At 60.9% G+C, this 230,686-nt stretch carries 172 protein-coding genes (1 of these 172 cut by a window edge); 70 read left to right on the top strand and 102 right to left on the bottom strand.

Annotation, left to right across the window (positions count from 1 at the left end; translation table 11 throughout):
- Positions 1 to 590 precede the first annotated feature (590 nt).
- Positions 591 to 1,961 (top strand): TIGR03808 family TAT-translocated repetitive protein, encoded by a 1,371-nt coding sequence (locus A4A58_RS26885; protein ID WP_068738038.1) that lies wholly within the window; start codon positions 591 to 593, stop codon positions 1,959 to 1,961.
- Here A4A58_RS26885 and A4A58_RS26890 read toward each other — a convergent pair.
- The 4 genes from A4A58_RS26890 to A4A58_RS26905 form a co-directional block, all read right to left on the bottom strand.
- Entirely contained in the window at positions 1,958 to 2,473 is a 516-nt protein-coding gene (locus tag A4A58_RS26890) for a TIGR03809 family protein (protein ID WP_068738040.1), read from the bottom strand. The two genes, A4A58_RS26885 and A4A58_RS26890, sit on opposite strands and share 4 nt — an antisense overlap.
- A 407-nt stretch (positions 2,474 to 2,880) precedes the next feature.
- Positions 2,881 to 4,638 carry a S8 family serine peptidase gene (locus A4A58_RS26895; RefSeq protein ID WP_244499881.1) on the bottom strand — a complete coding sequence of 586 codons (1,758 nt, stop codon included), beginning with the start codon at positions 4,636 to 4,638 and terminating at the stop codon, positions 2,881 to 2,883.
- 80 nt (positions 4,639 to 4,718) lie between these two features.
- Positions 4,719 to 5,453, bottom strand: a complete 735-nt coding sequence (locus tag A4A58_RS26900; RefSeq protein WP_068738044.1) for a hypothetical protein — start codon at positions 5,451 to 5,453, stop codon at positions 4,719 to 4,721.
- Positions 5,450 to 6,019: a sigma-70 family RNA polymerase sigma factor gene (locus A4A58_RS26905; protein WP_068738046.1), complete on the bottom strand. Its 570-nt coding sequence runs from the start codon at positions 6,017 to 6,019 to the stop codon at positions 5,450 to 5,452. Before A4A58_RS26905 ends, A4A58_RS26900 begins: the two co-directional genes overlap by 4 nt.
- A 576-nt stretch (positions 6,020 to 6,595) precedes the next feature.
- Here A4A58_RS26905 and A4A58_RS26910 point away from each other — a divergent pair.
- The 4 genes from A4A58_RS26910 (at position 6,596) to A4A58_RS26925 (ending at position 11,392) form a co-directional block, all read left to right on the top strand.
- Positions 6,596 to 7,720, top strand: coding sequence for a GGDEF domain-containing protein (locus A4A58_RS26910; protein ID WP_244499882.1), 1,125 nt, complete (start codon positions 6,596 to 6,598; stop codon positions 7,718 to 7,720).
- Between the two features lie 69 nt (positions 7,721 to 7,789).
- Positions 7,790 to 8,902 (top strand): DUF2336 domain-containing protein, encoded by a 1,113-nt coding sequence (locus A4A58_RS26915; protein WP_068738051.1) that lies wholly within the window; start codon positions 7,790 to 7,792, stop codon positions 8,900 to 8,902.
- A 190-nt stretch (positions 8,903 to 9,092) separates the two neighbouring features.
- The gene (locus A4A58_RS26920; protein WP_068738053.1) at positions 9,093 to 10,067 is read left to right on the top strand and encodes an NAD-dependent epimerase/dehydratase family protein; all 975 of its coding nucleotides are present in this window, start codon (positions 9,093 to 9,095) and stop codon (positions 10,065 to 10,067) included.
- Positions 10,064 to 11,392 carry a flavin-containing monooxygenase gene (locus A4A58_RS26925; RefSeq protein ID WP_068738056.1) on the top strand — a complete coding sequence of 443 codons (1,329 nt, stop codon included), beginning with the start codon at positions 10,064 to 10,066 and terminating at the stop codon, positions 11,390 to 11,392. Before A4A58_RS26920 ends, A4A58_RS26925 begins: the two co-directional genes overlap by 4 nt.
- A gap of 40 nt (positions 11,393 to 11,432) precedes the next feature.
- On the opposite strand, the gene A4A58_RS26930 is transcribed toward A4A58_RS26925, so the two are convergent.
- Both A4A58_RS26930 and A4A58_RS26935 read right to left on the bottom strand, forming a co-directional pair.
- Positions 11,433 to 12,071 carry an NrsF family protein gene (locus A4A58_RS26930; RefSeq protein ID WP_068738058.1) on the bottom strand — a complete coding sequence of 213 codons (639 nt, stop codon included), beginning with the start codon at positions 12,069 to 12,071 and terminating at the stop codon, positions 11,433 to 11,435.
- 2 nt (positions 12,072 to 12,073) lie between these two features.
- Positions 12,074 to 12,619 carry a sigma-70 family RNA polymerase sigma factor gene (locus A4A58_RS26935; protein WP_068738060.1) on the bottom strand — a complete coding sequence of 182 codons (546 nt, stop codon included), beginning with the start codon at positions 12,617 to 12,619 and terminating at the stop codon, positions 12,074 to 12,076.
- Between the two features lie 331 nt (positions 12,620 to 12,950).
- Here A4A58_RS26935 and A4A58_RS26940 point away from each other — a divergent pair, with 331 nt between their 5' ends.
- Together A4A58_RS26940 and A4A58_RS26945 are read left to right on the top strand one after the other, a co-directional pair.
- Positions 12,951 to 13,634 carry a hypothetical protein gene (locus tag A4A58_RS26940; RefSeq protein WP_068738062.1) on the top strand — a complete coding sequence of 228 codons (684 nt, stop codon included), beginning with the start codon at positions 12,951 to 12,953 and terminating at the stop codon, positions 13,632 to 13,634.
- A gap of 76 nt (positions 13,635 to 13,710) precedes the next feature.
- Positions 13,711 to 14,490 carry an enoyl-CoA hydratase gene (locus tag A4A58_RS26945; protein ID WP_068738064.1) on the top strand — a complete coding sequence of 260 codons (780 nt, stop codon included), beginning with the start codon at positions 13,711 to 13,713 and terminating at the stop codon, positions 14,488 to 14,490.
- Here the strand turns inward: A4A58_RS26945 and A4A58_RS26950 are convergent.
- Positions 14,487 to 16,337, bottom strand: coding sequence for an acetyl-CoA hydrolase/transferase C-terminal domain-containing protein (locus tag A4A58_RS26950; RefSeq protein WP_068738066.1), 1,851 nt, complete (start codon positions 16,335 to 16,337; stop codon positions 14,487 to 14,489). The two genes, A4A58_RS26945 and A4A58_RS26950, sit on opposite strands and share 4 nt — an antisense overlap.
- Positions 16,338 to 16,721: 384 nt before the next feature.
- On the opposite strand from A4A58_RS26950, the gene A4A58_RS26955 reads away from it, so the two are divergent.
- A complete protein-coding gene (locus tag A4A58_RS26955; protein ID WP_244499883.1) occupies positions 16,722 to 18,083 on the top strand; it encodes a TolC family outer membrane protein in 1,362 nt (453 codons plus the stop codon).
- Between the two features lies 1 nt (position 18,084).
- Here A4A58_RS26955 and A4A58_RS26960 read toward each other — a convergent pair whose 3' ends face one another.
- The 4 genes from A4A58_RS26960 to A4A58_RS26975 all read right to left on the bottom strand — a co-directional run bounded on the left by A4A58_RS26960 (position 18,085) and on the right by A4A58_RS26975 (position 26,848).
- On the bottom strand, positions 18,085 to 20,649 hold the full coding sequence (locus A4A58_RS26960; RefSeq protein WP_068738071.1) for an HWE histidine kinase domain-containing protein: 2,565 nt from the start codon (positions 20,647 to 20,649) through the stop codon (positions 18,085 to 18,087).
- 252 nt (positions 20,650 to 20,901) lie between these two features.
- Positions 20,902 to 24,024, bottom strand: coding sequence for an efflux RND transporter permease subunit (locus A4A58_RS26965; RefSeq protein WP_068738073.1), 3,123 nt, complete (start codon positions 24,022 to 24,024; stop codon positions 20,902 to 20,904).
- A gap of 36 nt (positions 24,025 to 24,060) precedes the next feature.
- Positions 24,061 to 25,230, bottom strand: coding sequence for an efflux RND transporter periplasmic adaptor subunit (locus A4A58_RS26970; RefSeq protein ID WP_081422094.1), 1,170 nt, complete (start codon positions 25,228 to 25,230; stop codon positions 24,061 to 24,063).
- A gap of 220 nt (positions 25,231 to 25,450) precedes the next feature.
- Positions 25,451 to 26,848 (bottom strand): CoA transferase, encoded by a 1,398-nt coding sequence (locus A4A58_RS26975; protein ID WP_068738078.1) that lies wholly within the window; start codon positions 26,846 to 26,848, stop codon positions 25,451 to 25,453.
- 98 nt (positions 26,849 to 26,946) lie between these two features.
- On the opposite strand from A4A58_RS26975, the gene A4A58_RS26980 reads away from it, so the two are divergent.
- Positions 26,947 to 27,234, top strand: coding sequence for a hypothetical protein (locus A4A58_RS26980; protein WP_068738081.1), 288 nt, complete (start codon positions 26,947 to 26,949; stop codon positions 27,232 to 27,234).
- A 32-nt stretch (positions 27,235 to 27,266) separates the two neighbouring features.
- Here A4A58_RS26980 and A4A58_RS26985 read toward each other — a convergent pair whose 3' ends face one another.
- The 15 genes from A4A58_RS26985 to A4A58_RS27055 form a co-directional block, all read right to left on the bottom strand.
- Positions 27,267 to 30,635 (bottom strand): error-prone DNA polymerase, encoded by a 3,369-nt coding sequence (locus tag A4A58_RS26985; protein ID WP_068738083.1) that lies wholly within the window; start codon positions 30,633 to 30,635, stop codon positions 27,267 to 27,269.
- Positions 30,632 to 32,221: a Y-family DNA polymerase gene (locus tag A4A58_RS26990; protein ID WP_349509593.1), complete on the bottom strand. Its 1,590-nt coding sequence runs from the start codon at positions 32,219 to 32,221 to the stop codon at positions 30,632 to 30,634. The genes A4A58_RS26985 and A4A58_RS26990 overlap by 4 nt, the downstream gene beginning before the upstream one ends.
- The gene (locus tag A4A58_RS26995; protein ID WP_068738085.1) at positions 32,112 to 32,924 is read right to left on the bottom strand and encodes an ImuA family protein; all 813 of its coding nucleotides are present in this window, start codon (positions 32,922 to 32,924) and stop codon (positions 32,112 to 32,114) included. The genes A4A58_RS26990 and A4A58_RS26995 overlap by 110 nt, the downstream gene beginning before the upstream one ends.
- Before the next feature lie 238 nt (positions 32,925 to 33,162).
- On the bottom strand, positions 33,163 to 33,906 hold the full coding sequence (cnbZ, locus tag A4A58_RS27000) for a 2-amino-5-chloromuconate deaminase CnbZ (RefSeq protein WP_068738087.1): 744 nt from the start codon (positions 33,904 to 33,906) through the stop codon (positions 33,163 to 33,165).
- 123 nt (positions 33,907 to 34,029) lie between these two features.
- Complete coding sequence (locus A4A58_RS27005) at positions 34,030 to 37,119, bottom strand: MexW/MexI family multidrug efflux RND transporter permease subunit (RefSeq protein WP_068738089.1); 3,090 nt, start codon at positions 37,117 to 37,119, stop codon at positions 34,030 to 34,032.
- A gap of 118 nt (positions 37,120 to 37,237) precedes the next feature.
- A complete protein-coding gene (locus A4A58_RS27010; RefSeq protein WP_068738091.1) occupies positions 37,238 to 38,434 on the bottom strand; it encodes an efflux RND transporter periplasmic adaptor subunit in 1,197 nt (398 codons plus the stop codon).
- Position 38,435: 1 nt separating this feature from the next.
- On the bottom strand, positions 38,436 to 39,143 hold the full coding sequence (locus tag A4A58_RS27015; RefSeq protein ID WP_068738093.1) for a TetR/AcrR family transcriptional regulator: 708 nt from the start codon (positions 39,141 to 39,143) through the stop codon (positions 38,436 to 38,438).
- 764 nt (positions 39,144 to 39,907) lie between these two features.
- A complete protein-coding gene (locus A4A58_RS27020) occupies positions 39,908 to 40,771 on the bottom strand; it encodes a sugar phosphate isomerase/epimerase family protein (protein WP_068738095.1) in 864 nt (287 codons plus the stop codon).
- A 1-nt stretch (position 40,772) separates the two neighbouring features.
- Entirely contained in the window at positions 40,773 to 41,972 is a 1,200-nt protein-coding gene (locus A4A58_RS27025) for a dihydrodipicolinate synthase family protein (protein WP_068738097.1), read from the bottom strand.
- Positions 41,973 to 41,980: 8 nt separating this feature from the next.
- The gene (locus A4A58_RS27030; protein ID WP_068738099.1) at positions 41,981 to 43,132 is read right to left on the bottom strand and encodes a Gfo/Idh/MocA family protein; all 1,152 of its coding nucleotides are present in this window, start codon (positions 43,130 to 43,132) and stop codon (positions 41,981 to 41,983) included.
- A gap of 2 nt (positions 43,133 to 43,134) precedes the next feature.
- Complete coding sequence (locus A4A58_RS27035) at positions 43,135 to 44,547, bottom strand: hypothetical protein (protein WP_068738473.1); 1,413 nt, start codon at positions 44,545 to 44,547, stop codon at positions 43,135 to 43,137.
- 11 nt (positions 44,548 to 44,558) lie between these two features.
- Positions 44,559 to 45,410, bottom strand: coding sequence for an ABC transporter ATP-binding protein (locus A4A58_RS27040; protein ID WP_068738101.1), 852 nt, complete (start codon positions 45,408 to 45,410; stop codon positions 44,559 to 44,561).
- A 50-nt stretch (positions 45,411 to 45,460) separates the two neighbouring features.
- The gene (locus A4A58_RS27045) at positions 45,461 to 46,453 is read right to left on the bottom strand and encodes an ABC transporter substrate-binding protein (RefSeq protein WP_068738103.1); all 993 of its coding nucleotides are present in this window, start codon (positions 46,451 to 46,453) and stop codon (positions 45,461 to 45,463) included.
- Positions 46,454 to 46,528: 75 nt separating this feature from the next.
- Complete coding sequence (locus A4A58_RS27050) at positions 46,529 to 47,260, bottom strand: ABC transporter permease (RefSeq protein WP_433993659.1); 732 nt, start codon at positions 47,258 to 47,260, stop codon at positions 46,529 to 46,531.
- Between the two features lie 194 nt (positions 47,261 to 47,454).
- The gene (locus tag A4A58_RS27055; RefSeq protein ID WP_068738107.1) at positions 47,455 to 48,114 is read right to left on the bottom strand and encodes a TetR/AcrR family transcriptional regulator; all 660 of its coding nucleotides are present in this window, start codon (positions 48,112 to 48,114) and stop codon (positions 47,455 to 47,457) included.
- Positions 48,115 to 48,345: 231 nt separating this feature from the next.
- Here A4A58_RS27055 and A4A58_RS27060 point away from each other — a divergent pair, with 231 nt between their 5' ends.
- Entirely contained in the window at positions 48,346 to 49,110 is a 765-nt protein-coding gene (locus tag A4A58_RS27060) for a sulfite exporter TauE/SafE family protein (protein WP_068738475.1), read from the top strand.
- Positions 49,111 to 49,191: 81 nt separating this feature from the next.
- Here A4A58_RS27060 and A4A58_RS27065 read toward each other — a convergent pair whose 3' ends face one another.
- The gene (locus A4A58_RS27065; protein ID WP_068738109.1) at positions 49,192 to 50,034 is read right to left on the bottom strand and encodes a VOC family protein; all 843 of its coding nucleotides are present in this window, start codon (positions 50,032 to 50,034) and stop codon (positions 49,192 to 49,194) included.
- 204 nt (positions 50,035 to 50,238) lie between these two features.
- Here A4A58_RS27065 and A4A58_RS27070 point away from each other — a divergent pair, with 204 nt between their 5' ends.
- Entirely contained in the window at positions 50,239 to 51,126 is an 888-nt protein-coding gene (locus A4A58_RS27070; protein WP_068738477.1) for a sugar kinase, read from the top strand.
- 11 nt (positions 51,127 to 51,137) lie between these two features.
- The gene (locus tag A4A58_RS27075; RefSeq protein ID WP_068738481.1) at positions 51,138 to 52,049 is read left to right on the top strand and encodes a ribokinase; all 912 of its coding nucleotides are present in this window, start codon (positions 51,138 to 51,140) and stop codon (positions 52,047 to 52,049) included.
- A 2-nt stretch (positions 52,050 to 52,051) separates the two neighbouring features.
- Here the strand turns inward: A4A58_RS27075 and A4A58_RS27080 are convergent, their stop codons facing one another.
- Together A4A58_RS27080 and A4A58_RS27085 are read right to left on the bottom strand one after the other, a co-directional pair.
- The gene (locus A4A58_RS27080; protein ID WP_068738479.1) at positions 52,052 to 53,758 is read right to left on the bottom strand and encodes an IlvD/Edd family dehydratase; all 1,707 of its coding nucleotides are present in this window, start codon (positions 53,756 to 53,758) and stop codon (positions 52,052 to 52,054) included.
- Positions 53,759 to 53,846: 88 nt separating this feature from the next.
- Positions 53,847 to 54,662, bottom strand: coding sequence for an NAD-dependent epimerase/dehydratase family protein (locus tag A4A58_RS27085; protein ID WP_068738110.1), 816 nt, complete (start codon positions 54,660 to 54,662; stop codon positions 53,847 to 53,849).
- Between the two features lie 142 nt (positions 54,663 to 54,804).
- Between A4A58_RS27085 and A4A58_RS27090 the strand changes: the two genes are divergently transcribed.
- Entirely contained in the window at positions 54,805 to 55,764 is a 960-nt protein-coding gene (locus tag A4A58_RS27090; RefSeq protein ID WP_068738112.1) for an SMP-30/gluconolactonase/LRE family protein, read from the top strand.
- A gap of 91 nt (positions 55,765 to 55,855) precedes the next feature.
- Here the strand turns inward: A4A58_RS27090 and A4A58_RS27095 are convergent, their stop codons facing one another.
- From A4A58_RS27095 to A4A58_RS27105, 3 genes are all read right to left on the bottom strand, one after another.
- On the bottom strand, positions 55,856 to 57,286 hold the full coding sequence (locus A4A58_RS27095) for an aldehyde dehydrogenase family protein (protein ID WP_068738114.1): 1,431 nt from the start codon (positions 57,284 to 57,286) through the stop codon (positions 55,856 to 55,858).
- A gap of 275 nt (positions 57,287 to 57,561) precedes the next feature.
- Positions 57,562 to 58,581 carry a DMT family transporter gene (locus tag A4A58_RS27100; RefSeq protein WP_244499885.1) on the bottom strand — a complete coding sequence of 340 codons (1,020 nt, stop codon included), beginning with the start codon at positions 58,579 to 58,581 and terminating at the stop codon, positions 57,562 to 57,564.
- Between the two features lie 113 nt (positions 58,582 to 58,694).
- Entirely contained in the window at positions 58,695 to 59,615 is a 921-nt protein-coding gene (locus tag A4A58_RS27105; protein ID WP_068738484.1) for a c-type cytochrome, read from the bottom strand.
- A 164-nt stretch (positions 59,616 to 59,779) separates the two neighbouring features.
- Between A4A58_RS27105 and A4A58_RS27110 the strand changes: the two genes are divergently transcribed.
- Positions 59,780 to 60,202, top strand: coding sequence for a CHRD domain-containing protein (locus tag A4A58_RS27110; RefSeq protein ID WP_068738118.1), 423 nt, complete (start codon positions 59,780 to 59,782; stop codon positions 60,200 to 60,202).
- A 75-nt stretch (positions 60,203 to 60,277) separates the two neighbouring features.
- Here A4A58_RS27110 and A4A58_RS27115 read toward each other — a convergent pair whose 3' ends face one another.
- The 5 genes from A4A58_RS27115 to A4A58_RS27135 all read right to left on the bottom strand — a co-directional run bounded on the left by A4A58_RS27115 (position 60,278) and on the right by A4A58_RS27135 (position 67,032).
- The gene (locus tag A4A58_RS27115) at positions 60,278 to 60,724 is read right to left on the bottom strand and encodes a c-type cytochrome (RefSeq protein WP_068738120.1); all 447 of its coding nucleotides are present in this window, start codon (positions 60,722 to 60,724) and stop codon (positions 60,278 to 60,280) included.
- 90 nt (positions 60,725 to 60,814) lie between these two features.
- A complete protein-coding gene (locus tag A4A58_RS27120; RefSeq protein ID WP_081422112.1) occupies positions 60,815 to 63,112 on the bottom strand; it encodes a xanthine dehydrogenase family protein molybdopterin-binding subunit in 2,298 nt (765 codons plus the stop codon).
- A 103-nt stretch (positions 63,113 to 63,215) separates the two neighbouring features.
- On the bottom strand, positions 63,216 to 64,748 hold the full coding sequence (murJ, locus tag A4A58_RS27125) for a murein biosynthesis integral membrane protein MurJ (RefSeq protein ID WP_068738124.1): 1,533 nt from the start codon (positions 64,746 to 64,748) through the stop codon (positions 63,216 to 63,218).
- Positions 64,749 to 64,791: 43 nt separating this feature from the next.
- On the bottom strand, positions 64,792 to 65,943 hold the full coding sequence (locus tag A4A58_RS27130; protein WP_068738126.1) for a DegT/DnrJ/EryC1/StrS family aminotransferase: 1,152 nt from the start codon (positions 65,941 to 65,943) through the stop codon (positions 64,792 to 64,794).
- Between the two features lie 78 nt (positions 65,944 to 66,021).
- The gene (locus A4A58_RS27135; protein WP_068738128.1) at positions 66,022 to 67,032 is read right to left on the bottom strand and encodes a Gfo/Idh/MocA family protein; all 1,011 of its coding nucleotides are present in this window, start codon (positions 67,030 to 67,032) and stop codon (positions 66,022 to 66,024) included.
- Positions 67,033 to 67,306: 274 nt separating this feature from the next.
- Between A4A58_RS27135 and A4A58_RS27140 the strand changes: the two genes are divergently transcribed.
- Positions 67,307 to 67,798, top strand: coding sequence for a hypothetical protein (locus tag A4A58_RS27140; RefSeq protein WP_068738129.1), 492 nt, complete (start codon positions 67,307 to 67,309; stop codon positions 67,796 to 67,798).
- Positions 67,799 to 67,903: 105 nt separating this feature from the next.
- On the opposite strand, the gene A4A58_RS30530 is transcribed toward A4A58_RS27140, so the two are convergent.
- From A4A58_RS30530 to A4A58_RS27180, 8 genes are all read right to left on the bottom strand, one after another.
- Complete coding sequence (locus A4A58_RS30530; protein WP_068738131.1) at positions 67,904 to 85,144, bottom strand: DUF5801 repeats-in-toxin domain-containing protein; 17,241 nt, start codon at positions 85,142 to 85,144, stop codon at positions 67,904 to 67,906.
- A gap of 636 nt (positions 85,145 to 85,780) precedes the next feature.
- Positions 85,781 to 86,125 (bottom strand): hypothetical protein, encoded by a 345-nt coding sequence (locus tag A4A58_RS27150; RefSeq protein WP_081422115.1) that lies wholly within the window; start codon positions 86,123 to 86,125, stop codon positions 85,781 to 85,783.
- A 124-nt stretch (positions 86,126 to 86,249) separates the two neighbouring features.
- Positions 86,250 to 87,287: a transglutaminase-like cysteine peptidase gene (locus tag A4A58_RS27155; protein ID WP_244499886.1), complete on the bottom strand. Its 1,038-nt coding sequence runs from the start codon at positions 87,285 to 87,287 to the stop codon at positions 86,250 to 86,252.
- A 224-nt stretch (positions 87,288 to 87,511) separates the two neighbouring features.
- Positions 87,512 to 88,846 (bottom strand): HlyD family type I secretion periplasmic adaptor subunit, encoded by a 1,335-nt coding sequence (locus tag A4A58_RS27160; RefSeq protein WP_068738135.1) that lies wholly within the window; start codon positions 88,844 to 88,846, stop codon positions 87,512 to 87,514.
- Positions 88,833 to 91,019, bottom strand: coding sequence for a type I secretion system permease/ATPase (locus tag A4A58_RS27165; protein WP_068738137.1), 2,187 nt, complete (start codon positions 91,017 to 91,019; stop codon positions 88,833 to 88,835). The genes A4A58_RS27160 and A4A58_RS27165 overlap by 14 nt, the downstream gene beginning before the upstream one ends.
- Positions 91,020 to 91,235: 216 nt before the next feature.
- A complete protein-coding gene (locus A4A58_RS27170) occupies positions 91,236 to 92,819 on the bottom strand; it encodes a TolC family outer membrane protein (RefSeq protein ID WP_068738139.1) in 1,584 nt (527 codons plus the stop codon).
- Positions 92,820 to 93,206: 387 nt separating this feature from the next.
- Positions 93,207 to 94,619, bottom strand: a complete 1,413-nt coding sequence (locus tag A4A58_RS27175; protein ID WP_068738141.1) for a mannose-1-phosphate guanylyltransferase/mannose-6-phosphate isomerase — start codon at positions 94,617 to 94,619, stop codon at positions 93,207 to 93,209.
- Between the two features lie 9 nt (positions 94,620 to 94,628).
- Positions 94,629 to 95,627, bottom strand: coding sequence for an NAD-dependent epimerase (locus A4A58_RS27180; protein WP_068738144.1), 999 nt, complete (start codon positions 95,625 to 95,627; stop codon positions 94,629 to 94,631).
- A gap of 256 nt (positions 95,628 to 95,883) precedes the next feature.
- Here A4A58_RS27180 and A4A58_RS27185 point away from each other — a divergent pair, with 256 nt between their 5' ends.
- Complete coding sequence (locus A4A58_RS27185) at positions 95,884 to 96,897, top strand: MraY family glycosyltransferase (RefSeq protein WP_068738146.1); 1,014 nt, start codon at positions 95,884 to 95,886, stop codon at positions 96,895 to 96,897.
- A gap of 7 nt (positions 96,898 to 96,904) precedes the next feature.
- On the opposite strand, the gene A4A58_RS27190 is transcribed toward A4A58_RS27185, so the two are convergent.
- The 3 genes from A4A58_RS27190 to rfaD are packed head-to-tail and all read right to left on the bottom strand — an operon-like array spanning position 96,905 to position 101,284.
- On the bottom strand, positions 96,905 to 98,815 hold the full coding sequence (locus A4A58_RS27190; RefSeq protein ID WP_068738148.1) for a nucleoside-diphosphate sugar epimerase/dehydratase: 1,911 nt from the start codon (positions 98,813 to 98,815) through the stop codon (positions 96,905 to 96,907).
- Entirely contained in the window at positions 98,812 to 100,281 is a 1,470-nt protein-coding gene (gene rfaE1 / locus A4A58_RS27195; protein WP_068738150.1) for a D-glycero-beta-D-manno-heptose-7-phosphate kinase, read from the bottom strand. Before rfaE1 ends, A4A58_RS27190 begins: the two co-directional genes overlap by 4 nt.
- A 22-nt stretch (positions 100,282 to 100,303) precedes the next feature.
- A complete protein-coding gene (gene rfaD / locus A4A58_RS27200) occupies positions 100,304 to 101,284 on the bottom strand; it encodes an ADP-glyceromanno-heptose 6-epimerase (protein ID WP_068738152.1) in 981 nt (326 codons plus the stop codon).
- A 191-nt stretch (positions 101,285 to 101,475) separates the two neighbouring features.
- Between rfaD and waaF the strand changes: the two genes are divergently transcribed.
- Positions 101,476 to 102,549 (top strand): lipopolysaccharide heptosyltransferase II, encoded by a 1,074-nt coding sequence (waaF, locus tag A4A58_RS27205; protein WP_068738154.1) that lies wholly within the window; start codon positions 101,476 to 101,478, stop codon positions 102,547 to 102,549.
- Complete coding sequence (locus A4A58_RS27210) at positions 102,546 to 103,076, top strand: HAD family hydrolase (RefSeq protein ID WP_068738156.1); 531 nt, start codon at positions 102,546 to 102,548, stop codon at positions 103,074 to 103,076. Before waaF ends, A4A58_RS27210 begins: the two co-directional genes overlap by 4 nt.
- Here A4A58_RS27210 and A4A58_RS27215 read toward each other — a convergent pair.
- On the bottom strand, positions 103,058 to 104,116 hold the full coding sequence (locus A4A58_RS27215) for a glycosyltransferase family 4 protein (RefSeq protein WP_068738158.1): 1,059 nt from the start codon (positions 104,114 to 104,116) through the stop codon (positions 103,058 to 103,060). The genes A4A58_RS27210 and A4A58_RS27215 overlap by 19 nt on opposite strands.
- A 115-nt stretch (positions 104,117 to 104,231) precedes the next feature.
- Here A4A58_RS27215 and galE point away from each other — a divergent pair, with 115 nt between their 5' ends.
- The 4 genes from galE (at position 104,232) to A4A58_RS27235 (ending at position 109,066) form a co-directional block, all read left to right on the top strand.
- On the top strand, positions 104,232 to 105,245 hold the full coding sequence (gene galE, locus A4A58_RS27220) for a UDP-glucose 4-epimerase GalE (RefSeq protein WP_068738159.1): 1,014 nt from the start codon (positions 104,232 to 104,234) through the stop codon (positions 105,243 to 105,245).
- A 137-nt stretch (positions 105,246 to 105,382) separates the two neighbouring features.
- Positions 105,383 to 107,185: an ABC transporter ATP-binding protein gene (locus tag A4A58_RS27225; RefSeq protein ID WP_068738161.1), complete on the top strand. Its 1,803-nt coding sequence runs from the start codon at positions 105,383 to 105,385 to the stop codon at positions 107,183 to 107,185.
- 78 nt (positions 107,186 to 107,263) lie between these two features.
- Positions 107,264 to 107,962 carry a fumarylacetoacetate hydrolase family protein gene (locus tag A4A58_RS27230; RefSeq protein ID WP_068738163.1) on the top strand — a complete coding sequence of 233 codons (699 nt, stop codon included), beginning with the start codon at positions 107,264 to 107,266 and terminating at the stop codon, positions 107,960 to 107,962.
- Between the two features lie 78 nt (positions 107,963 to 108,040).
- A complete protein-coding gene (locus tag A4A58_RS27235; protein WP_068738165.1) occupies positions 108,041 to 109,066 on the top strand; it encodes an LLM class flavin-dependent oxidoreductase in 1,026 nt (341 codons plus the stop codon).
- A gap of 94 nt (positions 109,067 to 109,160) precedes the next feature.
- On the opposite strand, the gene ahcY is transcribed toward A4A58_RS27235, so the two are convergent.
- The 3 genes from ahcY to A4A58_RS27250 all read right to left on the bottom strand — a co-directional run bounded on the left by ahcY (position 109,161) and on the right by A4A58_RS27250 (position 113,334).
- Positions 109,161 to 110,582, bottom strand: a complete 1,422-nt coding sequence (gene ahcY, locus A4A58_RS27240) for an adenosylhomocysteinase (RefSeq protein WP_068738167.1) — start codon at positions 110,580 to 110,582, stop codon at positions 109,161 to 109,163.
- Between the two features lie 142 nt (positions 110,583 to 110,724).
- Positions 110,725 to 111,918 carry a methionine adenosyltransferase gene (gene metK, locus A4A58_RS27245; protein WP_068738169.1) on the bottom strand — a complete coding sequence of 398 codons (1,194 nt, stop codon included), beginning with the start codon at positions 111,916 to 111,918 and terminating at the stop codon, positions 110,725 to 110,727.
- Between the two features lie 60 nt (positions 111,919 to 111,978).
- Positions 111,979 to 113,334: a hypothetical protein gene (locus tag A4A58_RS27250; RefSeq protein ID WP_068738171.1), complete on the bottom strand. Its 1,356-nt coding sequence runs from the start codon at positions 113,332 to 113,334 to the stop codon at positions 111,979 to 111,981.
- Between the two features lie 177 nt (positions 113,335 to 113,511).
- On the opposite strand from A4A58_RS27250, the gene A4A58_RS27255 reads away from it, so the two are divergent.
- A complete protein-coding gene (locus A4A58_RS27255; RefSeq protein WP_068738173.1) occupies positions 113,512 to 114,822 on the top strand; it encodes a UDP-glucose dehydrogenase family protein in 1,311 nt (436 codons plus the stop codon).
- Here A4A58_RS27255 and A4A58_RS27260 read toward each other — a convergent pair whose 3' ends face one another.
- The 7 genes from A4A58_RS27260 to A4A58_RS27290 form a co-directional block, all read right to left on the bottom strand.
- The gene (locus tag A4A58_RS27260; protein ID WP_139069954.1) at positions 114,823 to 115,281 is read right to left on the bottom strand and encodes a hypothetical protein; all 459 of its coding nucleotides are present in this window, start codon (positions 115,279 to 115,281) and stop codon (positions 114,823 to 114,825) included. It lies immediately after the preceding gene.
- A gap of 37 nt (positions 115,282 to 115,318) precedes the next feature.
- Entirely contained in the window at positions 115,319 to 116,437 is a 1,119-nt protein-coding gene (locus A4A58_RS27265) for a cobalamin-independent methionine synthase II family protein (protein ID WP_068738177.1), read from the bottom strand.
- Between the two features lie 31 nt (positions 116,438 to 116,468).
- On the bottom strand, positions 116,469 to 117,215 hold the full coding sequence (locus tag A4A58_RS27270; RefSeq protein ID WP_068738179.1) for an ABC transporter ATP-binding protein: 747 nt from the start codon (positions 117,213 to 117,215) through the stop codon (positions 116,469 to 116,471).
- Positions 117,208 to 117,960 (bottom strand): ABC transporter ATP-binding protein, encoded by a 753-nt coding sequence (locus tag A4A58_RS27275; protein ID WP_068738181.1) that lies wholly within the window; start codon positions 117,958 to 117,960, stop codon positions 117,208 to 117,210. Before A4A58_RS27275 ends, A4A58_RS27270 begins: the two co-directional genes overlap by 8 nt.
- On the bottom strand, positions 117,957 to 119,000 hold the full coding sequence (locus tag A4A58_RS27280) for a branched-chain amino acid ABC transporter permease (protein ID WP_068738183.1): 1,044 nt from the start codon (positions 118,998 to 119,000) through the stop codon (positions 117,957 to 117,959). Before A4A58_RS27280 ends, A4A58_RS27275 begins: the two co-directional genes overlap by 4 nt.
- Positions 119,001 to 119,007: 7 nt before the next feature.
- On the bottom strand, positions 119,008 to 119,874 hold the full coding sequence (locus A4A58_RS27285; protein WP_068738185.1) for a branched-chain amino acid ABC transporter permease: 867 nt from the start codon (positions 119,872 to 119,874) through the stop codon (positions 119,008 to 119,010).
- Between the two features lie 191 nt (positions 119,875 to 120,065).
- Positions 120,066 to 121,235, bottom strand: a complete 1,170-nt coding sequence (locus A4A58_RS27290; RefSeq protein WP_068738187.1) for an ABC transporter substrate-binding protein — start codon at positions 121,233 to 121,235, stop codon at positions 120,066 to 120,068.
- A 248-nt stretch (positions 121,236 to 121,483) separates the two neighbouring features.
- Between A4A58_RS27290 and A4A58_RS27295 the strand changes: the two genes are divergently transcribed.
- The gene (locus tag A4A58_RS27295; RefSeq protein WP_068738189.1) at positions 121,484 to 121,975 is read left to right on the top strand and encodes a MarR family winged helix-turn-helix transcriptional regulator; all 492 of its coding nucleotides are present in this window, start codon (positions 121,484 to 121,486) and stop codon (positions 121,973 to 121,975) included.
- Positions 121,976 to 122,516: 541 nt separating this feature from the next.
- Here A4A58_RS27295 and A4A58_RS27300 read toward each other — a convergent pair.
- The 4 genes from A4A58_RS27300 to A4A58_RS27315 all read right to left on the bottom strand — a co-directional run bounded on the left by A4A58_RS27300 (position 122,517) and on the right by A4A58_RS27315 (position 131,471).
- Positions 122,517 to 125,687 carry an autotransporter outer membrane beta-barrel domain-containing protein gene (locus A4A58_RS27300; RefSeq protein ID WP_244499887.1) on the bottom strand — a complete coding sequence of 1,057 codons (3,171 nt, stop codon included), beginning with the start codon at positions 125,685 to 125,687 and terminating at the stop codon, positions 122,517 to 122,519.
- A 231-nt stretch (positions 125,688 to 125,918) separates the two neighbouring features.
- Positions 125,919 to 130,166, bottom strand: coding sequence for an autotransporter outer membrane beta-barrel domain-containing protein (locus tag A4A58_RS27305; RefSeq protein WP_158005749.1), 4,248 nt, complete (start codon positions 130,164 to 130,166; stop codon positions 125,919 to 125,921).
- Between the two features lie 4 nt (positions 130,167 to 130,170).
- Entirely contained in the window at positions 130,171 to 130,479 is a 309-nt protein-coding gene (locus A4A58_RS30970) for a hypothetical protein (protein WP_068738198.1), read from the bottom strand.
- Positions 130,476 to 131,471, bottom strand: coding sequence for a hypothetical protein (locus tag A4A58_RS27315; protein WP_204378209.1), 996 nt, complete (start codon positions 131,469 to 131,471; stop codon positions 130,476 to 130,478). Before A4A58_RS27315 ends, A4A58_RS30970 begins: the two co-directional genes overlap by 4 nt.
- Before the next feature lie 154 nt (positions 131,472 to 131,625).
- On the opposite strand from A4A58_RS27315, the gene A4A58_RS27320 reads away from it, so the two are divergent.
- Both A4A58_RS27320 and A4A58_RS27325 read left to right on the top strand, forming a co-directional pair.
- Positions 131,626 to 133,299 (top strand): winged helix-turn-helix domain-containing protein, encoded by a 1,674-nt coding sequence (locus A4A58_RS27320; protein ID WP_068738488.1) that lies wholly within the window; start codon positions 131,626 to 131,628, stop codon positions 133,297 to 133,299.
- A 112-nt stretch (positions 133,300 to 133,411) separates the two neighbouring features.
- The gene (locus tag A4A58_RS27325) at positions 133,412 to 133,681 is read left to right on the top strand and encodes a hypothetical protein (RefSeq protein WP_139069955.1); all 270 of its coding nucleotides are present in this window, start codon (positions 133,412 to 133,414) and stop codon (positions 133,679 to 133,681) included.
- An 18-nt stretch (positions 133,682 to 133,699) separates the two neighbouring features.
- Here A4A58_RS27325 and purU read toward each other — a convergent pair whose 3' ends face one another.
- A complete protein-coding gene (purU, locus tag A4A58_RS27330) occupies positions 133,700 to 134,560 on the bottom strand; it encodes a formyltetrahydrofolate deformylase (protein ID WP_068738490.1) in 861 nt (286 codons plus the stop codon).
- Positions 134,561 to 134,718: 158 nt separating this feature from the next.
- Between purU and A4A58_RS27335 the strand changes: the two genes are divergently transcribed.
- The 7 genes from A4A58_RS27335 (at position 134,719) to A4A58_RS27365 (ending at position 143,315) form a co-directional block, all read left to right on the top strand.
- Positions 134,719 to 135,555, top strand: a complete 837-nt coding sequence (locus A4A58_RS27335) for a uroporphyrinogen-III synthase (protein WP_068738492.1) — start codon at positions 134,719 to 134,721, stop codon at positions 135,553 to 135,555.
- 61 nt (positions 135,556 to 135,616) lie between these two features.
- A complete protein-coding gene (locus A4A58_RS27340) occupies positions 135,617 to 138,061 on the top strand; it encodes a CaiB/BaiF CoA transferase family protein (protein ID WP_068738204.1) in 2,445 nt (814 codons plus the stop codon).
- Positions 138,062 to 138,189: 128 nt separating this feature from the next.
- The gene (locus A4A58_RS27345) at positions 138,190 to 139,431 is read left to right on the top strand and encodes a branched-chain amino acid ABC transporter substrate-binding protein (protein WP_068738205.1); all 1,242 of its coding nucleotides are present in this window, start codon (positions 138,190 to 138,192) and stop codon (positions 139,429 to 139,431) included.
- A 185-nt stretch (positions 139,432 to 139,616) separates the two neighbouring features.
- Positions 139,617 to 140,564, top strand: coding sequence for a branched-chain amino acid ABC transporter permease (locus tag A4A58_RS27350; protein WP_068738207.1), 948 nt, complete (start codon positions 139,617 to 139,619; stop codon positions 140,562 to 140,564).
- Positions 140,561 to 141,874, top strand: a complete 1,314-nt coding sequence (locus A4A58_RS27355) for a branched-chain amino acid ABC transporter permease (protein ID WP_068738209.1) — start codon at positions 140,561 to 140,563, stop codon at positions 141,872 to 141,874. Before A4A58_RS27350 ends, A4A58_RS27355 begins: the two co-directional genes overlap by 4 nt.
- On the top strand, positions 141,871 to 142,620 hold the full coding sequence (locus A4A58_RS27360) for an ABC transporter ATP-binding protein (protein ID WP_068738211.1): 750 nt from the start codon (positions 141,871 to 141,873) through the stop codon (positions 142,618 to 142,620). Before A4A58_RS27355 ends, A4A58_RS27360 begins: the two co-directional genes overlap by 4 nt.
- A complete protein-coding gene (locus tag A4A58_RS27365) occupies positions 142,620 to 143,315 on the top strand; it encodes an ABC transporter ATP-binding protein (RefSeq protein WP_068738213.1) in 696 nt (231 codons plus the stop codon). The genes A4A58_RS27360 and A4A58_RS27365 overlap by 1 nt, the downstream gene beginning before the upstream one ends.
- A 7-nt stretch (positions 143,316 to 143,322) precedes the next feature.
- Here the strand turns inward: A4A58_RS27365 and A4A58_RS27370 are convergent, their stop codons facing one another.
- A complete protein-coding gene (locus A4A58_RS27370; RefSeq protein WP_068738215.1) occupies positions 143,323 to 143,997 on the bottom strand; it encodes a Crp/Fnr family transcriptional regulator in 675 nt (224 codons plus the stop codon).
- A gap of 228 nt (positions 143,998 to 144,225) precedes the next feature.
- Between A4A58_RS27370 and A4A58_RS27375 the strand changes: the two genes are divergently transcribed.
- The 6 genes from A4A58_RS27375 (at position 144,226) to A4A58_RS27400 (ending at position 151,589) form a co-directional block, all read left to right on the top strand.
- A complete protein-coding gene (locus A4A58_RS27375; RefSeq protein ID WP_068738217.1) occupies positions 144,226 to 145,047 on the top strand; it encodes an ABC transporter ATP-binding protein in 822 nt (273 codons plus the stop codon).
- Positions 145,044 to 146,975 (top strand): long-chain fatty acid--CoA ligase, encoded by a 1,932-nt coding sequence (locus tag A4A58_RS27380; RefSeq protein ID WP_068738219.1) that lies wholly within the window; start codon positions 145,044 to 145,046, stop codon positions 146,973 to 146,975. Before A4A58_RS27375 ends, A4A58_RS27380 begins: the two co-directional genes overlap by 4 nt.
- A 244-nt stretch (positions 146,976 to 147,219) precedes the next feature.
- A complete protein-coding gene (locus tag A4A58_RS27385; protein WP_068738221.1) occupies positions 147,220 to 148,113 on the top strand; it encodes a branched-chain amino acid ABC transporter permease in 894 nt (297 codons plus the stop codon).
- A 6-nt stretch (positions 148,114 to 148,119) separates the two neighbouring features.
- Positions 148,120 to 149,193: a branched-chain amino acid ABC transporter permease gene (locus A4A58_RS27390; protein ID WP_068738223.1), complete on the top strand. Its 1,074-nt coding sequence runs from the start codon at positions 148,120 to 148,122 to the stop codon at positions 149,191 to 149,193.
- A 60-nt stretch (positions 149,194 to 149,253) separates the two neighbouring features.
- Complete coding sequence (locus tag A4A58_RS27395) at positions 149,254 to 150,534, top strand: ABC transporter substrate-binding protein (RefSeq protein WP_068738494.1); 1,281 nt, start codon at positions 149,254 to 149,256, stop codon at positions 150,532 to 150,534.
- A gap of 224 nt (positions 150,535 to 150,758) precedes the next feature.
- Positions 150,759 to 151,589, top strand: a complete 831-nt coding sequence (locus tag A4A58_RS27400) for an ABC transporter ATP-binding protein (protein WP_068738225.1) — start codon at positions 150,759 to 150,761, stop codon at positions 151,587 to 151,589.
- Here the strand turns inward: A4A58_RS27400 and A4A58_RS27405 are convergent.
- Positions 151,586 to 152,212, bottom strand: a complete 627-nt coding sequence (locus tag A4A58_RS27405; RefSeq protein ID WP_068738227.1) for a VTT domain-containing protein — start codon at positions 152,210 to 152,212, stop codon at positions 151,586 to 151,588. The two genes, A4A58_RS27400 and A4A58_RS27405, sit on opposite strands and share 4 nt — an antisense overlap.
- A gap of 73 nt (positions 152,213 to 152,285) precedes the next feature.
- On the opposite strand from A4A58_RS27405, the gene A4A58_RS27410 reads away from it, so the two are divergent.
- From A4A58_RS27410 to A4A58_RS27420, 3 genes are all read left to right on the top strand, one after another.
- On the top strand, positions 152,286 to 153,515 hold the full coding sequence (locus A4A58_RS27410) for a phenylacetate--CoA ligase family protein (RefSeq protein WP_068738229.1): 1,230 nt from the start codon (positions 152,286 to 152,288) through the stop codon (positions 153,513 to 153,515).
- A gap of 98 nt (positions 153,516 to 153,613) precedes the next feature.
- Positions 153,614 to 154,522: an FkbM family methyltransferase gene (locus A4A58_RS27415; protein WP_068738231.1), complete on the top strand. Its 909-nt coding sequence runs from the start codon at positions 153,614 to 153,616 to the stop codon at positions 154,520 to 154,522.
- A 94-nt stretch (positions 154,523 to 154,616) separates the two neighbouring features.
- Complete coding sequence (locus tag A4A58_RS27420; RefSeq protein ID WP_068738233.1) at positions 154,617 to 155,063, top strand: GtrA family protein; 447 nt, start codon at positions 154,617 to 154,619, stop codon at positions 155,061 to 155,063.
- 2 nt (positions 155,064 to 155,065) lie between these two features.
- Here A4A58_RS27420 and A4A58_RS27425 read toward each other — a convergent pair whose 3' ends face one another.
- Positions 155,066 to 156,223 (bottom strand): AGE family epimerase/isomerase, encoded by a 1,158-nt coding sequence (locus tag A4A58_RS27425; protein ID WP_068738235.1) that lies wholly within the window; start codon positions 156,221 to 156,223, stop codon positions 155,066 to 155,068.
- Between the two features lie 242 nt (positions 156,224 to 156,465).
- On the opposite strand from A4A58_RS27425, the gene A4A58_RS27430 reads away from it, so the two are divergent.
- The 4 genes from A4A58_RS27430 to A4A58_RS27445 all read left to right on the top strand — a co-directional run bounded on the left by A4A58_RS27430 (position 156,466) and on the right by A4A58_RS27445 (position 160,489).
- Positions 156,466 to 157,503: a GDP-mannose 4,6-dehydratase gene (locus tag A4A58_RS27430; protein ID WP_068738496.1), complete on the top strand. Its 1,038-nt coding sequence runs from the start codon at positions 156,466 to 156,468 to the stop codon at positions 157,501 to 157,503.
- A gap of 129 nt (positions 157,504 to 157,632) precedes the next feature.
- Positions 157,633 to 158,769, top strand: coding sequence for a glycosyltransferase family 4 protein (locus tag A4A58_RS27435; protein WP_204378210.1), 1,137 nt, complete (start codon positions 157,633 to 157,635; stop codon positions 158,767 to 158,769).
- Entirely contained in the window at positions 158,769 to 159,728 is a 960-nt protein-coding gene (gene fcl, locus A4A58_RS27440) for a GDP-L-fucose synthase (protein WP_068738238.1), read from the top strand. Before A4A58_RS27435 ends, fcl begins: the two co-directional genes overlap by 1 nt.
- On the top strand, positions 159,728 to 160,489 hold the full coding sequence (locus A4A58_RS27445; protein WP_068738240.1) for a glycosyltransferase family 2 protein: 762 nt from the start codon (positions 159,728 to 159,730) through the stop codon (positions 160,487 to 160,489). Before fcl ends, A4A58_RS27445 begins: the two co-directional genes overlap by 1 nt.
- Positions 160,490 to 160,568: 79 nt before the next feature.
- On the opposite strand, the gene A4A58_RS27450 is transcribed toward A4A58_RS27445, so the two are convergent.
- From A4A58_RS27450 to A4A58_RS27510, 13 genes are all read right to left on the bottom strand, one after another.
- On the bottom strand, positions 160,569 to 161,285 hold the full coding sequence (locus A4A58_RS27450) for a transaldolase (RefSeq protein WP_068738242.1): 717 nt from the start codon (positions 161,283 to 161,285) through the stop codon (positions 160,569 to 160,571).
- Positions 161,272 to 161,820, bottom strand: a complete 549-nt coding sequence (locus A4A58_RS27455; RefSeq protein WP_068738243.1) for a D-glycero-alpha-D-manno-heptose-1,7-bisphosphate 7-phosphatase — start codon at positions 161,818 to 161,820, stop codon at positions 161,272 to 161,274. The genes A4A58_RS27450 and A4A58_RS27455 overlap by 14 nt, the downstream gene beginning before the upstream one ends.
- The gene (locus A4A58_RS27460; protein ID WP_068738245.1) at positions 161,817 to 162,434 is read right to left on the bottom strand and encodes an SIS domain-containing protein; all 618 of its coding nucleotides are present in this window, start codon (positions 162,432 to 162,434) and stop codon (positions 161,817 to 161,819) included. The genes A4A58_RS27455 and A4A58_RS27460 overlap by 4 nt, the downstream gene beginning before the upstream one ends.
- Before the next feature lie 2 nt (positions 162,435 to 162,436).
- Positions 162,437 to 163,141 carry a nucleotidyltransferase family protein gene (locus A4A58_RS27465; RefSeq protein ID WP_068738247.1) on the bottom strand — a complete coding sequence of 235 codons (705 nt, stop codon included), beginning with the start codon at positions 163,139 to 163,141 and terminating at the stop codon, positions 162,437 to 162,439.
- On the bottom strand, positions 163,138 to 164,118 hold the full coding sequence (locus tag A4A58_RS27470; RefSeq protein WP_068738249.1) for a galactokinase: 981 nt from the start codon (positions 164,116 to 164,118) through the stop codon (positions 163,138 to 163,140). Before A4A58_RS27470 ends, A4A58_RS27465 begins: the two co-directional genes overlap by 4 nt.
- The gene (locus A4A58_RS27475) at positions 164,102 to 165,112 is read right to left on the bottom strand and encodes a Gfo/Idh/MocA family protein (protein ID WP_204378211.1); all 1,011 of its coding nucleotides are present in this window, start codon (positions 165,110 to 165,112) and stop codon (positions 164,102 to 164,104) included. The genes A4A58_RS27470 and A4A58_RS27475 overlap by 17 nt, the downstream gene beginning before the upstream one ends.
- Positions 165,109 to 165,978 carry an SDR family NAD(P)-dependent oxidoreductase gene (locus A4A58_RS27480; protein ID WP_068738253.1) on the bottom strand — a complete coding sequence of 290 codons (870 nt, stop codon included), beginning with the start codon at positions 165,976 to 165,978 and terminating at the stop codon, positions 165,109 to 165,111. Before A4A58_RS27480 ends, A4A58_RS27475 begins: the two co-directional genes overlap by 4 nt.
- Positions 165,975 to 167,270: a nucleotide sugar dehydrogenase gene (locus tag A4A58_RS27485; RefSeq protein WP_068738256.1), complete on the bottom strand. Its 1,296-nt coding sequence runs from the start codon at positions 167,268 to 167,270 to the stop codon at positions 165,975 to 165,977. Before A4A58_RS27485 ends, A4A58_RS27480 begins: the two co-directional genes overlap by 4 nt.
- Positions 167,267 to 168,223, bottom strand: coding sequence for an NAD-dependent epimerase/dehydratase family protein (locus A4A58_RS27490; RefSeq protein WP_068738258.1), 957 nt, complete (start codon positions 168,221 to 168,223; stop codon positions 167,267 to 167,269). Before A4A58_RS27490 ends, A4A58_RS27485 begins: the two co-directional genes overlap by 4 nt.
- A 16-nt stretch (positions 168,224 to 168,239) precedes the next feature.
- Complete coding sequence (locus tag A4A58_RS27495) at positions 168,240 to 168,674, bottom strand: GtrA family protein (RefSeq protein ID WP_068738260.1); 435 nt, start codon at positions 168,672 to 168,674, stop codon at positions 168,240 to 168,242.
- Positions 168,674 to 169,561: a class I SAM-dependent methyltransferase gene (locus tag A4A58_RS27500; protein WP_068738263.1), complete on the bottom strand. Its 888-nt coding sequence runs from the start codon at positions 169,559 to 169,561 to the stop codon at positions 168,674 to 168,676. The genes A4A58_RS27495 and A4A58_RS27500 overlap by 1 nt, the downstream gene beginning before the upstream one ends.
- Before the next feature lie 2 nt (positions 169,562 to 169,563).
- The gene (locus tag A4A58_RS27505) at positions 169,564 to 170,595 is read right to left on the bottom strand and encodes a glycosyltransferase family 2 protein (protein ID WP_204378212.1); all 1,032 of its coding nucleotides are present in this window, start codon (positions 170,593 to 170,595) and stop codon (positions 169,564 to 169,566) included.
- A gap of 180 nt (positions 170,596 to 170,775) precedes the next feature.
- Positions 170,776 to 173,112 (bottom strand): hypothetical protein, encoded by a 2,337-nt coding sequence (locus A4A58_RS27510; protein ID WP_068738265.1) that lies wholly within the window; start codon positions 173,110 to 173,112, stop codon positions 170,776 to 170,778.
- 264 nt (positions 173,113 to 173,376) lie between these two features.
- Here A4A58_RS27510 and A4A58_RS27515 point away from each other — a divergent pair, with 264 nt between their 5' ends.
- The 7 genes from A4A58_RS27515 to A4A58_RS27545 all read left to right on the top strand — a co-directional run bounded on the left by A4A58_RS27515 (position 173,377) and on the right by A4A58_RS27545 (position 182,391).
- Positions 173,377 to 175,614, top strand: coding sequence for a hypothetical protein (locus A4A58_RS27515; RefSeq protein WP_068738267.1), 2,238 nt, complete (start codon positions 173,377 to 173,379; stop codon positions 175,612 to 175,614).
- Positions 175,615 to 175,771: 157 nt separating this feature from the next.
- Positions 175,772 to 176,614 (top strand): FkbM family methyltransferase, encoded by an 843-nt coding sequence (locus A4A58_RS27520; protein WP_068738269.1) that lies wholly within the window; start codon positions 175,772 to 175,774, stop codon positions 176,612 to 176,614.
- 8 nt (positions 176,615 to 176,622) lie between these two features.
- Positions 176,623 to 178,311, top strand: coding sequence for a glycosyltransferase family 4 protein (locus A4A58_RS27525; protein ID WP_204378213.1), 1,689 nt, complete (start codon positions 176,623 to 176,625; stop codon positions 178,309 to 178,311).
- A complete protein-coding gene (locus A4A58_RS27530; protein WP_068738271.1) occupies positions 178,308 to 179,177 on the top strand; it encodes a glycosyltransferase family 2 protein in 870 nt (289 codons plus the stop codon). Before A4A58_RS27525 ends, A4A58_RS27530 begins: the two co-directional genes overlap by 4 nt.
- A gap of 137 nt (positions 179,178 to 179,314) precedes the next feature.
- Complete coding sequence (gmd, locus tag A4A58_RS27535; RefSeq protein WP_068738273.1) at positions 179,315 to 180,406, top strand: GDP-mannose 4,6-dehydratase; 1,092 nt, start codon at positions 179,315 to 179,317, stop codon at positions 180,404 to 180,406.
- 108 nt (positions 180,407 to 180,514) lie between these two features.
- Positions 180,515 to 181,648 (top strand): glycosyltransferase, encoded by a 1,134-nt coding sequence (locus A4A58_RS27540; RefSeq protein WP_068738275.1) that lies wholly within the window; start codon positions 180,515 to 180,517, stop codon positions 181,646 to 181,648.
- Between the two features lie 41 nt (positions 181,649 to 181,689).
- Complete coding sequence (locus tag A4A58_RS27545) at positions 181,690 to 182,391, top strand: NUDIX hydrolase (RefSeq protein ID WP_068738277.1); 702 nt, start codon at positions 181,690 to 181,692, stop codon at positions 182,389 to 182,391.
- Here the strand turns inward: A4A58_RS27545 and A4A58_RS27550 are convergent.
- The 3 genes from A4A58_RS27550 to A4A58_RS27560 form a co-directional block, all read right to left on the bottom strand.
- Entirely contained in the window at positions 182,388 to 185,243 is a 2,856-nt protein-coding gene (locus A4A58_RS27550) for a hypothetical protein (protein WP_068738279.1), read from the bottom strand. The genes A4A58_RS27545 and A4A58_RS27550 overlap by 4 nt on opposite strands.
- A gap of 77 nt (positions 185,244 to 185,320) precedes the next feature.
- Positions 185,321 to 186,355, bottom strand: coding sequence for an alpha-ketoacid dehydrogenase subunit beta (locus A4A58_RS27555; RefSeq protein WP_068738281.1), 1,035 nt, complete (start codon positions 186,353 to 186,355; stop codon positions 185,321 to 185,323).
- A gap of 28 nt (positions 186,356 to 186,383) precedes the next feature.
- The gene (locus A4A58_RS27560; RefSeq protein WP_204378214.1) at positions 186,384 to 187,376 is read right to left on the bottom strand and encodes a thiamine pyrophosphate-dependent dehydrogenase E1 component subunit alpha; all 993 of its coding nucleotides are present in this window, start codon (positions 187,374 to 187,376) and stop codon (positions 186,384 to 186,386) included.
- Positions 187,377 to 187,731: 355 nt separating this feature from the next.
- Between A4A58_RS27560 and A4A58_RS27565 the strand changes: the two genes are divergently transcribed.
- From A4A58_RS27565 to A4A58_RS27575, 3 genes are all read left to right on the top strand, one after another.
- On the top strand, positions 187,732 to 188,703 hold the full coding sequence (locus A4A58_RS27565; RefSeq protein WP_068738283.1) for a lysylphosphatidylglycerol synthase transmembrane domain-containing protein: 972 nt from the start codon (positions 187,732 to 187,734) through the stop codon (positions 188,701 to 188,703).
- 195 nt (positions 188,704 to 188,898) lie between these two features.
- The gene (locus tag A4A58_RS27570) at positions 188,899 to 189,756 is read left to right on the top strand and encodes a glycosyltransferase family 2 protein (protein WP_068738285.1); all 858 of its coding nucleotides are present in this window, start codon (positions 188,899 to 188,901) and stop codon (positions 189,754 to 189,756) included.
- Between the two features lie 259 nt (positions 189,757 to 190,015).
- On the top strand, positions 190,016 to 192,589 hold the full coding sequence (locus A4A58_RS27575) for a hypothetical protein (RefSeq protein WP_139069957.1): 2,574 nt from the start codon (positions 190,016 to 190,018) through the stop codon (positions 192,587 to 192,589).
- A gap of 43 nt (positions 192,590 to 192,632) precedes the next feature.
- On the opposite strand, the gene A4A58_RS27580 is transcribed toward A4A58_RS27575, so the two are convergent.
- The 9 genes from A4A58_RS27580 to A4A58_RS27620 all read right to left on the bottom strand — a co-directional run bounded on the left by A4A58_RS27580 (position 192,633) and on the right by A4A58_RS27620 (position 204,246).
- Positions 192,633 to 193,334, bottom strand: a complete 702-nt coding sequence (locus A4A58_RS27580) for a class I SAM-dependent methyltransferase (protein WP_068738502.1) — start codon at positions 193,332 to 193,334, stop codon at positions 192,633 to 192,635.
- A gap of 162 nt (positions 193,335 to 193,496) precedes the next feature.
- Complete coding sequence (locus A4A58_RS27585) at positions 193,497 to 196,781, bottom strand: hypothetical protein (RefSeq protein WP_139069958.1); 3,285 nt, start codon at positions 196,779 to 196,781, stop codon at positions 193,497 to 193,499.
- Between the two features lie 66 nt (positions 196,782 to 196,847).
- Positions 196,848 to 197,462: a class I SAM-dependent methyltransferase gene (locus tag A4A58_RS27590; protein WP_244499889.1), complete on the bottom strand. Its 615-nt coding sequence runs from the start codon at positions 197,460 to 197,462 to the stop codon at positions 196,848 to 196,850.
- A 31-nt stretch (positions 197,463 to 197,493) separates the two neighbouring features.
- Complete coding sequence (locus tag A4A58_RS27595; protein WP_081422103.1) at positions 197,494 to 198,387, bottom strand: NAD-dependent epimerase/dehydratase family protein; 894 nt, start codon at positions 198,385 to 198,387, stop codon at positions 197,494 to 197,496.
- Positions 198,388 to 198,425: 38 nt separating this feature from the next.
- Positions 198,426 to 199,694, bottom strand: a complete 1,269-nt coding sequence (locus A4A58_RS27600) for a nucleotide sugar dehydrogenase (RefSeq protein WP_068738294.1) — start codon at positions 199,692 to 199,694, stop codon at positions 198,426 to 198,428.
- Positions 199,691 to 200,617: a Gfo/Idh/MocA family protein gene (locus A4A58_RS27605; protein WP_068738296.1), complete on the bottom strand. Its 927-nt coding sequence runs from the start codon at positions 200,615 to 200,617 to the stop codon at positions 199,691 to 199,693. The genes A4A58_RS27600 and A4A58_RS27605 overlap by 4 nt, the downstream gene beginning before the upstream one ends.
- Positions 200,618 to 200,691: 74 nt before the next feature.
- Positions 200,692 to 202,245: a PfkB family carbohydrate kinase gene (locus tag A4A58_RS27610; RefSeq protein ID WP_068738298.1), complete on the bottom strand. Its 1,554-nt coding sequence runs from the start codon at positions 202,243 to 202,245 to the stop codon at positions 200,692 to 200,694.
- Complete coding sequence (locus A4A58_RS27615; RefSeq protein ID WP_068738300.1) at positions 202,238 to 203,248, bottom strand: NAD-dependent epimerase/dehydratase family protein; 1,011 nt, start codon at positions 203,246 to 203,248, stop codon at positions 202,238 to 202,240. The genes A4A58_RS27610 and A4A58_RS27615 overlap by 8 nt, the downstream gene beginning before the upstream one ends.
- On the bottom strand, positions 203,245 to 204,246 hold the full coding sequence (locus tag A4A58_RS27620; protein WP_244499890.1) for an NAD-dependent epimerase/dehydratase family protein: 1,002 nt from the start codon (positions 204,244 to 204,246) through the stop codon (positions 203,245 to 203,247). The genes A4A58_RS27615 and A4A58_RS27620 overlap by 4 nt, the downstream gene beginning before the upstream one ends.
- 263 nt (positions 204,247 to 204,509) lie before the next feature.
- Here A4A58_RS27620 and A4A58_RS27625 point away from each other — a divergent pair, with 263 nt between their 5' ends.
- The 4 genes from A4A58_RS27625 (at position 204,510) to A4A58_RS27640 (ending at position 208,122) form a co-directional block, all read left to right on the top strand.
- Positions 204,510 to 205,442, top strand: a complete 933-nt coding sequence (locus tag A4A58_RS27625) for an NAD-dependent epimerase/dehydratase family protein (RefSeq protein ID WP_244499891.1) — start codon at positions 204,510 to 204,512, stop codon at positions 205,440 to 205,442.
- A gap of 41 nt (positions 205,443 to 205,483) precedes the next feature.
- The gene (locus tag A4A58_RS27630; RefSeq protein ID WP_244499892.1) at positions 205,484 to 206,320 is read left to right on the top strand and encodes a DMT family transporter; all 837 of its coding nucleotides are present in this window, start codon (positions 205,484 to 205,486) and stop codon (positions 206,318 to 206,320) included.
- A gap of 156 nt (positions 206,321 to 206,476) precedes the next feature.
- Complete coding sequence (locus A4A58_RS27635; protein ID WP_081422104.1) at positions 206,477 to 207,334, top strand: ABC transporter permease; 858 nt, start codon at positions 206,477 to 206,479, stop codon at positions 207,332 to 207,334.
- Between the two features lie 5 nt (positions 207,335 to 207,339).
- Positions 207,340 to 208,122, top strand: coding sequence for an ABC transporter ATP-binding protein (locus A4A58_RS27640; RefSeq protein WP_068738307.1), 783 nt, complete (start codon positions 207,340 to 207,342; stop codon positions 208,120 to 208,122).
- Between the two features lie 20 nt (positions 208,123 to 208,142).
- On the opposite strand, the gene A4A58_RS27645 is transcribed toward A4A58_RS27640, so the two are convergent.
- Positions 208,143 to 208,691: an NUDIX hydrolase gene (locus tag A4A58_RS27645; RefSeq protein WP_081422105.1), complete on the bottom strand. Its 549-nt coding sequence runs from the start codon at positions 208,689 to 208,691 to the stop codon at positions 208,143 to 208,145.
- A 25-nt stretch (positions 208,692 to 208,716) separates the two neighbouring features.
- Positions 208,717 to 209,556, bottom strand: coding sequence for an SDR family oxidoreductase (locus A4A58_RS27650; RefSeq protein WP_068738309.1), 840 nt, complete (start codon positions 209,554 to 209,556; stop codon positions 208,717 to 208,719).
- Between the two features lie 127 nt (positions 209,557 to 209,683).
- On the opposite strand from A4A58_RS27650, the gene A4A58_RS27655 reads away from it, so the two are divergent.
- The 5 genes from A4A58_RS27655 to A4A58_RS27675 all read left to right on the top strand — a co-directional run bounded on the left by A4A58_RS27655 (position 209,684) and on the right by A4A58_RS27675 (position 215,519).
- Positions 209,684 to 210,607 carry a glycosyltransferase family 2 protein gene (locus A4A58_RS27655; RefSeq protein WP_081422106.1) on the top strand — a complete coding sequence of 308 codons (924 nt, stop codon included), beginning with the start codon at positions 209,684 to 209,686 and terminating at the stop codon, positions 210,605 to 210,607.
- Positions 210,608 to 210,713: 106 nt separating this feature from the next.
- Positions 210,714 to 212,447 carry a hypothetical protein gene (locus A4A58_RS27660; protein WP_158005750.1) on the top strand — a complete coding sequence of 578 codons (1,734 nt, stop codon included), beginning with the start codon at positions 210,714 to 210,716 and terminating at the stop codon, positions 212,445 to 212,447.
- Between the two features lie 97 nt (positions 212,448 to 212,544).
- Entirely contained in the window at positions 212,545 to 212,784 is a 240-nt protein-coding gene (locus tag A4A58_RS27665; RefSeq protein ID WP_139069959.1) for a hypothetical protein, read from the top strand.
- A gap of 489 nt (positions 212,785 to 213,273) precedes the next feature.
- Positions 213,274 to 214,467, top strand: a complete 1,194-nt coding sequence (locus tag A4A58_RS27670; RefSeq protein WP_068738317.1) for a CaiB/BaiF CoA transferase family protein — start codon at positions 213,274 to 213,276, stop codon at positions 214,465 to 214,467.
- 122 nt (positions 214,468 to 214,589) lie between these two features.
- Positions 214,590 to 215,519, top strand: coding sequence for a glycosyltransferase family 2 protein (locus tag A4A58_RS27675; protein WP_068738319.1), 930 nt, complete (start codon positions 214,590 to 214,592; stop codon positions 215,517 to 215,519).
- Between the two features lie 29 nt (positions 215,520 to 215,548).
- Here A4A58_RS27675 and A4A58_RS27680 read toward each other — a convergent pair whose 3' ends face one another.
- From A4A58_RS27680 to A4A58_RS27690, 3 genes are all read right to left on the bottom strand, one after another.
- Positions 215,549 to 217,066: a tripartite tricarboxylate transporter permease gene (locus A4A58_RS27680; protein WP_068738321.1), complete on the bottom strand. Its 1,518-nt coding sequence runs from the start codon at positions 217,064 to 217,066 to the stop codon at positions 215,549 to 215,551.
- Between the two features lie 10 nt (positions 217,067 to 217,076).
- A complete protein-coding gene (locus A4A58_RS27685) occupies positions 217,077 to 217,619 on the bottom strand; it encodes a tripartite tricarboxylate transporter TctB family protein (RefSeq protein WP_068738323.1) in 543 nt (180 codons plus the stop codon).
- Between the two features lie 214 nt (positions 217,620 to 217,833).
- The gene (locus A4A58_RS27690; RefSeq protein ID WP_068738325.1) at positions 217,834 to 218,841 is read right to left on the bottom strand and encodes a Bug family tripartite tricarboxylate transporter substrate binding protein; all 1,008 of its coding nucleotides are present in this window, start codon (positions 218,839 to 218,841) and stop codon (positions 217,834 to 217,836) included.
- 381 nt (positions 218,842 to 219,222) lie between these two features.
- On the opposite strand from A4A58_RS27690, the gene A4A58_RS27695 reads away from it, so the two are divergent.
- Both A4A58_RS27695 and A4A58_RS27700 read left to right on the top strand, forming a co-directional pair.
- Positions 219,223 to 220,620 carry an MBOAT family O-acyltransferase gene (locus A4A58_RS27695; RefSeq protein WP_068738327.1) on the top strand — a complete coding sequence of 466 codons (1,398 nt, stop codon included), beginning with the start codon at positions 219,223 to 219,225 and terminating at the stop codon, positions 220,618 to 220,620.
- A gap of 3 nt (positions 220,621 to 220,623) precedes the next feature.
- The gene (locus A4A58_RS27700) at positions 220,624 to 221,763 is read left to right on the top strand and encodes an alginate O-acetyltransferase AlgX-related protein (protein ID WP_068738329.1); all 1,140 of its coding nucleotides are present in this window, start codon (positions 220,624 to 220,626) and stop codon (positions 221,761 to 221,763) included.
- Between the two features lie 100 nt (positions 221,764 to 221,863).
- Here the strand turns inward: A4A58_RS27700 and A4A58_RS27705 are convergent, their stop codons facing one another.
- A complete protein-coding gene (locus tag A4A58_RS27705; protein WP_068738331.1) occupies positions 221,864 to 222,661 on the bottom strand; it encodes an enoyl-CoA hydratase/isomerase family protein in 798 nt (265 codons plus the stop codon).
- A 111-nt stretch (positions 222,662 to 222,772) separates the two neighbouring features.
- Positions 222,773 to 223,972, bottom strand: coding sequence for a pyridoxal-phosphate-dependent aminotransferase family protein (locus A4A58_RS27710; RefSeq protein ID WP_068738333.1), 1,200 nt, complete (start codon positions 223,970 to 223,972; stop codon positions 222,773 to 222,775).
- Positions 223,973 to 224,204: 232 nt separating this feature from the next.
- Here A4A58_RS27710 and A4A58_RS27715 point away from each other — a divergent pair, with 232 nt between their 5' ends.
- From A4A58_RS27715 to A4A58_RS27725, 3 genes are read left to right on the top strand one after another with little or no spacing between them, the layout of a single operon-like run.
- On the top strand, positions 224,205 to 227,174 hold the full coding sequence (locus A4A58_RS27715) for an FAD-binding and (Fe-S)-binding domain-containing protein (RefSeq protein ID WP_068738335.1): 2,970 nt from the start codon (positions 224,205 to 224,207) through the stop codon (positions 227,172 to 227,174).
- Between the two features lie 12 nt (positions 227,175 to 227,186).
- The gene (locus A4A58_RS27720) at positions 227,187 to 227,618 is read left to right on the top strand and encodes a GlcG/HbpS family heme-binding protein (RefSeq protein ID WP_068738337.1); all 432 of its coding nucleotides are present in this window, start codon (positions 227,187 to 227,189) and stop codon (positions 227,616 to 227,618) included.
- 7 nt (positions 227,619 to 227,625) lie between these two features.
- Complete coding sequence (locus tag A4A58_RS27725) at positions 227,626 to 228,594, top strand: metallophosphoesterase (protein WP_244499893.1); 969 nt, start codon at positions 227,626 to 227,628, stop codon at positions 228,592 to 228,594.
- 244 nt (positions 228,595 to 228,838) lie between these two features.
- On the opposite strand, the gene A4A58_RS27730 is transcribed toward A4A58_RS27725, so the two are convergent.
- From A4A58_RS27730 to A4A58_RS27740, 3 genes are all read right to left on the bottom strand, one after another.
- Positions 228,839 to 229,618 (bottom strand): enoyl-CoA hydratase/isomerase family protein, encoded by a 780-nt coding sequence (locus A4A58_RS27730; RefSeq protein ID WP_068738339.1) that lies wholly within the window; start codon positions 229,616 to 229,618, stop codon positions 228,839 to 228,841.
- 44 nt (positions 229,619 to 229,662) lie between these two features.
- Positions 229,663 to 230,313: a glutathione S-transferase family protein gene (locus tag A4A58_RS27735; protein WP_068738341.1), complete on the bottom strand. Its 651-nt coding sequence runs from the start codon at positions 230,311 to 230,313 to the stop codon at positions 229,663 to 229,665.
- 241 nt (positions 230,314 to 230,554) lie between these two features.
- Positions 230,555 to 230,686, bottom strand: the final stretch of a protein-coding gene (locus tag A4A58_RS27740; RefSeq protein ID WP_068738343.1) for an acyltransferase family protein. The gene runs 1,158 nt beyond the window's last position; only the last 132 of its 1,290 coding nucleotides appear in the window; its start codon lies beyond the right edge, outside the window; it ends in the stop codon at positions 230,555 to 230,557.

A 230,686-nucleotide genomic window follows, 5' to 3' on the forward strand; every position in this document is an offset into this window, starting at 1 on the left:
CCATGGCAACGCGCAAGCAACCGAAAAAACACCGTATGCGGAACGTCGGGCAATCGCTCGGCGCCTCCGAAAGTCCTGATGCATTATCCTTGCGGAAGACCGCATTCGCATCAGGCCCAAGGGTGCATCGGGCACCCGGCGTTCCGCACGCCCTCTCACAAGGGGGTAGGAATGCAAGCGACGACGGCGCCCCCGCGCCGCAAACAATGGGGGTGATGACGCATGTCTGAAGAGCAGTGGCTGTTTGACAGTTGAATCTGTGATGGCGCGATGGAGGCGCCGCACCCACAGGTGTCATCCCCGGGCTTGACCCGGGGATCCAGCTTGGCCCGCACACCGTCGCACAAGACAAGGTGGATGGCCGGGTCAAGCCCGGCCATGACGTGGGGAGAGGCCTGGGATTATTGCGAAGCTCGCTTCGCGCCATCCGGCCATGACGACCGGGAGTGATGCACCCGCTCTTACCGTTCCATATGTCAGAGCATCATTAACCCTACCCTGCACATTCATCGCGGCCACTCTCGCCTGGCAACGTCACGCGCATCATCTTGCGTTACGTCATCAGCGGACATCCACCGGGACCTTGAACCATGGACCTGCATCGCCGCCATCTGTTGACTGCGTCCGGCGCAGGTCTCGCCGCCGGCGCATTCGCCGTATCGAGCGATGCGGCACGCGCCGCCCCGCTCACCTCGACGCTCGGGCGCGACGCCACACAATATGGCGTGCGCGCCAACAGCCAGGACGACCAGACCCGCGCATTGCAGCGCGCCATCGACGAGGCGGCACGTGCGCAGGCACCGCTCGCATTGCCGCCCGGCAACTATCGCACCGGCATGCTCAGGCTCGCGCGCGGCTCGCACATCATCGGTGTGCGCGGCGCAACGACCCTCACCTTCAGCGGCGGCGCGTCACTGCTGTCAGGCGAAGGCGCGGACTATGTCAGCCTCAGTGGCCTCACGCTGGACGGCAACTTCGCCAAACTGCCGCCGCGGCGCGGGCTGCTGCACATGGTGCAGGCGCGCGAACTCCGCATCATCGATTGCATCGTTAGCAATAGCGGCGGCGCCGGCATCTGGCTGGACAACGCGGCGGGCGCGATCACCGGCAATACACTCACCAACATCGCCACCACGGCCATCGTCTCGTTCGATGCGCAGGGCTTGATCGTGGCGCAGAACACCATTTCCGGCGCCAGCAGCAACGGCATCGAGATCCTGCGCACCGCCATCGGCGATGACGGCACGCAAGTGATCGACAATCGTATCGAGGACATCAAGGCGGGTCCCGGCGGCTCCGGTCAGTATGGCAACGCCATCAACGCCTATCGTGCCGGCAATGTCATTGTGTCCGGCAATCGCATCCGCAATTGCGATTACTCGGCGGTGCGCGGCAATTCGGCATCGAATATCCACATCACCGGCAACAGCGTGTCGAGCGTCCGCGAAGTCGCGCTCTATTCGGAATTCGCCTTCGAGGCTGCGGTGATTGCCAACAACACCGTCGATGGTGCGGCGCTCGGTGTCTCCGTCTGCAATTTCAACGAGGGCGGCCGCATTGCCGTCGTGCAAGGCAATATCATCCGCAACCTGATCCCGAAGCGGCCGATCGGCACAGCGCCCGACGACGATGCCGGCATCGGCATCTATATCGAAGCCGACGCCAGCGTGACCGGCAATGTCGTCGAGAACGCGCCGTCCTTCGGCGTGATCGCGGGCTGGGGCAAATATCTGCGCGATGTCGCCATCACCGGCAACGTGGTGCGCAACAGCTTCATCGGCATCGGCGTATCGGTCGCGCCGGGAGCCGGCACCGCGCTTGTCAACAACAACATGATTTCAGGCGCACCGCGCGGCGCTGTGGTCGGCCTCGATCATGCAAAGCCGGTCACACCTGACCTCACCGCCGATGGCGCGCAGCGCTATCAGCAGGTTGCGGTGTCCGGCAACACAGTGCGCTAAAGCGCCGTCCGCAGCATCGGATAGCGCGCGCTCATGACCAGAGGATCGAGCGCCTTCTGCCAATCCAGATCTGCCGGCGTTACCGCCGCCTGCCGAGGCGGCGCCTGCCGCAACAGGGTTTCGATCGGGATCAGGACCGGCGAAGCCGCTTCAGCCACTGGCTCAATGTCGGGCTGCAAGGGCGCAGGCGCAGCGACGGCCAGGGCTGCGACGGCAGCAGGCCGTGGTGGTTCAGGGGCGCGCGGCGCCCGGTAGATCACACCTTCCGAAGACAGCACGCGCCTCACGGCGGCAGTCTCGCCCTCGACCATCAGCCGCCAGCGTTCAACCGCTTCCTTGGCTTCCTGAATATTGTCGAGAAACTCGGCTTCACTGTGAAAACGGCGCCACCGCCCGCTCTCGAACAGTTCTGTCAGGTAATCCAGCCGGCTCTCGGCAAGAGCGCACCAGCGCTGGGCCAGTGGCCGACCGATGCCGGCATGCGGGTAAGGAAAATTCAGGTGAGATGACATGGAAATGTCCGCAAGAGAAAAAACGGACGCAAAGCAACAAACGAATCACTCACCAATACTTGGAGAGTTTCTGTGGAAAAGTTTTCGGGGTCCAGCGCAATGTGGTCAAACTTGGACAATTGCGTTGGAAACACGAGAGAAAGCCCCGTCAAACCTGAGGTATTGCAGTCAAGCCTTGCTTGAGCCTTGCTCGATGCCGGGCCATGCACCGGCAATCTATGACCTGAAGGTTAAAATTTTTGGTTAACAAAAACGAAAGACCCGCCCGGGGGGACAACCGGACGGGTCAAGCTATACCGGCGCGAATGTTTGGGCGCATGCGCCGGATATGGCCTCGTTGGGGAGGGAATGCCGCTCCCACATCCATATGTCCGGTCCACCCGGACAAACGTTCAACGATCAGCGGATTATTTTTGGACGTCTGACGCCATCGCCGGCGACGACGCCTCGACCGCACGCGTCGCCGGCGCCGGCGCCGGCGCGGTGACGACAACAGGCGTCACAGGCGCAGGCGCTGTCGCCACGGGTTGCTGAGCGCCCTGCACTGCCGATACCGCACTATAGGCATCCGCCGCTCCGGCACCGAACAGGTCATCACGGCCGGGTGCACCAAGATCACGCGCGGTTGTCATCAGGATGCTGCGGATCTCGTTCGGCCGCAGTTGCGAATTGCGCTCGATCATCAATGCGGCGAGCCCGCTGATATAAGCCGCCGAGAACGAGGTGCCGGACGTCATCTGGTACTTGTTGTCCGGCGCGGGCAGGAAAATATCGACGCCCGGTGCAGCCACCGCGATGTGGCTGCCACGGTTCGACGCGGCGAACAGCCTGTCATACGCATCGGTGGCACTGACGGCGATCACGCTGGGGCTTGCAGCGGGATAAAGCGGCGGCGATTTCGGCCCGGCATTGCCTGATGCTGCGACCATCACGATGCCCTTGCTGGCGGACGCCGCAATACCGCGCTCGATCAGCGGATCCTGCGGGCCGGCAAAGCTCATATTGATGACCTGGGCGCCATTCATTGCCGCGTGGTTGATACCCTTGAGGATCACGAAAGACGAACTCTCCGCACCGCCCTGCGAAACGCCAAAGGCACGAATGGCAAGAATGCGCGCGCGCGGCGCGCTTCCCATCAGCCGCGCATGCGACACGATCGCGCCCGCAATGCCGGTGCCGTGCACATGCGCCCCCTCCTTGCTGCCAAGCGCATCGAACGAACCCACGATGGCGTCAGCGAGTTCGGGATGGGCGACATCGATGCCGGAGTCGATGACAGCGACAGTGACATTGGCGCCAGCCGACAGTTTGTGCGCCTCGGGCAGACGAAGTTTTGCCAGCGCATATTGCGCGGGATCGCCCTCGCCCAGCACTGGTGTCGTCACCTGATCCTGCAGCACATAGCGGAAGTTGGGCTGCACGGCCCGCACGCCCGCCTCGGCGCGCATCTGGGCCTCGACAGTCTCGACCGAACGGTTGTCGGTGATCCGGAACAGGCTGATATTGGCGCCTATCAGCGGAAAATCCTGCGACGACAGACGCTCCAGGCGCAACCGCTGCGCCAGCGCAGAAGCCTGATCGGGCGTTAGCGCGTCGTCGAGTTCGGCGACGATCTGCCGTGGGACATAACGCGTGTTCAGGGCTGCCTGTGGGCCATTGCTGCGCGGTCCACCACCGGCATTCTGGCTGCGCGGCGTCGGGCCGCCGCCACCCAGATCTGCAACGAATGGCTTCTCGTTACACTCGCCGGATGTCGCGCGATTGGCATAGGCGCAGCTCGGATAGGTGTTGGGGGAATAGCGTACATAAGGAATGGTTGGCAGCACGCCCACGATCTTCGGCGGCGGTGTGCGCCCTGGCCGCGAGGATATGGGCGGTGTCCGGCTGGCTGTCGTCCCGATCGCCGCACCGCGCGGACCGACGCTGGTGATACCGACGCGACCAGCAATGGGTCCGCGGCTCGCGATACTCGGACCGCGGCCGGCGATGCGGCCCGCACCGGCAGCGATGTTCGGATTGATGCGCGGCGTTGTGCTGGGAGAGATCGTGGGAACGCGCGAGCCGATATTGAGGCTCGGCGAGCGCATCATGCTCTGCGCGCCAGCGACCGAAAGGCCGATCGGACATGCGACTGCGAGCGAAAGCACAGCGGCCGTGCATTTCATCATTGGTCCGGAGGCACCACGATCATGTCTCATGGAACAGGCCTCGCACGCACAATGCGGATCGGATCAACCGACGGCGCCTATTGCGCCTGAACCGCCATGCTGACGATCTTCTCGTTCTCCAGCCGGCGGATCAGCCCGGCGATCTGGTCCTTGGTCATGGCGCGATTGCCGAACTGCAGCCGGAACAGCCCGTCCTTGCCGCTATCGACAATCGTGCCCTGATAGCCATCGAGCAGCGCTGTGATGTCAGACACCCGCGCAGTCGGCGCAAAACGGACGAACAGGCGCGTCGCGGCTTCTACCGAGGCCGGTGCCGGCGCGAGCGACCGGGTGACAGCGGTCGGTGCACTCGCTGACGACGGCGCAGCTTCATAGGACGCGGTCTGGAATGTGCGTGTGTCGCGCTGCATCAGCACGGTGCCGATGACACCCGCCTGTAGCATGATCGCGAGCGCGCCAACAGCGGCCGAAGCCGCCAGCGTCCGCGGCGAAAGCGATGCGAAAAATCCGGAAATCCGCGCCGACAGACCGACCGATGTCGATCCGCTGCGCACCGGCTCGGCGTCAATCGCAGCAAACAGCTTCTGCATCGCCCGTGAAGACGGCGCACCGAGGCTCTCATTGAGGCCAATGGTCTCCGCGTATTCTTCCTGGATCACGGCATATTGCTTCGCCAGTTCCGGATCCTTGGCCAGCGCATCATCGACGCGGCGAGCATCACGCGCGTTGAGCGTGCCCGCGGCGTGCCAAGGCAGCAATGCCTCGATCTCGCCTGGCTCCTGGGTCGGCACTTTGTTGCTCATCGCCATCATGGCCAGCCTCGTTCAATGCCGGCTGCCTTGAGCAGATCGGCTAATTTCTTGCGCGCATAAAACAGGCGCGTCTTGACGGTATTCTCGGGAATTCCGACGATCTCGGCCACCTCTTCCACGGACTTCTCGTGGTAGTAGACGAGATCGACGATTTCCCGATGCTCGGGCGAAAGAGATGTCAGGCACTTCCGCAACGCGTCACTGGTATCCTTCTTCTGAACCGACACTTCGGGATTATCGGACGTATCCTCGATCGCGTTGGCCGTCTCGTCGTCCAGTTCGGCGTCCTTGCGCTTGCGCAGCGCGGACAGCGCCTTGAACCTCGTAATCGCCAGGAGCCAGGTCGAGACTGCGGAGCGACCCTCGAATTTGCCCGCCTGCCGCCACACATCCAGGAACACCTCGCTGATAAGATCCTCAGCAATCTGTTCGTTCCGCACCAGCCGAAAGCCGAAGCGAAACACCCGGACATGGTGCCTGCCATAAAGCACCTGCATGGCAAGACGGTCGCCTTGCGCAATCCGGGCGATCAGAACCTCATCCGATGCCGCCTGTGTTGCACTCACTGCCCGTCTCGCAAGGTTGGTCTGAATGAGGATGTAAGAGGTTCGATTGACAAGATAAAATCTTCTCGAATGGGCAGGAATATACCGGTCGCGGCTGTTTTAACCGCACCGAACGGGCTTTTACCGCCCTCTTCTTGGGCGGAACGGGTAACAGGTAGCATGATGCTGGGGCATTTCCGACCCGAACGCCAGCGATTCACACGGCAACCTTACCAAGTCGTGGCTTCCGGAACAGCCTTGAGACGGCGGAACCGGCATTTTGCAGCCATACCCGGAAACCCTCCTAAGTGGATACCGTAACTTGTCCTGGCGGCCTGTCCGCCACATCAAGTCAACTCGCCCGGGCCCGTCATCGGCCCGGGCATTTTTACTTAAATAACAAAGCTATGTTTGCTATCCTCTGGCGGTCCCGCAGCATTCGATCCGTCAACATTTTGTCGCCGAGAGCAGCGAATGAGTAGCCGGTTACCGGATTTGGCTCACGGCAATAGATACCAAACCTAAAGGCTTTGAGCACTAGAGTTCCGTCAGCGAAACCCATCGATGGGCTCAATGACCGCAGCCGCTTCATCAGTCTTGAATCCAGTCAACGGCGACTTCGAAGCCGTCGATGGAGAGCTGCCGACGGATACGCTGGCGCGTCGCTTGAGGCGTCGGCGTCAAATGCTCGCACTGGCGGCTGCCAGTCACGCCGTCAACATCGCATTGCTTCTCGTGTTCCTCGCCGCAGGCACGGTCGACGGCACGATCATCGCAGCCTATGCCGGCTGCGCTTTTGTCTCTGTCCTGATCTTCCTCGCGATCTCCGAAAGCGGCCTGACGGACGGCTGGCGCGATCACTTCTTCGCAGCGCCCTACACGGCTGTCACTTACGCACTTCTGCTCGCCTTCGTTTACATAGCGCCCAATGTCGCCGTCGTGTTTCTCTGCGCATTGTTTCTTGTGGCCAATGTCATCGCCCTGCGTACCTCGCCCCGTGAAGGTGTCGGCGCCTGGAGCGTCATGACCGGCGGCCTCGCACTGCTGTATTTCTTCGTCGACCTGCCCTTGACGCTCCCCTCTGGCAACTCCCTTGAGCGCTTCGGCACCTTGCTGACATTCTCGATGACCATCGCCCGCAGTATGTTCATTGGCATTTTTTCCAGCTCGCTACGCGACGCGCTATTTCGACGCCGCGTTGAACTCGAGGCCGCCTACAAGCGCATCGAAGAGCTAGCAGAACTCGACGAACTGACGGGGTCATTCAATCGCCGCTGCATCATGCGACTGCTTGACGATGAAATCATTCGGGCACAGCGCAGTAATACGCCCTGCACCGCCGCGCTGATTGATCTCGACTGGTTCAAGCGGATTAACGACAATTTCGGGCATCCGACCGGCGACGAAGTGCTGCGAACCTTCGCCATCACCATTTTCGCCAATATCCGCAGCATCGATAAATTCGGCCGCTATGGCGGCGAGGAATTCCTGCTGGTGCTGCCGGACACGCCGCATGACAAGGCCGTGCAAATGCTCGACCGTTTGCGGGGGATTGTCGAAGCCCTGGATTGGAGCGCATTTTCCGACGGCTTGATCGTGACGATTTCGGGCGGCGTTGCGACATTGGGTCCGAACGACACGCCAGACACCTTACTCGCACGTGCCGACAGCGCACTCTACGCCGCCAAGGAGCGCGGACGAAATCGAATTGCAAGCGCCTGAACGAATTTCACGAACCCTGACTGCAACATATTCGCGGCAGGACACGATTAGAATTACGGGATTTGATTTATGTCTTCGAAGTCGCCGCTATCGGCAAATTTACTCGACGAACTTGACGCCGCACTGGCCCACGGAACGGTCGCACGGCGCGTGGAAACGCTGCGCCGCGTCACTGATCTGTTCGTCAATAACGCCGTGGATTACTCCGACGCGCAGATCGCAGTGTTCGACGACGTTTTCGATTGCCTGCTGATGCATATGGAAGCGTCCGCAAAGGCCCTTCTGGCCGAGCGACTGGCGCCAATCTCCGTTGCACCGCCCCGGGTCGTCCGGACCCTCGCATTCGACGATCTGATCGAGGTCGCCGCCCCCGTGCTCTCCCAATCGGAGCAGCTCGATGACCATGCGCTGATCGAAAATGCACGCATCAAGAGCCAGGACCATTTGCTCGCGATTTCGACGCGCAAGGTCCTGAGCGGCGCCCTGACGGATGTTCTCGTCGAACGCGGTAACGACACCGTCGTCACCAGCACCGTCAACAACCGCGGCGCCGACATTTCGGAGCGCGGTTACAATACCCTACTCTCGCGCGCTGACGGCAACGATACGATTGCGACGTGTGTTGGCCTGCGTCCCTCCATTCCGCGCCACCACTATCTGAAGCTCGTCGCCAAGGCGTCGGCCTCGGTCCGGGCGAAGCTGGAAGCCGCACGCGTCCACCACACCGCCGACATATCGCTGGCGGTTCAGCAGGTCGCGTGGCGGGCTCGCTCCGCACCAGGCAGCATCAGTCAGCAGACCATCATTGCCCACGGTCTCGTGCGCTCGCTATTTGAAGACGGTCGGCTGGATGAAAACGAAGTGGCGAAATTCGCCGAAGCCGGCAAGTTCGACGAGGCTAACGCCGCGCTCGCCTGCCTGGCCAACGTACCGAACTCCGTCGCGGAAACCATGATGATCGAATCCCGCAGCGAGGGCATTTTCATTCTGTGCAAGGTCGCGAATTTTGCATGGAAGACCGTCAAGACCATCATCAACATGCGCGAGCAACTCGCAGGAACGCAGCTGTCTGACAGCACGACCGACCGCGAGACCTATGAACGCCTGCGCATCTCCGCGGCGCAACAGGTCCTGCGCTTCCACCGCATGCAGCAGGCGACGTCCGAAGCACCTGCCGCCTGACGATTGTCAGTCGGCGTGTTTTCACGCGGATGGCTGCAGTCTGGCCATTGCGACCGAGGACCGCAACGCCAATTGCGCTGACCTGCCATTCCGCCAGCAGGCATCGACTTGCCGGTGAAGGCGCTGATAGTGATGCCTCAATCGCGGCGACCAACGCCGGAATGGGTTGGCATCAAGCAGGGCGGAATTCATGCGGGTCTTGATCACAGGCGCCGGTGGTTTCATCGGCAGAACGCTCACTTCTGCGCTTCTTCAGGCAGGCGCGCTCACCAATGCTGCGGGCACAAGCGGGACAATCGAGGAGCTCCTCCTTCTCGACACACATTTGCCGCCAACATCCGACCCACGTGTGAGGCACTTGCAAGCCGGCATCAACGCACCCGATACGCTGAAGCAGGTCGCTGCGTGGAAGCCCCATAGCGTGTTTCATCTCGCCGCTGTGCTAACCAGCGCCGCAGAACAGGACCCGGCACGCGCGCTGGCCGTAAATGTCTCGGCTCTCGCGGAATTGATCGATGCCGTCGGCGCCAAGGATGCTCCGCCCCGCCTGATCTTTCCAAGCTCGATCGCGGTCTTCGGTGGGCTATTGCCCGATCATGTCGATGACGACCACTTGCAGCGTCCACAAACGTCCTATGGCACGCACAAGGCCATCGCTGAATTGATGCTGGCCGACGCCACGCGTCACGGGATGGTCGATGCACGTGCCCTGCGCCTGCCGATCGTATTGGTGCATCCCGGCCCGCCGACACAGTCGGTATCGGACCGTATCGCGGGCATCGTTCGTGACGGCGTCACTGGCAAACCGTCGATTTGCCCATTGCGCGCTGACACGAAAGTGCCGGTCGTCTCGGTCGAGACCGTTGCGCAGAATTTGATCACGCTTCACAATGCCGATCCGGTCAAGATGCGCGGCAAACGCGTGCTCAATCAGCCTGCCCTGACGATCAGCATGGAAGACATCATTGAATCGATCGCACGTGTCACCAACACCACGCCGAACGTGACATATGCCCTCGACCCCGATCTCAAGAAGATCGTCGATAGCTGGCCGAAAGGCTTCATCTCCACCCGCGCGCCATCTGTCGGCGTCGTCGCTGACAAGAGTTTCGAGGACATTGTGAGCCAGTATCGCCAGCATCTTGCCGAAAAATCTGCTGCATGACCGAGCCTGCAATCGACATCTGTATCATTGGCGCCGGCTCCTCCGGCATTGCCGTTGCCAAGGCTCTTCACGACAAGGGACTCAGTTTCGATATCTACGAGAAGGGCTCAAACGTCGGCGGAATGTGGCGCTACGGCAATGACAATGGCCTGTCCTGCGCCTATCGCAACCTGCATATCGACACCAGCCGCGACAATCTCGGCTATTCCGATTTTCCGATTCCCGCCGACAAGCCCGACTTCCTGTCGCATCAAGAGTTGCTGGAATATCTGGAAGCCTATGCCGATCGGTTTGGCTCACGAACCCGCACCCGCTTCAATTGCGAAGTGACCTCGGTCGAAAAGACCGATGACGGTTGGCACGTAACTACACATGAGGGCTCGCGCGCATACAAGACAGTCATTGTCGCCAATGGTCATCTCTGGGATCCACGCTGGCCGACATTCCCTGGCACATTCAACGGCACGGCGATTCATTCCAGCCAGTATCGCACCGCGCAGCCATTCGAGGACAAGAAGGTGCTGGTCGTCGGCATCGGCAATTCGGCCGTCGATATTGCTGTCGATCTCAGCAAGCGTGCGTACAGCGTTACGCTGTCGACGCGGACCGGCGCCTACATCATGCCGAAGTACATGATGGGTATTCCGGTTGACCGCTGGTCGGCCTTCTTCGCGCGCAAACTGAAATTCCCGACACTGCTGACGCGCATGATCATGGCACGTCTGATCTATCTCGCTGTCGGGGATCAGACCCGCTTCGGCGTGCCAAAGCCGAAACATCCCATGTGGCGCGAACATGCGACGTTGAGCCAGGAGTTGCTGCCTTATATCGGCCATGGCTGGATCAGCATCAAGCCGAACGTCACCTCGCTGGAGGGGGACGCCATCGCCTTCGCCGATGGCACGCAGGAGAGCTTCGACGCGGTGATCTACGCTACCGGTTACAAGACCAGCTTCCCGTTCCTCCCGCCCGAGATCTTCTCGGTGCCGGAGGACGGCGGCATGGTCGATCTCTATCGGCGCATCGCACCGCCGAACCGGCCCGGCCTGTTCTTTGCCGGATTGGTCCAGCCCATCGGGCCAACTATCCCGCTGGTCGAAATCCAGGCGCGATGGATTGCATCCGTACTGACCGGCAAGGTCGCCCTGCCCAGCCCCGGCGATATGGCACTGGAGGTCCGTGACTTCCACCAGAGAAAGATCAGCACCTGGCTCAATTCCGCGCGCTACACGCTCGAAGTCGATTTCAAGGACTATGCCGGCGAGTTGAATGGAGACATTGCCAAGGCTGCAAGCGGGCGTCCGGCGGCTATGGCGTCGGCCTGACCGGATTCATCATTCGCTAAACGCGTGGCTCTCGCGCCGCTCAATAGCGCAGTACTTTCGAACCGACAGCTGCCCCCAGCGCCGCCACGACGAGGGCTGCGAGCGTGTACCAGGTCGCCACAAACAGCGGCGAGTCGTCCGCGCAATGCGCGGCGTAAAACGTCGCCCCTAGCCCGGCTGACATCAATCCCGCGAGCGCACCGGCAACGGCGGGGCGTGACGGCGCGCCGTGGCGCAGCGCGATCATCGCGCCGCCGAGGATCGGCAGCGACAGCAACGTGATCGCCGCCGAACATACCGACGAGTTTTTGCCGATGATACGCACCATCATCGGCGCGCGTTGCGGCATCGTCATTTCGACGATCAATGCGATGATGAGAATGAACGGCGACAACAGCAGCAGCCAGACCCAGCGCCCCAACGACGCTTCCGGCTTCGATAGATGAACGCTGATCACAATCGCGGGAATCGCGAGCGCCAAGGTCACCAAAAACTTGGTATCGAAAAACGGATTTCGCATCGCCGACATGAAATCCGGACGGATGCCGAGCGTTACCAGCAGCATCGCCGCCGCCACCGGCAGCGCGACCAGCAAGGCCATCGCGAGCTGGGTGCTGACCGGACGAGCACGGTGATCATGATCGGCAGCCAGCGTTTGAATCAGGCGATCGGTATCCATGGTCAATCCTTCCGCAGCTTGGCTGCGAGGCTCGCGAGCCCACGATGCAACGCCACGCGCACGGCGCCTTCGGTCATCGACAATTTCGACGCCGTATTCTTGATGGATACGCTGTCCACCGCGATCGATCGCAACACGTCGCGCTGCCGCGGCGGAAGATCGGCGAGATGATTGGATATCTCGACGGTGGGCAATGTTTCAGCCGGCGGCTCGCTCGGAATCGTTTCGGCAAAATCGTCGATGTTGACGAAGATCCGACGCCCGCGCCGGCGCAGCGCATCGATCAGCTTGTTGCGGGCGATCGCAAACAGCCACGGCGCGAATGGCGCGTTCGCGTCCCAGGTCTGCCGCTTCAAATGCACCGCCAGCAAAATGTCCTGCACAATGTCCTCGGCCTGATCGGGCGGCTGGCCAGCCCGTGACAGGCCCTGCCGCGCTCCGGCGCGCAGCACGGGCGTAACCGACTTCAGCAGGCGATGATAAGCAACGCTATCCCCTGCATTGGCCGACCGCATCAGATCGGTCCATTCGTCGTCACGTCCGCGCACGCGCGCTCCTAAAGCCAATTCGGCGGATAATTCAGTTTGTTACGCCAGCTGAGAGAAAAATCACGGAACCGTGAAACCCTTGCCTGCGCCCCAACCCCGAGCCGAAGATTTCAAAGACATCTGGCTCATAACATCGAACCGTCAGAGTGACATCCGTCTCCTTGATTTCAAAGGCAGATTTTTGCTGACGCCTGTGGACACGATGACTGCGGCTGTGTTCATGCCCCGTTTTTGCCGGACTCGTCCGAAGATTCCCTTTTTTTGCCCCGGTGTGAACACCTGCGCAGTTTCCCTTGCGGCCATTGGGGGCCGGTATTTTGGGGAGATTTCCATGAACATCAGAGCCAGCGGGCGTGCGGCATTGGTCATCGCAGCCGGATTGTGGATCTGCACATCGGCACCGCTTCACGCGACCGAAAACGATGCCCCGGCATCCGAGCCGGCCGCAGCGGTCGGCAGCGCCGTAGACACGTCCGCCGAACCAGCAGCGAAGGCCACCAAGCACCGCAGTGCCAGGAAGAGCGAAACGAAATCGCGCAAGTCCGACCGACAGGCAACCAAGGCGTCGAAAAAGTCGGCTGATGAGGACACTGCCAAAATGGAAGACGCGAAGCCGGGAAGCAGCGATACCGCCATCCCATCATTGGTCGCCAATGCGAATGCGCAATGGCCCTCTGAGACCGCAGCGACCAACACCTACAATATGTCATCGCAAGCCGGCAGCGCGCTTGGCCAAATCGGCGGCCAGCAGGAACAGCCCGCAACGACCTTGCCGGATTCCGGCGCCAGCAATGCGCAGCTCGTTGCCGCTGACCAGCTCAACGACCTCGATCGTGCCATCAGCAACGACAAGCCGCCGCTGACGCTCGCAAAGGCCACCATCGATACGCCGGCACCGGAAGTCGCCAGCGAGAACAGCACGACCTGGGACAAGACCTCCCTCGTTGGTAAGATCTTCATCGCATTTGGCGGTTTGCTGACCATGGCCTCCGCGGCCCGTATGTTTATGGCTTGAACCCCATCCCCCGAGCGGGCAAATTGCGCGGGGCCGCCGATCCTGGCGGCTTCGGCAAAAATCCGCGGGATGGAACATGAGCAGCTACGAACACCTCATCGTTGAGCGCAAAGGCGCGGTCGGCATCATCACGCTGAATCGCCCGAAGATGCTTAATGCCCTTTCTTTCGGTGTGTTCGGCGAAATCAAGATCGCCATCGACGAGCTGGAAGCCGACATCGCCGTGGGCTGCATCATCGTGACCGGCAGCGAGAAAGCATTTGCCGCCGGAGCAGATATCAAGGAGATGCAGCCAAAGAGCTTCATCGACATGTTCTCCAGTGATTTCACCGCGATCGGCGGCGACCGTGTGGCCACCTGCACCAAGCCAACAATTGCCGCCGTGTCAGGCTATGCACTTGGTGGCGGCTGCGAGCTGGCGATGATGTGTGATATCATGATCGCAGCGGACACCGCGAAGTTCGGCCAGCCGGAAATCACGCTTGGCACCATTCCCGGCATCGGCGGCACCCAGCGCCTCACACGCGCCATTGGCAAATCGAAGGCGATGGACCTCTGCCTGACGGGCCGCATGATGGATGCGGCGGAAGCCGAGCGCTCCGGTCTCGTCAGCCGCATTGTCCCGGCCGACAAGCTGATGGAAGAAGCCATCGCGATGGCGGAAAAGATCGCCGCCATGTCGCGCCCAGTGGCGACGATGGCGAAGAACGCCGTCAATCGTGCCTTCGAGACGCCGCTCACCGAAGGCCTCAAGGTCGAACGCGATCTGTTTCACGCGACATTCGCGCTTGAAGACCGTTCAGAAGGCATGGCGGCATTCATCGAGAAGCGGAAGCCGGTCAACAAGAACCGCTAGGCTGAGCCGCTGCGCGCGAGCGCAGCGGATACCAGCACACGATAGGCGCGTTCGGCCCATGTGGCCGGACGATCGAGCCCGAGCCGCGCAAGCGCCGCTTCATCTGACGCACTCGGTGCGCGTGTCATGCCCTGCCAGAATAGGCCTGCGAGCTGTTGTGGCGACACCGATGCCGCGCTCAGTATCTGCAGCGCAGGGATCAGGCGCTGCTCCACGGCAGTGAAATCGCTGCCAAACGGGAACATGGGCAGAAGACCGGCGTCCCGCGCCGGCCTGAGCGCAGCGGAAATCCGCTCAGGTACATTGTCACGATACGCTGCAGGAATGTCATAGCTCTTGAGAAGCTTTCCAGCCTCCTTGGCCCACTGCATCAGTTCCGGCTGAAAGCGCGAGTCCGACACCTGCAGCATGGCCGCGATGACGTCGGCATCCGATTTTCCGCGCAGATCGGCGACACCATACTCTGTCACGATGATATCGCGCAGGTGTCGCGGGATCGTGGTGTGACCATAACTCCAACGAATATTGGAAATCGGCTTCTTGCCCATGCGTGTGGATTCGAGAGTCAGGATCGAGCGCGCGCCGTCCAGAGCGAAAGCCTGTGAGACGAAATTGTACTGCCCGCCGACCCCGCTCACGACCTGGCCGTTCTCGAGACCGTCGGAGATCGCGGCGCCCATCAGCGTCGCCATCATCGTGTTGTTGACGAAGCGTGCATCGACGCGCGCACGGCGTTTGGCATCTTCATCACCGTAGAGTTCGTTGGTGAATGACACCGGCATCATCTGGATCTTCGCCAGACGCTCCGGCGCCATGTCGCGCAGCGCCTGATAGAATGCATTCGGCCCAAGAAAGAACGCGCCATGCACGATGGTGCCATCCACCTCGCGCTTGAGAATGCCGGCATCGATCAGGCCGAGAAATGCTTCGAACAGCATTTCGCTGACGCCGTAGAGGCCGCGTTCGAACGTCGCGGCTTCCTTCGGAGGCGCGTCGGGGGCAAGACGCTGCATCAGATTGAGGAACGCTGCATTGTCGCGGTGGCGAACGATCAGGCCCTGCGCCAGCGCATCGCCCACTTGTCCAATGCCGATTTGCAGCGTGCCACCGTCGCGCACCAGGCCTGCAGCGTGTAATCCAATCGCGTATTTGGTGTCGTTGACCGGTTCGGATGGGGGCGCAAACAGCGGAAATTCAGTCTCCGGGCTTTCGAGTACCGCGTGAAATTCATCGCCGGCAAGATCACCCTGCCCCGGCATGAAGGGCAGCTCCGAATTGACCTGACCTATCAACTTAAACGAGACGCGACCTTCATTGCGCGCGCGCATGAGATCCAGCGTGGTGTCGGTATTGCAGCTCAGGCTATAGCGCGCGGCGCCGTTAACGACGCGCTTCGACACCAGTTGCGTGATCACGTTAAGGCCGCGCGTCAGAAGATAGGATGACGCATGGGTATAGTTCGCTGAAATATAGTGCTGCTGCGCATCGGCAACCCGCAGCCATTTTCCCGCGAGGAAGAAGAATTCGTTGACCTGAATGTTTGGCGGAAGCTCGCCTTTGTGAAGCGCCGTTGCATAAGCAAGATCGGGATAGCCACCGAACAACCGCTCGATCACCGGATTGATGAAGCGCTTCTCCAGCTCACTGGACGGCTTCGGCTTCTCCAGGGTGAGCGCGGAGAAGAAAGTCAGCTTGATGCTGCGATCGGCCAGCGCGCGCTGATAGAGCGCATTGATGATATGGTTGGCCTTGCCAAGCCCGAGCGGCAGCCCGACCACGAGCGTCGTCCCGACGTCGCGAATGATGTCTTCGGCGATGGCGTCGGGATCAGTGAATATCTTGGGCATAAGTATTCCGGCTGGGCAGGATCGGCAACTCCTCAGCGCGATCGCGGAGCAAAGCCGGACAGAGTTACCACTGCGTGCGGTTATTCAGAAATGTGCCCGACATGCAACACACGCGGCCATGTGAAGCGGGTTTATTCGTCGCATTCACGGAGCGCCCCATCCACTCTAGGGTCCTGATCAATCAAGCAAATCGGGGCAGCCAAATGCCCTGTGGGGAAAGCGCAAAAGCCCGGAGGTTCTTCGCCGGATGGTTTGCCTGCAAAGGCAACGCCCTCTAAACATACCTAGACGTCAGCGGGGGCGGACGTCCGAAGATTACTTTGGGATAATATGGTTCGTCACGGCATATTTGGCCTCGTCGCAAGACGCGCGCTTCGGACAGGCATGGCCCTGAGCCTGATTGGCTATGGCATTTTTGCTGCGGTCGATGCCCGTGCCGAAACAGTGTCGGAAGCCCTTGCCAAAGCCTATCAGTCCAATCCGCAGCTGAACGGCGAACGGGCTCGCCAGCGTGCCACCGATGAGAACGTTCCGCAGGCGATGGCCGGCTACCGGCCTCAGGTGGCAGCCACGCTGAGCTATGGCCTTCAGGCCGTACGCAACCTGCTCGTGGACAACACCATCCAGGGCGCAACGCTAAAGCCATGGACCATCGGCGTCACGGTCACCCAGACGCTTTATAACGGAAACAAGACAGCCAACAGTGTCCGCGTCGCGGAATTGCAGGTTCAGTCCGGCCGGGAAGCGCTGCGCAATGTCGGCCAGGGCGTGCTGCTGGACGCTGTCGTTGCCTATACCAATGTTCTCGCCAACCAATCGCTGGTCGAAGCCCAGCGGACCAACGTCGCCTCCCTGCGCGAAACCCTCGGCATCGCCCAGAAGCGGCTCAACGCCGGGGACGTCACGCCCACCGACACGTCACAGGCGGAAGCGCGTCTGGCGCGTGGCCAAGCCGATCTCAACGCCGCCGAAGTCAATCTCGCCATCAGCCAAGCGACTTATGCGCAGGTGATTGGTGCTACGCCCTCGCGGCTCAGTCCGGCCGAACCGATGGATCGGCTGCTGCCGCGCAACCGCGACGATGCCGTCAATCAGGCCTTCAAGGCGCACCCCGCAGTGCTGGCAGCCGGCTACGATGTCGATGTGGCGACCACGACGATCAAGGTGGCGGAGAGCAGCCTGTTGCCTACTCTGACGCTGCAGGGCAGCGCCAGCAAATCCAGCCAATCGGATCCGACGCTTGGCACTTTTGGCACCGACCAGGCTTCGATTGTCGGCCAATTGACTGCGCCGATCTATGACGGCGGCCTCGGTGCTGCGCAGACGCGCCAGGCCAAGGAACTGTCATCGGTCAGCCGCCTGGTGCTCGAGCAGGTCCGCAATCAGGCCCGCACCGCAGTCGTCGGTGCATGGGTGTCAAATGAAGGCGCCAAGACCGCGGTGAGTGCCGCGGAAGCCGAAGTACGCGCTGCTGGCGTTGCACTACAGGGCGTACAGCGCGAGGCCCAGGGCGGTCAGCGCACTACTGTTGACGTCCTGAACTCACAGCAGGACCTCGTACAGGCAAAGGCACGCCTGATTGGCGCGCAGCGCGACCGGGTCATCGCATCCTATTCGCTGCTCAGCGCAATCGGCAGGCTGGATGTGAAAACGCTTGGGCTGAACACGCCAGACTATCTGCCAGAAGTTCATTACCATCAGGTCCGCGACGCCTGGCACGGGCTGCGCACGCCCTCGGGGCAGTAAACTATCCGGCCGAGTTCTTCTTCGCCATCGCCGTGGTCATCGCGGCGACCAGCGAAGTAAGGTCGTAGGGTTTGCGCACGATCGGCACGTCATCCATCGACGCCGGGATCAGGCTGGTCTCGCCATAACCCGTGGCGAAGACGAAGGGGATACCCCGCTCGCGCAATGCCTGGGCCACCGGCACCGAACTGCCATTGCCGAGATTGACGTCGAGGATGGCCACATCAGGCCTCATGATCGTCAGCGCGATCAATGCCTCCTTGACCGAAGATGCCGTCTTGACCGATGCTGCGCCTTCGTGGGTCAGCATGGTTTCGACGTCCATGGCAATCAGAAGCTGGTCCTCGACCATCAACACCTTCAAGCCGCGCATCGACGCCATCGGCCTGTCGTCCTCGCGTCGGGCGCGCACGTTGCACGCCGCCACCGGCGCGGGCCAGACAACGAAGCGCGCCGGGATGAGCAACCGCACGCGCGTGCCGGCCGGCTCATAGTCGACATCGCTTTCGCCGCCGAGGTCATAGGGAATGCTGCGACCGATCAGCATCGATCCAAAGCCCGGCCGCAATGGCGGCGTGACAAGCGGGCCGTCGCGCTCAAGCCAGTGGATTTCGCAGTCGCCGATATCCGTCCGTTTCCACTGGAGTGACAGCCGCCCCGTGCTTACGGAAAGCGCCCCATATTTGGCGGCATTGGTGGCCAGTTCGTGCAGCACAAGTGCGAGTACCGAATAGGCTCGAGCGTCGAGCAGAACATCGGGCCCGGTCACCTCGATCGCTTTCACCGACTCGCGATACGGCGAAAATTCGGCATCGAGCAAGCCCTTCAATGCACCGCCACCGGCGCCCCGGATGACCTGATCATGCGCAAGCGACAAGGCCTGAATACGTCCCTTCAGCGAAGCGACATAATCCTCGATGCTGCGGCCATCCTCGACCGGGTGCGAGACCAGCGATTTGATCAACGCAAGGATATTCTTGACGCGATGATTGAGCTCTTCATTCAGGATTTTCTGGCGCAGGTCAGCCTTGTGCCGCTCATCCGCCAGTAATTCGTTGTGGCGAAGCACCACTTCCACCAAAGCCGAGCGCACAGCCTCGGCGGTGTCGCGCTCGTTTTGCAGCCATGGCTGGGACTGGCGCTGCACGGTCTCCTTCCAGATCGCGAAGCTCTTGCGCGGCGTCAGCCGATCGCCCAATGGACCGATTTCGTACGTCTTGTTGGGATCACCCGCCCAGTTCAGCGTTTGCGTTACTTCGCTGCGAAAAAACAGGAGATAGTCGCGCGGCAATTGCGACAATGGCACCGCCAGCACGCCGGAGACGGCGGCCGCATAGTCTTCAGCGGCCGGCAATCGATCTGACAGGGCGCTCGTCGCCCACACCCGTCCCTCGGCTACCGAATTGATGAAGCCCATCAGCGCCGGTACTGCCGCAGCCGGCGGCGCGTTGCCATAAGACGTCCAGATCTTGTTGAGGTATAGGCCAATACCGTCACACGGCATCAGCACGCTAAAATCGCGAATGCTTTCCTTGAGCAGGTCTTCGATATCGCCGTGATGCGAAACATTGTGCAACAGCTGGTCGAGATAGCGCTGCGCGCTTTCGCTAGCGGCCAGTTTGCGTTTTTGAAGAAGCCCGGCCAATTGCATGGAAAAGAACTCGCCAAACATCTCTGCAGCAACGCGTTTCTCCATGGAAAGCGCGCGCGGTGCATAATGATGGCAGGCGATCAGCCCCCAGAGCACGCCGTCGTGGATGATGGAAATCGACATCGACGCACCGACGCCCATATTGCGCAGATACTCGCAGTGGATCGGCGAAACGCTACGCAGATGTGCAAAGGAAAGGTCGAGCGGCTCACCGGATGTGTCGAACTCCGGCTCAATGGCCACGCGCTCACCACTCGCATCCGAGACGATACGCACCGTGTTCTGGACGTAAAGCACCCTCGCCTGCTGCGGGATGTCTCCGGCCGGGAAGTGCTGTCCCAGAAAACTCTCGAGATCGCCGCGGCGCGCCTCGCTGATCACTCGGCCGGAGCCGTCATGAGCGAATTGATAGACCATCACCCGGTCGTAACCGAGTGCGCCACGCAGCAGCCGCGCTGCATTGTCGAACAGCACGTCGAGATCGTTGCATTGGCCGATGCGGCCAATCAGCAAGCGCGACAACTCCAGAGGTGGTGTTGCATCGCTGGCATCAGCCGGCTCGAATTCGATGATATTGACGCCTTTGTGCCGATGCACGGCGACGTTGAACGCGGTCTGCGAATGCGCGACCTTGAAATCGATCAGCAATCCCGGGCGCTGCTGGTTGCCCCATTTGGCGATGGCATTGCGAATGTCGTGCGCCGGCCCCTCGCCGATCAGATCATCCAGCCTGCGGCCATTTATGTCGCCTGATCCCACACCAAGCATCGCGCTGGCATTGACCGAATGGCGCCGGACCATCCCGACGGAGCCATCGCAGGCGAGTAGACAACCATAGGGTTGAACACTGCCGGGGATGTGGATTGGCTCGCGGTCGCAATTGGTCAGGTCGACAGAGGCGGTCTTGATGAGCATCAAAAAGTCTCTGAAAAGATGCGGCGCTCGAAACGACGGCCGCCAGCATGGCACGGCTGCACGTTTGAAAAAAGATTAGCAAATACAGCGTTCAAGAGCACCTACCGAAACGCGCACGGGGGGTGGAATAGCCCGATGGGAAACCGGTCAACGGGCAAGCGCCGGTTTCGATCCATGCCGAGGCCGGTTTTTTGGATATGGGCCATTGGGCTGCCTCAGGGACAGCCCGAGCCGCTTCCGTCGCAAGCTGGTTTAACGCGCCCGGCTCGAGAAGAACGAGATCAGCACCGGAAGGGTAATCAGGATCACCAGAGGTGCCAGCATCATGCCGGTGACGACGACAACCGCCAGCGGCTTCTGGACCTGAGACCCGATGCCCTCCGACAGCGCCGCCGGCAGCAGGCCAACGCCCGCTACGATGCAGGTCATGAGCACCGGCCGCAGTTGCAACTCGCCGGTCCGGATCACAGCCTTGATGCGCTCATAGCCCTCATCGATCAGCTGATTGTATTGTGACAGGATCAGGATGCCGTCCATGACAGCAATGCCGAACAGCGCGATGAAGCCGATCGCCGCCGATACGCTGAACGGAATACCCGTGATCAGCAGACCGAGCACGCCGCCAAAGATCGCCATTGGGATCACGCTCATGGCCAGGAGTGTGTCGGCCATCGAGCCAAAGTTGAACCAGAGCAGCACGCCGATCAGAGCGAGGCTGATCGGCACCACGATGGAAAGCCGTGCGATAGCATCCTGAAGATTGCCAAACTCGCCGACCCATTCGGTCCGCGAGCCCGGCGGCAGCTGAACGAGCGCGGCGACCTTGTCCTGCGCTTCCTGAATGGCGCTGCCGAGATCACGTTCGCGTACCGAGAACTTGATCGGCAAATAGCGCTCCTGGTTCTCGCGATAGATATAGGCCGCACCCGAGACGAGATTGATCGACGCCACTTCACTTAGCGGGATCTGCGCGATCGTGCCGTTCGGACCGGGTGCGCCGATGCGCAAATTCTGGATCGCCTCAGCGCTACGGCGATATTCCGGCGCTAACCGCACCGTGATCGGAAAATGCCGATCGCTGCCGGGCTCATAGAGATCGCCCGCGGAGTCGCCGCCGATGGCGACCTTGATGGTGGCGTTGATATCGCCGGGCGACAATCCGTAGCGCGCAGCCTTGGCGCGGTCGACGTCGATCTGGATGGTTGGCTGCCCCAACGATGTGAACACGGCGAGATCCGTCACGCCCTGCACCGTCGACAGTACGGCCTTGATCTCGTTAGCGGTCTTGGTGAGTGCATCCAGATCGTTGCCGTAGAGCTTGATCGAGTTCTCGCCCTTCACGCCAGAGACCGCTTCGGAGACGTTGTCCTGCAGATATTGCGAGAAATTGAACTCGACGCCGGGAAATTTCGTCTGCAGTTCCTTGAGCAGGCGCGCCGTCAGCGCATCCTTGTCCTGCGGCGCCGGCCATTCGGAGGCAGGCTTCAGCGGGGCGAAGAATTCCGCGTTGAACAAGCCAGCCGCGTCGGTGCCGTCATCGGGACGGCCGTGCTGCGAGACGACGGATTCTACCTCGGGCTGCTGGCGGATCAGCCTGCGCATCTCATTGACGTAAGTATTGCCCTCCTGCAGCGAGATCGTCGGCGGCAGCGTGGCGCGTATCCAGAGATTGCCCTCTTCCAGCTTCGGCAGAAATTCCAGGCCGAGGAAACGCGCCATGAAGAAAGTCACCACGACGAGACCGATCGCGATGCCCAGTACGATCTTTCGGCTGGCGACCGCCCAGTGCAGCACCGGCATATAGAGGCGATGCAGCTGGCGCATGATCCAGGTTTCGGTCTCGTGGACATGCGCTGGCAGAATGATCGCGCTCAGCGCAGGCGTAACAGTGAATGTCGCTATCAGGCCACCGGCCAGCGCATAAGCATAGGTCCGCGCCATCGGTCCAAAGATATTGCCCTCGACGCCAGACAGCGTGAACAGCGGCAGGAACGCGGCGATGATGATAGCGGCGGCAAAGAAGATCGAGCGCGACACGTCAGCGGATGCGCTGAGGATGCCATGCTTCTTCATGCCCATGATGGTCTCGGGCGAGATGTGGCTACGCTCCGCTTCGGAAAGCTCCGTTGTCTGGGTCAGCCGTCTGAAGATGGCCTCCACCATGATGACGGTGCCATCCACGATCAGGCCGAAATCGATGGCGCCTACCGATAGAAGGTTGGCGGATTCGCCGCGTAGCACCAGAATGATGACAGCGAAAAACAAAGCGAATGGAATGGTGGCGCCGACGATCAGCGCGCTGCGCAGGTTGCCGAGGAACATCCACTGCAGCAGTACGATCAGCAGGATGCCGACGACCATGTTGTGCAGCACCGTATGCGTGGTGGTGTCGATCAGGTCCTTGCGGTCATAGATGCGTTCGATCCGCACACCGGGCGGCAGGATGCCTCCGCGATTGATCTGCTGCACCAATTGTTCGACACGCGCGATGGTCGGCGAACTCTTCTCGCCGCGGCGCATCAGCACGATGCCCTGGACGATATCGTCCTCCTGATTGAGACCGGCAATGCCGAGGCGCGGCTTCTCGCCGACCGACACCGTGGCGACGTCCTTGACCAGAACCGGATTGCCGTTGGTCTGGGAGATCATCGTATTGGAAAGGTCATCGATCGACCGAATGAGGCCAACACCGCGAACCACGGCCGATTGAGGGCCAATATTCACGGTGTTGCCGCCGACATTGATATTGGCATTGCCGACGGCGGTTAGCAGTTGTGGCAGCGTCAAGCCATAGGCAACGAGCTTGCTGAAGTCGACTTGGATTTCATAGGTTTTGGTCTTGCCACCCCAACCAATGACGTCGATGACGCCAGGCACCGCACGAAAGCGGCGCTGCATCACCCAGTCCTGCAGGGTCTTGAGATCGAGTACGCTGTAGTTCGGCGGTCCCACCAGACGATAACGGAAGATTTCACCCACCGCGGAGATCGGCGATATCGTCGGCTGTGCATTGCCCGGCAAGGTCCCGAGCTGCGACAACCGGTTCAGGACCTGCTGCAACGCTTCGTCATAGGTGTAGTCGAACGAAAACTGCAATTTGACGTCGGAGAGACCGTAGAGCGAGATGGTGCGAATCGTTTTGAGGTTCTTGATGCCCGCGACCTGCGCTTCGATCGGGATCGTGATGTAGCGTTCGATTTCCTCGGCAGAGAGACCGTTGCTCTGCGTCACAATATCGACCATCGGCGGGGTCGGATCGGGATAGGCTTCGATATTTAGCTGGTTGAAGGCAAACAGGCCGCCGATCAGAACGACGGCGAACATCGCTACCATCAGGAAGCGACGGTCGACGGCCAGAGCAACAAGACGATCCATCCAGATCGGACCTTTCAGAAGAGCCGAAGCTGGGGGTTAGCTGGCGGAGGCCGCGCGATCGATAAACAGGCTGCCTTTGGTGACGATGCGTTCGCCGGCTTTCAGGTTGCCATGGACCTCGACGAGATTGCCATTGGTCATACCGGTCTTGATCGTGCGCAGTTCGATGGTCTTGTCGTCATGCGCGACCCAGACGCGGACCTGATCGCCTTCATAGATCAGCGCCGTTTTCGGCACGCCGATCGTCGGCTGGTCGCCAGGCGCGTAGATCGTCACGGTGGTGAACATTTCGGGCTTCAGCAAACCGTTGCTGTTGTCCAGCGTAGCGCGGACCAAGAGACGGCGCGTAGCGGGATCGAGCGCAGTCGCGACATAGCTGATGCGGCCAGTGAGCACGCGGCCCGGCAGCGCCAGTGCGGTGAAGCTCATTTCCTGACCGATCTGCACGGCAGCAGCTTCGGTCTCGCGCACGAAGGCAGTGAGCCACACTGATGAGAGATCGCCGATCACGAAGACTGGATCGGCAGCGCCGGCGCTGATGTACTGGCCGGGGCCGATCTTGCGCTGAACCACCGTGCCTGCAAGCGGCGCGTAGATCGTCGTTTCCGGATTGATGCGGCCCTTCTCCTGAAACGCCGTGATGGCGTCTTCCGAGAGGCCAAGAATGCGCAGGCGATTGCGTGCGGCTTCAAGTGCCGTGTCGGCGGTGCGCAGATCGTTCTGTGCCTGCAGCAGCGTGGCCTGGCTCTGCTGATAGTCTTTCAGCGGCACAGCCTTGCCTTCGAACAGGTCGCGGGCGCGCTTGTCCTGGATCTGCGCGAGGTCGAATTGCGACTTCGCCTTGTTGAGCGCCGTGGTTGCTGCAACGAAATCATTCTGCGCGCCAACGGTGTCGGCCGCTTCGATGACGAAGAGCGGCTGGCCCTTTTCGACGTGGTCGCCTGGTTTGGCGAGCAGCTTGGTGACGCGGCCGGCATAAGGTGAGAAGATCGGGGTCGAGCGGTCCTCATCGACGGCAATCTTGCCCTCGGTGACATGTTCGGCGCGGAAGGCACGCACGGTGACCGGCTCGATGGTCAGGCTCGCCCATTCCGACGGCGACGCCGCATAGCGCTGCGGGTTCTTCCGCGACTGGCTCGAAACGTCGGAATGCCCCTTCGACGGGGTGGACAGCCGCACGTAGCCGATGCCTGCGGCAACCAGCATGGCAGCAATGCAACCGCCCGCGATCAGGCGCTTTCCGCTAAACAGCTGAGATCGTTGATCTAAATTCGTCACTGTCCAGTCCTTGGTAGGAAACGCACTTATTCCGCGGCGATTTGTCCCATTCACGCGCTAATAGTGCGCATCTGGGCGTTCAGACAATCTAAAAACGCGTGTGCACTTACGAATCTTCGTTAAAATTTTGAAATCCTGCGAATGGGTTTCAATTGCCGGACGGCCATACCGCCGGATGGCTGCCTAGGGGCATGGCCGGACGCGCCCACGATGCCGGGGTTCGCGATAACACGGCTGCATGACGGACCGCCGACAACTGGCCAAATCCGGATGGCATATCCTCGGTAAAGGCTTTGACCATCTCCCCCTTGAGGTCTTTGACCGCGAGACCCTCCGCGATCCTTCCCATATCCCACAGCCATTGACCGGTGCGGGCAAGAGAGACCTGCACGTGCCAGCTGCCGCCTTCACGCGCCTGACGTGCGCGTGCGATCATGGCGCCGAACGCCATTAAGTAGCCGGTGGCGTGATCGAGCATCTGCGCCGGCAATTCCTTCGGCCCGTCGACACCCGCCGCCTGGCCTTCGGCATGGTTGAAGCCGGTGGCGCATTGCACCAGTGAATCGAAACCACGACGTTCCGCCCAGGGCCCGGAGCGGCCGTAAGCGGAGAGCGAGACATAGACGATACCGGGACTGACACGGGCCGCATCCTCCGGCGAGAAGCCGAGCGCCGCGAGCGATTGCGGGCGGTAGCCCTGCGAGAAGATATCCGCCTGCGCGAGCAATCCTCGCAGGGTGTCGCGCCCTTGCTCGCTCTGGAGATCCACGAAGCTCGAGAACTTGCCGCGGCCGGTATCGATGGTGAGCCACGGGATCGCCGGCAGATCGGGACTGGAGACCAGCATGACATCCGCGCCATGGGCCGCAAGCGTACGACCAGCGACGGGACCGGCGATGACGCGTGAGAGATCGAGTACGCGCAGACCGGCAAGGGGCCGGGCGCCGATCGGCCACAGCTTCGGTTCGGCGTCACCGATCCGGGTGATCTCAACGAGCGGCAGTTCAGCAACGGCTGTGGCCTGCGGCAGCGCCATCCATTCGTCATGGGATCGCATCAGCGCGACCACGCCGCCGGCCGCATAGGCTCCGGTCTCGAAGGCCTCGCCGTTCCAGTGCATCAACGCCGCCTGCACCGCCTCACGCGTCGGCGTGCATGACAGCACCTGGCAGACAGCGTCGCGATGATGCAGAAAATTGGTATGCAGCCGCACGAACTTGCCGTCACCGGTCTTGTAGACGCCGGCGATCGCATCCCAGGCGGGCGGCGGCGGATTGCCGTCGCAGCGCAGATAGCGCTCGCTGCGGCATTCGACGATGGCGTGGCGCATGTCGACAGAGACAGTCTGCGTCTGCCCGCTGCGTAACCGCCAGATTTCGGCAGCCGCCATTCCGGCTGCAGCGATACTGACCTGAGCGGCTGCACCGACATGGAATGACGACGGCAATTGCGGCTCATTGCCGGTCAGCGCGACACGCTGGAGCGCCGCAATATCACCGCCAGCCTGCCTCCAGAGGTCGGCGAGCAGTTCACGAATGCCGTGCATCAACGTCCTCCCCCTTTCCCACGCCACCGATTCAGCTCACGCTTCCAGGTGACCACATCCGTCATCGCATCATTTTGCACAAGCATGGAGGAGAGACCATGGCCACCATCGATCCATTGACTGCCGGCGCCGTGGTGCTGGCCACGGCTGCCACCGACGCGGTCTATGTGATGTTCACCTCTGCGGTGGTGGCCCGTCGGCGCGTACCTGCGGCCACCTGGAGCAGCGTCTGGTATGTACTCTCGTCCTATGCCGTCATCAGCTATACCGAAAACTGGATGTATGTGGGTTTCGCCGCCGTCGGTTCATGGATCGGCGCCTATGCCACTATTACTTTCCTGCACCGGCCACCCGGCGGACCGCCAGTCGGTGCATCACCTGAATAGGTAAGAACGGCTGAATGGTAGCTGAACGACGCTTAATGGAAATCCCGCGAACGCGGCAGGATCCGGACATTGCGCGGATGGCGAATGCGTTGCGCGGGACTGGCGGGATGCTCGCGACGATCGTCATTGATCGGCTCTGGGCCTGACAGCATTTGCTGCGACCCACCGAGCGCATCATTGGCGAGATGTTTCAGATCGTCCGAACGGTCAACTAGTCGTTCGGCAACCAGATGCACGACCTTGTCCGGGCTGCTCTGGATCGTACCCTCGACCAGAATGAGCCTGGAGCCCATGACTTCCCTGCGGAACTGCTCCATCACCTTTGGCCATACTACGATATTGGCGATTCCGGTCTCGTCCTCCAGCGTCATGAAGACAACGCCCTTGGCGCTGCCCGGCCGCTGCCGCACCAGCACGACGCCGGCACAACGCACGCGCCGTCTGTCATTCGCATCCACAATGCTCGCGCAGGTCACCACTTTCTCGCGCGTAAGGTTCGCGCGCAGAAATTCCATCGGATGGCCCTTCAGCGACAGCCTGATGGTTTGATAATCAGCAACCACTTGTTCAGGCAATGGCATCTCAGGCAGGGGCTTCGCATTCTCGTCCGGCTGCTCGCGCGCGGTCGCAACTTCGAACAACGGCAACGGCACATCATCGGGTAATCGCCTCACCGCCCATAGTGCGGCACGTCGATCGAGACCAATCGAACGAAACGCATCGGCATCAGCCAGCATGATCAGCGCGCGCTTCGGCAATGCGGTATCGCGGGCAAAATCTTCCAGCGAAGTGAAAGGCCGACGCTCCCGTGCGGCGACGATGCACGCGCCCCAATCCTCTGGCGGGGGCTTCGGCTTCTCTTTGCTTAGTCTCAGCCTTTCCTCGTCAGCATCAGTCCATTTGAAACCGTCGATCTGGCGGAAGCCAAGACGGACGGCGCGATATTTGCCGCCGATGTCGTCGAGCGTATTCTGCGAATGGCTGTATGAGACGTCGATGGGCAGCACCTCGACATCGTTCTTCTGCGCGTCCTGCACGATCTGCGACGGCGCGTAGAAGCCCATCGGCTGCGAGTTCAGGAGACCACAGCAGAAGACGTCGGGATGATAGTGTTTCAGCCACGAGGAGACATAGACAAGCTGCGCGAAGGCGGCGGCATGGCTTTCCGGAAAGCCGTAGCTGCCAAAACCCTTGATCTGCTCGAAGCAATTTTGGGAAAAGACCGGATCGTAACCACGTCGTTTCATGTTGCCGACCATCTTCTCTTCAAAGGTACCGATGGTGCCCATATTGCGAAACGTCGCCATGGCGCGACGCAATCCATTAGCTTCTTCTGAAGTAAATTCCGCCGCCTCGATGGCGATCCGCATCGCCTGTTCCTGAAACAGCGGCACGCCAAGCGTCTTGTGCAGAACATCGCGCAGCTCGTTCTTGTTGCCCCCTTTCGGATACGGATAGACGATCTTGCTCGGGTCCATCTGCCGGCGCTTCAAATAGGGATGCACCATGTCACCCTGGATCGGACCTGGCCGCACGATCGCAACCTCAATGACGAGATCGTAGAACGTCTTCGGCTTCAGCCGAGGCAGCATGTTCATCTGAGCGCGGCTCTCGACCTGAAATACCCCTAGAGATTCGCCGCGCTGGAGCATCGCAAACACGGGCGAAGAGTCCTTGTTCTCCGCCTTGATGTCCTTCAGTTCGTAACGCAGCCCCTTGTGCTGAAAAATCAATTCGAAGCAGCGACGGATGCAGGTCAGCATGCCCAGCGCGAGCACATCGACCTTCATCATCTTCATGGTATCGACATCGTCCTTGTCCCATTCGATGAAGGTACGGTCGTCCATCGCGGCATTACCGATTGGCACATACGTATCCAGCCGGTCCTGCGTCAGCACATAGCCGCCGACATGTTGCGACAGGTGGCGGGGAAATTCGATCAGTTGCGTCGCAAGCGCGACGGCCTGCAGGATCGTCGGATTGGATGGATCGAGCCCCGCCTGCTTCACCTGCATCTCGTTGAGGCCCTTGCCCCAACTCCCCCACACGGTGTCGGCCAGCGCCGAGGTCACGTCCTCGGTCAGTCCGAGCGCCTTTCCGACGTCACGGATCGCCGAGCGCGGTCGGTAATGAATAACGGTGGCGATGATTGCCGCGCGATGCCGGCCATAGCGGCGATAAACATATTGCATCACCTCCTCGCGCCGGACGTGTTCGAAATCGACGTCGATATCCGGTGGCTCCAGACGTTCCTTGGAGATGAAGCGCTCGAACAGAAGATCGACTTCCGTTGGGTTTACCGAGGTGACGCCCAGCACATAACAGACGGCGGAATTGGCGGCAGACCCACGTCCCTGGCATAAGATTTTCTGAGTCTTTGCCCAATGCACGATGTCATGCACGGTCAGGAAGTAATGCGCGTATTTCAGCTTCCTAATCAGGCGCAACTCCTTGTGCAGGGCTTTTTTCGTCTTCGGCGAGATCCTGATCGGGAAAGACCGGTGTGCGCCAGCCCAGGTCAGGTCTTCCAGATGACGCTGCGCCGTTTTTCCTGGCGGCACCGGCTCATCGGGATACTGATATTTCAGCTGATCGAGCGTAAAGGTGACGTGATCGGAAAAACGGATCGTCTCGTCAATCGCGTCCGGATAATCGTGAAACAGCCTTGCCATTTCTGATGCCGATTTGAGATGACGTTCGGCATTAGCTTCCAGCCGGCGACCGACCTTGTCGATCGTCATCTTCTCACGAATACAAGTCAGAACATGCTGCAACGACCGTTGGCTGTCATCGTGATACAATACGTCGTTGGTCGCGAGCAGCGGTACGCGGGCGGTGCCCGCGATACGTTCGAGCCGCGCCAGACGCCGCTTGTCGTCGCCACGATGCACGAAGCTTGCGGCTAGCCACACATTGTCGGGACACGCTCTGGTCAAACGATCCAGCGTTTTGAGTGTCGTGACCTTATCGAAACGATGCGATGGGGAAACAATGCATAGTTGACCTTCAGAAAAAGCGATGAGATCGGCAAGAATGAGATGGCAGTCGCCTTTATCGGCCTTGAGTTTCCCACGGCTGAGCAATTGGCAAAGCCGGCCATAGGCCTCCCGATCCCGAGGGTAGACGATAATATCGGGCGTACCATCGATGAAGACGAGACGCGCCCCGACCAACAGACGTGGAGGGTGCGGGACCTCTTTTTTATTTCCCAGCTCTTTATAGGCACGCACCACACCGGCCAGCGTGTTGTGATCGGCAATGCCGATAATGGACAGACCGATCTTGCTCGCCTGATGCACATAGTTCTGCGGATGCGAACCGCCATGCAGGAAAGAGAAATTGGTGGTGACGCCGATCTCGGCATAGGCCGGCGCCGATAATTTGGCCGTACGCTTGTTCATGCGAACACCCCATGGACAAACCATTTTGGCTCTATCAACTCGTTCTCTTTGTCTCTGATCTCGCCGTACAAACCATCACGATAGATCCAGAACCGTTGTCCCTGCTTGTCTTCGACACGAAAATAATCGCGCGTCGGCTGCTGCTCCTGCGCGCGCCACCATTCCATAGCGATGCGTTCCGGCCCTTCGGCACGCAGCACGACGTGCTCCATCCGCCGCCAAGTGAAAGACTTTGGCGGCTTGTCCGGCACTTCGGCATGATCCACTTTGATCTGTTCAGGCTGTTCGAACATCCGCAACGGCCTGAGCGGCGTGTCGTCCTCGCGTGCCGGCCATGCGGCCTGCATCGCTGCCGCGAGATGATGCTGCGCAGGCAGTGCCATGACAGCACGTTCTGGAAGATGACTGTCGACCGGCAGATAGATCAGCACACGCCGCATGCCAATGCGGGCGGCGATGCGATCGACCAGAGCAAGTAGTTCGTCGTTGGCGTGGATATTGGTGTCCAGATCACTCTGCTGCTGCACCACGATCTCGGTATGGCTTGCCGACAGCCGGATCATGTCGAAGCCGAAGCCGGGATCGAGCGGGTCGGCGATAGCATCGAGACGTTCGCGGAACAGGCGATCGATGACCTCGCTCCGGTTCACCGCCTGCCCGGTCTGCGCGGCGATCACGCGCACGACGCCGTCGGTGCGGAAGAAGGATGCTTCCAGGTGGCGGGCACCTTTGCCTTGTTTCTCCATTGCAGCGATCAGCATGCGGGCCAGCGCATTCAGTGTTGAGGCAATGACGGCATCGGTCGCCACCGGCTCGGGAAACCGTTTCTCGACAATGTAATCCGGCAACGGTTTTCGTGGGCTAATCGGGTTATCGCCCTGCCCCAGCGCCTGTTCGAGCAATGCCGTGAACGCCGTGCCAAACCGCGCTGTGATTTCATGGCGCCCACGACCTGCGACATCGCCGATGGTTCTCAAACCTGCACGCCGCAATCCGCGTATGATCGCATCATCTGCACCGAGCGCATAAAGCGGCAGCGGCATCACTGCTTTGGATTCATCACCGGCCGCGACAATCCGGCCATGGGCATAGCGGCTCAGCGTGCGGGCGCAGATTGAGGTGCCGGCGATCGCTGCGCTGACGATGAAACCTTGCCGGTGCAGCGTCGCGCAGAGCTGCTTCATCAACGTCGCCTCGCCGCCAAAGAGATGCGCGCAGCCGGTGATGTCGAGGAACAGGCCGTGCGGCGGATCGAGCGCAACCAGCGGCGTGAAACGGTCGCACCAGTCGGCAATGGCGTTCAGGAGTTCGGCATCCGCGACGGGATCGGCATCGCAGACATCGATATCGGGACAAACAGCGCGGGCATTGGCGAGCGGCAGGCCGATCTCAAGGCCAAGCTTTGCCGCAGCATCGTTCAGCGCGGTGATCTGCCAGGCATTGCTCTCCTTGGCGGCGATAATCAACGGCTTCGTATCATGCAGAGCGTTGCCCACGGCGCGTGCCTCGAAGCTCCAGGAGCGCTGGCGCTTGATGCGGTCGGTCGGCAGGCGCGGCAGCCACAGGCTGAGAATGCGCCGTTTCACGGAAAAGGCACTCATCACATTTCCATTCCATGATCCATCGGCCGGTCTGGCCATGGCGATTGCGAATAAGCTGCGTGTCGAGGATCGGCGCTCCCCAGGCTTCCCATGGTGCTGACGGTGGCGAGCGCGCGGCCTGCACCACCCAGCGCGTCTCGGCGGTGCTTATTGCTGGCAGGGCCGAGGTGCGCAGCATCACGCAGCTCACGCCGGAGGTTTGTGCGGCGAGCGTATATTTGCGGCTGGCGACGAGATCGAACTGGCGCACCTCGCCCCACAGATCGAGCACGACGGCGCCGAGCGCATCGCAGGCCAGCGCATCGGCTCCGACACGCAGCGCCATCTCGGCATCCGCCGCCTGCACCAGCACGATGCGGCGCGGATCGAGACCGAGTTCGGCCAGACCAGACATCGCTAACGCGCCGGCCTCGCGCGCGACAAAATCCTGCCGGATCCAGAGCAGCGGACGTCCCGCCGTCAGGCGCTGGGCAATGCCGGCGACAAAGCCCGTGGCCGCGCCGACCTGCCGGGTCTCCAGGGCGAACACTTCGTGCAGCGTGCCGCGCACGAGCCCGCCTTGCAGCGTGGCGTCAGCCTCGGCATGACCAAGCGCCACGCGATCGAGGCGAGCGGTATCCGCATGCGCTTCGATCCGTTCGATGCCGCCGCGCAGACGCGCAAGCGTGTTCGTGCGTACGTCGGTCATGCGCCGCTCCTCAAAAATCACTGCCGAAAAGGTTTTTGAATGAACCCGTTGTCGGGCACTTTGTTCACTTTATGTTCTATATAACGCCAAGAGGCGCGGATGAGTCAATCGGGATCGCAACCCAAATTTTCGCGCCGGTATTGGATGAGGATGCCAAAGCCCGCGAATATGCGCATTTCGTCGAAGACCTGCGCATGGTCGCCAAGCAATCTGAGCGCGGCAGCGCGCGGCCTGACGGTCAGATCACAAATTCACGTATCACACGCCGCGTATCCATCTCGAATTCGAGATCGACCACCGGCGGCCGCGCAAAATGCCAGGTCATGCCCTGCCGCGACGCACCGCGCTTGACCAGTTCATTGGCCACCACGGGATGGAAATCCTGTACCGTGTAGATCTGCGTCGCGGTGGTGTCCTTCCACGAGAAGCCGAAGGCGTCGAGGCGTTCTTCCATATTGCTCATGGTCATCCGCGTTTTCTCCCGGAATGCGTCCGGCGAGGTCTCGCGATAGCGCGTGATCCGCTCGGGATATGTTCCAGGTCCACCGCGCGCTTCAGCGCCACCCGCAATCACGAAAGTCGGCTTGGCACCGAGCGACGGCCGCGTGAACGAGAACGCGTAAAACGACGGTTCACTCGGCGGATCGATCTCGAGGCACACATTGCTGCGCGCGACAGGATTGTTCGTGCCGTCGAAGATGCCCCATTCAGCAAGCGTCTTGACATAGTGCTCGTTGAACTTCCGGAAGCCAGCCTCATCGACCACAGCAGGAGAACGCAACTCACAGGCGCAGAACGATGTCAGCGGACGGTCAGCCGCGAGAATGTAGTCGGCAATGCGCGCAAAGCCATCCGCTAGCGGAACCCATTTGTCGAAGCGAACGCGCTCGATCTCGAAATCCGCATCGGCAGCAACGCCGCTCGAATACTGAAACACTGCGGGAATGTAGCGATAATTGCCGGCCGGAAAATCACGCATCATGGGCGGGTCCTGTGGGGGTCGCAGCCCGCCATAGGCAAATGGCGGACCGCATAGAGCGATCCGCCATCCAACCTCAAACCATGTGGCCCCGCAAGCTCAGCTTCGCAAGGCCACGTCGTGCGATCACGCTGTACGCGTATGCTCCAGATCGAAATCGGCGATCTGCTTGGCGCGTTCGGTTTCCTTGCTGGCGCGGTGATCGGTAGCGATGGCCACGTAAACCGCGGGCAGCACGAACAGCGTGAACAGCGTGCCGATCATCATGCCGGAGACGACGACGAGGCCGATCGAGAAGCGGCTCGCTGCACCTGCACCCGCCGCGGTGAGCAACGGCAACAGGCCGGTGACCATCGCAGCCGTGGTCATCAGGATCGGACGCAGACGCACGCGGGCGGCCATCTCGATGGCGGAACGACGATCGAGACCTTCCTTGAGCTGCAGCTCGTTGGCGAACTCCACCATCAGGATGCCGTGCTTCGAGATCAGACCCACCAGCGTCAGCAGACCCACCTGCGTGTAGATGTTGATCGTCGCCAGACCGAAGAACAGCGGGATCAGCGCGCCCAGGATCGCCATCGGCACCGTGATCATGATCACCAGCGGATCCCGCAGACTTTCGAACTGGGCCGCCAACACCAGGAAGATGATGATCAGCGCGAAACCGAAAGCCACCGCGAGTTGGTTGCCTTCCTGCACATATTGCCGACTATCAGCGAGATAATCGTGGTTGAAGCCCGCCGGCAACTGCTTGGCCGCGCCTTCGAGGAACTCGACCGCCTGACCAACCGTCACGCCCGGCATCGGCACGGCCTGGAAGGTCGCCGAGTTCAGCTGATTGTAGTGCGACAGGGCGTTTGGATTGGTGCCCATTTCCACCTTCACCAGCGTCGACAGCGGCACCTGCTGGCCCGTGGCCGTCGGCACATAGTAATTCGCCAGCGAATCCTGCGAGAGTCGCATGGCGCGTGGCACCTGCGGGATCACCTGATAGGAGCGTCCCTCGAGATTGAAGCGATTGGTGTAGTTGCCGCCGAGCAATGTCGACAGTGTGTTGCCGATACTCGCCATGGTGATGCCGAGATCGTTCGCCTTGGATCGGTCGACGGAGACGCGAACCACCGGCTGGTTGAAATCGAGATCGCTGTCGCTCACGATGAACAGACCGCTCTTGCGCGCGGTATCCTTCAGCTTGACCATTTCCTCATAGACCGACTGGAAGCCGTTGGTCGAGTAGATCACCATCTGGATTGGCAGACCACCAGGACCGCCCGGCAATGCCGGCAGGTTGAAGGCGAAAGCGTTGACGCCCTCGATCTTGCTGAGTTCGGCCTGCACCAGCGGCTTCAACTGCGTCGACGAGCGCTTGCGTTCATCCCATGGCTTGAGCAGCATGCCGGCAATGCCGTTGTTTGGACCGTTGGTACCATTGATGATGAAGCGCAGATCCGTTTCCGGGAACTTCTTGAACGCCTCGTCCATCCGGTCGCCGTAGAAATCAGCGTAGTCGATATTGGCGTATTTCGGCGCCTTGGTCACCGCGAACAGAATGCCCTGATCTTCCTCAGGAGCCAGTTCCTTTGACGTGTTCATATACATGAAGCCGACGAGACCGAGGATCACGACGGCGAACATGGCGGTGATCGGACGATAGTCGAGCGACCGATCGAGCTGACGGCCATACCAGCGCGTGGTGGCGCCGAACACCTTGTCGACCTTCTTGGCGAACCAGCCCGGCTCTTCCTGCTTCAGCAGGATCGAGCACATCATCGGCGACAGCGTCAGCGCGATGACGCCGGACACGATCACCGAGCCGGCCAGCGTGAACGCGAATTCGCGGAACAGCGCGCCTGTCAGGCCGCCGATGAAGCCGATCGGCGCATAGACCGCGGCCAGCGTGATCGTCATGGAGATGACGGGGCCAACAATTTCGCGTGCGCCTTCAAGCGATGCCTGAACCGGCGACTTTCCCTCCTCCAGATGGCGATGGATGTTCTCCACCACCACGATGGCATCGTCGACCACGAGGCCAATGGCGAGCACCATCGCCAGCAGCGTCAACAGATTGATGCTGAAGCCCATCATCAGCATCAGGCTGCAGACGCCGACCAACGACAGCGGGATCGTCACCACAGGGATGATCACCGAGCGGAACGAAGCAAGGAACAGGAAGATCACCACGATGACGATACCGACTGCTTCGATCAGCGTGCTCTGGACCTCGTTGATCGACGAGGTAATGAAGGCGGTGGAATCATAAGCCACCTTCATCTTCAGCGATGGCGGCAGGTTGCGTTCGAGTTCCGGGAATAGCGCCCGCACACCCTTCACGATGTTGAGCGGATTACCTTGTGGGGTCGCCTGCACGCCGATGAAGATCGCACGCTCGCCGCTGAACGCCACACTGGCATCTGTGCTTTGTGCCGCCAGTTCGACCGTGGCGATGTCCTCCATCCGGACGAAACCACCATCCTTGGCCTTCACCGTCATCCGCTTGAATTGCTCGACATTCTGCAGATCGGTATTCGCGGTGACGTTGGAGACGATATAATAGCCCTTGGTCTGGCCTGCGGCGGCCTGGAAGTTGTTGGCGCGGATCGCCGCAGCCACGTCATCCGGCGACACACCGCGGCCCTGCATGCGCAGTGGATCGAGCCACAGCCGCATGGCGAAGGTCTGGCCGCCGAGGATTTCGGCATTGGCCACGCCGTCCACCGTGGACAGGATCGGCTGCACGGCGCGCGTCAGATAGTCGGAGATCGCCGACCCGGACAGTTCGTCGCTGGAGAAGCCGAGATACATCACCGCGGTGGTCGACCCCGTCGACTTCAGGATGACCGGGTCGTTGGCTTCACGCGGGATCAGGTATTTGACCGAATTGACCTTCGACAGCACTTCGGTGAGCGCGGCGTTCGGATCGACATTGAGCTTGATGTAGACCGAGATCAGGCTCTGGCCCTGGGTTGAGGCCGAGGTCATGTAGTCGATGCCTTCGGCAGCGGCGACGGCCTGCTCCAGCGGCGTGGTGATGAAGCCCTGCATCAGGTCCGGCGATGCGCCGGGATACACCGTGGTGACGGTGATCACGGTGTTCGACAGCTTCGGATACTGACGGATCGGCAGGCTGGTCGCCGCCTTGAAGCCGATCAACAGGATCAGCAGGCTGACGACCAGCGCCAGCACCGGGCGCTTGATAAAGATATCCGTGAACACCATTGCGGCGGCTCCGTCATCGGCATCGTCAGCTGGCCATCACAGGCCGAGCGACAATGCGAGAAAATTCATCCAGATGAACCGGGACGGACCGCGCATCGCGCGGCCCGTCCATCGGGTCTTAGTTCAGCGGCGGCTGCGCCGGGATCTTCGGCAGCGGATCGGTCGAGATCGACACCAGCGCGCCGGACTGCAGCTTGAGCTGCCCGACGGCGACGACCCGATCGCCGGCCTTCACACCTTGCGTGATCACCGCGCGACCATCGAGACGATCGCCGGTGCGTACGAAGGTGCGGACCGCCGTGAGTTCAGTCTTGCCGTCGTCGGTCTTCTTCTCGGTGATCAGATAGACCGAGTCACCGTACAGTGTGTAGTCAACCGCGGTTTCCGGCACGGTGATCACCGCTGGCTTGTCCGGCAGCACGACAGTCGTGGTCGCAAACATGCCCGGCTTCAGGATGCCCTCGGGATTCTGGATCGTCGCCTGCACGCGGATGTTGCGGGTGTCCGCGCTGATCTGCGGCTCGATCGTGGTCAGCTTGCCTTCGAAGGTCCGGCCCGGATAGGCGTCCACCTTGATGCGCACGACCTGCCCGACCTGCAGCTTGCCGGAATCCTTTTCCGTCACCGTGAAGTTGGCATAGACGGCCGAGAGGTCCGTCAGCGTCACGATCTGCGTACCGGCAGTCAGATACTGGCCGACTTCCACACGACGCACGCCGAGCACGCCGTCGAACGGGGCGCGCACCAGCTTCTGCGAGATCACCGCTTCGGTCTTGGCGATGCCAGCCTGCGCCTGGTCGAACGCCGCCTGCGCGGTATCGACCGTTGCCTGCGGACCGAACTGGCGGGACGCCAGCTGCTTGGCGCGATCGAGATTGAGCTGCGCCACGGTGGCCTGCGCCTTGAAGCTGGCGAGATCGCCCTGCTCCGGACCGTCGAACAATTGCAACAGCGGCTGGCCGGTCTTCACCGTCGCGCCTGCCGTGAACATGATGTCGGTGATGCGGCCATTGACGTCGGAGGTGACGTTGACCTGATGCACGGCGGCGAGATCGCCGACGGCGCTGATCAGGTTGGGCACCACTTCGGACTTCGTCTCGGCGATGCTCACCGCAGTCGGCGGCGGCTTCATGGTGGCGAAGAACTGCTTGATCATGTGGGCGCGGAACGCGTTGAAGCCCACGAGGCCGCCCACCAGGATCGCCAGCAGAATGCCGACGATGATGAACCAACGTACCATCCGCGGACGCGGACGGGGCTTCTCGACAGTCGCACGCGGCGCCGTAGTGCTGTTGGGTTCGGTCGTGAGTGTCATGTCATGCGCTTTCTGTCGTAGTCGCTGGCATCAGGTCCGGCGGAAGCTCGCGATCGATATATGTCGCGATCGCCGTGTCTTTCAGTCCGATTCCGCGGAGAATAAATTCGCAAAGTTGCCGCTCGTTATCGGCGGTGCTGGCATAAGGCAAACAGGGAACTGAGGGAAGGCGCGATAATGCCGCCATCATCGCGGTGTGGTGCGCGAACCAGAAAAGACCCATCGGCTCTTTTCCGATGCGGACCGCATCACCCGTCCCGACAGCGTGCTCCAGCGACGCCATAAAGGTCGGGCCAATCAGTTCGCCGATCTTGTCGAACAGCAGCCGGGCGAATTCGCCATCCTGCAACTGGCTGATCACCATCAACCGCAGGCGCTGCGCCTCTTCATGATCGGGATCGGGATCGCGCGGAATGTCGAGGAAGTGCCCGACCATGCCGCGAATCAGAATCACCAGCGTCTCGGTCGACGGCGGCAGACCGAGCAGCTTGTTCAGTCCGGGGTCGGCTTCGCATTCCTCCGCCAGGATCTCGGCATAGAGCGCCGACTTGGTCGGGAAGTGCTTGAACAGCAGGCCTTCCGAAATCGACGCCGCAGCCGCCACGCTTTTGGTCGTGGTGCCGGCAAATCCATTGCGCGCAAAGCATCGCTTCGCCGCGCTGAGGATCAGCTCGCGCCTGAGGTCATGGGTCATTCGAAGTGTGCTCATAGCGTCGTGAGTAAGCACTCACCCAAGTTTCTGTCAACAAAATGGTGCGCCGCGTCAGGAGAATGACTGCAGGTGGTATCGGCCCGCCACAGTGTTGCATTCTCGCGACGCCGGAGCGCCCGAGCTATGCGGTTCCCCTCAATATGAGGGGTGGCGGCGCGCCGTAAGGCGCAAAGGGTGGTTTCTGTCGCGATCCGCTCCACCGGAACGCCGGTAAGCTGCAACCGCGCAACGCCTCACGGCGCGCCACACCGCAGACAAGTTTACGCAGTCTGCGACTGCTATGGGCGATTTCTGTCCCTGGGGCCGCGCTTCCTGGGACGTGGCCTCTGCAGGTTTCCCGCTTTGGCCTGTCCCAGTCCAGCCGTTTCCGGCAGAGCCCCGTAGTGGGCCCGGACGGCTACCCAGGGCCTCCCGAGTGCGCGAGGGAACGTCTCCCTCATGCCCGCAGGCGCCGCATCCTTGTTCCACTTAAAGACGCCTCTAGAAGCGCCCCTCATGAACAGGATGGACGGAGGATAATCCTTCTAGGTATATTATCAATGTCAAATAGGAAAAAATGTTTTGGATGCTTTGGTCCCAAACTGTCATTCCGGGGCGGGACCGGCGCCGAAGGCGACGGGACCGAGCCTCAGCCACTCCACTTGGAGTGGCGGGGAATCCCGACATGGGAGTCTTTAACCGCGCCAAACACGTCGGGCTTCCGGGGTCGTGCTCTGCCGGCTTCGCCGGCGACGCGCGCCCCGGAATGACGAGTTTGACTGTTACACCACCGTCTTGTGCCGCTCGATACAAGTGGCCAGCACCTCGTCCATCGACTTGCTCCACCAGTTCTCCGAGAAGATCTCGATCTCGCAATAACCGGCAAATCCCTGCGCTTCCACGGCAGTACGCGCACTGCGGATGTCGATGACGCCGTCGCCCATCATGCCGCGGTCGTTGAGGATGTCCTTGGTCGGCACCAGCCAGTCGCAGACGTGAAATGCGAGCAGACGATCCTGCCCTGCCCGCGCGATCTGGGCATGCAGCTCCGGGTCCCACCAGATGTGATAGACGTCGAGGGCGACGCCGAGCATGCCGGTGCGGTTGGGATCGAGACGGTCGCAGATGTCGAGCGCCTGTTCGGTGGTGTTCACGCAGGCGCGGTCGGCGGCGTAAGCCGGATGCAGCGGCTCGATCGCCAGTGGCATCTTCGCCTGCCTGGCGTATTCCATCATCTCGGCGATGCCGTCATCGACCTGCGCGCGCGCATTGATGATGTTCTTCGACGGCGCAGAGCCCGGCCGCGAATATTGCGGCAACCCGCCGACCACGAGCACGATACACGGCGAGCCCAATGCCACCGCTTCATCGACGCAGCGCTTGTTGTCGTCGCGCTGCAGCTGGCGATGGGCTTCGTCGGAGACGAACATGCCGCCGCGGCAATAGCCGGACAGTTCGAGGTCATGGTCCTTCACGGCCTTGACGGCCTTGTCGAGACCGACATGGGCGACCTGATCGCGCCACGGGCTGACGCCGCGAATCTTGTGACGGGCACAGGCTTCCGCGATGGCAACGAAGTCACCCTGCTTGCGGACGGTGGCCGTGTTCAGCGACAGCCAGCGATGGTCGTTCGAGAAATCACGCATCTCAGGCTTCGATCCCGCGCGTGGCCATGATCGCCTTCATGCGCTGCGTCGCCAGTTCAGGATTGGCGAGCAGGCCTGCCTTGTCGGCGAGACGGAACAGTTCGGCGAGATGCTGGGTCGAGCGCGTGCTCTCCTGCCCGCCGATCATGGTGAAGTGATCCTGATGACCGTTGAGATAGGCCATGAATACGATCCCCGTTTTGTAGAACCGCGTCGGCGCCTTGAAGATGTGACGCGACAGCGGCACCGTGGGACCAAGCACGTCGTGGAAGCCGGCCTCGTCGCCTGCCGCCAGACGCGACAGCGCATAGGATGCCGCCGGCGCAATGGCGTCAAAGATGCCGAGCAGCGCATGCGAGAAGCCCTTGTCGTCGCCGGCGATCAGCTCGGCATAGTTGAAGTCGTCGCCGGTATACATCTTGACCTTGGGATCAAGGCGACGACGCATGTCGATCTCGCGCTGCGCATCGAGCAGCGAGACCTTGACGCCGTCGACCTTGGCGGCGTTGCGGTTAATGACGTCGACCGCGATGTCCATCGCGGTGTCCAGGCTCGGCGTGCCCCAGTAATTCGCCAGCGCCGGATCGAACATGTCGCCGAGCCAGTGGATGATAACGGGCTGCGCCGACTGCGACAGAATGCGGTCATAGACGCGGCCGTAATCCTCGGTGCTCTTGCCGAGCTTGGCGAGTGCACGCGACGCCATCAGGATGATGCGGCCGCCGACCTTCTCGATCGCTTCGAACTGCTGTTCATAGGCCTTGATCACGTCGTCGATCGACCTGGCATCTTCCACCGCAAGGTGATCGGTGCCGGCACCCGAGAACACCAGCGCGCCGCGCGGCTTCGCCGCCGCGACGGAGCGCGTGATGAGTTCGAGCGAGGTCGGCCAGTCCATGCCCATGCCGCGCTGCGCGGTGTCCATCGCTTCTGCGACCCCTAGACCGAGATCCCAGACGTGTTCACGAAATGCGATGGTGCGATCCCAATCGATGGTCTGATTGAGCCACGGGTCGCATTCCGCCAGCGGATCGGCGACGATATGCGCCGCCGAGAAGGCGATGCGATTCAGCGTGCCTTCCAGCTTGGCCGGAAACGTGCGCGACGCCGCGAGACGATAGGTCTCGATCGAACGATCGGGTTTCGGCAGCTTGAGCGACAGCGTTGAGCCGGTGGACGTGGGCATGACTGGCTTGTTCATGACGAACCTCAGACCTTGAGCGTGGGAACGTCGATCCAGCGACGCTCCTTCCAGCTTTCCAGCGCGCATTCGACAAGCTGCACGCCCTTGGCACCTTCGAGCAGCGTGTACTTGTACGGCGCGTCCTCACAGACATGACGGATGAACATTTCCCACTGCTCCTTGAAGCCGTTGTCATAGACGGCGTTGTCCGGAACTTTCTGCCAGTCGGCATAGAAATCGTGGGTGCGCTTCTCGTCGGGATTCCACACCGGACGCGGCGTCGCCTGACGGGCCTGGATCATGCACTCGGTGAGGCCGGCGACGGCCGAACCGTTGGTGCCATCGACCTGGAAAGTCACGAGGTCATCGCGATAGACGCGCGTGGCCCAGGACATGTTCATATGGGCAATGACGCCGCCCTTCAGCTTGAAGGTCGCATAGGCCGAGTCGTCAGCAGTGGCGGTGTACTTCTTGCCCTGCTCGTCCCAGCGCGCCGGGATATCGGTGGTGCCCAGGCAGGTCAGGCTCTCGACTTCGCCGAACAGGTTGTCGAGCACGTAACGCCAGTGGCAGACCATGTCGAGGATCATGCCGCCGCCATCTTCGGCGCGGTAGTTCCAGGATGGACGCTGGGCTTCCTGCCAATCGCCTTCGAACACCCAGTAGCCGAACTCGCCGCGCACCGAGAGCATCTTGCCGAAGAAACCGCTGTCGCGCAGCATCGCCAGCTTCTTCAGGCCGGGCAGGAACAGCTTGTCCTGCACCGTGCCGTGCTTGAGGCCCTTGGCGTTGGCCTTCTTGATGACATCGAGGGCGGCTTCGAGATTGGTGGCGATCGGCTTCTCGCAATAGATGTGCTTGCCCGCCTCGATGGCGCGGTTGAGCAGACCCGGACGCGCCTGCGTCGTCGCCGCGTCGAAGAAGATGCTGTCGTTCTTGTCGGCGAACGCCTTGTCGAGATCGGTGGTCCAGCGCTCGATGCCATACTTCTTGGCGAGGCCTTCGATCTTCTCGGCATTGCGGCCGACCAGGATCGGATCCGGCATCATGCGGTCGCCGTTCTTCAGGGTCACGCCGCCCTGCGCACGGATCGCAACGATCGAGCGCACGAGATGCTGGTTGAGACCCATACGGCCGGTGATGCCGTTCATGATGATGCCGAGGCGGTGGACAGCCATAGTCAGGACTCCTGGAGGACTTTAGTTTGGGAACTATCGGATGAAGCGAGCTGGAGCGGCGCCAGCGCCGACCAGTCCGGATGTGCGCCGGATGCAAATCCGGCAGAGGTCAGCGATCCCGTGAGGAGATCGCCGTCGTGAATCGACAGACGGATGATGTCGCCATCGCGGCGGTAGAGATCGGGATGGGCATTCAGGAATGCCTCGGCCTCCTCCGCTAGTGCAGTGCCGAAACCATCGACGTAGTGATGGCCGTTGCGCTCGGCATGGGTGACGCCAATCAGCGCACCAAGCGCCAGATCCTGCTGCACCCCGAGCCCGGCCTGGCAGGTGAGATCCTCGCCGGTGATGAAATGGTCGACACCCTGCGCGCTCCACGCGGCAGCACGGGTCGCATTCGCGATCGACTTGTAGAAGCCCTTGCAGGATTTCGAGGAAATGCCGCGATAGCCCAGCGCCTTGGCGGCGGGGAATGCGTCCCAGCTGTCGTCGGCTTCGTCGATGATGAAATTGCGCGACGACAAATTGCCGAGCGGCGACTCGCGCGTGATGTCGCGCGGCATCGGCTGTTCGATGTAAAGTAGCTTGGATGCAATCGGCGCCAGTGCGCTGTCATTGTCGAGGCGATCGACCAGCGCGGTGAGCGCGTTGAGATCGGCATATTGCTCGTTGGCGTCGAGCGTCACCTGATAATCGTAAGGCAGCGTCGTCAGCGCGTTGCCGATCCGGGTCAAACGTGCGGCGTCTGCCGCAGGATCGCCGTTCATCTTGAGCTTGAAGTATCGTGCGCCGCTATTCTCACGGGGGTCAGCGACGCCGCCCTCACCTTCGATGGCGTCGTCGAGGCCAACGGTGTGGCGCAGCGCGACGCGCTCAAGCCGGTGACGGCTGGCCAGGAACGTCGCGATGTCGTCGGCGCCGAGATCGGGAGCAAGACGCGCCGTGAGACCAGCAACATTGGCGCTCATGCCGTCGAAGAAATTCAGATTGAGACCACGCAGCAGTGCGTCGAGCACAGCCTTGTCGATTTCCGCCGGACCGAAGCTTGCAGCCAGCGGTGGAATGTCCAGTTCGGCGCAGGCCGTCATCTGGTCGCCCATGCAGGCGGCATGCAGACCGAAGGCCGAGATGAAGCCCGATTGCGCGCGGTAAAGATCACTGGCGATTGCGAGTGACTGCCGAAGTTCGTTCACCGTATCATCGATGGCCAGATGCGGCCGCTTGTCGAACCACTTCGGCACCATCAGCTCGGCTGAGGCGCCGACGAACACGCCCTTGCCTTCGACCTCAAGCTCGACCCGCACGAAAGCCTGCGGCGCTGCACTGACCGTCACAGCGCCAAAGCGAAACGGCCGCACGAACGCGACGTGGCGCTCGAACAGCGTAATGTCTCGCAAGGCGATCCGTGCCGACATGGACATGGGCCTTAGTCCAGCGTGCTGTTGGTCATGAAGTGCTTGCGAATGCGCGCGACCAGATCGGTGAAGATCGGGTTCGACATCGCATCGAGCGTGCGCTCGCGGCCGAGCGGCACGTCATAGATCGCGGCAATGCCGCCGGGGCGCTCGGTCATGACCAGCACCTTGTCGGCGAGGAACACCGCTTCCGGAATCGAATGGGTGATCAAAAGAATCGTCTTGCCGGTGGTGCGCTGGATGCGCGACAGCTCGACATTCATCTTCTCGCGCGTCATGGCGTCGAGCGCGCCGAACGGCTCATCCATCATCATGATCTTGGGATCGTGCACGAGCGCGCGGCAGATCGAGGCGCGCTGTTGCATACCGCCGGAGAGCTGCCACGGCAGCTTCTTCTCGAAGCCTTCGAGGCCGACCATTTTCAGCAGCTGCTTGGCGCGGTCCATATACTGCGCGCGCGGCAGGTTCTTCATATCGATCGGCATCAACACGTTATTGATGATGTTCCGCCACGGCAGCAGCAGCGCGTTCTGGAACACAATGCCGACATCGCCATGGGGCTCGGTGACCTTGTTACCGTCGACGTGGATTTCACCGGATGTCGGCGCGAGAAGGCCCGAGATCAGTTTGAGCAGTGTGGACTTGCCGCAGCCGGATGGACCGACCACGACAAAGAACTCGCCGTCATTGATGTGGAAGTCCAGGGGACGCAGCGACTGCACTTGGCCGTCGCCGGTCCCATAGGTCTTGGAGACGCCGGAGAGATTGATCCCCGACGCCTTCGATGGTGTGGACTGCTCGGATACGACGCGAAGATGCGCACTCGGTTGATCGACGCTCATGGTCCTCATCGCTGCAGTCATTACGGCTGGTCCTGTTGATTTCGTCAGTTCAGTCGAGATAACCGGGCCGGTTACTTCGGCAGATATTCGTTGGTGTAGAAGGCCTTCGGATTTTCCTTGGCCTTGGCTTCCAGACCGCCGTATTCGACCATCAGCTCTACCGATTCCTTCATGTTCTGATCGGTGACCTGGAACGGGCGCTTACCCTTGGTTTCCGGCGTGGTGTAGAGCGGGATGGTGAGTTCGAAGCCCTGGGTCAGGGTTTCGATCTTGCCGCCCTTCGGGTTGGCATCGAGGATCGCCTGCGCGGCAGCCTTCGGCTCCTTCGACGCAGCTTCGACGGCCTTGGTGGTGGCCGACATGAACCGCTTCACGAGATCCGGATTGGCCTTGGCATAGTCGGTATTGGTGATGATACCCGACGACACGAGGTGAATGCCGTAATCGGCGAACTTGATCGGATACACATCCTTGCCGGTGGCATCCTTGATCTTCATGGACTGGTCCATGACGTAGCCGAGCAACAGGTCAGCCTGGCCGTTGATGACGGCGTTGAGCTTGGTCTGGCCGTCGCCGGCGACGGTCTTGAAATCGGATTCCTTGAGGCCGGCCTTCTTAAGGAACAGCGGCCAGATCTGGGTCATGGAATCCGCCGGCGTGATTGCCACGGTCTTGCCCTTGATGTCGTCCGGCTTCTTGATGTTCTTGTCGGCGAAGCCCATCACCGACATGGCCGAGGTCTGCAGCAGCACGCCGGTGGCGATCACGGGGGCACCCTTCACGGCTGCGCGCATCATGGTGGGAACGTCGACATAGCCGAAGTTCACGCTCTTGGCGGCGACAGCCTGCACGGTGGCAGCCGAACCGCGGCCTTCCTGAATGTCGAGATCGATGCCTTCGGCTTCATAGATGCCCTTGGCCTTGCCGTAATAGAACGGCGAATGCTCACCATAGACATACCAGTTGAGCATCAGCGTCACCTTGTCGGCAGCAGCCGCCGGCGTGGCGAGTGCGAGCGTGGCAGTGATCGCGATAGTCGAAACAGCAGTAACCCATTTCAGCATTTTTAGCCTCCCATTGAAGCAGGTGATCGCGGCCCGTTTCGCCGGACCGCTTGTTTGGAAATTGCGCGTCCCCGATCAGGACCCGATGAAGACATCCGCGCGCTGACTGACGTGCCAGGGAATCGCAAAACGTTCGATGCGATCGACCAGCCAGAACAGAATGACGCCGAGCAGCGCGAGGATCACGAGAGCCGCAAACATCGTCGGCAGATCGAAGGTGCCGATCGAGCGCTGCAGCACATAACCGATGCCGGAATTGGAGCCGACGAATTCACCGACCACCGCGCCGACGACGGCGAGCGTGACGGACACCTTGAGACCGGAGAAGATCGCCGGCAGCGCGTGCGGCAGGTTCACCGCGCAGAACACGCGCAGTCTGCTGCCCTTCATGGCGCGGGCGAGATCGACCATATCGGGATCGACCGACTTGAAGCCCTGCACTGCCGACACGACAACTGGAAAGAAACCGAGCAGGAAGGCGGCGATGATCTTCGGCACGATGCCGAAGCCGAACCACACCACGAACAAGGGCGCGATGGCGACTTTGGGAATCGACTGCGAGAACACCAGCAACGGATAGACATAGCTTTCGACGGTCCTGGAGCCGGCGATCAGCATGGCAATGGGAATGCCGAACACGGCCGAGGCGAGAAAGCCGAGCAGCGTGGCGTAAGTCGTTGGCCACGACTGCGAGAGCAGCTCGGGCCAATCGGTGTAAAGCACCTTCACGACATCGCCGGGCGCAGGGATCTGATAGGCGGGAATGTTGAAGATGCGGATCGCCAGGTCCCAGCCGACAACGATCATCACCAGCAACAGGAACGGGCGCAGCCATGAGGCGTTCAGCAGCTTCGATACACTGCCGGGTGCTTTCTTCTCACTCACGCGTCTCGTCTCCCAGATGCCGGCTTCGCGGTCGCATTTAACTCGTTGGATAAATACAGCGCATGGCTTCGCCATTGTCAATTGGGCGTTTAACTAGCCGAAATTATGCAATGATTTCAGGCGCTCTGATGGGCCGGCGTGTGGACAACCGTCGTTGGCGGCAGCTGGAATTCGGCCACGGATCGGCCGGTGAGCGCTGCCAGAACCAGCGCCACCATATGCGCCAGCCGCTCGTCCCTCGCCTCTTTCGCGAGGAGATCCCTGCCGAAAATCACGCTGAGCGTGGCGTTGTTGCCGATATAGAAAAAGCTCAGTGCAGCGATGGAAATATAGAGCTGCACCGGGTCCATCGCGACCTTGAAATCGCCTGACGCGACGCCGCGCAACACCACTGTGCGGATCATCTCCACGAAGGGCGAATGCATCGACTTCACCTTTGTGGAGCGCTTGATGTGCTTCGCGCGCTCCAGATTCTCGGTGTTGAGCAGCGCGAGAAATTCCGGGTTGCGGATAAAATAGTTCCAGGTGAAGGCGATCAGGCTTTCGATGGCCTCGGGCGGATCGAGATGTTCGAGATCGAGCGTGCGTTCTTCGGCGCGGATCTGCTCATAGGCACCTTCGAGTACCGCAAGATAGAGCGCATCCTTGTTGCCGACGTGATAGTAGAGCATGCGTTTGTTGGCGCCGGCCTGTGCGGCGATGCGATCGACGCGTGCGCCGGCGAGGCCCTTGCTCGCGAATTCCTTCTTGGCAGCCTCGAGAATGCGCAGACGCATCCCTTCCGGGTCACGCTGCCACTTCAATGCTTTCTTCGGCGCTTTTTTAGTTGTTTTTGCCAAACCCGGATCCCGTCGCTCAGCGGAACTACGCAACAGCCGCACGTCTATCGCGTGTAGCATGCGTTTGCCCGCTTGAGAACAAAGCATCTTCCGGGCCATATGCGCAAACGGGCATCGCCTTTTGCGGGTGCCGTCGCTATCACTGCCCTGCCCCAACCGGACCTGCTTGTGCCTGCCATCATCACAGACCCGTTCTTCTATGCCGTCGCCATTCCGGCGGTGATTTTCCTTGGCCTCTCCAAAGGCGGCTTTTCCGGCGTCGGCATTGCCGCCACGCCGCTGCTGGCGCTGTATCTGCCACCGCTGGAAGCGGCCGCCTTGCTGCTGCCGGTGCTGATCACGCAGGACCTGATCTCGATCTATGTCTATCGCCGCGAATGGGACGCATCGAATCTGAAGATCATGCTGCCGGGCGCCGTCGCCGGCATGACGCTGGCGTGGCTGCTTGCCTCTTATATTTCCGACAATGCCGTGCGCATCACCGTCGGTTTGATTGGCCTCATCTTCGTGATCGATGTCTGGCGTAAGCGCGCCCGGATCGAACCAACGCGCATGGGTCCGGCCGGCGGCGTATTCTGGGGCGCCGTGTCGGGCTTCACATCCTTCATGACCCAGGCGGGCGGTCCACCGTTCCAGGTCTATGTGCTGCCGCAGCGGCTGCCGAAGCTGGTGCTGGTCGGCACCACGACGATCTTCTTCGCCGTAGTCAATGCGCTGAAGATCGTGCCCTACTTCGCGCTCGGCCAATTCCACGCCGGCAATTTCGCGACATCGCTGGCACTGCTGCCGATGGCCATCATCGCAAACTTCATGGGCATCTGGCTGGTGAAACATACGCCCACCAACCTGTTCTACAACATTGCCTATGCGCTGCTGCTGGTGATCTCACTGGTGCTGCTGTGGCAGGGCTGTTCAGTGTTGTGGCGGGGGTAAACTCTTTCGGTCGTCCCCGCCCCGCGCACGCCTTCGGCGTGCTAGGCGGCGACTACACCGAGAGTGGTACCTCGCTCTTCTTCAATCCTTCCCCGTCCGTTCGATCAGCAGCGTCGGGATTCCACAGGTGCCGTCGCGCAGGCTGACGACGCGGGTGCCCGGCTTGCGGCCGTTACGCACCTCCGACACGTTGACATGCGCGGCGAGCAAACGCTCGCGCACGGCACCGACGTCGGCAACGCGCCAGGTCATGCCCCAGAGCTTGTCGCGATTCTTGTCGGCCTTGTCGTCGGGGCGGTGCACGACCTCGACGATCAGATCGCCGCAGCGGAAGAACATCAGATGGCCCCAATCCGGATTGGAGCGATCCAGTGCCATGTCGAGGCCCAGTCGCGCACCATAGAGTGCCGCGGCTCGTTCCGGGTCCTGCGTGGCGACCACGATATGGTCGAGGCCAAGGAACGGCACATCGCCCACCACGGGCGACATCGGGCGCTCGTCGGACAGTTCGAGAAAGAATTGCCGGACACCGCGTGTCGCATCGGTGGCCGCACGCGTGCGCTTCCAGGAGAGCGTGGCGCCGGTCTCGGTATCCCTGCTCTCCACCTCGGCGATGGGATCAGGCTTCAACGCCAGGCGATCGAGCCGGCGATGCATCTTCGCGATATCGCCAGTCCGGAAACAGATGCTGGCCAGCGTCGCCCCCTGTTCTGGCAGCACAGCCCTGATGCGATCGGCGGCCGGGCCGTGACCGACAGGCGCCATCAGCTCGACCGACATATTGGCCACCGTGAAGATCGCCATGGCCGCACCGTCGCTGGTACTGCGCCAGGCGGGCGCACGGGCAAACAGGGTCTGATAGGTGGCGATCCCTGCCTCCAGGTCCTCCAGCAAAATGACGACGTGATCCAGCCCGATGATCATCGCATCCCTCCCGTCTTCGTGGCGTTGTTGTGATCGAACTATGCCAGTTTTCGAGCCGCAATGCTGAAAACCGAGTCCGCCCGGCTGCGGCATCCTGCGGCATCGCACAATTTCGGTGGTGACCTCGTCGCAACCGCTGTTAAGCTGACGGACGCGCCGTCTCCGGACGGGTGCAGCCATCCCTCAGGCGAGACGGACGGATTCATGAAGGCACTCTTTATCGGACAGACCTATATCGACGTCACGTTCATTACCGACCATATGCCGACCGGCGACGAGAAACATGTCGCCTCCGACTATGCCGTGTCGTTCGGCGGCAATGCGGTCACCGCCGCCTTCTGCTGCGCCAAGCTGGGCATCGTCCCGGATCTGATCGCCACCGTGGCCAATGACTGGCTCGGCCGCATGTTCATGGACATGTCGGCGAAATACGCCATCGAGATTCATCCGCGCAAAGTGGCGAGTTCATCGCTGTCCTTCATCATGCCGAAAGACGGCAAGCGCGCCATCGTCCGCTGCCGCGACGACGAGCACATCCATCCCTTCCCGCTGCTCAATCTCGGCGCCTGTCGCGCGCTGCATATCGACGGCCATCAGCCCGATGCCGCGATCCACTACGCGAAGCTCTGCCGCGAGGCCGGCATCCTCACCTCGCTCGACGGCGGCGGCTTGCGCACCAATACCCACGAGCTGCTTGAGTTCATCGACGTCGCCATCGTCGCCGAACGTCTGTGCGAGCAGATGGATCTGACGCCGGAGAAGATGCTCGACTATCTCAAGACCCGCGGCTGCCGCGTCGGCGGCGTCACGCTCGGCGAAAAAGGCCTGCTCTGGTATGATGAATCCGGCACGGTACATACGCTGCCCGCGCTGCCGATCCCACGTGAGAAGGTAATCGACACCAACGGCGCCGGTGACGTGTTCCACGGCGCTTACGTCTATTCGTATCTTGCCAATCCCGGCGATAGCTGGACCGAGCATTTCAAATTCGCGCGGGCTGCATCGACGTTCAAGATTCAGCGGCTGGGCAACGAAGCGGGACTGCCGACATTGTCGGATATTGCGGCGGTGCGTGAGGAGTATCAGGCATAGGTGTGAGCACCATGGGCCAGGTTGTCGTCGCCGGCAGCATCAATATGGACGTGGTCGCGACAGCAGACCGCCATCCGGCGATCGGCGAAACCGTGGCAGGCCGCGAGGTGTTATATTTTCCCGGTGGCAAGGGCGCCAATCAGGCCGTTGCCGCGGCGAAGCTGGGTGCAGCGACCATGCTGATCGGACGCACCGGCGCGGATGCCTTCGGACGTGACACCAGGGCATTTCTCTCCATGCAGGGCGTCGATCTCGCTCACGTGCGCGAGATCGCCGACGCAGGCACCGGGACGGCCGTCATCACCGTCGCGCAGGCCGACAACACTATCATTGTCATTCCCGGCGCCAATGCGCTGGTAAGCGCGACCGATGTCAGCGCGTCCGTAATCCGGCAGGGCGATGTTGCCGTCAGCCAGTTCGAGATTCCGCTGCCGGCCGTCACGGCTTTCTTTGCACGGGCTCGCGCGGCCGGGGCAATAACGATTCTCAATCCGGCACCGGCGATGCCGATCGACCGTGAGCTGATGGCTCTGGTCGACATTCTGATCGTCAACGAAAGCGAACTCAGCCTGCTCGCAGGTCTCGAACTGCACGACACCGATCCCGATGCACGATTTGTGGATGCCGCTTCGACACTACAGACTGATCACCGGCCGAACATCTGCGTCACGCTGGGAAGGCGTGGCGTGATCGCGCTCGTGGATGGAGAGGTTCATCTCGAAACCGCCCGCCTCGTGAAGGCGATTGACACCACCGGTGCCGGCGACTGCTTCGTCGGCGCTATAGCGGCGCGGCTTGCGGATGGACATTCACTGCAGAGCGCCATTGGCTATGCCAATGTTGCTGCGTCGCTTTGCGTGCAGCGGATGGGTGCCGGGCCATCGATGCCGACGGCGCAAGAAGTGTCCGACGCGATCGGCTAGCCTCAGCCCTTTCCCTTCTCCGTCATGAAATCGAAGTCGCAGCCGTCATCGGCCTGCAGGATCGTGGTGTGGAACAGATGCGCATAGCCGCGCTTGGCCCAATCGGGCGTGGTCGCCGGTGGCAACGCGGCCTGGCGCTTGGCAAACTCCGCCTCGTCGATCAGCAGATCGATCGACCGCTTCGCGACATCGAGCCGGATCATGTCGCCATTCTTCACAAGCGCCAGCGGACCACCCACCGCACTCTCCGGCGTGATGTGCAGCACGATGGTGCCGAAGGCTGTGCCGCTCATGCGCGCGTCGGAAATGCGGACCATGTCCTTCACGCCGGCACGCGCCAGCTTCATCGGGATTGGCAGATAGCCCGCCTCCGGCATGCCCGGTGCGCCCTTGGGACCGGCATTGCGCAGCACCAGCACGTCATCCGCAGTCACATCGAGATCGGGATCGTCGACGCGGTTGGTCATGTCCTCGACGGATTCGAACACCACGGCACGGCCGGTGTGCTGCATCAGCTTCGGCGACGCGGCGGAATGTTTGATGACAGCGCTGCGCGGCGCCAGATTACCGTGCAGGATCGCCAGCCCGCCTTCGCGCTTGATCGGATTGTCCTTCGAGCGGATCACGTCCTGGCCCGGCACGTCCTCGGCCTTGGCGACGATCTCGCGTAGCGTCTCGCCGGTGACAGATTTAGCGTCGAGATCGATGAGATCGCCGAGCTGAGCCATCAGCTTGGGCACGCCGCCGGCATGATGGAAGTGCTCCATATAGTGATCGCCCGATGGCTTCAGATCGACCAGCACCGGTACATCGCGGCCGAGCTCGTCGAAAGCGGCGAGATCGATCCGGTTCGGCGTGCGGTTGGCCATAGCCGTGAGATGGATCAGTCCGTTGGTGGAGCCGCCGATCGCCTGCAGCACGACCTGCGCATTGCGGAACGAGCCCGGCGTGAGGAATTCGCTCGGCTTCGGCCCCTTGTTCTTGGCGAGCGTCGCGGCAACCTTGCCGCTGGCTTCGGCCGAACGAAAGCGCTCCGCATGCGGCGCGGGAATCGTCGCGCTCATCGGCAGCGACAGGCCCATGGCCTCGGTGATGCAGGCCATGGTGGAGGCCGTGCCCATCACCATGCAGGTGCCAACCGACGGCGCGAGGCGCGCGTTCACGTCATCGATCTCCTGCTGGTCGATCTCACCGGCGCGGAACTTGCCCCACATGCGCCGACAATCAGTGCAGGCGCCGAGCACCTCGCCCTTGTGATGGCCGACCACCATCGGGCCGACCGGGATCACCACGGTGGGCAGGTCGACCGACAGTGCCGCCATGATCTGCGCCGGCAGCGTCTTGTCGCAGCCGCCAATCGCCACCACTGCATCCATCGGCTGCGCCTTGATCATCTCCTCGGTATCCATCGCCATCAGATTGCGCAGATACATCGAGGTCGGATGCGCGAAGCTTTCGCCGATCGAGATGGTCGGAAACACCATCGGCAGCGCGCCGGCCAGCATCACGCCGCGTTTCACCGCCTCGATGATCTGAGGTGAATTGCCGTGGCAGGGATTGTAATCGCTATGGGTGTTGGTGATCCCGACGATGGGCCGGTCCAGCGCATCATCGGAATAACCCATGGCCTTGATGAAGGCCTTGCGCAAGAACAGCGAGAACCCGGCATCGCCGTAACTGGTCAGCCCCTTGCGCAATCCGTCGGCCATGTCGCGTTCCCATTCCAAGCTTGTTTTGAATGCTTCTTATGAAGCCGCCAAAATTCTTGTCAATGTGCGGGACGGACTGGCTGGGCCCCTATTTCGGCTCCCACACCTTGCTGAAATCACCGGCGAATTCGGCACTGCAAAATGCGCCGCCCTGATAGAAATCGCCGACCGGATCGGGTTTCATCCTGGCCTGTTCCGCCATTGCGTGTTCGCGATGATCCTCGGCTTTGCCGACCGGGCGATAGCCGAACTCATAGGCGCGGGAGTTATCCCACCAGGCGCGCTCGTTATAGGAGGCGCCATACAGCACCTCGAAATGGATGGCGGGATGTTCGAGCCCGATCTGGCAGAGCTGCACCAGATCCTCCGGCTTGAGCCAAATCGACAGCCGACGTTGATCAAGCGGCCTGTCGCCGAAATTGCCGATCCGCAGACACGTTACTGACAGCCCGTATTTGTCGGCATAGAGCGAGCCCACCGCCTCGCCGAACACCTTGCTGACGCCGTAGCGGCTGTCCGGCCGCGCCGTGACATCGGGCGGGATCTTGCTGTGACGTGGATAGAAGCCGACCGCGTGGTTCGACGACGCGAAGATGATGCGCTTGACGCCCTTCTTGCGTGCAGCCTCGAACAGATTGTAACCGCCAATGATATTGGCCTGCAGGATGGTGTCCCATGGCCCCTCCACCGAGAAACCGCCGAAATGCAGGATGCCATCGACGCCCTCGCAGATCGCCTCGACGGCGGCGAGATCGGCAAGATCAGCCTGCTTGAAGTTTTCGTTTGGCTTGAGATTCGGCGGCGGCGTGAGATCGCTCAGCACGAGGTCCGGATAGATCGGCGGCAGCAATTCCCGCAAGCGCGTGCCGATTCCGCCAGATGCGCCTGTCATCAAGATCTTCATTCCGTCCCTCGCAATGTTGTCAGTTGTCAGACAAGTATGGCGCGGTGCGGGCGCGACGGCAAGGCAGTGCGGCATTGCTTGCCGCCTACCCTCGCCGATGTTAGCAAACGCATCCGAGGAAACGACAGAGAACGAGACGCCAATGTCCGACACATCATCGCGCGGCTGGCAGCCGGCGACCTATTATCCCGATCCCGCCATTCACGCCCTCGATCCCCGCTTCGAAAAATACTGGATCAAGCTCGGCGCCATTGAACGCATCGCCACCGGCATGCGCTGGGCCGAAGGGCCGGTGTGGTTCGGCGACGGGCGATATCTGTTGTGCTCCGACATTCCCAACAACCGCATTATCAAATGGGAAGAGGAAACCGGCGCGATCAGCGATTTCCGCAAGCCGTCGAATTACGGCAATGGCAACACGCGGGATCGCCATGGACGGTTGATCACCTGCGAACACGGCCGCCGCATCACCCGCACCGAATATGACGGTTCCATCACGGTGCTGATGGATAATTTCGAAGGCAAGAAACTGAACTCGCCGAACGATGTCGTCGTGAAATCCGACGGATCGATCTGGTTCACCGACCCGCCATTCGGTCTGATGAGCGACTATGAGGGCAACATGGCGCCGTCCGAAATCGGACAGAACATCTATCGCATCGACGGCGATACGTTGACGTCCACCATCGTCGCCGATGATGTGCTCGGCCCGAACGGACTGTGTTTTTCGCCGGATGAAAAGCTGCTCTATGTCGTGGAATCCCGCGGCGTGCCGAGCCGCAAGATTCTCGCCTACGACGTTGCCGCCGACGGCAAGACGCTGAAGAACAAGCGCGTACTGATCGATGCGGGCCCGGGCACGCCCGACGGCATGCGCTGCGATATCGACGGCAATCTGTGGTGCGGCTGGGGCATGGGCAAGCCGGAGCTCGACGGCGTCTTCATCTTCGCCCCCGATGGCGAACAGATCGGCCGTATCGCGTTGCCCGAGCGCTGCGCTAATGTCTGTTTCGGCGGCGTGAAACGCAACCGGCTGTTCATGGCATCGAGCCAGTCGATCTATGCAGTCTATGTGAACACGCAGGGCGCACTCGGAAGTTAGCGAGCGCGACCTTCTCATCGTGTAGCCAAGCGCAAGAAACAAAAACGCCGGCGTGGATTTCTCCGCGCCGGCGCTTTGTTAGTTGTTCAGCTTACGCTGCGGTGTAGCCGGCGATCGCCTTGACCTCGAGGAAGTCCTCGAGACCGTGCTTGCCCCATTCCCGGCCGTTGCCGGACTGCTTGTAGCCGCCGAACGGCGCGGTGCGGTCGTTCGGAGCGCCCTGCAGGTTGACGTTGCCCGCGCGGATGCGACGGCCGAACTTGCGGGCGTTCTCGACCGTGTCAGCCGAGACGTAGCCAGCGAGGCCATAGGGCGTGTCATTGGCGATGCGGAGCGCATCGGCTTCGTCCTTGGACCCCATGATCACGAGCACCGGCCCGAAGATTTCCTCGCGCGCGATGGTCATGTTCTCGGTGACGTCAGCGAAGATCGTCGGACGCACATAGAAGCCCTTGTTGACTCCTTCCGGCAGGCCGGGGCCACCGGCGACCAGCGTGGCGCCTTCCTCGATGCCCTTCTGGATCAGGCCCTGGATCTTGTCCCACTGGCCGCGATTGACCACCGGACCGATGACAGTGCCATCAGCGCGCGGATCGCCGGCCTTGGTCTTGTCGGCCTGCGCCTTGGCGATGGCGGCGATTTCCTTCATCTTCGCCTGCGGCACGATCATGCGCGACGGTGCGTTACACGACTGTCCAGAGTTGTTGAACATGTGCGCGACACCGCCGGTGACGGCCTTCACGAAGTCGGCGCCATCCAGGATCACGTTCGGCGACTTGCCACCGAGCTCCTGGCTGACGCGCTTCACGGTGTTCGCGGCGCGCTTGGCAACGTCGATGCCGGCGCGGGTCGAACCGGTGAAGGAAATCATGTCGATATCGGGATGTTCGCTCATGGCGACGCCGACATCCGGGCCGAGACCGTTGACGAGGTTGAACACGCCCTTCGGCACGCCGGCTTCATGGAGGATTTCCGCGAAGATCAAGGCCGAGGTCGGGGTGTATTCCGACGGCTTCAGCAGCATGGTGCAGCCGGCGGCGAGCGCGGGTGCGACCTTGCAGGCGATCTGGTTCAGCGGCCAATTCCACGGGGTGATCATACCGACGACGCCAATCGGCTCCTTGGTGATCATGGCCGCGTTATGCGCCTCGTCGAACTTGTAGGTCTTCAGCACGTCGAGCGTGGCGACGAGGTGACCGAGGCCGGCACCGGCCTGCAGCTTCTCGGCCATCGGCAGCGGAGCGCCCATTTCGTCGGAGACCGACGCGCCGATATCCGACATACGGGTCTTGTAGACCGCGATGATCTTTTCGAGCAGCGCGATGCGCTCTTCACGGGTGGTCTGGGAGAACGTCTCGAAAGCGCGCTTGGCAGCGGCGACAGCCTTGTCGACATCGGCCTTGGAGCCCAGCGCAATGTCGTACATCGCATCTTCAGTCGCCGGATTCACGACAGGGGTGGTCTTCTTGACGACGGGATCGACCCAGGCGCCATCGATGTAGAATTGCAGGCGGTTGACCATTGGTAACCTCTTTGATTTCGGGAACGTCTGTCGTCAGAAAATTCTGTGCAGCCGGGTCTATCTGGGAAGGAACGACACGTCCGGCAAGCACCCTTGCGCGGTCATTTCGCCTCATGAGCCCGTCATGCACGGGATGCCGCGTGAAAGCAGCAAATGCATATAAATCCAGCCGCGTGGCAGGAGCAAGGCCCCGTGATTTGTGCGCGTTCTAAAATCGAAATGTCGCAACTTGCCAGCAAAGCGCAGTGTGCATTGCAACAAAATTGACCGAAAAATCAGCGCGACTTTGCGCGGACAGCGATGGGCGCGTCCGGATCAGCTTCGTCATCGGCCATGGTAGAAATCGGCGACATCGGTGTGTCACGCAGGCGCTTCAGGCCGAGATGGCGCTCGCGCAGAATGACGAAGATGCCTGCGCCCGCGACGATCACCGCGCCGCCGACCACATAGGGCGTCGGCACCTCGCCGAACATCCAGAAGCCGAGCAGGAAGGCCCACAACATCGCGGTGTAGTCGAACGGCGCCAAGAAGGACGCCGGCGCGTAGCGATAGCTCTCGGTGAACAGCATCTGGCCAAGGCCGCCGGAAATGCCGATGCCGACCAGCAGCGCCAGTTCGAAATCCGTCGGCCAGCGCCAGCCGAATGGCGCCGTGAGCAACGATGCCGCCATCACGATCAGCGTCATGAAGATGACGATCGCGGATGAGGACTCCGTTGCGGTCAGCCGGCGGATCTGGATGGTCGCACCGCCCGACGAGAAGGCATTGAGCAGCGCCAGCGACAGACCGATGATCATCGACGTGGTCAGCGCCGCGTGGTCGTGGAAATACGGCGACAGCATCAGGATCACGCCGGAAAAACCGATCGCCACCGCCGACCAGCGATAGGCATGGACCTGCTCTTTCAGGAAGATGGCGGCGAACACCACGGTGATCAGCGGCGCGATGAAGGCGATGGCGGTGACATCCGCGATCGGCAGCCGCGCCAGAGCGCCGAAGGTGCAGAACGTCCCGATCACGCTGAACGAACCGCGCACCAGATGCGCGGAGACGCGGTTGGTGCGCAGCGCCCCGCGCAACTGACCGCGCCAGCCGAAGAACAGCACGATCGGGATCAACGCAAACAACCCGCGCGCAAACACGATCTCGCCGAGCGGCACTTCGCTGCCGAGATAGCGACCCTGCGCGCCCATCATGGCAAACGCCATGGTGCTGGCAATCTTCAGCGACACGGCTTTGAAGATGTTCATGATTTCGGGGAAATGGAGATCAGGGGAATCGCGGGGGGTCTTCATGTTGCAGCACACAATCACGTGAGCCTCCTCACGAAAACCGCCGATGCGACATGGCTTGGCGGGTTTCCATGCAGGGCTGCACCTCGCCACAACCCAACCTTGCGCGGGCGGTTTTAGCCCTTTTTGGCGGGCCTGATGGGCCCCTCCACCGCAGGGAGCGACTTCAGATAGAGCGCTATCGCCGAGCGGTCGTCTGCGCTCAACTGGGAGGTATTGCGGATCACACGCGCCATGGAGCCACCGGCGGTGTCGCCGTCCGGCGTCTGCCCGGTTTCGAGAAAATACGCGATGTCCTTTTCGCTCCAGTCACCGAGGCGCTTCTGGGTGATGTTGGGCACCCAGCCCTCGCCATCGGGATTGGGACCACCGGCAAAGCGCTGTGCCATCACGATGCCACCCAGTGCGTTGCGCGGGCTGTGGCACTCGGCACAGTGGCCCAGCGCATTGACCAGATAGCTGCCGCGATTCCACTGCGGCGACTTCGACGCATCCGCCACGAAGGGTTTGCCATCGAGGAACAGCCATTTCCAGACGCCGAGGTTGCGACGGATGTTGAACGGGAATGGCACCGCATGATCCGGTGCCTTGCTCGTGACCGGCGCCAGCGTCTTCAGATAGCCGAACAGATCGCGCGCGTCCTCCATCTTCATCTGCTGATAGGACGTGTAGGGAAAGGCCGGAAAGTAATGCGAGCCGTTCGGCGAAGTACCTTTCAATAGTGCCGTGACGAAATCAGCCTCACTCCAGCGGCCGATTCCGACAGCGGGATCAGGCGAAATGTTCGGCACATAGAACGTGCCGAACGGCGATGTGAGCGGCAGCCCGCCGCCAAGCTTGAGCCGATCCTGCTGCGCCGGCGTCGCATGGCATGACGAGCAGCCACCGGCATTGAAGACCACCGCGCCATTGCCGGGATTGGGCGTGTGCGGCGGGAGCGTGCTCGCAGCCACCGTCACTGGAATCGTCAGCCACCAGAACACGCCGAAGCCGATGACAGCCGCGACAAGTGCGAGAATGAAAAGCCGTTTCAGCACGTGCATGTCCAATCGGTATCCTGGTCAAACTTCAGCACATAAAGCGCGTCGAACAGCCGCTGCCGGAACGAAACCGTGATCCATCCCTTAGGCCCCCGGGGGAATGAATTGGCGTCTCGGATGTTTCCAGCCATGACGACCTCGCCATCATCAGGGAGAAAACCATGTCACCTCGTTCGATCATGCTCGCGTCCCTCGCACTCGGCGCCAGCATCGCCCTCCCCGGCCCCGCTTCCGCCGAGAAGATGAAGGCGATCCTCGATAGCGCCTCCGAAGTGCCCGCCAATACCAGCGCCGGCAAGGGCACCGCCGATATCGACTTCGATCCTGCCACCAAGAAGCTGACCTGGAAGCTGACCTATTCCGGCCTCACGGGTCCTGCGACCATGGCGCATTTCCACGGCCCCGCCGAAGCCGGCAAGAATGCCGGCGTAGCCGTGCCGATCACGCCTGCAACCAGCGGATCCGAAGGCAGCGCCACGCTGACCGACGCACAAGCCGCCGACCTGATGGCCGGCAAATACTATGTCAACGTCCACACCGAAGCGAACAAAGGCGGCGAGATCCGCGGACAGGTGACGAAGTAACATTCGAACCGACGATGGTTGAAAAAAGGGCGAGCGTTACGCGTTCGCCCTTTTGTTCAGAGTTCACAGTCGAACTCAGATCTTCAGCCTGAACGTCTCGTGGCAGCCGCCGCATGCCTTGCCGATGCCGCCGACATTGGCCTTGAGGCTATCGAGATCCTTGATCTTGGCCTTGGCGTCGGTGACGGCCTTGGCGAAGGTGACGATGTGGGCATCGAAACCGGCCTTGTCTTCCCAGACCTTCGGCGACGTCGAATAGTCACCTTCAGCCTTCAGGCCCTTGGTGCTGTCCGGAAACAGCGTCGGCAGCTTTTTGGCGGTTTCGTCCAGCACTGTCAGCGCGGCCTCGACCGCGGCCTGATCATAGGGCTTTTCGCCCTTGGCCATCGCGCTGAGCGTACCACCCAAGGCGCGGCCGTTGGATTTCATCAGCGTCTGGCGTTCCTTGACGATCTCCTGCTGGGCCGAGACCGCCCCCACACCCAACAGCAAAGCTCCGACAACGAGAAGCGCACGTTTCATCGACCAATACCCCTTTTGGAATTCAACTAGGACTAGTTCGCAACATGTAGATGAACCCCGCCGCCATCGGGCTATTCCCGGCGGCGGGCTCTACAGCGTGTGGAGCCGTTCGTGCTCGCGGATCGCCATCCACACCCGCTCAGGGGTTGCGGGCATGTCGATGTGCTCGATTTTGTATTCGCGATAGAGGCCATCGACGATGGCGTTCATCACGGCCGGACAGGAGCCGATGGCGCCGGCCTCGCCGGCCCCCTTCACCCCCAGCGGATTGGTCACGCACGGGATGTTGTGGGTCTCGAACGAGATCGGCGCGCCGTCGGCCGCGCGCGGCAGCGCATAGTCCATGAAAGTGCCAGTGACGAGCTGGCCGTCCTCGGGATCATAGATCGCCTGCTCCATCAGCGCCTGGCCGATGCCCTGCATGGTGCCCCCATGAACCTGGCCGGCCAGCAGCAACGGATTCAGCGTGACGCCAAAATCGTCAACGATGACGTAATTGACAATGGCGATTTTGCCGGTCGCAGGATCGATCTCGACTTCGACCAGATGGGTGCCGTTGGGGAAGGTGCCGTCGGCGCTACTGAAGGTTTCGGACGCATTGAGCTTCGACGGATCGGCCTTCTTCGCGAGATCGGCGAATGACACCGAGCGATCGGTGCCGGCGATCTTCACCACGCCGCCATCGATCTCGAGGTCGGCGGCGCTGGTTTCCAGCACATCCGCCGCGAGCTCCTTGAGGTTGATACCGAGCTGCCTGGTGGCGCGCTGCACGCTGACGCCACCGGTCGGGATCGATGCGGAGCCGCCGGTGCCGAGACCGGTCGCGACCTTCGCCGTGTCGCCTTGAATGATGTGCACGCGCTCCGGCGCGACGCCAAACTGTTCAGCAACGATCTGGGCATAGGCCGTGTGATGCCCCTGCCCGGTCGACTGCGTGCCGATCAAAATGGTGATGTCGCCATCGGCGCCAACAGCAACATTGGCGGTCTCGTCGCCCATGGTGCCGCAGACTTCCACATAGGTGGCCATGCCGATACCACGAACCAGGCCCTCTTTCTTCGCGGCCTTGGCGCGCTTTGGAAATTCCTTCCAGCCTGCGACATCCATCGCGCGTTTCATATGCGCGGTGAAATCGCCGGAGTCGTACACCTTGCCGGTCGCGGTCTTGTACGGCATCGCCTTCGGCGGGATGAAGTTCTTGCGGCGGATCGCATCCGGCGTCATGCCGAGCTTGCGCGCGCATTGATCGACGAGACGCTCGACGACATAGGCCGCCTCCGGACGGCCGGCGCCGCGATAGGCATCCACCGGCACGGAGTTGGTGAACACCGTGCGCACGCGGCAATGGAATGTCTGGATATCGTAGAGACCCGGCAACATGCCGGCACCGCCATGCGGGATATACGGCCCGAAGGTCGACAGATACGCGCCCATGTCGGCCATCAGGTCGACATCCATGGCAAGAAACTTGCCATCCTCGCTGAGCGCCATGCGTGCATGGGTGACATTGTCGCGCCCCTGCGCGTCGCCGAGGAAGTGATCGGTACGGTCCGCCGCCCACTTCACATTCTTGCCGAGCTTCTTGGCGGCAAAGGCCACCAGCGCATATTCGCGATAGGGAAACAGGCGCGTGCCGAAACCGCCGCCGACATCGGGGCAAATCACACGCATCTTGTCCTTCGACATCTTCAGCACGTTATCGCAGAGGATGTCGCGCAGACGATGGCTGCCCTGGCTGCCGATGGTCAGCGTCATGTAATCGCGCTTGGCATCGTATTCGCAAATCGCCGCGCGGGTTTCCATATAGTTGATGATGACGCGCGGATTGACGATCTTCACTTCGGCGACGACTGGCGCCTTGGCGAACACCGCATCGACCGCCTTCTTGTCGCCGATCGGCACGTCGAACAGCACATTGCCGGCATGCTTGGCCCACACCTGCGGCGCGCCCTTGGCGACGGCGTTGACGAGACCGTTCACTGACGGCAGCGGCTTCCAGTCGACCTCGATCGCCTCAATCGCATCGCGCGCCTGCGCGACAGTCTCCGCAACGACGAAGGCCACGGCGTCGCCAACATGGCGCACTTCCCTGGCGGCGAGGATCGGATAATCCGGCCCGGTGAAAGGATGATCCTCAAGATTGAACAGGCACGGCAGACCGCCGAGGTCCTTGGTGTCCTCTGCCGTCAGAATCGCGGCGACACCTGGAAGCGTGCGCGCCTTGCTGACATCAATGGTGAAACTGGCATGGGCATGCGGTGAGCGCAGCACCAGGGCATGCAGCGTGACGGGCGCGTGATCGTCGGTGTAGCGGCCACGGCCACGAATGAGGGCGTCGTCTTCCTTACGCAGGACACTCTGTCCGACGCCGAATTTGATGGGGGCCATCATTCCTCCGCTTGCAGTTTAGACTCAATCTACACTGCGGGGAGACGGCGGCAAGTGGCACGGGGGCGTCGCCCTGCCCGACTTTGGGACACGATGAAGCGAGCTATCTGGCGCGGACCAGACTGCGCAGCCAGCTTTTCCCGAAAAGCGTCAGAACCAACGCCGAATAGACCAGGACGGTCACGATGATAAGAACTCCCAGTGTCGCTTCGTCGCGGAGGCTGGTAAGGCCCGCAAACCGCTCCGCCGCAAGACGTGCAGTCCCCCACAGGACCGCAGCAAGGACCACACCAGTGAGCGCGAACTTGCCGAGTGCCAGCAGGAACGCGCGGTCGAATTCGAGATAGCCGGCCCGCATGGCGAAGAAGATGACCAGCAACAGATTGATCCAGGCGCCCGCCGCGGTGCCAAGCGCGAGGCCGATCTGCGCCAGAGGTCCCATCAGCAGAATCTTCAGCGCGACATTGACTGCGATGCCGGTGAGCGCGGCGATCATCGGCGTCGTGGTGTCCTTGCGGGCATTGAAGGTCGCCACGGCGCTTCGGATCATCACGAAGGGGATGAGCGCAATGGCATAGGCGGCGAGCGTCGCCGCAGCGACTGCAGCATCAGCCTTGGTGAAGGCCCCGCGGGCAAACATCGCGCGCATGATGATGTCGGGCACCACGAGGAATGCGGCGACGAAGGGCAGCGAGAACAACAGCGTGAACAGGAAGGCGCGGCGCTGCGCGCCCATGGCGCCGACGTGATCGTCTGCCGCCATCCGCCGTGACATCTCCGGCAAGAGCACCGTGCCGATGGCGATGCCGATCACCCCGATCGGCAACTGGTTGAGACGGTCCGCGTAATACAGCGCCGACAGCGCGCCGACCGGCAAGAAGGTCGCGATGATGGTATCGGCAAACAATGCGACTTGCGTGCCCATGGAGCCCAGCGTCGCCGGGCCGAGCGCGCGGAAGAAACCGCGCACGTCCTCGTCGAGGCGCAGCGGCGCGAAACGCGGTAGCCCGCCATGGCGCTGCAAGTCTCCGGCGAGCAGGAAATATTGCAGAAAGCCCGAAATCAACACGCCCCAGGCCGCCGCGTGACCTGCACTCGGAAAGAACGCAGCCAGCGCCAGTGTCGCCATCATTGAGATATTGAGGAAGATCGAGGCCGCCGCAGCACTGGCAAAGCGCTGCATCACGTTGAGCATGCCGCCATAGAGCGTCACCAGCGTAATCAGCAACAGATAGGGAAAGGTGATGCGTGTCAGCTCGATGGCGAGATGACGCTGCGCGGGATCATCGGTGAAGCCCGGCGCAAGAATGCTCATGGCCTGCGGCATGAACAGAATGGCCAAAATGAGCAGGACGACCTGCGACGCGAACAGCAGCGTGAAGATGCGATCGGCAAACAGATGTGCCGATGCCGGCCCGCCCTTTCCCGTCACATGGGCATAGGCTGGCACAAAAGCGGCATTGAACGCGCCTTCGGCGAAAATGGCGCGGAAATGATTGGGCAGTCGCAGCGCCACGAAGAAGGCGTCGGCCACCGGCCCGGCGCCAAGGATCGCCGCGAGCATGATGTCACGCGCGAAGCCGGTGATCCGCGAGAGCAGCGTATATCCGCCGACGGTGAAAATGCGTCCCAGCATCAGCCGCTTCTACAGCATGAAGCGGCTGTGCAAAACGGCCAAATCAGGCCGCCAGCGCGTCGCGCACAGCCTGGATGACACGATCCTGGGTGGCCTCGTCGAGATAGGCATGAACCGGCAAGCTGATGACGTCGGCCGACAGCGCCTCGCAGACCGGCAGGCCACCATCGACGACAGGATAGTCCCTATAGGCCGTCTGCATATGCATCGACTTCGCGTAATAGATCGCGGTCGGCACGCCCTGCGCCTTCAGCGCATTGGCAAAGGCGTCGCGGTCCGTGCCCTTCGGCAGGCGGATCACGTAGCAGGCCCAGATCGACGTATTGCCTTCGGCGACACGCGGCACCGTGACGAGGTTGCCGAGGCTGCGGGCGTAGCGGTCGGCTACTTTGTTGCGGGCGGCGATTTCGTCGTCGAAGATCTTCAGCTTTTCCAGCAGCACCGCGGCCTGGATGGTGTCGAGGCGGCCGGTGATCCCCAACCGGACATTGTCGTATTTGTCGGACCCCTGGCCGTGGATGCGGATGCTGCGCAGGTCCTCGGCGAGCTGGTCGTCATCGGTGAAGATCGCGCCGCCGTCGCCGAAACAGCCGAGCGGCTTGGCCGGGAAGAAGCTGGTGGTGGTGGCCAGCGCCGAGGTGCCGATGCGCTTGCCCTTGTAGGTCGCGCCGAAGGCCTGCGCGGCGTCTTCCAGCACGAATAGGCCTTCGGCCTCGGCGATGGCATTGATCGCATCGAGATCGGCCGGCTGGCCGAACAGATCGACCGGAATGATCGCCCGAGGCTTGAGGCCGGCCTTTTTGGCGGTGGCAATGCCACGCTTCACGGACTCAGGGCTGATGTTGAAAGTGACTTCATCGACTTCGACGAATACGGGCGACGCGCCGACCAGTGCCACGGCCTCGCCGGTGGCGCAGAAGGTGAAGGACGGGCACAGCACGGCATCGCCCGGGCCGATCTTCTTAGCCATCAGCACCATCATCAGCGCGTCGGTGCCGCTCGCGCAGCTGATCACATGCTTGGCGCCGCAATATTTGGCGAGTTCTGCTTCGAGCTTGGCGACTTCCGGACCATTGATGAACTGGCAGTGATTGAGCACGCGGGTGACCGCCTCGTCGATCGATGTGCCGAGCCGCTGACGCTGTGCATTGAGATCGATGAAGGGAACGGGGTCGATACGGGTGTGCTGGTTCATGATGCCTGGCCTGCAGAATGTCGTCTTGAAGTCTGAATACTGGAAACCGGCGCATGCTTGCGCCGGGTCGCGCTTGCGTCAGCCAACCACCTTGCGGGGCGCCGGACGCGTCGCGGTAGCCGCGCGCTTCTTCGGCGCTTCCAGGCATTGGATCGCGATTTCGAGGGAGGCGACGCCCTCCTCGCCGGTCACCGCCGGCACGCCGCCGGTGCGCACGGCATCGAGAAACGCCATCAATTCCGCGCGCAGCGGCTCGTCCTGCCCGACCGGCAGATGACGCATCGAATAGCTGCCATCGGTCTTGAAACCGAAACATTCGGTGACCTGCCGGGTCAGCAGATCGCCCATCACATATTTGCCGCGTGTCGCGACCGTGACGGTGCGCGCCTTGAACGGCGTCAACCAGTTGGTGTTGATATGGGCCAGCACGCCGGATGCCGTGCGGAACTGCAGCAGCGCGATGTCTTCGCGCTCGGCGACGGCTGAGGCCAGCTGCGGCTGCACCTCGACGATGTCACTCTCGGTGAACCAGCGGATCAGGTCGATGTCATGCACAGCGAGGTCAATGACAACGCCGACATTGGACATGCGCGGCGGGAACGGGCCGACGCGCGTGATGCCGATCGACAGAATGTCCTCGCCCTCGATCGCCTTCTTGATGGTGGCGACGGCGGGGTTGAAACGCTCGACATGGCCAATCATCAGAGTCACGCCAGCCTTTTGCGCGGCATCGACGATCTCGCGTCCCTCTTCCACGGTGGACGCAATCGGCTTCTCGACGAGCACGTGAATGCCCTTGGCGATGCAGGCCAGCGCGACTTCGTGATGCAAGTGAGTGGGCGCTGCGATGGTCACGGCATCAACGCCAGCGGCCAGCATTGCGTCCAGATCGGCAAAGGTCTTGCAGCCGATCAGTTTCTCGGCGCGGGTGCGATGTTCGAGCATGGGATCGACGATGCCGACCATTTCGATGCCCGGCAGCCCGGCCAGCACGCGGCCATGATTGGTGCCCATGACACCTGCGCCCACGACGCCGACACGCAGCGTGTGCACCGCATCCTTCGCTGCGGAAGTTTCTTTCGACACCATTCAACAAACCTCAGAATTCTTAAGGGCCGGCGCGGCGATTCACCATACTGGCGCCGTGGGTTCTCCTAGCATGCCCGCCACAGATGTGGCGATTGCCCCGCGGAGCTACCCAAACACGTTTTGATTCAAAGAATTACACCAAGTCGTGAGACCGACCAAACGCCCCTCATCGATCCAGCCCATGGACCTGCGATCCATTGATATGACAGCACTTTTGCTGCATCCTTGGGATGTCGCGCCGCGCTGTTATCACCTGCCAATCGAGAGAAATTCCATGTTTCGCAAGCCGGTTGTCGCACTGAGTCTCGTCATAAGCACTCTGGCGGGAACCGGTGCCGGAACCGCCCTTTGGGCGCAGACGCCCTCGCCCATGCCGCCTGCCGCGACACCGTCTGTCGTCGAGCGGACCGCCAAGGGGCCGACTGCGCGCAACTTCCAGGTCGGCGTTTATCTCAACGTTCAGCCCGACTGCACCTCGGGCACCCTGCCCGCTTTGCGCATGGTCACGCCGCCAATCAACGGCACTGTCAGCATCAAACGCGGCAAGGTGAGCGCCACCAACTACAAGCAGTGCCTCGCGCTCGAAGTGCCCGGGTTCATCGCCTTCTATCAATCAAAGGCGGACTTCGTCGGCAGTGACGAAGTGACCATCGAGGTGAAGTATCCGGCCGGGCGCACGGAGGTGCAGCGGATCAGGATCGATGTGGGCGGGAGTGGCGGCGGAGCGCCCGCGGGGCCGAAGGCGCCGGCGGGGCAGAAGATCTAGCAGACCCGACAAGCTGGGCCGCACGATCCCAAAAGAAAAGTCCCCGACAATCGGGGGCTTTTGTATTTTTTGGACCGCAGCTGGCAGAGCCGGCCACGGCGAGAGTTAAGCCGACATCTGGTGATCGATATTCTGGAACGCGATCTTGACGATGTCGGCGTTGCTGGTGCCGTAACCCTGCAACGTTGCGACATCGGCCCACTGAGCACCGCCCGTCGCGCCGTTGACATCGACCTGAACCAGGATGTTCGAGCCACTCTGCGTCAGCTTGACATAATCGTTGATATTGGAGCCGTTGGCCGCTGCACCGGTTCCTGCCCCGAGCAAGGCCGAGAAGTCGAGAACATCGCCCTGCGAATTGCTGAAGTCGAGGATGGTATCTCGGTTGCTACTGCCAGCTTCAGCGAAGACAAAACGGTCGGCCCCCAAACCGCCAGTAAGCGTATCATTTCCTATACCGCCGGTTAGTGTGTCATTGCCAATTCCACCGTTAAGCGTGTCGCCGCCAGCACCGCCAGACAGGAGATCGTTCAAGGCACCGCCCGTCAGAGTGTCGTTGCCGCTCGTTCCCGTCAGGTCGTACTGAAGTCGTGCCTCGAAATTGCTTTCGGTTGGCGTGCCGCCGCTGAAGGTGATGACCACATCGCCAGCGTCGCCGCTACCGAGGTCAACAACAGCGGTCGTGTTGCTGAAACCGGACGGATCGACGGCAGTGTTGGTGCCGTGGACAAAGCTGGAAACATTGGTCGCAATGATCTTGATCGTATCGTCGGAGGCAGAGAAACCGACGATCGTATCCTGTCCCGTATCGTTACTGCCATTGTTCACACGTCCAGAGTCAGTTGACGTTCCTGCAACCGCATTGAACACGAACGTATCATTGCCTGTGCCGCCATTCAGCGAGTCGCTGCCTGCGCCACCTGTCAGCACGTCGTTGCCGATGCCGCCGATGAGCGCATTGGCACCACTGTTGCCAATCAGTGTGTCATCGCCGGAACCGCCGGTGACATTTTCGATATTAGCAACCGAGATAAAGCCGGTAGCAGTTCCCAAAGCCAGGTTGACCGCAACACCCTCGGTCGTTCCTGCATAGCTCAGAACATCACCCGCCGAACCATGACTGCCAAGATCAGCCGTCACGATCTCAACGCCAGTGAGTGTGCTGGAATTGAATGTCGTGATGACTCCACCAGAAACGGTGATGGTGAGCGTGTCATCCCCGCTGGTGCCGGTGATCGCCAGCGTATCCGTGCCCAAGCCACCGCCGACAATGTCGGTGCCATCGCCGATGACATAATTGAACGTGTCGTCGCCCGAACCGCCGACCAAAGTGTCATTGCCGGCACCACCGGCGATGGTGTCGTTGCCCGCGCCGCCGTCGATGAAATCATTGCCATTGCCGCCGGCAAGGATGTCGTTGCCGGCCATGCCATAGAGAGCATCGTCTCCATCGCCGCCATTCATCCGGTTTATGCCGGACTGGCCGAGCATCACGTCGATTCCCCAAGCAGCATTGGCCTCGACGTTCGGATTCGCACCGGTGAAGGTGACAACGTCGTTATATGCGCCGCTATGGTTAGGCCAATACAGATTACCAGCGGTCGCGTCGTTAGAAACAACTTCGACATTGTAACTGAGGTTAGGCAGGACGGTCAGGGCGATGTAGGTCGAGACCGATCCGGCGCTGTCCGTCGCCGTCACCTTGTAGATGTAGTTGCCCGCATTCGAGGTATCGGGATTGCCGGAAATCTGCCCGCCGGCGGTGATCGTGAGCCAGCTGGTGGATGCGGGATTGCTCACCAACTGATAGCTATATGTCACCGTGCCCGTGCCGCCGGAGAACAACGACGACGCATTCAGACTGATGACATGCGGCGGCAATTCATCGTCTGCCGCCAGCGCATAGCGTCCGGACGCATCCGACGTGTCGTTGACCGTCAGCGGCGCCGGCGGCGCAGGCTCGTCGGTGCCGTTGATCGTGACATCAATCGTCTGGGTGGCCGTGCCATCCACCGATTTGACGATCAGTTGGTCGTGCACCGTGTCGCTCGTGTTGAGCGCCTGGACATTCGAAGCGGCATTGTTGAGCGTGTAGCCCCATGCCCCCGTATTCGCATCGAAGGTGAACGTCCCATAGGTTCCGGTTAGCGTTCCCGGTGTCTGGAAATGGTTCTCGCCGGTGTCGACGTCGGAGACTGCGATGGTGCCCCCGGCAGTCAGCGTCCCGTCTTCCTTCACTGTTCCTATTGCAGTTCCGGAGATCGACGCCGCGTCGTTGGCGCCGTTGACAGTGACCGTCACCGTCTTGGTATCGGTTCCGCCGTGGCCATCGTTGATCGTGAGCGTATAGGTCTGGTCGATGTGATCGTTGGCGCCCAGCGACTGGATCGCGCTGTCGTTGACGCTGAAGGTCCAGTTGACGTTGTGATTCACATCATCCGGCGTTGCGGCAAATGTGCCGTAATAATTGCTCCCGACCGGCGTTGTGACTGAGACGGAATGCGTGTCCGTCGCATCTGCGTCAGTGAAAGCGATCGAACCTGTCGCAGTTTCGACGCCCGGCGTCCCCGTCGTCACCGCCTTCACCGACACGTCGTCGATGTGGAACGAGCCATAAGGCTGATCCGGAGACCAGAACTTGATGACGGTATTCGCGTCGGTGGCAACGAACTGAACCGTGTATTGGGTGTAGGGACCGTTCGACGAATAGTTAAGCGTATAGTTGATGGCCTGGGTTTGAGATCCCGTCGTGACGTCGAAGATCGCCGGCACATACGAATGGGTGTTCCAGTCGTATTGATTCGTTACAGTGTAAAAATCCTGCATGTAGAAGGTCAGCGTGTAGGTCTGGCCGACAACCGTCGAAACGGTCTGCTGCATCGAATTGATGGCCGGGTCGGTATTCGAATTGAGCATCCCGGACGAATTGTCGAGCCTTCCGGAGTAGTCGTCGAAGACCGCGCCGGTATACGACCAGCCGGAAGGACGGGCAGATCCATCCTGGATATAGGAATTCTGGAATCCGCCGTTCGTGATCAGTTCGACGGGCGCGTTGCTGAGCGACGCATCCTCGGTGACCGAACCGGTCGCAGCGGCTGCTGCGAATACCGGGTTGTGATTTTCAACAACGTCCGTCACCGAGATCGCCACCGCCTTGCTGATGTCGTTGGTGCCATCGTTGGCATGCACGATGATGTCGTAGGTGTTGTTGGTGCCCGTGTCGGTTGGCGCCTCGAAGTTCGGTGACACCTTGAAGGTCACCGCACCGATCGACGACACGTCGAACTTGCCGGCATCGTCGCCGCTGAGCGAATAGGTCAGTGTTGTGCCCGCATCAGGATCGTTCGCGGCAATCTGGTAGACGACGTTGGAGATCGCCGTGTTCTCGGCCTCGCTTGCCGTCGCGCCCGACGTGATTGCCGGCGCTTCGTTGACGTTGGTCACCGTGATAGCCACCGCCTTGGTGGTGTCGAGCGTACCGTCATTGGCATGTACGATGATGTCGTAGGTGTTGTTGGTGCCCGTGTCGGTCGGCGCCTCGAAGTCCGGCGACACCTTGAAGGTCACCGCGCCGGTCGACGACACGTCGAACTTGCCGGCATCGTCGCCGGTGAGCGAATAGGTCAGTGTTGTGCCCGCGTCAGGATCGTTCGCGACAATCTGGTAGACGACATTGGAGATCGCCGTGTTCTCGGCCTCGCTTGCCGTCGCGCCCGACGTGATCACCGGCGCATCGTTCACCGCATTGACGGTCACCGTCAACGACCCCGTCGAAGTCGCGGTATCGGTTGCGAGACCGGTGGTGAGCGTGGCGTGATCGACGACCGTCACACTAACACCGAGGTTGAACGTACCGTTGTAATTGGTGGGTGTCGTTGCGGTGAGGTGCGCGAGGTCGATCCCGGCAGGATTGTCGATGACCCAGACAGCGCCCTGCAGCGAACCCTGATTGAAGGTCGTCCCGGCGGGATAGCCGCTGAGTTCGATATGGGTAGCCTTCTCCGAACCGTCAGTATCGCCCAAGGCAATGTGGATGGCAAAGGCGTTGTCTTCGTTGCCGCCCGAGGCCGTCAGCACTGCCGCGTCGGCGACGGGGCGAACATTGACCGTGATGGTACCCTGGGTCGAAACGGTTCCGTCTGATGCCTGATAGGTCAGGACCACGATGCCGCTGCCGTTCACGGTGGGCATTACGGTCAGATCACCGCTTTGCGTCAGACTCCCCGATGCAAACGGCCCCAAGAAGCCACCGAGATTGCCGACCCTCTGGAGGGTACTGCCCTCGGGATCGCTGTCGTTCGCCAGAACGTTGACGCCCGTCAGGACCTGATCTTCAGTGATGGTGTAAACGTCATTCACTGTCACCGGCGCATCGTTCACAGGGGTGACGTTGATGTGAATCGTATCGGTATCGGTCAGGACGCCGCCTGAACCGGAATGGCCGAGATCGGACGTGGTGACCGTCAGATCAACCCCGCCGTTGTGGTTGAGCGCGTCCTGATAGACGACGCCGTTGGCCAGGGCCAGTGCGGCGTTGATATCGGCCTGGCTGCCTGTGAGCGTGACCGTAGCCGAGCCATTGCCGGCCACGGTGACACCTGAGCCACCCAGCACCGTGAGCATACCGCTGGTGACCGACAGGGTCGTCGTCACCGACGACGTACCAGCATCGCTATCGCTGATCGACAGGCCGGTGATGGCAAGCGGGGTATCCTCGGCGACCGTGAGCGGACCGGCTGGCAAGGTGTTGACCGGCGCGTCGTTCACGCCGTTCACGGTGAACGTGAAGGTGCCGGGGAGCGGCGTCGAGCCGTCCTGGTTGCCGTCTTCCACATAGACCTGGAAGGTCGTCGGCGAGCCGTCGGAACCATCATGGGTGAAAGCGATCAACCCTTGGGCAAGCTCGGCGGCCGTGAACGACGTCGCAGGTGCGCCGCCATTCGTGATGGTGCCGTGCTGAACGCCCGACACATGGAACACGACACCAGAGTCGATATTGTCCGGATCGGTGTAGCCGAGTTCGGCGGCCGTGAGGGTGTGGATGCCACCTTCAGTCACGGTTGCCGACAGCGGACCCGCCAGCGACGGCGCATCGTTCATGGGCAGTACATGCACCGTTGCCGTGTGCGTGATGCTGTTATCTAGACCGTCATTGACAACCACGGTCACAGTGCGGTCGCCCGTGCTCGGGGCATCGCCGGTGTACTGATAGACAACACCGCGCATGATGGTCTGGTAGACGGCGTTGGACGCATCGCCGATCACGGTGAGAACGCCGGTGGTCGCGTCATAGCCATAGGTCAGGCCGGCCGCCGTCAGAGCGTTCGTCGCGCTCGTATTGAACGACAGACCCTCGACACCGAGCCCATCCGGCTGCGTTGTCAATGTGACCTTCATCGAATGCATCGTCGTGGAATCGACGTCGGTGAGGATCGCATCGTTCAGGATCCATTGCGGGTATTGCTCGACAGCGGTGACAACGACATCGTTGCCTGCCGTCGCAGCGCCGTTCAGATCGACCACCGGCGCGTCGTTGGTGCCATGCAGTTTGATCTCGACCACATGAGTATCCGTGCCGCCGTGGCCGTCGGAAACCTGGATCGTGTAGCTGAGGACGGATTCCCAGCCATTGGGCAGGAAATCGAACGCCTGGCCCTGCGAATTGAAGGCCCATGCAAAATCGCCGGTGGCGCTGCCAGCCGGGGTCACGTCACCGGTTGCAACCGTCATGAAGGCCAGCAATTGCGCATTGGTGAAGTGCGATTCAATTCCAGAGCCCGATGCTGTCACCGACAACACGTTCGCGGTGACCGTGTCGGAGAGATCGACGTCCGTCACGCTCAGTGTGCCGTTGGCGGTCAGCCCGGCATTGGTTTCGGTCAGGAACACATGATCGCTGTCGCCGCCGTCAATCGAGATCACCGGCTTGTCGTTGCTGCCGACCAACGTGACCGTGATGTCGCGATAGGCCGACGAACCGTGCCCGTCGCTGACGAGGATGCGGAAGACCTCTTGCTTGGTCTCTCCAGCGCCAAGGAAATTCAGCTGTGCATCGGTGACGTGATACTGCCAATCGACGAAGCCATTGCCGTCATTCAACGTCTCTTCCGCGACCACTGCAGTCACGTATCCGATATAGCCCGCACCCTGAGGCGTCACGGTCAGCGTATGGGTGTTGCCCTGATCGTCATAGATCCAGAAGCCGCCGCCGTTGTAGCCGCCGCCCGAGGAGCTGTCGTTAAAGCGCGTGCGATCTGCCGTCGATCCTGCTTGCGGATCGGTTTCCGCATATTCGGTCATCGTTCCGGTGTCGGGAAAACCTATCGAGGTCCCAACAGCGTCATTGGTGCCGTGAATCGTGAACTGATAGACCCCGGACTTGCTGTCGCCATCCGCGTCCGTGGCGGTGAATGGCACCGACAGGGTTGCGATCTCACCTTCGCTCAGGCCGTTGAAGCCCCAGCCCGGATTGACCGTCACCTTGCCCGTGACCGGATCGTAGGAGATCGACGGCACGCCGAGCGTGGTACCGGTCGGGGTGGAAATGGTGGCGTGTGCAGTGTCGAATGCCACAGAGCCCGGGCCATCGGCACCGAAGCGGTAGTTGGTCCCGCTGACCAGCGACACGACGGACGAGCCATCCTCGCCGATATCCGCGTGGAAGAGCGGCAGTGACGTCGACGACGCCTGAACCAGGCTGACATTCGCGAGATAGGTGCCGGTGTTGTCGCCCGCGTAACCAACCTCCTTGAAGGTGACGGTGTTCGCACCACCGGCCGCAATGAGGTCGAGCGTCTGGATGGCCATGGTCGAGCCCGGCGCATAGGTGCCAAAGAGCTGCCCGTTCCAATAGACCTGGAGTCCCGAGGACGACGGATCGTACGTGCCGATCTCGAAGCTCAGCGTATAGTGCTGGCCGGCCGTCAGACCGTTGAGGGTCTGGGAGACTGCGATGTTGCCCGGCGATGCACCGAGGTCAACCATCGGTTCGCCATTCGACGTCACAACCCCGAAATAGCCGCTTGGGACGCGCTCGAGCTGAACACCGGTCTGGCCGGCTTCCGTACCGGTGATCTTCCAACCGGTAGCGCCCGTCGCCCAATCACCGTACGAGGCGTCATGCCAGGAGCTGCCGCCCGAGAAATCGCCGTTGGTGAGCAGGTTGGCCTGCGTCGCGTTGCCGATGATCACCGGCACGTCATCGCCGACAACGACGCGCAGATAGCTCTCCACATAGTCGCCGTCACCATCGGTGACGCGATAGCTAAGATTGAATCCTTCACCGAGTTCGCCGGCGCCATCCGGATGATGGATGGCCGCGAACTGCTCCACCTGATATTCGCCGGTGGTCGGATTGAGAGTGACCGTGAAGACCTTCACGTTCACGTTGTTCTGCAGTTGATAGACCTCAAAAACGTTGCCGTTGATAACGCTGGTATATCCACCGGTCGGCAGCGTCGCGCTGACCCACGACAGATGACCGTTGCTGTCCGCACCGAAGTTGTGGCTCAACGTACCCGACGCCGTTGCCGTATCGCCGGGCTCAGGATTGCCGTTGATCAGCGCATCGTCCTGTACGCCTGCGCGCTGAACTGTCGTCGCCGGAATGGTCGGGACCGAATCCGTCACGTTGATGTGGATCGCCTGATCCACATAGTCGCCGTCCCCGTCGGTCGCGCGCACCGTGAAGCCGAGATCGAGCGTGTTCGAATTCGCCGCGTGATCGAGGTTCTGGAACAGCGTGAAGATATAGGTCGGGTTCGAGGGCGAGCTGAGCGCCGCGATGAAGACCGGATTATCGACCGTGTCGCCATGCTTGAAGGCGACGAGCTGCTTCTCGCCATACTGGGTGGTCCGCAGCACGTAGTCGAGCGCCACGCCGTCCGATGTCAGACCGGCCGGATGCACAGGCTGGCCATTGCTGTCGGTCGCAAAGTCGAGATGCGCGCCGACCTTGTCACCGCCGATCGTGATCTTCAGGCTGCCATAGGCCACCTGCGCCAGGGGCGTGCTGGTCTCGTCGACTGTCACAGTCGCCGCAGCACCAGCCAGGACGGGAGCATCGTCGGTCACGGTCACGATGAGCTGATCGTGCAATGCAACGGTATCGCCGTCGCCATCGCGAACGGTAACCGCCGAAGAAAGATCGAGCGCAAGCGTATCTGTTCCGCCGGTAACGGCGATGTCCTGATGACCCGAATTTACCGTCGTCTGCCCGTTCGGGGCACCCGGTCCGGTCAACTCGAAGTGCACGTTGGGCGGCGTCGAGATTTGTCCAACGTTGATAAAGATCGTGGTGTTCGCAGCGATCGACAGCGGATAATCGGTGCCGCCGGACGTGTTATCCAGGACCCAGTTAACCGCCGTGTTTCCGCTGTTCGTGATGCTGATGATGACATCGCCGTCTGGCAGGCGGCCTTCAAAAGCACGAGGATTGCCGTTGATCGCCGCAACCGCATAGATTTCGCCCGGCTGGTCGATCGCTGCGACCGGAATCGAGGCATTGTCGATCACGTAATTCGCAACGTGATCAATTTGCCCCTTGAGCGTGAACGTATAAGCGCCGGTCGAGGCATTGACCGCGAAGGTGAAGATCTGGTTCGAACCAGCCCAAGCGATGAGCGTGTTTCCGACGACCGTATAGGTCAGCGCAACACCGCCCGAAGTCAGTGAAGTCAGTGACGCCGACAGGCCCGTGGTCTCCACCACAAAGGTACCGGGCGAATCCGCTCCCATTGAAACCAGTGACGACAGATTCCCGACGAGGATCGAATCGTCGGTACCTGCATCACCATTCTTGTTATCGGCGTTTCCGGCCTGCGTGCCGGTCGACAGATCGCCGGTAGCGGTGCTCAGTTCGCTTTCATAGACCGCTCCCGTAAGCACGGCAGCAGTCGCGGTCGGAGCGTCGTCATCGACGGTGACCGTGAAGTGTCCATTCGCCTTGTCGCCGTCACCATCCTTGGCGGTGAAATTGAACGTGAAGACGAGATCGTCGTCCTGACCCGCGATCGGATGATCGAGGTTTGCATTCTGAGTGAACGTGTAGGAGCCGTTTGCCGCGGCGCTCGAAAGAACAGCCGAGAATACCACCCTGGCATCGCTGAGCGATGTCGGCGCGGTTGCGCCCGTGTAGCCGATCAACGTCACGGCATCGATCATCGCATAGTGAACAGCCGCGCCATTCGACGTCAGCGAAGCGGTAACGTCGTTGCCATTGACATCCTTGACAACGAGGTTGGCCAGACCGTTCGAATGGTCGGTGAAGGTGACGGCGGCATCGACCACGATCGGGCCGCTGCTGGTATTTTGCGTGACGACCAGGTTGTCGGCCATCACGTAACCGCTGAAGCCGTTACCGGTATAAATCTCGAGCCTGTCGATCAGGACATTCGCGAACGGTGTACCCGCGGCATTGAAATGCGTGGGCGTGCCCGACACAAGCGATGCGACATTGGCCACGCTCAACGTGTAGGTTGCGACGAGATTGTTGTTGGAATCGTAGCCCTTCAGAATGACGGTCGGTGTCGTTTGAGCACCCGACAGTCCCAGGTCGATCGCATCCAGCTTGAACGGCAAGCTGTCATTGGCATTGATGATAATCGGATTGTTGATGCCGCCGAACACGATCCCCGAGGCAGATGGATGATTGACCGTGCCCTGGGTGACGATCAGATCGGCAGTCAGGTTGTTGTTGCCGCTGAACGTAAATGTCTGCGTCGACGTGCCGCCCGTAACGGTGGCCGCCTTGCCGTCTGCGCCGAACGCAATCGCCAGCGAGCCGGACGTGGTGCGCGTGCCGTTGTCGCCCTGAGCAATCGTCAGATCGCCCGGATGACCGTCGTCCTTGTTGCCGCCGGCCAGATTGCCTTCATCGACGAAGCCCGCCACGGCGGTCCCGAGGACGACGGTGTCATCGTTGATATTGACGGTCAGCGAACCGGTCGCCGTATCGCCATCGCCGTCGCTGACGGTGATGTTGAAGGTCAGCGCCTTGTTCTCTTCGGTCGTTCCGGAAATTGCATGCGCGATCGGCGCGTTCACGGTCAGCGTGTACGAACCGTTCGCACCAATGACCAGAACGGCGGCGGAGCCGTAATGCGCGCTGGTTGCCGTCCAGGTCGTGGCGCCATTGGCGCCCACCACGGGCGAGCCCCAGGTCGCGGTCTCGGCCTGTGCAAAGCCGTTGGCGTCCTTGTAGATGACGCCGAAGGTTGCCGACGTCATCGCCACCGATTTCACACCATCGGCGCCGGCGGTGAACAGGCTGCCGGCGACTCCGGTGGCCGTATTGGTATCCGGGCTCACGTCGCCAGACACACCTCCGGCGTTGGCGGGGAACACCGTCTGCGCTTCGTCGTCCAGCGTCGTCGCGGCCGTCACGATGCCCTTCGACACCGGTGTGTCGTCATTGACGTTGACCGTCAGTGAACCGGTGGCGGTGTCGCCGTCGCCGTCGGTGACCGTGAAGTTGAAGGTCAGCGCCTTGTTCTCTTCCGCCGTTCCGGGCGTTGCATGCGCGATCGGCGCGTTCACGGTCAGCGTGTACGAACCGTTCACACCAATGACCAGAACCGCGGCAGAGCCGTAGTGGTTGCTGGTCGCCGTCCAGGTGGTAGCGCCATTGGCGCCCACCACGGGCGAGCCCCAGGTCGCGGTCTCGGTCAGAGCGAAGCCGTTGGCATCCCTGTAGACGACGCCGAAGGTCGCAGATGTCATTGCGACCGATTTGAAGCCATCAGCACCGGCGGTGAACAGGCTGCTGGCGGCTCCCGACGTGGTGTTGGTGTCCGTGCTCACATCGCCAGACGCACCTCCGGCGTTGGTCGGCGTAAAGACCGTCTGCGCTTCGTCATCGAGCGTCGTCGCGGCCGTCACGGTGCCCTGGGATACCGGCGTATCGTCATTGACGTTAACCGTCAGCGAACCCGTGGCCGGGTCATTATCGGCATCGGTCACAGTGTAGTTGAAGGTCAGCGACAGGTTTTCTTCATTGGCTCCAGCCGTCGAATGCACCAATGGTCTGGAGGTAGTGAAGGTGTAAGAGCCGTTTGCGCCGATCGCCAACGTTGCCACAGTGGCACCACTGACGGCACCGATCGCGGTCCAGGTGGTCACGCCACCCGATACACTTGCCGATCCCCACGTGACGGATTCCTGGTGAGCGACGCCGTTGGCATCCTTGTAGATCGCACTGAACGCCGTAATCGAACCCAGCGTGACGCTCTTGAACCCGTCCGCGCCTGCCGAGAACAGCGCACCGGCTGCGCCCGTTGCCGAGGTGGCATTGGTGACATCGCCGGTGCCGCTGGCATTGCCGCCGGCAAACGCATCGTCGTCCAGCACCGTCGCCGCGGTTACCGCTCCTGTCGTAACTGGCGAATCGTCATTGACCGTGACGGTGAATGTCGATGCCGCTGTGACATCGCCATCGGCGTCCGTGGCCTGATAGCCGAAGCTGAGGGTGATATCGTTCTCGTTGTTACCTGCCGGGTGATCGAGATGCTTCAGCAGGTTGAAGGTATAGTTGCCCGAGGATAGATCGCTGAGCGAGACCGTGAACACCTGGCTGCCAGCCGATGGCGGCGTCGAGCCATTCATCGGGTTGCTGCCGGTGTAGCCATAAACCGTATTACCGACGACCCACAGTTTGACCTGCGCCCCATCGACGGTCAGAGGGCCGACATTGGACATCGCATTCTGGCCATCGCTGATGCCAGAGAACGCAACCGAGCGATCGGCCGCCCCGGAATTGTTGTTGTCAGCTCCCCAAGAGATAGCAAGCGATCCCATCGCTGACGTTGCGGCACCGGCGAGATCTCCGGTGGCAGGCTGCGTGTTGCCGCCCGTCAGACCGTCCTCATCGACCGAAACCGCCTGCGCCGTTCCGATAAACGGCCGGCCGTTATCATCGCTGATCGTAACCGTGAAGCTGCTGCTGTCGGTGTCACCGTCCGCATCCGTGGCGACGAAGCCAAGCTGCAGCGACAGTGCACTGCCCTGGCCAGATCCGACGTGATCCAGATTATCCAGCAGCTCGAAGGTGTAGGTACCGTTGCCCGTATCGGACAGCGTGATGTGGAACACCTTGCGATCGTTGATCGTCAGCGAGCCGCCGTTGTCGTTGGCCATGCCCCAGATCTCCGTATCGGAGATCCGCAGGAACTGCACGGTCACACCGTCTGACTTGAGCACGGGACTTCCGGAGCCCGTGGTGTGCACGCTGTCGCCGGAGTCGATGGATGACGAGAACGCGACCGAACGGTTTGCAGTGCCGCTGTTGTTGTCGTCCGCGCCCCAATTGATGTTCAGCGACTTGTTCAACGCAGTCTGGGGCACGAATTCCTCGCCCCCGCCCACAATGGTCGTATCTTCGGTCAACGTCGAAGCAACCGGCGCGCCGATTTCCGGCACGTCGTCGCGGATCGTCACGGTAAAGTTGCTGCTGCTGGTATCGCCGTCACCGTCAGTCGCGGTGTAGCCGAAGGTCAGGTTAACCAGATTGGTGCCGCTCCCGGTAGGATGATCGAGGTTACCGAGCAGCTTGAAGGTGTAGGAGCCATCATTGGCATCGCTGAGCGTCACTTCGAAAATGCGCGTGCCGCTTGCCAGGTTGGCGCCGATATAGCCGACCAGCTTCTGACCGTCGAATGCGTATTGAACCGTCTGGCCATCCGAGCGGAGTGTCAGGTTCTGGCCATTGCTGTTCTCTGCATCGACGTTGTCCGCCGCCGAGTTGAAGCGGAAGCCCACAGCGCGATCGCCGAGCCCGCCTCCGGCGGACGGATTCGCGTCATCCGCGCCCCAGGAGATGTTGAGATCACCGGTAGCGGTCAGACCGGACGCACTCGGCGATGTGCCATTCGAGAGATCATTTTCATTGATGGTCCGGCCATCGCCGGTATGTGCCTCAGGCGCGTCATCCACGATGGAGACCGCGAAATCGGCCGTCGCGGAGTCGCCGTCGGAATCGGTGGCCTTGATGCCAAAAGACAGAGTCCGGCTGTCATCATTCTGCCCCGACGCAGCGTGATCGATATTGTCAAACAGCGTGAACTTGTAGCTGCCATCACCACTATCGGACAGTTCGACGGTGAACACCGTGCGAACGCCAGCCTTGGCAGTCAGCACCGTTCCGTCCGCCGAGATCGAATAGACGATCGCGGTGCCGTCCGACGTCAGACCCGTGGCCCCGGCTGCGGTCGTGAAGACGACCGAACGGTTGTTTGTTGCGCCCGAATTATTGTTATCTGCGCCCCAGTTGATGTTGAGATCACCGAGCTGAACGGTCGAGTTCGGCGCGTCCGGGAATGTCGTGTCATAGAACGTGGTCGGCAGACTGTCTTCACGAACGGATTCGGACTCCGTGTTACCGATCGTCGGCACATCATCCTTGACCGTAACGCTGAATACGCTGCTGCTCTTGTCTCCGTCCGAATCGGTGGCCGTATAGTCGAACGTAAAGGTCAGCGTGTTCTGGCCATCGGCGGTCGGATGATCGACATGTCCGAGCAGCGTGAACGTGTACGAGCCGGTGTTGTCATCGTCGAGAGAGACGACGAACACACGGTTGAAGAACGGGTTATTTCCGGTATAGGCGACGAGATCCTCGCCAATAATAGCATAGTGGACGGTCGCTCCGTCGGACGTCAGGTTCACCAGATTATTATTGGCATCGCGCACCGCGACATTGTCTGCAGCCGTCGTGTGCTCGAACGACACCGAACGATTGGCGACGTTCCCACCATCGTGATCGTCAGAGTTCCAGTCGATGTTCAGCCGGCCGCCGACCTGCAGGTCGAAGAAGTTCGGTGACGTCCCGCTCAAGAGATCGTCCTCGTCCACGCCGCGCGTGTCGCCCACGCCTGCCACCGGCACGTCGTCGGTCACATGCACAGTGAAGTTGGCGGGCGCCGTCGTGTCGCCATCGCTGTCAGTCGCCGTGAAGCCGAAGGTGAGCGCCAGGTCATTCTTGTCATTGCCTGAGGCATGATCGAGATTGTCGAGAAGCTTGAACGTATAGGTACCATTGGCCGTATCGGACAGCTGAACGGTGAAGACCGTCGTTCCACCTGCCTTGGCCGTCAGCAACTGGCCATTGTCCGAGAAGCTGTAGGTCAGCGCCGTCCCGTTTGATGTCAGATGCAGCGCGTTCAGGCTCGTCAGCGTCGCGGCGGTGAAGGCCACCGAACGATCGCTCGCCCCTGGTCCTGACACCTGGTTGTTGTCATCCGAATTCCAGTCCACGGCGAGTGAGCCGGTTGCGGTCGCGGAGATGAACGCGTTTGACGACGACGGACTGGTGCTCTCGACGAGAGTCAGGACATCCGTGGTACCGATGCTCGGCGAGTCGTCGGTGACATTGACCGTAAAGGATGCAGGCGACGTGGTATCGCCATCGCTATCAGTCGCCGTGAACGAGAATGTCAGCGGCAGGCTGGCGCCATTCGCGCCGGCGTGGTCCAGGTTGTCGAGCAGATTGAACGTATAGGTACCGTTGCCGGTATCCGAGAGCTGCACGGTGAACACCGTGCGTGCGCCCGCTGTCGCTGTCAGCAACATGCCGTTGTCGGACAGCGTGTAGATGATCGTCTGGCCGTTGGAGGTCAGACCCGACGGCGCCGCGCTGGTGGTGAAGGCGACGCTACGATCATTCGTGCCGCCTGCGTTGGCATCATCGGAATTCCAGTCAACATTCAGCGAGATGCCGTTCAAGGCCTTCGCGATGAATGCGTTGGAGCTCTCGGCTGATGTACTCTCGACCAGGGTTTCGCCAGCAATGGCGCCGGTCGTCGGCACGTCGTCGTTGATGTTGACGGTGAAGGACGAACCAACCGGGTCGCCATCGGCATCCGTCGCCGTGAAGTTGAAGCCGAGCGCGATCGACGCACCATTGGCTCCGACGTGGTCCAGGTTATCCAGCAGCGTGAAGGTGTAGGTGCCGCTATCGACGTCAGACAGTTTCACGGTGAAAACGACACGTTCACCCGCCGAGGCAGTCAACAGCGTTCCGTTTTCCGACAGCACATAGGTGATGGCCTCACCATTCGAGGTGAGCCCGGAGGGCGCTGCGGCGGCCGTGAAAGCGACCTTGCGGTCGATCGACGCGCCGTTGTTGTTTACATCGTCGGCGCCCCAATTGATATTCAGCGAAACACTATCGAGCGAAGTCGACACAAAACCGTTCGTCGCACCGCTCTGCGTCTGCTCGGACAGCGTCTGGCTCTCGATTCCACCTGCCGTCGGCACATCGTCGGTAATGTTGACCGTGAAGTTCGCTGGAACTGTCGAGTCGCCATCGCTGTCGGTCGCAATGAAGCCAAATGTCAGCGCCTGGCTGCCTTCGGAGCTGCCCCGATGGTCCAGATTGTCCAGCAAGGTGAAGTCGTAGCTGCCATTTCCGCTGTCGGACAACTGCACGGTAAAGATCGTACGCGCGCTATGGCCTTCGCTAGCCGCAGTCGTCGCCGTCAACAACGTGCCGTCGGCAGAAATCGTATAGATAATCGTCGCGCCATCCGAGGTCAGGCCGAGGTTCTCGAGAGCGGTTTGCGTCGCAGCGGTAAATGTGACCGAGCGATCATGCGCGCCGCCCGCAGCAGTCGGATTCTGATTATCCGAACGCCAATCGATGTGCAGCGATACGGCGCCCGTGTCCTTCGGCGTAAAAGAACCGCCGACAACCAGCAAGGAGGGCATGTCCCCGCCGCCTTCGCTCGGCGGCGTTTCGCCGTTGCCTTCATTCACGGTGCTTTCATCGGCCGGACCGGTCACAACCGGCACCGTATCCGCGATCACCGCATGCAGCGTGCCGTTGACCGTATCGCCATCGCTGTCCGTCGCGGTGAAGTTGAAGGCCAGATCGATGTTCTGGAACGTGGCTGAACCATTGTCGTGATCCAACGAACGGTACTGGGTGACGACATAGCTGCCGCTATTGCTGGCGTCGGACAGGGTCACGACGAAGACGATATTGCCGGCAATTCCGCCTTCGCCGCCCTCGCCTTCACCGCTCGGCGTGCCGCTCTGCTGCAGGCTGGCGAGGCTGGTCGGCGCGGTCGCGCCTGTATAGGCAACCAGCACAGTGCCGTTTTCGAGCAGCACATAGTGGACGGTCTCGCCATGCGACGTCAGCGTACCGATGGCCGTTGCGCCGTCGCCGGTGGCCGTCACCTGCGTGTTGGCAAACACGACCGAGCGATCGCCCGTTGCGCCGGTGGTCGCGGATACGCCGCCATCGACATGATCGTTGTAGCGATCGGCACCCCAGGAGATTCCCAGCGAGCCCGTCTGCGTCGCCGGATTGCCGGACAGCGGATCCGTAAGCGCGGCATCAGCAGGCGTGCCGATAACCGGCGTATCGTCATTGATGCCAATCGAGATCGTCACGGGCGCGGTGTCACCGCTACCATCCGTGGCGATCACGTTGATCGAGAGATTGATCGTATCTTCGGTGCCATGGATCGGATGATCGAGCGGGCGCAGCAGCGTGAAGGTGTAGCTGCCCTGCAGCGACGAGGCGTCGAGCGACACCGTGAAGACCTGATTGGCAGCCACGGTGAAATCGCCGCCGACATAGCCGATCATCACCGGCTGGCCGTTCACGGTGGTGAATGCAAGTTGAACCGTCTGACCGTCCGAGGTCAGGCCCGCCAGCGTCGGTTGATTGAGCGAGAATGCGAAGCTGCGGTTCACAAAATCGGTGCCGAAATCAACGTTCAACGATCCCGTGACCGACGTAGCGGTGCCACCGGAATCGCCGGTGCCGCCGAGATTGCCATCCGCGAAACCATCTTCGTTCAGCGTCACAGCCGTCACGCCGCCCGGGATCGGCGATGGATTTGGCGTACCATCGTCCAGCGTGCCGAAGCCGCCGCCAGTGTCTTCGCCCGTCAGCAGCGCGAGACGCGCGCCCGAGGCACCGAGCGCGCCAACGGTCGCATCACCGAAATTTGCGCCGCCCGTCGGGCCCGTGGCGCCGCCGGCAGCAGGAAGAACCGATTGATCGGTGGTGATCGGAAATGTCTGCGCGAACTGCTCGCCTGTCAGCGTGCGATCAGAGCCCATGTCGAATGCGAGATCGGTGAGCGGCTTGCCCATCGAGTCGAACACCGGATCGACAGTCACTGTCGACTGATTGTCGAACAGGATGATCAGCTTTTCACCGACCTTGACGAAGGTCAGTTTCTCGCTCGCGATATCAGCAAAATCGAGCTTGGTGTTCCCGTCGAGATGGACCGAAATGGCCTGCCCATTTTGCGGCTTCTCGAGCTTCAGGTTCTTCGGAGACGGCGGGGCCTGCGTGGTGGAACCGGCGAGCTGCGCGAGCAATACGGGAGCGTTCATGACTACAACCTCAAGCTGATCGGACCGAAAAACGTCCAAGTCCTGCGAGGGTTAAAATATTCTTAAGAACGCATAGACGTCAATGAATACCTGTAAAATTTGAAGCGTTTGTGTTGCATTGGTTAAGTTCAAAAATGAAACAACGTATTAATAAAGCTAAATCGTTCGATAGTAATACTTTGCCTAGACAGTCTATTTTTGGGACTGCCCGAAAAAATCCGCAAATCTCGGCGTATATATTGTAAAAATAAGAAAGTATTCGAAAAAACGACTTATTTTATACTTGATAAGATGACTTCTCATATCGCACTGAACAACGAAATCAGCTCACAACCACAGGCACCTCCGCCAATATTGGACGGGCACCTGAATTTGCTTTCGCGAGCCGATATCGACAGCGGCGCGAACCGCCGCGTAGTGGTCGCCCTTCGCGAGCAAATTTCGAAATGGGACAGTTGCTTAAAGCGCATTCGTGTCACGGCCAGATGGCAAGGTCGCCATTTGCAGTGCGCATTCCGCGAATCTCTGGATCGCGGACTTGTTCTCCGGACACAGACGTGAATCAGCAAGCTGCGCAGATACGCAACTCGCTATCGCAGGACTGCTATCGCAGGAGATAATTGATAGGATAAAAGTCTAGATGCGGGTAACGACGCACGCGACCGGGCTATACTTGGCCCGATACAACAGCGCGTGCTCGCGAATGCCATCCAGCCATACGCCACGGCCTGCATAGCGATATCCCTCACCCATCGGGATCAGGCGAACAGGCATTGCACTGTGCGGGGTCAGGTACAGATGGCCGGTGACGATATCACCCGGAAAGGTCACACGGCCGGAGGTCAGCTTGTAGACCGCCCCATTCTGACAATCGACGGAGAAGGCAGCGCCCGGAAGCAGGCCTTCGGCATGCGAGACAGTTGCACCGGAAGCCATTCCGGCCGCCACCAACAAACCCAACAGCGTGTGCTTGAAGCGCATCTCAATCCCCTCGTCGACCTCACCCTGACGCATTAAGAGCCCAAGATGCACGGAAGTACAAGATCGCGAAGCGCATAAAACGTCGATATCAGGCCGATTGTCGACGTTGTGTTGTCGAACTATCTCAGAGCGCCAGCGGCAAGGAAGAGCCACCGCCGAAGCCGTCCACCTCGGCCGCGGGCAACATGTCGGTCTCGCTCTCATGATGCGGACGGGCGGCATAGGGCGCGGCGAACAGGCTGACGCCTTTGTGGTCGATGGCGAAAAGCGGCATGAAATGCGGCAGATCACGTGTTTCCGACAGTCGGGAGTAGCGATTGTCGAGCACCAGCCAGCGGCCATCGACACGGACGGTCAGCACCGCATGGTCCTGGCGCACTGCCATGTCACGCACCAGCATCATCTTGATATCGGCCTCCGGCACGCCCGTTGCGACGAGCATGGCGAGTTTGGCGATCGCATAGTCTTCGCAATCGCCGATGCCCGCGGACAGCGTCTCGAGCGGCGAACTCCACAGATCGGCGACGCCGTGCTGCTGATAGTCGCCGACATAGCGGATCGCATAGTTGACGTCGCGATTGATCGCCTCGATGCGTGTGCGCAGATCCAACCCGGCGGCGGAACGCGTGACGGCGACAAACTTGCGCGCACCGGCAGCGCAGTTCTCGCTATCAGCCTTGCAATCCTCGATCGATTTCAAGTCGGCGCGCATACGCGCTTCGACACCGCGCCATTTCGTCCACAGCAGCCCTTCAGGCGCGCGGAACGTGAACAGGCCGAACGGCTCCTCACTGGTGGCAGGCAGGATCGCGGCCGGAGACGGCGCATCGCTGATCACCTTGGCATCTGATCCCTGCGACGTATCCAGGGATGCGAGTTCGATATTGCCGGGCTTTGCACGGTTCTCGCTGTCACGCTTGGCCAGCACCTGGTTGATCGTGAAGAACCGAACCGGCGGCGCGGTCATGCCCGCGATCGGCGTGTCGATCACGGGGCGCTCAAGCACCGTCTTCTTCGCGCGTGACTTTGCCAATGCTCCATCGCAAGCGCTGACGCTTACGACACCGGCGAGCACGAACCCCAGCGCACGCGGGAATGCCCGCGCCTGATCGATACGCAACATGACTGACGCCCCGTTGTCCGGAGCATCGGCCGACGTCATTGCGTCGATCCCCGTCCGGATCTTGTGGCATCAGGGATAAATCGGGGGCTGCTTCAGGCCGGTTAAAACACGTCAACCTGTGCGGGTATGTCGTTGAACGCGCTCAATCGCCTACCAACGCATTCGCTCGAATTTTAGCGAAGCCTGCGTTTTAAGAGTTCGTTGACTCTGATGGGCCGGGAGCAAGGTAACATACGGAGCAGCGGAGATGCTCCGTAGCGCTGTCAGCGTTCGCGAAACGCCTCGTCACGCAGCATGCGCGCAGGCTTCACGAGATAATCCAGCACCGACTTCTTGCCGGTCAGGATTTCCACTGTCGCCACCATGCCGGGAATGATCGGCAGCGGCTGCTCGGCAGTGCCAAGGTGGTTTTTTTCGGTGCGCACCATGACGCGGTAGAACGTCTCGCCGCGCTCGTTCTTGTCACCCTTCTCGTCGGTGATGGTATCGGCGCTGATACGTTCGACCCGGCCGTGAAGCGATCCATAGACCGAAGAGTCGTAGGCGCTGAGCTTCACCACCGCCTCATGATCCGGACGGATGAAGGCGATGTCCTGCGGACGAATGCGCCCCTCGACCAGCAGCGTATCCTCAAGCGGCACGATCTCCATCACGCTGGCGCCAGGTGCAACGACCGCACCGATGGTGGTGACGTTGAGTCTGTTAACGATGCCGTAGACCGGCGACCGCAGCTCGGTGCGCCGAACGCGATCCTGCGCGGACTTGATGTTCTCGTCGAGGACCGCGAGATCGCCGCGCGATTTCGCGAGATCATCTTCCGCCGTGGAACGAAATGCCGTGGTGATATTCAAAAGCCGCGACTGCGCTTCTTTCACAGCGGCCTCGGTCTTGACCATGGTTGCCTGCACGACCGCGAGCTGGCCGCGCATGTCGGTGGCCTGCCGGTCGGACCGCAGCATCTCGATCTCGGGAACGACCTTCTGCTCATAGAGCCGGCGCGTCAGCAAGGTTTCGCGGGTCAGCAGCGTCAGCGTCTCGGAGAAGCGGGTTTCCGACGCACGGAGCTCGTCGATTTCCTTTTTCTTCTGCCATTCCTGCTGGGCAATCACGTCGATGTCCTGCGCAAGCTTGCGCATATGGGCGTCGAACACGCTGCGTTCGGTCTGAACCGCACGCGGTGCAAGCTTCGTGAGATCTTCCGGAAACTCGACGCTGGTCTTGCCGAAGGTCTCTGCTTCCAGTCGGATCACGCGGGCAGCCATGGCACCGCGCCGCTCGCGGATTTCGCCAAACTGCGCCGCGAAGTTGGTATCCTCGATGCGCGCCAGTGGCTGATCCTTTCTGACGATGGCGCCTTCCTGAATCAGCAATTCGCTGATGATGCCGCCTTCGAGCGATTGCACCACCTGGGTCTGGCGCGACGGCACCACCTTGCCATTGCCGCGCTTCACTTCATCGAGCACGGCGAAGTGTGCCCACAGCAGGAACACGACAAGCAGACCGGTGACGGTCATCAACAACATCCGCGCCGTGCGCGGGGTGCGCATTTCCATGGCCGCACGAACGTCGTTCGAAAATGCGAAATCAGACTGCGACATTGACCGGCCTCCCCGCGGCTTGAGGAGCCTGCGGCTGCGGACGCAAGCGCGTCAGGATCTGGTCGGCAGGACCGTCGGCGACGATCTTGCCGTTGTCGAACACGAGAATGCGATCGACCAGCGACAGTAGCGACGGGCGATGCGTCGAGACGATGATCGACATCTCACCCTTGGCGAGCGTCTTGAGGCGATCGAGGAATTCACCTTCACTGCGCACATCGAAATGCGCAGTGGGTTCGTCGAGAAACAACACGCGCGGCTTGCGGATCAGCACACGCGCGAGGCCGATCGCCTGTTTCTGGCCGCCCGACAGGCTACGGCCGCCTTCGGCAACCATCATATCGTAGCCCTGCGGATGACCGGCGATGAAGGTCTCGACGCCGGACAGCCGTGCAGCCGCGAGCACTTCCTCATCGGTCGCATCGGGACGGCCCAGCGTGATGTTGTCGCGCAGCTTGCCATAGAACAGATCGGTGTCCTGCAGCACGAAACCGATGCCGGCGCGCAGGTCGGCCGGGTCGTATTGCCGGATATCGATGCCGTCGATCAGGATGCTGCCTTCGCTCGGCGGATAGAACGCCGTCGCCAGACGGCCCACCGTGGTCTTGCCTGAGCCGACCCGGCCGATGATGCCGATCTTCTCGCCAGGCTTCACGTGGAAAGAGATGCCGTCGAGGGCTTTCGCCGGGCTGTTCGGATAGGAAAAGCTGACATTGCGGAATTCGATGCTGCCCTTGGTGATCTCGCGGGCCACGAATATCTTTTCCGGCGGCCGTTCGCGCTCCGTCGCCATCAGGCGATCGATCGACCGCAGGGCCGACATGGTCTGTGTCGCGCGCGTCATCACAGCCGCGATGCCCGCGATGGGACCGAGAATGCGGCCCGATAACATATTGGCCGCAACCAGCGCACCGACCGACAGCTTGCCGTCGAGAATGAGGAACACACCGACCACGACCAGCAACAGGCTGCAGAGCTGCGTCGCCACGCTCGCACTGGTCATCGCCAGCGAGGACCAGAACTGCACGCCTTCGCTGGAACGTGCCGTCGCTGCGACGGAACGTTCCCACACTGTCTGCACGCGGCTTTCACCCGCGACAGCGCGAACGGTCTCGATGCCGTTCAGCGACTCGATGAGGATGCCGTGGCGTGCGGCCGATTCCGCCTGCAGGCGCTTCATCGCACGATCGAGCGGCCGCTGGATCAAGAGGCCGACAATGATCATGACAGGCAGCATCGCCAGCGGGATCCAGGCCAGCGGCCCGGCAATCACGAACAGCACTGCGATGAAGATGATCGCGAATATCATGTCGGTCGCCGACACGACCGTGCCTGACGTAAAGAACTCGCGCACCGAGTCGAAGTCGCGCATCTGATTGGCGAGAATGCCGACCGAGGGCGGACGCTTATCCATCTTCAGCGCCATCACATGTTCGAAGATGTTCGACGCCAGCACCACGTCGATCTTCTTGCCGGTCATGTCGATGATGCGGCTACGGACCACCTTGAGCAGGAAATCGAAAGCGATCGCCAGCGACAGACCGATACCAAGCGCGACCAGCGACGGGATCGCGCCATTCGGAATGACGCGATCATACACGCTCATGGTGAACAGCGGCGCGGCGAGCGCCAGCATGTTGACGATGAAAGCTGCAATGGCGACATGGCTGTAGTTGGAGCCAAACCGGCTGACGACGGACCAGAACCAGTGCGCCTTCGGTAAATCGCCGGCGGCGACGGCGCGCGGATCGCTGACGGACGCCGGACGGACGAAATAGACGAAGCCGGCATATTTCTCTTCGACGGCTTCGATCCGCTCCATGGCGATCGCACCGTCACCGACGGGGGTTGCCAGTGTCAGACGGCCACTCGCCAGATCGATGCCGCGCAGGATCCGCGTCGAACCATCGTGAAACAGAAGCACAGCAGGCAGGACCAGCGCAGGAATATCCTTGAGCGGCCGCTCGTTCAGTTCGGCCTCGAGACCCGCTCGCTGCGCCGCGCGCTCATACAGAGCCGTTGTCAGCACGCCGCGTTCGACCGGGAGACCGGCAAGCAGCGCACTGCGGCTGACAGCTCTGCCGTGGTGAGCGGCGAGATAAAGCAGGCTGTCCGTTAACGGATCGGCATGCTGATGCTCGACCTCCGCTACGGGCGTAGCCGGCAGGTCCATTGCAATATCGAACTGGGGTGAGCGAATGTTCAATGCAGCCTCGGAAATTCCAGGCGCCTTGTATGACCCGTGCGCGGATCTACTGGCCTTACAAAATATGACTTGCCAGCTTTACAGGCGATCCTTGCGGAGCGCCTGTACTATTTCGCGGTTCAGACGAATTGCTGAACTTACGGTAAACCCGACCGCGGATTATGAATCTGCGTACTTAACTGGTTAACGGCGCCCCGCAGAAGCATCGGCCGATACGCTGCCCTGCCCGACCTGGCCCGATGTCATGAACAATGCGTTGGCGTTCGACAGATCTTGCGAGGCCCAGCGATCACCGAACAGCACGACTTTCGGTTCGAGTGCCGGTGCGAAAGGCGAATTCCAGGTTCGGAAGGGCAGAACCGTATTGAGCGGCTCGGATCCCGGTTCCGGCGCCGCCAGCAGGATCGGTGGCAGGCGATACGGGATCAGGCCGGATGCACGGCTCTCGATCGGTTCAGATTCCGGCGGCTTGCCGGTCTTCAGATAGGACAGCAACTGCCCCATCGCCGCGAGCAACTGATAGTCGGCGAACACCGTGACGCCACGTGCCGACACCAGCGAGACGTTGGCGTTGAAGTACTGGTTCTGCGAGTTCAGCAGATCGATCAGCGTGCGCTGACCGAGCTCATATTCCTTGTTGTAGGCAGCGAAGGTGCGACGAGCGGCTTCAACTTCACGCGCCAGCGCTGCTGCACGTTCCGTCGTGATCGTCCGCGCAGCCCATGCTTTATCAAGCGACTCCAGCGCATCGCGCTGCAGACGCGCATGCTTCTGCTGCTGCTCGATCATGCGTTCGCCAGCCTCGGCGCGCTTCCACGCATCCTGACCGCCGCGGAAGATATCCCAGCTGACGACAACCTTGCCGCTGACTTCGTCGCGATTACCCGGATAGGTGATCGAGTCCTTGCCGCGCAGCGCGCGGCCTTCCAGGGCGACGTTCGGAACGAATGCGCCAGCGGTCGAGTCGAAAGCACGCTTGGCCGCATCGACATCTGCGCCGGCGGCGCGGATCGTCGGATTGTACTTGAAGGCGACGTCAAGCGACTCGTTCTTGGTTGCCGGCATATCGGGCAAGCGACCGGGGAAGCGCACATTGAACGGCTCAAGCCCAACGGTCTTGCGATACTTGGCGCGCGCGAAATCGAGGCTGAGGCGGAAATCCGACAACACGGCTTCTGCTGCAGCCACCCGCTCTTCCGCCTGCTGGGTATCGCCCTCACCGGCACGACCGCCAGCGAAACGCGCACGGACATTGGCGCGCAGTTCGAGATGAACCTTGAGATTTTGTTCGGCCAAAGCGACCAGACGCAAATAGCGCGTCACATCGACGTAGGCTTCAGCCGCATCGAGCGCGATCAGTTCGGTCCGTTCAAGCACCCGGAACGCAGCAGCATCGACCCGCGCAGCCTGACGCCAGATGTCGTTAATCGACGCAAAGCCGTCGAACACCAGCTGGCGCACCGTTACCGACGCCTCGCTGCCGTTGACATAAGAGCCATTGCCGGCCGGCGCAGGAACGATCGCCCGGTTCAACATCTCGGGACCGGTATTCGCCTGAAGCCTGATCTGAGGCAGCAAAGTACCTTGGCTCTGGCGAAGTTCGGCTTCGGTAGCGCGGCGATTGGCAGACGCCTCGCCGACACCAGGGTTCGTCTTTACCGCCTGATTGATGGCGTCAAGAATGAAAAATGGCTCAGCTGCATGAGCGAACTGGCCGCTCGCTCCGAACGATACAACTACAAGGAAAATCTTTGCGATCTGCTTCATGGATTGAGCGCTAACAAGAAACGGAACCTGCCGCAATCCGAAAGCCACAATTCAGAACGAAAACTGACTCATTGTTGCAAGAATGCATTACCTCGGTCGGGACAAATGTTCCGGGCAACTGTCGCAGAAACGTCATTTTTAGCTTTTAATTTCAGATATTTACCGATACCTAACAATAGGTTAACACGATTTCGTGAGCCTTGGAACCGGACCCAGAGACCACAACCGCCTTTTCGTCGCCTTCCGGGCGCCCAATTGTGGCAAAGGTCGCTATTTCGTAAAATGGAAAAAGATACGGCATGAGAGGTCGTGGCAGCCCCTCACCGGTACCAATTCAGGCGAATGCACGCTGTGGGTGCATCGATTCGGGCGAGTTACGCCCGGCCACTAGTTCCGCTTGTAGTCGTCCTCAATGCGAACGATGTCGTCCTCGCCGAGATAACTTCCCGTCTGCACCTCGATCAGCTCGAGCGGAATTTTACCAGGGTTTTCCAGACGGTGCGTGGCACCGAGCGGGATGTAGATCGACTCGTTCTCGTGGACGGTCTTGATCTGATCGTTGATCGTCACCTTCGCGGTACCACGCACAACGATCCAGTGCTCGGAGCGATGGTGGTGCATCTGGAGTGACAGCCGCTCACCGGCTTTCACCACGAGGCGTTTCACCTGATAGCGCTCGCCATCCTCAAGAGCCTGCACAGATCCCCATGGTCGATGCACCTTGAGGTGATCCTCGGTGACCTTCGGCGCCGTGACCTTCAGCTTCGCCACAAGCCGTTTCAAGCCGTTAGCATCCTTCTGGCGGGAGACCAGCACGGCGTCGTGCGTCGCCACCACCACGAGATCGTCGACACCCTCCAGCGCCACCACCGGACCATCGCTGGCCACGTTGCAGTTGCGCGAGTCCTCGAACACCGCCACGCCCTGCGCGGCATTGCCCTGCGCATCCTTGTTGGAGAGCTCCCACACTGCGAGCCACGAGCCGACATCCGACCAGCCGCAAGACACCGGCACCACGGCCGCCTTCGTCGTCTTCTCCATCACGGCATAGTCGACAGAGATCGATTTTGCCTTCCCGAAAGCGTCCGCATCGAGCGTAAAGAAGCCGAGATCGCGGCCGGCCTTCGCCACAGCACTGGTGATGGTCTCGACACTATCGGCGTCGACGCGGCGATATTCATCGAGCAGCATCCCCGCCCGAAACATGAAGTTGCCGCTGTTCCAGAGATAACCGGCCTCAATATAACCGGTTGCCGTCTGCAGGTCCGGCTTCTCGACGAATTTGGCGACACTCTTCACCTCGCCGGAAAGCACCTGGCCTGGTGAAATATAGCCGTATTCGGTGGCCGGACGCTCCGGTTGCACGCCGAACGTCACGATGTGCCCGGCATCGGCAACCACCAGACCCGCCCGGCACGCCGCTACGAAAGCCGGCACGTCGCGCACCACATGATCGGCCGCAAGCGCAAGCACGACGGCTTCCTCATCCCGAGCCTGTGCAAAAGCAGCGCCGGCGGCAATGGCCGGGCCTGAATCGCGCCGCGCCGGCTCGAGCAGGATGTCTGCATCGAGCCCGATCTCGGCGAGCTGTTCGCGCACCATGAACCGATAGGCAGCACTCGTGATGACAATCGGACGATCAAACAAGCCAGCATCGGATACGCGAATCACGGTGTCCTGAAAGGTCGAGCGCGGCCCGAACAATGGCAGAAATTGTTTCGGGCGCCCCTCACGCGACGATGGCCACAGGCGCGTACCGGCACCGCCACACATGATCAGGGGAATAATGCGCTTGCTCATCAGTCGCTCTCAACCCTTCGCGTTCAGATTACCGTAGTGGCTGCGATACCACGTCACGAATTGCCGAATCCCCTCCTCGATCGAGGTATCCGGTTTGAAGCCGACGTCACGCATCAGATCGTCCACATCGGCAAAAGTCTCAGGTACATCGCCCGGCTGCATCGGCAGCATCGTCTTGACGGCTTCCAGCCCGAGTTCTTTCTCAAGAACCGAGACTACATGCAAAAGATCCTCAGGCTTGTGGTTACCGACGTTGTAGATTCGCGCTGGCGCCTCGTCCTCACTACCGGTCGGCACATGATCGATCAGCCGCCCGATAGCACCGACAACGTCGTCGACATAGGTAAAGTCGCGTCGCATGTTGCCGTGATTGAAAAGCTTGATCGGCTGCTTGTCGAGAATCGCCTTGGTAAACAGGAAGATCGCCATATCCGGCCGACCCCACGGACCATAGACGGTGAAGAAACGCAGCCCGGTGGTCGGCAGGCGATAGAGATGGCTGTAGGAATGCGCCATCAACTCGTTGGCCTTCTTCGTCGCAGCATAAAGGCTGATCGGATTGTCTACCCTGTCGCTGACGGAGAACGGTTTCTTCTTGTTGGCGCCATAGACCGACGATGACGACGCATAAAGCAGATGTTCACAGCCATTGTGCCGGCACCCTTCGAGGATATTGAGAAAGCCCTCGAGATTGGCATCGGCATAGGCGTGCGGCTGATCGATCGAATAGCGTACACCTGCCTGCGCTGCGAGATGAACGACGACCGGGAATTTGTACTCGCCAAACAACGCTGCGATCGCGGGACGATCTGCCAGATTCGCCCTCACGAAGGTAAAGCGGGGCTGGCCCTCCAGCAGCTTCAGCCGCGCCTCCTTCAGCGCCGGATCGTAATAGCTGTTGACGCTATCGAGGCCAACGACCGTTCGGCCTTCGGCCAGCAGTTGCCGCACCACATGGAAACCGATGAAGCCCGCAGCACCGGTGACAAGAATGGGTTGTTCAGACATCGTGTCCCCAGACATTCGCCAGGAATCGCCACGTTGCATGACGATCCGTATCGCATTCCATTAGCCATCCAGACGATGATGCTGAAATACTTCGGTATCGCAACACCCGATTGCGTCAGAAGCGCGGCCTTCGCTGCTAGCTATGCCGTAAAAACAGGATAAGAAGAGCCCCCGTGCATAACTCCGAACTATTTGTCTCATTGCGACCCAAATCTTCCCTGCAACGCATGTCATTCCTGCGACCAATGTCATCCCGATGTCGTCATTCGAACTGATTACAACCTTCGTCGCTCTGATTGTAGCCGCGGTTCTGTCCGCGGTTTGCATCAAGGCCATTCATCCTCTGCTTATCCGCTATGCAATGGCGCGACCGAATGCCCGATCGTCCCACAAGGTGCCGACACCGCAAGGCGCCGGCATCGCGGTGATATCAGTCACTCTGCTGGTTGCCGGGCTCTCCGTTGCAGTTCTTCCCGTCTCAGCGACACCGGCACTGTGGGTACTGTTCGGTGCAACGATCCTGATCGCGACCATCGGCGCGATTGATGATCTGCGTCCGATTTCCGTGACGCCGCGACTGCTGCTGCAAGCCGTCAGTATTGCCGCGATCCTGTTTGCCCTGCCCCCGACACTGCAGATCACACCGGACCTGCCTCTCTGGATCGAACGCGGCTTGCTGCTGCTGGCCGCACTCTGGTTCGTTAATCTCGTGAATTTCATGGATGGGCTCGACTGGATCACAGTGGCCGAAGTGATTCCGATCACCGCGGCGCTGGTGCTGATCGGCTTCTCCGGGCAACTGCCGTTATCGACGGCGTTCATTGCCGCTGCGCTTTGCGGCGCCACACTCGGCTTCGCGCCGTTCAATCGGCCCGTTGCGAAGATGTTTCTGGGCGACGTCGGCAGCCTTCCCGTCGGGCTGTTGCTGGCCTGGTGCTTCCTGCAACTGGCTTATGCGCACCATCTGGCTGCCGCCATCTTACTGCCGCTGTATTACCTTGCCGACGCGACCATCACCCTGCTCCGGCGGCTGGCAAAACGCGAGCCGGTGTGGCTAGCGCATCGCTCGCACTTCTATCAGCGCGCGACGGACAATGGCTTCGCCGTGATCGAGGTTGTGCGAACGGTATTCGTGCTCAATATCGGGCTGGCGGTACTGGCCGGCCTGTCTATTTATCTTCGCTCAGCTATTACCGACACGACTATACTTGTACTTGGCGGCATCGCCGTCGCGCTGGTGTTGCGCTCCTTCTCGACGCCGCGCCGCTGACGCAGCCTCACTGTGCCGCCGCCCGATATTCCGGCACCGCATCCTTCAGCGTCGCCACAGCGACCTCGTGTTGATCCGCCTCAATGGCCTTCCGCAAGATCGCAAGCCAGCTGTTCAGCGTCTCCAGCGGCAGTTCGTTCGGGCGGGCGGCGACGATGCCGGCGATACCGATCTCGCTGGTTGGCTCCTGCTCGGCGAACAATATCTCGTTGAGCCGCTCGCCCGGTCGAACACCGGTGAACACGATATCGATATCGTAGCCGGGCTGAAGACCGGACAGCCGGATCATGCGGTCGGCGAGATCGACGATCTTCACCGGTTGCCCCATGCTGAGCACATAGACCGATGCATCGGCATGCTGCGCATTCATCGCATGGGTTGCAGCGGTGACGACCAGATCGCAGGCCTCGCGGATGGTCATGAAGTAGCGCACCATATCGGGATGCGTCACCGTCACCGGCCCACCGGCTTCGATCTGCGCCTTGAACTTCGGCACGACGGACCCATTCGACGCCAGAACATTACCAAACCGCACCGAGATCAGCCGCATGGGCGATTTGGCGGCACTGCCGCTGATGGCGTCGCCATCCAGCGCCTGGCAATACATCTCGGCAAAACGCTTGGTGAGGCCGAGCATCGACACCGGCTCGATTGCCTTGTCGGTCGAGATCATCACCATCGCATCAGCACCCGATGCGAGCGCCGCATCGGCGACATTCACGGAACCGAAGATGTTGGTCTTGACACCCTCGCCCCAGTCACGCTCCAGGATCGGCACATGTTTCAGCGCGGCTGCGTGAAACACCGCATCCGGCCTGAAGGCGATCATCAGTTGATGAATGCGCTCGCGGTCCCTCACATCGGCAATTCGGCCCTCGATCGCTGCGCTGGTGACCTTGGCCGCCAGCTTTTCCATAGCCGCATGAAGCGCCGGCTCCGAATTCTCGATAATGAGCAGCCGTGCCGCGCCGAAAGTGATGACACGGTCGCAGATCTCGTAGCCGATCGAGCCGCCACCGCCGGTCACGACGATCGCCTTGCCGCGCACGAAGTTCTCCAGCCGGGCATAGTCGATCTTGACGCTCGGTCTCAGCAACAGATCCTCGACTGCCACCGGCGCCAATTGCGGCGTATCGCGGCTTTCCTCGAGCGACGGAATCCGGCTAACCGTCAGCCCGAGCTTGCGCGCACGCATCAATACGGACTCGGGCAACGCCTCTGCTTCAAACGCCGACGGCGTCATCACGATCCGTTCGATCGGACGTTGCCGCGTGCTGAAGTCATCAACGACATTGCCGAGATCGTCGATGCCACCGAGTACCGGCACACCTCGGATCGCCTGTCCACGATCGGACAGCGCCGGCGACAAGATACCAACCGGCCACATGCGCTTGACGGCACCACTCTCAATGCCGCGCAAGAACACCTCGGCATCGGCCGCACGACCAATCAGCAGTGCGGGTGACGCATCCATCGCGCGCGCTTGATTGCGCGTACGTGTATAACGAAAATAGCGATAGGCCAGTCGCGATCCGCTCAGAAAGAAGATCTGGATGAACCAGTAGATGATGATCGTTGTCTTGCCGAGGAAGAACGTGCCGTACACGTTCGGCGCCAGGAAGATATAGTCGAGCACCAGAAGCGCGCCCGTCAGCACCGTGGATGCCTTGATGATATTCAGCAAATCAGGCAGCGAGATGAAGCGCCACTTCGTCGTCGTCAGATTGAACAGGTAACAGACGAAAAAGCTGAAGACGACGAAGTACGGCAGGATCTTCAGCAGCAGCGGCAGCCGATCCCACAGATTTTCGCCATCGAAACGCAGCACGAAGCTGAGAACGACCGCGGCCGCCGTGACGATGGCGTCATGCGTCGCAATCATCCAGTTGCGGGCAGAAAACTGTGTGATGCGTGTCATGACTGTCCGCTGCGCGCGCGCTCGACCAGCGACGTCGTGCTGTGGCCTTGCAGGATATCGATCAGGATCACCTCTCCGCCGTTGGCGGCGACAACCTCATGGCCGACCACCTGCTCTCGCGTGTAATCGCCGCCTTTGACCAGCGTCGCCGGCGCGATCTGCGTAATCAGGTTCAGTGGGGTATCCTCTTCGAAAATCACGACCAGATCGACCGCTTCCAGCGCCGCAAGCACTTCTGCGCGGGCGCGTTCGTCCTGCACCGGGCGCCCCTCGCCCTTCAGACGCTTCACCGACGCGTCGCTGTTGAGGCCGACGATCAAGCGATCGCAAGTCGCGCGCGCTGCCGTCAGAACCTTTACATGACCGGGATGCAGGATATCGAAACAGCCATTGGTGAAACCGATTCGCAACTGCTGCTTGCGCCAGTCGGCTAGTTGCGCATTGAGCTCAGTCGATGCCACGATTTTCTCTTCAGCGGCCAGAAATGCATGCGGCAAAATCCGGCGACGCAGTTCTGACGGTGTGACCACCGCCGTTCCCTTCTTGCTGACAGCCACAGCGGCTGCGGCAGTTGCCGCGCGCAATGCCGCTTCCCAGTCTGCCCCGGCCGCCAGTGCCACGGCCAACATGGCTGCAACGGTGTCACCGGCACCCGAGACGTCGCGCACCCTGACCGGCAGCGCCGGTACATGGATGGGCTCGCCATCGCGTGGCACCAGCGTCATGCCATGCTCGCTCTGGGTCACCAGCATCGCGGCGCAGTCCGCCAGAATCATCGCTTCCTGCGCCGCGGTCGCGATGTTGATGTCGCTGTCGGCGCGGCTGCGCGTTGCCTCGACGAATTCCTTGCGGTTCGGCGTCAGCAAGGTCGCACCGCGATAGATCGCAAAATTTGCACTCTTGGGATCGACGATGACGCGCTTGCCGAGCTTCTTCGCCGCATCGATGACGTTACGGATCACCCGTGCGGTCAGCACGCCCTTGGCGTAATCGGACAGCAGTACGATGTCGACACGCGCGAGTTGCGGCAAAATTGTATCGATCAATTGCTTTTCGATGGCCGCGGACGCAGGCGCGGCCAGTTCCCAGTCGGCGCGCAACATATGTGTCGAGAAATGCTCTGACACGAAGCGCACCTTGCGCGTCGTCGGACGCGATGAATCCGTGACCAGCAATGCTTCGATCAGAGGCTCCTGCGCGAGCGCATTCTTGAGCGTTGCGCCGGCATCGTCCTCACCGACCAGGCCGACAAAGATGCATTTCGCGCCGAGGGCTGCAATATTGCGTGCGACATTTCCGGCGCCGCCGATATTGATCTCGCTGCGCTGAACCGCGATGACCGGCGCAGGTGCTTCCGGCGAAATCCGCGACACCTCGCCATAGACGAATTCGTCGAGCATCAGATCGCCGACACAGAGCACCGTCTGATCGGCAATCGCGTGCGACAGGGCGTCGAAATCAAACATCACACCGGTACCTGTTGCGCGTTCAGCGGAAGCGATCGGGCTGGTCGAGAAAGCCCTTCACATAATGGGAGACGGCATCTTCCAATGTTGTAAAACCGCCGTTGTAGCCGGCACCGCGCAACCGATCGACTTCGCTCTGCGTGAAGTACTGATAGCTGCCGCGAATCTGCTCGGGCATGTCGATATAGTCGATGTTCGGCCTGGTGCCGAGTGCGGTGTAGGCGGCCAGCATCAGGTCCTTGAAGCTGCGCGCGGTTCCGGTACCGACATTGAAGATGCCGCTGACACTGGGTGACGCCAGCAGCCACATCATCACGCGAACGACGTCCTCGACATAGATGAAGTCGCGGCGCTGATCGCCATCGGCGATGCCCTCGCGATGTGACTTGAACAGCTGGATGCCGCGGCCGGCCTTGATGTCGTCGAAGCGCCGCGCCAACACGCTCATCATCGAGCCCTTGTGGTACTCGTTCGGCCCGAACACGTTGAAGAACTTCAGGCCGGCCCATTGCGGCGGCAATTTCTCGCCGCGCGCAACACGTTCGGCGACCGCGAGGTCGAACAGGTGCTTGCTCCAGCCGTAGAGATTCATCGGCCGCAGTTTCTTGAGTTCGGGAACGGTCTGCTCGTCGCGAAAGCCCTGCGCACCATCGCCATAGGTCGAAGCGGATGATGCATAGATCAGCGGAGTCGCATTGGCCGTGCACCAGTCCAGCAAGCGCATCGACAGCCGGAAGTTCGTCTCGATGACCAGATCACCGTCGGTCGCGGTGGTTTCCGAAATCGCGCCGAGATGAATGACCGCATCGAGCTTGCGGCCCTTCAGCCAGTCCATCAGTTCGGCTGGCGGCACCACATCTGCAAGTTGCCGTTTGGCAAGATTACGCCATTTCCCATCATGGCCGAACACATCGCAGACAGCCACGTCCGCGCGGCCAGCGTCATTCAGCGCGGCCACGACATTCGATCCGATAAAACCGGCTCCCCCGGTCACAAGCAGCATGAAGTCCCCGATCTCATGATTGACCCACCTTTGCCTCAACCCTGCCCCACAGGCAACTTGGGCGCAGGGATGTCATAAAGACCGTGGGGACATATTTGGAAGCAACCCAAATGGCTTTACCTGCCGGAATGGAGCGGGTACCGACTTGAGCCGGATGTTGCCCGCGGCAGAACAGCGAAGTCCTTGAAAGAATGAACGTAAATTCCCCATACCAGGGCGTGATGGTCGATCCGGACGATACCCGGCCGATCCTGATCGTGCCCTATATGTGGATCGGCGATTTCGTCCGTGGGCATACGGTTGTCCGGGTCCTGAAAGAGCGCTGGCCGAACCGGCCGGTCGATTTGCTGGTGACCAGACTGGTTGCCCCGCTGGTCGACTACATGCCGGGCGTCCGCTCGGGCATCGTCTGGGACCTGCCGCGCAGCCAGCTTGCGCTCGCCAAACAATGGGAACTGGCGGCCACCCTGCGCGCACGGAACTATGGCACCGCGCTGGTGATGCCGCGGACCTGGAAATCGGCCCTGGCACCCGCTCTGGCCGGCATCCCGGAGCGCATCGGCTTTGTCGGCGAGGCCCGCTTCGGCCTGATCAATCAGTGGCGCTGGGGCGAAAAGAAGCTGCCGCGCATGATCGACAAGAAATGCGCGCTGGCGCTGCCGGACGGCACGCCGCTGCCGCCGGAATGGCCGGTGCCCCAGTTCCGCGTGCCCGCGGACGAGATCGCGCGCTGGCGGCAGGCCAATGGGCTGGGAACCGGCCCGGCCGTGGCGCTCGGACCCGGCTCGGTGGGCTCGTCCAAGCGCTGGACCTATTATGCCGAGGCAGCAAGACTGCTGGTCGAGCGCGGGCTGGACGTCTGGGTCATCGGCGGCCCCGGCGAGAAGAACCTCGCCAACGAAATCATTGCCGCCGCCGGTCCCCGCGCTCGCGACCTCACCACGGGCGACCTGCGCAATGGCGTGATCGGCATGGCCGCCGCCAATGTCGCCGTCGCCAATGATTCCGGCCTGATGCATATTGCGGCCGCCGTGGGCACGCCGACCGTCGGCATTTTCGGACCGACCAGCCCGCAGCTCTGGGGTCCCCTCAATCCGCTGGCGGCCACCGTGCAGACCAAGACCATTGTCCCGTGCCAACCCTGCCACAAGCCGGTCTGCACCATGAACAACCACGCCTGCATGCGCGACATTCCGGCCGAAGACGTTGCCGGGATCATTCAAGGCGTGATGGCCGAGGCGTCCAACAGAAGCGCACAGATATGACGACCACGCAAACAAAGCCCGCAGCGTTTCTGGATCGCGACGGCGTCATCAATTACGACGACGGCTATATGGGCACGGCCGATCGCATCCGCTGGATGCCGAACGCGGCCAAGGCCATTCGCCGGCTCAATGATGCCGGCTATTTCGTCTTCCTGTTTTCGAACCAGTCCGGCGTCGCACGAGGTTATTTCACCGAAGACGAACTCAATACGCTGTTTAAGTGGATGCGTTCCGAACTCGCCGCACAAGGCGCCCGCATCGATGACGTCCGCTATTGCCCACACCATCCGGCTGGATCGGTTGCGGGCTATCTGGAAGATCATCACTGGCGCAAGCCGAGCCCCGGCATGATCCTCGATCTGATGCACCACTGGCCTGTACAACGCAAAGGCAGTTTTGCCATCGGCGACCGCGATACGGATATCGAAGCGGCCAAGGCTGCGCACCTGCCCGGCTTCCTGTTTGCAGGCGGAGACTTGGATGCGTTCGTCGCGGATATCCTGCAGGGTCAGAGCAGCCTGCGATAAACCTCGGCAATTCCCCGCGCTTCTGCATCGAGACTGAATTTGTCGAGCACGCGCTGGCGCGCATGTGTGCCCATGGCTGCAGCAACATCGGGATCGCGCATCAGCGGCTCCAATGCCCGCGTGAGTGCCGCTGCATCGCCGGTCGGCACGAGCTTGCCGGTCACGCCCTCCTCAACCACGATCTCCGCGGCGCCCGCACGCGTTGCGACCAGCGCTGCTCCTACAGACATCGCTTCGATCAGCGTCAGACCGAAGCCTTCATTGCGCGAAGTGAAAGCGTAGATCGCCAGGCGTTGATACCATCGCTCGACGTCTTCAATGGGCAACTCGCCAGTGATGACGATGCGCGACTGCAGACCGGCATCGGCGATCTTCTTCTTGAGCTCATTGGCAAAGCCGATCTGGTCCGGCGTGATCGCGCCGACGATAACGGCCGTGAAATCGGGATAGCGCGGTAGCAACTCGCACATCGCATCGACGAACAGATCGGTGCCCTTCTGCGCGCGCACGCGGCCGAAGCAGCCGATCGCATAACGCCCGGGCAAATTCGCTTCCGCAAACGCTGCCGCGCGATCGATGGGCGGTGCATAGCGATCGGTATCGACACCATGCGTCACCACGGTCGCCGATCGCTTCAGATACGACGCGGAAATGTCGCTGGTCGCGATGATGGCGTCCATGCGGCTGATCAGCCAGCGTGTGATCCACGTATGATGGCGCTGCGCTGCCGAAGTGAAGAGCAGTTTCAGCGGCCATCCAAGCGCCTTGAGCAGAACGCCGGCAATCATCTCGTTGTTGCGCCGCGCGTGCCAGATCACCGGCTTACGGCGCAGCCACAATTTCATGAGATCGCCGACATCCATGCGCGCAATGCCGGCGGGCGCGTCGGATCCGAGCCACGCTGCGTCGAACATGTCTGCGAGTTTCGGCGCCACCATACGATTGGTCGCCGTCACACCGGAGTAGCGCCAGTGCAGATTCGTGACGATCAGCTGCAGTTTATCGGGTGTTTTGCCCGCAATCGGCACAGGTGACTCCATTTCGCCTGATTTCCTATACGCAACATTAAGCATAGTGGCCAGTTGCCGGCCGTCGAAACCCACTCTTCATCCCGGACGCTATAGCGTTCCCAAAACGGGAGAGTGAGTAAATCCAATGACCGTCCTTGTCACCGGCGGCGCCGGTTATATCGGAAGTCACATGGTCCATGCGCTGGTGGAAGCCGGCGAGAGCGTGGTCGTGATCGACAATTTGTCGACGGGCTTCTCAACATATCTCCCCGAGGGCGTTCCGCTGTTCATCGGCGATGTCGCTGACGAGAATCTTGTCGAGGGCGTCATCGCTGCCCATGGCATCGACGCCATCATCCATTTTGCAGGCTCTGTCGTCGTACCGGAATCGATGCGCGACCCGCTTGCCTACTATCGCAACAACACGATGACGACGCGCAACCTGCTCAACGCGGCAGTGAAGTGCGGCGTCAAGAAATTCATCTTCTCGTCGACCGCCGCGGTCTACGGCAATCCCGATTTCACGCCGGTGGCAGAAGATGCCCCAACGCGTCCGCTGTCGCCTTACGGATCATCGAAGCTGATGACCGAGATCATGCTGCACGACATCGCACCGGCCTATGGCATGGAGTTCGTCGCGCTGCGTTACTTCAACGTCGCCGGCGCCGATCCGCAGGGCCGCACCGGTCTGGCCACCATGGGCGCGACGCATCTGCTCAAGATCGCCGTCGAGGCCGCCACAGGTCAACGCAGCAAGATCGACGTGTTCGGGACCGATTATCCGACGCCCGACGGAAGCTGCATCCGCGACTTCATCCATGTCAGCGACCTCGTTCAGGCGCACCGCGCCGCACTGAGCTACCTCCGCGAAGGCGGCACATCCACGACCCTCAATTGTGGCTATGGCCGCGGCTATTCGGTGCTGGAAACCATCGAGGCCGTGCGGCGTGCATCGGGCCGAAATTTCGCGGTTCAATACGCCCCGCGCCGCGACGGCGACATCATGACCATGATCGCCGATACCACCCGGATCCGCGCGACGCTCGACTGGACGCCCCAATACGACGATCTCGAAACCATCGCGCGCCACGCGCTGGCCTGGGAAGAGAAGCTCGCCCGCGAGCGCCATGGCATTGAATTATTGGCCAAATCGGCCTGATTCCAGCGGTGTGTGACGGGCTGGCAAGCCCGAATTTGGCTTGAAAAACCTCGATTTAACGGGCAATCAGGCGGCTGTTTCGCAAGCTGACTGGGCGCCCTGGCAAATCCCTGCCCGGCGCCGTCGCTGGACCGCGGATGGCCAAGATTACTCGCAAAGTCACTGACGATCCGTACGGCGCCTGGGCGCTGATCCGCCGCTTGGTCGCCGAACAGGCGGTCACCTATTGGCGGCGCTACCTCTTGGCCTTCCTGCTGATGGCCGTCTCCGCCGCCACCACCGCGGGCGCCGCCTATATGCTCGGCGAGGTCATCAACCAGGCCTATGTCGACAAGAGCATCGAGCGGATCGCGCTGTTCTCGGGCTTCGTGGTGGTGATCTTCCTGATCAAGGGCGCGTCGACCTACGGCCATACCGTCATTCTATCGAAGATCTCCAATGCCATCGTTGCCAACAATCAGCGCCGGTTGTTCGCCAAGCTGATGAACGAGAGCATCGGCTTCTTCTCGGAGCGGCATTCGTCGGAATTCCTGCAGCGGCTCACCGCCGGCGCCAATTCGGTGACGCAGGTGCTCAGCCTGCTGATCAACGCCGTCGGCCGCGATCTGCTGTCGCTGATCGCGCTGGTCGGCGTGATGGTGATGCAGGACCCCTATATGGCGCTGTTTGGCTTCCTGGTGGCGCCGCCCGCGATGCTGGTGCTGCGCAAGCTGGTCCGCCGCATCAAGGGCCTCGCCCGCAACCAGTTCACCGGCACCACCGAGATTCTGGAAGTGATGCAGGAATCGCTGCAGGGCATCCGCACGGTGAAGGCCTTCACGCTCGAACAGACCATGCAGCAACGCATGGAAGCGAGCATCACGGCCGTCGAGCAGAACGCCAACAGGATGGCGCGCGTCTCCAGCCGCTCTAGCCCGCTGATGGAAACGCTGGGCGGCTTCGCCATCGCGGCCTCGCTGATGTATGGCGGCTATCGCGTGGTCGCGATGGGTGCGACGCCTGGGCAATTCTTTTCCTTCGTCACCGCCTTCCTGCTGGCCTATGAGCCGGCGAAGCGCCTGGCGCGGCTGAACATCGACCTCAACAGTCAGATCATCGGCGCGCATACGCTCTTGGAGATCGTCGATAGCCCAGCCTCCGAGCCGAATGACGACCACAAGCCGGCGCTGAAGCTGACCGATGCGCGCGTCGAGCTGCAGGACGTCACGTTCCGCTATCGCCCCAACGAGGTGGTGCTCAACCGCATGAGCTTCGTCGCCGAGCCCGGCAAGGTCACCGCACTGGTCGGCCCGTCCGGCGGCGGCAAGTCCACGGTGCTGGCACTGCTGCTGCGTCTCTATGAAGTCAGCGAAGGCGACATCACCATCGATGGCCAGTCGATCGGTCAGGTCTCCCGTCGCTCGCTGCGCGGCCAGACGGCCTATGTCGGACAGGATGTCTATCTATTCCGCGGCACGATCCGCGAGAACATCGCCTTCGGCAAACCGGGCGCGACGGAAGACGAGATCGTTGCGGCAGCCAAGGCCGCCAGCGCCCATGATTTCATTCTGGGCTTCCCGCTCGGATACGAGACGCCGGTTGGCGAGCACGGTGCGCAACTCTCCGGCGGCCAGCGCCAGCGCATCGCCATCGCCCGCGCGCTGGTGAAGAACGCGCCGATCATCCTGCTGGACGAAGCTACCGCAGCGCTGGATTCCGAATCCGAAAAATCGGTGCAGGAAGCCATCGAGCATCTCTGCCAGAACCGCACCACGATCGTCATCGCGCACCGCCTGCACACCATCATGCATGCCGACGCAATCCTCGTGGTCGAGGGCGGCGAGATCGTCGAGCGCGGCCGCCACGACGACCTGCTGCGCCGTGGTGGACGCTACGCGTCGTTCTTCCGCTTGCAACATCGTGATGCTTCGCCGCTGGCACCGCTTGATGCGTCGGCGTAAGACTTGCCTCTGTTTTCTGCCGCGCAAGCGCGGCATCCGTTTCGATCCCAGCATTCACAACCAGCCCGAGAGCCGTCCATGACCGCATCGTTCGTTATCGCACCTCCGCCGCAAGCCGCCATCGCCGTTCAGGGCGAGACTTCGAAATTCCCGGTGCGCCGTGTCTGGTGCGTGGGCCGCAACTATCTCGAGCACATCCGCGAACTCGGCAATGACGAGCGCAACCCTCCCTTCTTTTTCGCCAAGCACGCCGACATGATCGTACCGGATGGCAGCGAGATCCCCTACCCGACACTGACCAAGGACATGCAGCACGAGGTCGAGCTCGTTGTCGCGCTGAAGAGCGGCGGCCTCAACATCTCGCCGGAAAAGGCGCTCGACCATGTCTGGGGCTATGGCGTCAGCGTCGACCTCACCCGCCGCGACCTGCAGACAATTTCGCGCAAGAAAGAGCAGCCCTGGGAAATCGGCAAGTCGTTCGACATGTCGGCACCATCAGGCGCGCTCGTCCCCGCTTCGAAGGTCGGCCATCCCTCCAAGGGCAAGATCTGGCTCTCAGTGAACGGTACCGAACGTCAGAAGGGTGACTTGTCCGAGATGATCTGGAACATCGCCGAGATCATTTCCAAGCTGTCGCTGCAGGTCGAACTCGGCGCCGGCGACGTGATCCTGACCGGTACTCCGGCTGGCGTTGCAGCACTTCAGCCGGGCGACAAGGTCGAATGCGGCGTCGATGGCATCGGCACCTTGAAGTTCGAAATCACCGCGCCCAAGTAAGTCAGGCACGCCTTCATTACGAAAGGCCGCGCATGATGCGCGGCCTTTTTCGTTTCGGCTCCATCAGGGAAGCGATCCATGCCGCTCGAACTCGGTCTCGACACGTTCGGTGACGTCACACGTGGCGCGGACAGCGAAATGCTGTCACATGCACAGGTCATCCGGAATGTCATCGACGAGGCCGTCCTCGCCGATCAGCTCGGCGTCGACTTCTTTGGCGTCGGTGAGCATCACCGCGCAGACTTTGCCGTATCGGCGCCCGAAGTCGTGCTCGCGGCCATCGCCGCACGCACCAAACGCATTCGCCTCGGTTCCGCCGTGACCGTGCTGAGCTCCGACGATCCGATCCGCGTCTTCCAGCGTTTTGCCACCGTGGACGCTGCCTCGAACGGTCGCGCCGAGGTCATTCTCGGCCGCGGCTCGTTCACAGAATCCTTCCCGCTGTTCGGCTTCAAGCTCGACCAGTACGAGACGCTGTTCGAGGACAAGCTCGATCTGTTCGCAGCACTGGCGTCAGAGCCGGAAGTGACCTGGAGCGGCACAACCCGCCCGCCGCTCACCAATCAGCGCGTCTATCCGCCGATTGAGGCCGGCAGGCTGATGACCTGGATTGGCGTCGGCGGCAGTCCCGAGTCAGTCGTTCGCGCCGTTCGTTATGACATGCCTCTGATGCTGGCGATCATCGGCGGCGAGCCCGAGCGCTTCAAACCCTATGTCGATCTCTATCATCGCGCCTATGCGCAGATTGAACAGCCGGTGAAGCCGATCGGCGTGCATTCGCCGGGCTATGTTGCCGCCAGCGACGAACAGGCGCGCGAGGAATTGTGGACCGACTATAAGGTGATACGGGATCGCATCGGCAAGGAACGCGGCTGGCCGCCGATGCAGCGCCGCGAATTCGATCAGGAGGCCGACAAGGGCTCGCTCTATGTGGGATCACCCGAGACCGTGGCGAAGAAGATCGCGAAGACCTCGAAAGCGCTCGGCATTTCGCGTTTCGATCTGAAATACAGCGCCGGACCATTGCCGCATGAGAAGCTCATGACCTGCATCGAGCTGTATGGGCGAAAGGTCATCCCGATGGTGCGGGAGATGCTGGCTTAAGAGCCCATGTCTCACCCACCGCTTGCAAGCACGGCTCAAACAAAAAGCCCCGGAGCGATCCGGGGCTTTTCTTATTCAAACCGCCAAACCGAACTCAGTAGCGGTAGTGATCCGACTTGAACGGGCCTTCCTGCTTCACGCCGATATAGTCGGCCTGGTCCTTGCGCAGCTTGGTCAGGTTCACGCCGATCTTGGCGAGATGCAGCATCGCGACCTTCTCGTCGAGCGACTTCGGCAGCACGTAGACTTCCTTCTTGTACTTGCCGTCCTTGTTGTTGGCGTAGAGTTCGATCTGCGCCAGCGTCTGGTTGGTGAACGACGCCGACATCACAAAGGACGGGTGACCCATGGCGTTGCCGAGGTTCACGAGGCGGCCTTCTGACAGCATGATGATGCGGTGACCATCGGGGAACGTGATTTCGTCGACCTGCGGCTTGATATTGTCCCACTTCAGGTTCTTCAACGACGCGATCTGGATCTCGTTATCGAAGTGACCGATGTTGCAGACGATGGCACGATCCTTCATCGCGCGCATGTGCTCGATGGTGATGATGTCCTTGTTGCCGGTCGCGGTGACGAAGATGTCGGCCTGGGGCGCGGCGTCTTCCATCGTGACGACCTGATAGCCTTCCATCGCCGCCTGCAGCGCGCAGATCGGATCGACTTCGGAGACCATCACGCGGCAGCCGGCCTGGCGCAGCGAAGCGGCCGAGCCCTTGCCGACGTCGCCGAAGCCGGCGACCATGGCAACCTTGCCGGACATCATGACGTCGGTGCCGCGGCGGATGCCGTCGACCAGCGATTCACGGCAACCATAGAGGTTGTCGAACTTCGACTTGGTGACCGAGTCATTGACGTTGATCGCGGGCCACAGCAGCGTGCCGGCCTTCTGCATGTCGTACAGACGATGCACGCCCGTGGTGGTCTCTTCCGAGACGCCCACGATCGACTTCGCGATCCCAGCGAAATAGCCCTTCGGCTTTTCCTTGAGCTGCTTCTTGAGCAGCGCGAAGAACACTTCCTCTTCTTCCGAACCCGGCTTGTCCAGGAACGCCGTGTCGCCGTTCTCTGCCTTGAGGCCGAGATGGACATACATGGTGGCGTCGCCGCCGTCATCGAGGATCATGTTGGGGTGACCGCCGCCGTGCCAGTCGAACAGTTTTGCGGTGTAATCCCAGTATTCGGTCAGAGTTTCACCCTTGATGGCAAACACCGGAATGCCGGCAGCGGCGATCGCGGCTGCGGCGTGATCCTGAGTCGAATAGATATTGCACGAGACCCAGCGAATGTCGGCGCCGAGTGCCTTCAGCGTCTCGATCAGCACGCCGGTCTGAATGGTCATGTGCAGCGAGCCCGCGATGCGGGCGCCCTTCAGCACCTGCTTCGGGCCGTATTCCTCGCGGGTGGCCATCAGGCCTGGCATCTCGGTCTCGGCGATCGAGAGCTCCTTGCGGCCGAAGGCGGCGAGGTTGATGTCTTTGACGATGTAGTCGGTGAAACCGTTGGGGGCGGTCATGTTTTAATCCTTGATAAGAGAGCGATTCCGCAGCGCTCGCGCCTTCGCGAGCGAACACGGAATCTCGATGTGATAGTCACTTCTGGGTTCCGGGTTCGTATGCGCGCAAATGCGCACACGCCCCGGAACGACGAATTTGTGGTTAGACGTTGCGCTTCAGCGCATCGACGAGATCGGTCTTCTCCCAGGAGAAGCCGCCGTCGGCATCCGGTGTGCGACCGAAATGACCGTAGGCCGACGTCCGGGCGTAGATCGGCTTGTTGAGGTCGAGATGCTTGCGGATGCCGCGCGGCGTCAGATCCATCGCGGCAGCGACGGCCTTCTCGATCTTGTCGTCAGCGACCTTGCCGGTACCGTGGGTGTCGACATAGATCGACAGCGGGCGTGCCACGCCGATGGCGTAAGCGAGCTGCAGCGTCGCCTTGTCGGCGAGGCCTGCGGCAACGATGTTCTTGGCGACGTAACGCGCAGCGTAAGCGGCCGAACGGTCCACCTTGGTGGAGTCCTTGCCGGAGAACGCGCCGCCACCGTGCGGAGCAGCACCGCCGTAGGTATCGACGATGATCTTGCGGCCGGTGAGACCTGCGTCGCCATCGGGGCCACCGATGAAGAACTTGCCGGTCGGATTGATGTGCCAGATCGTCTTGTCGCTGATCCAGCCATCCGGCAGCGCCTTTCGGACGTAGGGCTCGACGCGTTCGCGCACTTGATTCGAGGTCATGTCCTCGACGAGATGCTGATGCGAGACGACGATTTCGCGCACGCCAACCGGCTTGCCGTTTTCGTACTGCACGGTGACCTGGCTCTTGGAGTCCGGGCCAAGCACCTTTTCGGTACCGGCGTGACGGGCTTCCGAGATCAGGCGCAGGATCTTGTGCGCGTAGAAGATCGGTGCCGGCATCAGCTCGGGCGTTTCGTTGGTGGCGTAACCGAACATGATGCCCTGGTCGCCAGCACCTTCTTCAGCATTGGTCGGCTGCTTGGCATCGACGCCCTGCGCGATGTCGGCCGACTGCGGATGCAGCAGGATCTGAACGTCGGCGGTCTTCCAGTGGAAACCGTCCTGCTCGTAGCCGATGTCCTTGATGGCGGCGCGAACGACGGCTTCGATGTGGTCATTGGTGACGGTGGACGGACCGCGGGTCTCGCCGGCGATCACAACCTTGTTGGTGGTGGCGAGGGTTTCGCAGGCAGCGCGAATATCCCAGGGATCAATGCCCGCCTTCGGGCCTTCGCGGAAGAACAGATCGACGATCTCGTCGGAGATACGGTCGCAGACCTTGTCGGGATGGCCTTCGGAAACCGATTCACTGGTGAAGAGATAAGACGCGCGCATCAACTGGTCCTCTTTATTTGCGCCGGGTACGGCAGCCTTCGTCAGATTGTTCCGGAAATGTCAGTCGCGACGCCGCGAGATGACGTAGGATTCGTCGTAGAACCAGAGACCGTTGTGCTTGCGCAGAACCTCTCGGGTGGCATCCAGGTAACGGCCGCTCTGGGTTACTTCCGTCAAACGGTCATCCTCGATTTGAGCCACGTAAACCGCCGCGTTCCATGCTGCAAAAGCCGTCGATGTTCCGATCGATCCGGTCACCTCGTTCGGCAGCGCCTCCATGGCGTAGCGAAAGATCGACCGCTGGTCGGAATAGGCATTGAAGTTCAGATCGCGGCCGGCTGAGCCCAGCTCGTATTTCACCGCCCGCAATAGCTCATGCCGGCTCACGGCGAAAGGATTTTCTTTGGGCCAGACGGCTTGAACGATCTCCATACCGGGGTCCTGCCCATGCGAATGGATACCGATCAGTCGCCCACCGGCCCGCAGTGCCCGGGCCAGCGGCGCCATGATCCGTTTAGCGCGAAATTGCACCGAAGACTTCGCCCGATAGGGCTGGGAGGCGATAATCAGGTCAAAATTGGCCTCCGTGCGCCCTGCGCGGGGGATAATGGAATCCAGCAGGAACCGGTGATCCTCGCGATAAACCACCAGGGCCACAGGCCGTTCATAGGTCGGCATGCCTGATCTGGGGTTGATGCTGGCTCGCCAGTTGTCCTCAAGAAAAGCTCCAAGTCCGGCAATCTGGTCGGCGAATTCGCCGGACGAAGCCCCCCGCAACGGAACCTCGTGCCAGATCATGGCGGCGGCAGCGGCCGGCGATGCCGGGGTGAGCGTGGGCGCCTCGGCATAGTGCATGTTGGTCAGGACAAAGACCGTGGCTGGATGCTCGAACAGCCGATCCGGCACCTTGTCCAGCGTCAGCCGGACGTCCTCAAGGCTGAGCTCCTTGCCGGCGATATAGAACGGCATATGCGGAAAACGGCCGTGCATCGAGCGCATCACCCGCGCCAGCACCGTACCGTCGCCGACGCCCGCATCGAACACCCGCAGCGCTGGCGGGCGCGGATGGATGCTGGCCAATTCGAGCCCGACGCGATCGGCAATCACCCGCTTTTCCGAGCAGGTATGGACGAACAGCAGGTATTTCTGCCGGTTCTCGAAGAAGCGGAAATTGCTGCGAGGATCGCGCCGTTCGATCGGCGGCTCCAGCCCGCGTGGCGGCGGCACGCCCTCCGGCATCGACTGGGCGATGAAGGCCTGGATCCGCTCCAGCGTGTCGATGGTAATACGCTTGCCCTCGCGCAGGCGGTTGACCAGCTTGCCGTCGTTGACGGCCCGGCGACCGAAGGTCGACTCCGCCATCTCCGCCTGTCGGCAGAAATCGGAGATGATTCCGAGGATCTGATCGTTCTTCATGTGTGGGGATATAACCAAAAGTGGGCAGAATTATTATCGGCCCACTCTCTAGCACAATCTGCCCACAGATGAAATGCCCGATCGCTCCACCTGCCGTCGTGTGAAAGTCGCGCGCTTCTGCTAGGATGTGGCAACTTCAAATTCTCGCCTTCCGATTACTCAAAACGGGCTTTCTCCATGCGCATTGCGATGATCGGCACCGGTTACGTCGGCCTTGTGTCCGGCGCCTGCTTCGCCGATTTCGGCCATAACGTGATCTGCGTGGACAAGGACAGCGGCAAGATCGACGCCCTGCTCCGTGGCGAGATCCCGATCTTCGAGCCCGGCCTGGACGCGCTGGTGGCCAGCAATGTGAAAAGCGGCCGGCTCGGCTTCAGTCTCGACCTCAGTGAAGCCGTGAAGACGGCGGATGCCGTGTTCATCGCGGTCGGCACCCCGTCCCGCCGCGGCGATGGCCACGCCGATCTCAGCTACGTGCATGCCGCCGCGCGCGAGATCGCCGCCAATCTCCGCGATTTTACCGTGGTGATCACCAAGTCGACCGTGCCGGTCGGCACCGGCGACGATGTGGAACGCATCATCAAGGAAGCCAATCCCGCCGCCGACGTCGCCGTGGCGTCAAACCCGGAATTCCTGCGCGAGGGCGCCGCGATCCGCGATTTCAAGCATCCCGATCGCATCGTTGTCGGTACCGACGACGAGCGCGCACGCACAGTGATCTCGGAGATCTATCGCCCGCTTTATCTCAATCAGGCACCGATCATGTATACGGGTCGGCGTACCGCCGAGCTGATCAAATACGCCGCCAACGCGTTCCTCGCGACCAAGATCACCTTCATCAATGAAATCGCTGATCTGGCCGAGCGAACCGGCGCGGATGTCCAGGACGTCGCGCGTGGCATCGGCCTCGACAACCGCATCGGTGCGAAGTTCCTGCATGCTGGTCCCGGCTTCGGTGGCTCGTGTTTTCCGAAAGATACCCGCGCACTGGTGAAGACCGGTCAGGACTACGACGCGCCGCTGCGGATCGTCGAGGCAGTCCTCACGGTCAACGATAACCGCAAGCGCGCCATGGCCCGCAAGGTTTCTGCCGCGCTCGGCGGCAATCTGCGCGGCAAGACCGTCGGCGTGCTCGGACTGACGTTCAAGCCCAACACCGACGATATGCGCGAGGCGCCGTCGATCCCGCTGATCACCGCCCTTCAGGATCTCGGCGCGACCGTGCAGGCCTACGATCCCGTCGGCATGGAACAGGCCAGGCACGAACTGCCTGATATCACCTATTGCGACGACGCCTATGCCTGCGCAACCGGCGCCGACGCGCTCGTGATCGTGACTGAATGGGAGCAGTTCCGCGCACTCGACCTCGCACAAGTGAAGCAGAAGATGAAGCAGCCGGTCATCGTGGATCTGCGCAACATCTACCGCCCCGAGGAGATGGAGAAAGCCGGTTTCACTTATGAGAGCGTCGGGCGTGGGAAGGCTTGATTAGGCGCCCAACCAAGCACGGCCGAACACCGCCTTCACGATCCGCCTGCGGCCGTTCGCTTCATCGACCATCGTCATGTAGAGCCTCTGGCCACTCAGCTTGAAGTCGATGCTAAACGGTTTCGACACTGGCGCTGTTGCCGCACGCGTGCGCCAAGTGCCTTGTCCTACCGCGCTTGTGCCGCTGTCGGAGTCGCGCACCTCGACATCCGCTGACCAGCCGTTGTTGGCAGCAACCCGCAGGCGCGTGCCGTCCCCAACGAAGTTGATCCGGCACTGCGGACATGCGCCGGCATTCGACGTCAGCTGTTGCCAGTCACCCAACATTTCATGCGCTTGGGCACGCACATCGGTCGGCCACAATACAAACAAAGAGGCCACAGCCAGAAACAAGAAAACCATCCCTTTCGCTGAATGCGAAAAGGATGGTTTAAAGCCTCTGTTGCGGCTGCCGGTCACGACGGATTGCGAGCCGTGCACGGGCGCAATTTTCCGATTACTTCCCCCACAGCTCGTTGGCGACATCGACGGCGAGCTTGAGCTTCGCCCACTGCTCTTCCTCGCTGAGGATATTGCCTTCCTCGGTGGAGGCGAAACCGCATTGCGGCGACACGGCCAGCTGCTCGAGCGGCGCGAACTTCGAAGCCTCCTGCAGGCGCGCCTTGATGTCTTCCTTCTTCTCAAGCTCACCGAACTTCGAGGTGATGACACCGACCACGACGACCTTGTTGCCCTTCGGCAGGAAGCGCAGCGGTTCGAAACCGCCGGCACGATCCGAATCGTATTCGAGGAAGTAGCCGTCGTAATTGGTACCGGCGAGCAGCGTTTCAGCCACTGGCTCGTAGCCGCCCGACGAAATCCAGGTGGAGCGGAAGTTACCGCGGCAGACGTGTGTCGTGATCACCATATCCGCAGGACGCTCGGCGATCGCGTAATTGATGATGCGCGAATAGATCTGCTGCAGATTGTCAGCATCCTCGCCACGCGCACGGACCTTGTTCAGCTCATCTTCCGAGCAGAGATAGGCCCAGACCGTGTCGTCGAACTGCAGGTAGCGGCAGCCGGCGTCGTAGAACGCCTTCACCGCCTTGCGATAGGCCTTGGCGAGATCCTCGAAGAACACTTCGATATCCGGATAGACCTCCTTCGAGATCGCCTTGCGACCGCCGCGGAAATGCAGAACTGCCGGCGACGGGATAGTCATCTTCGCGGTGACGCCCGCCGTATCGCAATGTTTCTTCAGGAATTTGAAGTGCGCCAGCATCGGATGATCGTCGGGGAAATCGACCTTGCCGATCACGCGCACCGAGTCATGACGGGTCTCGACGCCGGTGAACTGGATGCCGGTGTCGGGATGATAGAGTTCGCAGCCGGTCAACTTGGCGAGGAAGTCGAAGTGCCACCACGAACGACGGAACTCGCCGTCGGTGGCAAGCTTGAGGCCGGTCGAGGCCTGGCGATGCACGACCTTCTCGATCTCGATGTCTTCAACCTTGCGCAGGTCGTCGGCCGAAATCTCACCCTTCTCCAGCTTGGCGCGCGCTTCCTTGATCGATGCGGGCCGCAACAGGCTGCCGACTTCGTCGGCACGGAACGGGGCTTTGGTTCTCTGCATAGTCGTTACTCCAGAATGCTCGGTTTGCAGATCAGCCGGGTGTACCGGCCGCGTGTTTATTCTTGCTGCCGGCCGCGCCGGCGACGCCGAGGAAATGCTCCAGCACGGCAGGATCGGATTTCAACGCTGCACTCGTTGCATCATGCACGATGGTGCCGCGTTCCAATATCACGACGCGATCGGCCAGCCCGAGTATTTTTTGTGCATTCTGTTCCACGATGATGGAACAGATGCCGCCGGCGCGTGTGATCTTGCCCAGCGCTGCCAGCAATTCATCGACGATGATCGGCGCAAGGCCTTCGGTCGGTTCGTCCAGGAGCAGCACCTGCGGATTGAGCGTCAGTGCACGGCCAATCGCCAGCATCTGCTGTTCACCGCCGGACAGCTGATTGCCGAAATTGTTCTTGCGCTCTTCGAGCCGCGGAAACATCTCGTAGATCTTCTTGACGTCCCACGGCCCGGGCTGCGCCACGGCGGTCATATTTTCTTCCACGGTGAGCGAGCGAAAGATATTACGCTCCTGTGGCACCCAGCCAATGCCGGCGCGGGCGCGCTGGTCCGGCCGCAGCGACGTGATGTCTTTTCCGCCGAGCTTCAGCGTACCGCTGAAGCGGCGGGTGACGCCGACGATGGAATTGATCAGCGTGGTCTTGCCGGTGCCGTTGCGTCCGAGCAGTGCCAGCACCTGGCTTTCGCCGAGTTGCAGCGTCATCTTCGGAATGACCACGGCTTCGCCATAGCCCGCGCGCAGGTCATTGATGTCGAGAAGATCAGACATCGGCGCCCTCGCCCAGATACACGGCCTTGACGCGCGGATCGCGCGCCACTTCGTCCGGCGGACCTTCCACCAGCATGGCGCCCGCGACCAGCACAGAGATCCGATCGGCAAAGGAAAAAACCAGATCCATATCGTGCTCGATCAGCAGCACCGTGACGTCGCGCGGCAGGCTGGCGACTGCAGAGAGAATATCGTGGCGCTCGCTCTCCGGCACACCTGCAGCCGGTTCGTCAAGCAACAGCACACGCGGCTTGGTGGCGATGGCGACGGCGATTTCAAGGAGACGCTGCTTACCGTACGGCAACGTCGCCGTCGGCTCGTTCATGACGTCCAGCAGATGAAAGCGCGCGAGGTTCTCTGCGATCTCGTCATTGACGTCGCTGCGCGTCCCCATCCGGCGCCACCAGTCGCTACCATGGCCGAGATGTTCGGATACGGCGAGACCGACCGTCTCCAGCGGCGTCATGTCCGGATAGAGCTGATTGATCTGGAAGGTCCGCGACAGCCCGCGCAGCACGCGCTTGTGCACCGGCAGGCCGGTGATGTCGTTGCCTTCGAGCAGGATGCGGCCGGAATTCGGCTTCAGCACGCCAGTTAAAAGATTGATCACGGTGGTCTTGCCGGCGCCATTCGGGCCGATCAGCGCATGACGCGCACCGGCCTCGATCTTGAGCGACAGATCACGGGTGACCCTGAGGCCGCCGAAGGACTTTTCGAGATTGACGGTTTCCAGCGCGATGGTCATGGCGCCTCACCTTCCGGCGCAACGACCGGCGTCTTGGCACGGCCGAACTTGCTTGCGATCAGCCGCGGCAGAAACAGCGCCCAGCGATGCATCCGGTCGCGGCCGATCAGTACGATGACCACCAGCACGGCACCAATCCAGAACTGCCAGTATTGCGGCGTCAGTGTCGAGAACAGCTCCTGCAACAGCTTGAAGATCACCGCACCAATCAGGCCGCCATAGAGATAGCCGGTGCCGCCGATGATCAGGACCAGCATCAGGTCAGCCGAGCGATCGAAGGCAAAACCGTCGAGCGAGGCGAGCGCCGTCGTTTGCGTCGAGAGTGCACCGGCAACGCCCGCATAGAAGGCTGCGATGGTGTAGATCGCGATCAGCCGGCGATTGACGGGAATGCCGATCGCCGAGGCACGCAGCGGATTGTTGCGGATCGCACGTAGCGACAGGCCGAACGGCGAATGCACGATGCGTCGCGCCAGCAAGAACAAGACGAACAGCACGCAGAGACAATAGATGAAGCCGACCTTGCCGAAGATGTCGAAGGAGAACTGGCCGAGAATCGGCGCCATCTCGATGCCCTGAAGGCCATCGGAGCCACCGGTGATATTTGAAAAGCGGTTGGCGAGTTCGCGCAGTAACAGCGCAATACCGAGCGTCACCATTAGCCGCGTCAGATCTGACCCGCGCATGACGAGGAAGCTCGTCACGAAGCCAAGCGCCATCGCGGCAAGACCGGCAACAACCAATGCAATCACCGGTTCGGTGACGATGCCGTGCAGTGCCAACAAACCCGCCGCGTAGCCACCGAAGCCGAAGAATGCGGCGTGGCCGAGCGAGACGATGCCGGCATAGCCGAGGATCAAATCCAGCGACAGCGCAAACAGCGCGAGCCAGGCGATCTCGGTGAGGATCAGATAGCGGTTCGGAAACAGCAGGATGCAGCCTGCGGCGGCGAGCCAGAACACGACTTCGGGCCAGCGCCATTGCGCGCGCGCCATGGCGAATTGGCCTACTTCCGGATGGGTGGTGCTGTTTGTTGTCATGATGCCCTCACCGCGCCGCGGTGCGGCCGAACAGGCCGTTGGGGCGCCAGATCAGGATCACGATCATCATGGTGTAGATCACGAAGGCGCCGAGTTTCGGCACGTAATATTTACCGGCGACATCGCCGATGCCCAGCAGCAGCGAGGCCAGGAACGGCCCGGTGATGCTGGACGAGCCGCCGACCGTCACCACGATCAGGAAGTAGATCATGAACTTCAGCGGGAAGTACGGATCGAGGCCGAGGATTTCCGCGCCAAGTGCGCCGCCCATACCAGCCAGTCCGCAGCCGAACGCAAAAGTCAGCGCGAAGACCTGCGGGACGTTGATACCCAAACCCGACGCGGCGCGCGGATCGTCCACCGCGGCGCGCAGCCGGCTGCCGAAGCGCGTCTTCGACAGGATCATCTGCAATGCGATGGTGAGCAATCCGCAGATCACGATGATCATCAGGCGATAGCGGCCGACACCAAGGCCGAACAGATTGATCTGACCCTGCAGATAGTCCGGGAGATGGATAAAGGTCTGCGCCGAGCCCATGAAGTAGTCCATCGCCGTCACGGACATGAAGACGAGGCCGATGGTGAACAGCACTTGGTCGAGATGGCTGCGCGTGTAGAGATGGCGATATAGCGATCGCTCCAGCACGGCGCCGATCGCAGCGCTCACCACGAAAGCAATCGGCAAAGCCGCAAAGAATGGCAGGCCGGCGCGATTGACCAGGATCGCGCAGGCATAACCGCCCGCCATGGCGAAGGCGCCGTGGGCGAGGTTGACGAAGTTCATCAGGCCCAGCGTCACCGCCAGCCCGCACGCCAGCACGAACAGCAACATGCCGTAGGCGACGCCGTCGAACAGAATGGTGAGAAGGGTCATGCAGTCTTCGCACTTTCTTGTCCCTCCCCCTTGCGGGGAGGGTGGCCGGCCGCAAGGCCGGTCGGGTGGGGGTGCCGCATACTCTGCAGAGCTCGGGGCACCCCCACCCCGGCCTCCGCTTCGCTCGGCCGACCCTCCCCGCAAGGGGGAGGGAGACCATTAGCGACGTCGCTTCACTTCAAGCTTGATACTTACTTCTTCGTCTTGCCGGGATCCTTCACCGCCTCGAAGGTCGCGAATTCGATGTTGTAGAGTTCGCCGTCCACCTTCTCGACCTTGCGGATATAGATGTTCTGCACGATGTCGCGGGTCTCCGGATCGATCGAGATCGGGCCGCGCGGGCTTTCCCACTTCATGCCCTTCATCGCCGCGATCAGACTGTCACCGTCGGCCTTGCCGCCGGTCTTCTTCAGCGCCTCATAGACGAGATGGATGCCGTCCCAGCCGCCGACGGCCATGAAGCCCGGACGGGTGTTGTAAGCCTTCTTGTAGGCCGCAACGAACTCCTTGTTCATGGCGGAGGGATGCGCTGCAGAATAGAGATGCGCGGTCACGGCGCCCAAGGCAGCATCGCCCATATTGTTCAGCAGGTCGTCGTCCATCACGTCGCCGGGTCCGATCACCTTGATGCCGGACTTGTCGAGGCCACGCTCGGCATATTGCTTCATGAAGTTACCGCCCTGCCCGGCGGGCACGAACACGAACACCGCGTCGGGCTTGCTGTCCTTCATGCGCTGCAGGAACGGCGCGAAATCGGGATTGGCCAGCGGCACCTTGACCTCTTCGACGATCTCGCCGCCACCGGCGGTGAAGTGCTCCTTGAAGAACTGCAGTGCGTCGTTGCCCGGTGCGTAGTCGGAGGTCAGCGTCGCGACTTTCTTGATACCATTCTTGGCAGCCCAGTCACCGATGATGGTGGAGGACTGCGCCAGCGTGAACGAGGTGCGCACGATATAGGGCGAGCGCTCGGTGATGATCGAGGTGCCGGCAGCCATCACGATCTCTGGCACCTTCGCCTGGGTCGCGAGCGGCGCTGCGGCGAGCGCAGCCGGCGTGACGCCGAAGCCGGCGATGATGTTGACCTTCTCGTTGACGATCAGTTCCTGCGCGAGGCGCTTGGTGTTGTCAGGCAGCGCCGCGTCATCCTTGAGGATGATTTCGACCTTCTTGCCGGCAACGGTGTCGCCATTCTTCTGCTGATAGAGCTTGATGGCGTTATTGATCTGCTGGCCGGTCGAAGCCTGGCCGCCGGTCATCGGCACGATCAGACCGATCTTGACGGTCTCCTGCGCCTGCGCGAGCCCGCCGATGGACAGCACGCCGACAGCAGCCACGGTCGCGGAAATGAAATTCCTCAGCATTAATTCCTCCTCTGTAGGTGATGCCGGCTCTTCAAGGCCGTGAAGTCATAGTCCCCATACGCTGTCGCCCGCGATGATGATCGCCCGCGATAACGGAGCCATGTTGACCTGTCAACGGCTGGGTTGACAACACAACGCGGTCTGTTGAACTGCGTAATTCCGACGCATCGTGGCATGCTGCTAAAGTCTAGCCAAGCATTCACGGGCCGCTCGATTTCCGTTCATTTCAGATTGTAGATCGTATCCAGATGACAAAGCCGGTGATCAACCATGGACGATATGTACCGGCGCTCATCAATTTCCTGGGCAACAAGCTCGCCGCGGGTGCCTCGAGTGCCTATCGGCGCGAATTCGGCGTCGGCGTCACGGAATGGCGAATCCTCTCGAAGCTCGCCAGCGAAGACGCGTGCACCGCACAACAGATTTGCCAGTATTTCGATCTCGACAAGGGTCTCGTCAGTCGCACCCTTAAATCTCTGGTCGATAACGGCAGCGTGACAGTGACCGATCTGGCCGGCGACAACAGGCGCGTCGTCATCCTGACCAAATCCGGCCGCGCGCTGCATGACCGGATCATCGAGCTGGCGCTGGACCGCGAACGGGTCCTGCTGGATTGCCTCGATGAGAAGGAAGTCGAAAAGCTGATCGACATGCTCGGCCGCCTGCTGGCACAGGCACCGGCGGTCAACGCGGTACAGGTTCGCAAACCAGCTGCATCGAAGCGCAAGACCACGGCGTGAGACGACATGGCTGAGTGCGGCCACGCGCCGTCCTTGCCCGCGCCTGAGCGCGTGCGTGGCGGTCCCGGTGCTCTCCCTCGAAAATGAGGGAGATGAAGCGCCGAAAGGCGCGACTTGGGTACAGTGCCGCAGCGTAGTGTCCGGATCGCCGGACAGCAGAGGCCGCGGAAACGCCTTTCGACGCTCCATCGTGGCGATTTCTGTCCCCGGGACCGTTCTTCCGGGCAAAGGCGCAGACCTCCGCAGTCCGCTGATCCCGACGGTTTCCCGCCGTTCACCAATGCCACGTCCAGCCAGCATGAGTGGCAGACCCCCGTAGTGGGGCCGGACGGGGACCCAAGGCCTCCCGAGTGCGTGAGGGAACGTCTCCCTCCCGCCCGCAGGCGCCACATCCCGCCCCGCGCTAACAAGCGTCCCTGGCAACGCCCCTCAAAGTGGGACGGGATGCAATGGAATATAATCTCTCCGAAAACAGCGTCAAGGATTATTTTCAGATTTGTGCCGAACGAATGCGCGCAGCGCACCGCGCCCTCGGCACCTGCTACCACGTATAACGCGCAACGCCCTTGCCGGCATAGCTGCGCGTCACATCCGAGAACTCGCCCTCGAATGTGGCAGCGACGGAAAGGCCGTTGCTCCATGCCAGTTCGGCCGAGGCGGTCGTCAGCGCCGCATCGCGTGCCGGCGCTGCGCCGGACACCGTGAACGATGCGCCGGGCAGCGACTGGAACGTGGCGGCCACGCTGCGATCGCTGTTGAAGTCATGCGCCCATGCGGCGCGGCCGCGCAGCGTCAGGATCGCATCGTTGACGGCGAAGGACTTGTCGGTGCGCAGGCCGAGTTCGCTGCGGGTCGATGTCACTGTCTTGCCCGCGTAGTTCAGCGCAAAGGTGCTGGCGCCGCCATTGACGGTTTCCGCATAGGACGGCAGGTCGAATGCGATCACCTGCGCGGCGACATAGGGCGTCACGCCGACGCCACCAAGCCATGAACTCACAGTGCGGTTGCCGCCTTCGACCCGCGCCGAATAGGAGTTCGCATTGAATTGCGCATGCAGGCGATCAAGGCCGGCGACGGTCACGATGCGATCGGTGGTGATGTCCTGCCAGCCATAGGCGGCCGCGGCGGTGATATAGGCAGACGACACGCTGTGGCGCACGAAGGCGCCCATCTGAAACATGTCCGAATGACCGCTGCCGCCATTGGCCACGGAGAAATTCGTGCCGGCGCCCGCGAGCGAGAATCCGGCCACCGTGTTCGGCGACAACAGCACGTCGGCGCCGACGGCGATGCCGCCGATGCTGCTGCGCGCGGTGTTCGATCCCGTCGCCGCATTACCGTCGGTGGTTTGCGATCCGCCGAAGCCGGAGGCCCAGACGCTCCAGCGCGTCTCGAAGGACGGCGCGCGCGGCAGCGCCTTGGTCAACATCGCGAAGGCATCACGCGGCTTGCGCGCCTCCGCATATCCCATCGCGCCCGGCGTATCAAAGCCCCTGCCCGCGCTGAACGGATCGGTCATCATGCCCATGAACTGCGTCATGGCGTTGAATGTCGTCTGCTGCGATCCCGTCGCCGTTTCGCCGGAGGTCTGGGTCAGCGCGTTGCGCAGCGCGTCGCCGGTGAGCGCAAACAGCGCGTTGAACTGGCCCGGCATCGTGCCGCCACCCGTCAGCGCATTGTCGATGGCGGTTGCGACGGCCTTCTGATTGCGGCCGGCACTGTCCGGCAGGTTCGGGCTGAGCAGGCCGGGATCGACGGTCAGCAACACGTCGTTGCCCACATCGCTCAGCCGCGCATTGCGCGCGAAGCTGTTGATCACGGTTATCGTGTCGAAGCTGCCGCTGATCGTGCCGGCATTGAGGATCGTATAGGTCGTCGTCGCGGCGATGCGCGCCAGCGGATCGACTGCGAGTTTGCCGGCCAGCGTCGCGGTGCCGGTGACGATGGTCTTGTCCGATGATGCTCCGGAGATCTGCACCAGATAGGTCGATGCCGCCGTCATGGTCAGGCTGCCAGTGACATTGAGCGTGCCGATCGAATTGCCCGGCGCCAGCACGCCGCCATTGATCAGCGTGTCGCCGACAAAGCCGTTGCCGCCGAGCGTACCGCCTGAATTCACCGTGGTCAGCGACGACGATGCGATCGAACCGTTGACGCTGAGCGTGCCGGCATTGACCGTCGTCGTGCCGGTATAGGTGTTGATCCCGCTCAGCACGGTGTTGCCCGCACCGGTCTTCACCAGTTTGCCCTGGTCGGCGCCGCTGTCGGAAATGACTCCGTCGAAGCTGTAGAAGTTCGAGCGATTGAAGATCAGCGTGCCGCCGTTGGCGACATCGCCGACAATCGAACCGGTGGTGCCGCCATTGCCGATCTGCAGCGTCGAGCAGAAGCAGATCGCGGTGCCGCCGGTATAGGTGTTGGCGCCGGTCAGTGTCGTGACGCCGGTGCCGTCGATCCACAGCGACATCTTCGCCGCCGCGCCATCTCTGATCACGCCGGCAAAGGTCGTGCTGCTGTTGTTGAGGCCGACGACCAGAACCGCATCGGCGGCGTTGGCATTGGTCACGCTGCCGGCGCCGGCCAGCGAGCCGATGAACTGGAACGGGCTGTCGAGGGCCAGCGTGGCGCCGGCCGCGATCGTATAGGCGCTGTCCGGGCTGAGCGAGCCGCTCGCGAGCAGCGTGCCGGCAAGAATATTGGTGGCGCCGGAATAAATGCTGTTGCCGGTGAGCGACAGTGTGCCGGCGCCGGTCTTGTTCAATGCGCCAGGCGTCCCGCCGCTGTCCGCGATGTTGCCGGACAGTTCGAGAGTGCCGGTATCGACCTGCAGGGTGCCGCCGCCAGTGCCCAAAGCAATGCTGCGCGCCGATGAAAAGCCGGCAGTCGTCTGCAGCGTGCCGCCGGTGAAGGTCAGCGCCCCCGCTGCGCCGCCGAGATTGGCATCCTGCGCGACGCTAATCGTGCCGCCGGCAAAGGTCGTGCCGCCGGTGTAGGTGTTGATCCCGGACAGGATCATCGTGCCGGCGCCGGTCTTCACCAGCGAGCCGCCGGTGCCGCCGTCGGCGATGACGCCGGCGACGTTGGTGGAGAAGTTGTTGCCACCGACCGTCAACTCGTTTTGGCCCAGTCTGAAAGTGCCGCCGCCGTTGATCGAGCCGGCGCTGAGCTTGTTGTCGCCAAGGGGGCCGGTCGATCCGCCGAAATCCGTGGTACCCGCCGCGCCATTGGTGATGGCCGCGTTGCCGGCCGTGCTGGTGTTAATGAATTGCAGTTGGAAGTTGTTGGCGATGGTGGCACTGCCGGCCGTGCTGGAGTTGGCGAAAGTCATGACGCTGTTGTTGGTGATGTCGACTGAGCCGCCGTTGACGACGATGCCGGCGCCGACGAAAAAGAGACTGCTGCCGACGGTGAAGCTGTAAGCCGAAGCACCGGCATTGAAGGTCCAGCCGCCGAGGGTCGTAGAGGCCGAAAATGACAGCGCGGCGACGCCGGACGTGCCGAAGAACGCGGTGCCGGTCGGCACCGCGGCCGGGCCCCAGTTCGCTGCCGTGTTGAAGTCGCCCGAGCCAGGCGCGCTCAGCCAGGTTGCGTCCTGCGCCGCCGCCGGCAGCGCCGCCCAAAAGGGCGCCAAGCCCAGCGCCGACGACGCCAGCAAAATGGCCCGCAACCGCCGCGCCGCGCCGAATCGATCGTTGAGACCCCGTATCGCCACCCGCTCACCCCGTTGCATTTCGACGCTCAAGGGCGCGGCGAAGCCGTGTATCGGAGCGGACCCTGCCACAATGGAACCGCGCCGTCCTCGCATTTTGCGCAAAGCGACGCGCGGCCCCCAAAAATGGTCGGTTCGACAGGAGATTCCCCGGCAATGTCGCCGGAAAGTCACAACCCGTTGGCGCGTCCTTGCACGACGGCCAAGCCGACGCCACCCATCAGGCAGACTCAATCACCATGTGTAACGCACCACGCCCTTGCCGGCATAAGAGCGCGTGACATCCGAGAACTCGCCTTCAAAGGTCGCGGCGAGCGAGATGCCGCTGATGAAGGACATCTCGGCCGAGGCCGTGGTGAGCGCGGCGTCATGCGCCGCCGCTGCGCCATTGACGACGAAGCTGGCGCCGGGCAGCGACATGAACGTCGCCGATGCGGCGCGGTCGGTGTTGAAATCATGCGCCCATGCTGCACGGCCGCGCAGCGTCAGCAGCGCATCGCCGACCGCGTAGGATTTGTCGGTGCGCAGGCCGAGTTCGCTGCGGGTGTCGTTCACGGTCTTGGATGTGTAGCTGAGCGCGAAGGCGTTGCTGCCGGCGACAGCGGTTTCCGCATAGGCCGGCAACATGACGGCGGTGAACTGCACGGCAGCATAAGGCGTGAGACCGAGGCCGCCCTGCCATGACGTGACGGTGCGATTGCCGACTTCAAAACGTCCCGAAAACGTATTGGGGCTGAAACGCGCCTGCAACTGATCCGTCATCACGCTGCGGTTGGTGGTGACGTCCTGCCAGCCGTAAGCCAAGGCGCCGGACAGATAGGTCGAGCCGATGCTGTGGCGCGCGAAGCCGCCGATCTGGAACAGGTCGGAGCGACCGGAGCCGCCGCCGGTCACGCTGAAGCTGGTGCCGCCGCCGGCCATCGCGAAACCGGCGACGGTCGTCGGCGACAGCAGCACATCGGCGCCGACAGCGGTGCCGCCGATGCTGCTGTTCGATGTGTTCGATCCGGTCGCCGCATTGCCATCGGTGGTCTGCGACCCGCCGAAACCCGACGCCCACACGCTCCAGCGCGCCTCGAAGGACGGTGCCATTGGCGGTGCCTTGGTGAACATCGCGAAAGCGTCATGGGGCTTGCGCGCATCCGCGTATCCCATCGCGCCCGGCGCGTCGAAACCCCTGCCCGCACTGAACGGATCGGTCATCATGCCCATGAACTGCGTCATGGCATTGAACGTCGTCTGCTGCGATCCCGTGGCGGTCTCGCCCGCGACCTGGGTCAGGCCCGCTGCTGTGAGCCCGCCATAGACCAACGGAATGCCGCCATTGCGGTCAAAGTAATTGACCAACGCCTGGCCGGCGCCCGACTGGTTGCCACTCAGGCCGGTGTTCGGCGGGGCGATAAAAATCAGCTCGAGGTCGAGATACACGTTGCTGGTGTCATAGCGCAGGCTGGTCTTGACGCCCGACGGCAGGTCGCTGTTGACCAGCGTGTTGAAGGTCGAGCCGCCCAGACCGCCGGCGGCATGCAGGATCGTATATTGTTTGGCGACATACTTGCCGGACGCAAAGCTCGCGCTCACTTTGGCGCCGCCGAGATTGGCAGTGCCGGTGACATTGGTGCGGTCGGAGCCAGTGGTGGAGACCTCAACCATATAGGTCGCGGCCGATGACAGCGCGAGATTGCCTTGCACCGTCAGCTGCCCGATCGAATTGCCGGGCGACAGCGTGCCGCCATTGAAGATGGTGTTGCCGACGGTGCCATTGCCGCCGAGCGTGCCTCCGGCATTGACGGTGACAGCGGAGTTGAGGATCGAGCCATTGATGCTGAGCGTGCCCCCGTTGACGGCCGTCGCGCCGCTATAGGTGTTGATCTCCGCGAGATCGACGCGGCCGCTGCCGCTCTTGGTCAGGCCGCCACTGCCGGCCAGCGCGGCGTTGAGCGTTCCGTTCTGCAGGTCGAAATCGGCCGACGACGCCAGCGTGCCGTTGACGATGGCACCGCTGTTCAGCACGACGCCACCGTTCTGCGTCTGCGTGGTGCCACCGAGATCGAGCGTGCCGCCAGCCACCGCGGTTTTGCCACCGCTGGCGCCGAGCGAGCCGGCGCCGGCGATCTGCAGCGTGCCGGCATTGACGAAAGTGCCACCGGAATAGCTGTTGATTCCGTTTAGCGTCATGGTGCCGGTGCCGGTCTTGACCAGCGAGCCGGCCGTACCGCCGCCGAGGCCGCCATCGGCAATGACCCCGCTGACCGTGGTCGAGAGATTGTTGCCGCCGACCGTCAGTTCGTTGTTGCCAAGCCTGAATGTGCCGCCACCGGCGAGCGAGCCGGCGCTGAGCCGGTTGTTGCCCAACAGCCCGGTCGATTGGCTGAAATCCGTACTGCCCGCAGCGCCGTTGGCGATGGCGGCATTGCCGGCGGTGCTGTTGTCGATGAATGCCAGGGCAGCGTTGTTGGCGATGGTTGCGCTGCCGGCCGTAGCCGTCTGGTTGAAGGTCAACGTCGTGTTGTTGGTGATGAAGGCGCTGCCGGCCGTGGCGGAGTTATAGAACGCGATGCTGCCGAGGCCGCTGGATGTGATGGTCGCGGTGCCGGCCGAACTGCTGGCGTAGAAACCGAGACGGCCAGCGTTGCTGCCGATGGTGGCGCCGCCGGCCGTGCTGGTGTCAAAGAAATTCAGGTTGCCGCTGCTGGTGATATGGGCGCTGCCTGCCGTGCTGGCTTCAGCGAAAGTCGTAGTTGTTGAGCTGCCCAGGGTAATGATGGCGCTCCCGGCCGCGCTCGTGCCACCGAAATAAAGGCTAGCGGTCCCGGTGTTGGTGATAGTGGCGCCGGCGGCCGTGCTGCTGTCGAGGAAACTCACGCCGCCGGCGCTGGCGTTGATGATGGCGTGACCGGCCGAACCGGTCTCGAAGAAGCTCACAATCCCACCGGTGCTGGTGATGGAAGCGCTTCCGGCCGTGGACGTGTCGCGGAAATTCATGAGGTTGCTATTGTCGATGTTGGCGCTGCCGGCCGTGCTGGTGCCGTAGAAGTCAAGGGTGCCGGTGTTGGTGACGGTCGCAGTGCCGGCGCTCGTGCTGTTCCGGAACCTTGCTAATCCATTGTTCGCAATGCTGGTGATGCCGCTGGTGTCGGCCTTGACCACCTCGAACGTCGCGGAATTCACCACGGCGTTGACGATCTTGCCGGTGCCGCTGCCGTCGCCGAGTTGGAGCACGCCATTGTTGATGGTGGTGCCGCCGCTATAGGTGTTGGTGCCCGACAGTGTCAGCGTGCCGGTGCCGGTCTTGACTAGGGCGGCCCCGGTGCCGCCGCTAAAGCCGCCATCGGCAATGACCCCGCTGACCGTGGTCGAGAGGTCGTTGCCGCCGACGGTGAGTGTTTTCGAGCCGAGATTGAACCGGCCCCCGCCTTCAAACGAGCCGGCGGTGGTTCCGCCGGACGTCAGCGGCGAAAAGTCGACCACACCGCCCAACCCGGCGATCAGCCGCGCCGTGCCACCGCTGCTGGTATCAACGAAGAATGTCCTGCCGGCGCTGTTGGTGGTGATCGACGCATTGCCGGCCGAGCTGTTGACCGAGAACGCCAGGGTGCCGCTGTTGGTGATCGTGGCACTGGCGGCCGTGGCTGTGTCCTTGAACTGCAGGTTGGACGTGTTGGTGATGGCAGCGTTTGCCGCGGTGCTGGTGTTAAGGAACTGCAGCAAGCTGCTGGTGGTGATCGACGCATTGCCGGCGCTGCCGCTACCGTAGAAGTTCAGGGTGGCGAGGTTGGTAATGACGGCATTGCCCGCCGTGCTGGTGTCGCCGAAATACAGCCCACCGAGACCGCTGGTGGTGATCGCAGCGTTCGCGGCGGTGCTGCTGCCGGAGAAAATCACATTACCGATGTTGGTGATGACAGCGCTTGCAGCCGAACTGGAATTGTTGAATTGCAGGCTGCCGCTGTTGGTGATGGTGGCGCTGCCGGCCGTGCTAGTGTCGTTGAAATTCGTGTTGCTGTTGTTGGTGAAGCTGCCGCTGCCGGCTGTACTGGCATCCATGAAATACTGGTTCGCGTTATTGATGACGCTCGCCCCGCCGGCTGTGCTCGCGCCGTAGAAGTGCAGGTAGCCAGTGTTGGTGAGGACAGCACTGCCGCCATCGACAATGATCCCGGCGCCGTAGAACCGCAGAGCTAGATTGCCGGCGATTGTGAAGCTGTAGGCCGACGCGCCTGCATTGAACGTCCAGCCGTTGACGTCGGTGAAGGTTGGCGAGAAGAACAGGCTGGTGGTGTCCGACGTTCCAAAGAAGGCGGTGCCGGTCGGTACCAGGCCGCCGCTCCAGTTGGCGTTGGTGCTGTAGTCGCTGCTGCCGGGACTGCCGAGCCAGGTGGCGTCCTGCGCCGCCGCCGGCAGGACGGCGAAACCCAGCGCCGACGACGCAAGCCAGATCAGGCGGCGCGATCGCGGCGGCCGCATCCAATGTGTCTGCATGACCCTATCCGACATCGCGAAGCGTCCCCTTGCCGTCATGGCTGCGCGTGACATCCGGGACCGCGCTGCTGGGCGAGGCCGTCATCCGCCGCGGCGACATGCGGTGTGCTGTCCCGGCGACGGAATCCCGTCGCCGGTGTGTCCGGTGATAGAGACCCGCTCGGCCGCGGGACAGGTCGAAAGCCGTATCGAACACGCGACCACCAAAAATGGTCAGGTTGCCGCACAGGCGGTCGCAAGCTGTCGAACGCGCAGCGGCGCGTGCGCAATGCGCAATCTCCATTTTGATCGGTGGTGCGGACAGCGCCGTCATGCCGGCGGCTCTGCGTGCATCGGCGATGGATCGTCTGCACAGGCAGCGGCAAAAGCGGCATCGACGATCGCCAGCTTCACCGCCTGCGCCGCGTGATAGTCGCGCCAGAACGCCTGCGAGACCCACATCGCGGATTTGCCGCGCGTGCCGCTCCAGCCGAGACTGCCCATTGCCTCCGCGGCTGCGAATTTGCGGCCGAGCTGGGTGCGCGACAGGTTGAGCCCCTGCGCGAGCGCGGACACCGAGGTCACGTCAGTGCGGATGCGCGCATCATCCGCCGGCTCCGCGCAGCCGGCGATCAGGCGATCCATCACCACGCCGCCGTCATCAACCCAGGTGAACAGTGCGAAGGTCCCGTCCGGCTGGCGGATGGAGTGCGACGCCAGCAGGCCATCGGCGATCGCCGGGTGGATCACGCCGAGCAGTGACGGCCTGCGATCCAGCGCCACTGCGCGTGCGCCGCCGTCGAAACCGTCCAGCGTGACGAGATGCGCTGCCAGCCAGTACAGCAGCATCGACAGCGTCGCCGACGCGGGTTCGAACGGACGTTGCCGCCGGCCCGCGCTGTCGGCGACATAGCGGACCACGCCATATTTCAGCATTTCATTGACAAAGGCCGCCGCGGTGTTGCGGCTGGCGACACCGTGGCTCAGTACCGCCGCGATGAAGCGCTCCGCCAGCACGCCGCTGCCGGGTTGCGCCAAGTCGTTGCGAAAGTACTGCGCGAGCCCGGCCTGCGACATCAGCCAGCGCTGCTGGGTCGCAAAGGGCGCCGTCGCGCGAGGGCTGGCCTGGTGCAAAGCCAGCAGCGCCTGCGCCTGCCGGCGGATGCCCGCGCCCAGCGCCGGATGGGCCAGGATCCGGTCCGCTGTGAACGGCCCCGCACAGATCGTCCCGTCGCACGACGGCAGGGTCGGACGTGCCGACGCCACCACGCGCAGCGCGAAATCTGGATCCGTCTGGTTCAGTGCGATCTCGGAAGGCGGATTCATCATGGCCGGACGCTACCGGGTCGCACCGGAAGCGTCCTGATGCCGGGCCGTTACATTCTGACGTTTCTCTGATATTTGGCTGATAGCGCCATTTTGCGCCGATTTGTCTGGTATGGCCGCAGCATCGAACGACCCAAAAACGTCTGAGGATCACGTGCTGCGTTTTTCCGGCTTTGAACTGGATCGGCAGCGCGCCGAACTGCGCGGCGCCGACGGCGTAGCCATCAAGCTCCGGCCCAAGACCATCACCATGCTGATTCTGTTCGCGACCCGTTCCGGGCGCGTGCTGAGCAAGCAGGAATTGATGGATGCGGTCTGGCCGAACGTGCATGTCGGCGACGACAGCCTGTTTCAGTGCATCCGGGAGCTCCGGACCGCCCTCGGCGACGACCGCCGCCAGATCATCAAGCTGGTGCAAGGCCGCGGCTATCTGTTCGACGCCGAGGTCACCCAGATGCCGGTCGCGCCGGCGTCCGCCACCGTCCAACACGACCCGGACCAGCCGTCCACTCCGGCGCTGCCCACGCCACCAGTGCGCCGCATCGGCCGGCGCGCCGTTTGGGCGCTGGCCGCCGCGGCGGTTCTCGTCATGGGGCTGGCGTTAGTGACCGCCATGGTCGCCCCGGGACTGGTCACCGGACGCGGACCGATCACCCTGGCGGTGATGCCGATCACCGCGGCCGAGAGCGACCTCGCCGCGATGGCGCGTGATGTCACGACGCGTCTCGGCGATGGGCTCGCGAAAATCGACAATGTCCACGTCGCCACGCCGCAGGTGGCAGCGCAGGATGCCCGCACGATCAAGGCGGACTTCGTCGTCTCCGGCGAACTCCTGAAGCGTGACGGCGCATGGGAGCTGCGTGCGCGCATGACCCGGACGGCGACCGGCAATATCGTCTGGACCGTGCCGGTCTCACTCGCGATCGACGACAGCGACGTTCTGTTGCAGCAGTCGCGATTGGCCGCAGGCGTCGGTCATCCGCTCGCCTTGCGCATCAATGCGTTGCTCCATGCGGAGCAGAAACCCGCCAGTGATCAATCCACATCCGGCAGCGCCGGAGTGGTGATCGAGCAGGCCATGGCGTCCATCACGCAGACGTCGCAAGAGCGCTTCGCCGCATCGCAGACCATGCTCGACAAGGCGCTCACCGACGATCCCGGCAATGTCGATCTCGCCATCGCCCTCGCCGCGTTGCAGCTCCGCGGCGTGCAGATGGTCTGGTACAGTGCCGCGGACAGCGCGGCCGCAGAGCGCAAGGCGCGCGCCATCCTCGAGCGCGGCCTGAAACTGAAGCCGGATTATCTGCCGGTGCTCGAAGCCTATTGCCGCTTTCTCAACGCCACCAACGAATTCGTCGAGAGCCTGGTGGCCTGCGCCCGCACACTGAGCTTCGATCCCTGGAACGGCGTGGCGCTGTATCACATCGGCCTCACCCAGCTTCAGCTCGGACGCTTTGAAGAAGCCCTCGTGATGTTCAAGCAGGCGGATCGCTTCGACACCCCGCGGGTGTCGCGCTGGACATGGCAGCTCGGCGCGGGAATGAGCTATCTGTTCATGGGTCGCGCCGAGGACGCGTTGCCCTGGCTGCAAAGCTCGATCGCCATCACGCCGGCGTCGGGACGCCCGTATATGCTACTGTCTGCCGCCTATCAGCAACTGGGTCGTCATGACGAAGCGAAGGCCGCCATGGACAAGGCCCTCGCACTGCGGCCCGGATCGAACCTCAACAACATCGCTCCCCCGCCGAAGAATGCCAACACAGCCTTTCTGGCGGCGCTGGGAACGATCGGGCGGGCCAATGTGGCAGCCGGATTGCCGGAACGCTGAGGCCGCCCAGCCACGCTGGGTAATATTTGACCATTGATTTGCCTTCAATTGTCGGCAAAACCCGTCGCAGATCTGCTATATTCCGCAGACCGCCTCAAATGATGTTGCCGCCATGCCAGTAGCCCGCCGCGTTCCCGCTTTTGTTTGTCTTGTGCTGTTGTCCTGCGGATTGAGCGGTTGCGGCTCGATCAGTTCATTCATGGCCGGCGGCATGGCCGACCTGATCCCGGCATGGGCTGGTGGCCTGCCCGCTGATGCTCCGCCGCGTCCGGGCAGCCCGGAATACGATGCCTATATGAAGCAGCGCGAAAACGCGCAGCAGGGCGTTGGCCAGACCGGTCCCGATCCCACCACATCGCCTTCGGCAACCGCCGTTCACTGACCCGCAGAGCGCGGGTCATCAGTTCATGAAAACGACGGTCTTCTTGCCGTTGAGGATCACGCGGTCCTCGAGGTGATAGCGCATGGCGCGCGCCAGCACGCGACGCTCGATGTCGCGGCCCTTGGCCACCAGTTCTTCCGGCGTGTCGCGATGGCTAATGCGCTCGACGTCCTGATCGATGATCGGACCTTCGTCGAGATCGCTGGTCACGTAGTGCGCGGTGGCGCCGATCAGTTTGACGCCGCGCGCATGGGCCTGGTGATAGGGTCGCGCCCCCTTGAAGCCCGGCAGGAACGAGTGGTGGATGTTGATGCACTTGCCGGAGAGTTTAGCCGACATCTCGTCGGAGAGGATCTGCATGTAACGCGCCAGCACCACGAGTTCGGTCTCGGTCGTGCCAACCAGATCCCAGATCGCCTCTTCCTGCTCGCGCTTGGTCTCCTTGGTGATCGGCATGTGGTGGAACGGGATGTCGCCGAAATCGAGATCCTTGAAGGCTTCACGCGGATGGTTCGAGACGATCGCGGTCGGGATCATATCGAGATCGCCGGTGCGCCAGCGATACAGGATATCGACGAGGCAGTGATCCGACTTCGACACCAGCAGCATGACGCGGCGACGCGTCGCCCGGTCCCGCATCTGCCAGTCCATCTTGAAGCGCTCGGCGATGGCCCCGAAGCCGGTCTTCAGCGCCGCCAGCTCGACATTCACATCCGCGGCGTTGAATACGACGCGCATGAAGAAGTGGCCGGTCTCGACATCGTTGAACTGCTGGGCATCGAGAATGTTCTGGCCATTTTGGGCCAGGAAGGTCGATACAGCGGACACGATGCCGGGCCGATCTGGACAGGACAGGGTCAGAACAAATTGATGAGACATGGCTTGAACGGACATGGGCGGGCTGATCTGCTTCAAGGGAATTGAAAATCGAGGCCCTGCTCTATCATCCGAAGCAAGCTTGCGCCAATCCAATTGCGCGCTGCAATATGGACGTCATTGCCAGCGAATTAACGTGCGAAAACAGGCAGAAAACAGAGATGGCTGACAAGCTCAACGGTTACCGCATCCTGATCCTGGAGACCCGCGAGGAAGCGCAATTCTCCCGCCTGCTGACCGAACAGGGCGCCGATGTGCTGCAATGTCCGATGTTCACCATCGAAGACGCGCCGGATCCCGCCCCGGTCGAGGCCTGGATTCGCCGTTTCATTGCTAACCCATTCGACGACCTCGTTTTAATGACCGGCGAAGGGCTCCGCCGGATGATGAAAATCGTGCGTCACCGCGGCATCGAAAAAGAGTTCGTGGCGGCTGTCGGCAAATCCCGCAAATTCGCACGCGGCCCGAAGCCCGGTCGCGCCTTGCGCGAGATCGGGCTTGAGGCCGATATCACCACCGAGAAGCCGACCTCCGAAGGCGTTGCCGAAATGCTGTCGCGGCTCGATCTCAAAGGTCACCGTCTCGGCCTGCAGCTCTATCCCGAGAAGGATCACAGCGTTCTGATATCAGCGATCACCTCCTGCGGCGCCGAGGTCGATACGGTGCTGCCTTACATCTACGACTCCAAGGCTGCTGAGACGAACATCCTCTCCGCCATCGATGAGATGGAAGCAGGCCGCGTCGATGCAATCGCGCTGACGAGTTCGGGTCAGGTGCGCCGTCTGGTCGATGCTGCGAAGGCGCATGACCGCGAGGATCAATTGCGCAATGCACTTGCGAAAACACCGATCGCATCGGTTGGTCCCGTCGTGTCAGACGAGTTGAAATCGTACGGCCTCGAGGCCGACATCTATCCGGCCAATGATGCGTTCTTCATGAAGCCGCTGATCTCGGCGATGTCGATTGCGCTCGACAAGTCTGCAGCGCGCGCCGAATGACTTGACGCCCGCACACATCTCGACATGATGCCCCGACACATAAAAAAATGATCGGGCGGAAATGCCAAACTTGCCATTATCGGATTTGCGTGTCGCGGAAATCGGTTCCGGCGATACGCTGGATTACTGCGGCAAACTGTTTTCCGATTTCGGCGCTGAGGTCATCAAGATCGAACCGCCGGGCGGCGATCCCGCGCGGCACTATCCGCCGCTGGTCGATGCCGGTAATGGCCGCCGCGAGAGCGGATATTTCGCCTGGCTGAATACCAACAAGCGCAGTGTCATTGCCGATCTCGACAAGTCCGACGATGTCGCGCGTGTCCGCGCATTGCTTGCGACATGCGACCTGCTGATCGACGCGCGCGCGCCGTCGGAGATTCCGAACTCACTCCTGACGCATGATGATCTGCGCAAGGAGCAACCCGGCCTCGCGATCACCGCGATCTCGTGGTTCGGCGAACACGGCCTCTACAGCAATTATCAGACGACGGACTCCGTTTGTCGCAGTCTCTCGGGCAGCGTGAAGCTGGTCGGTGCGCAGGAAGGCCCGCCGGTGCTGCCGCGCGACGGCCAAATCGCCGTCATGGCCGGCCTCACCGCGTTCATTCCGACGCTGGCCAGCCTGTATGATCGCGCCAACGGCGCACGACGCTTTGCCGTTAGCGCGCATGAGGCGATGCTGCAGATCAGCGAGTTCGACACAGGACTCGCGCTGGAAGTCGGCTTCACACGGCCCCGCATGGCCATCAATCGCTTCGGCCGCGGCTATCCCGTCGGCAATTTCCCGACCAAAGACGGCTGGCTCGGCATTACTGTCGTGACACCGGCGCAATGGGCTGCGTTCTGCGTGTTGCTTGGCCTTCCCGAACTGGAGACAGAGCCGCAGTTCAACGACGGCCTCGCGCGCACCAACAATTCCAAGGCGCTGTTCGATATCTTCCAGCCCATCCTGATGCACAAGAGCGCACAGGAATGGTTCGAAATGGGCATCGAGCTACGCCTTCCGCTCGCGGTCGTGCCGGACATGGAGACGCTGCTGAAGCAGCAATACTATCGCGACCGCGGCGCCTTCGCGAAAGTCGAGATTGGAACGGCATCATTTGATGCACCGGTGCTGCCGCAAACACTTACGGGCTCTCGGCCGAAGCCGAACGGCCGCGCGCCATTTGCAGGCGATGACACAATCGACGCCCTGCCCGCGCATCAGCGCGTAGCGACGAGACAAGCAACGCCGGATGATCCGCAGCCGCTGAAGGGGCTACGCATTATCGATCTCACCATGGGCTGGGCCGGGCCATCGGCGACGCGGCAGATGGGCGATCTCGGCGCCGACATCATCAAGGTGGAGTCGTGCCAGTATCCCGACTGGTTTCGCGGCACCGATCCACGCGGCCCGTATTTTCCGGAACGCACCTACGAGAAGATCTACTGGTTTCAGCAGATGAACCGCAACAAGCGCGGCATTACGCTGGATCTCACCAATCCGCGCGGCAAGGAGCTGCTGAAACAGTTGATCGCCGGCGCGGATGCTGTGATCGACAACTATGCCGCCGACGTGCTGCCGCGCATGGGCCTTGATGCTGCAGCCATGCACAAGATCAATCCGCGTCTCGTGGTGGTGACGATGCCCGCCTTCGGCATGACCGGTCCATGGAGCGGCGTGCGCGCCTATGGCTCGACGCTGGAGCAGGCGTCAGGCCTGCCATCTGTCACCGGCCGCGAAGGCGATCCACCGACCATGCTGCATGCCGCGCTCGGCGATCCCTTCGGCGGCGTCAGTGCTGCGGCGGCATTGATGCTCGGCTTCATGCATCAGAAGAATACCGGCCTCGGCCAGCACATCGATCTCAGTGCGACGGAAGCCCTGCTGCCTCTTGTCGCACCCTCTGTCATCGAGCAATCCGCCACCGGAAAATCCGGCCCGCGCATTGGCAACCGGCATCCGCGCTTCGTGCCGAACGGTTGCTTTCCCTGTCTTGGCGAAGATCAGTGGATCACCATTGCCGTGCGCAGCGACGACGAATGGCGGGCGCTGTGCAAGGTCATGCATCGTGCGGACCTGGCCGATGACGCCGCACTCGCCACAGCCGAAGGCCGCCGCGCCGAGGAAGACCGCATCGAAGTTGCGATCCGGCACTGGACGACGACCGTGCGGCCGGATCTTGCCATGGTGACGCTGCAGGACGCCGGCGTGCCCGCCGGTACTGCGCGACTGCCGCTGGATCTGGCCGGCGATCCGCATCTGCTCGCAGTCGGCCACTGGCAGCCTGTGACGAAGGTCTTCATGGGCCCTCACCTGCTGCCCTCCGTTGCCTATCGCGAAGGCAGTGCCAAACTGCCCTACCCGATCACCCGGCTGGCGCCGACGCTCGGCCAGCACAATGACGAAGTCCTGCGCGATATCCTAGGTTTGGGCGCAGCGGACATCGACCAATTGCGTGCCACGGAAATCATTGGCGACACTGCGATATCCAAGAAAGCGAAGGCCGCGCCTACGACCAAGTGAGGCTGCAAGTGAGGCTTGCAGCTTCAGCGGCCATGGCTCACACTCCCGGGATAAGGCCAGCGACGGATGGATCAAAAGATTCGGCGTCGCGACAACGGCCAGCACAAATGCTTCCAGGGAGAAACACCATGCGCAAACTAGCCCTCATTGCGTCCATTGCGTCCATTGCGCTGCCGATGCTCGGCGGCGCAGCGATGGCGCAGGAGACCGTGAAGATCGGTTATATCGATCCACTGTCCGGCGGCGGCGCCAGCGTCGGCGAAGTCGGCCTCAAGACCTTCCAGTTTCTCGCAGACGAGCTGAACGCCAAGGGCGGCATTCTCGGCAAGAAGGTCGAGATCGTCCCCCTCGACAACAAGACCAATCCGCAAGAGAGCCTGATCCAGGCGCAGAAGGCGATCGATGGCGGCATTCGCTACATCACCCAGGGCAACGGCTCGTCGGTCGCCGGTGCGCTGTCGGATTTCGTCACCAAGTTCAACGACCGCAATCCCGGCAAGGAAGTCCTGTACTTCAACTATGCCGCCGTCGATCCGGTTCTGACCAACGAGAAATGCAGCTTCTGGCATTTCCGCTGGGATGCCAATTCAGACATCAAGATGGAAGCGCTCACCAACTACATCAAGACCGTGCCTGCGGTGAAGAACGTCTACCTGATCAATCAGGACTACTCGTTCGGTCAGTCGGTGCGCACCCAGGCGCGCGCCATGCTCGGCACCAAGCGGCCGGACGTCAAGATCGTCGGCGACGAGCTGCATCCGCTGCTCAAGATCACCGACTTCGCGCCCTACATTGCGAAGATCAAGGCCTCCGGCGCCGACAGCGTCATCACAGGCAACTGGGGTCAGGATTTCGCGCTGCTGCTGAAGGCTGCAGCTGACGCGGGCCTCAAGGTGAGCTGGTTCACCTATTATGCCGGCGGCACCGGTGGCCCGACCGCGATCAAGCAGGCCGGCCTGAACCATCAGGTGTTCCAGATCGCCGAAGGCATTCCGAATCTCGGCCATGCCTCGGCCGACGTATTCGAAAAGGCACTGCGCGCGAAATATGACTTCAGCCTGTTCTATCCGCGCGCCGTGAACGAGATGCGCATGTTCGCCGCGGCCGCCGAAAAGGCCAAGTCGCTGGATCCGGTGAAGGTCGCCGCAGCCCTCGAAGGCATGGAGTTCGAGGTGTTCGACGGCGGCAAGGGCAACATGCGCAAGGACGACCATCAGTTCTTCCAGCCGATGTATATCGCCTCGTTCGGCGAACGCACCGACAAGGAGCCGTTCGACGAGGAAAAGACCGGCTGGGGCTGGAAGCTCGCCGCCAAGATCGACACGCCGCAGACGGTGCTGCCGACCACTTGCAAGATGGAACGGCCGTAAACGTCGAAGGGCGCTGCGACAGCCGTGCGACGGAGCCAACCACAAACTCCGTCATGCCCGGGCTTGACCCGAGCATCCACGCCTTGCGCCAGCCAAGAAAAGACGTGGATGGCCGGGACAGGCCCGGCCATAACGGCGTTTTTTTTCTATTCCCATTCGCGACCAGTTAGACACCGAGGTCATTCGTGCTTGAACTGATCGTCATCTCCACGCTCAACGGCGTTCTGTACGGCATGCTGCTGTTCCTGATGGCCTCAGGCCTGACGGTGATCTTCAGCATGCTTGGCGTGCTGAACTTCGCCCATGCCAGTTTCTATATGCTCGGCGCATTCTTCGGCTTCCAGATCAGCCGCTGGTTCGGCTTCTGGCCGGCGCTGATCCTCGCGCCGCTGCTGGCCGGCGCGCTCGGCGCCGCTGTCGAACGCTACGGCCTGCGTCATGTTCACAAGAACGGCCACGTCGCCGAGCTGCTGTTCACCTTCGGGCTTGCTTTCGCCATCGAGGAGATCGTGCAGATTATCTGGGGCAAGAGCCCGGTCGATTTCCGCGTACCGCCGCTGCTCGACTTCCCGGCCTTCACGCTGTTCTCCACCAACTACCCGGCCTTCAAGATCTTCATGCTGGTCGTCTCCATCGTGATCTTCATCGGATTATTGGTGGTGCTGAAGCGCACGCGCATCGGCCTGATCGTACAGGCCGCGCTGACCCATCCGCATATGGTCGGCCATCTCGGACACAATGTCGGGCGCATCTTCATGCTGGTGTTCGGCGTCGGTACCGCGCTGGCCGCCGTGGCCGGCGTGATCGCAGGCCCGGCGCTGGTCACGCAATCCAACATGGCCGGCCTGCTTGGCCCGATCCTGTTCGTCGTCGTGGTCGTCGGCGGCCTCGGCTCGCTGCCCGGTGCCTTCATTGCCTCATTGCTGATCGGCCTCGTGCAGACCTTCGCCGTATCGATGAACGGCTCGCTGGCCGGCGCCTTCGGCCCGCTCAGCCCCGACTATGCCGCCACCTGGCTGTCCGACATCTGGAACGTCACCGTCGCCCAGATCGCGCCGATCATGCCCTATCTGCTGCTGGTGCTGATCCTGATCTTCCGCCCGATGGGCCTGCTGGGAACACGCGACACATGAGCGACGCCACCGCCAAAATTCCGGCAACCATCGCCCCGCCCCGCCCCGCCGCGTCCGACCGGCTGAAATTCTACGGCATCTGGATCGGCGCCGCGCTGGCGCTGCTGGTGCTGCCGAAACTGTTTTCATCGGGCGGATCGCTGACCACTTTCAGCCTGATCGGCATTTCGATCATCTTCTCGCTGTCCTACAATATCCTGCTCGGCCAGACCGGCATGCTGTCCTTCGGCCATGCCGTCTATTACGGCCTCGGCGGCTTCCTCGCGATCCACGCCATCAACATCATCGCCAAAAACAAGTTTGCGATCCCGCTACCACTCGTTCCGCTGGTCGGCGGCGCGGCTGGCCTCGTCTTCGCCATGCTGCTCGGCTGGGTGTCGACGCGGCGCTCCGGTACGGCCTTTGCGATGATCTCGCTCGGTGTCGCAGAACTCGTCGCATCCTCGGCGCTGATCTTGCGCACCTTCTTCGGCGGTGAAGCCGGCGTCTCCGCCAACCGCACCAAGGTGCTGCGTCTGTTCGACTGGAGTTTCGGCCCGCAGATCCAGATCTACTATCTCGTGGCGGCCTGGACGCTGATTGCCGTCATCGCGATGTACGCGCTCACCCGCACGCCGCTCGGGCGCATGTGCAACGCAGTCCGCGACAATCCCGAGCGCGTGCAGTTCGTCGGCTACGATCCGCACATCATCCGTTATATCGCCTTCTGTTTCTCCGGCCTGTTCGCCGGCATCGCAGGTGCATTGGCCGCCATCAATTTCGAGATCGCCAATTCGGCCTATCTCGGCGCCGTGCAATCGGGCACCGTGTTGTTCGCCACCTATATCGGCGGCGTCGGCTTCTTTATCGGCCCGATCGTCGGCGCGATCTTCGTCACGCTGCTGTCGCTCGGCCTGTCCGATCTCACGCAGGTCTGGCAGCTCTATTTCGGCCTGATCTTCATCGCCGTGGTGATGTTCGCGCCCGGCGGCATCACCGGACTGCTGATGATGCACCGACCGCTGCTGAAAGGCGGCACGCTCAGCCGCGTGCTGCCGAGCTATCTCGTCGCCTTCGTACCAACGCTGGCGATGATCACCGGCCTGATGCTGGCGATCGAGACCACCGTCCACTTCACCGTCAATCCCGGCGAGGATTCACACATCAAGGCCTTCGGCATTCCGTTCGATGCGGCAAACCCTGCGATCTGGGCCGTTGCCGCCGTGCTACTGATCGGCGGCTTTCTGATTGCGCGCAAGACATGGGCGCGCGTCGCCGGCAGTTGGGACGATGCCCTGACCGCCGCACGCGAGAAGGGAGTGGCCGCATGAGCACCGCCATTGAACTGCGCGGCGTCGAAAAGACCTTCGGCATCACCTCCGTGATCCGCAACGTCAACCTGACGGTCGCGCAAGGCGAACGCCATGCGCTGATCGGTCCCAACGGCGCCGGCAAGTCGACGCTGTTCAATCTCATCAGCGGCTACATGAAGCCGTCAGTCGGCAGCATCCTGCTGCGCGATCAGGTGATCTCCGGCCTGCCGCCGTTCCAGATCAATCGCCGCGGATTGTCGCGCTCGTTCCAGGTCACCAACGTGTTCGCCAAGATGAGCGTATGGGAGAACCTGCGCTGCGCTGTGCTGTGGGCCACCGGCCATCGTTACGCGTTCTGGAAGAATATCGACAACCTGCCCGAGGTGCGCGACCGCACTGCGCAGATTCTGCAGGATATCAACCTCGTATCGCGCCGCGACGTGCCCGCGGGTCTTTTGACCTATGCCGAACAGCGCGCGCTCGAAATCGGCATTACCATTGCGGGCGGCGCCGATGTCATCCTGCTGGACGAGCCCACGGCCGGCATGAGTCACGCCGAAACCGAGCGTGCCGTGGCACTGATCCGGCGGCTGACCGAGGGGCGCACGCTGCTGATCGTCGAGCACGACATGAGCGTGGTGTTCGGCCTCGCCGACCGCATCTCGGTTCTGGTCTACGGCCAGATCATCGCCTCGGGCACGCCGGAGGAAATCCGCGGCAATCCCAAGGTCAAGGAAGCCTATCTCGGCGAGGAAGTGGCGTGATGCTCCAAGTTCAGGACCTGCACGCCTATTACGGCAAGAGCCACATTCTGCAGGGCGTCGACCTGCATATCGACGCCGGCGAAGTCGTCAGCCTGCTCGGCCGCAACGGCGTCGGGCGCTCCACCACCGTGAAAGCCATCATGGGCGAGGTGCCGCCGCACGGCACGATCACCTTCAAGGGCACCAATATCGCCGGCCTGCCGAGCTTCAGGATCGCGCATCTCGGCCTCGGCTACGTGCCGGAGCATCGCGACATCTTTCCGGGCCTCACGGTACGGCAGAACCTGATGCTGGGGATCAAGGATCCGCATCATCCCGGCAAGTGGAAGCTCGATGACATGCTCGGCATGTTCCCTAACCTCGCGGCCCGCGCGGACACCGCCGCCGGCGTGCTGTCCGGCGGCGAGAAGCAGATGTTGACGATCTGCCGCACGCTGATGGGCGATCCTGAACTCGTGATGATCGACGAGCCCACCGAGGGCCTCGCGCCGATCATCGTCCAGCAGGTCGGCGATCTCATCGCCGAGATCGCGCGGCGCGGCGTCGCGATCCTGCTGGTCGAGCAAAAACTGTCGATCGCGCTGCGCATCTCGCACCGGGTCTATGTGATGGGCCACGGCCGTATCGTATTCGAAGGCACGCCCGCCGAACTCAAGGCCAATGACGCCGTGCGCAGGGAATGGCTGGAAGTCTGAGCATCGCCTAATCGCCGTAGCTGCCCAGCTTTTCAAGATCGACTACTGTCACGCCGCCATATTCAAGCCGCAGCAAGCCCTCCTTCTCCAGCGTCTGCAGGCATTGGTTGGCCTTTTGGCGCGAAATGCCGGTGATGGCGCCGAGCTCTTCCTGCGTGATCTCCAGATGGCGGCTCGCGTCGCGGTAGAGGATCGGGTTGAACAGCGAGGCAATGCAGCGCGCGAGACGCCCGGTGGCATCGAGCCTGCGGCCATATTCAGTCAGTGCGATGAACTGACCGAGCCGTTCGTTCAACAGCGAGACCAGGAAGCGGTTGAAGCCGACACTGTTCTCGAACAACCACATAAATGCCGGGCGCTCCATGAATGCGAGCTTGGAGTCTCGTAGCGGGACAATGTCGTAACGTCGCGGTTCGTTCTTCAGCACGCTGCCCTCGCCAAACCATGCGCCGGCCGTGAGGCCAGTGATGCTGACTTCCTTGCCGCTGCGTGAGATGGTGCCAATCTTCGCGAGACCACTCACCACGCCGGTCCAGTATTCGAACTGGTCACCGCGCATGCAGACGAATTCATTTGCCTTGAACGACTTCTCGACGATGCCCGCGCGCGCGACCTCAATCTCCTTCTCGTTCAGGTCCCGCGCCCACGCCGCGATGCGCTTGAGATGATCTGCAGCAATCATGGGGCCCGGCTTCACTTCGCATGTTGCAACGCAAAAGAACGCTCGCGCGACAAATTGGCAGGCAGATTGTCCGCCGCGAGACATTTCAGGATACCGATTTGACGTAGGGAAGACCACCGCGAAAGGTCATTAGTAGAATGGCTTAGCGTGACCGGGCGATATAGGCTCGGGACCATCCGAGGAACGTGGATAAAGAGCGCGACAAGCGCCGTATCTGGGAGGATCTGAGTGGCGGTTGCTCTGGACGTGCGCGGGGTGTCACTGCGCTTTGGTGGCGTTCGCGCGCTCACCGATGTGAGCTTCGCTGTCAATGACGGCGAGCTGTTCTCGATCATCGGGCCGAACGGCGCCGGCAAGACCTCCATCGTCAACTGCATCTCCGGTCGCTATCGCCCGACCGAAGGCCAGCTGTTCTATCACGGCACGGACATCACCGGGCTCAACCCCAACGCCCGACCCGGCCTCGGCATCGGCCGCACCTTTCAGAACCTCGCGCTGTTTCATCATATGAGCGTGCTCGACAACATCATGGTCGGCCGCCATCACCTCCTGAAGAACAACTTCCTCACCGGCTCGCTGTACTGGCTGACCGGCGCGCGCAAGGAAGAGCTCGAGCATCGCCGCAAGGTCGAGGAGATCATCGACTTCCTCGATCTGCAGAGCGTGCGCAAGGCCACCGCTGGCACCCTTCCCTATGGTCTGCGCAAACGCGTCGAACTCGCCCGCGCGATGGCGTTGGAGCCCAACCTCATCCTCCTCGACGAGCCGATGGCCGGCATGAACTTCGAGGAGAAGGAGGACATGGCGCGTTACATCGTCGATCTCAACGAAGAATACGGGATGACGGTAATGATGATCGAGCACGACATGGACGTCGTGATGGACATCTCGCATCGCGTGATGGTGCTGGATTTCGGCCGCAAGATCGCCGAGGGCGATCCTGCTGCCGTGCTAGCCGATCCACACGTCAAGCGCGCCTATCTCGGTGAAGAGGACGAAGCCCTCGTCGATCCCGACCATGCGCCCATCGTTGCGGAGAGTGCCGCATGATGGACTATGCCGGCCGCGTCAAACAGGCAGATACCTATCCGAAGCTGCTGCGCCTCAACGCCAAAGAACATGGCGGCGAGATCGCGCTGCGCGAGAAGGATTTCGGCCTGTGGCGGGAGTTCACCTGGAACGATTACCATACCCGGGTGAAGGATTTCACGCTCGGCATGGTCGAGCTCGGCATAGCCCGTGGCGACGTTATCGGCATTATCGGCGACAACCGGCCGGATTGGGTGTCCGCGGAAATCGCAGCACACGCCATCGGCGGCATGAGCCTCGGTCTCTATCGCGACGTGCTGGATGAGGAAGCCGCCTATCTCCTGAACTACGGCGAAGCGAAGATCGTGTTCGCCGAGGATGAAGAACAGGTCGACAAGCTGCTCACCCTCGCCGACCGTGTCCCGGCGCTGAAGCACATCGTCTACAGCGATCCGCGCGGCATGCGGAAATATGACGACCCGCGGCTGTTAGAGGCCGACAGGCTCGCCCAGATGGGCCGCGACCGCGCGGCGCGCGAGCCGGGCCTCTACGATCAACTGGTCGATGCGACCAAGGGCGAGGACGTCGCGATCCTCTGCACCACGTCGGGCACCACGTCACATCCCAAGCTGGCGATGCTCGCCGCAGGCCGTGTGCTCGGCCACTGCGCGGTGTATCTCTCCTTCGATCCCAAGGGACCGGATGACGAATATGTCTCGGTGCTGCCGCTGCCCTGGATCATGGAACAGGTCTATGCGCTCGGCAAAGGTTTGCTCTCACGGATGAAGGTCAACTTCGTCGAGCAGGCCGACACCATGATGAACGATTTTCGTGAGATCGCGCCCACCTTCGTACTGTTCGCGCCGCGGGTCTGGGAAGGCATCGCCGCCGATGTTCGCGCGCGGGTAATGGACGCCTCGCCGCTGAAGCAGAGCCTGTATGAGCTCGGCATGAAGTCGGGCCTGTCCGCGCTCGCCAACGGCAAGCGCTCTGCCGTTGCCGATACGCTGCTGTTCCGTGCGCTGCGTGATCGTCTCGGTTTTACCCGGTTGCGCTCGGCCGCCACCGGCGGCGCGGCACTGGGCCCCGATACATTCAAATTCTTCCGCGCCATGGGTGTGCCGCTGCGCACGCTCTATGGCCAGACCGAAACGCTGGGCGCCTTCACGCTGCATGCGCCGGACGCTGTCGATCCCGACACCACCGGCATCGCCATGGGCAGCGGCATCGAGATCGAAGTTCGCGATCCCGACGTGCAGGGCGTTGGCGAGATCGTGGTCAGGCACCCCAATATGTTCCTCGGCTATTACAAATCGCCCGAGGCCTCCGCTGCCGATCTGCGCGACGGCTGGATGCATTCCGGCGACGCCGGCTACTTCAACGACAACAAGCAACTCGTCGTCATCGACCGCATCAAGGATCTGGCACAGACCGCGCGCGGCGAGCGCTTCTCACCGCAATATATCGAGAACAAGCTGAAATTCTCGCCCTATATCGCCGAGACGGTGGTGCTCGGCGACAACCGCGATGCGCTCGCAGCGATGATCTGCATCCGCTTCTCGATCATCTCGAAATGGGCCGAGAAGAACCGCATCTCGTTCACGACCTATACGGACCTGTCGTCGCGCCCGGAGGTCTATGAGATGATCCGCAAGGAAGTCGAGACGGTGAATGCCACGCTGCCGCCGGCGCAGCGCATCGCCAAATTCCTGCTGCTGTACAAGGAGCTCGACGCCGACGACGGCGAGCTGACCCGCACCCGAAAAGTCCGCCGCAGCGTCATCAACGAGAAATACGCGGATATCATCGACGGCATCTATGGCGGCGCCCGGGACATCCCCGTCGACACCACCATCCGCTTCCAGGACGGCACCTCCCAGCGCATCCGCACGAGATTGGTCGTGGTGGACATGGCGCTGGATGGCGCGCGGATGGAGGCGGCGGAATGAACGTCTCTTCGCAGCATAGCGCGATGCGCATAATTATCCCCTCTCCCCTTGCGGGAGAGGGGAGCGCCGAAGGTCGACCCGAACTCACCCGGGAGAGGGGGAGCCACACACGCCGACGTCATCTGTGGCGCCCCCTCTCCCGTCTCGAACGCTGCGCGTTCGATCCACCCTCTCCTACCCAGCGCGGCGTTGCCGCGCCCGGGGGAGAGGGGACGATCGCATCTTCTGTTGCGGAAGCTCTCGCATGAACACGCAGTTCCTCCTCCAGCTTCTCGTCAATGGCCTCGTGGTGGGCACGCTGTATGGCGTAGTCGCGATGTCATTCGTGCTGATCTACAAAGCCACCCAGGTCGTCAACTTCGCGCAGGGCGAGTTGCTACTGATCGGCGCCTGGGTGTGCTGGACGCTGCTGACCAAATATCAGGTCCCGTTCTGGCTCGGCATGCCGATGACGCTGGTGTTCATGTTCGCCTTCGGCATCCTCATCCAGGTGGTGATCCTGCGGCCGATGGTTGGCGAGCCGGTCATCTCGGTGATCATGGTGACCATCGCGCTGTCCACGGTGTTCCAGGCGGCACTGAAATGGATCTATGGCGTCAACCCGCAGCCATTCCCGCGTGTCTTCACCAGCCAGTCGGTGACGATCGGTAGCCTACAGATCCAGACCGTCTATGTGATGAGCCTGGTTGTCTCCGTCGCGATGATGATAGGCATGGCGTGGTTCTTCAAGGTCTCGAAATGGGGCCTCGCGATGCGCGCCACCGCGTTCAATCAGCAGGTGGCGCAATCGCTCGGCATTTCCGTGAAGACCGTCTTCGCCATGGCCTGGGCGATCTCGGCGATGGTTTCTGCTGTCGCCGGCGTTGTGGTTGCCGTCGTCAACGGCGTCTCATCCGGCCTGTCGATCTACGGCATCAAGGTGTTTCCGGCGGTTATTCTTGGCGGCCTCGACTCCATCGGCGGCGCCGTTGTCGGCGGCATCATCATCGGGCTGCTCGAGAACTTCGCGCAATTCGTCGACAGCGAATATCTCCACTGGGGCAATCTCTACGAAGTCGCCCCGTTCTACGTGCTCATCATCATCCTGATGATCAAGCCTTACGGCCTGTTCGGCACCAAAGACATCGAGCGGGTGTAAGACATCATGGCCAGCCCCTCCCTCATCCCATCCGGCGACTTCCGCACCAGCTACGCGGTCGACACCACGATCTTCCCGACCACCACCAGCCGCAATTTCGCGATCCTCGGCATCATCCTCACCTGCTTTGCGCCACTGGTGTTCAGCGAATACTGGCTGGCGATCCTGATCCAGATCGGCATCTTCGGCATTGCCGCGCTCGGCCTGAATATCCTGGTCGGCTTCACGGGCCAGATCTCCATCGGCCACGCGGCGTTCTTCCTGCTCGGCGCATTCACCTCGGCCTATATTTCCAACAAGACGCCGATCCCGGTGTTCTTTGCGATCCCGCTGGCCGGCCTCGTTACCGCCATGGTCGGTCTCATCTTCGGCCTGCCTGCAGCGCGACTGAAGGGCCTCTACCTGGTCATCGCGACATTGGCCGCGCAATACATCCTGCTCGACTTCTTCTCGCGCGCCGAGTGGTTCTCCGGCGGCTCGGTGCCGGCCATGGCCAACCCGTTTTCGATCTTCGGCTATGTGCTGCGCGGCGACCGGCAATATTTCTACGTCGTGCTCGCTTATGTGGTGGTGAGCTACCTGCTGGTGACTAACCTGATGCGCTCGCGCGACGGCCGTGCGCTCGTGGCGGTACGCGACCACTATCTCTCCGCCGAGATCATGGGCATCAATCTCACCAAATACCGCACGCTGTCCTTCGGTCTCGCCGCGTTCTTCGCCGGGATCGCGGGCGCGCTCTATGCACATTACCAGCTTGTCGTCTCTAACGAGGGCTTTGGCATAGAGCGTTCGATTCTGTTTCTGGCGATGGTCATCATCGGCGGCACCGGTTCGATCATGGGCACGCTGATGGGCACCGCCTTCGTGGTGTTGCTACCGGAATCCATGGAGTGGATATCAGCCGAACTCAAAGGCAGCGCCATCGACCGCGCATTGCAGCTCAACAACAATCTCACCTTCCTGCGCGAGATTGCCATCGGCCTCATCATCATCGCGTTTCTGGTGTTCGAGCCCGACGGGCTCGCGCATCGCTGGCGGCAGATCAAGACCTACTGGAAACTCTACCCATTCTCGCATTGACGCTTGAACGGGACGGACTAGACGAAACGATAAAATATAAAATCCAACGGGAGAATGCTCATGACGATGAAATCACTTCTAACGTCCGCATCCATTGCCCTTCTGATCGCGGGCGCGTCCGCCAGTGCACAGGCGCAGATCGCCGTCGGCCATCTCGCCGATTATTCCGGCGGAACGTCCGACGTCGGCACGCCCTATGGCCAGGGCGTTGTCGATACCTATGCCTGGATCAACAAGAACGGCGGCATCGGTGGCAAGCAGGTCAATCTCGATAGCAACGACTACGGCTATCAGGTGCCGCGCGCGATCGCGCTGTACAAGAAGTGGTCCGGCGCCGACAAGGTCGCGGCGATCATGGGCTGGGGCACGGCGGATACCGAAGCGCTCACCGGCTTCCTCGCGCAGGACAAGATCCCGGACATCTCGGGCTCCTACTCGGCGGCACTGACCGACCCGACCGGTGCCGGCGGCAAGGCAAAACCTGCGCCGTATAATTTCTTCTACGGCCCGTCCTATTCGGACGCGCTGCGCGCCGAACTGACCTGGGCCGCGGAAGACTGGAAGTCGAAGGGCAAGTCGGGCAAGCCGAAATATGTCCATATGGGCGCCAACCACCCCTACCCCAACGCGCCTAAGGCCGCGGGTGAAGCGCTTGCTGCCGAACTCGGCTTTGAAGTCCTGCCGCCATTGGTCTTCGCACTCGCGCCCGGTGACTACAGCGCGCAGTGCCTCAGCCTGAAGAGCGCTGGCGCCAACTACGCTTATCTCGGCAACACCGCCGCTTCGAACATCTCGGTGATGAAGGCCTGCAAGGCGGCCGGTGTCGACGTGCAGTTCATGAGCAATGTATGGGGCATGGATGAGAATGCCGCGAAGGCCGCGGGCGATGCTGCCGACGGCGTAATCTTCCCGCTGCGCACGGCGGTGAGCTGGGGCGGCAACGCGCCCGGCATGAAGACGGTGCAGGAGATTTCCAAGATCTCCGACCCGTCGGGCAAGATCTATCGTCCGGTGCATTACATCGCGGCAGTCTGCACCTCGCTCTACATGAAGGAAGCGCTCGACTGGGCCGCGAAGAATGGCGGCGCCACCGGCGAGAACGTCGCCAAGGGCTTCTACCAGAAGAAGGACTGGGTACCGGCCGGCATGGAGGGCGTCTGCAATCCCTCGACCTGGACCGACAAGGATCACCGCCCGACCACCAAGGTCGATCTGTATCGCTCGAAAGTCACCGGCGCGACCGATGGCGATCTCAACGACCTGATGGCCAAGGGCACGATCAAGCTCGAAAAGGTGAAGACCGTGGAACTGCCGCGCAAGCCGGAATGGCACGGGTGGTAGTTTGAACTAAGACGCCAATGGTCTCCCTCCCCCAAGCAGCGTAGCTGCGCAGTGGGGAGGGTCGGCCGTAGGCCGGGGTGGGGTGTCTCCGCAAGCGCCGTCGGAGTTTGCGACTCCCCACCCGTCACGCTGTTCGCTTCGCTCTCAACGCGCCACCCTCCCCACTGCGCGGCTTCGCCGCTTGAGGGAGGGACAAGAAAGACGGAGTTCATCCTGTGCAGCCAATGATCGACACCAGTCCTCGACCAGCAGCGGCGCCTACCCCCGCTCCCCTGCTCGACATCCGCAACATCGAGGTCGTCTATGACGACGTGATCCTCGTGCTGCGCGGCTTGAGCATGGAGGTGCCGAAGGGCGCGATCGTCGCGCTGCTCGGCGCCAATGGCGCCGGCAAGTCCACGACGCTGAAGGCAATCTCCGGTCTGTTGAAAACCGAAGATGGCGAAGTCACACGCGGCGAGATCCTGTTCGACAATGAACGGATCGACGGCATCGATCCCGACAAGATCGTGCGCCGCGGCATCTTCCAGGTGATGGAGGGCCGCCGCATCGTCTCCGACATGACATCGCTGGAAAACCTGCGGCTCGGCGCCTTCACGCGGAAAGACAACGAGGTCTCGACCGACATCGAGATGGTCTATGATTACTTCCCGCGACTGAAGGAGCGCACCGGCCTCGCCGGCTATCTCTCGGGCGGCGAGCAGCAGATGCTGGCGATCGGGCGAGCGCTGATGGCGCGGCCCAAGATGATCCTGATGGACGAGCCCTCCATGGGACTGTCGCCGCTGCTTGTGAAAGAGGTGTTCGCCATCATCAGGAAGATCAACCGCGATCTCGGCGTCACCATTCTGCTGGTCGAGCAGAACGCGCGCGCCGCGCTGTCGGTGGCAAGCCACGGCTACATCATGGAACAGGGCAAGGTGGTGCTCGAAGGCACCGCCGATGAGCTGCGCGACAATGAAGACGTGAAGGAGTTCTATCTCGGCGGCGCTGGTGACCAGCGCAAGAGCTTCAAGAACCTGAAGAGCTTCAAGCGCAGGAAGCGATGGCTTTAGCTGCTCACGGCCCCGCAGGTCGCGATGCCGGTCCTGCGCGCAAGGATAGCGCGAATGCGACGCGACACCAGCAACAGGATGACGAACACAATGACCAAGGCCATGGCAATCAGCACACGGTTGAGCGGCATTGGTCCATCATCGAGCAACAACGCCCGTCCGGACGCACCGAGATACACGTAAAGCACGATCTGCGGCAGCGTGAACACGAAAGTGACCAGGGCGAACGGGAGCAGTCCGATATTTGTCAAACCGAACAGATAATTTTGCACCGAATTGGGCAATGGTCCGCCGAACCGCATCAGTGCGACGATGCGCCAGCCCTCGTCATCGACGGCCTGGGCAATGAGGCGCCAAGCCGCGCGTTTTTCGGTCTGCCGTTCCACCCAACCGCGCAGAACGGAGCGCGCCAGCATGAAGGCCAGAGCGGATGCAGCCGCGGCGACTGGAACAATGACGACGAGAGAGCGCAAACCAAATGCAGCACCGGCACCGAACACGATGAATGTTCGTGGGACCGGCAAAAACGAAGAGGCAACCACCAATGCGGCCAGCACGACGGCAGCAGGAAAATCAAGCTGGCCGAAGCTGTCGAGCCATTGGACGATACGTTCTGACAACATGATTTCCCACTAGCACGGCGCCACAGGCTACCGGAATAACCGCGACGACGCCAAACCACCAGGACACACCCAGATGCGCCACTTCGACACACTCGAAAATTGCGATCCGTCGCAGCGCCAGGCCAATCTGTTTTCGCGCCTGCCGGATGTGCTGCGCCACGCGATGCAGGCGCCCGCCTATGCAGAGCATCTCAAGGGCATCAATCCCGCTGCGATCGTCAGCCGCGCCGCGCTGGCGCAACTGCCGGTGCTGCGCAAATCCGACCTGCCGGCCCTGCACAAGGCCAGCCCCCCGTTCGGCGGCTTCGTGTCAGGCGCAACCGGCTCATTCGGCCGGTTGTTCACCTCGCCGGGGCCTATTTTCGAGCCGGAGTCGAAGCAGGCCGATCCCTGGCGCGGCGCGCGTGCGCTCTATGCCGCAGGTTTCCGCGCGGGCGACGTGGTGTTGAATACTTTCAGCTATCACCTGACCCCCGGCGGCTTCATCTTCGACGGCGCCGCGCGGGCGCTAGGCTGCGCGGTGATTCCCGCCGGCCCGGGTAATACCGAACAACAACTCGAACTGATCGAAGCCTATCGTCCATCGGCCTATAGCGGCACGCCGGATTTTCTGAAGATCCTGCTGGATGCCGCGAAAGCCGCCAAGCGCGACATTTCCTCGATCAAGCGCGCCATGGTGTCCGGCGCGGCCTTCCCACCCTCGCTGCAGGCCGAGATCGCATCGCGCGGTGTCGAGGCCTATCAGGCCTTCGCCACGGCTGATCTTGGTTTCATCGCCTATGAGAGCACCGCCCGCGATGGCCTGATCGTCAATGAGGACCTGATCCTGGAAATCGTAACCCCCGGGACCGGCGAGCCCGTGGCCGAGGGCGATGTCGGCGAGATCGTGGTGACGTCGCTGGATCCGCACCACCCGTGGATCCGGCTGGCGCTGGGCGACCTGACGGCCGCCCTGCCCGGCCCCAGCGCCTGCGGCCGGAGCAATATGCGCATCCGGGGCTGGATGGGCCGCGCCGACCAGGCCACCAAGGTCAAGGGCATGTTCGTGCGGCCCGAACAGGTCGCCGAAATCGGCAAGCGGCACCCGGAACTCGGCCGGCTACGGCTGGTGGTGTCCAGGGACGGCGAGAATGACGCCATGGTGCTGAAAGCCGAAGCGGCAGCCCAGGACAAGCCCGGCCTGCAGGAGGCCGTCACGGCCACGCTCAGGGCCGTCAGCAAGCTCGGTGGGGCCGTGGAGCTGGTGGCGCCGGCCTCGCTGCCTAATGACGGCAAGATCATCGCGGACGAGCGCGGGAACTGACGCCACGGGCGGTTTCGACTGTGGCCGGCGGTACTATGGTTCCACGCTGAAATTCAGGTATAGGGAGCAACGATTGCCCCGAATACCGAAAGCCGCCGATGTCAGATTTCAAGCTCCCGCCCGTTCTGCTCGACAACGCCACGCGCGCAGACATGACGGTCAGCTGCCGCGACTGTGACGTCATCCCGAAAGTGCCGGATGCGGGCAAGGTCGTGTCGCTGGACGGCAATCAGGTGCAGATCATGCACAACGGCGTGCGGGTGGTCGCGGGCGGCTATTACGGCGACTGGATGACCGGCATCATCGAACGACTGCAGGGTCATCACGAACCGCAGGAGGAAGTGACCTTCCACGAAATTCTCAAACATGTACCACCGCACGCAACGATGCTCGAGCTCGGCGGTTTCTGGTCATACTACTCGTTGTGGTTCAAGTCGCAGCACGGCGACCTCCGGCAGGCCTATGTGGTCGAACCCGATCCCAACCACATCGCCATTGGCCGAGCCAATGCCACGCTTAATCAACGCGACATTACCTTCGTGCAGGCCTGCGTCGGCGGCGAGCCGATCAAGGCCCTGACGTTCAAGACCGAGTCCGCGGGCGACATCCGCATTCCGCAGATTTCGGTTCCCGGCTTCTTGCGCGATCATCGGATCTCGCAGCTTCAGGTCCTGCATTGCGATACCCAGGGAATGGAAACCGAGATTATCCGTTCGTGCGAAGCGCTGTTCCGCAACAGGACCATCCGGTTTGGAATTTTCTCGACCCATCATCATGAGATCAGCGGCGATCCGCTCACCCATCAGCGCTGTCTTGCGATGCTGCAGGATTTCGGGGGGCGCATTCTGGTCGAGCACGATGTTCACGAAAGCTTCAGCGGCGATGGGTTGATCGCGGCCTATTTCGGCACCGAACCGCTCCACTGGACCGCGCCGCCGATCAGCCGTAACCGCTATTCAAGCAGCCTGTTCCGCAACCCTCTCTACGATCTCGCCGCCCGTCCGTGACGTTGACGGCCGGCCGGCTGCGGAAAAAGCGGACACCGGCGGACGTTGCTGCTATGGACATGCCGATGTCATATCGCAAGCACTGCCACCTCTGATGAAACTGTTTCTGCAACGGCACTTCGGCGCATGGGCCACGGGCCCCACCGCTGTCAAGATCATGGCTTTCGGCGTGATCGGCCTCGGCAATACCGTCATCGACCTGGCGGTCTTCACCTTCGGCTATCAGGTGCTCGGACTGCCGCTCGTCCCGGCCAATGTGCTAGCATGGCTCATCGCGGTGTCCGGTTCTTACGTGATGAACACCATGGTCACGTTCCGCGCCGAATCCGGCCGCGTGCTCAGGCGCAAGGACTACTTCAGATTCGTCGCGTCGGGCATTCTCGGCGTGATAGCGACCACGACGACGCTGGTGGTGCTGTCGAACTTCATCCCCGTCTATGCCGCCAAGCTGGCATCGATCCTCGCCGGCTTCATCGTCAATTTCACGATGTCGCATTTCGTGGTGTTCCGGCCAAAGCCACCCACGGGCATCATGGACTGACTTCATGCGCCGAGCACGCGATCGGCCTCCGCGATAGCGCACAGCACGTGATAAAACGTCGACGCCGGGATCGCATCGACAAGAGAGCGCCCCCCGGCGTCGAAGCGATCGTACCATCCACCGGCCACCGGATGCTGCAGATAGTGATGATCCAGCCGCACCAGCGCGGCGCGCGCCTCGTCGGCAGCGCCAGCCTGCCCTGCTTCCGCCTGTGCAATCCAGGCCTTGGCGATCTCGGTCTGCGGCCAGCATCGTCGCGTCGACTTGACGATGTTTCCTTCGGCATCGCCTTCATCAACGAGGCAGCCGGTCCCATCGCGATAGCGTAACGCCGACTCCAGCAGCAAAGCGCGGTGCTTCGACGTCGGGCAGCCTGTAATGCGCTCGAAACCCTTCAGCAGCCAGACCCATTCCGCCTGATGGCCCGGCTCGACGCTGACCGGCTCGATCCGTGACCAGTCCTGCTCGAAATACTCGCCGAGCACCCGCTTCTGCCCGTCATAAAGACTGCTGACGAATAGTCCGAACAGGTCGCCGGCACGGGCCTGAAACGCCTGATCATGCGTCGCGTCGAACGTCGCGATCAGCGCCTCGAAGACATGCATCTGCGGGTTCTGCCGGCGCGGTGTACTAGTCGGCACGCCTTCCGAATAGCCACCGTCGGGCGAACGCAGATGGATATCAAAAAAACCAATGAGCGAATCGATTTCGGAACGCACCTGCGCGTCATGATCGAGCTGATAGAGGGCCGCCAAGGCGAGCAAGACGAAGGCATGGTCATAGGTGTCGCGAAGCGGGTTCAGCACGGCCCCGTCAGACGCGAGGATATGTACGAAGCCCGGCCTGCCATCTGGCGCCTTGGCCTTCGACAACATGTAGTCAAGCCCCTTGAGCGCGATTTCGCCGCCTTGCGGGTACCAGCCGAGCTGCGCAGCTTTGGCGAAACAATAAATCTGCCGCGCTTGCACGCGAACGCGACGGGGGGCAGCAAGATCGGCATTCCCCTGCGCATCGAGCTTCTCAACAAACCCGCCTACCCGCGAGTCCCAGCCCTCACTGGACCACAGCGGCAACGCATCCGCTATCATCCTGGATTTCAATATACCGACGATGTCGTCTGTGCCCGTCTTCGGCTCCGCCACATTGTCACGCTCGACCATTGCAAACCTTGAATCTGTCCATCGCCCCTAGCGCCACGATCATACCAACATAAACGAAGGCTTGCTCCCAATACGACGCATTGACGGCTGAAGCGATGGCCGACCTGCAATTCGCTTGCCGCATAACCTGATTACACGGCGCCGGCGCCGAAAAAAATCAACAATTTCAGCGCTGTTCTCGATGTCTGCCGGGAAGAACCTTGAAAATCACCATGACGTACCTTAAGACTAGCCAACGAATGATGGTTGAGGATCACGTGAGAAAGCGCGCATTGGTCACAGGGGGCGCGGGCCAAGACGGGTGGTATCTCATCAACCTCCTGCTCGCGCACGGATATGACGTTTTTGCCCAATCCAGGCATGCCGTCGATTCAGAAATACACGGTGACCGCGTTCACTGGCACATCGGCAACCTGACCGACGAGGCCTTTTTGAGGAACCTGCTCGTCACAGCGGCGCCGGATGAAATCTACAATCTGGCAGCAGTGTCGAGGCCCTCGATCTCCTGGGACATTCCGATCGAGACGGCCTTGTTGAATTCCCTGGTGCCGCACCGCATCTGCGAATTCATTCGCCGCGAGGCGCCAACCTGCCGCCTGTTTCAGGCATCGTCATCGGAAATTTATGGCGACACGCGGGCCGAAGTTCAGGACGAGGACACGCGTGCCAATCCGGGATCGCCATACGGCATCTCGAAGGCCTATGCACATCAGATCGTCGGTGCCTATCGCCGGCAATATGGTTTGCACCTGTCGTGCGGCATCCTCTTCAACCATGAAAGCCCGCGACGACCGCTCAATTTTGTGTCCCAGAAGATCGCACACGCCGCAGCCGCGGCATCGCTAGGCCTGACCGAAACGCGCGAGCTCGACGAGCGTGGCAAGCCGATCCTGTTCAATGGCAAGCTCTATCTGGGCGACATCACGGTGCGCCGGGATTTCGGCTTCGCGGGTGACTTCGTCGAGGCGATGCGCCTGATCGTGCAGAATGATGCCCCGGCGGATTATGCGGTTGGCAGCGGACAGGCGCATTCCATCGCGGAATTCTGCGAGGTCGCTTTCAAGGTCTGCGGCCTCGACTGGAAGAAATACGTTTCAGTCGATGAGACGCTGCTCCGCAAGGTCGACAGCCATTTCACGCAGGCCGACCCGTCCAAATTGAAGGCGAAACTCGGCTGGCAGCCCAAGGTCGATTTCCTCGGGCTGGTGGAAACGATGGTTCAGGAGCGCGTGCGCATCTTGAAGCTGTCGCAGGCTTCCACAGATGCGACGGGCACCTGAGCGAGATTGCGTTCAACGGAGCAACCGCGACTTCAACCGGCGAAAAGATCAAATTTCCAGATGCATATCGGTTTCGATATTTCCCAAACAGGATCCGGCAAGGCGGGCTGCGGATATTTCACGCATGCCATGATTACGGCCATGCTCGCCAGGGCGCCCCAGCATCGCTACGCATTGTATCCAAGCTTCGGAGATTTCTTCCTCGACGCGAAGATGCCGGCGACAAGCCCCTATCAGGGACCGAACGTGCATTATGGGCAGCGTCACGTCACGATGGACGGTACCCGCGGCTACTGGAGCCAAAGCAACCTCGAAGCCGTGCTGGGAAATCCCGACATCATCCACTCCAATAATTTCTGGACCCCGCTCCAGATCTCATCCAGCCGGCTGATCTATACCCTCTACGATGCAGGCTTTGTCGTTGATCCCACGTGGACGACCGAAGGCAACCGGATCGGCTGCTTCGATGGTATCTTTCGGGCGGCGGTGGCCGCGGACTGGGTCGTCGCGATCTCTGAATACACGCGGTCTCACTATCTGAAGACGTTCCCGCACTTCCCGAGCGAGCGGGTGCGGGTCGTATACCCCTGCTCACGCTTCACCGATTGTGAACAGCAAGGTACGGCACCCAAGTCCCTGAAAGATCTTGATGCGAAGGCATTCTGGCTCAGCGTCGGCACCATCGAGCCGCGTAAGAACCAGCGCATGCTGATGCTCGCCTACAAGCGATATCTCGACGCCGGCGGTCGGCCGATGCCGCTCGTGCTTGCCGGCGGCAAGGGCTGGCTGATGGAAGACTTCAAGGATTATGTGGCCGAACTGGGTCTCTCGGATCAGGTCATCCTCACCGGCTACGTCTCCGACGAGGAACTGATCTGGCTATATCGCAATTGCTACGCCAGCCTTTACCCTTCGGTATTTGAAGGGTTCGGACTGCCTGTGCTGGAGGGCATGCAGTTCGGCGCGGCCACGATGTGCTCGAATACGACATCGATGCCGGAAGTGGCCGGCGATGCCGCAATTCTGCTATCACCCGATGCCCCCGACGCATGGACGCGGAACATGCTTGAACTGGCGTTGGACGAAGCCAAACGACAGCAGCTCAGCATGGCCGGCCAGCAACGCGCCAGGCAATTCGACTGGAAGCGCAGTGCCGAAGCCATGCTGGAGATTTATGACCTTGCGCTGCGATCGCCAAAGCGCAGCAATATGGCAAACACGACGTCCCCCAAGAGCGGTCACGCTCAACTTGAGAACCACGACTGATGTCCAGAAACGACAGGATTTTTGTTGCCGGCCACCGCGGAATGGTCGGCTCGGCAATCGTCCGTAAACTCAAAGAGCACGACTATACCAACATCGTGACGCGCGAGCGGCATGAACTGGATCTTGTTCAGCAGGCCGAGGTCAGAGCGTTCTTTGCGGACGAACAGATTGATCAGGTTTATATGGCGGCGGCGAAGGTCGGCGGCATCATGGCTAACAACACCTATCCGGCCGAGTTCATCTATCAAAACCTGATGGTCGAAGCCAACATGATCCACGAGGCCTGGAATGCGGGCGTGAAGCGCCTGCTGTTTCTCGGCTCGAGCTGCATCTATCCGCGCCTGGCGCCGCAACCGATGGCTGAGGATAGCCTGCTCACCGGCGTGCTAGAGCCGACCAACGAGCCTTATGCGATCGCCAAGATCGCCGGCATCAAGCTCAGCGAATCCTACAACCGCCAATACGGCACCGACTATCGTAGCGTGATGCCCACTAATCTGTATGGGCAAGGCGACAACTACGATGCCGAGAAGAGCCACGTCATTCCCGGTCTGCTCCGCCGCTTTCACGAGGCCAAGGAGAGCAACGCCCCGGAGGTCGTGATCTGGGGCACAGGCACGCCGAAGCGTGAGTTCCTCTATGTCGATGACATGGCCGAAGCCTGCGTCCATGTCATGGAGCTGGATTCCGAAATTTATGACCACAACACCGAGCCGATGCTCTCGCATATCAATGTCGGGACTGGCGAAGACCTCTCGATCCGCGACCTGGCCGTGACCATTGGAGAGGTCGTGGGCTACAGCGGACGTATCGTCTTCGACACGACGAAGCCCGACGGCACGCCGCGCAAGCTGATGGACGTGAAACGGCTGCACGGCCTCGGTTGGCGCGCGCGGATCGGACTGCGTGAGGGTCTGGCGCTGGCCTATGCGGACTTCTTGAGAAGCACGCGACGCTGATGGCCGCATTGCCTGTCGTCACCATCGCGGTCCCCTCCTACAATCAAGGCCGTTTCCTCGACGCCGCGCTGACCTCGATCTTCGAACAAGACGTGCCGGTCGAGGTGTATGTCGCCGACGGCGGCTCGACCGACGACTCCGTCGATGTCATCCGCCGATACGAAGGCAGGCTCGCTGGCTGGCGCAGTCACCCCGACCAAGGACAGGCAGCAGCCATCAATGAAGGCATCGCCAAGGGCAGCGCGCCCTATGTCGCCTGGTTGAACAGCGACGACCAGCTGGAGCCGGGTGGCCTGAAACGGCTGCTGCAGGCATTGGAGCAAGCTCCAAAGGCCCCGGTCGCCTACGGCAAGGTCTGGAACTACATCGAGAGCAACGGCAGTAAGAAGCCGATCTGGGTCGAGCCGTTCAGCGAGCGCCGCCTCGCCCTGCGCTGTATCGTGTCGCAGCCGGGAACCCTGATGCGGCGCGCGGCCTGGGACGCGGTCAGCGGCCTTGATGGCAGCCTGCGGATGGCGATGGACTATGACCTGTGGTGGCGACTGTACAGGGAGTTCGCACCGTTCGCCTTCGTCGACGAATTCGTCGCCGTCAATCGCGATCACTTGGAAACCAAGACCAATACCCAGCGCGTACTGCACTACCGGGAGGCTATGGCCATCGTGCGCAAGTATCACGGCCGCGTGCCGCTGAAATGGTGGCTCGCCCAGCCTTATGCCGTGTGGCTGAAGGCGCTGGCCAACCGCGTCAAGCAGACCTGAACTCGACGATCACACCGGCAGAAAAAGCCCCGGCTCTGCTGAGCAGAGCCGGGGCTTTTTTATCGTGCGCGATAAATAATTAGAGCTTGAAGCCCGCCGCGATCGCGTCATCGGCGAACATCTTGACAGTCTCGAGCGAGTAATCATCGAGGTTCTTGCCGACCAGCGACAGCTTCTTGAGGATGTCATTGGTCACGGTGATGACGTGGCAGCCAATCGAATCTGCGTGGAAGATGTTCAGCAATTCGCGCGGGCTCGCCCAGATTAGCTCCGATGCCGGCGCCACCTTCAACAGCTCGACAGCCGCAGCCATCATGGCCAACGGGTCCTGACCGGTGTCCGCGACACGGCCAGCAAAGACCGACACATAGCTCGGCACGTTCGGATCCAGTGCGGCAACGACATCACGCACTTGGGTCAGGGTCATCAGCGCGGTGACGTTTAGCTTCACCTTCTTCGCCGCAAGCTTCTCGATCAGCTTGTAGCTTGTCTCGCGCTTGGTGTTCATCACCGGAATCTTGACGTAGACGTTTTCGCCCCAGCTGGCGATTTCCAATGCCTGACGCTCCATGTCGGCGAATTCATCCGAAAACACTTCGAGCGAGATCGGTCGATCCGGAATGGCCTTCAGGATGTCGAGCGAGAACGCCTTGTAATCCGTGATCCCTTCCTTGCGCATCAGGGTGGGGTTGGTGGTCAGGCCCTTCACGAAAGGCTTGGCGTACATTTCCAGCATGCCGGCCTTGTTGGCACCGTCAGCGAAAATTTTGACGGTCAGATCCTCAACTTTTTTCATGTTCGTTCTCGCTCTCTATGATTTCTAGCGCTTCGTGTGTCGTTAAAACCTTGTGGTCGTAATTGGTGGGCGCGGCTTCGCGGTAACCGCGATCAACAAAGATGGTGCGGCTTCCCGCTGCGATACCTGCTTCGACATCGCCGCGCCGGTCGCCAATCATGTAACTGCGTGCCAAATCGACATTGAACTCCGCAGCGCCTGCCAGAAGCATTCCGGGCCGCGGCTTTCGGCAATCACAGCCATCGCCGTTGTCGTGGAAGCAGACGAAGAACTTGTCGATCGCGGGAATTTCCCGCGCAATCGCCGCGTTAATCCCCTCAACGGTGGATTTCGGCGTCGTACCGCGCGCAACGTCCGGCTGGTTCGTCACCACGATCAGGGCGAACCCGCGATCCTTCAGGCGCTGCAGAGGCTCTCGAAGTCCGCCATAGATCTTGAGATCCTCAACCCGTGCCGGAGGGTAGGATTTTCCCTCGCGAACCACCGGATGATTCAGCACGCCGTCACGATCGAGGAAGATCGCCCGTGACTTCATTTGGTGGGGCTCGCGGTCCCTACCGCCGATTCCCACTTGGTCTGGTTGGCCTTGAGCTTCGGGTGCGACACCAGCAGATGCCACACCACCGCCTGGAAGGCCTCGGAATGCGGTGTGACGTTGTCCGGATTAACCGTCGGCACGATCACGCAGGCATCGGCGACCTGCGCCGTGTAGCCGCCGTCGCGACCGACCACGCCCATGATCTTGGCGCCCACCGACTTGGCATACTGCAGCGCCATCACAAGGTTGGGGCTGATGTTCTTTTCGAGATTGCCGCCGCCGACCGAGAAAATGAAGATCGCGTCCTTGGCGAGTAGCTTGCTGACCTTGAGCCACTCTACGAAAATCGTGGCCCAGCCTTCGTCGTTGGTGCGCGCCGTCAGTTCGGACACGTTGTCGGTCGGCGCATAGCTCTCGATACCGACGATCTTGCGGAAATCGTTCACCGCATGGCCGCAATTGCCCGCGCTGCCGCCGACGCCCAGAAAGAAGATGCGGCCGCCATCGGCTTTCACCGTCGCGAGCAGATCCGCCATTTTCTCAATTGGGGCCACATCCATCTTGGCGATGATATCGGCTGATTCACGCATGTGCTGTACTGCGTAGCTCATGATTACTTTCCCCTACCCCTGAAATAGTCCGCCGCTTCGGCGAGACCTTTGTGAGAGCCGATTTCGTAAAATCGCTCCTGGACTTCGAAACCTGCAAGTTGCCCGGCCAGCGACAGTCGATGATAGACGTCTGCCAGGTCGAATGCCTCATCGCCTTGCTCGGCGGCCAGAATATCCGCCGATATCGCACCCAAGCCGTAATCGATGTGCTTCATCTCGGGCGTCGGCAAGCGCTTGTTGTACTCCACAATCACATCGTCCGAGAACAGGACGTTGCTCTTGTCCCACTGATCCGCGTTGCGCTGCACTGTCATCAACGCAGGCTTGCCGCTGTTCAGGAAACGGTCCTCTACAGCATTGAAATCGATCGGCAGATACGAGTCTCCATACAGGACCAAAAACTGCGAGTCCAGAAGCGGCAAGGCCTGCTTCAGTGCGCCCCCGGTTCCCAGCAATTTAGGCCAGTCCTGCGAGTAGGATACCGACAATCCGCTGGCAGAGCCGTCACCGACAACATCCCGGATCTGCTCCCCAAGAAACCCGATGCACATCACCACCCGGGTGACGCCCTGTCCGCGCAGGTAAGCCAGTTGACGCAGAATAAATGGCTCACCCGCTACATCGACCAGCGCTTTGGGAATCCTTTCCGTGATTGGCTTCAGCCGCGTCGCCAAGCCCCCGGCGAGGATCGCAACTGGCAGCTTCACGAGAACAATACTTTCGTGCCTTCAAAATCGAACGCGAAACGCACTTCTTCCAAGCCGGCTTTCGCCATGGAGTGTCGCAGCTTGTTGCGATCGCTGGCGTAGAACAACAGAAAGCCACCGCCGCCTGCGCCGACCAGCTTGCCGCCCGCGGCGCCGTTCTTCATGCCAATGTCATACCACTCGTCAATGTGGGAATTGCTCATACCGCCGGAGCGTCGCTTCTTGTGCTCCCAGTGCTCATGCATCAGAGCACCGAAATCCTCCGTCTTGCCGGTCTCGAGCATAACCTGGCTCTTCAGGCCTAGCTCTTTGACGAAGTGCAGGTTGGCGATCATGTCCTTGTCGCTGCTCTTTGTCCTGGTGTTCTGGTCCTTCAGGATCGAGCCGGCGCTACGTGAAAAGCCGGTGAAGAACAGCAGCAGATTGTCCTCCAGATCGAACTTCGTATCCATCGAGATATTCAGCGGGACGACATCGACGCTGTTGTCCGGATTGAACGTGAAGCAGGTCAAGCCGCCACAGGCCGCGATGTACTGATCTTGCTTGCCGATTGGCTCGCCCAGGCGGTCGATCTCAATCTCGCAGGCGAGCTCGGCGAGATCCTTCGGCTCAATCTGACGCATCCGATGGACGTAGAGCGCTTTCAAAAGTGCCGTGGTGAAGCTGCCCGACGATCCCAGCCCGGTGCCCGAGGGAATGTCCGCCAGCGTGGTAATCTCGACCTGCGGGGTTTTGAAGCCGAGCATCTTGATCGCTTCGCGGATGATCGGATGCTGAACTTCGTCCGTCGCCTGCACGTGTTCAAGCTGCGAGTACTTGAGATAGATTCCTTCGGTGAACGGCCGCATCACATTGATGTAGACGTATTTGTTGATCGCTCCTGCGATCAGGAAACCGCCATGCTCGCGATAATACGATGGCAGATCCGTGCCGCCGCCGCCGAGGCTGATTCTCAGTGGGCTACGCGTTGTGATCATAACCAGACATCCTGTAAATCTTTTCAATGATGTGAAGTGCTTCGACGGCGTCGCGGATGCCGGCCGCCGGCTGACGCTTCAGCCGGATATCTTCCAGAAACTCGGCGAATTCAACGTCCCAGGAGTTATCCGCCATCGGATATTCCCAGCTCGTCGTTTCCGGCGGGCCCATTTCCGGCAGCATCTTGTAGAACGTCAGACGTTCGGCGCCATAGCTGCCGCCGAGGCCGTTGATATCGATCTTGCCGTCGCGCCCGTAAATCTCGAACGAAAACGTATTCTTCCATTCAGTGCAGCTGGCATGCAGGAAGGCCACCTTCCGCTCCACCGTCTTGAGGAGCAGGAAGCCGTTGTCGTCGACCGGCATGTCCCAGTAATAGGTCGCTGCAAAACCGTCCACTTCGGCGAAATCGCCGAGAAACCAGCGTGCCAGATCGACCAGATGCGGCCCCTGATCGATCAGCTCGCCGCCGCCGGACTTCTTCGGATCGGAGCGCCATTCGCGATCGTAACCGACACGGCCGCCATGGCCGTAGCGCGCACGCAGGAACATCAGCGGACCAAGCTCGCCCGAGGTGACGAGCTGATACGCCTTCTGCAGCGCGCGGTGATAACGGTGATTGAAGCCGACGCGAACCAGACAGCCCTTGGCGGCCGCTGCCTCGGCGAGCCCTGCGAGCTCTGCGGCATTGCGCGCTGCCGGCTTCTCGATCAGCACATTCTTGCCTGCGGCCACGGCGCCGTGGGCGATCTCCGCCAGCGTGTCGTGCAGGGTCGCGATCATGACGATGGAGACCTCCGGGTTGGCCACCGCCTGCTGCCAGTCGGTCACTGCGCGGCAGCCCGGCGCAGTCGCCGCCAGCCGATCGGCGCGGTCCTGTGCGATGTCGGCGCAGACCACCAGACGCGCATTGCCGAGCGCCTTGGCGCGCTTGTGGCCGATCAGCCCGCAGCCGATGATGGCAACGCCCGGTGCACTCGCAGTTCCGCTCACTTGTCGCCCCATTCCATCTTGCGGTCACGCCCGGTGATCCGCCGCAGCGTATATGCATCGCTGCTGTTGAGTTCGTCGAGATGCTTCGGCCAGTCTTCCCAACGGTCCCACTGCGCGGCGATCAATTTGCCGGTAATGCCATCGCTGTCAGCCGAACCGAGGAACACACACAGCGCTGCACCCACATCAAGCGGCGTGCCGCCCTCGCCCGCGATCTTCTTCATCCTATCGTAGAACTGGTGGCCGACCTTTTCCGGGCCAGCCTCGAGTAGTTGCTCCATCATCCGCGTGACCAGCGCACCCGGCGCGATCGCGTTGACGTCAATGTGGTCATCCTTGCATTCCAGCGCCAACGACTCCGTAAACCGCACGACACCGGCTTTCGATGCCGCATAGGCCGTGATTGCCGGCATCGGGTTTGCCGCCCCGCCCCCGGAGATGTTGACGATCTTGCCGTAACGCTGCGCGCGAAACATCGGCATCGCGGCACGCGAGACGTAAACGAGTCCGAGCAGATTGATGCGAATGGCATCGACCCATTCATCCAGGTCGATATCCTCGATATTGCCCATCGGGCCATAGATGCCGGCATTGTTGACGAGGATATCGAGCCGCGGAAATTCGGAACGCACCGTTGCGAACAACGCATCGACGTCCGCGCGTTCGCCGACATCACCAACGACGGCGACGATGCGCGCGCCCGTCGCAAGCAGCGGTTCAAGCGCCTGCTGTTGCGCAGCGAGCTTATCTGCACTGCGCGCGCACAGCACGACACTGGCGCCGTTGACAACATACTGACGAGCGATTTCGGCGCCGAGCCCCTGGCTGGCGCCGGTGATGACGGCAGTGCGCCCCTGAAGCTTCATTGCACCTTACCTGCAATAATATAATCGAGCCCCGCGAGACCCGACAGCTGCTTCGATGCAAATGCGTTTTGATCAATCAGCAACGAACGTTGCATGGATGGAACAAGCCTTGCGAAATCGAGTTCGCGAAACTCGGGCCACTCGGTGAGCAGCACCACAGCCTCGCTATCGGCGAACACAGCATCCACCGATGGCGCGATGGTAACGGCCGAACCCAACGGCTCGGGCAAGCTCGCCACCTTCGGATCGAACACGGTCACTTGGGCGCCGTCGGCTATCAATTCTTGGATCACCTCGATCGCCACGGAGCGCCTGATCGCGTCGGTCCCGGCTTTGTAGGCGAGCCCGAGAACGCCAATTCTCTTGCCCTGGAGCCTTCCGAGTCGGCCGCGCACATGCCTGACAACCCACCCCTTGTGATGATCGTTGCTTTCCAGCACTGCGGTCAACACGGAAACCCGCACGTCGACATCCTTCGCAATGGCCTTCAGAAACTGAACGTCGCGCGCCAGTGTACCGCCGCCGAAAGCAGATCCTGCCCGCACATAGGCCTTCTTGCCGATCCGGGGGTCAAGCCGCAGTGCGCCTTCTACTTCACTCATATCGGCGCCGACGCCCTCGCAGACCGAGGCAATCTCGTTTGTAAAAGTCACGCAGGTCGCGAGAAACGCATTGAGCGCGTGCTTGACCATTTCGGCGGACTCGACACGCGTCCATAGCAGCGTATCGCAGAACGGCGTCAGTATCGGTTCGATGACCCGGCGCGCAGCATCGCCGCGAATGCCGATGACGATACGTTCCGACTGCGTGAAAACCCGGATCGCGTCGCCGAGGCGAAGGTTCTCCGGCGAATAGGCGAACGAAACCTGGCGGCCGTTCGCGACCTCCGCGAAATCCTTCTCCAGCACCGCCGTACTGCCGACAGGCACTTGCGACGAGATCAGAACGACGGCGCCGTCCTTCAGATGCGCGAACGTGCTGCGAATACGGTCGAGCACATAATCGACATCGGCAACGTCGTCGTCATCAACGGGCGTGTCGAAATTCACCCACAGCAGATCGGCAGACGCGACTGCCGACCCGACATCGCTGGTGAAGCTCAGCTTGCCGTCCTGCAATCCCTGCGACAGCATTGCATTGAGGCCGGGCTCGAACAGAGGCGCTTTGCCGATGCTCAGCTCTGCCGCTGCTTCCTGTGTCTCTGCCAGGCCGATAGTAACGATCCCGCGCGATGCGAGACAGGCGGCCGTCACCGAGCCAAGATGCCAAAGACCATAGACACAGACCGTCATGGCCGCGCCTCGACCACCCAGGGATTAGCAATCAGATATTCCAACGTCGTTACGACACCCTGCTGGATCGACATCTTGGGAGTCCAGCCCAGCGCACGGATACGGCTGCAATCGAGGAAGATGAACGGATTGTCACCGATCCAGCCGCGCTCGCCGCCGGTGTATTCCAGCGTCGGCTTCAACTGCAGGCGCTCACAGATCCAGCCGATCGACTGATTGACCTCGCAATACTCGTCCTGGCCGAGATTGAAGATATTAACGCGATCCGTCGCTCGCTCGACGGCGATCATGATCGCGTCGATGCAGTCCTGCACATAAAGATAGGATTTGCGTTGCTTGCCGTTGCCCAGAACTTCAAGCTTCGACGGATCGGCCAGAAGCTTCTGATAGAAATCGAAGACGTGGCCGTGCGTGTAGCGTTCGCCGAGGATCGACACGAAACGGAAGATGAAGCCCTGGAAGCCGAAGCCTTCGCAATAGGATGATATCAACCCCTCTGCCGCGATCTTGGAGTTGCCATAGAGCGATGTTTGCACCGGAAATGGCGCATCTTCCGGCGTCGGGAACACCTTGGCTTCGCCGTAGACCGAGCCTGTCGATGAGAACGCGATCTTCTTGATGCCGTTGGCGCGCATCGCCTCCAGCACGTTGTAGGTCGCGATCAGGTTCTGCTCGATATCCTTGAAAGGGTGATGCGTACCAAAACGAACGTCTGCATTCGCAGCCAGGTGGAACACCATATCACAGCCGGCTATCGCCGATCGCAATGCATCGGTATTCAACAGATCCGCCTCAACCAATTTGAAGTTGGCAGACTTCAACGCACCCTCGATAAAGCGACGCTGACCGGTGACGAAATTGTCGTAGCCGACCACGCTATGCCCGGCTGCAAGCAGCCGGTCCACCAGGTTGCTGGCAATGAAGCCCGCGGCTCCGGTTACGAAAGCTTTCATCAGAGGGATCCTGTTCTCAAATCGTCTTCAATGGCCGATCGGACGACGCCGGCTCGGCAGGATGCAGAAAGACCCAGAAGCGATTGACCAGGTAACTGCAGATTGGGATGATGACCGCAATGACGATCAACGCGATCCGGTAATCTATCTGGAGAAGTTTGGTCGCAAGCCACATCGCCAGCGTGCTCACCAGAAAAGAAGCCACCGAACTCACAGCAAACTTCAATATGTAATCGCGATAGCGGCCCGGCACGACGAATGTGAAATGGAAATGGCCGATATACGATACCGCAAACGACGCGCAGAAGCCGAGAGTTGCGCCCATGATTGGACCTGCACCGGCCAGCTCGACTGCAATCAGCGCAGCTAGCACGTAGACGGCGGTCGCAATGCCCCCGACCAGTGAAAAGCGGGCCAATCGCCAGAACTCGGTGATCAGTCCGACTCGCATCAGGCAATTTTCCGGGCCGTCACTACGCAGCGGATGCCGCGTGGAAACTCTATGGCGCGCGACATCATCTCTTCCAGGGCCATGACAGCATGTCCGATCGGATTCAATCTGGACGTCGCACCAATTGCTTTTGCGACGTGCTCCTCGCGCTCAGCCGCGGGCTTCGGGCTGTTTTGCGAGCGCTTCTTCGCCAGATAGAATGCGGGATAGATCAACGCGCCCAAATAGTTTCGGCGCTCGATCCGAAGTCCCGCGTTCTCGATCACCTTGCACAGTCCCGGCAGCGTATAGCGACGGAAATGCTTGAGTTCGCGATCGTAGTCGTCGAACAATTCAGGCCCTGCGGGAACCTCGATCACGGCAACGCCATCGGGCTTCAGCATGCGCGCGATATGCTGCACGGCCGCAACATCGTCCTCGATATGCTCGAGAACGTTGAGCAACACCATTGCGTCGTACGTATTCGATGGCAGCGGGCTATCGGCGAGATTGAAACGCACCAGCGGAATGTCCGGCATCTTGGCGCCGAGCTTCACGAGCGTGCCCAGCGTGTAATCGCCACCGGTCAGCCTGGCATTTGGCAATGCCAGGCGCATATCGGCCAGCAGATGGCCCGCCGAACAACCGACTTCCATGATCGACGCCGGCTGTGAACCAAGTGCACGCTTCAGCTCGTTGACGGCATGCCGTCGCGACGCCATGTCGATGAAATGGGTGCCGGATTCGGTAGCACTTTCATGAAGCTCGGTGAGTTCGTCGGACCAGCCGGAATCGCCGACCTCGTAGGCAAGGACGCGCGTTGTCTGACCACCGCGCTCGAAGCCGCTTCCGCTCCAAACAGGAGATTCTTCGCCGGCGGAAACAGGCGGAAACGTGACTTGGTTCATCGTCAATACAGCTGCTCTGTGTGAACATGAAGGCTGGAAGCCGCCGGATCGGCGAATGGCCCGGAGCCCGAAAAATTGATCTTCTTGTCAAGGATATACATCGGCCGGCGCTTGGTTTCATCATAAATGCGGCCGATATACTCGCCGACAAGGCCCAGCGCCAACAATTGCACGCCTGAGAAAAACGACACGACCAGCACGGTCGTCGGCAAACCCGGGGTCAAGTCCACTCCCACTATTTTCTGCAGCAGATACCAGAATCCAATCAGGAAGCTGATCGCGGCAACGACAAAGCCGGCCATCGACATTATCTGCAGCGGCCGGCTGCTGAAACCAACCAGGCCGTTGATTCCGATTTTGAGCGAACCGACCAAACGATTGTAATTTCCGGTTCCCGTGAGACGAGCATCCCGGCTGTAAAGCACAGCAGCCTGCTTGAACCCGACAAAGGCCACCATGCCGCGCAGGAAGCCATGGGTTTCCGATAGCTGGCGAAGCTCCTCGATCACCCGGCGCGACATGATGCGAAAATCGCCGGTATTGCGCGGAATCTGAACGTCGCTCAACCGATTGATGACGGAATAGCCGAAATACGAGACAGCCTTCTTGATCAGCGTCTCTCCCTCACGCGAGGAACGCATGGCATAGACGACTTCGAAGCCTTCAGCCATCTTGGCGTGAAGCTTTTCGATCATCTCAGGCTGGTCCTGCAGATCGACATCAATCACGACGCACTTGTCGCCAGTGCAATTCAGAATGCCCGCCATGGTCGCCGCCGGCTGGCCGAAACGACGCGAAAACAGAAGCAGCTTGACGGCAGGATTGCGCTCGATCTCGCGCAGGATCACCAACTCAGTGTCGTCTGGCGACGGGTCGAGCGAGAATATGATCTCATAGCTGACACCCATGCGGGCCATCACCGCTTCGGTGCGCTCCAGGAACGGTTTGATGTTGCCAGCTTCCTTATAGACCGGAACCACGATCGATAGGTCGACGGGAGAAGGTATGTCGGGCTTCAGCGACGGCATCGTCATTAAGCATCCTCTGATTGCGCAACACGCACCGTCAACCGGGCTGTCCGCTGCAATCCTCAAAAAACGGATTTTCGCGCCGCACCCTATCCAGTCACGCCACGTGGGTGAACCCTATAGTGAACAAGGAGACCGCATTAAACGCAAAAATGGACCGGACCAGCGGCCTCCCCAGACTAAGTGTCAATTCGGCGACACATCCCGGATTACGCCCGGAAAGCTCTCGGCCAGCGGGTATTTGCCCTCAAGAGACGAAATGCCGGCATTCCAGCCCAAGCGTCCACCTTCCGAATTTCTCAAGCGGGACGAAGGCAACGGTATATCGACCTCCACCACATTGCCGTTGCACGTCAGCCGCAACCGCTTGTCATGCAGCATCAGTTCAAATTTTAGGTTTATCGTCTTGCCCCGGCAGTTACCCTCCGGCTTCAGACGTACCGCCGGGTAGCCCCAGTGGTCATATCGGAATTCATTGAACTCGCCAAACTTCATGGTCAGCAGCGACGCATTGCCGGGCTCGCCTGCCACCCAGAGCGGGTACCAGTTGGCGAGATCAATTTCCTTGTCCACCGAGAGTACGAAAGTGCGCGATACGGTGATCCGAGCTTGATCGAGAATATGCTTCATATCCTCTTGTGAGTTCGTCTCATAAATAAATGCCAGTGAGTTGGCGAAGATCAACCGCTTTTCCATGCCATCGATCTTTTTCCAGCTGACGATGGCAGCCGACGAGATCGGCACGAGATCAGCGTCTGTCAGCTGCTCCTTGTGGCGCGTGCTACCCACTATGGGGACTAGGGACCGAACGCGATTATCACGCGCAAAGTAATTGAACCAAGACGTCCGGAACTCCCCTCCGCCGACGTCGTCATCGGACCACAGCACCAGCACGTCGCGTCCGTGAAGCGCTTCCAGGTATCGCCTGACGCTCTGAAAATCCGGATCCATCAGGAGATGAGCGCCGCCACGATGCGTAGACGCAACGGTCGATGCTTTGGCGGACGCATTGGTGAGACCGATGACCAGGTACCCGCAGAGCACGACCATCGTCGCACCAAGCGCAGAAGCATTATGCCTCAAACTGGCATGGTACTCGTTGAACAACTTCGTTCCCATCACAAGCCAAAACACGTGCAGAGGCCACACGATGAGCAACAGCTTGTAGAACTGGTATGGATATCCCGAACCTTTTCCGAGAATGAAAGGGCCAAGCGGCACGCACATCAACATCGCCAAAGCCAATGTCAGTGCCGAAAACGATCTGAAGCTGTAACTGATGAGCCCGATCGCGTTGCAGGCGATCATCAAAAACATCGCCCACATGATTGTCTGGACAATCCACTTGGATGGCAATGCGACCTGATTGCCGAGCCAAAGCCGGACAAGCCCCTCAGGTTTGTATGCCCATGGATAGATCTCACCGAAGACAGATCCAGATGCAATACGGGTAAAAATGCCCGGCCGAATCAAAAGCTCGAAGTTGACAGTGAAGGCAATGAGAACAGCGGCGGCAATCCACATGAACAGTATCGCGCGAGACGAGCCGGTTGGGGCCGAGATGAAGTTGGCTGGCAGCCAAGCGCGGATAAATGTGAGGCTGAGAACGCCCTTCACCACGGCGCAGATAATCGCAATCGCAATCGCGATCGACATCAACTCCGTATAAACGGCCGCAATCACCGACAGCAGCGCGCCGGCGATCAGCGCCGATCGCCAGTCCGGCCGCTCGATCAATCGATCGACCGCGACAGGCCATAGCAATATGAACGGCACGCTCAGCGCCTGCGAGAGGAAGCCTTCAAGATGGATGGTTGCGATGGCGGGGCTGAGCGCACCGGCCAAAGCAGCAAGACAGGACACCGGAGAGAACGCGGCAAACCGGCTGGCCAGCGCGAGAAAGCTGAAGAACATCAGAAAAGGCGCCAGTAGAATCGTCGGCCCGAAGCTCTGCTGGGCGTCGACACCAGAGGATACCATCAGGAACGCGTGCAGAACCGATTGGCCGATCCTGTCGTTCTTGAAATACTGCGCCACTTGGAGGAAACCCTGGTCGGCGGCGGTGGAATGGAATGGAAAATCGCCGAAAAACTGTGCCAGAGACGTGTAGTTGAACTGGTCGACCCAGCCGTAACCGAAATAGCTGCTTGCTCCGAGCTGGACCAACCCGACGCCGTGAGTGAAATAGACAATCAGGCCCAGGCCAAGAGTGGCGTGTGGCAACGGAAACAGCATAACCCGCACTGTTTTCCGTGACAGCACGTAAATCCAAGCCGCCGCCGCCGCCAGCCAGATCAGGACGGCGGAAATGGCAATCGTGACGTCGAGGTACACGAGATTTTGGCTGATTAGAACGATGAGCCCCGCACCAGCCAGTGGCGCGTAAATCCAAACATCCCGAGCACCAGCCTTCAGCCGGAAATACGAAGTTGCCAGGATGACGAATGGAACGCCAACCGCAAAGCAACTGACCAGGGCAACGAACACGACACGGCCGGTCAGGGCAAATTGCACGATCGACATGCTAGTTCCGCTTAGTTCGATCACCTCAAAACCCGTTTTGGATGGGCGGCGCAGGCGACTTCGTGTTGAAATTGCCTTGATGCACTGCCTGTCCACTATTCCGGGTCGTTTGTCCAACGCAACTGCCTGAAGCAAAAGGCTATACACAGGCTTCTAATCAGTCGAAAAATAGGCTTGGAAGCATGCAGCGAGACGTCCCGGCCCTTACCAACCGCGGCGATGTGATCTAAGACCGCCTACCCCGTAGCCGGACCCCGATACTTCATGCTCAGCGCCAGCCTGTCCCATCCCCTGCCCTCTGCGCTCATCGTACTGGCGACCTTTCTGCTGATGCCCTGGCCCGGCTACGCGCTTCTGCATCTGCTGGGATTCGGCCGGCACCGCTGGTCCGCTGCAGTCTTCGCCGGACCGGCCGTCACGCTCGCACTGTGGATCACCGTGCTATCGGGCGCCGCATGGGCCTCAATTTCGCTGCGGACTATCTTCGGTCCGATCTGGATTGGAACTCTGGTTCTGGCTGCGCTGGGTGTGGCGCTGCGATGGTCCATCCATAGTCACGTGGCCGCCGCAGGCGAAACAAAGCACGACGTGGTTCTGCTTTGGATCACTGCAGGTGTCCTGCCCTTCGTTATCATGCCAGCGACTCTGCGCTTCGGCATCGCCGACTTCGTCAATTCGACCTATGCGGATCCCTGGTCCTACGCCATGGTCTCCGACTATCTGTCCACCGTTGCCAGAGGAACCGAGGGCGGACTGTCGGCGCTGCATCAGTATGCTTCCCATTTGATGAATACCCGCAACGCATCATCCGCCATTCTGGCGCACTTTGCTTATGGCTTCGGAGGCATCAAGGCAGATCAGACAATGACTCTGTTCTGTCTGTTGTTGCTGTTCACCAACGCGACTGCCTTGATCGCCTTTGCCCGCAGCGTTTTCGAACGGACGGAAGCTGCACTGTGCCTCGCCCTGTTGGCAGGCCTGGGTTGGCCAGCCAACATCGTCTTTGCCGGAAACTTCGATCAACTCCTGCTGCTGCCGCTGTTGCCAATGATTGCAACCTTCGCGCTGCGTGCGAGTGACAAAATTAACCTGGTCACAGCAGGCGTCATGATCGGGCTGTTCAGTGCCGCGGCCCTGTTTGCGTATGTGGAGCTGGCATTCATCGGCGTCGTGATCGCGATGACGTTCGTCATCTCGCCCCGGCTGCGCCTCGGGCCGGCGATCGGCCGGGCGCTTCTGGTGACCTGCATCGCGGTGCCCATTCTGATTGTTCTGGCCTGGCCCGGACTGGGCGCTTTGATGACAATGCTTAAGGGTCAGTATGCCCTGACTACAGCCGCGACAGCGCGACCGGGGGACGGCTATTTTATCGGTCTGCTGACCGCCTCGCGACTTCCAGACACCCTATGGGCAATGGGCGGCGAATTTCCACAGACCCGCTTGATCGCTCTTCCGTGGCTGCTGGGAACCCTGCTCAGCGCCCTTGCGCTGCTCGGCGCCTGGTTGGAACGGCGGCGCTGGGCGGTCATTATCGGGCTCCTGGCCGTGGCTGCAGCGCTGTTTCATTTCAATTTTCGCGAGCATTACAGCTATGCGACGTATAAAATTGTCAGCATCAATTCCTGGATGCTCGGTTTTCTCGCCGTCTCCGGCGGTATCGGGCTCACGCGCTGGTTGAAACCCCGCTTACCCCGGCGACTATCGTTAACCACTGTTGTCACGACCCTGACACTAGCCATTGCGATCGATCGTACCGTCGTTCAGGCTAATGTCATCCGATTCAAGCACAACGCGTTGCAGCAGCAAGCCTATCGTGAGGCTCAGCAGATCAATGCCATCGTTCAGCATGCGCCGACCCTGCTCGCATCCCGCGACGATCTCGCCAATGAATGGGCCGTATTTTATCTGTCTGACCCGCCGGTGCTGATTGCGCCCTATCGCCTCTATATGGCGCAGGCCCACGTTATTCCGTTCATGGAGCGTGCCAAGCCAATCGATATCGCCTCAATCCGCTACATCGTAACGGACCGCAATGACGCGATCCGTGCATCAGTCTGGGGTGCCAGGCGGATCTGGGACGGCAACGCTTACAGCCTTTGGGAGATCAATGACGCCAACTGGGTCGTCCTAGCCGACGTCATCAATCCCAATGGCTTTGAACCCGGTGGAATTTGGCTCGGCGGCAAAACAACAGAGTTGCTGGTCGTGACGGCACAGCCGGGCCTAGCAACTCTCGACGCCAGCTTGCAGCCTGGGTCACGGGCTCCCATAGGCGCGGAACTGTTTCATGCTACCATCAAAGACCACGCAGGTTCCCGCGCCATCGAGGTGACGGCAGGCGAGAATCGGCTTCCGATCAACGTGACCGCCGGCAGGAGCTTCATCAGCATCGGCATCGACGACGCCCCCACTACGCCGCCGCCGGGTACCGCGGATTCTCGTCCGATGATCCTGCGGATGGTGAATTACGGAATCCAGCGAACCTCCCAGCCTTTACGCTGACGTCGCAATCGCTCCAGAACTGCCCGCAAGGACCCCTCGCAGCATCCACAACGACCCATCATCGGTTTCGTGGAGGCTCTATGCTTTTAGAATGGATTTAGGCTAAGACCCACGAATGTGGACGGTCTCAATCTCACTTTCCACCCGAGGAACGCGCTTGATCTCCTATGCCCAGAATTTTGAAGACGTGATGCTCGCGCGCCTCTTTGCTGGCCGCAAAACCGGCTTCTATGTCGATGTCGGCGCTGCCGATCCGATCAATCTCAGCGTCACCAAGTGGTTCTACGATCTCGGCTGGAGCGGCCTGAATATCGAGCCCAACAAACAGCTGTTCGATCGCTTGGTGGCTGATCGGCCGCGTGATATCAATCTGGATTGCGGCGTCGGCGCAATGGCCTCGGAAGCTGAGTTCCTCGAACTCGATGTTGGCGAGCTGTCCTCGTTCGACCCTCGTGTCCATGAGAACGCGAACAAGCAAGGTACGACCGTTGCATCGCGCGTCGTCAAGGTTGTGCCATTAACCGATCTGCTGGCGGAGCATTGCGACGGGCGGACGATCGATTTTCTCAAGATCGATGTGGAAGGCTGGGAACTTGAAGTCCTCAAGGGCCTCGATCTTCGGCGATTTCGGCCTACTGTTATTCTGGCCGAGGCGACGGTGCCGCAAACCCGCGTGGAATCCCACGCCGAATGGGAGCCGCTGCTTCTTTCGGCCGGATATGTGTTTGTGTATTTCGACGGCGTCAACCGCTTCTACCTGGCAAACGAACATGTTGGTTTAAGGCATCATTTTTCGATTCCGCCCAATACGTTTGATGATTTTGAAGTGTTCCCGCTTGTTCGTGCCCAGACTGATGCCGAAGCGCGGCTCAATGCCATGCATGAGTTGGAACGCAATTTAATTGCATGCAAGCGCGACAGCGCCGCCCGGCTGGCAATAATCCAAAAAATGCAACGTCATTGGACTTGGCGTTTGACCCATCCTTCATGGCTTAAGTGACTTGTACGGTGAAGCAGATTTCAAGAACTCAACAGGTAGCTTTGCAGGCTGACGATACCAAAGAGCTCCGCACGATCGTGGTCGATCTGACACCGGTTCTTCCCGGCGGCGAGAACGGCGGCGCAAAGGTATTCGTGCTGGAACTCCTGCGCCGGCTGGCGGAGCGCGCGCCGCAGACGCAGTTTGTCTTGCTGACGCAAGCTGCGGCGCATGAGGAACTCGCCGCGCTTGACCGCGAGAACGTCCGGCGCCTGATGGTTCTCGACCTCAGCAATCCACCCGCCCTGCGTTCACTCGCAAACCGCATATCCTCCCGCCTTCTTCGTTACTTGCCGGAACGGCCGAGGCGAATTGCGCAAAGATCTCTCAATCGTCTGAAGCCCATGTTGCGGCGAAACGCACAGTCCGCGATCGTTCGCGAGCTGAGCGCTGATCTGCTGTTCTGTCCCTTCACCGCGCCGACTTACTTCGAAATGACCATTCCGACAGTCAGCGTCATCTACGATCTGCAGTACAAGACGTACCCGGAGTTCTTTCCCGCAGCCGACGTTGCGCAGCGCGACCGCACCTTCATCGATGCTGCGCGACGTTCCACCATGCTTGTTTCAATCTCGGAATATTCACGGCAGGTAGCGATCAAATATGGAAAGCTGGATCCCGCCCAAATCCGAACAGTACATCTCCATATTTCGCAACATAGTCTGCGAAATGCGGCACGAGACGAGGCAGTCCTCGATCGGCTCCAGCTTACGCCCGGACAGTATCTAATCTACCCCGCGAATTTCTGGAAGCACAAGAATCACGAGATGCTGCTGACGGCATTCGGCATCGCGCGCAGCAACGGACTTGATAACAACATCCGCCTGGTGTGTACGGGCGCACCGGGCGCGCGGCAGCAGTGGCTGAAGGAAGCCGCGGAAGGCTTCGGACTGGGCAACTATGTCCTCTTCCCCGGTTATCTCGCCAATGCTGAACTCCTCACGCTGATCACTAACAGCGTCGGTGTGATTTTCCCCTCCCTGTATGAGGGCTTTGGCCTGCCCGTTATCGAGGCAATGGCCACCGGCGTTCCTGTCGCCTGCAGCAACGTGACGTCACTGCCGGAAGTCGCCGGTGACGCCGCCATTCTATTCGACCCGCGGGTGCCCGACGACATCGCCCGCGCGCTGACTGCGCTCGCCCATGACAAGGAGCTCACCTCACGATTGGTGCGTGCTGGCGAGCTGCGCGCGACGCAATTCTCGGATTCTAAACTGATGGCTGAACAGTACTGGGAAGCGTTCCAGCATGCAGCGGGGCTCGAATTCAAACCGAACCTGCTGGTCGGTGTTTATCCGGATGGCTGGGTCGGCCCGAATCCGAAAGTTCAGGTGTCCAGCTCAACTCAGAACAGAACGTTGAATCTTGAAATTCTAGTTCCAGATTGGGCGCCGGTATCAAAAGTAAGGATGAGAATTTGTCAGGACGGCAACATCAAATCCGAAATCACAGTCCCGCGCGGTAAGGATGGAAGGCTATCAGTACCGATGTCGGTGACAGGCGGCTCTTTTGACATCGAACTTGCACCCGCCTTCATTCCGGCGCTTACGGGAGCTGGCGACGATCAGCGCGAACTGGCCGCCATTCTAAAGAAGTGCGAGATCGTTGGCAGCGATGGTTCATTCATTTCGCTGTTTCCGGAAAGCACTTCCACATGAGAGTTAGCGTTGTTACGCCGTCGTACAATCAGGGGCAATTCATCCAGCGTACGCTGGAGAGTGTCGCATCGCAGGACGGAGCGGATATCGACCATGTGATCTTCGACGGCGGCAGCACTGACGATACCGTCAAGGTGCTGAAGCGCTTCGGCAACGGCATCAAGTGGATCTCGGAAAAGGACAAGGGGCAGACCGACGCCGTCAACAAGGGCATTCGCGCGACCGATGGTGAAATCATCGGCTGGCTCAATTCCGATGATATCTACTATCCGAATGCCATCGCCCGCGTCACCGCCTATTTCGAGGCTCATCCCGAAGTCGACGTGATCTACGGCATGGCCGATCATATCGATCTCGTGGACTATGCTTTTGAGCCGTATCCAACCGAACCGTGGAATTTCGAACGGCTGCGAGATACGTGTTTCATATGCCAGCCAGCGGCGTTCTTTCGCCGACGCGTTGTTGAAAAACATGGCCTGCTCGACGAGCAACTCAACTATTGCATGGACTATGAATTCTGGCTGCGCCTCGGCAAGGCCGGCGTGCGCTTCGCCTATCTGGAAGAGAAACTCGCAGGCTCCCGGCTCTATGCCGAGAACAAGACACTGGGCGCACGGCTCAAGGTGCATGGCGAGATCAATGATATGCAGAAGACGCTGTTCGGCACGGTTCCTGATCGCTGGTTATGGAACTATGCACATGCCGTGATCGATGAGCGCATCGATCGTCACAAGTCCCCTCGCTGGTTCGCCCTACGGATGATTATCGTCATGCTCAAGGCCGCCAGGCGCTGGAACGGACATATCTCGCCAGAAATGAGAATTGGTCTGCGGGACCTGTGGCGCCGGTTCCGAAATCGAAGCTAGACGCATTGATTCCGCATATAATCTGCCTTAAAAGGCAGGAAATCCGGCCTTATCGCTCCGTCCATTCGAGCGAAAATCGACAGTTTCCGCTTGTTGAGAGATAAAGTCTGGCCGATGCATCACGAGATCATCTCTTCATGACCAAAAAGACCGCATTGATCACGGGCGTTACCGGCCAAGACGGCGCCTATCTCGCCGAGCTACTGTTGACCAAGGGCTATTCCGTCCACGGCATCAAGCGACGGACGTCGTTGATCAATACCGATCGTATCGATCATCTCTATCACGATCCCCACGAACAGGGTCTCGACTTCACCCTGCATCACGGCGACCTGACCGATTCCTCAAGCCTGATCCGGATCGTCGAGGAAGTTCAGCCGGACGAGATCTACAATCTAGCGGCGCAGAGCCACGTTGCTGTCTCGTTCGAAGAGCCGGAATACACCGCGAATTCCGACGCGCTCGGCCCGCTGCGCATACTCGAAGCCCTGCGCATCCTGGGACTTGAGAAGAAGTCCCGCTTCTATCAGGCCTCGACGTCAGAGCTGTACGGCCTCGTCCAGGAAACTCCGCAGAAGGAAAGCACGCCGTTCTACCCGCGGTCGCCTTATGCGGTCGCCAAACTCTACGCATACTGGATCACAGTTAATTATCGTGAGTCCTACGGGATCTATGCCTGCAACGGCATCCTGTTCAATCACGAGTCGCCGCTGCGTGGCGAAACCTTCGTGACGCGCAAGATCACCCGCGCGCTGGCGCGTATCAAGCTTGGACTTCAGGATCGTGTGCACTTGGGCAATCTCGACGCCAAGCGCGACTGGGGTCACGCCCGCGATTACGTCGAAATGCAGTGGCTGATGCTGCAGCAAGAGAAACCGGAAGACTATGTCATCGCCACCGGCGAACAACATTCGGTGCGCGACTTCGTCAGGTATGCTGCCGAGGAAGTCGGTATCAGCGTTCGCTGGGAAGGCGAAGGCGTCGACGAGAAGGGTTATAATGTCGAGACCGGTAAGTGCATCGTCGCCATCGATCCGCGCTATTTCCGCCCGGCAGAAGTCGAGACTCTGCTCGGTGACGCCTCCAAGGCGAAGCGTCAGCTTGGCTGGTCGCCGCGAACGTCATTCCGCGATCTGGTCAGCGAGATGATGCGCGAAGATCTCAAGCTCGCCGAACGCGACGAGCTGGTGAAGAAGCACGGCTTCCGGTTTTTCAATCATCACGAGTGAAGCGGTCTGGCCGCCCCACCAGCGCCGCGATCGCTCATTGCCAACGGCATCACGGGGCCAATAGCATCTATTGGCGCCGGGGCTACGAGGAAGATTCGGGGCGACGACTTGCGTATCCTCCATGCGTATAAAATTTACCGACCTGACATCGAGGGCGGCATTCCCGCCGTCATGTCGAGCCTCGCCGAAGCACCAGATCCCGCGATTAGCCAGTCGATCCTCTGCGCGCGACGCAAAGGCGTGGCACGTCAGAGCACCATCGACGGCGTCCCCGTCGAAGCGGTCGGATCGCTCGGCACGCTGTTCTCCACGCCCTTGGCACCCGGTTACATCCCGGCTTTCTTGCGACGCGCACGCAGCGCCGATGTGGTCATTCATCACGCGCCGCTACCGCTGACCGACGCCGCAATCCTGTTGGGCCTGCCCGACCACGTCGGCCTGATTGTGTACTGGCATGCTGACATCATCGGCTACGCCCTGCTGAAGCGACTGATCTCGCCGCTGATCCGCCATGTACTGGCTCGCGCCGACCGTATCGTCGTGTCCGGGCAATCAATGATCGAGGAATCGGAGTTTCTTCGGCGCCATGCTGCCAAATGTGTCGTCATGCCCTATGGCATGAATCTGGATTATTGGTCGACACTTGGCGACAGCGATCGCAATCAGGTCGCGGACATCAAACGCACAACACCGCGCCACATTGTTTCGCTGGGCCGTCTCGTCGGCTACAAGGGCTACGACGTACTGATCCGCGCGATGCGTGATATCGATGCAGAGGCCACGATCATTGGCGAAGGGCCACTGCTGACGGAGCTGCGGCAGCTCGCCGGCGAATTCGGCGTCGCCGATCGCGTCCGTTTCGCGGGTCGCCTGGAGCGCAGCGAGATCCGGCGGCTTTTCCACGCCGCCAACGTCTTCGCATTTCCTTCGGTCACCGAAGCTGAAGCATTCGGAATCGCGCAGGTGGAGGCGATGACCGCGGGCCTGCCTATCGTCAATACGAGCCTGGCCACCACGGTGCCGCTGGTGGCCCGGCATAACCTGGAAGGACTGACAGTCCCTCCCGGCGACGCGGCTGCACTGGCAACCGCGGTGAATCGAATCCTCGATGATCCGGCATTGGCCACACGGCTGGGCGCCGCTGGCCGGGCCCGCGCGCTAGGCGAATTCGATCAATCTGTGTTCAGGAGGCGGATGGCTGCAGTCTATGCCGAGGCACTGCAGGCACGGCCGCAACGATAGCCGTCGCAGCGCGACGGAGATCCAATCGGGGCAAAGGCGTCATGAGCGACAAACTGGGATCAAGTGCAGCTAGCCTCGCACATTATCGCCTGTTGCAAAAGCAGCGCCCCGACTGTTTTCGCGATCCCGACGACAGCCCGGTTGCGATCCTCACCAATGATGATGATATCGCCGCAGCGCAGCACCAGGAAGACGCTCGCCGCAAGCAACATAACCTGTCATTCCCGGATCTTCGCGTCGGTGTGCTCGCCGCCGATCCCTATCTGGGCATGTTGACGCGCGATGCCGTCCGTTTCGCCGACGGCTCACTGGGTGTTTACAACCGCCACATTGGCGAGGCCGGCTGCGTGATTATGCCAATGATTGCCGGCTCTGTCGTATTGATCCGGATATTCCGTCATGCCACCCGCGAATGGGCGTGGGAGTTTCCGGGCGGGCGTATCTCGCCGGGTGAAGATCCAACGACCACCGCCCTCCACGAGATGGAGGAGGAAATCGGAGCAATTGATCCGGTTATTCAAACGCTCGGAAACGTATATCCCTACCCGGCTTTCTCCAGCGCCAGCATCCATTTGTTCGCAGCGACAATTGCACAGGTCGGCACACCGCAAATTGCCGAAGGCATTGCCGCGATCGAAACGGTATCGCCAGTCAGGCTGATCGAGATGGCGGACAACGGCGATATCAAAGATGCGGCCGCCCTCGCCTGCATCCTCAAAGCCCGCCTACGGGGCATCATCTAGTTCGTCGCGATCGGCTCAAGCACCAGGCTGCGTACGGAAAAACCGACCGGTCGCCAATCCCTGTTCAATCCGAGGGCATATTGCGAGACGCTGTCGCTGATATCGAAGGTTAGGACAACGCCACGCGGATCGAGCCCAATGCCCGGCGGAAGATCGATGGACCGCTCATGATAGTCCTCGCCGAGCTTGAAGTTCCATGTCGCCACGTCAACCCCGTTGGCCTTCACACGGACCGTACGTGTAGGCAGCTGCGGTATCTGGAACGGCATCAGATCCATGGTCAGGCGCATCGGCCCCGCTTCCGGCCTGGCCAGAGGTAACGTCAGCACAGCGTAGGGACCGATTGACCACGTCCCGTGCGGTTCGGCCGCATACCAACCATGATCGGCATAGAGCGCAGACCACCCTTTGGCGCTGAAATCGAGCTGCGTGCCGAATTGATACTTCGGCCGGTCAGCGCGGAGATTTGCCATGATGCGCCATTGACCGATAAACTCGTTTTGCAACATGAAACCGGCCTGCTGGATGGCGAAGCGTCGCAGCTCGGAGATCGCTGTGACAGCCTCCCCGGGCATGGGCTTGCCGCCTCCACGCCAAGTCAGAACATAGAAGGATGGAGTCTCTGCGAGCAAATCAAACCGACGCTCAAACTCTCCGGGACGGAAGGGCGCGGAAAGGCCTGATGCCCAGAACTCGAAATCGTGCTTGAGGAACAAAAAGTAGTTGATGTTCAAGCGGCGCAGGCTGCGTTCGACGGTATCCGCATCTGCGAATGACGAGGTCGCGAGCTCACGCGCAAAATCGGATTCGTGCGGCGTCACCACCATGGCGCGCGGCAGCAGCACTGCGTTGTTACAATAGGCCATCGCCGTGTAGGCATTGAGGAACAGAACCCGGGCGCTGGCGGGAACACTCCGCGCAATCTCATCGCACCGCCCGAATTGTGCCATCGGATGAGTGAGTCCATGCGCGCGTCCCTGCAGGCCGAGTGTGCTTGCCAGCAGATGACGCGGCGGGTCCACAGCGGCGGTCGGGACGGCAGCACGCAACGAAAAGGCGATGCCAATAGCCAGCAGGACGGGCACGCCAGCGCTCGCATTCACCGAGGCCGACGGCAGGAAAAGGCCAGGCCTCGCCAGCCGGCCCATCACACAAACCATCGCCAGCAGCACCAACGAGACGCCGATCGCGTCCACATGACGCATCAGCCGCTCCATGCTGCCGGAATGGAATGCTAGAATGAACACTGTGCAAACCAACCAATAGCCGAGCAGGCCCAGCAAATAGCTGCTGGATGCCGGACGCCCCAGAGCACGGATGGCCAACAGATAGATCACGGTCGCGACACCATAAAGCGCTGCACGATTGGCCGTGGGCGAGAGAGCAAGATCGCTCAGCGTGATATATAACGACCCGCGATAGAGCCCATAGCCAAGGATCGCGCCCAACAGCAGAAAGAGACCATGCCGAAGCGATCGCCACCCGATCGGTACGCTAGCGATCATGACTGCAGCAACCACTCCTGCAAAGCCAAGCGAGATCGGAAGCCAATTGTTTCGAAGCTCGTTTATCAGTGTCCGCAGCTCGCGCAGCGTACTCACACCATCGTCGCTATTCAGCGTCAGTACGCCACCATTGACGTAGTTGATGTAGTGTTGCTGCAATCGACTGGTCCAGAGATCGAAGCGCGAGCCGTTGATAAATCGTTCGAACAGCGGAAACGGATTGAGATCGGGAATCCCTAGGAAGAGCCAGTTGCCAAACAGGGAGATGCCCGCTCCGACGCAACCGGCCAGCAAAATCGGCAACAACCGGCGCGCGGACAGCCAGGGATGCGGCGCAACCGCCACCGCAACGACGACGAGCAGCGCGATGAAAGCCTCGAATTGTGCAAGTCCGATTGGAATTGCAAAAGCCAGCGGCAACACCAGGAGACGCTCTCTGCGCGCAGCGTTGTCATCCCTGCTGGAGATGTGAAGGCAGACCAGCAGGAAGCCCAGCGCCCACGCCGCAAACTGCAAGTGATACTTGCCGAAAGCCACTGCCCCCGGCAGCATCCAGAGGGTCGCAAGACTGGCCACCTCGGCTACAAGGATCGACAGCCGCCGGAATGGCTCGGGCACATCCGCTGCGATTTGCAGGATGAAGGCACGAAGCAGCATCGCAAACATGATGCAATATGCAGCCGACACCACATGACTCACCAATCCAGGCGCAACGCCTGCGGCCAACAGGTAAGTGCCGTTGCCACGCCCGGCGGTAAAATCCTGGATCAGCGGAAAGTCAGGCGAAAGCTTCACACCACCCAAATGTCGCACTTCATTGAGCCAGCCCCAGTAGAACTGGACGACGTCGGTATCGTTGAGCTCACCTGTCGCTGCCCGCATGCCGATGAAGACAAGCGCGAGGACGATACCGAGACGAATCGCAGCAAATGCAGATCTGTCGGCGCTGACATCCGCCAGCCTGGCCCAGCGTAACAGGCGCTGGGCCGCATCGGTGACAGCGCCGGAGACAGCGGCATAGCCGGCGCCGAGAACCAGAATAGCACCACCGACCCAAGGATTAATGAGTCCGGCGACAGCAAGAACAACCCCGATCAGACTGAGCCAGGCGCTTCCGCACAGCCACAAGAACCAGAGCTCGGAGGACTTCGCATCGTATCCGAAACGACGCGCCCAAGCGGTGCCGATTCCAATCTGGACGGTCAGGATGAGTGGCACCAGCGCGACCATGGCTAGTCCGAACACACCGTTGCGCCAACCGGCATCGAACAGCAGAGCACCGGCGTCTGGCGGGTTCGCCAAAACGAGAGTCACGGTCAGCGCGAATACAGCTGCCGCGCCAGCCATGATCGCGGATTGCCTCACCAACCGTTGCTCCAACCTGAATTTAATCTCAATCCGGTTCCGCAGCAGCGAACCTCTGCTCAGTAAGGTCCCTTGAAATCGTCCACCAAGTCGATCTCGCCCAGGCTGGACGAGGTCCGCCCCAACATCACCAACGCGGCTTTCGCGATGGTCGAGGCCTTGGGGTAGAACACGTCTTCCAAAGCCTGCGAAACCGGGGCCGGACAATTCGGCAGCGCTATACGGCGAACCGGGGCCTTCAGATCGTGAAAGCCCTTTTCTGCTGCCAACGCTGCAATCTCGCTGACGACACCACACATCTCCCAGCTGGTGTCGGTCACAATGAGGCGTCCGGTCTTCTTGAGCGACGCAAGGATAGTCTCTTCGTCGAGCGGACGAATTGAGCGCAGATCTATCACCTCGAGAGAGATATCATCTTTTGCCAGTTCGTCAGCCGCGCGAAGTGCTTCGACCGTCATGAACGAGGTCGCCACCACCGTGAGGTCGGTGCCGGGGCGTACCACCTCGGCGCTCCCGATAGGCACCACATAGGGCTCTTCCGGCACTTCGCCCTTCAGGCCGAACAGCGAGCGATGTTCGAGAATGACCACCGGGCCGTCGTGCTGCAGCGCCGCCATCATCAACCCTTTGGCGTCGTGCGGCGAGGTCGGCATCAACACCGTCAATCCGGGAAAATGCGCCAGCGGCGCCTGCAGGCTCTGCGAATGGGTAGCGCCCTGCCCCCAACCACGACCGACCACGGCACGGACCACGATCGGAACGGTCCCGGCACGGCCGCCATACATGTACTTCCACTTCGCGGCGAGATTGATCAGTTGGTCGAACGCGAGAAACATGAAGTCGTTGCGCGGATGCACGATGACTGGGCGCTTGCCGACCGCCGCTGCTCCGATCGCGATGCCGGTTAGGGCATTTTCCATCGCCGGCGTATCAAACACACGGGCCTTGCCGAAGCGCTTATAGGCTTCCGTGGTCGTGCCGAAGATGCCCGACGGATAATCCACGGCGATGCCAGCGACGAAAATGGATGGATCGCATTCCATCGCTTGGACGGTGGCTTCGGAAATCGCCTCGGCGTAGCTAAGTGTGCGCATGAATTCGCTCAGGGTTGAATCAAAATTATCAGGCGTTTTCGAACAAGGTGTCGACTGCCGGCCACGGCGCCTGGCGGGCACGCTCTACGGTAGCCTCGATTTCAGCTTTGGTCTCCGCAGCCCAGACTTCGACCTCGGCAGCCGTTGCAACGCCCTGCTCGATCAGCCGGGTGGCCGAGCGCCGAACGGGGTCCCTGGCAACCCAAGCGTCGAATTCGGCCTTGTCGCGATAGCTGCGCTTTGCGTCGTGGTCGAACATCGGCCCGACGTGTTCGCGCCAACGATAGGTCATGCACTCCAGGAACACTGGACCGCCACCGGACCGTGCCTGCTGAACGGCGCGGACGGCTGCATCGTAGACCGCGGCTACGTCATTGCCGTCAACGCGCTCGCTGGTCACCTTGAACGCACGCAGACGGTCGCACAGGTCCGACCCCGGCGCCTGACGAACTGACAGCGGACTCTCAGTCGCATAGAGGTTATTCTCACACGCGAAGACGACAGGCAGCTTGCGGATCGACGCAAAGTTGATCGCCTCGTAGAATGCGCCTTCATCGAGCGTGCCCTCGCCGAAAAAGCACACCGCGACCTTTGCCTCGCCATCCATAGCATAGGCCAGCGCAGTGCCGACGGCAGTCGCCACTGTTTCAGCGAGAATCGCCGATGAGACCATGAAACCTTTGTCGCGATCCGTCAGATGAACCGAACCGCCGCGGCCGAGCGAACAGCCATCGATGCGGCCATAGAGTTCAGCAGCCAGCTCATAGACGCTACCGCCGCGGGCGATGAAATGATTGTGCGAGCGATGATGGGTATAGACCATGTCTCCGGCATCGAGTGCCGAACAGACGCCCACGGCTACGGCTTCCTGTCCGGTGCCGAAATGCGTCGGAGTGCGCATTTCCTGCTCGGTGTAACGGGTCGCCAGAGTCTCCTCGGTCATTCGTACGCGGAGCAGCGAACGATGCATCTCAATGGACTTTTCGGCGCTGGGAAGCACCAGAGAATTGCTGCGGGACACGATCTCGGTGCCAGAATGACTTTGGCTCAAAATTCCCCCCTTGGCGGACGATACGACCGGGCCCCATCGGGATTATCTGCGTCGACGACCCACTACCGACCAGCTAAAGTAGGTGGTTATGGTGCCCCCGATGGGGTGTCAATAGCGCGGACGAAATGCAACCGCACTCCTCAATGCTCTTTTTGGAACCATCAGCGGCGCCGAAGCATGCAGTCACATAACGGCAAATATTCTCATCTCTGAATTGAGTATTTCGGTACTCGAATCCTCGAAATCAATTGCGCTGTGAAGCAATTGCTGATTGTTCCCTAGTCGCAGTGATAGCGGCCGACACGCTCCCAAACCATGAGGAAAAATGAAGACGGTAGTTCTCGCGATCGTCAAGCTTGGTTTGACTCTAGGCCTGTTTGCCCTCGTTCTGCGCTCGATCGATATTGTTGACGTCATCCTTCACATCAAGCGCCTGCCCGCCTTGACCGTGCTGGTGGTCGCGCTGCTGTTCGTGGGTCAGTTGATCGTCTCGGGCATCCGGCTGTCAGCAATCACGGGCATCATCGCGCATCCCGTTCCGCTCGCGATGACGGTGAGAATCAACTGGATCGGCGCGTTCTTCTCCCAGGCACTGGTTACGTTTGTCAGCGGCGACGTCGTTCGTGCCATGATCCTGACCCGGCGATGCGCAATTCCGATGCGAAACAGCGCCCGCGGCGTGGCGCTCGACCGACTGATCGGCCTGCTGTCGTCGCTTCTGATCGTGTCTCTCACCGCCCCTTGGGCGATCCAGTTGACGGGCGACGAAACGATGCGTCACAGCATTGTCGTAATGGCGATCGTCGGGATCGCGCTGATCGCAGCCTTCGCCTTCGTCGGCTATCTTGCACGTCATCCCGCTCTCGTGCAGGTCGCGCGGGCAAAGATCAAGAAATATCGGGTGGTTTACGCCATCCTCGACACTCTGTCGGTCATCCGCCATTTGATCACCGGTTGGCGGCACATGCCGAAAATCCTGCTGACCAGCCTGACCCTTCAGCTCATCAACGTCGCAATCATCTTCTATCTCATCAATGGAATGGGTGCCGAGGTCTCGATGTGGCAGTGCCTGCTCATAGTGCCAACGGTCATGCTGATATCGCTGCTGCCGTTCTCCATTGCTGGCTGGGGTCTTCGCGAAAGCGCAATGGCCACTGGTTTTTCGTTGATCCATGTACCGGCAGCCGCTGCCCTTGCCGCGTCGGTCATGTTCGGCATTTTCACACTGTTGCTGGCTTTGCCCGGGGGCGTGATGTGGTGGTGGTCGGGCAGCAAGATTCCCCTGCCCGAACAATGACCGATGCGCCGAAACGGGCGCCATCCTGGAACTTTTGCTGCAAAATCTCGGGTTTCCCAACCCCAATTAGCCATCTCCCGTGTGTTGGCCCAACTCCCGGATTGTGGCACGGTGTGGCCGAAAAGTGACTCCTCGAGTGGCTAACCTGTCTATAGTTGTCCCTCTGTTTCACGAAATCATCCACGGGATGTGCATATGCTGGATCGCACCACGGCTTCGTCTCCGACCTCGCGACAGTCGCGACCAATCAGTGACAATGCCTCGGCTCTGGCGGGAAGCATCTCGATCGTCATTCCCGCGCTGAACGAGGAAGTAGTCCTCGACGGCGTGGTGCGGGACATCGAGAAGCAGGTCACCGCGTTTTTTCGTGACTACGAGATTATTCTGATCAACGACGGCTCCGCCGACAAGACCGGCGAGATCATGGACCGGCTCGCGACCGAACTGCCGAATATCCGCGTGCTGCACAACCCCCGCAATATCGGACTTGGCGCAAGCTATAAGCGCGGCGTCGAAGAAGCGCGCTGCACCTATCTGATGATGCTGTGCGGCGATGGCGGCATGCCGGCTGCCAGCCTGCCTCCGATCTTCTCGGCCGTCGGCTCTGCCGATCTCGTGGCGCCTTACGTCACCAATCTGCGCACGATCAAATCGCCTATGCGCTACTTCACCTCCCGGGTCTATACTAATCTGCTGAACATCCTGTTCGGCCAGAAGATCAAGTACTACAATGGTCTTCCCGTGCATCGCGTCGACTTGCTGCGTCAGTTGCGCATCAACAGCACCGGCTTCGCGTTCCAGGGCGAGATCCTGACCAAGCTGCTGCGCAGCGGCTGCTCGATGACCGAAGTCGGCGTCGCCGGCGCCGAAATGACGCGCAACTCAAGTGCTCTGCGCCTCAAGGGCCTGATCAACATTGCCAAGGTACTGGCCCTGCTGGTTTGGGAAGTGCGGCGTTTCGATGGGCGCCAGATCAAGCGCGAGGCGCTTCCCCGCTCGGCAAGCGAAGAGAACGACATGCTGGAAGGTCACGCGGCGTCCGCGCAAGCTTGAGCCCCACCTGCGGAACGATCGCGCTACGCCCGATATCGCTAAATCTGGGACGCGCAATTGGCCGCCAATATTGAACGAAAGAGTGCTACAGTGGCGCTTCTTTTTGCTTTTTTTCGGCGATATATTACTACATCATCGAAAAGAGAACCCTAAGTCGTAGGGCGTTGGGCGCGGTCGCGAACAACAGCTGCGCCAAAGCAATTCACCGAAATTGCACTGATCTACTGCAGAACGCGGTGGTGCGGACAAGGATCGTATTTTGCCTACCATCCCCCAATTGAAGATATCAGACACGTCCAACTCCATCTCAGCCGTCAAAGCAACCTTAGAAAACCGCTACCTCGTTCTTCTGACGGTTCTCTTCATCCTCTACTTGTTGCCGACCCTATGCGGGTATCCATTTTGGCCCGGTGCCGCCACAACGGCGAAAGCGATCAGGTACGACAATATTTGGGATATATTGACCTTTAGTGCCGACCATCGGCCAATTCGTGAATTTATCGCTAAAGAACTTTGGTCAGGTCGGCTGCCACTATGGATGCCTCACAACATTCTCGGCCTGCCGATCCTCGAGCAATACGAGTATCAACTCCTCAATCCGCTGGAATGGCTCACTTATCTAGGGCACGACATTTGGTGGACCGTTTTGCTTTGCGCTTATCTATTTGTTGGCGCGCTTGGCGTCGAAGCGATAGCGGAGGATCTCGGGGCAAGCAGGCTCGCCGCTATTGGTGGCGCTGTCTCATACGTTGCAGCTGGTCATATCCCACTCTTCTATAGCGTACCCTCTTGGTACGCCGTGACTCCGATCCTTCCGTGGATACTGTACTGCATTTCCCAACTGATAGCATGTCCACGATCAGCGAAGCATTTTGTTGGCCTCTGGCTATCTGTTGTGCTCCTGCTACTTTCGGGCCAGCCACAGATTATACTATGCACTTGCTATTTTACGGCCTTCTTCTTCATCGCGTTCCTTACCATTGACACCAAGAATGACTACGCTAGAGCTAGGTCTGCCATCGCTGTCTGTTTAGCGGCTTGCGCATTAGCTATTTTGACGGCAATGCCGCAGATTATGCCATTTGCCGAGTTCGTAGTTTCAAAAGATGCATTCACTGGGCACCCGTTTGATCTGAGCGGATGGAGGATTACTGCCGTCAACCTCTTGAATCTGGTTTTCCCTTGGTCGATGGGAGTAACGCCTTACGAAAACTGGACTCATGACGTCGCAATACGTCTGAAGCCGTCCGAAGACTTCCCGATTACCTACTACGCTGTCGGCAGCCTATTGGCATCAATGGGCGTCTGTCACGCTTTCCGCGCGCACACCGCTCAAAGAAAGCGCATGATCTACGCTGGTACCGTCATCTTCACGTTGTGCACCATTTCTTTTTACGGAATGCTTAACTGGCCTGTTTGGCCATTCGAATTCGTCCATCTAGCCCGCTATACCTGCCCGGTGCTAGCGGCTCTGCTGTCCGTGATGATCGCTCTAGGCTTGACCTCAATTGAAAAACATACCCGCACCGATGCCATTTTGTCCTTCGCAATTATAGGCATTGGAACTCTTACCCTTGGCTACATTATACTATCAAACTACCGCAGCGAAATCGTACGATCGTTCTCGATTCTCGAACAAGTCAGCATTTTAAGCATCACCTCCTTATTGTCTGCATGCGCTGTGACTTGGATGGTAATTCGCCCAACATCGAGGACAGCAGTTGCTGCGCTCATTATATTCATTGCAGATGCTACGCTTCAGATTCGATACGGCTTCACCCTCGCAGGCGACAGATATCGCTACATCCCCTTCTTGATTGCGTTGATCACAGCGATATCGTTCAATTATCGTAACACCCGGCTTCTTGCTCCGATCATTGGCAGCATTGGCGTCATAGTAGCAGGCTGGGTGTACTTCTATATCAAAGAGGCGAGGCCTTGGCCTGCTGCCGAGATTCCAAGAGCTGGTTTGCAGAAAGGCGATCGCATCGCAACAAGTCTGCTTGCCCTCTCAGCCGACAGCAACATGAATTACGACCTAAACGTTCTCGGATCGAGGAATCCAATCACCTTCAATAGCCTCCAAAAATTTCTTTTCCAGCCCGGGCTGGATATCGCGAAAGACGCGCCTCCCATCACAACTACGATAAGAGATTGGCGTGGATTTTCGGATCTAACAACCGGGCCAGAGCAGGAGTTAATTCGCTGGACCTCCTATTGTGCATACCGCACTCGGTTCAACGCAATCTCGGTGAACAAAATCGTCGCCTACCGCGGCGGAACCATTGACGAGATCGCCAAATATCAAGGATGCGAGAGTGGACTAGCCCCAATCGACCTTGGCAGTGCTCGATTCTCTGGATACGTCGACGAACAGACTACACCTCGCGCGTATCTTGCCAGCTCGTGCCGACCAATCGGGCCGAATGATGTCTCGCTCGTCGTCAGAGACATTCACAACATTTCAACCGCTCCATTCGTAGAAAATAATGGAGAACTACTGGCCTGCGAATCTGGCCAACGGTCGTCCGCGAAGCCACTTACTGTTCGAGATCTATCTCCAACCATCGTCGAAATTGACGTGCCTAACGATGCATCAGGGCTAGTTGTCCTCAACGATCAGTATTTCAAGGGGTGGGTGACATATGCTGATGGATTGAAAATAACTACTTATCGAGTTAACTCAATAATGCGTGGAGCCATAATTCGAGGTGGTACCAAAACGATCAGATTTGAATATGAGCCAAACTTTATGCCTTACTTGGCCGCAAGCCTCTCCAGCCTTTTTCTTGTCCTCATCTTAACACTCTCGATGCGAAAAAGAGCAATGTAGGATCATCGATATTGCTGCCGAATCTCGGCACTAGAAGCTAATTTTAAGCTTTCTTGTTGCAGCAAAGCGCCAGTACATAATGTGCCATCTTGTGATAACCAACATGCAGCACTTCATCGTTCATACAGAACATAAAAACGTTGTGGAAATGCCGCTGCATCGTCTCCTTGAGCGCCGGCTGACTCTTGCAGTTAACGTGTCCTTCCTTGCTCAACTTTGATGCGTAAGGCTGACTCTCCAGAGACGGCATACCGATGATCATGGTGCCATTGGGATCGAGCGATGCGGCCATGTTCGACAGGAACAGATCCTCGTTCTCCGGAACAATGTGCTCAAGGACGTCGAGCGCGTACATACCGTCATATTGGCCCTGCGGCGGACCCGACAGCATGTCGTGGACGAAAGCGCCTGCCAGCTCCCAGCCTGCAACGCTACGGCGCTGCGCTTCCTGAATGAAGATCGGGTCGAAGTCCGTCACGGTCAGCTTGCCCACCTCCTGCTGAACGATACGGCTTGGAAATGCGTCACCGCAGCCGACCTCCAGCACATTCTGGCAGCCAGTGAGCATCCGCGCCGCGAACTTGTAACGTGCAAAGGTGAAGGTCAGCCGCTTCGGATCATCGTGCCAGGCTTGATTCATCATCAGGCCGAGTTCTGTGCGCCCGTGATGCTCAGCGACCTCCAGCAACCGATTGTATTGCACTTCACGGGTCGAGGCATCGTCAGCACGCTCGGGAGATGACATGATTTCTTCCTTCAGATCGAACTCGGGCAACCTGGCCCAACCATATTTGACGATGCAGACAACCTGCTCGGATTTGTCAACAGCAGTGCACCTTGCAGACCACGACAGCGCGGATGATGTCAGCTCCGGGTATTGCCAACAGACTTCTTTTGACCGACCGCTTCAAGGTTGTATTTCCTTGATCGTCAATTGTTCCAGGCCGATCCCGAGAGCACGGTTGTCCGCCGATACACCCAGGCTTGCCGGAGACGTAGGACTGGCAATCTCGAAAGAAAGCCGAAGGCTCGAATGACCGGCCAGGACGGACCTTGGGATCCGGGCCGTAACGACACGCGGGGAATCTGCTGCTGAAAAGGCCCAATTTGCGATGGGCTCGCCATTGGCGAGTACGCGGACACTCTGCTCTTTCCCGGCTCCTGGCAGAAAACTGCGGACCACCGCTTCGAGCACGAAATCCGCCGCCACGGCTTCACCTGGAAGCGGCAGCGGTGGCAAGGTAGCACGCCGGCCGACCGTCCAGACCCCCCATGCTTCCCGCCCGCCCCACCCGGCCGCGATGCTCGACAGATTGCTGTCCGTGAACAGACCGGAGGCCAGCACATTCGGACATCGCGTCAGCGCCGGCGCCCCTGTCGCATCAGTATGACTGACCCAGACGTTGCCAGATTTGGGGTCGCTGACACCATCGACGGATTCAACCCAGGCCCGAACCCGAACACTGCCATGGAAACCTGATGGCAGTTTGAAAGGGACATCACCGTTGGAGGTCTGAACGACTTTCATCTCCGGCGCCGCCGCGCTGCAACTCGCTTGCGTCCCGACAAGAAGCTCGAATGTCCGTGAGGTGACCGGCGCCTCCGGACGATGGCGCACGATAGGCAGCCCCTGAATGAGCCAGCCATCGTCGCGCAACTGAACCTGGGTCTCGATCCCTTCAAGTCGCGGGCGCGATTTGCCAAGCTCCACGATCGACCAGTACCGTGCGGGCGTCGCATCTGCCGCCACCACTTTGTCGTTGAATGGCGACTCCCTCCATTTTTCTGTCTCGCTGTCGCAAAACAGAACGCGGCCGGCAGAGCGCGAAGGATCGCGCAAGGCCAGCGCCGTATCGAAAGACTGCATCTTCATGCAGGCGTAGTATTGCGGATACCGGTAGTCGCTATTGGAGCTCCAATCAGCGAACCAATGATACGATCGATCTGTCAGACGTTGCTCCGCATCACTAGTTGAATCAATCGACGGCTTCTGCATGGCGTCGATGTAAGCCCAGCTGCGGGTGTAATAGGCCACGACCGCGGCATAGTTATTGACGGCGAAGGAAGCTCCCTTGAAGGGAGGCTGTGTCAACGTCCGGGCGAACGTGAGATAGTTCGATGGAAGCAGCTTTGCATAATACATCTGGACCTTGATCCAGAGCAGCGAGGTCGTCGCGATGGCAAATACGACACACACCGGCACCCAGATACGGCTGGCTTTGAGGCTCCATTGGAAATCAAGTGCTGTGAAGGCTCTGGAATATCTGCAGCCGGCAACGGCGACAGCGCAGATGGCAATGGCAGGAATAAACATCAGAAAGAATATTGCGAAGGGTGCCAGTCGCTCCACATACCCGCTGAAAACGTATCCCGGTGAAAGAACGTAGATGGTGGCATAGCCGGCAAGACCGAGCGTAAACAGCGCCAGCGAACGACCAATGAAGGTCTTCCACGCCTCACCAAACGACTGGCGTGCTCCCATGACCGCAAAGGCCATCCCGCCGGCGGCGGCCAATAGAATGGCTACCCTGACCAGAATTCGCACCTCCGCGCTCTGATAAACCATCAGCCAGACGTCGCTATAGTTCTGATCGAACATCCGATAGCTTCTGGCGATCAGGACGGCGATCAACACCGACGTCATTGCTCCACGCACGACCGGTAGCAGGGACGGAGAAGCTAAATGGCCAAGCGCGAGCCCCACCCCCGTCAGAACGAGTACAAGAATGAGATCGAAAGAACGTAAGACCATCAGGTCAGCGAGCCGCTGCACAATCGGCACTTCAAAGATGATGACTGCGAGCACAGCTACCATCATCGCAAGCAGTGAAAAGATCGCAGCCTGACCGACGACCTTGACCACCGGATGATACAGATGGCCGACAAACATAACTAACAGCGATGCGACCATCGCGACCAACAACACAAATCTCATGCCGGGATACGGCGAGCTTGGCACCATTCCGAACACAAGACCGACCGTCAACAATTCGTGCAGGACAAGGGCCGCACCGGCCACGAGCGTAGCGAGACCGGCGCAACGCACCAGCTGAACGTGGCGATCAGGACTGAGGCCCACGGCGCTCCAGAAGCCAAACATCGCGTGACCTTGCCCGACGCCTCCAGCAGACAAACCGGCGACACAAGGGCGTGGCCTTCTCTCGAGGAATGAGACGATGACGCCGATCAGCGATGCACAGACGAGTATGAAGAATGCCGGCGTCCAGACCTGAAATACGCCGGCGCCAATGGACCTGGCAAATGCAGCCATCGAGCGAAGCACCGCGCCGTCCCTGAAATTCATCCAGAAAACGATGTTGTGGTTGTGAAAGAATTCACCGATCGACTCGACCGACGCGCCGTTTGCGGCCGCATTGCGGGCCAGGAACGTCGTGGTGAAGTCCGTCTTGATAACATCCAAGCCCATTGCCAGGACGAGTTGCCCGAACAGCAATCCGATGCCAGCGACGAGGCCAGTAGCCTGCACGGCATAGAGTGCCACAATCCGTTTTGGCTTTCCCCAGTGCAGCCAGAGACCCAGAAGACCTGCAATGACCGATACGTAAGCGGCGAATATCAATTCGAAGTAGAACAGCAGAAAGAACAATGTGCCAAGAAGTGGGTAAGGCCACACTTTGCGTTCCTCGGACGCGCCGACGATGGCGAACCAGGTTCCGAAGAACAGGAATCCGTACCAAACGCGATAGGTGACGACGTGCCACTGCGCATAAAGCAGATAATCGGAGAACAGCAGCACGCAGAAAACGAACGCAATCGCGGGGTGCGTTATTTTCGCAATCGATGCGTAACAGAAGTACAGCGTCAGATTGCCGATGATCAGCGTTGTCACAATCACCTGTGCCTCAACCGTCCGCGCGCCGAGCGCGTAGATCAGAAAGCCGAACAGGCGGGGCATGTTGCCCTGATGGGTATGAAAGTACGGATGGGCCGCCGCAGAAAAACTAAACGATTCGTCAGTCAATCCGAACGATTTCCAGAACGAGAAGCTGTAGAGATTATGCGCATGCCACCAGACCGAGAACGTCTCGTTGCCATCCATAACATAGGGCACGAAAGACGATCGTATCAAAAACCAGCCGTAATATAGCTGATGCAGGCAAACCAGAATCCAGAACAACGTCCAAAAAGGAGAGAGAGTGTCGCGTCCTCGCATGGAAAAGGCGCGGAGCATGTCAGCATCCGCCTTGCTGGAACGAGTGGTACAGATCAGTTCTGGCCGATGCTCCCATTGCACACGTCATTGAAGCACCGTCCAATAGTAATCTCCGGTGTAACCGCAGGATGCGAATAGCGCTTCCCAAGCCTCCGGCATGTAATAGCTCTTGGCCGTCAGCATCCAGTCTTCGAACAGCTGCCGTTCCGCGGCGCTGCGGTAAGCATCGACCTGGATGAATCCCTGCCCCTTCGACACCCGCTGCAGCTCGCGGATGGCTATGGCACAGTGCTCGGGATCAAGATTATGGATGGTGTTAATGCAGATCACCGCATCAAAGCTCCGATCGGAAAAAGGCAGCGCATCGCAGGAGCCCCGCACGGTTCGCCCCGCGACATCCGCATGTGCGTGCGTCAGCGCATATTCCGATATATCCAGGCCATAGACCTCGAGGCCGGGACAGACATCGGTGAGATCCTTGACCAAAAATCCCTTGGCGCAGCCGACATCGAGCACGCGGTCACCAGGCTTCAGTCCAAAATGGGTAACGAAGGTCTGCGCGATCGGTACCCATCGTCCGTCATAACGATAGCCGCCATAGCCCTGCTCGCGCGGCCCGTCGAAATACTCGAAGCCAAATTTTAAAGCCAGTTCGCGATTGGCTTCCTTGCCCTGGACACGCTGCGCGATGTCGCGCACGGCCTTGGGATAGGTCTTGAGCAGGTTGACCTCAGCCATCGCTCCTGCCCTCGCCGCGCCGATGCACCTCTGCCACGACAGCTTCCAGCGACTGGAAGTGGAAGTTCGGAAACGCCTGATGCAGCGCTGTGACATCGAAGTGCCGATGCGTCACCGCACCACCACCGCCCGAAAAACTGACTTCGGCCGGCGGGACGAATGTCGCGGCGACAAGACGAGCAACCTCGGCAAACGAATGGGATCGGCCCGAAACCGCATTCAGCAGGCCCGCGGACCGGTGCACCAGCACAAGCCGGATCAGTTCAGCCACATCATCGGCGAAGACGTGGTCGCGGGTTTCCTTGCCTTCGCCGCCCAGCGTGATCTTGCCATCCCTGGCGGCCTGCCGACGAAACCGGTTCGGCCCATAGGAATTGTGCGTATCGTCGGCAGCGCAAACCAGCGTGCACCGCAAGATCGCCAACGCATCGGCCTGCACGGCGCTCATCATGATGACCTCGCGCGCCTTGTGCATGACACCGTAGAGATCGAGTGGATCGGCCGGCGTCGTCTCATCAACCGTCCCGTTGCCAAAAGGATAGACGGCATCCGAACTCATGTAGATGACGTGCCGACATTTGACGCTGGATACGGCACTGGCGACCGCCTCGGCCATCCGCAGGTTTTTCATCAAGGTGGCAACGTCACGCCCCTTGTCTGGTGTCAGCGCCGACAGGAACACCACGGCATCGTCAGCCTTGAGCAGGCGCTGCAATTTATCGCTGGCGTCCGCAGCCTGCAGGTCGATATCCGCTGATCCGACGCCGAGCGCCACGACCCCGTCGGCCTTGAGACGCGCCAGGAGCGGCTTGCCGAGCACGCCGCCAGCACCCAGCACGACAACCCGTGCGGGTTTTTCAGGGTGAGCATTTTGATGGGCCAGCATCTCGTTGTCTCCAGATCGGCTTCGAACAAGCGGCGCGGTCAGGAGACCCCGAGCTTATGATATTCAAGTCCGGCAGCGAGCGCGGCGCGGCGATCGAGCATGCCATATGGATCAATTACGACCTTGCCACGGAGGCTTTTGGCAAGACTGCCGATGTCGATCGTGCGAAATTCGGGCCAGGGCGTCATGATGAGCACCACGTCGGCACCAGCGCAGGCCGCAATCGGATCGGCGCTGGCGGTCAGCGCCGGGTGCCATTGTGCGCGGGGCGCCACGACGGGATCGTAGGCCTGGATGCTGAACGGCAGCAGCGCCTCGATGAGGGCGACGGCCGGCGAGTTCTTCACCGAATCTGTATTCTCTTTATAGGCAAGCCCCAGCACGGCAATCACCGGATCCGTAGCATGGCACAGCACGGCGGTATGGAGCGTGCGAAGCGCCCAGTTGCGACGATAGCCGCTGTTGTGCTGCCAAGCGCGCACGACGCCGGTCGATGTGCCCAGCGCATCGCCAAAATTATTGAACGTCGCCAGATCGCGTTCGAGATTGCCCCCTGAAATACCCATTCCAGGGCTGATATAGGCATAGGCACCGATGCGCCGGTCGAGTCTGAGCGCGGGAACGATCTCGCCGTAGTCGGCCCCGATATTCTCGCACAGCTCGGCGATGGTGTTGGCGCAGGTGACCTGCGCCACCAGCACCATATTGATCGAGATCTTGCATAGTTCCGCGCTCTCGTAGCGCATCGGAAGAATCGGACACTCGAACGCAGCAAGGTAGGTCGCCAGCGACGGCGGCAACGGCACGGCGGGATCCGCGCAGCCAACGATGAAGCGTTCGGGATACATGGCACGCTCGATAGCGCGCCCGAAGATCAACGTCTCGACCTGATAGTACCGTGTCGCCAATGACCGGCGCAGACCGCGGGTGAAGCCCGGCGGCACCTGACTGAGGATGACCAGGATCGCAGCCGGCGCCATCGCCTCACCGACGCGATCGATCAGGCCGCGGATCGGACCGAGGTCGCTGGTGCCCTTGTCGTCAGTCGGCACGTCAGGCGCGACATAGATTACATCGCAAGCCTTGAGCATGCCCGGATCGGTCGTGAACGTCAGTTGCGCACGGCGGCGTGCAAACATGTCCGGGAGATCCGGTTCGACCACGGGAAGCTCGCCGGCATTCAGCGCACCGATACGCGTAGCATCGGGATCGAAGCAGATGACGTCAAAGCCGCGCTCGGCCGACGCCACGGCGGAATTCAGGCCGAGATGCGTCATTCCGGCAAAGCCAATCACGGGTTTGGTCATTGTCCCTCGCCCGACAAAGCGGCAGCACCGAGTGAATTCAGCGTCCGGCTGATCCACATATCTGTCTCGAGCGCGGAACCGCCGTTCGTACACAACGATTTAAAATGATCATACTCCAGCGCCCAGGTCGGATCGGCCTGCACCAGCGTCACGGCATCCTCGTCCGGCCGTCCCGATGGCAGCACACGGCCGCGCTGGATGAATGTGCTCGGTCCCCATTTGCAAAGTGACGTAATGTGAGCACTGCCTTTCTCGGCGTGGACATCGGCATAGAAGTGATTGCGCCAGCTGAGCAGCGATGTTTCGAGCTGAAGCAGGGGTTTTCCGGCGGCACCAAACGTGACGTGATCGAATGACAGATTTTCGAAGCGAGATGCCGAAATCACTTTGAAGGGCTGCGAAATCGGTCCGAGCCAGAACGATAGCGTATCGAGCAAATGCGAGCCGAGATCGAATAGCACGCCGGTGCCGGTATCCCGCCACGGCGATGCCTTCACCTGTGCTGCGGTGCCGTTTCCGTAATACATACGGACCGTATAGATCTCACCGAGCTTACCGGACTGGATGAGATCGCGCATGCGCACGAAATGCGGCTCGAACCTGTGGTTATAAGCGGTGTAACAAACCGTACCGGTCTTCGCTGCCAGCGCCGCCAGCGCGCTAAGATCCGCTTCGCGCTCGGACAGTAACGGCTTCTCGACAAGCGCATGTTTGCCATTGCCGAGCAAATAGGTCAGGAGTTCAACCTTCGGATCGTCCGGAACGCACAACAGAGCCGCGTCATACGAACTAAGCGGCACGTCTTCGATCCGACGATACCCTGCATCGGGAAGCACGGGATCAACGATAGCGACGACCTCCGGCCCAGCGATCGCGGTCCGCTTTCGACCCTGAACGCCCAAACCGATAACGACGACGCGCATTCCCGTTCACCCCATAAGACCCAAGCGGAGCGAGCTTCGTTCCGCAAAATTGACGTCGATCGATCGTGAGCGGCCTAGCTCAGAACGGCAAGGCGCTCGATCGCATCGATCTTCTTTCGCATCGCATCCAGCGTCACCGGGATATTGCCGTCATGCTCGCATTCGATACCCGCGGCGATCGAGCCGAGGATCGAGGCAATGATGTCATTGCCCGTCAGCTTCAGCGCCAATGACGAATAGGCGAGCAGTGCGTCGCCTGCACCGACAGCATCCACCACGCGATCGACGAAGCTGTCGATCACGGCGAAGGTGCGCGGATCTTCCGGCGGTCGCGTACGGTAGGTGAGAATACCGCGATCGCCGAGCTTGAGGATCAGCGTCTTGCAGTTCGCCTGGCTGAACAGGCTGGTGGCCAACGGGCGCACGTGAGAATCTTGATCGCCGAGTGCAAAGCGCGCTTCGCGCTCGTTCGGCGTCAACAGGTCGAAGCCCTGGAACTCAAGGATATTGCCCCAGCGGCTGGCGACCTGGCTGTCCGCCACCTTGAACAAGCCCTGCGGAATCGCGCCCGTCAGGATCGGAACCGTGGAGCGATTGAAGACGCCATGCCGGAAGTCGCTGAACACCAGAACATCGGTCTCGATTTCGGCAATCTGGCTGCAGAACTTCGCGCAGATCTTGTCCGAAATGGTGCGGTTGTCGAGGGTATCGACCTTCAGCATGCGATAACCTTCGGTGATGATCGCATTCTTGTTGGTCGTGGGGCGGGTCGAGTCAGGGATATCCTTCATGACGACACCGGCCGCACGCAAATCCTCGCGCACGAAGGCTGCGTCGGCGTCATCCCCGAGAACGGTCGAGAATGTCACTTCAGCGCCTGCCGCCTTGAGATGCTTGGCAACGATGCCCGCACCGCCCACATAGCTGTCCTTGCGCTCGAAGCGAACGCTGATCGTCGGGGTCTTCGACTGACCGCCAATCATGGCGCAATAGGTATAGCTGTCGACGATGGTGTCGCCGACGACGTGGGCGCGCATGCCCTTGAACTTGTCGAGAATGGTGCGAAGGTCATTGAACGTAACGCCCTCCTCCATCATCAGCATGTTGAGCTTTTCGAGCGAGATATCCGGCGGCTGCATCTCGATCAGTGCCGACGACGAGTAGACGACGTCGCCCGGCGTGAAAATCACCTCGCCGCCGTAGCCCTCCAGGATGCCAATTTCATCCTGCGTCTTCGGGTGGATCTCGTTGTCCTTGCCGTACTCGTAACCCTTGGCGAAATAGTCGGGTTGAATTGCGGAAATATTGTCGAGTGGTGTCGAATTGCGATCGATGATGACGTAATCGACCATTTCCAGCGCGGCCAGATTGAGCGCACGAATGTCTTCCGGAATGTAAGGCCGCATATTGGCCTTCATGATGTGGCGATCCGCGGTCAGGCTTGCGACCAGCACGTCACCCTTGCTCTTGGCATAGATCAAATGTCGGATGTGACCAGGGTGCACGACGTCGAACACGCCGTGGCACATGATGACCTTCTTGGCCCGCGGACGCGGCCCGACCAGCCCGACTATTTCGTCAAGGGTCTTGACCTTGTGGCTGAGTAACTTGCGACTTGCCTCATCCATTGCCGTCAGCCTTTGTCATATACTGGAACCAGACCTTGCTTGCCTGCGCGATTGACTGCGGGTCCCACAACGGGGCTTCACGCCAGTAATCGATCTGTTCGAGAATCGTGCCCACCCCCTCTTCGAAGCTGACGCGGGGGCGCCAGTCCAGATCGCGCGTAATAGCGGTGATATCCGCATAGGTCACGTCGGGTTCGCCTGGTCGCTTTGGAATGTAGACGACCTCGCCACCCAGCAGAGAAACAAGTTTGTTGACCGGCTGCGGATTGCCGGCGCCGAGATTCCAGATACGGCCCGTCAGATTGGTTTCACAAGCTGCGACGAAAGCTGCGGCCACATCAGTCACGTAAAGGAAGTCGCGCGACTGGGTGCCGTCGCCGACAACGGTGAACGGCTTGCCTGCGATCTTCTGTCGCAAGAACACGCCGAACACGGCACCATAGGCGCCCGAGGTCCGCGACCGCGTGCCATAGGCATTAAAGATACGGACGGAATTGACCGGAAGGCCGTACACGTCGTGCCAGTGAAGCGCGGCCTGTTCGCCGTGATACTTGCTTAGCGCATAGGGATATTTCGGACGGATCGGATGATCCTCCCGCGTCGGCGTATCGGCAAGACCGTAGCAGGATGACGAAGCGGCATACACGAACTTGGAAACGCCTGCCTCGCGGGCACATTCAAGAACCTGCACGGTGCCTTGCCCATTGACGGACATGTATTCGAGCGGCTGCTCGATCGACGGCACGATGTCACCGATGCCGGCGAAGTGAAACACCCGATGAGCCCCCTTGAAGATCGAGGCTCCCGTCTCAAGTGCACGAATGTCGGACTTCAGAAAATGCAGTTTCGAATTACCGGCGTGGTGCGCGAGATTGATTTCGCGACCGCCGACCAGATTATCGATCACCCGAACTTCATAACCACGATCGAGCAGCAGATCGACAACATGGCTTCCGATGAAGCCGGCGCCGCCGGTGACGACGGCAACCTGTTTGTCGCTCATGCCACTTCGACCGTCTTCATGTTCTGCACATTGAAATACAGCGGATCATCGAAACTGTTGGGCAGGTCGCCGCGCGCAAAGGCCTTGCATAGATCGCGCACAGCATCTTCCACCGTATGCCTCGGGCGATAACCCAGAACCCGGAAGATTTTGTCCGAGTTGATGTGATAGGACCGATTGTCGTTGGTCTCGGTGCGAACGATTTCGATCGGCGGCTTGTTAGGGAACTGCTCCTGGACGACATTCCGCACGATCTCTGCAATCTCCATGACCTTCAGGTTCTGGTAACCGATATTGAAGGTCTCTCCGTCGATCTTCTCCGCGGGCGCTTCGATCATCAGCTTGTAGGCCTCGACCATGTCCTGGATATGCAGGTTCGGACGACGCTGGTCGCCACCGAACACAGTGATCTTGCCACGATTGACGGCATGGTTGGTCAGGATGTTCACGGTGAGATCGAGGCGCGTACGCGTGCTGTAACCGCAAACCGTCGCCGGCCGAATTGTGACGCAGGTGAAGCCCGGGCCGCGATGCTTCCAGAGCAGCGGCTCGCAGAGCCCCTTGAACTTGTTGTACAGCGTCAACGGAACCAGCGGATGATCTTCCGTCACGTCGGGCGCATCACTGACGCCATAAACGGAGCTCGACGAGCAATAGACAAAGCGGGACACGCCGGCCTTCTTGGCCGCGATCACCATCGGCTCGAAACAATCGTAGTTGATCGATTCGGACAGGCCCGAATCGAGCTCGAAGCTAGGATCGTTAGAAATGCAGGCGAGATGAAGGACCGTATCGACGCCCTCGAAGTGCTTGGCAAGCTTGGCGGTATCCCGGATGTCGCCTTCGACCAGCGTGAGGCTCGGGTTGTCCTTCGGCATCTTGCTGTTGCCGTACCACATCATGTCGTAAACGACGACAGAGTAACCGGCATCAAGCAATTGAGGCGTCAGCATATGGCCGACATAACCCGCACCGCCTGTGATCAGAATCTTTTTCATCGCCATCCCCGTAAGCACTTAAGCTCTGAAAGCTATCAACGACTGATTGAGCTGACCGCCAGTTTCGGTAGATCACCATCCACGAACCGCGAGCACGTTCCTTGGGGGTTCTCAGGACTCTTGTCAAGATTGTGGCAGTTTTCGCAACTAAATAATGCCGACGCATCAGTCCGCTCAAAACGGTTCCGGAACGCTGCTGCCTCAAGTCGCACATTGACCCAAAACGTGGCATGGATTGCCCCTGCTTTCAACCGGAACGCGGATTGGAACATCGTCCTCATCCGCCCTCATCCGGGACAAAAAAGTGTCATGGAGCCAGTATGATCAGCCATCTCAATTCGACACCACAGCCACCAAAGCGAGCCGTTATCATCGGCTCCGCGGGATTCGTTGGCAGCGCCATCGTGAAGCGCCTTCAAGGAGATAACATTCCCACATTATCCCTAAGCCGCGCGGAGCTCGACCTTCTCTCACCTGAAGCATCAAATATCCTCGCCGGCCTGCTGAAGCCAACCGACGCCGTTGTTGCCGTCGCCGCCATCGCACCGGTCAAGAGCGCCCGCATGCTATCCGATAACATGCGGCTGGTCGCCAACGTCGTTGAGGCGCTCGGCAGGGCGAAAGTCGCACATGTGATCAACATCAGTTCCGACGCTGTTTACGCAGACGGGCCACTGCCGCTCACCGAACAGTCGCCGATGACGCCCGGCAGCCTGCACGGCGCCATGCATCTTGCCCGCGAACTGGCGTTCGGCGCCGAAGCGAACGTGCCGCTTATCCATCTACGTCCGACGTTGATCTATGGATCTTCGGATCCGCATAACGGCTACGGCCCCAATCGCTTTCGTCGACTGGCCGACGCCGGGGAGGATATCGTCCTGTTCGGTGAGGGTGAGGAACGTCGCGACCATGTCCATGTCGATGACGTCGCCGAATTGATCTTCCAGGCCCTCCTTCACAAGAGCGTCGGCGCACTCAACGTAGTCACGGGACAAGTCCACTCGTTTGCGGACATCGCCAAGGCGGTGGTCGCAATGTCTGGCAAACAAATCCCGATCAGGATATCTCCGCGCATTGGCGCCATGCCGCATAATGGCTATCGACCCTTCGACAACACAGCGTGCAAATCGGCATATCCGCAGTTCAACTTTACGCCGTTGCAGGACGGCCTGAGACGCGCGGCGCTCCGGCTGTGATCCCGCGCTGCGCGACGACGTTCGATTGAGGCGGTGCCGCATTGGACATTCTGACCACCGGCCTAATGCTTGCCGCCGGCCTGCTGCACGCCAGCTGGCACAGCCTCGTGAAATCCGGGCAGAACCAGATTACGGTGCTGGCCGGTATGGGCGCTGTCGCGGGACTATGCGCCTGCGCCGCGCTGCCACTGGTGCCGACGCCTCCTCCCGCAGTGTGGCCGGTATTGTTGCTCTCTGTGACACTGCATATCGGCTACAAGCTCTGCCTCGCGGGCGCCTATATGCGCGGCGATTTCGGACAGGCATTTCCCATTGCGCGCGGAATGGTGCCGTTGTTTGCGACGCTGATCGCATTCGTCAGTCTCGGCCAGATGCCATCCATCACCCAATGCGTTGGCATCGCTCTTGTCTCATCGGGCCTGCTGCTACTCGCCTTCGACAAGCTGAACGGACTGGCGCCCTGGCCACTGTTGACGACGGCTACGGCAGCCGGCGCAGCGGTTGCCGCCTATTCGACGGTGGATGCCTATGGCACACGGCTGTTCGGCGATTGGCTTGGTTTCACCGCATGGCTGATCGCTCTCGACAGTCTCACATTTTTCCTGGTGAGTTGGGTGCTGCGTGGCGGCAATCTTTGGGTGGAACTACACGCTACGCGCTGGCGCATACTCGTTTCCGGGCTGTTGGGCCTGCTTTCCTTCTGCGTGTTTCTCTGGGCCCTCAGTCGCAATGCTGTCGGTGCAGTTACCACCGTTCGCGAAACCAGCGTCTTGTTTGCCATGGCGATAGGTGTCGTGCTGCATCACGAAGCACTATCCTGGCGCCGGATCGGCGGAGCAGTTCTGATTTTCGCCGCGATCGTCGTGATTGCGATATGAACGCGGAAAAAGCCATTTTGAGGGCCCGCGGTCACCCCTGTGTCAAGCGGTCAAAGTGCCATCAAGTCTACGTCCAACAGCCGTTTCTTTCGCCTGGCAGATGGGCTAGTTAGAGGCCGCCGTAGACACGTCACAGACGGCCGGATTGATCTTAAAATGACAACGATTCTAAACGACCAGCCTGGGAAGGGCACGCATTCCCAATTCGTGACACGTGGCGGTAGTGGCTTCGCCGTCCGCGCCGCACTGGCCGACTTTGGTACCGGCGTTTCGCTGTGGCCACTGTGGATACGCCTTGGTTGGAACGATATCCTGCAGCGCTACCGTCGCTCGATGCTGGGGCCCTTCTGGCTAACGGCAAGCATGGCGATCATGGTGATAGCGCTCGGCGTCCTCTACGCTGAACTTTTCAACACTCCGATCCACGATTTCCTGCCCTATTTGTGCGTGGGACTTCTGGTCTGGAATCTGATCTCCAGCTTCCTGATCGAGGGCGGCACCCTTTTTACCGGCGCAGAGTCCTACATCAAGCAGATCAGGCTGCCTTACTCAGTATACGTCTTCCGCTCGAGCTGGAGCAAGCTGGCGATCTTCGCGCATAACTTTGTCATCTATTTCGGCGTGCTGATCTATTTCCAGATATGGCCCGGCGCGGTCGCCTTGCTGGCCATTCCCGGACTGCTTCTGGTACTGATCAATGGCGCTGCCACGACGCTCCTGATCGGCATGATCTCCGCGCGTTTTCGCGACGTTCCGCAGCTCATCAGCTCGCTGGTGCAGATCGTTTTCTTTATCACGCCGATCATGTGGAAGCCCGAACTGCTGCGTACACGAACCTATATCGCGGAATTCAACCCCTTCTATCATCTGGTCGAAGTGGTCCGCGGACCGCTGCTTGGTAGCGTGCCGTCCAGCCAGACCTATCTCGCGGTCTTGCTGTTGACCCTGATCAACCTGATCGTCGTCGGGACGTTTTTTGCACGCTTCCGTTCGCGCATTTCCTACTGGGTCTGAGATCGATGACAATCGGCACCATCAACGCGGTCGAACACAGCGAGCTCTCGCTCAAGAACGTGAGCGTTTCCTTTCCAATCTATCACGGCGGCTCGCGCTCGCTGAAGAAGAGCCTTCTGTTCCGCAGCTCCGGCGGACAGCTGGCGAGCGACGCCAGCCAGCGGATCACGGTCGAAGCACTGCGCAACGTCTCGCTGGGATTTCGCACCGGCGATCGCGTGGCCCTGATCGGCAACAACGGCGCCGGAAAGACCACCCTGCTGCGGGTAATGGCCGGCATCTATGAGCCGGTCTCCGGCGAAGTGAGAAGCCGCGGCCGGATCTCGCCGATGTTCGACATCAGCCTCGGCATCGACGGCGACATCTCGGGTTACGACAATATCCGCCTGCGCGGATTGATCCTGGGCCTGTCGGCGAAGGAAATCGAAGAGCGCATGGAGGATATCACTGCGTTCACCGAACTCGGTGACTACCTCGACATCCCCGTTCGCACCTATTCCTCTGGCATGATGACGCGCCTGACCTTCGCGGTCGCCACCTGCTTCGAGCCGGAAATCCTGCTGATGGATGAGTGGATTGTCGCGGGTGACGCAGGCTTTCTCGTTAAGGCGCAACACCGTATCGAAAATTTCGTGGAGAAGGCGGGTATCCTCGTACTCGCATCCCATAGCACCGAAATCTGCAAGCGCTGGTGCAATAAGGCGGTGTGGATGGAACGTGGTGAAGTGAAGCTGACGGGCGACATCGACATGGTGCTCGACAGCTATAACGCCGTCGCAGCGGCCTGAAGCGCGGCACGAATACTTCGTCAGATCAGGTCCAGTGCCTGGCAGACGGCGCCGACGTGAAGCAGGTGGCTGAATTCGCCGCGATTGATCGCCACTTTCAAATCCTGCAACGTCAGGAAAGCGCAGCGGATGTCTTCCTGGTCATCGAGCTGCGTCGCTGCAATCGACACAGCTCGACAGGCGAAGATGTGGACGCTGTTGGCGTGGGTCGCCGGATTGGTGGCATAGCTGCCGCAGGCACGCCACTGATCGGCGGTAATACCGGTTTCTTCGCGAAGTTCACGCTTGGCCGCAGCAAGCGGATCCTCGCCCGCTTCGATGACGCCGCCGGGGAGCTCCATCACCGTCCTCGCTACGGCGTGACGATACTGCGAAACCACGCAGATGCGATCGTCTCGATCGAGGCAGACGATATGCGCCCAGTCCGGATAGTGCAGAACATAGTAAGGCGCAATATTGATGCCCGCCGCCGTCGTGCAATCTTCGGCACGAAGGTCGATCCAGCGATCCTTGATCACCGTCGCCGAACTGTTCACGATCCATGGTGCCATCGGGACTGACTTCGTCATGAGCTGCTCAGGTCTGTTCGGGACGCTATTTAAAGACAGGGTGAAACGGCCTCGGATTCCAATTGAAGTCCTCGATCGCCGCGGTCGGATCGAAAGTCATGTCCTTTGACATGCGACTGCCCATGGCCACGTTGGCATTTGCCACAAACGGCTTCGCCATCGCAAACGCAGCGCGCCAGAGCACCGGCGGAACCGGGAGTATACGGCGTGGCTTGTGCAAGCCATCGAAGATGCGGCCGATCATCTCGCGATAGCTGACGGTGTCGGTGCCGGGCAGCGCGTAGATCTTGTTGGCAGCTGCGGGACTATGCGCGGCGGCAATGGCACCAATGGCAAGATCCTCCGCATGCACCGGCTGGCGCAGGCCGGAACCGGCGCCGGCCAGCGGCATGAAGCCGGCTTTCTGGATCAGCCGCGCCAGCCGCGTGATATTGGCATCGCGTCCCTCGGCATAGATGATCGTCGGCCGCAGCACCGTCCATTCGACGCCGAGCTTTTCGCAAGTGGCTATCAGCCGCGCTTCAGCCTCGGCCCAGTGACGGACATGCTCGCGCTCCTCCGCAATCTCCGAGTCCTGCTTCGTCACCAGGCTCGTGGATGTGAAGGCCACGACCCGCTTCAGATCCGGCAGGGCGAAATGCGGCAACGCGTCGGCAAGCAGGCCCGCATGGGCCGTGCAATACAGCGTCGCGACACCAAGCAAATTCAGCGACGTGGGTGCAGCGAGATCCGCCACGAGCCAATCGACACCATCCGACTGGCGCTGCGTACGCGACAGCGCAACTGGTCGCTCACCGGCCGCCGTGAGGCAATCGACGATATAGTGGCCGACGATACCGCTCGCCCCCAAGACGATGCTTCTCATCCCATAGTCCCACAGTCTGGCATTCCGATCGCGAAGTCGGTAACAGTAGCCGCGCGAAACGAAAAGGGGCCAGCCCCGTTTCGTTGGCAATGACCGGGAAATTTGTAAATCGGCCCGAAAGGGGTCCATGGGGTCCAGTGACGTGACGACCGATGCACGCCCTTTGTGGCGTCGATTGCTGCCGCGGCCGCCGCTCTGGGCATTCGACCAGTATCCGCCGCGCCCCGTGACACCGAACCGTGCGCAGCCGCCCATGCCGCCGCATGATCCGCTGCCACGCATTGCCATCGTGACACCGAGCTTCAATCATCGCCAATATCTGCAGGCCACGATCGACAGCGTGCTCGGCCAGAACTATCCGGCGCTCGCCTATCACGTGCAGGATGGTGGCTCGCAGGATGGCACCACCGACCTGCTCGCGAGCTATGACGACCGGCTGAGCTGGCGCAGCGTGCGCGACAGCGGACAGGGCCATGCCATCAATACCGGCTTTGCGATTCTCGGCGCCGGGTGCGATGTCATGGCCTATCTCAACAGCGACGATACGCTGATGCGGGGCACGCTGGCCTATGTCGCGCACATCTTCCAGACCCGCCCCGAGATCGACATCGTCTATGGCCACCGCATCATCATCGATGGCGAGGGCCTGGAGACCGCACGCGCGGTGCTGCCGCCCCATGACACCAAGGCCCTCACCTATCTCGGCTACATTCCCCAGGAGACAATGTTCTGGCGGCGGCGCGTCTGGGACAAGATCGGCCCTATCGACGAGAGCTTTCGTTTCGCGATGGACTGGGACTTCATGCTGCGCGCGCAGAATGCCGGCTTTCGATATCTCAGGCTGCCGCGTTTTCTCGGCTGCTTCCGCGTCCATGCCGAACAGAAGACTTCCGCGATGATGAATGTCGGATTCGCGGAGATGCAGCGTATCCGAAAGCGCCAGCACGGCCGCGAATTGACACGAGCAGAAATCAATCTGCCCGTCCTGCCATTCGTGACGCGCCAGTTTATGTATCACTGGCTCTACCGCTTAAACATCCTGAAATATTGAGCCGACATGCACGGCGACAGGGTGACGCGCCGTTATAGCCAGACATTGTTGGCCCCGGCGCATGAGCTCGCTATAGTGCGCTCCTTATCACACCAGCCACGGCGGATTGTATTTGAACGATTGTCCTGAATCCGCTCGAATCCCCGCGCGACATTTCCATGCCATTCTCCTGATCGCACTGTTTGTCCTCGAGGCAGCGATCTTCTATGTCCATATCGCGCGCAGCGTTGCGCCGTTTTATCCGCCGACCTATGATCAGCTGTTCTACTATCTGTCGACCTACGATCTGATCCACGCAGCGCATGTCCGGGGCATGCAGGCATTCATTGAGGAACTATTCCAGCCTCTTAGCGCAACGGGATCGACCTTTGTCTTGCAAGGGGGCCTGCTGTCGTTGCTCGGCGGAGCCAATCGGACGACGATACTCAGCATCAATCTCATATATCTGATTGCGCTTCAGGCGGTGCTGTTCGGGGTCATCCGGTCCGTGAGCAGTGCGGCCTTTGCCTGGACAGGAATAGCGCTGCTGCTTTGCACGACGACTATCTTCAACGCTGCGGGCGGTATCTACGATTACCGCATCGATTTCTCGGCGCTCTGCCTCTACGGCATCTGGTGTTGCCTGGTTGTTTGGTCCCGTGCGTTTCAAGATACTGGCAAGGTCCTTCTGGTGGCGCTGGCCGGCATCCTGCTGGTTTACAGCCGCTTCTTCACCATCATCTATATCGCCGGCGTTCTCGGCGCGCTGCTGCTCATCAACATCGTTGCCATCTGGCGGTCCCCGGCGCTCGATCGGAAAGATCTCGCCAAACAACGCGCACGCAACATCGCACTGTGCGGCGTGATCGTCGCCGCCGCCTGCCTGCCCCGGCTGTATCTCTCGCGAGACGCGATCTACGGCTACTACATGATCGGCCATGTGCTCGGAGAGGAAAAGTTCATTCGTGCAAACGAGCTCGGCATCGGCAGTCTCGCGGAGCACCTCCTCTACTACCCGAAGTCTATCTTGAAGGATCATATTGGTCCTCTGACGTGGGTCCTGGCACTTGCGCTTGCGTGTTGGTCATTCGCGCGTGATCGTGTGACCATTCGTGAAGTGCTCGGACGGCTACCGATCTTCGGACAGGAATTCGTGGCGCTCGGCCTCGCAGTGCTGATCCCCCTCGCCATTCTGACCGTCAATACCTCCAAGTCGCCGGTCGTCGGCGGTATCGCCACCGTTCCCATCATTCTCATGATGGTGTTGTTCGGCGCAGCGACCTGGCCGCGCGGCGTGACGATCCGGCTGCCATCATTAGGGGTACTGAACGTTGCTGTGCTCGCGATGATAGTCGGGCTTATTGCCTTCGGCCTTCGGGGATTGTCCACGAAACATCTGGCCCCACGTGCGGATCTCGATCGCATTGCGCTCATGGCCACTACAATCGCGCGCTATGCTGCCGACAATCATCTTGATCACATCTCGATGTCGGTTGATCGTGTCGTCGACTATCAGAACGCCTCGGTTCCGAAGCTCTACAGCATCGAGCAGCTTCACAGAAATCTGGAGGTCAGCGGTCTCTTGGGCCACGGCGCCTACGGTATTTTCGCCACTTCGCGTGACGATGCACGCCGACTGCTGGCAGAAAGTGATGTCATAGTGCTAACCGATCCATACATCGACCGTTCACACCCCTACCCCATGAACACCAAAATCAAGGAGTATTGGGGTGAGCTCGCGCAATGGACCAACGAGCATTGCAGCTTAATTTACTCCACGGAAATTCTCGGAATCCCCTACCGTGTCTATGTCCGACCGCGGGCTCAGACGCCGGCGAAACAGGGGTCCATCGCAAACTGAGACCACAACGCTTGTAGTGCAGGGCGGCACTTTGGCTGGATTCGATCTTGCTTCCCTGCTAAACGTGACGCAGGTAGGAACCGTTAGCGACAAGCGCATGAAATTTGTCAATCGACCGAAGAAGACCACCGCGGAGCTGATCGCACTCATCAATCAGCGTCAGGCTGATTGGTGGCCAGCCGATTTCGATATCAACATTGATCGATCCGCCGAACACGACTGGATTGCGATCGTCGATTCCGACGTCGAACGTATGGATCGCGGAGCTGATTTTACCCGCAGTCTCGGACAGGTCGTCGCCGACCTGCGGCTCCGCAACGCCTGGACAGGCTATTGACTGAATTGATTGATCCAACCGTCCCGCATTCAGCAAACCCGCATGAATCGATGATGCGCTAGCGCTGCGTCGGTGTCAGTGCGTTGTGGACGTAACGTTGGATGTTTACCAGCCGGCACAGCGCTGCCTCCGGCTAGCGCGCTCCGTCGCACTGAATAATTCTCCATGCAGCACATCCGCCCGGCAGGCCATCACCCGCAGCGCCAGCGTATAGCGGACCGCGAAAACGATAAGTGCCAAAAGAATACTTTCAAAGGCGCGAAAATTCAAATAATTCCTTATAATTCAAATGGTTACATCAAGGACCCAGCTGTTGCGCGAGTTCGGCACCCAATGGCAACCAGGTGCGGCACCCCGGTTACTTGGATTTTTGCGCGGGGTGGCGGGGATGCACGCCCCGCCGGCGACGGCAGGGGCATGACAAGCCCGCCGGTTTGCGCGAAAGGTAAGAGGACCTTCCGGACCCACGGCACCATCGGAGCCCTCTGAATGCCCTTCCCGCGCGCCTCGCAGGCCCTCTCCCGCTTTACCGTTCTCGACCTCACCCGGATCCGATCGGGTCCGACAGCGGTGCGCCAGTTCGCGGATTGGGGGGCCAATGTCATCAAGATCGATGCGCTGAGCGACGACGCCGGTTCCGAGCAGCCCGGCGGCCCCCGGCAGGGCTCGGACTTCCAGAACCTGCACCGCAACAAGCGGGCCATGACCCTGAACCTCAAGGACCCGCGTGGTCTCGCCGTGTTCAAGCGACTGGTCGCCAAGGCGGACGTGGTGGTCGAGAATTTCCGCCCGGATGTTAAGGCCCGGCTCGGCATTGATTACGAGAGCCTGAAGGCGATCAATCCCGGCATCGTCTATGGCAGCATTTCGGGCTTCGGCCAGGACGGCCCCTATCACAAGCGGCCGGGGTTCGATCAGATCGCCCAGGGCATGGGCGGCCTGATGTCCATTACAGGCGCCCCTGGCGAGGGCCCAATGCGGGTCGGCATTCCCGTGGCAGATCTCACCGCCGGGCTGTTCTGCGCGCTGGGCGTGCTTACAGCGCTGCTGGAGCGCGACGTCTCCGGCCAGGGTCAGTGGGTCCAGACCTCGCTGCTGCAAGCGCAGATCTTCATGCTGGATTTCCAGGCCGCGCGCTGGCTGATGGAACAGGACGTGCCCAAGCAGGCCGGCAACAACCACCCGACCAGCATTCCCACCGGCGTGTTCAAGACCTCCGACGGCTACATCAACATCGCCACCACCGGCGGCAAGATCTGGGAGCGCTGCGCCCAGGCCATCGGCGCCCCTGAACTGATCACCCATCCCGATTACGCCACCGGCCCCGCGCGCTCGAAGAACCGCGACGCGCTCAATACTGCCATCAGCGCCTGTACCGAGAAGCGGTCGACCGAGGAATGGGTTAACGACCTCAATGCCGCCGGCGTGCCCTGTGGTCCGATCTACTCCGTCGACCAGATGTTCGCCGATGCGCAGGTCAAGCATCTGGGCCTCGCCCAGGACGTTCCCAACGACCAGAACCGCAAGATCACGCTGGTCGCTCAGCCCTTCACGCTGTCGCGCACGCCGAGCCAGATGGCCGCGCGTCCCCCTGAAGTCGGCGAGCAGACAGAGGAGCTACTCGCCGAATTTGGCTTTGGTGCCGAAGAGATCGCCGAACTACGACGAGGCAAGGTGGTCTGAGGCGGCGAGCTGTCAAATACTGTGAAAATTAACGCCATAGGCTGCATTAATCGGGAGCACATATTCGTCCGGGTGCAGTTGATCGGAGATCGTGCTGCGCCTCGAACCCGCCGGAAAGCTCCATGACCGCACCGCCCCGCGTCGCTATCCTGATCCCCTGCTTCAATGAAGAGGTCGCAGTCGCAACGGTCGTGAACGATTTCCGGAAGGCGCTGCCGGCCGCCACGATTTATGTCTACGACAACAACTCGACAGATCGCACATGCGAAGTCGCGTCGCAGGCGGGCGCGGTTGTTCGCGGCGAGCCCCGTCAAGGCAAGGGTCATGTCGTCCGCCGTATGTTCGGTGACGTCGATGCCGATATCTACGTTCTTGTAGATGGCGATGCGACCTACGACGCGACATCCGCGCCAGCTATGATCGAAGCGCTGTTAAACGATCGCCTCGATATGGTGGTGGGCCGCCGCATCGAACAGCAGGTTGCCGCCTATCGCCTTGGCCACCGCACCGGCAACTCACTGCTCACCGGCTTTCTGTCAATGACGTTCGGTCAGAACTTCAAAGATGTGCTGTCAGGCTATCGCGTATTCTCGAGACGCTTTGTCAAATCCTTCCCGGTGCTGTCCGATGGTTTCGAGATCGAGACCGAACTGAGCGTTCATGCGCTGCAGCTCGCACTACCGGTCGCTGAAATCGAGACGCCGTATTTCGCGCGACCGCAGGGCTCCATCAGCAAGCTCAGCACGTGGAAGGACGGCTTCCGGATCCTCGGCACCATCATGAAGCTCTATCGTTCGGAAAAGCCGCTGCGCTTCTTCGGCACAATTGGCCTGTTTTTCGGTATCGTCTCCATCGGCCTCGCGATTCCCATCACCGTCACCTATCTGGAAACGGGGTTGGTGCCTCGGCTACCCACCGCCGTGCTCTCGACTGGCCTGATGATCGTCGGCGTGCTCTCATTTTCGTCGGGCCTCGTGCTCGACACTGTCACCCGCGGACGCCGCGAGATAAAGCTGCTAGCATATCTCGCGCAGCCGTCATTGCCGGACTAGGCCTCCCTCCAGCCAGGCGCGAGCCCGACTTACGTCGTCACCGGCGTCGGCCGCCACATGCGTGCAACGGCCGTAAAGGCACGATCGATCAGTGGCCAGAACAGCAGCGTAATCGCCAGCGTGGTGATGGTGCCGACGAGGCCATTGGACCAGAACACGCCGACGCTGCCGCCGGAGCCGATCATGGCGAGGCGGAACGCATCCTCGGCGCGGCTGCCGAGCACCAGCGCGAGCGTGAACGGCGCGAGCGGAATGCCGATCTTCTTGAAGATGTAGCCGACGACGCCGAAGCCGAGCATCAGCCAGATGTCGAACATGGCATTCTGGATCGCATAGGCGCCGATGGCACAGGACACCACGATCATCGGTGCCACTGCCGCAAACGGCACGCGCAGGATCGAGGCGAAGACCGGCACGGTGGTCAGCACGATGACGAGACCGACCACATTGCCGAGATACATCGAGGCGATCAGGCCCCAGACGAAATCCTTGTGCTCGACGAACAGCAGCGGGCCTGGGTTGAGGCCCCACACCATCAGGCCGCCGAGCAGGATCGCCGCGGTGCCGGAACCGGGAATGCCGAGCGCCAGCATCGGCAGCAGCGCTGCGGTGCCGGAGGCGTGGGCGGCCGTTTCCGGCGCGAACACGCCCTCGATGCGCCCCTTGCCGAAGCTTTCGGGATCCTTGGAGAAGCGCTTGGCGAGGTTGTAGCCCATGAAGGAGGCCGCAATGGCGCCGCCCGGCGTGATGCCGAGCCAACAGCCGATCACCGACGAGCGCAGCAGCGTCACCCAGTATTTCGGCAGATCCATCCAGACCTTGAGCACCGTGCGCAGGCTAATCTTGGCGGCGTGTCCGCGCAGCGCGAGGCGTTCTTCCATGGTGAGCAGGATTTCGCTGATGCCGAACAGGCCGATCACCGCGACGAGGAAGTTGATGCCGCGCAGGAGATTGTCCGAGCCGAAGGTCATGCGCAGATTGCCCGACACCGTGTCCATGCCGATGCCGGCGATCAACAGCCCCAGCGCCATCGAGATGACGGTCTTGTGCTTGGCCTCGCGGCCGAGACCGACGAAGGAGCAGAAGGTCAGCAGATAGACCGCAAAGAATTCCGGCGGGCCGAATTTCAGCGCGAAGGATGAGATCATCGGCGCCAGAAATGTGATCAGCATCACCGCCACCAGCGAGCCGATGAAGGACGAGGTAAACGCCGCCGTCAGCGCTTCCGCAGCCTTGCCTTGCTGCGCCATCGGATAGCCGTCGAAGGTCGTGGCCACCGACCACGCCTCGCCGGGGATGTTGAACAGGATCGAGGTGATGGCGCCGCCGAACAGCGCGCCCCAATAGATGCAGGACAGCATCACGATGGCCGAGGTCGGATCCATGGTGAAGGTCAGCGGCAACAGAATGGCGACGCCGTTGGGGCCGCCGAGGCCCGGCAGCACGCCGACAAAGATGCCAAGCACGAGACCGACGACCATCAGCGAGATGATCTTCCAGGTCATCAGCACGGCAAAGCCGTGCATCAACAGTCCGAACGCTTCCATTTCAGCAGTCCTAGCGACCGAGAGCCGATTCGATCGGCCCCTTCGGCATGATGACGTCGAACGCGACATCGAAGGTGACGAACATGATCGCGGTGAACACGAAGGCGGTCAGCAGCGACTTCCACAGCGCGATCTTGCCGACCATGCGCATGAAGCCGGCGATCAGCACGAAACTCGCGACATAGATGCCGAGAAACTGCGTGGCGAGACAAAACAGTGCGGTGGGAATGAACACCAGCGCCACGCGCCGTAATTGTGCGCGGGTGACGAAAGTGTCGGAACCGCCACTGCGAGCGAAGAACGTCGTGATCAGCCCGTAAAGGCTGGCGCCGCCGAGAATGACCGAGAGATAGAACGGGAAATAGCCGGGCTGAGGCCCGGTGGAGTCCCAGGCGATGCCGGTGCGCCAGTTGTCAAAGCCAAGCACGATGGCGAGTGCCAGCAGAATCAGCGAGACGATGATCTCGATGGTGCGCGTGCTGACAACGGAGGGCGAGTCGTCCTCCGGAGCGGTGGGATCTTCGACGATGATTTCGAGGTCGGTGTTGGACATGGGAATTTTCTGTTTTAATTTCGGAAAGGCGGAACGCTGATCTTCCCCTCTCCCCTTGCGGGAGAGGGTGGCCGCGCGCAGCGCGGACGGGAGAGGGGTTGCCCCATACGAAGGCCCCTCTCCCGGCCCGGACTTCGTCCGGTCCACCCTCTCCCGCCTGCACAAAGCTGCGCTTTGTTTGGGGGAGAGGGAAAGAAGAGCTTCTCACTTAGCCTTACTTCGCCACGAACCCCGCTTCGGTCATCAGCGACTTGTTGAGCGCATCGTCCTCTTCGAGGAACTTGAGCATCTCCGGCCCCTTCAGGAAGATCGGCTTCAGCGCCTGCTTCTCCATGTAGTCCTTGTATTCGGCCGTCTTGGTCACCTTCTCGAACAGGTCGACATAGAAAGCCTGCTGCTCGGGCGTGACCTTGCCGGGCAGGAACATGGCGCGCAGCATCAGATACTGCACGTCGAGGCCCTCTTCCTTGCAGGTAGGGATGTCGTTCCACGACTGCGTCTCGGTGACCTTGGTCTTGTAGGAGATGCGTTCCTTGTCGAACACGCAGAGCGCACGCACCTGACCGGCGCGCCAGACTTCAAGGTTCTCTGAAGGGTTGTTGACGTTGGCTTCGGTGTGATTGCCGACCAGCTGCGTCGCCGCCTCGCCGCCCGACTTGTAGGGCAGATAGGAAAACTTGGCGCCGGTCTGCTTCTCCATGAACACCGTCAGCACATGGTCTTCACGCTTGGATCCGGTGCCGCCCATCTTGAACGGCGACGATGCAGCCTTGGCCGCCGCGATGAATTCCTTCACCGTCTTGGCGCCACCCGCATTGTCCCACAGCACGAACTGGTCCATCGCGACGACGGACACCGGTGTGAGGTCGCGCCAGTTGAACGGAATCTTGGCGGACAGCGGCAGCATGTAGATCAGCGAATAGGCGATCAGCACCTTATTGGCGTCACCGTCGCTCGACTTCATGTAGATCAGCGCTTCGGCGCCGGACGCGCCGCCCTTGAGCGACACCACCACCGGCGCCTTCATCAAATTGTTCTTCTGGATCGCAGCCTGCATCATGCGCGCCATCTGGTCGGATGCGCCACCGGCGCCCGCTGCAACGACGATTTCGACGGGCTTCGTGGGCTCCCAGGCCATGGCCGGCGACGTGGCCGATGAGAGGATGGGCGCGCTGGCGAGCACGGCTGCAAGCGCAGCTGTGGCCCTGATCGAGTTGGACATTGGTTTCTTCCCTGTAGACCTGAAGCGGGCATTGGACGCCCGCTATTCTTCATTGATTCTATTGTGCGGGGTATCGGGCGCGACTTCAAGCATGCCGCGCTGCGGCCCGCCGAACTTTGGTCAGGGTGATAAATTTTGGGCGCCGCTGGGCAGCCTCCCGCAGATATTTTCGCGATTCGAGGCGCCGAAGAAAAGATAATGAAAACAGCATATTGAATGGAATATACGCGTACAGGCGGGACAATGGCGGCCAAGGCCGTCTAAGTGCCCGCAATTGATAGACTTTTCGATCCATTGCTTGTAATGGGCAGAAACATTGCGGTGCGGCTTTTCGGTCGTCATGCAGCGCCACGGCAACCTCGGACCCCGGCCGATCGACCGATGCCCTTCAATTCAGTCATCTTCATTTTCATCTTTGCGCCGGTCGTCATTGGCCTGTCGTTACTATTCCGTTCGTTCGCGAACAGGATCATTCTGACGGCTAGCGCAATGTTCTATGCGTGGGGCGAGCCAAAATTCGTCGGAGTCGTTATTGTTTCGGCAATGCTGGACTACCTGCTCGCAGCGGGCATCGCGCGTACTCCAAACGTCTCCATACAGAAGCTGCTGCTTACAACCGGCATTGCAGCCAATCTGACCCTGTTGGTTTACTGCAAGTATGCCGCCTTTTTCGTAGAAACACTGGGTGCGCTCTTCGGCGCCAGCAGCCTTCCTATCATGCAGATACTGCTGCCGCTTGGCATCTCGTTTATCGTCTTCGAAAAGATTACTTATCTGGTCGATGTCTATCGGCGCACCACGTCGCCGGCGCAATCCATCTTCGATTATCTATTCTTTGTCTTCTTCTTTCCGAAGATGCTTGCAGGACCGATCATTCAGTACCACGATATTCGCGCCCAGATCGAACAGCGCAGCGTGTCGCTTGACGATGTCGAGGCCGGCGCGACGCGGTTTCTGCTCGGCCTCGCCAAGAAGGTGTTGATCGCGGATACGATGGCCCCGCTCGTCGACAAGCTGTTCTCGGCACCGGTTGCGCAGCTCGGCTTCGCCGATGCTTGGCTTGGCGCAGTGTGCTTCACAGTTCAGATCTATTTTGATTTTTCGGGCTATTCAGACATGGCCATCGGCTTGTCGCGCGTCCTCGGCTTTCGCCTGAAGGAGAATTTCAATCAGCCTTATCTGGCGATAGGATTTAGCGATTTTTGGCAGCGCTGGCATATTTCGTTGTCGTCCTGGATCCGCGACTATCTGTATATCCCGCTCGGTGGAAATCATGGATCGCGCCTGCGGGTAACCTTGAACCTGTGGATTTGCTTCCTCGCATCCGGGCTCTGGCACGGTGCGAGTTGGACCTTCGTGTTCTGGGGCGCCTATCATGGCCTATTCGTCTCGCTTGATCGCATCGCGCGCGAGCGCGCATGGCCGCGTTTGCCGTCATTGGTCGGTATCGCCGCGACTTTTTTTCTGGTGCTTATAGGCTGGGTCTTCTTTCGTGCCACGACGATCTCCCAGGCCTTCGCATTTCTCGGCGCGATGGCCGATCCGACCCGTGTCTCCGGACTGCCCGATCTGTGGGTGACTACCGACGTCTACATCTTGCTCGCTGTCGGTTTCGTGTTGTCGTTCCTTCCGCTGCAACAGGTCCGACGCTGGACAGCGTCGCTGTCGGAGCCATTGGTTCGCGCGACGCAGCATGTGTTTCTGTGGGCCGCGACGGCGTGGAGCCTCGGCCACGTCTATACGTCGTCGTTTCAACCCTTCATCTATTTCCGGTTCTGAACGATGCGGTCAGTTCAATCCATTCTGTTCCTGCTCGGTGTCGCCGTCCTCGTTCTGGCGCCTGGCTTGGCGCTGCTGGCCCAGACGAGCGATTCACCGCAGTGGGACGCACTGCGCCGGAACAGACTGGTGGGTGCGGTTATCAACGCGAAAACACCGGCACTTGACGCCCAGAGCTTCTGGGACGGTCAGGGGCAATCCGGCATCGAACCATGGCTCGCCGAGCGGATGGGCGCGCCGCGCGAGTTCCTCATCCGCGTCAATAACATGTTCGACTACTGGGCCGGCCGCACCAAGGTGCCGGGCCTTCTGATCGGTCGGGACGGCTATCTGTTCGGCCCACCGATGCTGACGGACTGGTGCCTGCGTCGCGATCCCGGACTTTCGGCGGAGATGGCCATCGGCCTGAAACGCGCGCAGCAGAAGCTCGAAAGCCTCGGTAAAACGTTTGTCTACGTTATGAGTCCGAACAAGGCGGCGATCTATCCGGAATATGCGCCCGGCTATTGCAAGCCATCCACCACTCCGCGCTTCCACGATCGCTTCGCGGAGGAACTGACGCGCAACGGCGTCAATTTCGTCAATGCCCATGCCCTGCTCGACGCCGAGCCCAAGACGCCCATAATGTTCGGCAAATATGGCGGTCACTGGAACGACATCGGCCAATTTTACACCGTGCGTGCGCTGCTCGCTTTGCTGGAAGCCAAAGGCGGTCGCGCGATCGGCCAGCTCGAACTCCGTGACGTGCGAACCGATCGAAAGCCGCGATGGGATGAAGCCGATGCGGGCGCCCTATTGAACCTGCCCTATGAGCTGGCCGCGGAATCGCCGCACGCCCGGTTCGGCATCGCCGCCCGCGGCAAGCCGATCAATGCCATCTTCATCGGCTCCAGCTTCATGTGGGGGCCGATGCGGCTCCTGAGCGAGCAAGGACTGATCGGGAACGCCAGGCTCTACTACTATTTCAACTCTACCTACCGTTACACCGGAACATCGGAACAGCAGGTGCATGTTCCGAACGTGGTGCGCGAAGACTTCGGAAAGGCTCTGCTCGACGTGGACTACGTCATCCTCGAAAGCAACGACGAGTGGCTGGAATCGCCGCATGTCACCAACTTCATCAAGGCCGTCGACAGCCTGTAAGGCGCTGGCGCCGTGTCGCGGCAGCCGACGCGGCTGCCCATCCGCGCCGGAGCGGTCGGGAACGTCCGCACGGACCATCCCGCCGCCATTCCCTCTCGCCCTACTTGCCCTGCCAGTTTGGCTTGCGCTTGTTCAGGAAGGCGTCCATGCCCTCGCGGAAATCCTCGCTCATATAGGCCTTGAGCACGAGATCCTTGCCCTCCTCGCGGGTCAGGGTCGGGCGCAGCCGACGCACGGCTTCCTTGGTCACTTCGAGGGTGATCGGCGCATGGCTGGCCACCAGTTGCGCGAGTTCCAGCGCGCGGCGCTGCAGCGTCTCAACATCGGGCACGATCTCGTTGATCAGACCCTGCGCCAGCGCCTCATCAGCCTCGATCAGGCGGGCGGTGAAGATCATGTCCTTGGTGCGGGCCGGTCCGACCAGCGCCATCACGCGGCTGATATTGGACATCGACAGGCAGTTGCCGAGGGTGCGGGCAATCGGGAAGCCCATGCGCGTGGCCGCCGTGCCGATGCGCAGGTCGCAGCAAGCGGCAATGCCGGCGCCGCCCCCGGTGCAGGCGCCGGCGATCGCGGCGATGGTCGGCACCCGGCAGGTCTCCAGCGCGGTCAGCACGCGGTCGATCCGCGCTTCGTAATCGAGCGCATCCTGCGCCGTCTTGAACTCACGGAATTGCGAGATGTCGGTGCCCGAGGCGAAGGCCTTGTCGCCGGCACCGGTCAGGATGATCGCCTTGATCGAGCGGTCCTCGTTGGCAGCCTGGCAGATCTCCGCCATCCGCTCGTACATCGAGAATAGCATCGCATTGCGCGCCTGCGGACGGTTGAACGTGATCTTCGCGATCCCGTTCTCGACGGAATACAGCAGGTCTCCAGTGGCAGGCGTTGGCGCGTTCATGTGATTCGTCCTCTGGTGCAGCATTCCGCCGCAACATGTTGAAAAGGCTGGAGCGATTATGCTCCAGCCTCCAGTAGATTGTTAGGCCTCAAAGACGGGAATTCGTGCGCTTTAAGCCACCGCCGCCTTGGTCATCGGCACCACGCTTTTGCCGGTCAGCACATCCATCGCTGCCATCACGCCGCCAGCGCGGTGCGGGACCTTGGCGAGTTCAAGACCCATCTCGACGCCGGCCAGTGTGCCCATCAGCATCAGGTCGTTGAAGTGACCGATATGGCCGATGCGGAAGATCTTGCCTTTCCACTTGTTGAGGCCGGTGCCGAGCGACATGTCGAAGTTTTCGAGCACCACCTTGCGGAACTTGTCGGCATCGTGCCCTTCCGGCATCAGCACTGCGGTCAGCGCCGGCGAGTGATCATGCGACTCGATGGAGACGGTCTCGAGGCCCCAGGCCTTGACGGCGGCGCGGGCGGCAGCGCCATGACGCTTGTGGCGCGCGAACACGTTGTCGAGCCCCTCCTCCTCCAGCATCGCCACGCCTTCCTTCAGCGCGTAGAGCAGATTGGTCGCGGGCGTATAGGGCCAGGAGCCGAGCTTGTTGGCGGCGATGATCTCCTCCCAGTCCCAATAGGACCGGAACGAGCTGTTGGTCTTGGAGGCCGCCAGCGCCTTGTCGGACACGGCGTTGAAGCCGAGGCCCGGCGGCAGCATCAGGCCCTTCTGCGAGCCGGCGACGGAGACGTCGATGCCCCAGGCGTCATGTTCGTATTCGAGCGAGCCGAGACCCGAGACGGTGTCGACCATCAGCAGCGCCGGGTGCTTCACGCGGTCCATGATCTTGCGGACGTCCTGCGGATGGGTGACGCAACCGGTCGAGGTCTCGTTATGGACGATCATCACGGCCTTGATGGCGTGCGACTTGTCGGCAGCGAGACGCTTCTCGATCTCTGCGAGATCGGCGCCGTGGCGCCAGTCGCCCGGCACGAAATCGATGTCGAGCTTGAATTTTTCGGCGAGGCCGCGCCACAGCGTGGCGAACTGGCCGGTCTCGGCCATCAGCACCTTGTCGCCCGACGACAGCGTATTGACGATAGCGGCTTCCCAGGCGCCGGTGCCCGAGGAGGGATAGATTATCACCGGCTGCTTGGTCCGGAATACACGCTGCATCGCAGCAATGACATGGAGACCGAGTTCGGCGAATTCGGGACCGCGATGGTCCAGCGTGGGCATATCCATCGCCCGCAGTACCCGGTCGGGTACGTTGGTCGGGCCAGGAATCTGCAGGAAATGCCTTCCGGTGTGCACGGTCATGTCTCGTCCTTCCCAGGGAGTCCATTTTTATTGAAACGCCCGGATAGCACCTTTCAAACGGCTTGTCCCGCGTCTGGTATACCAGAGCGCTGAAGAAAAACGTGGGGCAGCCATGAGGATTTCTTATCCCTCCCGTATCCCCTCCTTGCCACCGTAGGAGCACAGCACCTCCGGGTTGCCAACCCGGAATCCGGATGCAAGACAGGACGATAGAGGGACAAGGCGGGAATCCATGGCGAAGGCAGCAATCATTCGGAGCACGGCTGCAGACAGCGCGCTGGCTGCAAAGCTCGCGCGCGAAGTCTCCGGCGACGTGTTCTTCGACCCGTTCAATCGCGGCCGTTATGCCACCGATGCCTCGTTCTACCAGATCGTACCGTTCGGTGTGGTCGTTCCGCGCACCATCGACGAGGCGCTGCGCGCGCTGGCGATCTGCCGTGACGACGGCCGCATCGTTACGCCGCGCGGCGGCGGCACCTCGCAATGCGGACAGACCGTCAATGACGGCATCGTCATCGACCTCTCCAAACATCTCAACAAGCTCATCTCGCTCGACGTCGAGAACCGCACCTGCATCGTCGAGCCCGGCATCGTGCTGGATGATCTCAACCGGCAGCTGAAGAAACACGGGCTGTGGTTTCCAGTGGATGTCTCCACCGCGTCGCGCGCCACTATCGGCGGCATGGCCGGCAACAATTCCTGCGGCGGCCGTTCGCTGCGCTATGGCACCATGCGCGACAACACGATTGCGATGGATGCCGCACTGGCCGACGGCAACCTGCTGCATTTCGGCGAAGTGAATTCCGGCGATGATGCGCCTGCCCTGTTTCGCGACATGCTGGCGCTCGGCGAGCGTGAAGCGACCGAGATCGCGGAGCGCTTCCCGCAGGTGCAGCGCCGTGTCGGCGGCTACAATCTCGATGCGCTCACGCCGCGCAACACCGCCAACAACATGGCGCATCTCCTCGTGGGCTCCGAAGGCACCCTCGCCTTCACCACGCAGGTTGAACTCAAGCTGTGGCCGCTCATCGGCAGCAAGGCGCTTGGTGTCTGTCACTTCGGCAGCTTTTATGAAGCGATGGATGCGACCCAGCATCTGGTCAAACTAAAGCCCATCGCCGTCGAACTGGTCGACCGCACCATGATCGCACTCGGCCGCGACATCGCGATGTTCCAGCCAATCATCAAGAGCGCCGTGCGCGGCGATCCGGATGCACTGCTGATCGTCGAGTTCGCCGAAGCGGATCAGGCCGTGAATGCCGCCAAGCTGAAAGAGCTGGGCGCATTGATGGGCGATCTCGGCTTTGGCTGGAACAACCCGACGCGCAAATGGGGCGGCGTCGTCGATGTCACCGAACCTGCTCTGCAGTCGGGCATCGCCGAGTTTCGTGCCGCCGGCCTCAATGTCATGATGTCGATGAAACAGGACGGCAAGCCGGTCTCCTTCATCGAGGACTGCGCGGTACCGCTGCCGCATCTGGCCGATTATACCGAGCGGCTGTCCGCGATCTTCAGGAAGCACGACACCACCGGCACCATGTATGCCCACGCCTCGGAAGGCTGCCTGCATGTACGTCCGGTGCTGAACCTGAAGCTCGACAAGGACGTCAAGGCGATGCGCGCCATCGCCGAAGAAGCCTTCGTGATGGTCAGGGAATACAAGGGCTCGCATTCCGGCGAGCACGGCGACGGACTCGTGCGCTCGGAATTCCACGCCGAAATGTTCGGCGAGCGCATCATCAGCGACTTTGCCGAAGTGAAGCATCGCTTCGATCCGCAAAACGTCCTTAATCCCGGCAAGATTGTCGATCCGCCCAAGATGGATGATCGTTCGCTGTTTCGTTACACGCCGGACTATCGCGTCGGCGAACTCAAGACCGCGCTCGACTGGTCCGCATGGCCCGGCGCCGGTGGCGGTTTCCAGGGCGCCATCGAGATGTGCAACAACAATGGCACATGCCGGAAGTTAGAGGGCGGCGTGATGTGCCCGTCCTATCGCGCGACGCGCAACGAGAAAGACGTCACCCGCGGCCGTGCCAACACGCTGCGGCTGGCAATCTCCGGCCAGCTTGGCCCGGATGCGCTGACGTCGGATGCCATGGCCGACACCATGAAGCTTTGCGTGTCGTGCAAGGCCTGCCGCCATGAGTGCCCGACCGGCGTCGATATGGCCAAGATGAAGATCGAGGTTCTGTCCGCACGCGTCACGAAGCACGGCCTCACGCTACGCGACCGCCTCGTCGGCTATCTGCCGCGCTACGCTGCATTGGCCGCACGCGCCGCACCGCTGGCGAATTTGCGCAACAAGAGCCCGCTACTGCGCAACCTGCTGGAACGCTATGCAGGGATCAGCGCAAAACGCAGCCTGCCGGAATGGCGCAGCGATGTGTTTCATCGCGACGAAGAAGCCTTCGGCCCGGCAGATGGCCTCGAGGTCGTGCTGTTCGTCGACACCTTCAACCGCGCCTATGAGCGCGAGAATCTCGACGACGCGCTGCATGTGCTCACCGCGGGTGGCTATCGCGTGCATCTGCCGAAGCCGGCGGATCGCAGCAGCCGCGCACTCTGCTGCGGCCGTACCTTCCTTTCGGCAGGCCTCATCGATCAGGCCCGCGCCGAACTCGACCGTCTCGTCGCCACCTTTGCGCCCTTCGCGGCACGCGGCGTCCCTATCGTCGGGCTGGAGCCGAGTTGCCTGCTGACGCTACGCGATGAATTGCTGTCGCTACGTTCCGACGATACGGCCAGGAGTGTCAGCGCGCACGCCATGCTGTTCGAGGAATTCCTGGTCCGCGAAGCCGAGGCCGGCCGGCTGCAACTGCCGCTGAAGCCGATCGCGCCGAAGGCGATAGTGCATGGCCACTGCCATCAAAAGTCATTCGGTGCGTTCAAGCCGGTCGAACAGGCCTTGCGCCTGATCCCGGATCTGAAGGTCGAGACCATCGAATCCAGTTGCTGCGGCATGGCGGGCGCGTTCGGCTATGGTGCCGACACCTATGACGTCTCGATCCAGATGGCCGAAGCGTCCTTGCTACCCGCCGTGCGCAAGGCCGACGCCGATACGCTGATCGTCGCCGACGGCACATCCTGCCGCCACCAGATCGTCGACGGCGCCTCGCGCCATGCGTTGCATGTCGCACGCGTGCTGGCCATGAGCCTCGACGGCGCCGCAACAAACGTCCATTCTTCCATGCTCAACTAGGAAACAACCGATATGGCCGACCTCACCCTCGATACAGCCCGCAAGATCATCGATGGCGCTCTCGCCAAGGTGATCGAGATGAAGCTCAAGCCGATGGTCATCACGGTGCTCGACGCTCGCGGCTGCGTGAAGGCCACCATCGCGCAAGACGGCACCAGCCTGATGCGCGGCGAAGTCGCACACGGCAAAGCCTATGGCGCGCTGGCGATGGGTCTGGGTTCACGCGCGCTGTTCAAGCGTGCGGAAGAGCAGCCGTTCTTCATCGATGCCGTGAATACCATGGCGCGCGGCGCGCTGATCCCGGTGCCGGGCGGCGTTCTCATTCACGACGCATCGGGCAGCCTGCTCGGTGCCATCGGCATCTCCGGCGATACATCGGACAATGACGAGATCGCAGCCGTCGCGGGCATCGAGACGGCCGGCCTCAAGGCCTCGACCGGCTAGAACGGCATTGTCCCGACCACCGCATCTCCCGATCGACGACAGCGCGCTCCGCCCGCTGATCGACCGCATCGGGGATGCGCATGTGAAGGCACGGCTGGAGATCGAGACCCATCGCGATCACCAGCTGTTCGGCCAGGGCCGCCTGTTCTTCAATCTTGAGAACTGGCTCACCGCACCGCCTATCGTCCGCACCGCGCTGCAACTCGCCGGCCTCTATGGCCGCGCCCGCCGCGAGGCCAACCGCGTGTTGGTGCGCGAGAATATCGTCGCCTCACCGCACCTGCCCGCCGCGTTCGACGGCTTCACGATCCTGCATATCAGCGATCTCCACGTCGATCTCAGCGAAAACGCGCTGCGCCACCTGATCTCCTTCGTCGGCGATCTCGATTACGACATCTGCGTGCTGACCGGCGACTATCGCGGCAAGACCTATGGGCCGTATCAGCGCGCTACCGAAGGTGTCGGTGAACTGCGCGCGAAGCTGCGTGATTCCGTCTATGGCGTTCTCGGCAATCACGACAGCATCCGCATGACGCCGGCGTTGGAATCAATGGGCATCCGCATGATGTTCAACGAATGCGACGTGATTACCCGCGGCGATGACAGCATCTACATTGCCGGCGTCGACGATCCGCATTTCTATCTCGCCGACGACATCCCGAAGGTCGCATCGCAAATTCCGACGGACGCCTTCTCGATCCTGCTGTCACACACGCCGGAGACCTATGCCGAGGCGGCCGAGCACAATTTCGACCTCATGCTGAGCGGCCACACCCATGGCGGCCAGCTCTGCCTGCCCGGCGGCTACGCCATCAAGCTGGAGGCTGTGCTACCGCGCCATATGGGCAACGGCGCATGGCGCCATGAAGGCATGGCCGGCTATACGTCCGTCGGCGTCGGCACCAGCCTGCTCCCGGTGCGACTGAACTGCCCTCCGGAAGTGACGCTGCATCGCTTACAGAGCGAGCGCCGATAGCGCGCCGAGGCACTAACGTCGCAACCATAGACTGCGGACACATTTACCTGCGATTAAGCATAAACATCCATAGTCAGCCTCGAGGCTAACATCATGGATGGCTCAGATGGCTTCGTTCAACCAGATTTTGCGTTTGGTCAGCCTGCCAATTGCGGGCGGCGTTTTCCTGATCGCGGTTCAGCTCTCGACCGGCATGGGATTTCGATAACCGCCGCTTGCTCTGGCGGCCGCCGTCGCACGCATATTACTTCCCCGGCCACACCGGCTTGCGCTTCTCGCCAAACGCCTTGAGGCCTTCTTTCGCATCCTCGGTCATCGAGAGGATCGCGATCTGGCTTTCGGTATAGGCAATACTCTCGTCGAACGACATCGCGGCGATGGCGCGCATCGCATATTTGCCGCGGCGGATGGCGGTCGGCGACTTGTCGGTGATGCGCGAGATCAGCCAGTCGACCTTGCTGTCGAGCTCGGCCGCCGGCACCACGTGATTCAGCAGGCCAGCGCCAAGCGCGGTCTGCGCGTCGAACGGCTCGCCGGTGATGCACCATTCGTTGACCAGACGACGTGGCGCAATGGACTGCAGCAGCGCCAGCACCTGCATCGGAAACACGCCGACCTTCACCTCGGGCAGACCAAAGATCACGTTGTCTGCGGCCACCGCCATGTCGGTCATGCACAGCAACCCCATGCCACCGGCCATACAGACGCCGTTAACGCGGGCGATCGCAGGCTTGGTGGCGTTTTGCGACAGCCGCATCAGATCGGCGAGATCGCCATTCGGCTTGGAGAAATCCATCGAGAAGGCCGCACCCGCATTGGCCAGATCAGCGCCGGCGCAGAACGCCTTCTCGCCCGCACCGGTCAGCACGATGACGCGCACGCTCGCCTCCTCATGCGCCATGCGATAGCCGTTGGCGATGCCGGCGATGACATCGCCATTCATGGCATTGCGCTTCTGCGGCCGGTTGATGGTGATCCAGAGTGCGGCGCCCTTCTTCTCCAAGATTACGCTATCATCGGCCATCGGTCTGCTCGCTTGGTTGAAGTTGATGCGGCTGGTATAGCCGCTCAGAAGCGGCGCGCCAAACCCAGCGCATCGCCGGCGCGGTTCTCGGATTCAATCGCACGCAGGTAGCCCTCGCGCTGCTGCAATCGCGCCCAATAGGCTGTGACACTCGGGCCGAATTGCGATGCAAGCCCGAGACGACTGGCCAGCAGCAGTGCATAGCCGACGGAAATGTCCGCGGCGGTGAAACGGCCGGCGCAGATATAATCGTTGGTGGTCGTGATGCTCTCGATCATGCGCAGCCGGCCGAGAAAGAACTTCGAGTAATCCTCGACCACCTGCGGATGGCGGCGCTCTTCCGGCTCGAGTTTCGAATAACGCAGCACCAGCGCCTGCGGGAAGGTCAGCGTCGCCTCGCCGAAATGCAGCCAGTTCAGGAACGGGCCGTAGTCCGGCTCGTCGATGCCGACGGCCAGCGGCGTCGGGCCATGTTTGGTCACCAGATATTGCGCGATCGCCGCCGATTCCGTCATCCGGGTCTCGCCATCGAGCATCAGCGGGATGGTGCCGAGCGGATTGATGCCGAGATATTCCTTGGCAAAGACACGCGGCGGGAACGGCAGCATCTTCAGCTCATAAGGCAGCCCGAGCTCTTCAAGCGTCCATAGCGGGCGAAACGAGCGCGCGCGGGCGCAGTGGTAGAGCGTGATCATCGGGCGAGACCTCCAAGCAGGCACGGACTATCGCCGTGCTGCCAGCCAATGAGAAGCAGCCGCGAGGCTTCGTCAAGACCTGCCCTTCTTCATCAAGACTTGCCCTTCGCTACATGGTCCCGACAGACCGGTTTCGCCCTTCCCGATCGACGACACCCATCACCACGCGCACGTCACCGAGGCCGATCACGACGGCTTCGCGCCTCGGTTGCAACTGATGCGGCCGGCGGCGCAGCCGACATTAGTTCACCCGACTGCGACAAACTCCTGGCCAGATCGTCATCAGTTGCGGAGGCTCGTCAGCCGGCTTGGCACGATCCTCCGGGGAGAAAAATGCTGCGCGCACAAACCCGGCGGACAGGCCGCTCTGGGT

This window comes from Tardiphaga robiniae, assembly GCF_001618955.1.
GTDB lineage: Bacteria > Pseudomonadota > Alphaproteobacteria > Rhizobiales > Xanthobacteraceae > Tardiphaga > Tardiphaga robiniae_A.

Coding starts and splice junctions, on each gene's coding strand:
- A4A58_RS26885 (WP_068738038.1), top strand. CDS start 591: ATGGACCTGCATCGCCGCCATCTGTTGACTGCGTCCGGCGCAGGTCTC.
- A4A58_RS26890 (WP_068738040.1), bottom strand. CDS start 2,473: ATGTCATCTCACCTGAATTTTCCTTACCCGCATGCCGGCATCGGTCGG.
- A4A58_RS26895 (WP_244499881.1), bottom strand. CDS start 4,638: ATGAAATGCACGGCCGCTGTGCTTTCGCTCGCAGTCGCATGTCCGATC.
- A4A58_RS26900 (WP_068738044.1), bottom strand. CDS start 5,453: ATGATGGCGATGAGCAACAAAGTGCCGACCCAGGAGCCAGGCGAGATC.
- A4A58_RS26915 (WP_068738051.1), top strand. CDS start 7,790: ATGTCTTCGAAGTCGCCGCTATCGGCAAATTTACTCGACGAACTTGAC.
- A4A58_RS26920 (WP_068738053.1), top strand. CDS start 9,093: ATGCGGGTCTTGATCACAGGCGCCGGTGGTTTCATCGGCAGAACGCTC.
- A4A58_RS26925 (WP_068738056.1), top strand. CDS start 10,064: ATGACCGAGCCTGCAATCGACATCTGTATCATTGGCGCCGGCTCCTCC.
- A4A58_RS26930 (WP_068738058.1), bottom strand. CDS start 12,071: ATGGATACCGATCGCCTGATTCAAACGCTGGCTGCCGATCATGATCAC.
- A4A58_RS26940 (WP_068738062.1), top strand. CDS start 12,951: ATGAACATCAGAGCCAGCGGGCGTGCGGCATTGGTCATCGCAGCCGGA.
- A4A58_RS26945 (WP_068738064.1), top strand. CDS start 13,711: ATGAGCAGCTACGAACACCTCATCGTTGAGCGCAAAGGCGCGGTCGGC.
- A4A58_RS26950 (WP_068738066.1), bottom strand. CDS start 16,337: ATGCCCAAGATATTCACTGATCCCGACGCCATCGCCGAAGACATCATT.
- A4A58_RS26955 (WP_244499883.1), top strand. CDS start 16,722: ATGGCCCTGAGCCTGATTGGCTATGGCATTTTTGCTGCGGTCGATGCC.
- A4A58_RS26960 (WP_068738071.1), bottom strand. CDS start 20,649: ATGCTCATCAAGACCGCCTCTGTCGACCTGACCAATTGCGACCGCGAG.
- A4A58_RS26965 (WP_068738073.1), bottom strand. CDS start 24,024: ATGGATCGTCTTGTTGCTCTGGCCGTCGACCGTCGCTTCCTGATGGTA.
- A4A58_RS26970 (WP_081422094.1), bottom strand. CDS start 25,230: ATGCTGGTTGCCGCAGGCATCGGCTACGTGCGGCTGTCCACCCCGTCG.
- A4A58_RS26975 (WP_068738078.1), bottom strand. CDS start 26,848: ATGCACGGCATTCGTGAACTGCTCGCCGACCTCTGGAGGCAGGCTGGC.
- A4A58_RS26980 (WP_068738081.1), top strand. CDS start 26,947: ATGGCCACCATCGATCCATTGACTGCCGGCGCCGTGGTGCTGGCCACG.
- A4A58_RS26985 (WP_068738083.1), bottom strand. CDS start 30,635: ATGAACAAGCGTACGGCCAAATTATCGGCGCCGGCCTATGCCGAGATC.
- A4A58_RS26995 (WP_068738085.1), bottom strand. CDS start 32,924: ATGACCGACGTACGCACGAACACGCTTGCGCGTCTGCGCGGCGGCATC.
- cnbZ (WP_068738087.1), bottom strand. CDS start 33,906: ATGATGCGTGATTTTCCGGCCGGCAATTATCGCTACATTCCCGCAGTG.
- A4A58_RS27005 (WP_068738089.1), bottom strand. CDS start 37,119: ATGGTGTTCACGGATATCTTTATCAAGCGCCCGGTGCTGGCGCTGGTC.
- A4A58_RS27010 (WP_068738091.1), bottom strand. CDS start 38,434: ATGACACTCACGACCGAACCCAACAGCACTACGGCGCCGCGTGCGACT.
- A4A58_RS27015 (WP_068738093.1), bottom strand. CDS start 39,143: ATGAGCACACTTCGAATGACCCATGACCTCAGGCGCGAGCTGATCCTC.
- A4A58_RS27020 (WP_068738095.1), bottom strand. CDS start 40,771: ATGCGTGATTTCTCGAACGACCATCGCTGGCTGTCGCTGAACACGGCC.
- A4A58_RS27025 (WP_068738097.1), bottom strand. CDS start 41,972: ATGAACAAGCCAGTCATGCCCACGTCCACCGGCTCAACGCTGTCGCTC.
- A4A58_RS27030 (WP_068738099.1), bottom strand. CDS start 43,132: ATGGCTGTCCACCGCCTCGGCATCATCATGAACGGCATCACCGGCCGT.
- A4A58_RS27035 (WP_068738473.1), bottom strand. CDS start 44,547: ATGTCGGCACGGATCGCCTTGCGAGACATTACGCTGTTCGAGCGCCAC.
- A4A58_RS27040 (WP_068738101.1), bottom strand. CDS start 45,410: ATGACTGCAGCGATGAGGACCATGAGCGTCGATCAACCGAGTGCGCAT.
- A4A58_RS27045 (WP_068738103.1), bottom strand. CDS start 46,453: ATGCTGAAATGGGTTACTGCTGTTTCGACTATCGCGATCACTGCCACG.
- A4A58_RS27050 (WP_433993659.1), bottom strand. CDS start 47,260: ATGATCGTTGTCGGCTGGGACCTGGCGATCCGCATCTTCAACATTCCC.
- A4A58_RS27055 (WP_068738107.1), bottom strand. CDS start 48,114: ATGCGTCTGCGCATTCTCGAGGCTGCCAAGAAGGAATTCGCGAGCAAG.
- A4A58_RS27065 (WP_068738109.1), bottom strand. CDS start 50,034: ATGATCATCGGGCTGGATCACGTCGTCATTTTGCTGGAGGACCTGGAG.
- A4A58_RS27070 (WP_068738477.1), top strand. CDS start 50,239: ATGAAGGCACTCTTTATCGGACAGACCTATATCGACGTCACGTTCATT.
- A4A58_RS27075 (WP_068738481.1), top strand. CDS start 51,138: ATGGGCCAGGTTGTCGTCGCCGGCAGCATCAATATGGACGTGGTCGCG.
- A4A58_RS27080 (WP_068738479.1), bottom strand. CDS start 53,758: ATGGCCGACGGATTGCGCAAGGGGCTGACCAGTTACGGCGATGCCGGG.
- A4A58_RS27085 (WP_068738110.1), bottom strand. CDS start 54,662: ATGAAGATCTTGATGACAGGCGCATCTGGCGGAATCGGCACGCGCTTG.
- A4A58_RS27090 (WP_068738112.1), top strand. CDS start 54,805: ATGTCCGACACATCATCGCGCGGCTGGCAGCCGGCGACCTATTATCCC.
- A4A58_RS27095 (WP_068738114.1), bottom strand. CDS start 57,286: ATGGTCAACCGCCTGCAATTCTACATCGATGGCGCCTGGGTCGATCCC.
- A4A58_RS27100 (WP_244499885.1), bottom strand. CDS start 58,581: ATGAAGACCCCCCGCGATTCCCCTGATCTCCATTTCCCCGAAATCATG.
- A4A58_RS27110 (WP_068738118.1), top strand. CDS start 59,780: ATGTCACCTCGTTCGATCATGCTCGCGTCCCTCGCACTCGGCGCCAGC.
- A4A58_RS27115 (WP_068738120.1), bottom strand. CDS start 60,724: ATGAAACGTGCGCTTCTCGTTGTCGGAGCTTTGCTGTTGGGTGTGGGG.
- A4A58_RS27120 (WP_081422112.1), bottom strand. CDS start 63,112: ATGGCCCCCATCAAATTCGGCGTCGGACAGAGTGTCCTGCGTAAGGAA.
- murJ (WP_068738124.1), bottom strand. CDS start 64,748: ATGCTGGGACGCATTTTCACCGTCGGCGGATATACGCTGCTCTCGCGG.
- A4A58_RS27130 (WP_068738126.1), bottom strand. CDS start 65,943: ATGAACCAGCACACCCGTATCGACCCCGTTCCCTTCATCGATCTCAAT.
- A4A58_RS27135 (WP_068738128.1), bottom strand. CDS start 67,032: ATGGTGTCGAAAGAAACTTCCGCAGCGAAGGATGCGGTGCACACGCTG.
- A4A58_RS27140 (WP_068738129.1), top strand. CDS start 67,307: ATGTTTCGCAAGCCGGTTGTCGCACTGAGTCTCGTCATAAGCACTCTG.
- A4A58_RS30530 (WP_068738131.1), bottom strand. CDS start 85,144: ATGAACGCTCCCGTATTGCTCGCGCAGCTCGCCGGTTCCACCACGCAG.
- A4A58_RS27150 (WP_081422115.1), bottom strand. CDS start 86,125: ATGCGCTTCAAGCACACGCTGTTGGGTTTGTTGGTGGCGGCCGGAATG.
- A4A58_RS27155 (WP_244499886.1), bottom strand. CDS start 87,287: ATGACGTCGGCCGATGCTCCGGACAACGGGGCGTCAGTCATGTTGCGT.
- A4A58_RS27160 (WP_068738135.1), bottom strand. CDS start 88,846: ATGTCGCAGTCTGATTTCGCATTTTCGAACGACGTTCGTGCGGCCATG.
- A4A58_RS27165 (WP_068738137.1), bottom strand. CDS start 91,019: ATGGACCTGCCGGCTACGCCCGTAGCGGAGGTCGAGCATCAGCATGCC.
- A4A58_RS27170 (WP_068738139.1), bottom strand. CDS start 92,819: ATGAAGCAGATCGCAAAGATTTTCCTTGTAGTTGTATCGTTCGGAGCG.
- A4A58_RS27175 (WP_068738141.1), bottom strand. CDS start 94,619: ATGAGCAAGCGCATTATTCCCCTGATCATGTGTGGCGGTGCCGGTACG.
- A4A58_RS27180 (WP_068738144.1), bottom strand. CDS start 95,627: ATGTCTGAACAACCCATTCTTGTCACCGGTGCTGCGGGCTTCATCGGT.
- A4A58_RS27185 (WP_068738146.1), top strand. CDS start 95,884: ATGTCGTCATTCGAACTGATTACAACCTTCGTCGCTCTGATTGTAGCC.
- A4A58_RS27190 (WP_068738148.1), bottom strand. CDS start 98,815: ATGACACGCATCACACAGTTTTCTGCCCGCAACTGGATGATTGCGACG.
- rfaE1 (WP_068738150.1), bottom strand. CDS start 100,281: ATGTTTGATTTCGACGCCCTGTCGCACGCGATTGCCGATCAGACGGTG.
- rfaD (WP_068738152.1), bottom strand. CDS start 101,284: ATGCTGCTTGTGACCGGGGGAGCCGGTTTTATCGGATCGAATGTCGTG.
- waaF (WP_068738154.1), top strand. CDS start 101,476: ATGAACGTAAATTCCCCATACCAGGGCGTGATGGTCGATCCGGACGAT.
- A4A58_RS27210 (WP_068738156.1), top strand. CDS start 102,546: ATGACGACCACGCAAACAAAGCCCGCAGCGTTTCTGGATCGCGACGGC.
- A4A58_RS27215 (WP_068738158.1), bottom strand. CDS start 104,116: ATGGAGTCACCTGTGCCGATTGCGGGCAAAACACCCGATAAACTGCAG.
- galE (WP_068738159.1), top strand. CDS start 104,232: ATGACCGTCCTTGTCACCGGCGGCGCCGGTTATATCGGAAGTCACATG.
- A4A58_RS27225 (WP_068738161.1), top strand. CDS start 105,383: ATGGCCAAGATTACTCGCAAAGTCACTGACGATCCGTACGGCGCCTGG.
- A4A58_RS27230 (WP_068738163.1), top strand. CDS start 107,264: ATGACCGCATCGTTCGTTATCGCACCTCCGCCGCAAGCCGCCATCGCC.
- A4A58_RS27235 (WP_068738165.1), top strand. CDS start 108,041: ATGCCGCTCGAACTCGGTCTCGACACGTTCGGTGACGTCACACGTGGC.
- ahcY (WP_068738167.1), bottom strand. CDS start 110,582: ATGACCGCCCCCAACGGTTTCACCGACTACATCGTCAAAGACATCAAC.
- metK (WP_068738169.1), bottom strand. CDS start 111,918: ATGCGCGCGTCTTATCTCTTCACCAGTGAATCGGTTTCCGAAGGCCAT.
- A4A58_RS27250 (WP_068738171.1), bottom strand. CDS start 113,334: ATGAAGAACGATCAGATCCTCGGAATCATCTCCGATTTCTGCCGACAG.
- A4A58_RS27255 (WP_068738173.1), top strand. CDS start 113,512: ATGCGCATTGCGATGATCGGCACCGGTTACGTCGGCCTTGTGTCCGGC.
- A4A58_RS27265 (WP_068738177.1), bottom strand. CDS start 116,437: ATGCAGAGAACCAAAGCCCCGTTCCGTGCCGACGAAGTCGGCAGCCTG.
- A4A58_RS27270 (WP_068738179.1), bottom strand. CDS start 117,215: ATGTCTGATCTTCTCGACATCAATGACCTGCGCGCGGGCTATGGCGAA.
- A4A58_RS27275 (WP_068738181.1), bottom strand. CDS start 117,960: ATGACCATCGCGCTGGAAACCGTCAATCTCGAAAAGTCCTTCGGCGGC.
- A4A58_RS27280 (WP_068738183.1), bottom strand. CDS start 119,000: ATGACAACAAACAGCACCACCCATCCGGAAGTAGGCCAATTCGCCATG.
- A4A58_RS27285 (WP_068738185.1), bottom strand. CDS start 119,874: ATGACCCTTCTCACCATTCTGTTCGACGGCGTCGCCTACGGCATGTTG.
- A4A58_RS27290 (WP_068738187.1), bottom strand. CDS start 121,235: ATGCTGAGGAATTTCATTTCCGCGACCGTGGCTGCTGTCGGCGTGCTG.
- A4A58_RS27295 (WP_068738189.1), top strand. CDS start 121,484: ATGACAAAGCCGGTGATCAACCATGGACGATATGTACCGGCGCTCATC.
- A4A58_RS27305 (WP_158005749.1), bottom strand. CDS start 130,166: ATGCAGACACATTGGATGCGGCCGCCGCGATCGCGCCGCCTGATCTGG.
- A4A58_RS30970 (WP_068738198.1), bottom strand. CDS start 130,479: ATGACGGCGCTGTCCGCACCACCGATCAAAATGGAGATTGCGCATTGC.
- A4A58_RS27315 (WP_204378209.1), bottom strand. CDS start 131,471: ATGAATCCGCCTTCCGAGATCGCACTGAACCAGACGGATCCAGATTTC.
- A4A58_RS27325 (WP_139069955.1), top strand. CDS start 133,412: ATGCCAGTAGCCCGCCGCGTTCCCGCTTTTGTTTGTCTTGTGCTGTTG.
- purU (WP_068738490.1), bottom strand. CDS start 134,560: ATGTCTCATCAATTTGTTCTGACCCTGTCCTGTCCAGATCGGCCCGGC.
- A4A58_RS27335 (WP_068738492.1), top strand. CDS start 134,719: ATGGCTGACAAGCTCAACGGTTACCGCATCCTGATCCTGGAGACCCGC.
- A4A58_RS27340 (WP_068738204.1), top strand. CDS start 135,617: ATGCCAAACTTGCCATTATCGGATTTGCGTGTCGCGGAAATCGGTTCC.
- A4A58_RS27345 (WP_068738205.1), top strand. CDS start 138,190: ATGCGCAAACTAGCCCTCATTGCGTCCATTGCGTCCATTGCGCTGCCG.
- A4A58_RS27355 (WP_068738209.1), top strand. CDS start 140,561: ATGAGCGACGCCACCGCCAAAATTCCGGCAACCATCGCCCCGCCCCGC.
- A4A58_RS27360 (WP_068738211.1), top strand. CDS start 141,871: ATGAGCACCGCCATTGAACTGCGCGGCGTCGAAAAGACCTTCGGCATC.
- A4A58_RS27365 (WP_068738213.1), top strand. CDS start 142,620: ATGCTCCAAGTTCAGGACCTGCACGCCTATTACGGCAAGAGCCACATT.
- A4A58_RS27370 (WP_068738215.1), bottom strand. CDS start 143,997: ATGATTGCTGCAGATCATCTCAAGCGCATCGCGGCGTGGGCGCGGGAC.
- A4A58_RS27380 (WP_068738219.1), top strand. CDS start 145,044: ATGATGGACTATGCCGGCCGCGTCAAACAGGCAGATACCTATCCGAAG.
- A4A58_RS27385 (WP_068738221.1), top strand. CDS start 147,220: ATGAACACGCAGTTCCTCCTCCAGCTTCTCGTCAATGGCCTCGTGGTG.
- A4A58_RS27390 (WP_068738223.1), top strand. CDS start 148,120: ATGGCCAGCCCCTCCCTCATCCCATCCGGCGACTTCCGCACCAGCTAC.
- A4A58_RS27395 (WP_068738494.1), top strand. CDS start 149,254: ATGACGATGAAATCACTTCTAACGTCCGCATCCATTGCCCTTCTGATC.
- A4A58_RS27400 (WP_068738225.1), top strand. CDS start 150,759: ATGATCGACACCAGTCCTCGACCAGCAGCGGCGCCTACCCCCGCTCCC.
- A4A58_RS27405 (WP_068738227.1), bottom strand. CDS start 152,212: ATGTTGTCAGAACGTATCGTCCAATGGCTCGACAGCTTCGGCCAGCTT.
- A4A58_RS27410 (WP_068738229.1), top strand. CDS start 152,286: ATGCGCCACTTCGACACACTCGAAAATTGCGATCCGTCGCAGCGCCAG.
- A4A58_RS27415 (WP_068738231.1), top strand. CDS start 153,614: ATGTCAGATTTCAAGCTCCCGCCCGTTCTGCTCGACAACGCCACGCGC.
- A4A58_RS27420 (WP_068738233.1), top strand. CDS start 154,617: ATGAAACTGTTTCTGCAACGGCACTTCGGCGCATGGGCCACGGGCCCC.
- A4A58_RS27425 (WP_068738235.1), bottom strand. CDS start 156,223: ATGGTCGAGCGTGACAATGTGGCGGAGCCGAAGACGGGCACAGACGAC.
- A4A58_RS27430 (WP_068738496.1), top strand. CDS start 156,466: ATGGTTGAGGATCACGTGAGAAAGCGCGCATTGGTCACAGGGGGCGCG.
- A4A58_RS27435 (WP_204378210.1), top strand. CDS start 157,633: ATGATTACGGCCATGCTCGCCAGGGCGCCCCAGCATCGCTACGCATTG.
- fcl (WP_068738238.1), top strand. CDS start 158,769: ATGTCCAGAAACGACAGGATTTTTGTTGCCGGCCACCGCGGAATGGTC.
- A4A58_RS27445 (WP_068738240.1), top strand. CDS start 159,728: ATGGCCGCATTGCCTGTCGTCACCATCGCGGTCCCCTCCTACAATCAA.
- A4A58_RS27450 (WP_068738242.1), bottom strand. CDS start 161,285: ATGAAAAAAGTTGAGGATCTGACCGTCAAAATTTTCGCTGACGGTGCC.
- A4A58_RS27455 (WP_068738243.1), bottom strand. CDS start 161,820: ATGAAGTCACGGGCGATCTTCCTCGATCGTGACGGCGTGCTGAATCAT.
- A4A58_RS27460 (WP_068738245.1), bottom strand. CDS start 162,434: ATGAGCTACGCAGTACAGCACATGCGTGAATCAGCCGATATCATCGCC.
- A4A58_RS27470 (WP_068738249.1), bottom strand. CDS start 164,118: ATGATCACAACGCGTAGCCCACTGAGAATCAGCCTCGGCGGCGGCGGC.
- A4A58_RS27480 (WP_068738253.1), bottom strand. CDS start 165,978: ATGAAGCTTCAGGGGCGCACTGCCGTCATCACCGGCGCCAGCCAGGGG.
- A4A58_RS27485 (WP_068738256.1), bottom strand. CDS start 167,270: ATGACGGTCTGTGTCTATGGTCTTTGGCATCTTGGCTCGGTGACGGCC.
- A4A58_RS27490 (WP_068738258.1), bottom strand. CDS start 168,223: ATGAAAGCTTTCGTAACCGGAGCCGCGGGCTTCATTGCCAGCAACCTG.
- A4A58_RS27495 (WP_068738260.1), bottom strand. CDS start 168,674: ATGCGAGTCGGACTGATCACCGAGTTCTGGCGATTGGCCCGCTTTTCA.
- A4A58_RS27500 (WP_068738263.1), bottom strand. CDS start 169,561: ATGAACCAAGTCACGTTTCCGCCTGTTTCCGCCGGCGAAGAATCTCCT.
- A4A58_RS27505 (WP_204378212.1), bottom strand. CDS start 170,595: ATGACGATGCCGTCGCTGAAGCCCGACATACCTTCTCCCGTCGACCTA.
- A4A58_RS27510 (WP_068738265.1), bottom strand. CDS start 173,112: ATGTCGATCGTGCAATTTGCCCTGACCGGCCGTGTCGTGTTCGTTGCC.
- A4A58_RS27515 (WP_068738267.1), top strand. CDS start 173,377: ATGCTCAGCGCCAGCCTGTCCCATCCCCTGCCCTCTGCGCTCATCGTA.
- A4A58_RS27530 (WP_068738271.1), top strand. CDS start 178,308: ATGAGAGTTAGCGTTGTTACGCCGTCGTACAATCAGGGGCAATTCATC.
- gmd (WP_068738273.1), top strand. CDS start 179,315: ATGACCAAAAAGACCGCATTGATCACGGGCGTTACCGGCCAAGACGGC.
- A4A58_RS27545 (WP_068738277.1), top strand. CDS start 181,690: ATGAGCGACAAACTGGGATCAAGTGCAGCTAGCCTCGCACATTATCGC.
- A4A58_RS27550 (WP_068738279.1), bottom strand. CDS start 185,243: ATGGCTGGCGCGGCAGCTGTATTCGCGCTGACCGTGACTCTCGTTTTG.
- A4A58_RS27555 (WP_068738281.1), bottom strand. CDS start 186,355: ATGCGCACACTTAGCTACGCCGAGGCGATTTCCGAAGCCACCGTCCAA.
- A4A58_RS27565 (WP_068738283.1), top strand. CDS start 187,732: ATGAAGACGGTAGTTCTCGCGATCGTCAAGCTTGGTTTGACTCTAGGC.
- A4A58_RS27570 (WP_068738285.1), top strand. CDS start 188,899: ATGCTGGATCGCACCACGGCTTCGTCTCCGACCTCGCGACAGTCGCGA.
- A4A58_RS27580 (WP_068738502.1), bottom strand. CDS start 193,334: ATGTCATCTCCCGAGCGTGCTGACGATGCCTCGACCCGTGAAGTGCAA.
- A4A58_RS27585 (WP_139069958.1), bottom strand. CDS start 196,781: ATGCTCCGCGCCTTTTCCATGCGAGGACGCGACACTCTCTCTCCTTTT.
- A4A58_RS27595 (WP_081422103.1), bottom strand. CDS start 198,387: ATGCTGGCCCATCAAAATGCTCACCCTGAAAAACCCGCACGGGTTGTC.
- A4A58_RS27600 (WP_068738294.1), bottom strand. CDS start 199,694: ATGACCAAACCCGTGATTGGCTTTGCCGGAATGACGCATCTCGGCCTG.
- A4A58_RS27605 (WP_068738296.1), bottom strand. CDS start 200,617: ATGCGCGTCGTCGTTATCGGTTTGGGCGTTCAGGGTCGAAAGCGGACC.
- A4A58_RS27610 (WP_068738298.1), bottom strand. CDS start 202,245: ATGGATGAGGCAAGTCGCAAGTTACTCAGCCACAAGGTCAAGACCCTT.
- A4A58_RS27615 (WP_068738300.1), bottom strand. CDS start 203,248: ATGAGCGACAAACAGGTTGCCGTCGTCACCGGCGGCGCCGGCTTCATC.
- A4A58_RS27620 (WP_244499890.1), bottom strand. CDS start 204,246: ATGAAAAAGATTCTGATCACAGGCGGTGCGGGTTATGTCGGCCATATG.
- A4A58_RS27635 (WP_081422104.1), top strand. CDS start 206,477: ATGACAACGATTCTAAACGACCAGCCTGGGAAGGGCACGCATTCCCAA.
- A4A58_RS27640 (WP_068738307.1), top strand. CDS start 207,340: ATGACAATCGGCACCATCAACGCGGTCGAACACAGCGAGCTCTCGCTC.
- A4A58_RS27645 (WP_081422105.1), bottom strand. CDS start 208,691: ATGACGAAGTCAGTCCCGATGGCACCATGGATCGTGAACAGTTCGGCG.
- A4A58_RS27650 (WP_068738309.1), bottom strand. CDS start 209,556: ATGAGAAGCATCGTCTTGGGGGCGAGCGGTATCGTCGGCCACTATATC.
- A4A58_RS27655 (WP_081422106.1), top strand. CDS start 209,684: ATGGGGTCCAGTGACGTGACGACCGATGCACGCCCTTTGTGGCGTCGA.
- A4A58_RS27665 (WP_139069959.1), top strand. CDS start 212,545: ATGAAATTTGTCAATCGACCGAAGAAGACCACCGCGGAGCTGATCGCA.
- A4A58_RS27670 (WP_068738317.1), top strand. CDS start 213,274: ATGCCCTTCCCGCGCGCCTCGCAGGCCCTCTCCCGCTTTACCGTTCTC.
- A4A58_RS27675 (WP_068738319.1), top strand. CDS start 214,590: ATGACCGCACCGCCCCGCGTCGCTATCCTGATCCCCTGCTTCAATGAA.
- A4A58_RS27680 (WP_068738321.1), bottom strand. CDS start 217,066: ATGGAAGCGTTCGGACTGTTGATGCACGGCTTTGCCGTGCTGATGACC.
- A4A58_RS27685 (WP_068738323.1), bottom strand. CDS start 217,619: ATGTCCAACACCGACCTCGAAATCATCGTCGAAGATCCCACCGCTCCG.
- A4A58_RS27690 (WP_068738325.1), bottom strand. CDS start 218,841: ATGTCCAACTCGATCAGGGCCACAGCTGCGCTTGCAGCCGTGCTCGCC.
- A4A58_RS27695 (WP_068738327.1), top strand. CDS start 219,223: ATGCCCTTCAATTCAGTCATCTTCATTTTCATCTTTGCGCCGGTCGTC.
- A4A58_RS27700 (WP_068738329.1), top strand. CDS start 220,624: ATGCGGTCAGTTCAATCCATTCTGTTCCTGCTCGGTGTCGCCGTCCTC.
- A4A58_RS27705 (WP_068738331.1), bottom strand. CDS start 222,661: ATGAACGCGCCAACGCCTGCCACTGGAGACCTGCTGTATTCCGTCGAG.
- A4A58_RS27710 (WP_068738333.1), bottom strand. CDS start 223,972: ATGACCGTGCACACCGGAAGGCATTTCCTGCAGATTCCTGGCCCGACC.
- A4A58_RS27715 (WP_068738335.1), top strand. CDS start 224,205: ATGGCGAAGGCAGCAATCATTCGGAGCACGGCTGCAGACAGCGCGCTG.
- A4A58_RS27720 (WP_068738337.1), top strand. CDS start 227,187: ATGGCCGACCTCACCCTCGATACAGCCCGCAAGATCATCGATGGCGCT.
- A4A58_RS27730 (WP_068738339.1), bottom strand. CDS start 229,618: ATGGCCGATGATAGCGTAATCTTGGAGAAGAAGGGCGCCGCACTCTGG.
- A4A58_RS27735 (WP_068738341.1), bottom strand. CDS start 230,313: ATGATCACGCTCTACCACTGCGCCCGCGCGCGCTCGTTTCGCCCGCTA.